Consider the following 230686-nt stretch of genomic DNA (forward strand, 5'->3'; position numbering starts at 1 on the left):
CCGCAAAGCGAACTCCGCGAGAACTGAAACCGGGCCGCGCGCGAGGCAATGAGCGCTGTGAGCTGCCACGATTGCCACTTTGACGGAACTGAGCCGAGCGAGAGGCAATGAGCCAGCAGCCGCAGTCAGTCCGCCATGCCCTCCACCACAAACTGCACGCTCTCGCGCCCCTGCCAGCTGTTGATGTCCAGACGATAGGCCAGATGCGCCCGTGCCGGCAGCGGCTCGCTGCGGCCGAACCAGATGCCGTCCACTGTTTCGCCCTGATGGCGCAGCTGCAGCTTGAGGTGGCGCTCGCCCACCAGGCGCTGCTGCACCACGTCCAGCTCCTCGCTGAACACCGGTGCGGCAAACCCCTGGCCCCAGACCGCCTGCTGCAGGCTGGCGGCCACGTCGGTGCGGCGGAACTGGGCGGGCAGGGCCCCATCGGTTTCCAGCGTGCGCTGCAGGGTGGCGGCGTCCAGCCATTCTTCGGCCACCGTGGCCAACGCCTGCTTGAACACGTCGAGATGCTCACGGGCAATGGTGCAGCCGGCAGCCATGGCATGCCCGCCGAACTTCTGCAGCACCTCGGGATGGCGCTTGGCGACCAGATCCAGCGCATCACGCAGGTGAAAGCCGGCGATGGAGCGGCCCGAACCCTTGAGCAGGTGCTCCATGCCCGGAGCGGCACTGGCCGCAAACACGAAAGTGGGGCGATGCAGCCGGTCCTTCAGGCGCGAGGCGACAATGCCGACCACGCCTTCATGGAAGCTGTCGTCGAACACGCTGAGCGCGGCAGGCGGTTCGTGCAGGGCATCGTGCAGGCTTTCGGCCAAGGTGAAGGCCTGGGCGCGCATGCCATCCTCGATGTCGCGGCGCTCGCGGTTGATGGCTTCCAGCCGCTGCGCCAGTTCCATCGCGCGCAGGGCATCGTCGGTGAGCAGGCATTCGATGCCCAGCGTCATGTCGGACAGGCGTCCGGCAGCGTTGATGCGCGGGCCGAGGGCAAAGCCGAAATCGAAGGTGGAGGCGGTCTGCCAGGGGCGGCCGGCCACTTGGAACAGGGCACGCATGCCCGCGGGCATGGAGCCTGCGCGGATGCGGCGCAGGCCTTGCGCCACCATGCGGCGGTTGTTGGCGTCCAGGCGCACCACGTCGGCCACGGTGCCGAGGGCCACCAGAGGCAGCAGAGGGTCGAGACGCGGCTGCTCGCCATTGGCAAAGGCGTCACGCGTGCGCAACTCGGCGCGCAGGGCCAGCAGCACGTAGAACATCACGCCCACGCCAGCCAGCGCCTTGCTGGGGAAAGTGCACTCCGGATGGCTGGGATTGACGATGACGTCGGCACCGGGCAGTTCGGCACCGGGCAGGTGGTGGTCGGTGATCAGCACCTGCAGGCCCAGCGCCTGCGCCTGGCGCACGCCATCGACGCTGGCAATGCCGTTGTCCACCGTCACCAGCACATCGGCGCCGGTGGCGCGCACGCGTTCGGCGATAGAGGCCGTCAGCCCATAGCCATCGACCACGCGATCCGGCACCAGATAGCTGACCTGGCGCGCCCCGAGCAGGCGCAGGCCGCGCACGGCCACGGCGCAGGCGGTGGCGCCGTCGCAGTCGTAGTCGGCCACGATGCAGATGGACTTGTCGGCCGCCATGGCGTCAGCCAGCAGGCGAGCGGCTTCTCCCGTGCCGCGCAGTGCAGCAGGTGGCAACAGGTGGGTGAGGGCATCGTCCAGTTCGGACGGTTGGATGACACCGCGGGCAGCGTAGAGCTGGGCCAGCAGCGGATGCAGGCCACCTTGCTCCAGCGCCCAGCGGGCGCGCGGCGGCACGTCGCGCTCGATCAGGCGCATGGCTTACAGGGCCTTGAGGATCGTGGCGGCACGGCTCGGACGCAGCGCGCGGCCAGCCTTCTGGAACAGGGAGACGGGGGCGGCATTCCAGGTGAGGGCGCGACGTTCGCTGCACAGCGTGATGCGCAGGCGCTGCAGCTTGCCTTCCTTGTGGCGCTGCAGCAGCGGGGCAAAAACGGCATCGTCCAGCCAGTTCCAGGCGGTGAGCCAGGCTTGCCAGTCTTCGCGCTGGGCCGCGGTGGCCAGCTGGCGCAGCAGGTGCGGCTGCAGGGCGTCCTCGGCTTCGGGCAGCACCGGCACTTCGGTCGGCAGGATGCCGGCGCCGCTGACCCAGAAGGAGTTGACCGGCAACTCGTTGTGCGCCATGCGGCGCTCGTTCACCGGGTGGGTGTAGAGCAGCATCTGCATTTCGCTCTGCAGGCGCTGCAGCGGAGCCGCGCGGGCCGCCGTGGGGCTGGTGGTGGCACGCGTGGAGGTGGGCATCCAGCTCTCGACGTTGCGGCCGCAGACGCGATCCAGCGAGGCGGTGCGCAGATTCTCCAGCATGCGGCCATGAGCCAGCCACTGGACGATGCCGGACTTGTCGACCGGTAGTTCCACCAGATGCAGGCCTTCTTCGGCAAACCAGGGCTGCATGGATTCGCACAGGCTGTGCGCTTCTTCGGGCTTGAGGGCCAGCTCGGCCGGGTGCGCCATGGTGACGTGGTCGGCGTGGATCTGCCAGTGGCACAGCGTGACCAAGCCCCAGGCTATGGGCAGCTTGGTGGCTACGCCCAGCAGGCGTGCCGTGTGGGCCGCCCAGGGCATCTGTCCGTCAAGGCGCAGATCCTGGGGCCAGGCCAGCGCTTCGGCCAGCTTGTGTTCGTGGGGGGTACTGTAGCTATATTCGTCGCATTCCCAGACCGGCTCGGCCTGCAGGCGGTCGAGCAGCGCCGGCAAATGGATCAGGTTGAGCTGCTGCACAGCCTGCTGGCAGCCGGCGGAACTGGCTGAGGCAAAGGGAACGATCAGATGGTGGGCAAGGGCAGCGGACATGGAGGCAGGGAACAGACAGCAGAACACAGGCCTGCCGTGCCGGCCGAGTGGCCACGCGACGACAATTGATCCTATTGTAGAAGGCCTTCGACTTTATGTGTCACTTCGCGGGATTGCAGGCCGCGGTGTTACGTGTCTGTTGCAGTCGTCAGGCCGGCTTGAGCACGTCTTCCAGGCTTTCCAGCGCACCGTGGGCGAGATGGGTGACTTCGCTGTGGTTCAGGATGTAGGGCGGCATCAGGTAGAGCGTGTGGCCGATGGGGCGCAGCAGCAGGCCGTGGCGGCGCGCGGCCAGGTGGTAACGCTGGGCAAAACTGCCGCCGGCCATGCCGTTGACGGCGTCATCGGCGGAGATGGCGGGAATGGCCTGCGGCTCCACGTCGAAGGCCCAGATCAGGCCCTGGCGCCGCGCGTTGCGCACGGCGGCATGGCTGGCCAGGGGCTGCAGCGCGTTTTCCAGCCGCTCGGCCAGCAGTTCGTTCATGCACAGCACATCGTCGCTCTCGAAGGTGTCCAGGCAGGCCAGTGCGGCGCGGCAGGCCAGCGGGTTGCCGGTGTAGGAGTGCGAATGCAGAAAGCCCATGCGCACGTCGTCATCGTAGAAGGCCTGGTAGATGGCATCGCGCGTGAGCACCAGCGACAGCGGCAGGTAGCCGCCGGTGATGCCCTTGGACAGGCAGAGGAAATCCGGCCAGATGCCGGCCTGCTCGCAGGCGAAGAAACTGCCGGTGCGGCCACAACCCACGGCGATCTCGTCGGCGATCAGGTGCACCTGGTGGCGGTCGCACAGGATGCGCAACTGCTGCAGGTAGGAAGGATCGTGCATGGCCATGCCGGTGGCGCACTGCACCAGCGGCTCGACGATGACGGCTGCGATCTCGCCGGCATGTTCTTCCAGCAGGGCATTCATGGCGTGGATGGCGTTGCAGGCCGCCTTGCCGGGCGTGGCTGCCTTGCGCGCGTCGGGGCTGGGCGCCATGAAGGCGTGCTGCAGCAACGGGTGGTAGGCATGGCGGAACACGTCCACATCGGTCACGCTGAGGGCGCCCAGTGTTTCGCCGTGGTAGCTCTGCTCCAGATAGACGAAGCGGTGCTTGTCCGGCAAGCCCTTGTTGCGCCAGTAGTGGGCGCTCATCTTGAGGGCAATCTCGACCGCCGAGGCGCCATCGGAGCCGTAGAAGGCGTGGCCGAGGTTGTGCTCGGTGAGCGTGGCCAGACGCTCCGACAGTTCCACTACCGGCGCATGCGTGCAGCCGGAAATCATGGCGTGTTCGAGCTTGCCGAGCTGGTCGATCAGTGCACCGTTGATGCGCGGGTTGGCATGGCCGAACAGGTTGACCCACCAGCTGCTGATGCCGTCCAGATAACGATCGCCGTTCTCGTCCTGCAGCCAGGCGCCTTCGCCACGCACGATGGCCAGCGGGGGCAGCTTCTCGTGCTGTTTCATCTGCGTGCAGGGGTGCCAGACGCTGCGCAGGCTGCGCTGGCTCAGGGAGTTGGGCGAAAGAATCATGACGGGGAGAGGGAGTCGCGATGGGGCAAGTGTAGCCTGACGATATGTTGCAACCTTGCAGATCTGCTCACAGGGGAGGGGAATCGGCCATGCCACAATATCCTCGCTCCGGCAGGCTGCGGCGTGCACGGGCATTACTCAGGCGAGGCATACAACAAACAACACATGCAGACTCCGTACGAACTATTGCTGGGCTGGCGCTATACGCGCGCCGGCCGCTCCACCCGCCGCAACGGGTTCATCTCTTTCATTTCGGCCGCGTCCATCGTCGGCATTGCGCTGGGCGTTGCGGCGCTGATCATCGTGCTGTCGGTCATGAACGGCTTCCAGAAGGAAGTGCGCGACCGCATGCTGGGCGTGGTGTCGCACATCGAGGTGATGAGCGTGGACGGCAGCGGCCTGCAGGATGTGCCGGCGCTGCTGCAGCGCGTGAAGGCGCAGCCCGAGGTGGTGGGGGCCGCCCCCTTTGTCAACGGCCAGTCGCTGATCGCCCATGGCGAAGACATGCGCGGCGTGCTGGTGCGCGGCATCCAGCCGGAACTGGAGCCCGAGGTGGCCAATGTGGCTGCCACCAACCAGGAAGTGCTCAAGCAGCTGCAACCGGGCAGCTTTGGCGCCGTGCTGGGTGTGCAACTGGCACGCAGTCTGGGCGTGCATGTGGGCGACAAGGTGACCCTGGTGGCGCCGAGTGGGCAGGTGACGCCGGCCGGCGTGATGCCGCGCCTGAAACAGGTGACGGTGGTCGGCACGTTTGACTCGGGCCACTACGAATTCGACGCCGGCATGGTGATGCTGCATGTGGAAGACGCTGCACGCATCTTCCAGCTGGAAGGCCCGAGCGGCGTGCGCCTGAAAATCCGCGACCTGAACCAGGCGCCCATCGTGGCCAACCAGATCGGCAATGCGCTGGACGGCCAGTACCGCATCAGCGACTGGACGCAGCAGAACCGCAGCTGGTTTGCCGCCGTGCAGGTGGAAAAACGCATGATGTTCATCATTCTGACGCTGATCGTGGCAGTGGCCGCGTTCAACCTGGTGAGCACGCTGGTGATGAGCGTGCAGGACAAGCGCGCCGACATCGCCATCCTGCGCACGCTGGGCGCCTCGCCGCGCAGCATCATGCGCATCTTCATGGTGCAGGGCGCCACGGCAGGCATCATCGGCACGCTCTCCGGCCTGGCGCTGGGGCTGCTGATTGCCTACAACATCGACGTGATCGTGCCCTTCATCGAGAACCTGCTGCAGACCTCCTTCCTGCCGCAGGACATCTACCTGATCAGCAAGATGCCGAGCGATCCGGAGGCGAGCGATATTGTGCCCATCGTGGTGGTGTCGCTGATTCTGGCCTTCCTGGCCACCTTGTATCCGAGCTGGCGTGCCAGCCGTGTCAATCCGGCGGAGGCGCTGCGCTATGAGTAATGTTGCACATAACGGCCCGGTGCTGCAGGCGAGCGGCCTGACCAAGCGCTTTCATGAGGGCAGGAATATCGACCTGACCGTGCTGCGCGGCGTGGATCTGGCGGTGCAGGCGGGCGAGACTGTCGCCATTGTTGGCGCTTCCGGCTCCGGCAAGAGCACACTGCTGCACATGCTGGGCGGGCTGGATGCGCCGACCAGCGGCACGGTGCACATCATGGGCAAGGAGCTGTCGCGCCTGTCGCTGGCGCAGCAGGGGGACTTGCGCAATGCGCACCTGGGCTTTGTCTACCAGTTCCACCATCTGCTGCCCGAATTTACTGCGGCCGAGAACGTGGCGATGCCGCTGTGGGTGCGCCGCATGGGCCGGCCCGAAGCGCGCAAGCTGGCGCTGGACATGCTGGCGCAGGTGGGGCTGGGCGAGCGTGCCGAGCACCGTCCGGCCGAGCTGTCGGGCGGCGAGCGCCAGCGCGTGGCGATTGCGCGTGCGCTGGTGACGCGCCCGGCCTGCGTGCTGGCCGACGAGCCCACCGGCAACCTGGACCGCAATACGGCAGAGCAGGTGTTCGGCCTGATGCTGCAGCTGGCGCGCGACCACAACACCGCGTTTGTGCTGGTCTCGCACGATGAGCAGCTGGCCGCGCGCTGCGACCGCCAGTTCCGCATGGACCGTGGGCAGTTGATGCCGATGCAGGAGCAGGCGACCCAGGCCGCCTGAGACTTTCTGCGGATCGAGCCGCCCCAGGGGGAAGGAGGATTGGATGCAAGGAAGTACTTCCCAGCTTGATGACCCTGTCGCCGCAGCGCAGAACTTGCGTGCGCGTCACCGGGGCACCGCCGGCGTGCTGCCTGTCCGATCCCTGCGCGCCCGGCTGAGGCGATTGGCACTGCTGGGAGCCGCGTTCGGCCTGGTGTCCGGCGCGGGCGCCATGCTGGCGGCCTGCGCCTATCCCGGCGGCCCGGGTTTCGCCGAGCTGCCGCCCTGGCTGCAGGCACATCTGGCCCGCGTCAATGCGGATGCGCGCCATCCCTCGGTGATCGCGGTATGGGAGTGGCCGTATCAGGGGCGCACGGTGTATGAAATCCAGGCCGGCTGTTGCGACCGTTTCAACGAGCTGTACGACGCGCAAGGCACCTACCTCTGTGCGCCTACCGGCGGCTATACCGGCCGCGGTGACGGCAAGTGTCCGGATGCGGTCGCCGCACGCGCGGCGGCTGGCGAGCAAGTGCGCAAGCTGTGGTACCACGAGGCGCCTGCCCATCCCGCTGATCGCGCCAGTGCCCCCGACCTGCCATGACGCCCTGGATCGACACCCATTGCCATCTGGACGGGTTCGAGTTCGCCCCCGACCGTGATGCAGTGCGTGCGGGAGCGAGGGAGGCGGGTGTCGGCTTGTGCGTGATTCCCGCCGTGGCCGTGGACAACTTTGCTGCCGTGCAGGCCCTGGCACGGCGCTGGGGCGATGGCTACGGCCTGGGCATCCATCCCATGTGCGTGCCCGATGCCCATGAGCGCGATCTGCAGCTGCTGGAGCAGGCGCTGGAAGCTGAGCAGGACGATCCGCATCTGGTGGCGGTGGGCGAAATCGGGCTGGATTTTTTCGTGCCGGGGCTGGACACGCCGGCCATGCGCGAGAAGCAGGAGTTTTTTCTGCGTGAACAGCTCAAGCTGGCGCGGCGCTTTGACTTGCCGGTGCTGCTGCATTCGCGCCGTTCGGTGGATGCGGTGCTGAAGCTGCTGCGGCAGGTGACGCCGCCTGGCGGCATTGCGCATGCCTTTGTCGGCAGCCGGCAGCAGGCGGATGCCTTCATCGGGCTGGGTTGCAAGCTGGGCTTTGGCGGTGCCATGACCTTCGAGCGCGCCACGCGGCTGCGGGCGCTGGCTACGGAGTTGCCGCTGGACAGCATCGTGATGGAAACCGACTCGCCGGACATCGCGCCGCACTGGCTGTACGTGACGGCGGAGGAGCGTGCGGCAGGCAGGCCGCAGGCGCGCAATACGCCGGCCGAGATTCCACGCATCGGCCAGGTGCTGGCCGATCTGCGCGCAGAAGCAGTGGATCTGGTGAGGGAGCAGACCAGCCGCAACGCGCTGCAGGTCCTGCCCCGTTTGCAGGCGCTGCTGGCGCCGGCGCTGGGCGGTGCGTAAGTAGCCTAGTCAGCGACGCAGGCGCCGCACCAGCCAGGCCAGGGCGCAGCAGAGCAGCGTGGTTTCGATCCACAGCAGCGGGAACATCAGGAATTCGTGCGGCAGCCCGGTGAGCCTGGCCAACAGGTTGGCAAGGGCTGCGGGCAGGGCCAGCAGGGGATCCAGCCAGCCCAGCACTTCAGAAGCCGCCCCCCATTCAGGCGTCAGCAGGAACAGCAGCGCTGCCAGAACCAGTCCGACAGCGAGGCACATGCGCCGGATCATGCGGCTCGCCGGGGCATCAGGCCTGTACCGGGCCGGGTGCCGGCAGCGGCAGGCCGCGGTAGCTCATCGGCGTTTCGGGCACCGGGTAGCCGGCAGCACCGAAGGTGTCCACGATGGCCTTGTGCGTGTCGAAATAGACCTGCCAGTAGTGCTCGTTGTTGGTGTAGGGGCGCACGCAGAGCTTGGGGCCTTCGGGCGTGAATTCCAGGATCTCAATGTCCGGCGCAGGCGTTTGCGTCACATTGGGAATGGCGGCAATCACCGGGCGCAGGCGGGCGATGGCGTCCTGCACATCCACGCCGTTGGCAACCTTGGCCACGCAGTCCACGCGGCGCACCGGCAGCGTGCTGTAGTTCTGGATGTTGTCCGAGAAGATCTTGTTGTTGCCCACGATGGTGGTCACGTTGTCCGGGGTGACGATGGTGGTGGTGAACAGGCCCAGCTCGGTCACGGTGCCGGTCACGCCGCCGGCCTGCACGAAATCGCCCACCTTGTAGGGGCGCAGCACCTGCATGAACACGCCGGCCGCAAAGTGCGCCAGCAGTCCGCCCCAGGCCGTGCCGATGGCCAGGCCGGCGCCGGCCAGCAGGGCGGCGAAGGAAGTCGTCTCCACCCCAAACAGGCCCAGAATGGCCAGGATCAGCACCACCGTCAGCAGCACCGACACGATGGATTTCAGGTATTTCACCAGGGTGGGATCGAGCTTGCCGGCGCGGTCCAGCCCCTTGCCCATCAGGCCCACGGCCAGGTTGATCAGCCAGCGGCCGATGATCCATGCCACAATCGCGCCGATGATTTTCAGGCCGATATCCACGCCCTGTGTGGCGATGAAGGTGGAAACGTTGTCCAGATTGATGTTCATGTGCACTCTCCCGGAGTTGGTGGAGGCAGGTGTGCCCCCGCAGATGGCCGCATGGTAAGGAATGCGCAGACGGGTGGCCCCGATGCGCTGCTCAAAGGACTGGCTCCCGTGATCGATGTCACGACACGGGTGCTGGTGCTGGGCAGCTTTCCGGGGGTGCGCTCATTGCAACTTCAGCAATATTATGGCCACCCGCAGAATCATTTCTGGCGCATCCTGGGCACGCTCTGGAACGAGCCGCTGCTGCAGCTGGACTATGCTGACCGTTGCCAGTCGGCACTGGCCCATGGACTTGGCATCTGGGATGTGTACGCGCATTGTGAGCGCGAGGGCAGTCTGGACAGCGCCATCCGCAATGCCGTGGTGAACGACTTTGCTGCCTTGCAGCGGCATTGTCCGCAGCTGGAAGCGATCGTGCACAACGGGGGCGAGAGCTGGCGCCATCACAGGCACACGCAGGCGCTTGGCCTGCCGGTGTACAAGCTGCCATCGACCAGTCCGGCCAATGCCAGCTGGTCGTTCGAGCGCAAGCTGCAGGCCTGGCGCGAGGTGCTGCAGGCGCATGGGGTGGCCTGAGCGGGCCGTAAGACGCAAGCGTGTGTGCGGCGGCGGATGCAGCTGCACAGCTACTAGTGCGCGGTAGCCAGGCACCAGCGGCACCGGATGAGGACCACTGCCTACCTCCACCCGCCTCTTACAATCCCCGCATGGCCAAGAAGCGTTCCCGATCCTCCACTCCGGTTTCCACCGAGCTGCCGCCCGTCAACTTCACCGAGGACGGCGAGTGCCGTTACCTGCATCTGGGCACGGAATGGATCCAGGGCGCCATGCGGCTGGACGATCCGCTGGTGCTGGAACTGGAATACATCCAGCGCATGATGGCCTGGCTGCTGTTCATGGACCCGGACAGCGTGCCCGAGCGCCACGCCATGCAGCTCGGCCTGGGCGCAGCCAGCCTCACGCGCTTCACGCACCTGCGCATGCAGCTGCTCACCTCCTGCATCGAACTGAACCCCATCGTCTATTCGGCTTGCCGCCAGTGGTTCCGCCTGCCGGACAACAACGAAACCCTGAATGTGGTGCTGGCCGATGCCAGCCGCGAGATCCGCCAGCCCGAATGGCAGGGCGCCATCGACGCGCTGCAGGTGGACCTGTACGACCACGAAGCCGCCGCCCCCGTGCTGGACGATGCCGACTTCTACCAGGACTGCCGCAACCTGCTCACGCCCGACGGCATCATGACGGTGAACCTGTTCGGCCGCAGCAGCAGTTTCGACCAGAGCGTGGAGCGCATTGCTGCCGCCTTTGGCGACGAGGCCCTGTGGGCCTTCAAGCCCACGCGCGAGGGCAATACCGTGGTGCTGGCACAGCGCACGGCCAGCCGGCCCAGCCGCGCGCTGTGGGAGCAGCGCGCCGACATCATCCGCGAACGCTGGGGCCTGCCGGCCAACAAATGGCTCAATGCCTTGCGGCCGCTGGTGCGCCGCTGAGCCATTCTGCTTAGGGGAATGCCTTTAGCGGGCACCCTGAAATCGATCGTTACACTCGATGCATTTGCCGCACGCCCGTGCGGCAAACCCGTCGGAAAGGATGACGATGCAGATCAAGAGCCAGAAGGACTTTGTTGCGGGCCTGTTGTTTTCCGCGATAGGCGTGGCCTTCGCCGCTGGCGCTGTCACCTACGAGGTCGGCACCGGCGATCGCATGGGGCCGGGTTACTTCCCGCTGATGCTCGGCCTGATCCTGGCGCTGCTCGGGCTGGCGGTAACGCTGACGGCTTTCGACTGGAAAGGCCAGTACCGCGGTGATGGCGATCCGATCGGGCGCATCGCGTGGAAACCGCTGATCTGCATCATCGCGGCCAACCTGGTGTTCGGCGTGCTGCTGGTGGGGCTGCCCTCTATCGGTGTGCCGTCCATGGGGTTGCTGGTGGCCATCGTCGCGCTGGTGTTCATCGCCCGTCTCGGCGGCGACCAGATGCACTGGCTCGAAACGGCCGTGCTGGCAGCGGTGCTGGCGGCGGGCTGCTACCTGGTGTTCATCAAGGCGCTGAATCTGCAGATGCCGGTGTGGCCCTGGTTCATGGTCGAGTGAGGAGAACGCGATGCTGACGGATATCCTCACCAACCTCGAGATGGGTTTCGGGGTGGCGTTCACCACCACCAACCTGATGTACGCGCTGCTGGGCTGCCTGCTGGGCACGCTGATCGGCGTGCTGCCGGGCCTGGGGCCGGTGCCCACCATCGCCATGCTGCTGCCCATCACCTACGGGCTGGAGCCGACCTCGGCGCTGATCATGCTGGCGGGCATCTACTACGGGGCGCAGTATGGCGGCTCCACCACGGCGATTCTGGTGAACCTGCCAGGGGAGTCATCGTCAGTCGTGACCACGCTCGATGGCTACCAGATGGCGCGCAAGGGCAGGGCGGGGCCGGCGCTGGCGGCTGCGGGGCTGGGTTCCTTCTTTGCCGGCTGTGTGGGCACGGTGGTGTTGGCCGGCTTTGCACCCATCCTGAGCGAAGTGGCATTCGAATTCGGCCCGGCCGAATATTTCGCGCTGATGGTGACCGGCCTGATCGGCGCTGTGGTGCTGGCTTCCGGCTCGCTGCTCAAGGCGCTGGCCATGATCGTGCTCGGGCTGCTTCTGGGGCTGGTCGGCACGGACGTGAACTCTGGCGCGGTGCGCTTCGGCTTTGACATTCCGGAACTGAGCGACGGCATTGGCTTCGTGGCGATTGCCATGGGCGTGTTCGGCTACGGCGAGATCATCGCCAACCTGGCGCGGCACGAGGACGAGCGCCAGATCTTTGCCAAGAAGGTGCATGGCCTGATGCCGACGCGCGAGGACTTCAGGCGCATGGTGCCGGCGGTGCTGCGTGGCACCGGTCTGGGCTCCGTGCTGGGCATCCTGCCGGGAGGTGGTGCGCTGCTGTCCTCGTTTGCAGCCTACACCATCGAGAAGAAGACGCGCCTCAAGCCGGGAGAGGAGCCCTTCGGCCAAGGCAATATTCGCGGCGTGGCCGCGCCCGAATCGGCCAACAATGCCGGCTCGCAGACTTCCTTCATCCCGCTGCTGACACTGGGCATCCCGCCCAACGCGGTGATGGCGCTCATGGTGGGCGCCATGACCATCCACAACATCCAGCCCGGCCCGCAGGTGATGACCAGCAACCCCGAGCTGTTCTGGGGCCTGATCGCCTCCATGTGGATTGGCAACGCCATGCTGGTGGTGCTCAACCTGCCGCTGATCGGCATCTGGATCAAGCTGCTGAGCGTGCCCTATCGCCTGCTGTACCCGGCCATCGTGCTGTTCTGCGCGATCGGTGTTTACACCACCAACAACAACGTGTTCGACATCTGGATGGTGGCGATCTTCGGTGTGGTGGGCTATGCCTTCCACAAGCTGGGCACGGAGCCGGCGCCGCTGCTGCTGGGCTTCATCCTGGGGCCGATGATGGAAGAGTACCTGCGCCGTGCGCTGCTGCTGTCGCGTGGCGACTGGAGCGTGCTGGTGACACGGCCGATCTCGGCTTCCCTGCTTGCCGTCGCCGCCGTGCTGCTGGTGCTGGTGCTGCTGCCGGCGGTGCGGCGCGGGCGCAAGGAGGCCTTTGTCGAGGATTGATGCGGGCAATGGCATTCCGGGGCGGGACGCTACCTGCCGTTGAGAAGCCAGGGGGCGGTCAGGCCGAGCATGTGCCATCGCCACCTGGCAGGCCAGGATTCTCGAGACGCTGCGGCAAGCGGCAGGAGGCGCAGGCACAATGGCAAGGCAGCTTTCTTGGCTGTCTTGCCTGTTTCTGCAGTTCCCCGTGTCGTCATCCTCCTCTTCCGCTCCCGTCCAGTCCATTCCACCTCAGCCCGCGCAACAACCCGTTGCCAGGGACCTGCTCGAAGCCAGCGCAGCCGATCAGGCGCGCCACCGCCGTCTGCTGTACTCCGGCATCGGCCTGGCCATGCTGGGGGCGATCGGCTTCAGCGGCAAGGCCATCATCGTCAAGCTGGCCTACCGCTGGCAGGTGGATGCCATCACGCTGCTGATGTACCGCATGCTGCTGGCGTTGCCGGTGTTTCTGCTGATGGCCTGGTGGGCCGGGCGCCGGCCGGGTGCGTCACCACTCACGCGGCGCGACTGGGGCGGGGTGCTGCTGCTGGGTTTCAGCGGCTACTACCTGGCCAGCTATCTGGATTTTGTCGGCCTGCAGTACATCAGCGCCTCGCTGGAGCGGCTGATTCTCTACCTCAACCCCACGCTGGTGCTGCTGCTCGGCTGGCTGCTCACGCGCAAGCCGGTAGGCAAGGGGCAATGGGCGGCCATGGCGCTGAGCTATGCCGGCGTGCTGCTGGTGTTTGCGCACGAGGTGCGCTGGGATGGCGCACGCACGCTGCTGGGCGCGGCGCTGGTGTTTGCCAGCGCGCTTAGCTATGCCATCTATCTGGTGGGCAGCGGGCGCATGGTGCAGCGGCTGGGCTCGCTGCGACTGGTGGGGCTGGCATCGAGTGTGGCGGCGGGCTTCTGCCTGCTGCAATTCCTGGCGATGCGGCCGCTGTCGGCAGCGCTGGTGCCGGAGCCGGTGCTGTGGCTGTCGCTGCTCAATGCCCTGGCCTGTACGGTGCTGCCGGTGTGGATGGTGATGCGGGCGGTGGAGCGCATCGGCTCGGGGCTGGCATCGCAGGTCGGCATGGTCGGCCCCATGGCCACCATAGCCATGGGCGCGCTGTTGCTGGATGAACCGTTTACCGGCTGGGTGCTCGCGGGTACAGTGCTGGTACTGGCCGGCGTGTTTGCAGTCACCTGGCTGAAACGCTGAACAACACGAACGAAGGAGACAAGCATGGATCTGGGCATTGCAGGCAAGTGGGCGCTGGTGTGCGGCGCCAGCCGGGGGCTGGGTTTTGGCTGCGCGGCAGCGCTGGTGCAGGAGGGCGTGAACGTGCTGGTGGTGGCGCGTCGCCCCGACGTGCTGGCCGAAGCCGCGAAGGAGCTGCGTGAGCTGGCGCAGGACTACCGCGGCACCACGCCGCAGGTGCTGGCGCTGGCGGCAGACGTCACCAGCGAATATGGTCGCCAGCAGGTGTTCGCCCAGCACGACAGTTTCGACATTCTGGTGACCAATGCCGGCGGCCCGCCGGTGGGCGACTTCCGCGACTGGGATCGCGACATGTGGATGCAGGCGGTGGACGCCAACATGCTGACCCCGATCGCGCTGATCCGCGCCACCATTGACGGCATGGCCGAACGGGGCTTCGGCCGCATCATCAACATCACCAGCAGCGCAGTGAAGGCGCCGATTGATATCCTGGGCTTGTCCAACGGCGCGCGCAGCGGCCTGACCGGCTTTGTGGCCGGCGTGGCGCGCAACCCCGAACTGGCTTCGCGCAACGTCACGCTCAACAACCTGCTGCCGGGCAAATTCGATACGGATCGTCTGGCCAACACGCTGGCCGGCATGGCGAGCAAGAGCGGCAACAGCGAGGACGATGTGCGCGCTGCCCAGCAGGCGGTGATTCCGGCGCAGCGCTTCGGTTCGCCGGCCGAGTTTGGTGCGGTGTGTGCCTTCCTGTGCAGCCAGCAGGCGGGTTACCTGACCGGGCAGAACATCCTGCTCGACGGCGGCGCCTATCCGGGCACGTTCTGAGGCTGTAGGCAGGCTCCCACAGGCATCCCCTGCCGCTTCCGACAGGGGAGTGCCCCTGTTTACACGAAGATGAAACCCAGCTGCAACACGGCACTTGCCCCAGGCAAGCCGGTTGCAGTACCGGCAGCAAACGCCGGTATGTTCATCCCGAAAAGACTGGAGCCTCTCATGCAAGCAACCGCCAAACTCCTGACCATTGCCGCCTTCACCGGCGTGATGACCCTGACAGCCGCAGGCTGCTCGGTGGCACGCGACCAGCAGACGGTGGGCGCCTATATCGATGACGCCGCCATTTCCACTGCCATCCGTGCGCGCTTTATCGAAGACCGCCTGGTGTCTGCCACGGCCATCAAGGTGGAAACGCTGAACGGTGAAGTGCAGCTGACCGGCTTTGCCAAGACCCAAGCCGAGAAGGACCGTGCCGAAGAACTGGCGCGCATGACGAGCGGCGTGAAATCTGTGCGCAACAGCATCGTGGTGCGTCCGTAAGCAGCACAGCAGCTGCATTGCAAGCACAAGGGCCGGTTTTTGCCGGCCCTTGTCGTGTTTGTGTGATGTGTTGCATGCCAAGCGGCCAAGCGGCCAAGCGGCCATGTAGCCGAGTGGCGAAGCGGAGCAGGGAATGCCTGCCACTCCACCAAGAGAGGCCGCCGCAGAAGCCGACTCAGTCCCGCTGCCGCGAAGACACCACAATCCCCGCCACGATCAGCCCAAACGCCACCGCGTGGTACCACGACGGCATGTCGCCCAGGAACATGGCCGACAGCAGGGCGGCAAACAGCGGAGTCAGGTTGACGAAGAAGCCGGCGACCGTCGGCCCCACCAGCTGCACGCCGCGGCTCCAGAAGGCATAGGCCAGCACGGCAGGACCGATCGCCACATAAGCCAGCGAGCCGATCAGCAGGGCATTCCATTCGACATGCAGTTCGGGCTGCACCGCCCACTCGACGCCGGTGAACAGTCCCGACCAGGCCAGACCGAACACCACCTGCGCCAGCACGAAGGCCTGCCAGTTGGCACGCACGCTGGCTGGCTCACGGGTGTGCAGCAGCATCCAGCTGTACGCCGACCAGGCAATGGTGGCCGCCACCATGTACAGGTCACCAATCACCAGCCGCAATTGCAGCAGGTTGGCCCACTCGCCACGCGAGAGCACGAACAGCACACCCGCCAGTGACAGCACGGCACCGCCCAGCTTGTGGCGGGTGACAGGGGCATCGTAGAACAGGCGGCCGATCAGCATCATCCACAGCGGCATGCTGCTGGCCACCAGCGTCACGTTCACCGGCGTGGAGGTTTTCAGCGCCATGTACTGGAACATGTTGTAGCAGCCGATGCCGAGCAGGCCGATGATGGCGTAGCGCTTCCAGTGCGCCCACAGCGGGCTGGAGGGGCGCAGCACCTGCCAGGCCATGGGCAGCAGGATCAGCGCGGCCAGCGTCCAGCGCACCAGGTTGAAGGTGACGGGCGGAATCAGGCCGGCGACGGCGCGGCCAACGACTGCATTGCCCGCCCACAGCAGGGGGGGCAGGACAAGCATCAGCACGGCACGTGGAGTCAGGCCACTGCTGGCCGATGGGGTTACTGCAGACATAGGGATATCACTGTAGCAAGAAATGCGGGATGGCACTGTTTCAAGGGCAAGCAGATTGCCCTTACGATGCAAGGCCGAGACACCTACACAGCACAAGGAGCCAGAACATGCCCGCACTCACCAGCCGCGCCATCCAGATCGATGCCCCCGGCGGCCCCGAAGCCATGCAATTGCGCCAGATCGAGGTGCCGGAGCCCGGTCCTGGCGAGGTGCGTGTGGCGCACCGGGCCGTGGGCCTGAACTTCATCGACGTGTACCACCGCACCGGCCTCTATCCGCTGGGCATGCCCTCCACGCTGGGCATGGAAGCTGCGGGCGTGGTCGATGCCGTCGGCAGTGGCGTGACGCACCTGCAGCCGGGCGACCGAGTGGCCTATGTGGCGGCCACGCCGGGCAGCTATGCCGATGCCCGCACCCTGCCGGCTGACACCGTATGCCGCCTGCCCGATGCCATCAGCTTCGACACCGGCGCCGCCATGATGCTCAAGGGCCTGACCGCGCAATACCTGCTGCGCCGCGTGCGCGGCCAGCACGAGGTGAAGGCGGGGGACTTCATCCTGTTCCATGCTGCAGCTGGCGGGGTGGGCCTGATTGCCTGCCAGTGGGCGCGTGCCATGGGCCTGCAACTGATCGCCACCGCGGGCAGCGAGGAAAAGTGTGCGCTGGCGCTGGTCAATGGGGCCTCTCACGCCATCAACTACCGCACGGAGAATTTTGCCGAGCGCGTGCGTGAAATCACCGGTGGGGCCGGCGTCAAGGTGGTGTACGACTCGGTCGGCAAGGACACTTTCGAAGGCTCGCTCGACTGCCTGATGCCCTTCGGCCTGATGGTGAGTTTCGGCAACGCCTCCGGCCCCGTGCCTCCCGTTGCGCCCGCCGTGCTGGCGCAGAAGGGCTGCCTCTACCTCACACGCCAGACCCTGTTCGTGCACATGCGCGGCCGCGAGGCGACCCAGGCCATGGCTGACGATCTTTTCGCCGCGGTGGAAAGCGGTGATGTGAAGATCCACATCGACCAGCGCTTTGCGCTGACCGACGTGCAGGAAGCGCATCGCTCGCTGGAGGCTCGCAAGACGACGGGGTGCAGTGTGTTGATGCTCTGATGCACTGCCCAGGGCAGCAGTGCTGGCGAGTCAGTGCTGCGCTTTGGAGGCAGCGCTGGCCGCCGCCTTCTTCGCAAACTCTGCCCGCAGCGCCTTCAGCTTCTCGCGCGGGTCTTCCTTGACCGTGGCCTTGTCCAGTGCCATTTCCTTGATGAAGCGGCTGGGCGAGGTGGCGACGATGTCGCGGCCCTTCTTGCGCTTCTTGGGCCAGCTCACGGCGAGTGAACGCTGCGCGCGCGTGATGCCCACATACATCAGGCGGCGTTCTTCCTGGATGCGTTGCAGCAGACCTTCGCTATCGCCTTCCGCATCTTCCACGCGGAAGGGCAGCATGCCTTCGGTCACCCCTACCAGCATCACGTGCGGCCACTCCAGCCCCTTGGAGGCGTGCAGGGTGGATAGCGTGACCACGTTCTGGTCCTGCTCGCGTTCGCTGATGGTGGAGAGCAGCGCCACGTTCTGTGCGATTTCCAGCACGCTGCGGATTTCGCTCTGCGTGGTCACGCCCGCGGTGTCGTCGATGGTGCCGCCGCAGCGCTGTGCCATCCAGTCGCAGAATTCCAGCACGTTGGTCCAGCGGGCCGCGGCGATCTTCTCGCTCTCCTCGCTGTCGTACAGGTATTTCTCGAAATGGATGTCCTTGAGCCAGTTGGCCAGGAATTCCTTGGCCGCCTCGGCGCCGGTGGTGGACTTGGCGCGGAACTCCAGATCGTTCAGGTAGCGCCCGAATTCGTGCAACCCGTCCACTGCGCGCTTGGGCAGGGCAGCGGGCAGCGAGGCACTGAACAGCGCCTCGAACATGCTGATCTTGTACTTGCCGGCAAACTCGCCCAGCTGCTGCAGCGTGGTGTGGCCGATGCCGCGCTTGGGCGAGGTGATGGCGCGCAGAAAGGCCGGATCATCGTCCTGATTGGCCAGCAGGCGGAACCAGGCACACAGGTCCTTGATCTCGGCGCGGTCGAAAAAGCTGGTGCCGCCCGAGACCTTGTACGGAATCTGCGCCCGGCGCAGTGCGGTTTCCAGCAGCCGGCTCTGGTGGTTGGCGCGATACAGCACGGCGAAGTCCTTGAACTCCTTGTGCGCCGAGTTGGCGCGCAGGCTCTGGATGCGCGCCACCACACGCTCGGCTTCGTGCTCCTCGTTGTCGGCATCGACCACGCGCACCGGCTCGCCATCGCCCAGCGCGCTCCACAGCTTCTTGGGGAACAGCTTGGGGTTGGGGCCGATCACGTTGTTGGCCGCTTCGAGGATGGTGCCGGTGGAGCGGTAGTTCTGCTCCAGCTTGATGACCTTGAGGCTCGGAAAATCCACCGGCAGCTTGCGCAGGTTGTCCAGCGTGGCACCGCGCCAGCCGTAGATGGACTGGTCGTCGTCGCCCACGGCGGTGAAGCGCGCATCGGGCCTGTCGGGCCAGCCCACCAGCAACTTGAGCAGCTCGTACTGGGTGGCGTTGGTGTCCTGGTATTCGTCCACCAGCACATGGCCGAGCGCCTTCTGCCATTTCTCGCGCACCTCGGGGTGGTTCTGCAGCAGCTTGAGCGGCAGGCCGATCAGGTCGTCGAAGTCCACGCTCTGGTAGGCCGTGAGGCGCTCCTGGTAAAGCTTCATCACCATGGCGGCGCTGCGGTGTTCGTCGTTGCCCACGGTGCACTGGGCCAGTGCGGTATCGGCGTTCAGGCCCTGGTTCTTCCACAGGCTGATGGTCCATTGCCACTGGCGCGCCACGGCGGCGTCGGTGGTGCCGCCGCAGTCCTTGAGCAGGGCCAGCACGTCGTCGCTGTCCAGTATGCTGAACTGCGCCTTCAGGCCCAGCGCGGCGCCATCCTCGCGCAGCATGCGCACGCCCAGCGCGTGAAAGGTGCAGATGATCACGTCCTTGGCGGCCTTGCCGATCAATCCCTTGGCACGCTCGCGCATCTCTGCGGCGGCCTTGTTGGTGAAGGTGATGGCGGCAATGCGCTTGGGCTCGCAGCCGGCCTGGATCAGGCGCGCGATCTTGTGCGTGATGACCCGCGTCTTGCCCGAGCCGGCGCCCGCCAGCACCAGGCAGGGGCCGTGCAGGTAGTTGACTGCTTCTTGCTGGGAGACGTTCAGGCCGGCGGACATGGGCTCAGGAGGGAAACTGCAATGCGGGACAAGCAAAAAACCCGCCGCAGCGGGTTTGGGAGTGGCGCTGGAACTGGCGCCAGCTTCAGTCTAGTGTAGCCGATCCTTCCAGGCAGGCGGACCTGATTCAAATGGTGGCCCGGCTCCTCCAAGGATCACCGAATACCGCACAACCATTTGGCCGGCAAGCCGCAAGCCGCAAGCCGCAAGCCGCAAGCCGCAAGCCGGGTGCGGGCAGGGGATGCGCTCCGGCGCAGACGGCCGCAGGAAAAATCACATCCCGCGCACCCGCAAGGCACCCGCGCCGCGCCCGCCAGACGCTAGGATGTGCAATCAACCGACAAGAACAACAGGCAGGAGACAGCGTGCTGGCCATTCTGGGAGTGACTTTTCCGTTTTTCGCACTGGTGCTGTGCGGCTATCTGGCCGCGCGGCGCGAGATGCTGCCGCTGGCGGCGATTCCGGGGCTGAACAGCTTCGTGCTCTACTTTGCGCTGCCGGCCATGCTCTATCGCTACAGCGCGCAGACGCCGATTGCGGAGCTGCTCGACACGGCGCTGCTCAGCGTCTATCTGCTGGTGGCGGCCATCATGATCACGCTGACCATCCTCGTGACCAAGCGTGGCCGCATCGGCTGGAATGACGCCGCTTTGGGTGCCTTGGTGGCTACCTTTCCCAACGTGGGCTTTATGGGTGTGCCCATGCTGGTAGCCATTCTGGGCGAAGTGGCGGCCGGCCCCATCATCGTGATCCTGGCCGCCGACATGGTGGTGACGTCTTCCGTCTGCATTGCGCTGTCGCGGCTGGATGGCGATGCGGAAACGGCCGCACTGCCTGCGTCGGCACGTTTGCGGCAGGCCTTGCGCAAGGCGCTGCGCAGTGTGCTGGGCAACCCGATGGCGTGGTCCATGGTGCTGGGTGGCGTTGCGTCTGCCACCGGTTTCCATCTGCCGCAGGCGCTGGACAAGACAGTGGCCCTGCTGGGCAATGCCGCCTCGCCCGTGGCGCTGTTCACCATTGGCGCCGTGCTGGCGCGGGCCAACATGGTGTCGGGGCAGGGGCGCCATGCGCACGCGGGCTGGGGTAGCGTCTGGCCGGTGGCCGTGTTCAAGCTGGTGCTGCATCCGCTGCTCGCCTTCGGTCTGGGCAAGGTGGCGCAGGCGGCCGGGCTGCCCTTGAGCGATGCCGTCATCACCGTCATGACCCTGGCCGCTGCGCTGCCCAGTGCCAGCAATGTCTCCCTGCTGGCCGAACGTTTCGGCGCCGATACGGCGCGCATTGCCCGCATCATCCTGTTCACCACCGTGGCCGCATTCGGCAGCTTTGCCCTGGTGGCCGGATGGATGACCGGCTGACACATTGAAAATGCCTATGGTTGGTATAAATCCTATTGCATTGATGCTTCAATAGATAAAAACTACAGTAACTCCATCGCCGATTCGCAGTGGCAATGGGGCCGCTGCAGGATTGGCGACACAGACAGGAGACCGTCATGCTCGCCTTTTCCATTCCGTTCCGCCATCATGATGCTGCGTCCATGTCCGCAGTTGCGCCGCAGGCGACCTGGCAGCAGGACTGGATGCAGCGTCTGGCCGCCATGGGCGAGGCCTATGGCGCCCATCTCTGATCTCCCGCAGTCTGACCCCGAACCCCAACGTCCAGGAGGAATCCACCATGCAAGGCAAGTGTCCCGTCACCCATCTCACCACCGACTTTGGTGCACCCGTTCCCACCAACCGCGACAGCCTGACGGCCGGTCCGCGTGGCCCGCTGCTGGCGCAGGACGTGTGGCTGCAGGAAAAGCTGGCCAACTTCGTGCGGGAGGTGGTTCCCGAGCGCCGCATGCACGCCAAGGGCTCGGGTGCCTTCGGTACCTTCACGGTCACCAACGACATCACCCAGTACACGCGTGCGAAGATCTTCAGCGAAGTCGGCAAGAAGACCGAGATGTTTGCCCGCTTCACCACCGTGGCCGGCGAACGCGGTGCGGCCGATGCCGAGCGTGATATCCGTGGTTTTGCCCTGAAGTTCTACACCGAAGAGGGCAACTGGGACATGGTCGGCAACAACACGCCGGTGTTCTTCATCCGTGATCCGCGCCAGTTCCCCGATCTGAACAAGGCCGTCAAGCGCGACCCGCGCACCAACATGCGCAGCGCCCAGAACAACTGGGACTGGTGGACGCTGGTGCCCGAGGCGCTGCACCAGGTCACCGTGGTGATGAGCGATCGCGGCATCCCGGCCAGCTACCGCCACATGCACGGCTTCAGCTCGCACACCTACAGCTTCTGGAATGCGGCCGGCGAGCGCTTTTGGGTCAAGATGCACTTCCGCACCCAGCAGGGCATCAAGAACCTGACCGATGCCGAGGCTGCCGAGCTGGTGGGCAAGGATCGTGAAAGCCACCAGAAGGACCTGTACGAGGCCATCGAGCGCGGCGATTTCCCCAAGTGGAAGATGTACGTGCAGATCATGCCCGAGGCCGATGCCGAGAAGTACCGCCTGCACCCCTTCGACCTGACCAAGGTCTGGTACAAGGGCGATTACCCGCTGATCGAGGTGGGCGAGTTCGAACTGAATCGCAACCCGGAAAACTTCTTTGCCGACGTCGAGCAGAGCGCCTTCGCACCCAGCAACCTGGTGCCCGGCATTGGTGCCAGCCCGGACCGCATGCTGCAGTCGCGCCTGTTCAACTACGCCGATGCACAGCGCTACCGTCTGGGCACCAACTACCACCAGATCCCGGTCAACCAGGCGCGCTGCCCGGTGCACAGCAACCACCGCGACGGTATCGGCCGTGTGGATGGCAACTACGGTGGCCTGCCGCATTACGAGCCCAACAGCTTTGGCCAGTGGCAGGGCCAGCCCGAGTTCAAGGAGCCGCCGCTGAAGCTGACCGGTCAGGCCGACCACTGGAGCTACCACGAGGACGACAGCAACTACTTCGAGCAGCCGCGCAAGCTGTTCCAGCTGATGACGCCCGAGCAGCAGGAGGCCCTGTTCGGCAACACGGCACGCGCCATGGGCGATGCGCCGGAATTCATCAAGTTCCGCCACATTCGCAACTGCTACGCCTGCGATCCGGCCTACGGTACCGGCGTGGCCAAGGCACTGGGTCTGGACCTGCAGAAGGCACTGGACTCGAAGAAGGATGATCCGATGTTCGGCAACCCGCTGGTGGCGCTGCCGGCCTGACCGGGAAACGACAGGCCATGTCCGGCCTTCCGGTTGGACATGGCTGCTGAATCGGCGTGCAGGCGCCATGCAAAAAGCCCGTGAACTCAACCGCAGAGCGGTTGGCCTCACGGGCTTTGCTGTGGTTGCGCGAAGGGGTTACTTGCGCATGCCCTTCTTGTAGGCCCTGGAAGATTTCTTCACCTTCTTGGGGCCGGCCTTCACGGCGACGGGCTTCTCGGCGGCTGCGATCGCGGCCGGAGAGGCCTGCGGCGGCAGCGTATTGCCCATGCTGCTCAGCGGAGCCGTAGTTTCGCTGCTGCGCAGGATGCCGCCACCCTGCACGCTGCCCACGCGGTCACCGGCGCCGCGCACGCGCTCTTCACAGGCTTCCTTGAAGCCGGCAGGCAGCGGGGCGCAACGGGCCAGAGCGTTGGCGGCATATTCGCTCACGGGTTCGGTCGTCAGCTGACCGGGAGCGCCGCGGGCGGCAGCCGCTTCGTGGGCACCGGCGGACTGGTAGCCCTTGCGTGCGCCGCTCTCGCTGGGCGGGGCAGTCTGGGCAGAAATGCCAAGAGAGGCGGCGAGGGCAGCAGCCATCAAGGCAGTGCGGAAGGCAATACGTGTCATGTCTGATATCTCCTCTGGTTGGTATCGGGTCAGGATGGGCCTGCAGGTGCAGTCTAAGGTGGGCGCACTGAGGCGCCGTGTAGTCCTGCACAGACAGAGTGTAGTCGCACCTGTCCGGCATATCTGCCGCCCGGGACGGGGAGTTTCCTGTACGGAGCTGGAAGCTGCAGGGATTGCCCGCAGCATGCCCGGCCGCCTCATCCGGCCTCAGGCAAAGCGGTCGGTGGCTGCCAGCAGCTGTTCCTGGATGCCCGGTTCCGTCACCGCATGGCCGGCATCGCCCACCCAGTGCAGTTCCACGCGCGGGTTGACGCGCGACCAGGCCTGGTACAGATCCCAGGCCGTGGTGGCGGGGGTGCATACGTCGTAACGCCCCTGCACGATCACTGCAGGAATGTCCTTGAGCCGTTCCACACGGCCAATCAGCTGGCCTTCGTCCAGGAAGCCGCCGTGGGTGAAGTAGTGGTTCTCGATGCGCGCAAAGGCGAGGGCGAAGTGTGGATCGCCAAAGGCGGTGGCTGCGCTGGTGGGCAGCAGGGATATGGTGCGGCCTTCCCAGGTGGCCCAGGCCTGCGCCGCCTGCAGGCGCGCGGCTTCATCGTCTCCGGTCAGGCGGCGGTGGTAGGCGGCCACCATGTCCTCGCGCTCTTCCTCGGGAATCGGCGCCTGGTACTCCTCCCACAGATCAGGGAAAAGGTAGGAGGCGCCTGCCTGGTAGAACCAGTCGATCTCGTGCTGGCGCAGGGTGAAGATGCCGCGCAGCACCAGTGCGCTCACATGCTCGGGAAATTCCTCGGCATAGGCCAGCGCCAGTGTGCTGCCCCAGGAGCCGCCAAACACCAGCCATTGCTCGGCGCCCAGCATGCTGCGCAGGCGCTCGATGTCGCTGACCAGATGCCAGGTGGTGTTGTTTTCCAGACTGGCATGCGGCGTGGAGCGGCCGCAGCCACGCTGGTCGAACAGCAGCACGCAGTACTTCTCGGGATCGAACAGGCGGCGGTGGTTGGGGTTGCAACCCGCTCCCGGTCCGCCGTGCAGGAACACCGCCGGCGTGCCTGCAGGGTTGCCCACCAGTTCCCAGTACACCTGATGCCCGTCGCCCGTGTCCAGCATGCCGCTCTGGAACGGCTCGATTGGCGGATACAGCTCGCGCTTGGGAGACTGGATATCTTGCAGGGTGGTGTGGTGCTGGTGGATCGTCATGGCGGGGGGAAGAAAGGTGCAACGGGCTATGTGGCAGCCATGTTACAGCACACGCTCAAATGCCCAGCGGATCCACGTCAATGGCCCAGCGCAGGATGGTGCGGTTGCGCTGCGCGTGCAGCTGCTGCGCCAGTTGCGGCAGAAAACGCTGCAGGGCGGCGCGGTTGCCGCTTTCGAGCAGCATCTGCGCGCGCTCGCGGTTGGCCACGCGCTGCGGCGTCATGGGAATGGCGGGGTAGCAGAACACTTCCGCGGCTTCCGGCACATCGGCAGCCGCGCTGCTGGCAGCATTGAGAAAATCCTGCGCCGCCTGCTGCTCGCGGCTTTCCGCACGCACCAGTGCCTGGTAGCTGAAGGGCGGCATGCCGGCAGCAGCGCGCTCTTCCAGCTGCTGGGCGGCAAACGCCGGATAGTCGTGGCGCTGCAGGGCGGCAAACAGCGCATGCGTGGGAAAGCGCGTCTGCACCCACAGCTCGCTGGTGCTGCCGATGGCGGCATCGCGCCCGGCCCGGCCGCCGGCCTGCAGCAACAGGCTGAACAGCCGCTCCGGCGCACGGAAATCACTGCTGAACAGGGCAGTATCCGGGTTGAGCGCCGCCACCAGCGTGATGCGGCGGAAATCATGGCCCTTGGCAATCATCTGTGTGCCCACCAGCACATCCACATCGCCGCTGTGCACGCGCGCCAGCTGCTGCTCCAGGCTGCCGGCGTGGCGTGTGGTATCGGCATCGACGCGCGCAATCACCAGCGGCTGGCCATCCGGGCGCGTGAGGGCGCGCAATTCATGAGCCAGGGCTTCTTCCAGTTGCTCGGTGCCCTGGCCCAGCGTCTGCACATCCAGATTGCCGCAGGACGGGCACGCGCGTGGCACGCGTTCGGTAAAGCCGCAGTGGTGGCAGCGCAGGGTACGGTCGATCTTGTGGAACACGCGGTAGGCGCTGCAGTGCGGGCATTCGCTTTTCCAGCCGCAATCGGCGCAATGCAGCACGGGAGCGTAGCCGCGCCGGTTCAGCAGCACCATGCTCTGTTCGCCGCGCGCGGCCCGCTCGGCCATGGCCTCCAGCAACTGGGGGCTGAACACGCAACGGCGGTGCTGGTGGTTCATGTCGACCAGTCGTACGCGCGGCAGTGGCGCAGCGCCGATGCGGGCCGGCATGGCCAGACGCAGATAGCGGCCGCCGGCATCGCCATCCCCGGCTGGCCGGCTCTGGTGCCAGCTCTCCAGCGAAGGGGTGGCCGAGCCCAGCAGGATGCGGGCTTGCGCATGGTGCGCGCGGTAGATGGCCAGATCCCTTGCAGAATAGCGGGCGCCTTCCTGCTGCTTGTAGCTGGGGTCGTGCTCTTCGTCCACCACGATCAGGCGCAGGCCCGGCAGCGACGCCAGCACGGCCATGCGTGTGCCCAGCACGATGCGCGCCTGTCCGGTATGCGCCGCCAGCCAGCCCTGCAGGCGCTGCGCCGGAGTCAGGCCACTGTGCATGGAGGCGATGCGCTGGTCGGGGAAGCGGTCGGCAAAGCGCTGCTCCAGCTGGGGCGTCAGGTTGATCTCCGGCACCATCACCAGCACCTGCGCGCCAGGCTCCTGCTCCAGCGTGCGCGCCACGGCCTGCAGATAGACTTCGGTCTTGCCACTGCCCGTGCTGCCGAACAGCAGGCAGGGGCGGGGCGCCGTGCCTCCATCCGCCGGTGCCAGCAGCGTGTCCAGCGCCTGCTGCTGCTGGGGTGTCAAGGGCAGCGGGGCGGATGCGGTGCGCGCCTCCAGACCCTTGTCTGCCGCCAGCTTGCGCAGCCGGCGTGCCAGCTGGGTGCCGTCCAGATCCCGCAGCTGTGGCGGCAGGGCCGACAAGGCCACTTCGCCCATGCTGCGCTGATAGTAGTGCGCGGTGAAGGTCACCAGCCGGCGCCAGCTTGCATCCAGCGGGGGCAGGGCGGTGAAGGCTTCCAGCAGGGGGCGCAGTTGCAGCCCCTCCTGCTGCGGCAGGGGTACATCGTCCCACACCACGCCCAGAACGGCACGCGCACCCAGCGGCACGCGCACCAGCGTGCCAGGCGGCAGGCGCCCGGTGTGCGTGTAGTGCAGGGGGGTGGCAGACAGCGGGCTGTGCGCCGGCAGCGCCACAAGCACCGACAGCACCTGCGATTCCTGGCCTGGAGCGCCGGATTCGCTGTCTGCAGAGGGGGTGGAATCCATAGCCAGCACTGTAACCGCTCGGCCTGCAGGTCAGCTGCCCGACGCTGCACGGAACTACCCACATATCTTGTGGACAACTTTGTGGGTGGTCACAGGGATAAGGGCTGGAAGCCGCGCCAGCACTGGCCTGCAAGACACTGCGCGAAAAAGGGGCACGGCCGAAATCCGGCACTTGTTTGCCTGAAAAAAATCGAAATATACTGTATATAAAAACAGTATTTCGACCCTCCAACGTGGATTCCTCGCCAGAAAGCCACTGCAGTCTCCCCATAACATCATGCAGACCCTCGCCGCTCCCCTGTTCCCTGCCCGCCCGGCGCAGTCGACGCAAGGCAGTCTGTTCGATCCGCAGCCCCTGAGGCTGATCTCCGATGCCGAAGGCGGTGTGCGCTATTGGCCACCGCGCATGCCGGAGGCGGAGCAGCAGCGCTGCTTCGCGCAGTTGCTGCAGGCGCTTCCCTGGCAGCAGGAGCGGCGCCAGATGTACGAACGCATGCTCGACGTGCCGAGGCTGCAGGCAAGCCTGCCGCTGGCAGAGGCCTGTGCCATTCCTGCCGTGCGTGTGGCCTACCAACTGGTGCAGGAGGTGGCGCCGTCTGCGTTCAGCCATGTGGGCTTCAACCTCTATCGCGACGGGCAGGACAGTGTGGCCATGCACAACGACCGCCTGCACCGGCTGGCGCCCGGCCAGCCCATCGCGCTGGTGTCCTTCGGCCATGCGCGCGAAATGGTGCTGCGGGCCAAGAATGGGGGCCATCGGCCTGTGCGGGTGCTGTTGGAGCCCGGCAGCGTGCTGTCCATGAGCCATGCCTCCCAGTTCACCCATAAACACGGCATCCCCAAGACGCGCGACAGCGTCGGAGCCCGCATCAGCTGTGCGTTTCGCGTGCGGCCTTCAGGGCTGTAGCCACTGTGTCGCACTCTGCCCACAGCGTCTGTGGACAACTTTGTGGGTGACTTTGGGACGGACAGGCTAAGTCCGCGTCAGTCAAGGCTTTGTACAGTCTGCCGCAAAAACGGGCATGCGCCATCTTTTCATGTAAATCAACAACTTACGATATGTGTGGAAGGAAACCATGCGCACGGCGCCGGAGACAGGCTTGCAGCGGCCTGACTGGGGACAACTCGATGTCAAATTCATGTCGCACTGCACACAAGAGGCAGCAAACCCTGTGGATTTGAACAGCATCGGCGCAAAGCCTTGTGGGACAAGGCTTACAGCGGGGTCTCGGCTGCAGGCCAGAGTCCATGCGGCATTCCGGGCAGGGGGTGTCGGAAGCCGCATGAAACAAGGCTTTCGGGAGGGGTTGCCGCTGCCCACACGAACTGTGGATAACTTTGTGGATGGCTTCTGGACGGATGCGCCAAAGCCTTGATGGACAAGGCTTCCAGTAGCTTGCCCATAAATAGGGCATTTTTATGAACGTAAATAAAATCAACGGGTTAGACGTTGATTTCCGGACTCCAAAGGCGTGCCTGACAATTGCGCATGGAACATGAGGTTCTGCCCGCGAAGTGTGCACAAGTCATGCCGGGTGTGCACGCTTCCCCCAGCTTTTGGGGGTTTTCCGGCCAAGACAAACGCGGGCTTGTCAAGGTCAAGATCCGGACGATAGCTGAAGCTTCCCGCCACCATCCGGCGCTAAGCGCTTGTCCCTGCAGGGATTGGCAGGGTTGTGCAGCAATGTGTGGATAACTTTGTGCATAGGCCGTGGGCAAGCGGACTTATCGTTGATAAATCAAGCGCTTGCGTCACTTTCAGAAAAATCCGCAACCTGGAAATTATTAAATAAAATCAACAAGATGCGATGTGATTTCAAGACCATGCAGGGTGCTCGGGAATAGGCGGGAAATGGCCGGCCCCGCCCGCAAAAAAATGTGCACAAGTCAGCGGAGGAGGGGGTAAAAACCGGTATAAGGCGCGTCAGATCGAACAGGGGGCACCTGCAAGACAGGACAGCCCCGCCCGGCGAGTCCGGACGGGGCTGTCATGCAGCAAGGGGAGGCGGAATCAGGCGCCTGTATTGCGCATGGCGCGCGAGTGGCTGTGCACAGCCTCGACCAGCGCGGCCACATGCTCGGGCGGGGTGAACTGGCTGATGCCGTGGCCCAGGTTGAAGATGTGCGTCGGGCCACGGCCTTCGCCCTGGTGCGGCGTGCCGAAGCTGTCCAGCACCTTGCGGGCTTCCACCTGCACCGTTTCGGGCGGGGCAAACAGCACGTTGGGGTCCAGGTTGCCCTGCAGGCCCTTGCCGTTGCCGTCTTTCCACAGCGCTGCGCGTGCGGCACCCAGGTTCACCGTCCAGTCCACGCCGAGCACATCGCAGTCCAGCGCCTGCATCTGCTGCAGCCACAGGCCGCCGCCCTTGGTGAACACGATGCGCGGCACGTCCTGACCATCCGGGCCGGTGCGCTTGAGCTGGCCCAGCACACGCTGCGTATAAGCCAGGCTGAAGGCCTGGAAGGCGCCATCCGCCAGCACGCCGCCCCAGCTGTCAAACACCATTACCGCCTGCGCGCCGGCATCGATCTGCGCATTCAGGTAGGTCGCCACGCTGTCGGCGTTGATGGCCAGGATGCGGTGCATCAGGTCGGGGCGGCTGTACATCAGCGTCTTCACGGCGCGGTAGTCGTCACTGCCGCCGCCTTCCACCATGTAGCAGGCCAGCGTCCAGGGGCTGCCACTGAAACCGATCAGCGGCACGCGGCCGTTCAGCGCCTTGCGGATGCTGGTGACGGCATCGAAGACATAGCGCAGCTTGTCCATGTCCGGCACGGCGAGTGCATCCACGGCGGCTTCGTCACGCACATTGCGCTCGAACTTGGGGCCTTCGCCGATCTGGAAGCTCAGGCCCAGTCCCATGGCATCGGGCACGGTCAGGATGTCGCTGAACAGGATGGCGGCATCCAGCGGAAAGCGCTCCAGCGGCTGCAGCGTCACTTCGGTGGCGTAGTCCACATTGGTGGCCAGCCCCATGAAGCTGCCTGCCTTGGCGCGCGTATCGCGGTACTCGGGCAGATACCGTCCGGCCTGGCGCATCAGCCACAGCGGCGTGTAGTCGGTCGCAAGGCCGCGGCAGGCGCGCAGAAAGGTGTCGTTGGTCAGCGGGGCAAAGGCGGAAGTATTCATGGCCGCTATTGTCGCAGGGATTGCAGCAAGGGCTCCGCGCGGCGCGCCATGGGCTTGCATGCGGTTGCGCGTGATCAATCTGCCGCAAGGAGGGGCGCAGTTGTAACCATTGATAAGGGGCGGCCTGCCTGCCTTGTAATTGCCATCAAGCGGCGCAAATAATGGGACAGCACGGATCCATCCGATCCAGGCTTCCCTCTATTCAACAAGGAGCACTCCATGGGCCTTCTCGATACCCTGACCCAGATTGTCAACGCCGCCAGCCAGAACAGCCAGCCGCAACAACAGCAAGTGGAAGAGCTGCAGCAGGCTCCGGCCGATGTGCTGTCCCAAGGCCTGCGCGAGGCATTCGACTCCAAGGACACTCCCTCCATCGGCAATCTGGTGGGCCAGATGTTCGGCCAGTCCAGCAACCAGCAGCAGGCTGGCCTGATCAACCAGATCATCCAGGCTCTGGGTCCGGCAGCTGCCACGGCGCTGGCCGGCGGTGTGCTGCAGAAGGTGCTCAAGCCGGGTTCCGACCAGGTGGAAGCAGCCGATGTGGCCCAGCTGTCTGCAGACGAGGTGACTTCGGTGGTGAACGAGGCCCAGGCCCAGCGCCCCGAACTGAGCCAGCAGCTGAGCGAGTTCTATTCCCAGCACTCCGGCCTGATCAAGGCCCTCGGTGGCGTGGCGCTGCTGGCGGCCGCCATCAAGATGAAGCAGTACGCGGAACGGAACTGAGTTCCGGTGAGGCGACGCCAGCCAGTGCGTCGCCCGCACTCAGACTGCCCGGATGCCGCAAGGCTCCGGGCATTTTTGTTGGCGACCTGCGAACCGCGGGCACGCGTCGGTGATTACCACCAAGGTGCAAGGCAGGTCGGGCGAGATCAAGGGTTTTCCCGTATTCAGGTAAGGGCATCTGCAGTGCCTCTTTCACGGCTGTCATCTTGTTGTTATAAATGTAAGTTAGCCGTAATCAATCGGACTGGAGGAAGGCTGGCTGGGGCTGCGCAAGCCGTCGCAAGTGCGCACTGTGACACGTTTTTTTGCATTTCTCCGACAGAAATGTTGCGCTGCAGCAAAACACTGGATTGCTTCAGGGAAAACCCGTATACTCCGCCCGATGTTTCATGTCGCGCCCCTGGGCGCAGGCACCTTGTTGGTATCTGCCAACAGGCGGTGCCACCACCATGAAGAGAGGCATTGATCATGCTGATGACCGAAGAACTCACCACCGAAAAATCCGGAGAGAAGCCGGCCCACAAGGCACGGCTGCATCTTGACGCCCCCATCCGCGAAGTGCCCGAGCGCCATCGCGAACGCATTCTGCGCCACCTGCTGGCGCTCGACGAACGTGACCGTTACCTGCGCTTTGGCTACATGGCCAACGACAAGCAGATCACCCGCTATGTCGACAGCCTCGACTTCAACCGCGACGAGCTGTATGGCGTGTACGACAACAACCTCGAACTGGTGGCGCTGGCGCACCTGGCCTATTCCGAAGACCCGCAGCACCGCGAGTGCGCCGAATTTGGCGGCTCGGTGAACAAGAGTGAGCGCGGCCGTGGCCTGGGTCAGCAACTGTTCGACCGTGCCATCCTGCACTGCCGCAACCGTGGCGCCCATCTGCTGTTCATTCATGCCCTGTCCGAAAACAAGGCCATGCTGAAGATCGCCCGCAACGCCGGTGCCACCGTCGAGCGCAGCGGCTCCGAGTCCGAGGCCCACCTGGTGTTGCCCGAAGCCACCGTGGCGACCCGCATCGAGGAGCTGCTGGACGACAGCGTGGCCCGTACCGATTACCGCATCAAGCAGCAGGTGCGCCAGTTCTGGGCCTTCCTGGACTTCCTGCACGATCTGCGCCACGGCGTGGACGCCAGCCGCCAGCAAAGCGGCCGCTGACGGCTTCCGGCGCCTGCAGGCGGCGTACCCGCACGGCCGATAGTCGCCCACAGAGGCACTCCGAACGTCAGCCGGCATTCGCAGCAACACACAGGCCATCCCGACATCAGGGATGGCCTTTTTTTGTGTATGCTTGAACGTATTGCAACTTTCGCACCACAGGTGCACAGCTCAGTGAGTGATCCATCGCCTGCGCCCGGCATAGGGCATGAAGACAAACGCGGCCTGCTGCAGAAAATCGCCGAATTCCTGCACCCGGGCCCGGATTCGCACGAGGAGCTGTACAACACGCTGTCCCAGGCCGAGCACAACCAGGTGATCAGCGCCGAGAGCCGCATCATGCTCGAGGGCGTGATCCGCATTGCCAATCTCACGGCGGGCGACGTGATGGTTCCCGCCAAGCGCATGGACCTGCTCGACATCAACTGGAGCTACCAGGAGTTGCTGCGCACCGTCATCACCACGGCGCACTCCCGTTTTCCCGTCTACGAAGGCGAGCGCGACAACATCATCGGCGTGCTGATGTCCAAGGACCTGCTCAAGCTGCAGCGCGCGCCCGAGCTCAACCTGCGCGTGCTGCTGCGCACCCCGCTGTTTATTCCCGAAAGCAAGGGACTGAACGACCTGCTGCGCGAATTCCGCGCCAAGCGCAGCCACCTCGCCATGGTGATCGACGAATTCGGCCGCCTGGCCGGCCTGCTCACCATCGAGGACATCCTGGAAGAGATCGTCGGCGAGATCGATGACGAATTCGACGAGCCGGAAGAAGAGGGCAGCATCTTCAAACTGGCCGACGGCAGCTACCGCGTCAGCGGCGATACGCCGATCGAGCGCATCAACGAACACTTCGAGGTCGAGGTGAAAACCTCCGACCCCGAGGACGCCGACCATTTCGACACCATCGGCGGCGTCATTGCGCACGAGATGGGCCATGTGCCCAAGCGCGGTGAATACATCACCCTGGCCGGGCTCAACTTCATCGTGATGCATACGCAGCACGGTGCGGTGCGCTGGTTCAAGGTCACCCCGGCCGTGGCAACCGATGCAGCCTGAAATCCGGGGGGGCGCAGAGCGCGCCGCCAGGGGAACTTCCATTGCGACACCCGCCGTCCTGCCGCGGTGGCTTCTTGCCGCTGCCTTGGTGCTTGCCGGTGCATTGCATGCCGGCAGCGTGGCTTGGCCCTGGGGCGGACAGGCTTTGTGGTGGCTGCAGTTGCTGGCACTCGCGGCCGGCGTCTGGCTGATCGGCCAGCCCGTGGCCGGAGGCGATTCGCGCAAGCGCGCGTTCCGCGCCGGCTTTCTGCGCGGCTGGCTGTTTGCGCTGGCTTGGCTCTGCACCACGTTCTGGTGGCTGTACGTTTCCATGCACACCTATGGCGGCATGCTGCCTTGGCTGGCCGGAGGCGCCGTGGTGCTGCTGGCGGCGGGGCTGTCGCTGTATTACGCACTGGCGGCGGGCCTCTGGCTGGCATGGCGCAAGGCGCATCCCTTCCGTCCCTGGGGCGGACTGCTGTTTGCCGCCCTGTGGCTGCTCGCCGAGCTGTGCCGGGGCGTGCTTTTTACCGGGTTTCCCTGGGGGGCTGCGGGGTACGCTCATGTGGACGGGTCGCTGTCCGGCTTTGCGCCCTGGCTGGGCGTGTACGGCATCGGATTTGTGGCGGCCTGGTTTGCGGCCGGCCTGGGCCAGATGCTTTGGAAACTGCCGCTGGGGCATGGTGCCCACCTGCCCAGCCCGGCCACGCCGCGCGGCACCATGGTGCTGGCCTTGGGCACCCTCGGCCTGGGGCTGGTGCTGCAGCAGGCCGTCAATCCGGGGCTGACCCGCAGCGCTGGCGATCGCCCCCTGCGCGTGGAGCTGCTGCAGGGCAATATCCCGCAGAACGAGAAGTTCCAGCCCAACGGCGGGGTGCTGGTGGCACTGGAGTGGTACGGCGCGCAGCTTGGCGCCTCCAGCTCCGATCTGGTCGTGATTCCCGAAACCGCCATCCCGATGCTGCCGCAGCAGCTGCCCCCGGATTACTGGCAGGCCCTGCAGCACCGTTTCGCCATGGGCGATCAGGCGGCCTTGCTGGGCATGCCGGCCGGCAATGCCGATACCGGCTACGCCAATGCAGTGGTCGGCATGGCACCCGGAGGCGTGCGCACCATTGGCGGCACGCGCCAGGCCGAACTGGCCTTGCCGCCGGCCGCATTGCCTGAATACAGCTACGCCAAGCACCATCTGGTGCCTTTCGGCGAGTTCATTCCCTTCGGTTTCCAGTGGTTCGTCGACATGATGCAGATGCCGCTGGGCAACTTCCAGCGCGGGGCGCTCAGCCAGCCGCGTCTGCTCTGGCAGAACCAGCGCATCCAGCCGAATATCTGCTACGAGGACTTGTTTGGCGAGGAACTGGCGGCCAGCTTTGGCGAGCCCGGCGTGGCCCCGACCGTGCTGGTCAACGTTAGCAACATCGCCTGGTTCGGCGACACCGTCGCCATCGACCAGCACCGCCACATCAGCCGCATGCGCGCCATCGAACTGGGCCGCCCCATGCTGCGCGCGACCAATACCGGCGCCACCGCCATCATCGACCATGCCGGCCGCGTGCAGCAGGAGTTGCCGCGCCTGCAGCGCGCCGTGCTGTTTGGCGAGGTGGAAGGCCGCGATGGTGTCACACCGTTTGCCTGGTGGGCGGCGCGCATGGGGCTGGCGCCCCTGTGGCTGCTGGGGCTGATCGTGGCCGCAGTGCTGCTGCTCGGGCTGCGCCGGCGCTGACTGAGCGCCCACGCAGCGCAATCCCGACCGCACCCTGCATTCGCCCCTTAAAATCAAGAGATCAGCCCGTTCCCGGGCCCAAGAGAACTCCATGCTGACATTCCAACAAATCATCCTCAAGCTGCAGCAATACTGGGACGCCCAGGGCTGCGCGCTGCTGCAACCCTATGACATGGAAGTGGGCGCCGGCACCAGCCACACCGCCACTTTCCTGCGCGCCATCGGCCCCGAGCCCTGGAAAGCCGCCTACGTGCAGCCCAGCCGCCGCCCCAAGGACGGCCGCTACGGCAACAACCCCAACCGCCTGCAGCACTACTACCAGTACCAGGTGGTGCTCAAGCCGGCCCCGTCCAACATCCTCGAGCTCTATCTGGGTAGTCTCGAAGCACTCGGCTTCGACCTGAAGAAGAACGACATCCGCTTCGTCGAGGACGACTGGGAAAACCCGACACTGGGCGCCTGGGGCCTGGGCTGGGAAGTCTGGCTGAACGGCATGGAAGTGACCCAGTTCACCTACTTCCAGCAGGTTGGCGGCATCGACTGCAAGCCGGCAACGGGCGAGATCACCTACGGTCTGGAGCGCCTGGCCATGTACCTGCAGGGCGTGGACAACGTCTACAACCTCAAGTGGACCGACACGCTCAGCTATGGCGACGTCTACCACCAGAACGAGGTGGAACAGTCCACCTACAACTTCGAGCACAGCGATGCCGACTTCCTGTTCACCGCCTTTGCCGCGCACGAGAAGCAGGCCAAGTACCTGATGGAGCAGCAACTGGCACTGCCAGCCTACGAGCAGGTGCTCAAGGCCGCCCACACCTTCAACCTGCTGGATGCCCGCGGTGCCATCAGCGTTACCGAGCGCGCTGCCTACATCGGCCGCATCCGCAACCTGGCCCGCGCCGTGGCACAGGCCTATTACGAGAGCCGTGAACGCCTCGGCTTCCCGATGGCTCCGCGCGAATGGGTGGCGCAAATCGAAAAGACCCTGGACAAGAAGGCCGCCTGAGAAAGAACCCCATGACTACCCCCAACCTTCTCGTCGAACTGTTTGTTGAAGAGCTGCCGCCCAAGGCTCTGAAAAAGCTGGGTCAGGCCTTTGCCGATACTCTGGTCGCTTCGCTGCGCGCCCAGGGCCTGGCCAATGGCGACAGCATCGTCACGCCCTACGCCAGCCCGCGCCGTCTGGCTGCCCATATCACCCGCGTCGCTGCCAAGGCAGCCGACAAGCCGGTGCAGCTCAAGCTGATGCCGGTCAGTGTCGGCCTGGATGCGGAAGGCAAGGCCACTCCGGCACTGCTGAAGAAGCTGCAGGCCATCGGTGCCGATGCCAGCGTGGTGCCCCAGCTCAAGCGCCAGCAGGACGGCAAGGCCGAAGCCCTGTTCTACGACAGCATCGTCGATGGTGCCGTCCTCGATACCGGCCTGCAGAAGGCGCTGGAAGAAGCCATCACCAAGTTGCCGATTCCCAAGGTCATGACCTACCAGCTGGAAACCGACTGCGAACTTCCTGGCTGGAGCAGTGTGCAGTTCGTGCGTCCGGCGCATGGCTTGGTGGCCTTGCACGGCAGCACGGTGGTGCCGGTCAAGGCGCTGGGCCTGCGTGCGGGCAACAGCACGCGCGGCCACCGTTTCGAAGCCCGGGTGGATCCGGTGGTGATCCCTGATGCCGACAGCTACGCCGCCACGCTGCGCGAGCAGGGCGCCGTCATCGCCAGCTTCGACGAGCGCAAGGCCGAGATCGTGAGCCAGCTGGGCGCCGCAGCAGCCAGCATCGGCGGTGGCTGCGCCCCCATCAGCGACGAAGCCCTGCTGGACGAAGTCACCGCTCTGGTCGAGCGCCCGCACGTGCTCACCTGCGCCTTCGAGCAGGAATTCCTCGACGTGCCTCAGGAATGCCTGATCCTGACCATGAAGGCCAACCAGAAGTACTTCCCGCTGCTGGATGCAGAAGGCAAGCTCACGCACCAGTTCCTGGTCGTCAGCAACATCCATCCGGATGATGCCAGCGCCGTGATCGGCGGCAACGAGCGCGTGGTGCGCCCGCGTCTGGCTGATGCCAAGTTCTTCTTCGACCAGGACCGCAAGAAGAAGCTGGAAGACCGCATCCCCGGTCTGGCCAAGGTGGTGTATCACAACAAGCTGGGCACCCAGGGCGAGCGCAGCGAGCGCGTGCGCGGCATTGCCCACGCCATCGTCAACCAGCTGCGCCTGGCCACGCACCCCTACACGGTCGAAGCCAAGGACGAATACGACGTGCTCGACAGCAAGGTGCAGCAGGCTGCCCAGCTGGCCAAGACCGACCTGCTGACCGATATGGTGGGCGAGTTCCCCGAACTGCAGGGCACCATGGGCAACTACTACGCCCGCCACGAAGGCCTGCGCGACGGCGTTGCCATCGCCATCGAGGACCACTACAAGCCGCGCTTTGCCGGCGACGCGCTGCCGCGCAACCATACCGGCACCGTGCTGGCGCTGGCCGACAAGCTGGAAACCCTGGTCGGCATGTTCGGCATCGGCAACCTGCCCACCGGCGACAAGGATCCTTTCGCGCTGCGCCGCCATGCGCTCGGCGTGATCCGCATCCTGATCGAAAAGCAGCTGCCGCTCAATCTGGACGAGCTGCTGGCCGCTGCCGCCGGTACTTTCGGCACGCTGCTGCCCGAGGCGGCCACCAGCAATCAGCAACTGCAGGCCTTCATCTACGAGCGCATCACCGGCTACCTGCGCGACCTGGGCTTCAGCGCCCAGGAAGCCGATGCCGTGGTTGCCGTGCGTCCGCCCTGGGGCGAGATCCCGCGTCGCCTCGAAGCCGTTCGCGCCTTCGCTGCTCTGCCCGAAGCACAGGCGCTGGCCGCTGCCAACAAGCGCATCGGCAACATCCTGAAGAAGGCAGGTGATGCCGGCCAGGTGGTCGATGCGCACGTGAGCGAGATGCTGCTGCAGGAGCAGGCCGAGAAGGACCTGTTCGCTGCCGTCAACAGGATCGTGCCCGAGGCCGATGCCCACTTCGACGCCGGCCGCTACACCGAGTCGCTGCAGACACTGGCCGCGCTGCGCGCACCGGTGGATGCCTTCTTCGACGACGTGATGGTCAATGCCGAAGATGCAGCATTGCGCATGAACCGCCAGGGCCTGCTCAAGCTGCTGCACAACGCCATGAACCGCGTTGCGGATCTGGCGCGTCTGGCCGTCTGACGCCGTTCCCCTCGCTACCGGAGGCACGCCATGGTTCGCCGAAACAAGAACAACCTCAAGCTGGTCATCATCGACCGTGACGGCACCTTGAATGTCTACCGCGAGGGCTACATCAAGGAGCCGGAGGAGTGGGTGCCGGTACCGGGTGCGCTGGAGGCCATTTCGCTGCTCAACCGCAGCGGCTGGCATGTGGTGGTGGCCAGCAACCAGCCGGCCATCGGGCGCGGGGTGATGGATGCTGCCACGCTGCACGCCATCCACGCCGTCATGCACAAGCAGCTGGCGGCCGTGGGGGGGCGCATCGATGCCGTGTTCTTCTGTCCGCACACCCCGGACGAGGCCTGCCACTGCCGCAAGCCGGCTCCGGGGCTGTTCGAGGAAATCGGCGAGCGCTACGGCGTGGAGCTGTCCGAGATCCACGGCGTTGGAGATGCCTTGCGCGACGTGCAGGCTGCGGCCGCGGCTGGCTGCATTCCGCATCTGGTCTGCACTGGCGAAAGCGAGCAGTGGCTGGACCGTCCGCTCGATGATTCCTTCCCGCCACACACCATCAAGCATCCGGACCTGCTGGCCTTTGCGCACTACCTGATCGCGCAGAAGCCCCAGCCCGACGAGCCCGGTCTGCAGGTACCGCCCGGGCAGGGCGCCCTGGCGGCCTGAGCCTTTCAGCCCGGGACAGGCAGCATGCCCCTGTTTTCCTCAGCCCTGTTGCACGCTTCGCCCGAGGCGACGCCGCGGCAACCGCTGCTGCAGCATCCCGAGCCCAACGGCCACCTGCTGCTGCAGGGCGAAATGGTGCACTACCTGTTGCAGCGCGCCCGTCGCCGCAGTGTCGGCATGCGCATCACCGATCAGGGGCTGGTGGTGACAGCCCCCGGCTGGCTGGCTCTGCCCCAGGTGGAGGCCATCCTGCAGCGCAAGGGGGCCTGGATCGTCGGCAAGCTGCGCGCCCACCATCCCTCGCATCCGGACCGCCAGCAGACCGTGCTGCAGTGGCAGGATGGCATGCTGTTGCCGTATCTGGGGGGCCACATTCCGCTGCATCTGACCGCGCCCGATTCCGCGCGCCCGCGCCGCAGTCCCGCTGCCCGCCTGCTGCCCGGCGAGCCGCCTGTGCTGGCCGTGCCTCTGCCTGTCGGCACTGATCCGGAATTGGTCAGCCGCAGTGTGCAGCGCTGGTTCCGGGAACAGGCGCTGGAGCACTTCACGCAGCGCATCGCCTGCTTCGCACCCATTCTTGGCGTGCGTTGCCAGTCCTTGCAGCTGAGCAGCGCCCGCACGCGCTGGGGCAGTGCCTCGGCGCGCGGCGTCATCCGCCTGCACTGGGGCCTGCTGCATTTCGCGCCGGAACTGGTGGACTACGTGGTCGTGCACGAACTCTGCCACCTCAGGGAGATGAACCACAGCGTGCGCTTCTGGCAGCTGGTCGAATCCATCCTGCCTGACTATCGCCGCTTGCGTCAGCAGCTCAAGGCGGTGCGCCTGCCCGTGTGGCAATAGGCGCGGAGGCGCCGCAACGCCAGCAGCAATGCGGTCGATCCCTGACGCTGCCGGCCGGCCCCACTTCTGCAACGCCCACGAAAAAGCCCTGCATCGGCAGGGCTTCATCAGGGGAGGGCGCAGGCGCTGATCAGCTTTCCTTGCCCTGGGCAATCTTCTGCAGCTTGCCGCCCTTGCCGGCCTTGTACAGCATCACGCGGTACACGCCGTGGTTCTTCACGCCCAGCTGGGTGGCTGCTGCGCGGCTCAGGTCGATGATGCGGCCATGCGCGTAGGGGCCGCGGTCATTGATGCGCACCATCACCGACTTGCCGGTATCCGGGCTCTTGACCAGCACCATGGTGCCGAAGGGCAGCGTCTTGTGCGCAGCCGTCATGGCATTCATGTTGTAGCGTTCGCCGTTGGCGGTAAGGCGGTTGTGGAAGCGGTCGCCATACCAGGAGGCCTTGCCCTGCTGGAAGGAGGCGCCTTCGGCATCGGCCAGCAGTTCGGTCGGCTTGCCGATGCCCGCGGCGATGTCGGCCACTTCAGGAGCAGCGTAGCTGGAGCGCTTGCTGTTGCGGCGGTTCTTGCGCTTGCTGTCCTGGGCGACGCGGGCTTCCTTGGCAAAGCTCGGGGCGGCCGGCAGGGTCATGGCGGGCTGCTCGGCGGCATCCGCAAACACATGCGGTTCGGCCTGTACGGTGGCAGGAGCAGTCACGGGTGCGAAGGATTCGCCAGCCGGTTGAACGGCCTGTACGGAAGCAGAAATCTGGGGAGAGGAGGGGGCATCGATGGACTGTGCCCATGCCGTGCCAAGCAGCATGCTGCAGAAACCCAGACCTGCCGTCAGGCAGAGGGCACGCAGCGCATCACTCCTGTGTTTGATAAGGAATGTGTTCTTCATGACGGCCGAGAATAACTGCATCTGGACACCATGGCAACAATTTTGTGGTGGATTTGTTGAATCCAGGCGTGATAAGCTGATGAATTCATTGGATTTTTCAGCTAACTGAAAGCTTCGGGCCGCATTCGGCATACGGGTTTCCCCCGCTGGCAGCCCGCCAGAAAGCAGCCGTCGCTCTACAATATTTGATGCAAAAACAACAACGGGCCGCTGCCGGCGCAGCCGGCCGTCCGGACCAATCGGGAGACTATGTCGTGGCTACAGGGGTTACCTATTCCATCAGTGATTTGGCCAAGGAGTTCGACCTGACCACGCGTGCCATTCGCTTCTATGAGGACATGGGGCTGCTGCAGCCCCAGCGTACCGGCGAGGGCCGCCGCGTGCGCGTCTACTCGCCGCGCGATCGCACCCGCCTCAAGCTCACCCTGCGTGCCAAGCGCCTCGGTTTCAGCCTGAGCGAGGCCAAGCAGATCATCGAGCTCTACGACAGCCCGCGCGACACGCTGCCGCAGATGCGCCTCTACCTGGATACGCTCGCCACCCACCGCCGCCAGCTCGAGGTGCAGCTCGGTGAGCTCCAGGCCAACCTCGACGAGGTCAAGGCGCATGAAAAGGAAGCGCGCACGCTGCTCAACCGCATGATGAGCGCCGGCAACGAACGTGCCACCAAAAAGTGATATACCGTAGGTGCGGAGTACTGTGCGGCTGTCAGCAAGTTGTCATTGACGTTTACGTCAACGTCATATAATCTGCCGGTTAATTTCCATCACCACAGAGAAACCATCAGGAGACTACCCATGAGCAATATGCCCGGACTCAACTTCCAGCTTGGCGAAGACATCGATGCACTGCGCGATGCCGTCTACACCTTCGCCCAGGCTGAAATCGCCCCCCGTGCTGCCGAAGCCGACCGTACCGACCAGTTCCCGATGGACCTGTGGCAGAAGTTCGGCGAGCTGGGCGTGCTGGGCATGACCGTTCCCGAAGAGTACGGCGGCACCAACATGGGCTACCTGGCGCACATGATCGCGCTGGAAGAAATCAGCCGCGCCAGCGCCTCCATCGGCCTGAGCTACGGCGCGCACTCCAACCTGTGCGTGAACCAGATCAAGCGCAACGGCAACGAAGCGCAGAAGCAGAAATACCTGCCCAAGCTGTGCAGCGGCGAGAACATCGGTGCGCTGGCCATGTCCGAGCCGGGCGCTGGTTCAGACGTGGTGAGCATGAAGCTCAAGGCCGAGGACAAGGGCGGCTACTACCTGCTCAACGGCAGCAAGATGTGGATCACCAACGGCCCTGACGCCGACACCATGGTGGTCTACGCCAAGACCGAGCCCGAGCTGGGCGCGCGCGGCATCACTGCCTTCATCGTCGAGAAGGGCATGAAGGGCTTCTCCACCGCACAGAAGCTGGACAAGCTGGGCATGCGCGGCAGCCACACCGGCGAAATGGTGTTCCAGGACGTGGAAGTCCCGGCCGAGAACATCCTGGGCGAACTCAACGGCGGCGTGAAGGTGCTGATGAGCGGTCTGGACTATGAGCGTGCCGTGCTGGCCGCCGGCCCCGTCGGCATCATGCAGGCAGTGATGGACAACGTGGTTCCCTACATCCACGACCGCAAGCAGTTCGGCCAGTCCATCGGCGAATTCCAGCTGATCCAGGGCAAGGTGGCTGACATGTACACCGTGCTGCAGGCCGGCCGTTCCTTCCTGTACACCATCGGCAAGAACCTGGACGCCCTGGGTGGCGGCCACGCCCGCCAGGTGCGCAAGGACTGCGCGTCCGTCATCCTGTGGACGGCCGAGATGGCTACCAAGATGGCCGGCGACGGCATCCAGATCTTCGGTGGCAACGGCTACATCAACGAGTACCCGCTGGGCCGCCTCTGGCGCGATGCCAAGCTGTACGAGATCGGTGCCGGTACCAGCGAAATCCGCCGCATGCTGATCGGTCGCGAGCTGTTCGCCGAGACGATGTAATCTCCCCCTGGACGGCCGCGGCAGCCGCATGGCGCCCGCGGCCGTTTTTCCATCTGTTTTTTCCCTCTGTTTTCAGGACCGCGATGAACGATACCCCCACCACACCCGAGCGCGACAGACTGACGAACCTGTTCGAGAAGAACCGCGAATGGGCGGCCGAGATGGAAAAGAAGCGTCCCGGCTTCTTCACCAGCCTGATGGAACAGCAGAATCCCGAATACATGTGGATTGGCTGCTCCGACAGCCGCGTGCCGGCCAACCAGATCACCGGTCTGGCTCCGGGTGAGGTGTTCGTGCATCGCAACGTGGCCAACGTGGTGGTACCGACCGACCTGAACTGCCTGTCCACCATCCAGTACGCGGTGGACCAGCTCAAGGTCAAGCACCTGATGGTGGTGGGACACTACGGCTGCGGTGGCGTCAAGGCGGCCCTGCTCGACCTGCGCGTGGGTCTGGCCGACAACTGGCTGCGCCATGTGCGCGATGTGGCCGACCGGCATTACAAGCGCATGCAGCGTGTGCCCGAAGCGCGCAAGCTCGATGCCCTGTGCGAACTCAATGCCATCGAACAGGTGGTGAACGTGGCCCAGAGCACGGTGATGCAGGATGCCTGGAGCCGTGGCCAGGACGTGACCCTGCATGGCTGGGTGTACGGCATCAGCGATGGCCTGGTGAACGACATGCGCATGACCTGTGGCAGCAACGCCGAGTTGCTGCCCGTCTACAAGCAGGCACTGGAGAACTGGGACAGCCGATACTGCGCATAATGGAGGGTTAATACAACCACCATAATGCACGGAGACACGATGTTCCCCCAACGACTCGACGCCCCTGAAGCGTATGAAATTGCGCGGGCGATGCTGGACGGCTTCGACCGTCACTATCGCCTGTTCCGCTCCGAATCGGGCCGCGCCAAGCACCGTTTCGAAACGCAGGACTGGCACGCGCAGCAGCGTGCCCAGCGCGACCGTATCGAGTTCTACGATCTGCGGGTGGACGAGTGCATCATGCGGCTGGAGCGTGAGTTCCGTGCGCATGAGCTGCCCATGACCGTGTGGCAGCAGGTCAAGCTGTTCTACATCGGCCTGCTCGTCAACCACCATCAGCCCGAACTGGCCGAGACCTTCTTCAACTCGGTCACCACCACCATCCTGCACCACAGCCACTTCAGGAACGACTTCCTGTTCATCCTGCCGGCCATGAGTACCGAGTACATCGAGTGCCAGGATGACGTGCTGCATCCCTCCTTCCGCGCCTACTACCCCAAGTTCGAGCAGCTGCACGAGGCGGTGCGCACCATCGTGACGGATTACAACCTGCACGTGCCCTATGAAGACCTCGAAGGCGACATTGCGCGCGTGGTCGAGGTCCTCAAGCACCAGATCGGCGACGTCAAGCTGCGCGCCAACTTCCAGATCCAGGTGCTGAGCAGCCTGTTCTACCGGAACAAGGGCGCCTATGTGGTGGGCAAGATCGTCAACAGCTACCGCGAAGTGCCGTTCTCGCTGCCCATCCTGTTCAATGATGACGGCAAGCTCTACATCGATGCGGTGCTGCACGGCGAGAACGACATGCGCGCGCTGTTCAGCTTCTCGCGGGCCTACTTCATGGTCGACATGGAGGTGCCCAGCGCCTACGTGCAGTTCCTGCGCAGCCTGATGCCGGGCATGCCGCGCGCCGAGATCTACAATGCGCTGGGCCTGGCCAAGCAGGGCAAGACGCTGTTCTACCGCGACCTGGTCAGCCACCTGCAGCACAGCACCGACAACTTCCGCATCGCTCCCGGTATCAAGGGCATGGTGATGCTGGTGTTCGACATGCCGTCCTTCCCGTACGTGTTCAAGATCATCAAGGACTACTACCCGCCGCAGAAGGACACCACGCGCGAGCTGATCGAATCCAAGTACAAGCTGGTGAAGCACCACGACCGCGTCGGCCGCATGGCCGACACGCTCGAGTTCCGCAACGTGGCCTTCCCGCGCGACCGTTTCGACGAGGACCTGATCGAGGAAATCCGCAAGTTCGCCCCGAGCCAGATGGAGATCGCCGATCTGGACGACGACGGCGAAGAGGAAGTGATCTTCAAGCACATCTACATCGAGCGCCGCATGATTCCGCTCAACATGTATCTGCAGGAAGCCTTTGACGCCGGTCTGGAAAACAGCCGCTCGCATCACCAGATGGAGCATGCTGTGGTTGAATATGGCAATGCCATCAAGGATCTGGTGGCGGCCAACATCTTCCCCGGCGACATGCTGTGGAAGAACTTCGGTGTCACCCGTCATGGCAAGGTCGTTTTCTACGATTACGATGAGATCGAATACATCACCGACTGCAACTTCCGCAAGGTGCCGGCTCCGCGCAACGAGGAAGATGAAATGTCCGGAGAGATCTGGTACAGCGTCGGCCCCAAGGACGTGTTTCCGGAAACCTTCGGTCCCTTCCTGCTCGGCAACGATGCCGTGCGCGAGGTTTTCATGAAGCACCATGGCGACCTGCTGGATTCGCAGTTCTGGCAGGCCCACAAGGAGCGCATCCAGCGCGGCGAAGTGCTGGATGTGTTCCCGTATGAGCAAGAAAAGCGCTTCGAGCGCAAGACCCGTTAACCTAACCTCAGGAGAATCTTGAAATGGCTGAATCCATTGTCATCGTTGGCGCCAAGCGCACCCCCATGGGCTCGTTCCAGAGCGACTTTGCCAACCTGGCGGCAAGCGATCTGGGCGCCGTGGCCATCAAGGCCGCTGTCGAGCAGGCCGGCATCAAGCCCGAGCAGGTCGACGAAGTGTATTTCGGCAACGTGCTGATGGCTGGCCAGGGCCAGGCGCCCGCACGCCAGGCCGTGATCAAGGCCGGCCTGCCCAAGTCCACCGGCGCGGTTACCGTGCACAAGGTGTGCGGCTCCGCCATGAAAACCGTCATGATGGCGGCTGACACCATCGCTGCCGGCAACGCCGACATCATGGTCGCTGGCGGCATGGAAAGCATGACCAACGCTCCCTACCTGCTGAAGAAGGCCCGTGGCGGCTACCGCATCGGTCACGACAAGGTGTATGACCACATGATGCTGGACGGCCTGGAAGACGCCTACGAAGCCGGCCGCAGCATGGGTACCTTCGGCGAAGAGTGCGCGGAGAAGTACAACTTCACCCGTGAAGACCAGGACAAGTTCGCCATGGCCAGCGTGCAGCGCGCGCAGGACGCCATCGCCGCTGGTGCGTTCAAGGACGAGATCGCTGCCGTGACCGTGGCCGACCGCAAGGGCGAGCGCGTGGTCGACACCGACGAAGGCCCGGGCAAGATCAAGATCGACAAGATCCCCACGCTGCGTCCTGCCTTCAAGAAGGACGGCACCATCACCGCTGCCGCCAGCTCCAGCATCAACGACGGTGCTGCCGCCATCGTGCTGATGACCGAAAGCAAGGCCAAGGAAATGGGCCTGCAGCCGCTGGCACGCATCGTCAGCTCTGCCACCTTCGCGCAGGAACCGAACTGGTTCACCACCGCCCCCGTGTACTCCAGCCAGAAAGCCCTGGAAAAGGCTGGCTGGAAGGTCGAGGACGTGGACCTGTGGGAAGTGAACGAAGCCTTTGCCGTGGTGCCCATGGCCCTGATGAAGGAACTGAACGTGCCGCACGACAAGGTCAACGTGAACGGCGGCGCCTGCGCCCTGGGTCACCCCATCGGCGCGTCCGGCGCCCGCATCATGGTCACGCTGATCCATGCCCTGAAGGCCCGTGGCCTGAAGAAGGGTCTGGCCACGCTGTGCATCGGCGGCGGCGAAGGCACTTCCGTCTGCCTGGAACTGGTGTAATTCCGGTCTGAACCAGGTGAAGGCGGGCATGCTGCGGCATGCCCGCCTTGCTTGAGCCCTCGCATGTCCACCATCGTCCTCATCGGCGCCTCGCGCGGCATTGGTCTGGAACTGGCACGGCAGTACGCCGCCGCCGGCGATCGCGTGATCGCCACGGCACGCGATGACGCGGGTGCCGAACGCCTGCAGCAGGCGGGTGTGCACCAGATCCTGCGCGTGGATGTCGCCAAGCCGGCCAGCGTCAGCGGTCTGGCCTGGCAGCTCGACGGCGAAGCGGTGGATGTGGCGGTTTACGTGGCCGGCGTCGGTCACCGGGCCGATGCCACAAGCCCGCCCACGCAGAACGATTTCGACCACGTCATGCACACCAATGTGTTGGGTGCCATGCAGGTGATTCCGCAGGTGGCGCCGCTGGTTGAGGCCGGGCGCAACGGACAGGGCGGCGTGTTCGGCTTTGTCTCCAGCGGGCTGGGCAACATCACGCAGGCTGCCGACAGCGACTGGTGGCTGTATCGCGTGAGCAAGGCGGCGCTCAACATGGCGGTGGCCTCGGCACGCCACAGCTATCCGCGTGCGGCCATGGTCTGCCTGGATCCGGGCTGGGTGCGCACCGACATGGGCGGCCCCTCGGCACCGTTGTCGGCAGAGGACAGCGCAGCGGCATTGCGCCGGAACTTGACGCAAATCACATTGTCATCCTCGGGACAGTTTGTCCATCGCGATGGCGTCGCTTACGATACATGGTGATGCAGGTTGCACTCGGCATCACGACCGTTTGTTTTAAGAGAAAAGAGAAGGAACCCCATGCTACTGACCCAAGACCAGGAGATGATCCGCGAAGCGGTGCGCGCCTTTGCCCAGGAACAGCTGTGGCCCAACGCTGCCAAGTGGGACAAGGAACACAGCTTCCCCAAGGAAGCGCACAAGGGCCTGGCCGAGCTGGGTGCCTACGGCATCTGCGTGCCTGAAGAGTACGGCGGAGCCGGTCTGGACTACGTGACCCTGGCTCTGGTGCTGGAAGAAATCGCAGCCGGCGACGGCGGCACCAGCACGGCCATCTCCGTGACCAACTGCCCCTACAACGCCATCCTGATGAAGTACGGCAATGAGGCGCAGAAGCAGCAATGGCTGGTGCCCGCTGCCCGCGGTGACATTCTTGGCGCCTTCTGCCTGACCGAGCCGCACGTCGGCTCTGACGCTTCCGCCATCCGCACCACCGCGGTGAAGGAAGGCGACGAGTACGTCATCAACGGCACCAAGCAGTTCATCACCAGCGGCAAGAACGGCCAGGCGGCCGTGGTGATCGCCGTGACCGACAAGAATGCCGGCAAGAAGGGCCTGAGCGCCTTCATGGTGTCCACCGACAACCCCGGTTGGAAAGTGGCCAGCCTGGAAAACAAGCTGGGCCAGCACAGCAGCGACACGGCACAGATCCTGTTCGACAACTGCCGCATCCCCGCCGAGAACCTGATCGGCCAGGAAGGCGAGGGCTACAAGATTGCCCTGTCCGCACTGGAAGGCGGCCGCATCGGCATCGCATCCCAGAGCGTGGGCATGGCCCGCAGCGCGCTGGATTTTGCCGTGCAGTACGCCAAGGAGCGTGAAGCCTTCGGCGTGCCGATCATCGAGCACCAGGCTGTGGCTTTCCGTCTGGCCGATTGCGCCACGCAGCTCGAGGCTGCCCGCCAGCTGATCTGGCACGCAGCCAGCCTGCGTGACGCCGGCAAGCCCTGCCTGCGCGAAGCGGCCATGGCCAAGCTGTTTGCCAGCGAAACCGCCGAAAAGGTCTGCTCCGTGGCGATCCAGACCCTGGGTGGCTATGGCGTGACGGCCGACTTCCCGGTCGAGCGCATCTACCGCGACGTGCGCGTGTGCCAGATCTACGAAGGCACCAGCGACGTGCAGAAGATCATCATTACGCGTTCGCTGTAAATCAGCTGCCAAGAGGGTGTCGCAGGCCGTGTGGTTGACATTTGGTCTGCGGCCGCTCTTGGTTGGTATGCGCACTGAACAAAATTTTCCCGATGACGGCGTCGGCGCTGCTTCGATGCCCTGCTAAGTGCATTTCAGGTGGCGTACCGTACGCAATTGGATGAGGCGCAACGCTTCAAGTATGTGGTGCGGTTTCCGACGCCGTCCGTACGCAGATGCGTGTCGGTACGCATGTTGCCAGCTTACTTTGGTTTGAGGTCAAATTGCCTGCAGTCATGCGCGGATTGGCGCCGATGTACGCTATCAGCGTCAAGCGTTGGCAGCGAAGCGCCAGATGTACATGTGTAGCCGCTCAAGCCCTGAATCCTTCCTTTTCCAAACGATCCTTGAGGTCGGAAAGACGCTTCCAGACAATTTTTGAATTGATTTTCAGGAAACTTCGCTCTGTGGAAGCGTTGCGTATCAAGGTGATCTCGTCAGGTGTGGCGTATTGTTCAAGCTTGTGCCACTGGGACAGCTGTTTCCAGTATCCGGCCACAACGAATTCATAAAGGCTGGTCTGAAGCGAAATGCCATCATCTTCTACACCCTGCTTCCTTGCCTCTTTCTTTGCATCACGGAATTGATCCTTGCTCAGTGAAAGACTGTCGAGAAGGTGCGTGACGGAAATCCTGATTTCTTTTACACGCTCCCAGCATGTCTCCTTTTTCGTCCATTCGCCCACGTTGCTCGTTCCGGGCGGGGGAGCAAGGAGTGCGTTTTGCACTGCAATTGCGATCGTTTCCAGCAGATTGGCTGTCTCGGTATCAACTTCCTGCCTTTTCCAGATGGCGGCAAGATTGAATTCACTTTGGGCTTGGCGGAACAGGTGGAAGAGCAGTGCAATCGAGTAGGCGACGATCTGGACACGATAGTCGCCTTCGTACCATGAGTTGCGGGCTGCGGAAACCATTTTTTCGGTGTACTTCCAGAGCAAGGCAATGGATGCCATGTCTTGATAGTAGCTATCTCCGAAGTTGGGGCTGATACGGTCCCAGTATTCTCCTTCAGACTCTTCCGATTTCGGGTTGCTGAACTTGCCCGCAAATTTGGTGAAGTTCTTCTGTGCCCCAAGGCTGGCCCAGTAAGGCTTTGCCTCTCGCACGCTATCGTACTTGGCAAGATCAGTCTTGTTGATTACCTGGCTTGCAGGATATTCCAGGTCGAAAATCGACTTCTTCGCATCTGTCAAGTAGAGTCTTTCGTTTTGGTACTGACCACGTGCCCGCTCATAGAACCACTTGCTTTGGATACGGATACCTGGACGCGCGGGAATAGTCAGGCGTCGGGATATCTCTTCCATCTTCCGATGGAAGGGGTGATTTGCAAAGAAGTCAGCTATGGCTACCTTGTTCTGAGTGTTGGCATACTCTGCGATTTTCGGGATGAGTGCATGTGCCTCGCTAGATTCCACTTCAGTCAGTTTCATCTGTACGGTAACGGAATCGAGAGGAAGCCGCTCCCTTTTCCGGGCATTGAGTATGCTGGCTGTTGTCTGTCCTCCATTCACAATCTGCAAGTCAGTCAGGCCCTTGATATGGAGTCCATCTGGCGTGCGTTCCACCACTACGTTGGAAGCGGTAGCTGCGATGCCATTGTTGTAGGCAAAGAACAGGGATGGCTGGTGCTGGATGGTGGACCGGATACCCTTGTTGACCCCGCCCTTAAGCCCCAGGAATGATCGGACGTTACCCTCCAGCAAACGGCTGCCATATTTCTCGAACAGGTCTGCCAGAAGATTGCCTTCGATGACGCACAGATAAGAGCGCAGGTGGTCTGCCGAAGCAGCTTCAACGCAGGGAATGCCCTCAGAGTGGAAATCCGCCAGGTCAATCTGTACCGCCTCACGCTCTTGGGAGGATTTGTAAAGCGCCTCGAGACGGAGAAAGTCCCAGATGTGCCGCTCTATAGGCAGATCATCAATGGGTTCGAGCATTTCCTCCTTGAACTTCGAGCTAAGTTTCTGATTGGAGAAGATGTGCAGGCGTATGCGGTTGATCTGATGTCGCCTGTCGCGGAGAAGGCAGGCAAATTCATAGGCGGGATTGGATTCGGTAATGCGGTCTGCCAGGTCATTTTCGATGGCTTCGGAAACGAAGGATGTCAACCCAGTGGAGAGCTGATCCACAGTATTCGACGGAAGAGTTTCCAGCTCGGCGCTGTCCGACCATGCTGCCACGATCAAGCCCAAGGTACCGTCCGTGTCATCAAGTTCAGTAAATCCATGCAGGCGAAGATTACGCTTGTAGCGGCCAGTTCCCAAGTATTCGGTCTGGACGAAGTTGCCGAAGACGGGATCATCCGACAGGCGTTCTGCAACCTCGTTGACAAAGGCCATGGTGTCCACAAGAGAGCTTGTCGCTGCTCGACGCATGACCATCTGGCTCAGTTCAGTGTAGAAGTTTTGGCTATTCATCGGATTGCGATACTGAAATCAGGAAATCTTCGATCGAGGCAAGGCGGATGTTGTAGCAAGCTTTGCTGATGGCCTCGGTGACCATGGACGAAGTCAATCTGGGAAAGTTGTCGGAGATGACGTAGGTTCTTCTTTCAACGATTAGAAAGTTGAATGCATCGTATTCCGCAAGCTCAAGGTAGCCGCCTTCAAGGGCGCGCTCCCTGAATATTTTCAACGCATTCTTGTCGGGTGAAAGTTTTCCTTCAAGACGGGAGACAAGCTTGTTGAGATTGATGGCACTAGGTGTTTCCTTGGGAGCAGTTTGCAAGAAAAGAATCTTGAGAAACAGTGGCGGCTCCGACTCCAGTTGTCTGAGAGAGGAAATGCTGACTTCCTGTGCGGTCGGCGTAACCGCCTTGATTTCGAGGTTGCGGCCGGGGAGGCAGAAGTCCTGATCATGACCTATTGGGCCCATCCATCCGCCAGCAATAGACACAAGGCTATCTTTTCCTTCTGCTATCAGGTCTTCCATGCTACTCAACTCGGCGATCATGCCCTTGATTTTCTCGATAGAGAGTAGGCCATTGTCAGTTCGTTCGAAAAGCTTTTGCCAAGATTGAAGCCTCTTGGAGAAAAGCATCTCCAATGCCTTTTCCGATTGCACGAGCAAGGCTTCATCCAGCAGATCCTGGCAGAGCCGGCCAAACACGCTTTCCAAGCCTCTAAGCCCAAGACGGAGTACTTGTAGCCAGGTCTTGTCCGCTCGCTGACGCCTGAAGCATTGCAGAGCAGAGGACTTCAGGGTTACGCTTGCAGGGCGCTGATGCAGGCCGATCGCAATCAGTGCAAAGCCTGAACCGTCGATACCTGCATAGATGTCAAGACTTGCATCTTCACTTGTCCTGCGAAGACGGAAGGCACCTTCCTTGATGGGGCTATTCTGGGCTTCCTGCTTGAGCTCAAGCCATATAGTCTCAATCGTTGTCATATTCCGTTGTGTCATCATCGTCTTCTTCAATGAGCCCCATATTCCTGATCGCCACTTTGTTCATGCGATACTTGACCTTTTGCTTTTCCAAGGTGCTGTCATAGTTGGGGAAAGAGAGTCCGACCCCAACAAGGATAGCTGAGTTGATATCGCAGACCTTCATCATCTTTCTGGGCGTTTTCTTGTGTCCGGTTTTTTCCGGAGTGCCTTCTTCGGGAGGAGGTGCGTCTTTAGGCTGGATGAGGCTGATGGTCAGCAACGGGCGAGGACGGTAGCTGCGATAGAAAGAGCCGGGTATAGCCCGCTTTTTTTCATGCCCTTGTTCCTTTGCTTGCCAGTCTTCTCTTGCTTGTGCAAGCAGACTCTCTCCAATACCTTTCATTTCATCCGTTGTGTCGCCAACTCGGAGCTTGTTGAGCTTGAGATAGGGTGATGTCTTGCTGATGTCTTCAAACTGTCGCTGTCTGGGATGGATGCGCACGGATGTACCATCTGGCATATCAAGCAGAAAGTCCTGAACGGGTTCACTTCCTTCGCCCTGCGGCAATGCAATATCCCACTCCCCTAGAATCGGGAATTCATTTTGCCCAATGAAATCTATCAAAGGTTTCTCGACGCCTCCTTCGTTGGAGATGAACGGAAGATTCATGTTTGATATTTCAAGACTGCGCAGATATTTCTCGATGAGGCTCGCAGGCACCCTGCTCCAGAAAAAGCTCTCCTTGATGCTGCCGCTTTTGCGTTCCTCGCGAACCATGTAGGAAGAGATTTTGGCAAGGAAGTTGCTTGTTGTTTCTATGTTTCTTGTGTTGATCTCTTTGTCGTTTGGCAGGTAGGGGGTCTCGATTCCGCAATTGCTGAATGATATGGAGACGGGCACATCCATGGCATTGCGCATCTTGTTGAGAGCAGTGACGATAAGTGAGCCAGGGTGCGATTGGACACGGATTCCGAAGTGTTTTGGCGGCTGCTCATTTGCATGCATACGGTGTATATCCTGTCGGAGCTCCCCGATGACGTTTGCCACATGGCCAAACCAGTCTTGGACTTCGGGGTCCATCCATATCCTGCAGAGATCTTCGTAGCCTTTTCTGTATCCAAACCAGCGTCCCATCTGCAGGAGAGTGTCATAAGCCTTCGAATTTCTCAGGAAGTAGCTAACAGAAAGTCCTTCCAGTGTCAGCCCTCGAGAAAGGGTCAGGCCGCCAATGGCAATGACCCTTCGGCCTTTTTCCGTATCCTTGTACGAGGAATAGTTCAGGCGATCTGTTTCCGCTGTCTTCTGGTTGACGGTGACAACCTTGATGGAGGCCACAGAACTATTCAAGCTCTTTCGGATCTGATCCCACGAAAACTCGCAATCCTGATACTGATCCTGCCATGTCTGGTGCAGTCTTTGCAGGCGCGGCTGGTTGCTCCATACTTCATCACCGGCAAGGTATTGCCTGATGTCGTCTTGCAAGGCACTCAACTCGGCCTTGACCACATGGGAAAGTCTGTCCTGTACATCCGTGAATCTGGTTACGTTCACGAGCATGGATCTGTGACGTAATGATTCTTTCCTGAGGTCCCGGATTGCGCATGAAAGCAGAAAGGTTTCTATCGCAGCCATCAAGGAGGGAGGAATTTTGTTTACTTGATGGTGTTTTTTATGGCTCCAGGGAAAGAACTTCTCTCCATCGGCTATGTCCTGTACTTGGTAGGCGTGAGAGCCTGCTTCGGAAAATACCGATGCGGCACTTATGTAGTTGGTAGGTGCGTTCAGGGCATAGACGAAGTTTTCGGGGAAGAGGTCATCGGTGTCGGGATTGATGAAGACGTTAGCAAATGGAGTGGCTGTATAGGCGACATAGCTGTATCGGGAAAACATTGAAAGCACCTGGCGAATCAACTTGTTGATTGCTGCAGGATCTTCATCTTTCTTTGCGTTCACGGAAGCATTGTCCGCCTCGTCATCAATGAGGAGAAGCGGGAGATTCAGTTGTGTGGCACCACGCTCCAGTTGGGATTCAAGAAAAGAGACCAGATTGCGAAGTGGTGACACATTCTTCTTCATGACAAGCAGTACTGGCGCAGAAATATTTTCGAGTGGTATTCCTCGGAGTGCCTGTTTGTTCTTTGTCAGAAAATCGGAGTCGACGGATGTGAGCACGTTCGGATGTGGGGCATCTCTCTTGAATTCACCAACACCAACGCCCTTTTTCGAATGATTCTCGGATCCCAGCATCCACCTGCTGTCCTGACCGACAAAACCGATATCCAGTCGTTCCTGCGACTGTGCGCGCAGATCCTCAATCATTCCTGTAAGCAGGACAATCATCTTATAGCCTGTATCGGCCGCCTTGTTGATTAGGCCACTGTAGTTGGCTGTCTTTCCCGACTGGACATCCCCCATGACCAGCCCTTGTATCCCCCAAGAACCCTCTTGTTCGGGGTTGCCGCACAGGTCCAGGATGCTGTGCGTATCTTCGTCAAGGACTCCTAGTGCAACCGGATTGAAACCTGTCCGTTTCAGATATTCCCTATATGCGGACCAGTAGTGCCATGGCAGGTCGCCTTTGATGTCGTCGAGCCATGGCTTGTGGTCTCCGCCATGCAAATCTTCGCCATGTGACACGGTGACCCCAAGCTCCGCCTCCAGTTTGTGCCTGATCCATGTCATTTCTATATCTGTGACTGCAGAGAATCTTTTCTTGCGCAAACCCTCTAGGATGTCCATGATGCTATTCAACCCTTCATCAGTCAGGTCCTCCGGGGTGAGCATCGTATACGCTATGTTCAATAGTTGATTTTTCATTTCAACAAGTCTATTTGCAATTGTTCGTGAAGATCCTCATGACGTATGAACGGATCTAGGAGAAGTAACTTTTCTACATCCATGTTCGGACAGATCTCCCGGATGTCTTTTGCTAGTGCCAGAAGATCAGCATATGCTTCTTTTGATGTTGGCCTCTGATCTCCGCACATGTCTGCATAAATTGCTTCAAGTGGTAGCGATTCAGCCAGCAACGACAGGGTGGACTGAAGCAGCCTTTTGCCTTGCTCGTCCAGCAAGTCGGCCAGTCGCACCATCAGTGCATGGTCAGGATTGATCTCGTAGCGGAAGGCACCTCGTTCCGGTTCAATCCGGTTCCAGGCTGGGGTATAGGTTTGCCCATTGGTCTTTCGGCCACGGTAGGTGATGGTTGTCTTGCTTGTGCCCGCAAAATGGTCAATCAGTGACCTCAATCGATTCCGGATGACATCAGGCGGGTAGGCGGCTGACTTCTTGATGTCAAGCGCCCAAAGTTCGTCGAAAGTATTCGGTATGTCGACCTGAATCCGGGTCAGTTTGTAAAACTCCTGCTTGGGGACAAGCCTGAACCAGGTTCCCCAGATGACAAGTCTGCGATTCCGGTATACATAAAACCCCTGTGTACCCTTCAGTCCTTCCCTGCCACCGGCAAGCTCGATTTCTTCTGGCTTGAGCTTGCTGACAGGGGGGAGAATGAACGGCTGAATGGAGACAACCCCCTTTTCATGCCGGATGGTTTGACCTTCTAGTGGCTGGCGAAAGCAATTGCTGGCAAGGAAGGGGTCGCGCTCAGGTACAGGCAGGCCATTGAGGATGATCCTGATCGCCTTGTGACTTCCTTCAACACGCGTAAAGCGGTGGAAGACAAGCGCGAGGTGTTCCATCAGGGGGCTGAGCCGCGTTGTCATCTCCGTCTGGGGATTTGCTGATCCAGCCATGAGGCGATCCATATCCTGCCAGATCACAAGTGTCCCGCTATCCTGTGATTGAAGTCTCCCATACAGGGGCATCGATGCAAGTTCGGATGCAGCAGGGACCACAACGACCCATTGGCCCACATCCTCGACGACATCCAGATCCCAGCGTCGTGCTGAGACGACTCCATCCCGCTTGCTGATCACGGTCAGCTTCCGGCATTGAGAGAGGGATGCAGTCTTCAACCCCAGCCCGAAGCGACCCAGGTCATTCGCGGAGCGCTCCACTGTCGGGTTGGTGCTGCCGTGTCGCATGGCTTCGGTGAGCTGGTCAGGTGCCATGCCATGCCCATCGTCGAGGATGGCAATGTATGGAGATGAGGAATTTGCGTCGTACTGGATTTGAATCAACCGTGCATCTGCAGAAATGCTGTTGTCAACCAGATCCGCTATGGCTGACTCTACGGTATAACCGACGGCGCGCATGGATTCGATAAGCGACGTGGGGTCGGGAATGACATCCAGAAGTTCAAGGTGGGAGTTTTTCGTGTGGGAACCAGGGGAAATACTCATGCGGCTTTCATTTTTCGAATGCTTGAAGCTTAGGGGGCTGCGCTCACCACATTCTGCCCCTTCGCTGTTAGGTAAGGATGACTGCGCGTTTGGTAACTAGCGACGGTGTCAACTTGTAACGGAGCAAGGATAGCATGCATTTCTTGGCTTCCATGTTGTGAATATTGATTACGCCATTCGTGAAGATACTGGTTATGGTCTAACGGGAAATTCCGCCGTATCTTGAGCCGGGGACTTCCCGGGGGGCACATCGTGCGCAGATGGACAGTCCAGCGCGGTCCCTGACGGATGCAGTTGAGAAGAGGATCCTGCCACTCGCAGTCATGTATCTGCCCACCTGAGGGCATTGCAGATCATCCTTTGGATTTCGTGAGGGGGCACTGATAGCCTCGGATGTCCTGCTCAAGAGCCTCCAGTATCTCGACATGCTTCGTTTCGCATTCCCATATCACGAAAACTCTCCATCCTGCTTTTTCAAGTTCGGCGCGTACTCTCTCGTCCCGTAAGACATTCTGCTGAAATTTCTGGCTCCAGAACTCGTGGCGGGTCGCAGGAGTTGTAGCAAGGTGGCAACCAGGGTGCCGATGCCAGAAGCACCCATGCACGAAGATGACACACTTGAATTTTGGCAGTACCATGTCGGGCCTTCCGGGGAGGCCCGGGACATGCAGCCGGTAGCGCAGTCCTGCGGCATGAAGAAATCTGCGCACACGCATTTCTGGCTGCGTGTTCCTTGGTCCTATGGCGCGCATCATGCGTGAGCGTACTTCTGGTGGCACAATGTCGATCATAGGATTTAAAGAAAAAATGAAAATTAGGGTAATAGATTTATTTGCGGGGCCTGGGGGCTTGGGAGAAGGCTTTGCTTCCTATGGTGGAGGGGATGTCTTCAGCATAGCAGCATCAGCTGAAATGGAAGCGAGCGCACATTCGACGTTGACTTTGCGTGCGTTCTATCGCCTCGCCAAGAGAGATGAGCGGGCTTTGAAGGCCTACTATGACTATTGCAACTACGATGGCGCGCCGCATCCATCACAGGTTTGCAAGTCGGTTTGGCAGGTGGCGCAGGATGAGGCATTGCAGCTTGAGCTGGGCAAGGAGGCAGATAACGCATTCCTGGATGCGGCACTCGAACGCCAGCAGCTTAATGAAGATCGTACGATTCTCATTGGAGGGCCGCCCTGCCAAGCGTATTCGCTTGTCGGTCGTGCGCGCAATCGGGGCCTGAAGGACTATGTGCCGGAGCATGATCATCGCCACTATCTCTACCAGCAGTACCTGCGTATCGTGCACCGATACCGGCCGGCTATTTTTGTCATGGAGAACGTGAAGGGCATCCTCACCTCCAGCGTTGGTGGAAAGCGAGTTTTTCATGAAATCCTGAAAGATCTTGCCGATCCAGGGCGTGCCGTGGGACAAGGTTCTGGCGTGAAATATCGCATTCACTCCTTGGTCGATCCCGTCTATTTCGATTCGGGGCATGATCCTGCCGAGTTCAACTCGCAGAAATTCGTCATCAGGTCGGAGCAGCATGGCATTCCTCAGGCACGACATCGAGTGATTCTTTTTGGCGTACGAGAAGACATTCCACTTGAGAGGACGGGAATGCTCCAGTTTGGCATGCCATTGGTTATCGAGGATGCGATCAGGGATTTGCCCAAGCTGCGCAGCAGACTCAGCAAGGCTGACAATGCAGCCGACTGGCGCAACTCCGTGCTTTTTCAGGCATCCGGTCTAATTGGGTCTGCCAATGTTTCCGAGGACCAGACTGTTCGGCGTGCAAGGGAGGTCATGATAGGTGCGCGCTCTGGACTGATAGATACCGAGTCCTTTGGTGCACTGAGGCTCCCCCGAATGGAAGCACAGGAAATCGTGACCAAGTCAGGCTACCGCTCCTGGATTGAAGACTCAAGGCTGGAGGTTGTCCTCAATCATGAGTCGCGGGGGCACATGGAAAGTGATCTGGGTAGGTACTTCTATGCAGCAGCCTATGCACAGGGCAATGAACATTCGCCAAAAGGGCACGAGGAATTCTCACTACCAGGGCTTGCTCCCATGCATGCTAATTGGGAAACAGGGAAATTCAAGGACAGATTCAGGGTGCAGATTCGAGGCAAGCCAAGTACTACCATAACCAGCCACATAGCTAAGGATGGCCACTACTTCATTCACTATGATCCGACACAGTGCCGTAGCCTAACGGTGCGTGAAGCAGCCCGATTGCAGTCGTTCCCTGACAACTATTTTTTCCAGGGTACAAGGACGCAGCAGTATCACCAAGTAGGAAATGCTGTTCCATCTTACCTAGCCAACCAGATTGCACATGTGGTTAGCCAGACACTTTCGTGAGTGTATTGTGCAAGAGAGCCTCTTCAATCTAGGTGTACTTCCTGCTTTCGCGGCCGACATGAAAAGGTCTTTTCTGTATGCAGTATGGGATCGAGGATGAAGTTTGGAGAATCATCTTGATGCCCATTTATGGGTTGACCGCATGCGACCCAAGGCACGTTCTGTGCCGCTAAACGGCAATGCCCGCACGTGCGGGCATTGCTCTATTTTCAGGAGGGCAGAGTGTCAATCTGACGAGCTTTCCGCCGCTTCTCCGTCGCTCACAGGCGCAGGCGCTGGCGCATCTTCTATTATGCCAGTGGCATCCACCACCGCCTGCAGCAAGGAGCCGCCACTGCCAAACACCGTCCACAACGGAAAGCCCGCAGCCACGCCCGTAGTCGCCAGCAGCAAGGCAGCGGGCCCGGCCATCAGCGCCACAATCATGCCGGCAGCGACGGCTACACGCCCGCCGGTGCCTTGCTGATCCCAGGCGCGGCGCTTGGCTTCGCTGGCCAGCAGCTTGATGGCGGGCAGGGCGGCCTTGTTGCTGACCGTGGCATTCAGGGTCTGGGTGGCCTTGTTCAGCATGGTGTCGCCGGAGTGGCGCACTTGCAGCAGGCGGGTGGCCCAGTTGTGCAGTGCGGTGCGATCTGCCCCGGACATGCGGGTGACCAGATCATGCACGAAGGCGTGCTGTTCCTGCTGCGCCTGCGGCGAGGGCGGGCTTTCGGGCTGGGTGTGTGCCTGGGCCTTGCGACTGGCCAGTTCATCCTCGAGCTGGCGCACGCGATCGCGCAGGGCCTGGATGTCGTCCTGTTCCGGCTGCGGGGCCTGGGAGGGGGATTGTGCTTGGTCCATCGTGTGATCCTTGTCGTGTCAATGCAGGATAGTTGCCGGTATTCCGGGCAGTTTCAAGCGCGAAGGTGTAAGCAGAGGCATGGAATTGCAACCTCGCGGCATCGGCTGCAGCGCCTCTGAAATTGTGCCGTGACACAATGACAGTTTGTGGCAGGGCGTAGTACCTGCCTGAACCTCCGCAGACGAGACGCCGTGAGCAAACGCAAGAACACCGACTGGCTGCAGGCGCCATGCCCGTGCGGCCGCCAATCGCCACAACACAAACCCCTGTCTGGCGCCGATTGTTGTGGCCGCTATCTGGAGCATTTCATGGATGTGCCTGCCCCGGACGCTGAAAGCCTGATGCGCTCGCGCTATACGGCTTTCGTGCTCGGGCGCACTGCCTATCTGCTGGCCACCTGGTTGCCCGACAACCGTCCGGGGCAGCTGGAAGCGGAGCAGGGCACCCAATGGCTCGGGCTGGCGGTGCGCGATCACAGCCAGCCGGATGCAGACCATGCAGAGGTGGAATTCGTGGCGCGGTACCGCATCAACGGACGGGCCGAACGCCTGCATGAGCGCAGCCGTTTCGTACGTCTGGAAGACGGCGCCATGTCGCGCTGGCTTTATGTGGACGGAGACATGCTGTGAGCGGAACCCTGCGTTTCGACGCCGTCCTGTTCGACTGCGACGGTGTGCTGGTGGACAGTGAGCCGCTCACCATGGGCGTGTTGCGCGACATGCTGGAGGAGCGTGGCTGGCGCATGAGCCTGGAGGATTGCATGCAGATCTTCGTCGGCAAGGCCACGAAGGACGAAGCCGCACGCATCGAACGTGAAACCGGCCAGCCTTTCACCACCGAATGGCTGCACAGTTTCTGGGCGCGGCGCGATATAGCGCTGCACGCGCATCTGCAGGCCATTCCCGGCGCCGAGGCGCTGGTACGTGATGCGTATGCACTGACCGGAGGGCAGATCGCCTGCGTCTCTGGAGCCGACCGCGACAAGATCGGCCTGCAGCTCGGCAAGACCGGGCTGCTGCACTGGTTCGAGGGCCGCATCTTCAGCGGACACGACATGCCGCGCAGCAAACCCCATCCCGATGTCTATCTTGCCGCCATGGCGCAGCTGCAGGTGGAGCCGCAGCAATGTCTGGTGATCGAGGACACCGTGACCGGCGTGCGTGCCGGCGTGGCGGCAGGGGCCGCTGTGTGCGGCCTGTGCCTGCCAGGCAATCCGGTTGTGTCACCGGAACAACTGCTGGCCGCCGGTGCGCAGCAGGTGGTTGCAAAACTCGATGACATTCGTGCCTTCTGGCGCTAATTTGCTGGCACAATCGCGGGATTGACGTTTACGTCAACGTAATTTATCCGTCAAGAAGACAGGGTATCCTTAACCTGCAGACGGCTACGTGGGCGAAGCCATGCCCGCGCCGGTAAAGCACCACAAGCAAGATGGTGCACCGGAGCCCGACAAGTTTCTATTGGAGCGCAGCGTGTGACGGGGCAAGAATCCGTCGACCCTGTGCTGAACAACTGGTCAAACCTCAGGAGACAACGATGGACGCCAAAGACATCCCGCAGCACCATGTGGTGCAATCCCCCAATGCACCGCTGCCCAACAGCTACGACAAGGGCGACACCGACAAGCCCCTGCTCGAAGTCACCATCGGTGACCACTTCGACAGCGTGGTTGCCAAGTTCCCCGATCACGAAGTGCTGGTGAGCCGTCACCAGGGCATCCGCTACACCTACCACCAGCTCCAGCTCAAGGCTACCCAGCTGGCCAGCGCCATGCTCAAGAGCGGCCTGCAGAAGGGCGACCGCGTGGGCATCTGGTCGCACAACAACGCCGAATGGCTGCTGGTGCAGGTGGCTACCGCCAAGATCGGTGTCGTGCTGGTCAACATCAACCCGGCCTACCGCGTGGCCGAGGTCGAGTACGCCGTGAACAAGGTGGGTTGCAAGGCCATCATCGTCATGCCCAGCTTCAAGAGCAGCAACTACGTTGGCATGCTGCAGGAACTGGCTCCCGAGCTGCCCAAGTGTCACCCCGGCATGCTGGCCATCTCCCGCATGCCCTCGCTGCGCCGCATCGTCTGGATCGACGTGGCCGGCCAGGGTGACGACATCCCCGGCATGCAGCGCTTCTCCGACTGGATCGCCACCGGCGACCAGCTCGACCCGCAGGTGTCGGCCGTGCAGCAGACGCTGAAGAACACCGATCCGATCAACATCCAGTTCACCAGCGGTACCACCGGCTTCCCCAAGGGCGCCACGCTCACGCATCGCAACATCCTGAACAACGGCTGGTTCGTCGGCGAGTGCATCGAACTGACCGACAAGGACCGCCTGTGCTGCCCGGTGCCGCTGTACCACTGCTTCGGCATGGTGATGAGCAACCTGGCCTGCATGACGCACGGCGCCTGCGTGATCTATCCCAACGACGCCTTCGATCCGCTGCTGGTGCTGCAGACCGTGCAGGAAGAGAAGTGCACGGCCCTGCATGGCGTGCCCACCATGTTCATCGCCGAGCTGGATCATCCGCAGTTCAAGGACTTCGACCTGTCCACGCTGCGCACCGGCATCATGGCTGGCTCTCCCTGCCCGATCGAGGTGATGAAGCGCGTCGTGAGCGAAATGCACATGAGCCAGGTCACCATCGCCTACGGCATGACTGAAACCAGCCCGGTGAGCTGCCAGTCCAGCGTCGATACCCCGCTGGACCGCCGCGTCTCCACCGTCGGCCTGGTGCAGCCCAACCTGGAAGTGAAGATCGTCAATCCCGAAAGCGGCGAGACCATGCCCTGCGGCGAATCCGGCGAGCTGTGCACGCGCGGCTACTCCGTCATGCACGGCTACTGGGGCGATGAGGCCAAGACCAAGGAAGCCGTGGACGAAGAAGGCTGGATGCACACCGGCGACCTGGCCACCATGGACGAGCAGGGCTACGTCAACATCGTGGGCCGCATCAAGGATATGGTGATCCGCGGCGGCGAAAACGTCTACCCGCGCGAGATCGAGGAATTCCTGTACCGCCATCCCAAGGTGCAGGACGTGCAGGTGGTCGGCGTGCCGGACGAGCGCTACGGCGAGGAGCTGTGCGCCTGGATCATCGCCAAGCCCGGCCAGAAGCTGGATGAAGACCAGATCCGCGAGTTCTGCAAGGGCCAGATCGCCCACTACAAGGTGCCCAAATACCTCCGTTTCGTGGAAGAGTTCCCGATGACGGTCACCGGCAAGATCCAGAAATTCAAGATTCGCGATGCGATGAAGGAAGAGCTGGGTCTGAGCGAAGCCAAGACGGCCTGATGGGCCAGGCCGGCAGCTGCCGGCCGCACAGAACAAGAGAAGTCAGCGGGGCGCCAGCGCGCGCCCTGCGCACAAGGAGATTGCACCATGCCCGTTATCCAATCCAAACTCAATGCGCGCTCGGCCGAATTCCAGGCCAATGCCGCTGCCATGCAGGCCGTCGTGGACGACCTGCGCAAGCATGTCGAGCGCGTGGCGCTGGGCGGCCCCGAGGCTGCGCGCGCCAAGCACGTGGCCCGCGGCAAGCTGCTGCCGCGCCAGCGCGTCGAGATGCTGCTCGACCCCGGCACGCCTTTCCTCGAGCTGTCTCCCCTGGCAGCCATGAACATGTACCCCGACCGTGACGGCAGCGACTCCGCTCCCGGTGCGGGCGTGATCACCGGTATTGGCCGCGTCTCCGGCGTGGACTGCCTGATCGTCTGTAACGACGCCACGGTGAAGGGCGGTACCTACTATCCGATGACGGTGAAGAAGCACCTGCGCGCCCAGGAGATTGCCCAGCAGAACCATCTGCCGTGTATCTACCTGGTGGACAGCGGCGGTGCCAACCTGCCCAACCAGGACGACGTGTTCCCGGATCGTGACCACTTCGGCCGCATCTTCTACAACCAGGCCAACCTGAGCGCCCAGGGCATTGCCCAGATCGCCGTGGTGATGGGTTCCTGTACCGCTGGCGGCGCCTACGTGCCGGCCATGAGCGACGAGACCATCATCGTCAAGAACCAGGGCACGATTTTCCTGGGCGGCCCCCCGCTGGTGAAAGCCGCCACGGGTGAAGTGGTGACGGCCGAAGACCTGGGCGGTGGCGATGTGCACACCCGCCTGTCCGGCGTGGCGGATCACCTGGCGCAGAACGACATGCACGCGCTGTCGCTGGCCCGCAGCATCGTCGACAACCTGAACCACCAGAAGGAAGGCCTGCCGCAGTACGCCGAGCCCAAGCCGCCGCGCTACGACGCCAAGGAACTGTACGGCATCATCCCGACCGACACGCGCAAGCCCTTCGATGTACGCGAAGTGATTGCCCGCATCGTGGATGACTCCGAACTGGACGAGTTCAAGGCCCGTTTCGGCACCACGCTGGTGTGCGGCTTTGCCCGCATCGAGGGCATGAAGGTCGGCATCATTGCCAACAACGGCATTCTGTTCGGCGAGAGCGCACAGAAGGGCGCCCATTTCATCGAGCTGTGCTGCCACCGCAAGATTCCGCTGGTGTTCCTGCAGAACATCACCGGCTTCATGGTGGGCCGCAAGTATGAGAACGAGGGTATCGCCCGCCACGGCGCCAAGATGGTGACGGCCGTGGCCACCGCCAACGTGCCCAAATTCACCGTGGTGATCGGCGGCTCTTTCGGCGCCGGCAACTACGGCATGTGCGGTCGCGCCTACAGCCCGCGCTTCCTGTGGATGTGGCCCAATGCCCGCATCTCCGTGATGGGCGGCGAGCAGGCAGCTGGCGTGCTGGCCACGGTGCGCCGCGACGGTATCGAAGCCAAGGGCGGTACCTGGTCTGCCGAGGAAGAGGAAGCCTTCAAGGCCCCGATCCGCCAGCAGTACGAAGAGCAGGGCCATCCCTACTACGCTACCGCGCGTCTGTGGGACGACGGCATCATCGATCCGGCCGATACCCGCCGCATGCTGGCCCTGGGCCTGAGCGCGGCCTACAACGCCCCGATCGAAGAGCCGAAGTTCGGTATCTTCCGCATGTAAGGCACAGGGCTGGCCGTGCTGCGCAAGCTGTTCCTTCTTGCAACGCTGGCCGCCGTGGCGGCCAGTGCGCAGGCGCGCCTGCAGGAAGAGCGGCTGGATGTGCCGGTCACCGTGAAGGACCGCGCCGGCCAGGTCGAAACCCGGCTGGTGCGCACCTCGCTGTTCCGCGACGATGCCAACAAGAGCAACGCCCCGGTGGCCATCATCCTGCATGGCCGTCCGGCCGACAGTGCTGCCAAGGCCGACATGGGCCGGGCCCGCTTCTCCGCTGCCGTCGATTTCTTCGTGAAACGTGGCTACGTGGTGGCGGTGCCGACCCGCATCGGCTACGGTGTGACTGGCGGGCGCGATGTGGAGGCTTCCGGCAACTGCGAGCGGCGCGAGTTCGGCCCCGGTTTTCAGGCAGCAGCCGATCAGGCGCTGGCCGTGCTCGAGGTGGTGCGCAAGCGCCCCGGCGTGACGGATGACCGCACCGTGCTGGTGGGCCATTCCTATGGCGGCATCGCGGCCCTGGCGGCTGCGGCGCGCAAGCCGGCTGGCGTGCGTGCGGTGATCAATGTTTCCGGCGGTGCCGGTGGCGATCCCAAGCTGCGTCCGCAACAGCCCTGTTCGACCTTTCCGCTGGCACAGCAGTTGCGCAGCTTCGGTACTTCAGTACGCGTGCCGACGCTCTGGCTCTATGCCACCAACGACCGCTATTTCGGTGACACCGTACCGAAGCAGTGGTTCGACGCCTACAGCCGCATCGGCGGCGCGGGCGAGTTCGTGGATGTGGGGCGCGTGGGCGCCGACGGCCACGCACTGTTCACCCATTTCCCGGGAATCTGGCAACCCCGGGTCGCCAGCTTTCTCGACCGCCACGGCCTGCGTGCAGCACGCACCGGCCGCGGCAGCAAGTCATAACGACAAGACGGAGTTTGATTCATGACCGCACTTGTGACCACCATCGAAGGCCATGTCGCCACCCTCACGCTCAGCCGTCCAGATGTGCGCAATGCCTTCAACGATGAAGTCATCGCCGAACTGACACAGGCTTTTACCGACATCGGCAACAACGCTGACGTGCGCTGTGTGGTGCTGGCCGCCGAAGGCCCGGCCTTCTGCGCCGGTGCCGACCTGAACTGGATGCGCCGCATGGCCGACTACACGCGCGACGAGAACCTCGCCGACGCCGGCAAGCTGGCCGAGATGCTGCGCGTGATCTACACCTGCCCCAAGCCGACCATCGCGCGCGTGCAGGGCGATGTCTATGCCGGCGGCATGGGCCTGGTTGCTGCCTGCGACATGGTGGTGAGCGTGGATACCGCCAACTACTGCCTGAGCGAAGTCAAGCTGGGCCTGATTCCGGCCACCATCAGCCCCTACGTGATCCGCGCCATGGGCCCGCGTGCCTCGCACCGCTACTTCCTGACGGCCGAGCGCTTCGATGCCAAGGAAGCCCATCGCATCGGTTTTGTGCATGAGCTGGTGACGGCAGAAGAACTCGACGCCAAGGTGGCCGAGATTGCCAAGGCCCTGTGCATGGCCAGCCCGGCAGCCGTCAAGGCCTGCAAGCTGCTGGTGCAGGACGTGGCCGAGCAGGAGATCACCCCCGAGCTCATCGCCGACACGGTAGCCGGCATTGCCGACATCCGCGCCAGCGAAGAGGGCCGCGAGGGTGTGCAGAGCTTCCTGCAGAAGCGCAAGCCGTCCTGGCTCGAGAAATAAGCCGGGCTCACCGAAAACGCATTCGATCATGAACAAGTACCGCCTTTCCATCGCACAGCCTTCCCGCCAGGGCCGGCCTGCGTACCATGGTGCGGCACCTGTTTCTCCATGGAGACGCTCATGATCGACACCGTATTGCAATGGTTCCAGCAATGGCTGCCCTTCCTGCAGCAGACCGGCGATGTGCTCAGCAGCGCCGGGCACTCTGCAGGCGATGTGGCAGGCCAGGCGCTGGGCAAGATGGACATGGCCGGCCTGCTGGCCCTGGCCGGTGCGCTGGGCTGGGCCAGTGGCTTTCGCCTGTACGCCGTGGTGTTTCTCACCGGCCTGATGGGGCTGCTGGGCTGGGTACCGCTGCCGCACAGCATGCAGTTGCTGGAACATCCGGCCGTGCTGGGTGCCAGCGGCTTCATGCTGTTCATGGAGTTCTTCGCCGACAAGATTCCGGGGCTGGACAGCCTCTGGGATCTGGCGAACAGCGTGATCCGCATCCCCGCCGGCGCTGCGCTGGCCGGCAGCGTGTTCGGTGCCGATGGCGGCACCATGACGCTGGTGGCCACCATTCTGGGTGGTACCCTGGCTGCCACCAGCCAGGCCGCCAAGACGACCACGCGCGCTGCCATCAACACCTCACCCGAACCCTTCAGCAACGTGGCGGCCAGCCTGTTCGAGGACGGGCTGGTGGTCGGCATCCTCTGGCTTGCAGTCAACCAGCCCATCGTCTTTGGCGTGGTGCTGCTGGTGGCCGTGGTGCTGATGGTGCTGGTAACGATTCTTCTGGTGCGCTTCCTGCGCGCCGCCATTCGCCGTTTGAAAACATGGTTCGGGGCGGAGCCGGCGCCATCACCCTGATGGCCGGCCGACCCCGACGACAGATACCAAGGAGACTGTGATGTTCAAGAAAATCCTGATTGCCAACCGCGGCGAAATTGCCTGCCGCGTGGCTTCCACGGCGCGCCGCATGGGCGTACAGACGGTGGCGGTGTATTCCGATGCCGACGCCCGTTCCAAGCATGTGCAGCTGTGCAACGAAGCCGTGCATGTGGGCGGCAGCGCCCCCAAGGACAGCTACCTGCAATGGCAGCGCATCATCGATGCCGCCAAGTCCAAGGGCGCGCAGGCGATCCACCCCGGCTACGGTTTCCTGAGCGAGAACGAGGAATTTGCCCAGGCCTGTGCCGACGCCGGTCTGGTGTTCATCGGCCCGCCGGCATCCGCCATCCTGGCCATGGGCCTGAAGGCCGAATCCAAGCGCCTGATGGAGCAGGCCGGCGTGCCGCTGGTGCCGGGCTACCACGGTGCCGACCAGGACCCCGACCTGCTGAAGAAAGAGGCAGACCGCATCGGCTACCCGGTGCTGATCAAGGCCAGCGCCGGCGGCGGTGGCAAGGGCATGCGCCTGGTCGAGAAGGCCGAGGACTTTGCCGCTGCACTCGAGTCCTGCAAGCGCGAAGCCATCAACAGCTTTGGCGATGACGCCGTGCTGGTCGAGAAATACGTGCTGCGTCCGCGCCACATCGAGATTCAGGTATTTGGCGACACGCATGGCAACTACGTCTACCTGTTCGAGCGTGACTGCTCGGTGCAGCGCCGCCACCAGAAGGTGCTGGAAGAAGCACCCGCTCCGGGCATGACGCCCGAGCTGCGCAAGCAGATGGGCGAGGCTGCCGTGGCTGCTGCCCGTGCCGTGAACTACGTCGGCGCCGGCACGGTCGAATTCATCGTCGAGCAGCCGGGTGGCTACGACAAGCCGGAAGAAATGAAGTTCTACTTCATGGAAATGAACACCCGCCTGCAGGTGGAGCACCCGGTCACCGAAGCCATCACCGGTACCGACCTGGTCGAATGGCAGCTGCGCGTGGCGGCCGGCGAAAAGCTGCCGAAGACGCAGGACGAACTGCAGATCAACGGCCACGCCATCGAGGCGCGTATCAACGCCGAGAACCCCGAGAACAACTTCCTGCCGGTGACCGGCACGCTCAAGACCTACCGCACGCCCGAGTGGAGCGTGACTTTCGAGCGTGGCGATGCCCGCGTGGACTCCGGCGTACGTGAAGGCGATGCCATCAGCCCGTTCTACGACTCCATGATCGCCAAGCTGATCGTGTGGGGCGCCGACCGCGAGCAGGCGCTGGCCCGTCTGGACGGCGCGCTGGCACACATGCGCATCGTCGGCCTGACCACCAACGTGCAGTTCCTGCGCCAGATCCTGGCGACCGAGTCCTTCAGCCAGGCCAAGCTGGACACGGCGCTGATCCCGCGCGAGGCCGATGTGCTGTTCGGCCAGGACAGCCTGGGTATGCCGATGAGCGTGGCAGCGGCCATTGGTCACCGCACCTTCAACGAAATCAAGGATCTGCAGGGCAAGGACCCGTTCAGCCGCCGTGACGGCTGGCGTGCTTACGGCGGTTTCAGCCGCCAGTTCCAGCTGATGTACCGTGGCGAGCCGCTGCAGGCCGACCTGCGCTACGAACACGACGGTACCTACTACATCGTCATCAGCAAGCCGGACGGCACGCTGCACCCCGAGGTGCTGACCGAAGGTCCGCTGATCGTGGAAGAGCGTGATGATGGCCGCATGGACGTGCGCTATGGCGATGATCGCCAGGTGCTGCAGGCCTGGCTGGATGGCGAAGAGCTGAACGTGTTCAGCCAGCGCGGCTCCAGCCAGATCACCGTGGTCGACTCCCTGTTCCACTCCGGCGAGGGTGGCGAGGGTGGCCGTCTGACGGCCCCGATGCCGGGCAAGGTGGTGTCCTTTGCCGTGAAGGCAGGCGACAAGGTAGCCAAGGGTCAGCCGCTGGCGGTGATGGAGGCCATGAAGATGGAGCACACCATTTCCGCACCGGCGGACGGTGAAGTAGTCGAATTGCTGTTTGCACCGGGCGACCAGGTGCAGGATGGCGACGAACTGCTGACGCTGAAATCCGCCTGAGCGGGTTGCACCCTGTAACCCGGCTGCGCCCACGGCCTGTACCATCGCTGCCTTTTCCGACAGAGAGGTTTCACATGGTTAAAACGCATGCCTTCCGCCGCGTCGCCGCTACCGGTGGCGCTGTCCTGCTGCTCACCCTGGCAGGCTGCGCCACGGTCGATCCCGTGCAGCAATGCAGCGTGACCGACTGGCACAAGACGGGCCTGAACGAGGCGTTGAAAGGACGTGGGTCGCAGTATGCGCAGGACCGCTTTACGCGCTGCGAAGCCGCGGGTGTGCGCGGCACGCAGCAGGCATGGCAAAGCGGCTGGCAGCAGGGCCATCAGGAGTTCTGCTCCAGCCCCGCTCGCGCAGTCGAATTTGCCCGCCAGGGCGGACGCTACACACTGGGACATTGCCCGGCTGCTGCCGAGGCCGAGTTCCTGCGCCACTACCAACCCGCTGCCGAACAGCGCGCCCATGAACAGACCATGCGCCAGCTGCAGCAGCGGCTCGATTCCCGCCAGAACGCACGCAACAACGTGGTGCGCGAACTGGCCCGCAGCGACCGGCAGACGGCTGACCATCAGCGCCGCCTGCTGGCCGAGAAGCGGATCATCGACAACGACATCCGGAACATCGAACGGCAGATGCAGATGCAGATGCAATTGCTGAACCGGGTGATCCGCTGATGTCCTGACATCTTCCCGAAAGGCTTCCCATGCTTCCCTCCAAAGCCCAAATCATCGAACTCGGCCCGCGTGACGGCCTGCAGAACGAAAAGCAGACCGTGCCCACCGAGATCAAGGTCGACCTGATCCACCGCCTGGTGGATGCCGGCGTGACAAAGCTGGAAACCACCAGCTTTGTCAGCCCCAAGTGGGTGCCGCAGATGGGCGACAACACTGAGGTGATGAACGCGATCCAGCGCAAGCCGGGCGTGGTCTATTCGGTGCTGGTGCCCAACATGAAGGGCTACGAGGCAGCGGTGCTGACGAAGCCCGACGAAGTGACGGTGTTTGGCGCGGCCAGCGAAGCCTTCAGCCAGAAGAACATCAACTGCTCTATCGCAGAAAGCATCGAGCGCTTTGCGCCGGTGGTCGAGGCGGCGCTGGCTGCAGGCATGAAAGTGCGCGCCGCCATGAGCTGCACAGTGGGTTGCCCCTACGAGGGTGAGATCGCTCCCGAGCGCGTGGACTACCTTGCGGGCCTGCTGAAGAACATCGGCGTGCAGCAGGTGGCCGTGGCCGACACCATTGGCGTCGGCACGCCGCTCAAGGTGCAGCGCGCGATCGAGGCGACGCTGAAGCACTTCAGCGTGGACCAGATCAGCGGCCACTTCCACGACACCTATGGCCAGGCACTGGCCAACACGCTGGCTGCGGTGCAGATGGGCGTGTGGCAGCACGAGACCTCCGTCGCCGGCCTGGGCGGCTGCCCCTACGCCAAGGGTGCAACCGGCAACGTGGCGACCGAAGATGTGGTCTACATGCTGCACGGCATGGGCATCGACACCGGCATCGATCTGGACAAGCTGATCGACGCCGGCCAGATGATCAGCGACTTCCTGAACCGTCCGTCCGGCTCGCGCGTGGCGCGCGCGCTGCTGACCAAGCGCGCGTCGGCTGCCTGCGCCTGATGCGCCAGAAACCCGGGCGGTGACGCAGGTCGCCGCCCTGATGCCGTGGTGGCACGCATGTTGAATACGGAAGCAAGGCCGCCACCAGCGCCGGGGCGCCGATAATGGCGGCAATGACTGCATCCACCCGTTCCACCGAGAAAGAGGCGCAAGCCCTGGCCGCGCGCGTTGCCTGCGCGCTGGCCATGCCACAATGCCCCTCGCCCTGCATCAACGTCTGCCAGATCGATCCGGCCAGCGGCTTGTGCCGTGGCTGCTGGCGCACGCTGGACGAGATCGCGCACTGGTCGGTGCTGGACGAGGAGGAGAAGCAGGCCATCTGGCGTGCGCTGCCGGCGCGCAGCCAGACCTTCGTGCCACGCTGAGGAGTACTGCAGTGCCCACCATCCACTTCTATTTCGACTTTGTCTCTCCCTACGCCTACGTGGCCTTTCACGCCTTGCCGCGTACGCTGGCGGGCCTGCCATACCAGGTGGTGCACCGTCCGCTGGTGCTGGGAGCCTTGCTGAAGGCGCATGGCACGCCGGTGCCGGTCAGCCTGCCACCCAAGCGCGACTGGCTGTTCCGCCACGCCAGCTGGCTGGCGCGTGAGCAGGGGCTGGATTTTGCCCTGCCGGCCGTCCATCCGTTCAATTCCATCCCCTGGCTGCGCATGGCGCTGGCTGCCAGTCCGCAGGGCGAGCCCGGGCGCCATGTGTGCGAAACCCTGTTCAATGCCATCTGGCAGGGCGGGCGTGATGTCGATGATGCCGCGCTGCGCGATGCGGTGTGGCAGGAACTGGTGCGTGAACTGCCGGCGGTGCGTGATCCAGCAGAGGCGGCGGTCAAGGAGGAGCTGTTTGCCATTGGTGAAGCGGCGTTGCAGCATGGCGTGTTTGGCGTTCCCTCCTGCGTGCTGTTGCCCGAAGAAGAGGGCGGCGCTCCAGAGCTGTTCTGGGGCGTGGAAGGCCTGCCCATGCTGCGTGAGGCCCTGCTCGCGCGCACGGCCGCCGTGGAGGCGTCCGAGGCATGAAAGCCCTGCTGCAACGGGTGCGCGAGGCGAGTGTGACGGTGGAAGGCAGCGTGGTCGGGCAGATCGGGCCCGGTCTGCTGGTGTTGCTGTGTGCCGAGCCCCAAGACACCGAGGCCGTTGCCGACAGGATGCTCGCCAAGATCCTGAAGCTGCGCATTTTCAGTGACGATGCCGGCAAGATGAACCGAAGCGTGCAGGATCTGGACGGTGCAGGCACGCCCGGCGGGCTGCTGCTGGTCAGCCAGTTCACGCTGGCTGCGGATTGCAGCGGCGGCAACCGGCCCAGCTTTACCGCTGCGGCACCCGCCGCCCTGGGCAAGGCGCTGTACGACTACAGCGTCGCACAGGCCACCACCCTGCTTCCGCACGTGGCCAGCGGTGTGTTCGGCGCCGACATGCAGGTCGCGCTGGTCAATGACGGGCCGGTGACGATCTGGCTCGAGATGGCCTGAGTTCGAGATGGCCTGATACAGGCAGGAATCCTGTGGCCAGGCCGCGGTGCGGTGTGCTCCACGTCAGTCGATGTTGCCTTGCAGGGCCATCGCCAGCGCTGCCATCTTGTCGAGTGCAAGGCGAAACGACTCCGGCAATACACCTTCTACGAAGGTACCTGGGAGACCTTCAGCTCCGGGAAAGTCATCCAGCAGCGCAGCAAGCACATAAAAGTGGCCTTTTGAACGCAAGGCCAAGCCGCAATTCGGCCGCAGGTAGCGCCGAGGCGGGAAGGCGGTGCGCCTGTGTCATACGGACCGATGACAGGGCTAGCAGAAAACCGGTAAAGCACAATGTCAATGTCGCACTAGGGTAAACCCGTATATGGTTTACGTGAATCATCGGTATAAACCCGTACTTTGTAGTTCAACTAACAATTTGATACCCATGCCCATTCAACGCGAATACGGCGCCGAGCATCCGTTCTGGAAAGCCGGCCCCTTCAAGATCCGACTGCCTTTCATCCACTACCGCTGGGAATTCCCGGAAATGGTGCAGGGCCTGTTCATGTTTGTCGTGAGCCTCGGCATGATCCCGCTGCTCATGAAATATCTGGCCATGCCCTACGAAGCGGCGCTGGCCTTCTGCGTGATCGCCGGCATCGGCTACCTGCTGCCGGCCCTGATGGGTGTGCCGCTGGTGCCGGGATGGATCACGCCCGCGATTCCGGTGGTGCTGCTCTACCTGCAGAACTTCGAGCCCGGCCCGGAAGCCGTGCGCGCCATGTTTGCGCTGCAGGTCGAAGTGTTCATCATCTTTCTGGTGCTGGGGCTGACCGGTCTGGGCAACAAGCTGGTGACGCTGATTCCCAACTCGCTCAAGTCAGGCATCATCATTGGCGCCGGTATTGCCGCCATGATGGGTGAACTGAAAACCGGCGGCCGCATCGACGCCACGCCGATTTCCCTGCTGATCGGTTCCATCGTTTCCGCCTACATCCTGTTCTCGCTGTCGTTCAAGCACATCGTCGAGACCAACCGCTTCGCCAAGATCATCTCCAACTTCGGCATGATCCCCGGCATGCTGATCGCCATGGCCATCGGCTGGGCGGTGAGCGAGTACCCGCTGCCCGATATCGAGTGGGGTATCACCCAGCCCGACTTCGCGCTGATGATGAACTATCTGGTGTACACCACCGGCATGCCCAGCACCGAGATGTTCCTGCTGGCCATTCCCACCGCCATCATCGCCTACGTGATCGCCTTTGGTGACATTCTGGTCGGCTTTGCCCTGTGCAAGCGCGTGGATCACCTGCGCCAGGACGAGGTGATCGAGCTGGACGTGACGCGCGTGCACATCGTGACCGCGCTGCGCAACGGCCTGCATGCCCTGCTGGCACCGTGGCCGGGTCTGGCCGGTCCGCTGTGGACGGCGGCACACGCCACCGTGGCCGAGCGCTATGCCCTGGGTCGCAAGGCGATGGACTCCATCTATTCCGGTGGCGGTACCTTCTGGATCACCGGCCTGATCGCCGTGTTCATGCTGCCGCTGGTGTCGGTGTTCAAGCCGGTGCTGCCGATTGCCCTGTCGCTGACGCTGGTGCTGACTGCCTACATCTGCATCATGGTGGGCATGGAAGAGTTGAAGAACTCCGCCGAGCGTGGCGTGGCAGGCATTGTGGCGGTGACGCTGGCCATGCCCGACGCCAAGGCCACCGTGTACGCGGTGGTGATCGGTCTGACGCTGTACTGGCTGATCGAGCGTCCCAACGCGGCACAGCGCAGCAAGCGCGACCTGAGCATCATTGCCGACGACACTGCTTCCATCGAAGCCGGTGACGAGCACGGCCAGGCGCTGAAGAAGCCCAACAGCTGATTCTGACTGCCTCCGGTACTTTGCATGGCCCACTTCGGTGGGCCTTGTCGTGTCTGGAGTGGCATGAACGCGCGAATCCGGTGCGGTCGCGCCCTGCGTATCAGATACGACGCATGGGATCGAACTGGCCAATCTGGATGCGTGCGACCTGCCTTGCGTATCAGGTGCGTGTGGCAGCCTTGGGTGCGGCCTGCGACACCACCAGCCACAAGGCCAGCCCGATCATGCCGCCACCGGCCAGATGGGCCCAGGATACCTGCTCACCCAGAAACAGGGCGCCCCAGAGCACCCCGAACGCTGGCACCAGGAACGTGACCGTCAGCGAGCGCACCGGGCCGATGTCCTCCATCAGCCGGAAGAACAGGATATAGGCCCAGGCCGTGCAGAGCAGCCCCAGCGCTGCCAGCGCCAGCCACAGCATCGGAGTACCCCAGCTGGCCGGTGGTGCCGCCAGCGTGGACGTGGCAAAGAAGGGCAGCAGCAACAGGGTGGCGCCAAACTGGCTGCCCATGGCGACCAGCTTGGGATCCAGCCCACCACGTTGATGGATCCAGCGCTGGGTCAAAAATCCGGAAAACCCGTAGCAGCTGGTGGCCACCAGACAGGCCAGTGCGCCCAGCATTTCCGGCCAGCCGATGGCAACCGGTCCGACGGCCGTGAGCAGGGTCACACCTGCCAGCCCGGTGATGACGCCGACCAGCTTGCGCGGGGAGATGGCTTCCTGGAAGAACAGGGCGCCGATCAGCACCCCCATGAGGGGCGCCGTGGCATTGAAGATGGCCGAGTACCCCGCCGGCAACAGGCGTGCCGCAAAGGTGTACATCAGGAAGGGAATGCCCGAGTTGATGGCCCCGAGCAACAGGGTCTGCCGGAACTTGCCCTGGAACTGCCAGCGCGTGCGCAGCACCATCAGGATGACGATCAGTCCCAGGGAGGCAAACAGCACCCGGAAAAAGGCGGTGGGGACGGCGCCGAGCACCGGCGCCACCATGCGCATGAACAGGAAGCTGAAGCCCCAGATGGCGCCCAGCAGCAGGAGCCGCGCGTAGCTGGAATAGTGCATGGTCCGGTCTCAGGCAAAGGGATGCAGCCTGATGGCGCAGACGCTGCAGTATTCAATCAGGCACCGCGCGTATCAGCGCTCCACCTGGCTCACGTCACGCACCGCACCGGTATCGGCGCTGGTGGTCATGGCGGCGTAGGCGCGCAGGGCAGCCGACACCACGCGGTCGCGCTTGACCGGCTTCCAGGCCTGCCCCTTGCCCTTGGCTTCCATGGCAGCGCGGCGCTGTGCCAGCACCTCGTCGCTCACGGCAAGATGGATGCTGCGTTTCGGGATGTCGATCTCGATGGTGTCACCTTCTTCCACCAGGCCGATGTTGCCGCCTTCGGCCGCTTCCGGAGAGGCGTGGCCGATGCTCAGGCCCGAAGTGCCACCGGAGAAGCGGCCATCGGTCAGCAGCGCGCAGGCAGCGCCCAGGTGCTTGGACTTGAGGTAGCTGGTGGGGTAGAGCATTTCCTGCATGCCGGGGCCGCCCTTGGGGCCTTCGTAGCGGATCACCACCACGTCGCCGGCCACCACCTGGTCACCCAGGATGGCCTCGACGGCAGCGTCCTGGCTCTCGAACACGCGGGCACGGCCGGTGAACTTCCAGATGCTTTCATCGACGCCGGCCGTCTTGACCACGCAGCCGCGCTCGGCCAGGTTGCCGAAGAGTACGGCCAGGCCGCCTTCCAGCGAGTAGGCATGTTCCTTGTCGCGGATGCAGCCGTCGGCGCGGTCGGTGTCCAGGCGCGGGTAGACGCGGCTCTGGCTGAATGCCTGCGTGGTGCGGATGCCGCCCGGAGCGGCCAGGTAGCGCTGGTGTGCGGCGCTGCCTTCGGCGTTCTGCATCACGTCCCATTGCTGCAGGGCATCCTTCAGCGTGGGAGCGTGCACGGTGGAAACACCGGTCTGCAGCAGACCGGCGCGGTCCAGTTCGGCCAGGATGGCAATCACGCCGCCGGCGCGGTGCACATCTTCCATGTGGTACTTCTGGGTGGCCGGTGCCACCTTGCACAGGCAGGGCACGAGACGGCTCAGACGGTCCACATCGGCCATGCGGAAGTCCACACCGGCTTCAGTGGCAGCCGCCAGCAGGTGCAGGATGGTGTTGGTGGAACCGCCCATGGCGATGTCCAGGCTCATGGCGTTCTCGAACGCGGCCTTGGTGGCGATGTTGAGCGGCAGCACGCTGGCATCGTCCTGCTCGTAGTAGCGGCGGGCCAGATCGACGATCAGGCGGCCGGCTTCCAGGAACAGTTCCTTGCGCTGCGCGTGCGTGGCCACCAGCGAACCGTTGCCGGGCAGGGACAGGCCCAATGCCTCGGTCAGGCAGTTCATGGAGTTGGCGGTGAACATGCCGGAGCAGGAGCCGCAGGTGGGGCAGGCGCTGCGCTCGACCTGGGCCACGGTCTCGTCGGACACGCTGCTGTCGCCGGCCTCGATCATGGCGTCGATCAGGTCCAGTTTGCGCTCGACCTTGTTGCCGTCGGCAATGGCGATCACCTTGCCGGCTTCCATCGGGCCGCCGGAGACGAAGATGGTCGGGATGTTCAGGCGCATGGCGGCCATCAGCATGCCGGGGGTGATCTTGTCGCAGTTGCTGATGCAGACCAGGGCGTCGGCGCAGTGCGCGTTGACCATGTATTCCACGCTGTCGGCGATCAGGTCGCGGCTGGGCAGGCTGTACAGCATGCCGCTGTGGCCCATGGCGATGCCGTCGTCGATGGCGATGGTGTTGAATTCCTTGGCGATGCCGCCGGCCGCCTCGATTTCACGCGCCACCAGCTGGCCCAGATCATGCAGGTGCACGTGGCCGGGGACGAACTGGGTGAAGGAGTTGGCGATGGCAATGATCGGCTTGCCGAAGTCGGCGTCGGTCATGCCGGTGGCACGCCACAGGGCGCGGGCGCCGGCCATGTTGCGGCCGTGCGTGGAAGTCTTGGAACGGTAGGCGGGCACGGGGAATTCCTTGTGTGGTGATGCCGGGCAGTCAGTGTCCACGGCATCCTGCGATTATGCCAAATCGACCGGAGACGACTGCCTGTAGGGTCGTCCCGTGGCCGGGGAATCGGCCCTGCCGTTTTGGGGGTGTTTGAACGGGAGTTTTCATAGAGAACACCCCTATTGACAATGGTAAAATCCTACTAGTTGTAAAAGGAGAGGTTGACCATGGGAATGAACGAGCAAAATCTGTATCAACAAAAGCATGTCTCCGCCGAAGTGGCTGCTGCAGTGGTGAAGTCGGGCGACACGGTGTTTGTCGGCGAGTTCGCGCAGAACGTCGAGGCATTCGACACGGCTCTGGCTGCGCGCCGCAGCGAACTGCAGGAAGTGAACCTGATCACCACCACGCGCCTGAAGCCGCTGGCCTGCGTCGAGGCTGATCCGACGCGCGAATCCTTCATCTGGAACGACTGGCACTTCTCCGGCCTGGGCCGCAAGTGTGCCGAGCGTGGCCTGGCAAGCTACATCCCCTTCTCCTACCATCAGGGCCCGAAGGCCGTGCGCCTGTACGAGAGCCCGGATGTGGCGGTGGCGCAGGTCACGCCCATGGATGCCAACGGCTTCTTCAACTTCTCGACCAGCTGCTCGATGACGCCGGACTACCTGCGCAAGGCCAAGAAGGCGATTCTCGAGGTCAACACCACGGTGCCGCGCTGCCTGGGCGGCCGTGACGAGGGCATCCACATTTCCGAGATCGACATGGTGATCGAGGGCCCCAACACGCCGCTGGTGCAGCTGCCCGAAACCCAGGCCAGCGAGGCCGATATGGGCATTGCCAAGCACGTGATGCAGCTGCTGGAGGATGGTGCCACCATCCAGCTCGGCATTGGCGCGCTACCCAACATCGTGGGCTCCATGATTGCGCACAGCGACCTGAAGGATCTGGGCGTGCACACCGAGATGCTGGCCGACTCCTATGTCGACATGTACGAGGCCGGCCGCATCACCGGCAAGCACAAGAGCATCGACCAGGGCAAGATGGTGTACACCTTTGCCATGGGCTCGCAGAAGCTGTACGACTTCCTCGACAACAACCCGGCAGCCGCCATCTATCCGGTGGACTACACCAACGACCCCTGCGTGATCGGCCGCAACCCCAAGGTGTTCGCCATCAACAACGCCATCGAGGTGGACCTGTTCACGCAGGTGTCCAGCGAATCGTCCGGCACGCGCCAGATTTCCGGCACCGGCGGCCAGCTGGACTTCATCCTGGGTGCCTTCAACTCCGAAGGCGGCAAGGGCCTGATCTGCATCAGCTCCACCTACAAGCAGAAGGATGGCACCATGGCTTCGCGCATCGTGCCCACGCTGTCGCCCGGCTCGATCGTGACCTGCCCGCGTTCGCTGGTGCATTACGTGGTGACCGAGTTCGGCTACGCCCAGATGAAGGGCAAGTCGACCTGGCAGCGTGCCGAGGCGCTGATCAACATCGCGCACCCGGATTTCCGTGACCAGCTGATCAAGGATGCGGAAGCCATGGGCATCTGGCGCCGTTCCAACAAGATCGTCTGACGCCGCTCTTGTCCGTCATGCAGGCGCGCCCCTCGGGGCGCGCTTTTTCTTGTGCAGGCTCAAACGTTCAAGCCCGCTTCGGCTGGCCATTCAATAGGATTGCGTAGTACGATAGAAGGTTAGGAAAATCCCTTACTCACCCCTACGCGAAACACAGGAGCAAGAATGTCATTCCAGACTCAATACAAAGAAAAACTCATGTCTGCCGCTGATGCCGTAGGCATCGTGCACAACGGAAACACCGTGGTCGTGCCGACCGGTGTGGGTGAGCCGCCGGCCCTGATGACCGCGCTGTCCGAGCAGCGCCGCAACTTCCGCGATGTGAAGGTGTCGCAGATCCTGCCGGTGCGCAAGTACGACTATTTCGACAGCGAAACGGCCGAGCACGTGCGTCCGGTGGCCTACTTCCTGAGCGGCCATACGCGCAACTGCGTGGACGGTGGCTGGGGTGACTACATCCCCAACTACTTCTCCGAAATGCCCATGCTGTACGAGAACAACGACATGCCCTCCGATGTGGTGTTTGCGCTGGTCTCTCCCATGGACAACCATGGCTACTTCTCCGTGAGCCTGGGTACCGACTACACCATGGCCGCCATCAAGAAGGCCCGCGCCGTGGTCTTCGAAGTGAACCCGAACGTGCCATTTGCCTACGGCAACTGCCATGTGCACATTTCCGACGTGACCGCCATCGTCGAGGACGAGACGCCGGTCGCCACCGTGGGCCTGCCGGCCATCGGTCCGGTGCAGGAAGCCATCGGCAAGTACGTGGCTGACATGATCCCCGACGGCGCGACCCTGCAGATCGGCTACGGCGCCATTCCGGATGCCGTGGTGATGCAGCTGACGCACAAGAAGGACCTGGGCGTGCACACCGAGATGATCGGTGACGGCATCATGACGCTGGTGGAAGCCGGTGTGGTGACCAACCGCCGCAAGAACTACCTGCCGGGCAAGATGCTGGCGACCTTCGCGCTGGGTTCCGAGAAGCTGTACAAGTTCATGGATCGCAACCCGATGATGGAAATGCACCCGGTGGACTTCACCAACGATCCCTATCTGGCCGGCCAGAACGACAACCTGATCTCCATCAACGCCACCATGCAGGTCGACTTTGCCGGCCAGTGCGGCTCCGAGTCGCAGGGCTGGCGCGCCTACTCCGGTACCGGTGGCCAGGCCGACTTCGTGCGTGCGGCCAACCGCTCCAAGGGCGGCAAGTCCTTCATCGTGACGCCTTCCACGGCCAAGAACGACACCATTTCCCGCATCACGCCCACGCTGGCGGTCGGTACCCATGTGACCACCAGCAAGAACGACGTGAACTACGTGGTGACCGAATATGGCGTGGCCCAGTTGCGCGGCCGTACCGCCAAGGAGCGCGTGAAGGCGCTGATCGCCATTGCGCATCCCAAGTTCCGCGACGAACTGATGGAAGAAGCCAAGAAGATGAAGCTGATGTAATCGGCTGAGCTCCGCTGAGGCGCGTTCCGGTTGAGGAAATGCGTCGCGGGAGTAGAGGGCAGATGACGCACGTTGTGCGCATCTGCCTTTATTTTTGGGGCTACGTGATGGCTTCTTGATGCATTGGTCTGCTTCGTGCAGAAAAGGCGAAAAAGCGATTTTTTGCCGGAAACGGCGGGGAGGTCATCCGTTGTTCCCATAATTTCGTGCATCGACCGGCGGGATGGCGTTGCCGGCATGGGCGAGTGAATCCGACAAGGGAAATGAACATGTCACTGACAACGGGATTGATGTTTCTGGGTACGAGCGTGGTGTGCAGCGTGTCTGTGGGGGCGCTGCTCAAGGCCGGGCGGGCCAGGGGGCTGGATGCGCGGCAGGCGATCTTCATGAACTATGTGGTGGCATCGACGCTGTGCTTTCTGCTGCTCAAGCCGGACCTGGCGAAGCTGCTCAGCCCGGAGCAGCCGGTGGGCATTTTCCTGGCGCTCGGGGTGTTGCTGCCCACCATCTTCCTGGCACTGGCCAAGTCGGTGCAACTGGCCGGCATCGTGCGTACCGATGCGGCGCAGCGGCTGTCGCTCATCATCCCGCTGCTGTCGGCCTTCGTGATCTTTGGCGAGCAGCTGACCGAACGCAAGATGCTCGGTGTGGCGCTGGCCTCCACGGCGCTGCTGTGCCTGCTGTGGAAGCCGTCCAAGGGCGGCAGCGGCAAGGGCGGAGCCTGGCTGTGGCCGCTGGTGGTGCTGCTGGGTTATGGCGTGATCGATGTGCTGTTCAAGCAGATGGCCAAGGCGGGCGCGGCATTCTCCGGCGGTCTTCTGTCGGCCTTTGTGCTGGCGGGCGTGCTGATGCTGCTGTATCTGGCCGCAAGCAAGACGCGCTGGGGGCTGGGGCATCTGCTGACCGGCATCCTGCTCGGAGCCCTCAACTTCGCCAACATCTACACCTACATCCGTGCGCACCAGAGCCTGCCGGGCAACCCGGCGCTGGTGTTCTCGGTTATGAACATGGGGGTGATCGTGCTGGGCACGCTGGTGGGTGCCATGGCCTTCCGTGAGCCGCTGAGCAAGCTCAACCTGCTGGGGGTGCTGCTGGCGCTCGGCGCGATCTTCGTGATGGTGCCGCGCTGAGACGTAGGGCAGTGCGCGAGGCGTAAGATCAAAGCGTCCCAGCCTTGTCCAATTTGGCGTATCTGCACGGGCAGCAGGCCTGAAGGCTTTGGAATGGGCGAGAGCGCAATACAGTCTTCGCAGTTCAAATGTCTGGCCTATGGTCAAAAGAAAAAACCCGCAGGGCTCGCGCGCTGCGGGTTTTCTCTTGCGGGGGAGGGCAAGGCGTAAACCTTGCCCGGGCCAGCGCGGCTGATTACATCATGCCGCCCATGCCCCCCATGCCCCCCATGTCAGGCATGGCCGGTGCGTCTTCCTTCGGCATTTCAGCAACCATGCACTCGGTGGTCAGCATCAGGCTGGCCACGGAAGCGGCGTTCTGCAGAGCAGTACGGGTCACCTTGGTGGGATCCAGGATACCCATCTCGATCATGTCGCCGTAGGTGTGGTTGGCAGCGTTGAAGCCGAAGTTGCCCTGGCCTTCCAGCACCTTGTTCACCACCACGCTCGGCTCGTCGCCGGCGTTGGCCACGATCTCGCGCAGGGGCGCTTCGATGGCCTTGAACACCAGCTTCACGCCGGAGTCCTGGTCGTGGTTGTCGGTCTTGACTTCACCCACGGAAGCGCGGGCGCGCAGCAGGGCCACGCCACCGCCGGCCACGATGCCTTCTTCCACGGCAGCGCGGGTCGCGTGCAGGGCGTCTTCCACGCGGGCCTTCTTCTCTTTCATCTCGACTTCGGTGGCAGCGCCCACCTTGATCACGGCAACACCGCCGGCCAGCTTGGCCACGCGTTCCTGCAGCTTCTCGCGGTCGTAGTCGGAAGTGGCTTCCTCGATCTGGATGCGGATCTGCTTGACGCGTGCCTCGATGTCGGCAGCAGCGCCGGCGCCGTCGATGATGGTGGTGTTTTCCTTGCCCACTTCGATGGTCTTGGCCTGGCCCAGGTCGGCCAGCGTGACTTTCTCCAGGGACAGGCCCACTTCCTCGGCAATCACCTTGCCGCCGGTCAGGATGGCGATGTCTTCCAGCATGGCCTTGCGACGGTCGCCGAAGCCCGGAGCCTTGACGGCCACAACCTTCAGGATGCCGCGGATGGTGTTGACCACCAGCGTAGCCAGCGCTTCGCCATCGACGTCTTCAGCGATGATCAGCAGCGGACGGCCAGCCTTGGCCACGGCTTCCAGCACGGGCAGCAGGTCGCGGATGTTGCTGATCTTCTTGTCGAACAGCAGCACGAAGGGGTTCTCGAGGTTGGCAACCTGCTTCTCGGGGTTGTTGATGAAATAGGGGGACAGGTAACCGCGGTCGAACTGCATGCCTTCCACGACGTCCAGCTCGTTCTGCAGGGACTTGCCGTCTTCCACGGTGATCACGCCTTCCTTGCCGACCTTGTCCATGGCGTCAGCGATGATCTGGCCGATGGATTCGTCGGAGTTGGCGGAAATGGAGCCGACCTGGGCGATTTCCTTGGAGGTGGTGGTGGGCTTGGAGGCGGCCTTCAGCTGCTCGACCAGAGCGGCGACAGCCTTGTCGATGCCGCGCTTCAGGTCCATCGGGTTCATGCCGGCGGCCACGTACTTCATGCCTTCGCGCACGATGGCCTGGGCCAGCACGGTGGCAGTGGTGGTGCCGTCACCGGCGTTGTCGGAGGTCTTGGAAGCGACTTCCTTGACCATCTGGGCGCCCATGTTCATGAGCTTGTCCTTCAGCTCGATTTCCTTGGCCACGGACACGCCGTCCTTGGTCACGGTGGGGGCGCCGAAGGAGCGCTCCAGCACCACGTTGCGGCCTTTCGGGCCCAGGGTGGTCTTGACTGCGTTGGCCAGGATGTTCACGCCTTCGACCATGCGGGCACGGGCGTCAGCACCGAAAACTACGTCTTTAGCTGCCATTTTTCAAATTCTCCAGATATTCAGTATGTGCGTTATGCGGGGATGGGATTACTGCTCGACCACGGCGAACAGGTCGTCTTCCTTCATCACCAGCAGTTCTTCGCCGTCGACCTTGACGGACTGGCCGCTGTACTTGCCAAACAGCACGCGGTCGCCCACTTTCACGTTCAGGGCAATCTGCTCGCCCTTGTCGTTGCGCTTGCCGGGACCGACAGCCAGCACTTCGCCCTGGTCGGGCTTTTCGGTGGCTGCATCGGGGATCACGATGCCGGAGGCAGTCTTGGTTTCGTTTTCCAGACGCTTGACGATCACGCGATCGTGCAGGGGACGCAGGTTCATGGAATCTCCTTGGAAGATAAAACGGTTTAAGCGCGTAAAAAAATCGGAGGCGCCAGACAGGGCTGTCGCCAGCGTGCGGCAGGCATTGTTAGCACTCGACCGCGACGAGTGCTAATGATAAGGGTGTTGGCCGGAGTTTCAAGGGGGGCTGTTACAAATTCACCCTTGGGGGCAGGGGAAATGCATCGTCAGCCCTGTACCGGCTGGCGCCGGAACTGCAGGGGCTGGCTGGATCGAGCCAGACCAGCCGGCTACGGCGGGATTTACAGGAACACGGTGCGACCACCGTCGAAGCGGGGCGCGAAGTAGCTGTTGTCGATGCGGTCGGTGCGTACCACGCCACCGCTGGAGGGGGCGTGCACGAACTGGCGGTTGCCGAGATAGATGCCCATGTGCGAGAAGGAGGTGCCGGAGGTGTTGAAGAACACCAGATCGCCGCGCTGCAGCTGCCCGATATCGCGTGGCAGGCTGGCACGGGCCCATTGCGCCGTGCTGCGCGGCAGGGCGCGGCCGGCAAAGCCGCTGAACACATACTGCACCAGGCCGCTGCAGTCAAAGCCGCCTTCCAGCGTGTTGCCGCCGTAGCTGTAGGGTACGTTCACGGCCAGCAGGGCGCGGGCCACGGCTTCTTCGCGCAGGGTGGCATCGATCTGCACCGGGTTGATCACGGCAACTTCGGGCGTGCTGGTGCGCAGGGGGACGGTGCCTGCAGGCCCGGAGCGGCGACGCTGGCTGGTACGGGTCTTGCGCGGAGCCGATCCGCAGCCGGCCAGCAGGCTGGCGCCTGCCAGCAGGGCCAGGCCGGAGCCAAGCAGCATGCGGCGTGAAGCCATGGCGTCAGGTGAAGATTCCGGATCTGAAGCAGGTTTGCAGGTAAGCATTGCAACTCCTGATTTTATATATGGTTGTGGTTGTAGCACGCTGTTGCATTCTTGCCAATGCCTGGCTGCCCGAGTCAGGCTTTTCAGCAACTCTTCAGACCGCGTCGCTAGACTGGAAAGAGAACCCAATGACAAAGAAAGGCACGTGATATGACACGCATACGCATGGCGTTGTGGGGCAGTCTGGTGGTATTGACCGGCTTGTGGCTGCTGGCCGATACCCTGTGGCCGCAGCCTTTTGGCTATTTCCCGTTCCGCACCGTGTTCATGCAGTACAGCGGTGTGATTGCCTTCGGCGCGATGACCATTTCCATGGTGCTGGCAACCCGCCCGAAGTGGCTGGAGCGCCCGCTGGATGGTCTGGACAAGATGTATCGCCTGCACAAGTGGCTCGGCATCACGGCGCTGGTGACCAGCGTGGTGCACTGGTGGTGGGCCCAGGGCACCAAGTGGATGGTGGGCTGGGGCTGGCTGGTGCGACCGGCACGCGGCCCGCAGGGAGGGCCCGGACGGGACGGCGCGATGACGCTGGAGCACTGGCTGCGCACGCAGCGCGGGCTGGCCGAATCCCTGGGAGAGTGGGCGTTCTATGCTGCGCTGATCCTGATGGTGCTGGCGCTCATCAAGCGTTTCCCGTATCACTGGTTTGCCCGCACCCACAAGTGGCTGGCGGCTGCCTATCTGGTGCTGGCCTGGCATACCTTGGTGTTGTTCAAGTATGACTACTGGTCACAGCCCATCGGCTGGGTGATGGCCCTGATGCTGGTGGCTGGCACGGTTTCTGCCGTGCTGGTGCTGCTGCGCAAGGTGGGTGCCGGTCGCAAGGTAGAGGGTACTGTCGAATCGCTGCGTTATTTCGAGCCACTGCAGGTGCTGCGCACCAGCATCCGCATGCAGCCCGGCTGGAAGGGACACCAGGCAGGGCAGTTTGCGTTCGTGCAGGGTGCCAGGGATCTGGCCCATCCGTTCACCATGGCGTCGTCCTGGGATCCGGTACGCCAGACCATTGTCTTTGTGACCAAGGCGCTGGGCGACCATACCTCGCAGCTGCATGAGGTGCTCCGCGAAGGCGATACCGTGACCGTGGAAGGCCCGTACGGCTGCTTCACTTTCGACGACGACAAGCCGCGGCAGATCTGGATCGGTGCCGGTATCGGCATCACGCCCTTCATTGCACGCATGCAGCAGATGGCACGTGATCCTGAAGCTTGGAAGGTGAAGGTCGACCTGTTTCATCCGACGGCCGACTACGATGAGAATGCGATTGCCATGCTGGAGGCCGATGCGCTGGCGGCTGGTGTCAGGCTGCATGTGCTGGTGGACAAGCGTGATGGCCTGCTGACGGGTGAGCGCATGCGCCAGGCCGTTCCCGACTGGGAAGATGCCAGCCTCTGGTTCTGCGGGCCGACAGCTTTCGGGCGGGCATTGCGCGCGGATTTTGTCGGCAAGGGGATACGTGCCAGCGATTTCCACCAGGAACTGTTTGCCATGCGCTGAAGCGGGCGAGCGGCGGGCCGGCAGCAGGCGCGCGGGGTTTTCTACAATGGGCACATGGTTGCCACGAGAAACTCACCGCCGCAAGCCGGCACTGTCCTGGATTCTGCTGCAGCGGCGCTGACTCCGGCGCCTCCCTCTCCCTTGCAGGCTTGGGTGCTGGCGGCGCGCCCCCATACCCTGGGCGTGACCCTGGCGCCCGTGCTGGCGGCCTGTGTGCTGGCCTGGCAGGAGCAGGGACGCTGGCATGCCGGCATCGCCCTGTTGACGCTGCTGGCAGCCATGCTGATCCAGATCGGGACCAATCTGCTCAACGATGTGGGCGATTTCGAGCGCGGCGCGGATGGATCCGACCGTCTCGGCCCGCAGCGAGCGACGGCCATGGGCTGGCTGAGTGCGCGGCAGGTGCGCCGGGCCGGGCTGGGCGCGCTGGCCACGGCATTCCTGCTCGGTATCGTGCTGGCGTTTGCCGGAGGCTGGCCCATCGTGGTGCTTGGCCTCGGGGCGCTGCTGTGTGGCTGGGCCTACACCGCCGGCCCCTGGCCGATTGCCTACAGCGCGTTCGGCGAGGTGTTTGTCTGGGTGTTCTTCGGACTGGCGGCGGTGCTGGGCACCTATTTTCTGCAGGTAGGCACCCTGAGCAGTGCGGCCTGGTTGATGGGGCACATGATGGGGGCTTTCGCATCGGCCGTCATGCTGGTGAACAACACGCGCGATGCGGCTACTGATGCCCGCGTGGGCAAGCGCACGCTGGCGGTGCGGCTGGGACTGGGTGGCAGCAGGGCACTGTATGCCACCTGCCTGGCCTTGCCATTCCTGCTGCTGCCCTGGGTGGGCGTGCGCTGGCACTGGCTGCCGTTGCTGGCCTTGCCGCTGGCTGCGACGCTGGTGTGGCGTTTTGTCCGGCAGGAGCCGGGGCGCGGGCACAACCTGATTCTGGCGCGCACGGCGCAGCTGCAGTTGCTGTTTGCCGTGCTGTGGAGCCTGGGGCAGGTGCTGGCTAGTTGAGTGTTGTTGCCGTACCGGCTTTGGCCGGGAGGACGGCGTATGCTGCCCGGCTTACACCGCCCGGCTGCGGGCCAGCGGCGGGTTGCGCGCAAAGTAGCCCTGGATCCCGCGCATGAGCGAGTTGGCCATGGAACGCTGGTAGGCCGGATCACGCAGCTTGGCTTCTTCGCCGGGGTTGCTGACAAAGGCCGTTTCCACCAGCACGCTAGGAATGTCCGGCGCCTTCAGCACGGCAAAGCCGGCCTGCTCCACGCGGGGCTTGTGCAGGCGGTTGATCTTGCCGATCTCGCCCAGCATGGCGCCACCGAGACTGAGGCTGTCGCGGATCTGGGCCGTGGTGCTCATGTCGAGCAGGGCACGCTGCACCAGCGTATCGCGGCTGCGCACGTTCAGACCACCCACCAGATCGGCCTCGTTTTCCTTGTTGGCCAACCAGCGCGCTGCGCTGCTGCTGGCGCCGCGCGAGCTCAGCGCATACACGCTGGAGCCGTTGGCCTGGGGCGTGATGAAGGCGTCGGCGTGGATGCTGATGAACAGGTCGGCCTGCACACGGCGCGCCTTCTGCACGCGCACGTGCAGGGGCACGAAATAGTCGCCATCGCGCGTGAGGAAGGCGCGCATGGGGTTGCCATTGACGCTGCTGCCGTTGATGCGGTCGCGCAGCAACTGGGCGATGCGCAGCACCACGTCTTTCTCGCGTGTGCCGTTGGGGCCGATGGCGCCGGGGTCCTCGCCCCCATGGCCAGGGTCGAGCGCCACGATGATCAGACGGTCGGTCTTGCGGCCGGTGCGGATGGCCGGAGGCTCTGCCGGTGCGGGTCGCGAGGGAATGACGGGGGGCTCGGTCCGGCGCACAGGCGGTGTGGCCGATGCCACGCGGGGCGGCTCCTGGCGCTGGCCGCGGCCTGCAATGAAGTCGGCAATCACGTCGCGCCCGGATGTGGGTGGCGCCGGCACCGGAGAAGGGGCGGCAGGAGCGGGTGCCGCCAGCGCCACCGCGTCCTCCCGGCTGCGCTCGGCGATCAGCTGCTCCAGCGTATCCACCGGCTTGCGGTTGGGGTACAGGTCGAACACCAGCCGGTTCTTGTAGGCGGCCACGGGCGCCAGACTGAAAACCTGCGGCGAGATCGGCTGCTTCAGGTCGATCACGATGCGCACGACTTCGGGTGTGTATTGCCCGACGCGGATGCGGGCCACGTTGGGATCGTCGGCTGGCACCTTGCTGACCAGATCGCGCAGCGTCTGGTTGAGTTCGAGGCCGGTGATGTCCACGGCCAGGCGCGGCGGATCCTGCACCGGGTTCTGGGTGTATTTGAGCGGCTGGTCGGATTCCAGCGTGATGCGGGTGTATTCGGGCGCGGGCCAGATGCGCACGGCCACCAGGCTGGCGGCGTTGGCCAGGCGCGACACTCCGGCGAGCACCAGGCCGGTAAGCTGGACGATCTGCCTGCGTTGGATCATGAAACTTCCTGCAAGAGTGCGGCGCCAGCGGCGGTTGGCGCCTCGATGACAACTTCGCGCACATCATCATCCAGCGTCTGCAGGTGCAGTACCCAGTCGGCCTGCGGCAGCATGCCTGCGGCCTTGTCCGGCCATTCCACCAGCTTCAGCCCGGGCGTGGCGAAGATGTCGCGCAACCCTGCATCTTCCCATTCCCGCGGGTCGCCGAAGCGGTAAAAATCAAAATGCCACACTTGCACACACGGGGTTACATAGGGCTCGACCACCGCATAGGTGGGGCTCTTGATGCGGCCGGTGACGCCCAGCCCGCGCAAGAGGTGGCGTACCAGCGTGGTCTTGCCGGCGCCCAGGTCGCCATGCAGCAGGACCACCATGTTCGCGCTGGCAGGTTGTTGCAGCCAGTGCTGCGCGAGCCGTGTGGCGAAGGCGGAAGTGGCGGCCTCGTCGGCCCAGCGGAAGGTTTTTACAATCATCCTGTTGGTTTGCGAGTGTGCGCGAAAGCCCTTGCGCGCGCAGCTTGCCGCATTTTGCACGACACTGCCACGCGATGACTCCCGAAGCCCTATTGTCCACCATCCGCAGTCAGGCCGAGGCCCTGGGCTTTGCCCGCATCGGTGTGGCCGATGTGGACTTGGCGAGCGCGGAGGCGGGCCTGCTGGCCTGGCTGGAGGCGGGCTTCCATGGCAGCATGGACTACATGGCCAACCACGGCCTGCGCAGGGCGCGGCCCGCCGAACTGGTGCCGGGGACGGTGCGCGTGATCACGGCGCGCATGGACTATCTGCCGGCGGCCACGCCCGATGACTGGCGCGAGCGCGAATTGCAGCGGCTGACGCAGCCTGGCGAAGCGGTGGTGTCGGTCTATGCCCGGGGGCGCGACTATCACAAGGTGGTGCGTGCGCGGCTGCAGAAGCTGAGCGACCAGATCGCGGCGCTGGTCGGGCCGTTCGGGCATCGCGTGTTCACCGATTCGGCGCCGGTACTGGAGGCCGAACTGGCCAGCCGCAGCGGGCAGGGCTGGCGTGGCAAGCACACGCTGGTGCTGAGCCGCGAGGCAGGGTCGACCTTCTTTCTCGGCGAGATCTACGTGGATTTTCCGTTGCCGTTGACGGAGCCGGAGCCGGCGCACTGCGGCCAGTGCACGGCCTGTATCGATGCCTGCCCGACCGGTGCCATCGTGGCGCCGTACCGGCTGGATGCGCGGCGTTGCATCTCCTACCTCACCATCGAGCATGCCGGCAGCATCCCCGAGGACATGCGCCCGCTGCTGGGCAACCGCATCTACGGTTGCGACGACTGCCAGCTGGTGTGCCCCTGGAACAAGTTTGCCCGGCGCAATGCCTTGCCCGATTTCGAAGAGCGGCACGGGCTGGGGCATGCCCAGCTGCTGGAGCTGTGGGGCTGGACCGAGGCCCAGTTCCTGCAGCGTACCGAAGGCAGCCCGATCCGGCGCATCGGCCACGCGCGCTGGCTGCGCAATATCGCCGTGGCGCTTGGCAATGCGCTGCGACAGGCATCTGCTGCCGAGCGGGAGACGATTCGTGCGGCACTGGTGCAGCATGCGGATCATCCGGACGCCGTGGTGTGCGAAACCGTGCAATGGGCCTTGCAACAGGTATGATTCCCGATCGGGGTGATTTGCCGGCTCGTTGCAAAAATCCGCACTTTCCCTGACGACCGTTCGGCCGGTGTGCCGGCAAGATGCACGAATCCATCAACACTGATCAAGAGGAGTCGTCGATGATCAAGCGTCGTTATCTGGGCCTGGCGGCCGTGGCAGTAGGCTGTGGCCTGGGGGTGTCGGTTGCGCAGGCACAGGCCTATCCGGAAAAGCCGGTGCGCCTGGTGGTGCCGTTTGCCGCAGGAGGCACGACCGACATCGTGGCGCGTGTGGTGTCCGAGCCCATGGGCAAGGCGCTGGGCAAGCCGGTGGTGGTCGAGAACAAGGCGGGAGCCGGTGGCATCGTGGGCACGGCAGAAGTGGCCAAGCAGAAGCCCGACGGCTACAACCTGGTGGTGGCCACCGTCTCGTCCACGGCGGCGAATCCGGCCATCAACCCGGCCACGCCCTACAACCCGCTGACCGACTTCACGCCCATCATCAACATGGCGGCCACGCCCAACGTGATTGCGGTGCATCCGAGCTTCCCGGCCAAGGATTACAAGGCGTTCGTGGCTGAGTTGCAGAAGAACCCGGCCAAGTATTCCTACGCCTCTTCCGGCGCGGGCGGCATCGGCCACTTGCAGACCGAGCTGTTCCTGCAACTGGCCAAGGTGAAGATGACGCACATTCCCTACCGCGGTGCCGGTCCGGCGCTGAACGACGTGGTGGCGGGCCAGGTGCCGGTGATTTTCGACAACCTGCCTTCCGCGCTGCCCTTCATCAAGGCAGGCAAGCTGGTGCCCATCGTGGTGGCCGCACCGAGCCGCATCAAGGGCCTGGAAAAGGTGCCCACCTTCAAGGAAGTGGGGCTGGAGCCGGTCAACCGCATGGCCTATTACGGCGTGATGGGACCGAAGGGCCTGCCCAAGGACGTGGTGAGCAAGGTGCACGCCAGCGTCTCGCAGGCGCTGAAGGATCCGGCCGTGCGCAAGCGCATCGAGGATACCGGCTCGCAAATCATCAACAACTCGCCCGAGCAGTTTGCCGCACAGATCAAGGCCGAGTATGCGGTGTACAAGCGGGTGGTGGATACGGCGAAGCTGAAGCTGAACTGATTGCTCGCCACGCAGGGATCGGGAGAGGGCAGGGCGACTGGAAGGCTCCTGCCCTTTTTCGTGGGCGGATGGGGTGGGCTCGTGAGCGGTGGCGATCTTGCCTCGGCAACCGGCACTGCATAATCCGGCCATGGCCAGAACGCAGCCCGCATCCAACCCCTTGCCGTCCCAGGAGACCAACGCTGTTGACGCATTTGTCGATGCCTTGTGGCTGGAGGATGGCCTGTCTGCCAATACGCTGGCGGCTTACCGACGCGACCTGACGCTGTTTGCGCAATGGCTGCAAACGCAGAAGCCGCCGTGCGCGCTGGATGCCGTATCCGAATCGGCCATCAACCTCTACCAGGGGCATTTGTTCACCACCGGCAGCAAGGCGACGACAGCCAACCGCAGGCTGACGGTGCTCAAGCGCTACTACCGCTGGGCCGTGCGCGAGCATCGCATCCAGCAGGATCCCACCCTGCGCCTGCAGGCTGCCAGGCAGCCGCTGCGCGTGCCCAAGAGCCTGAGCGAGGCGCAGGTGGAGGCCTTGCTGGCCGCACCGGATGTGTCCACCGCCCTGGGGCTGCGTGATCGCACCATGCTGGAGTTGCTTTACGCCAGCGGCCTGCGCGTGAGCGAACTGGTGGGGCTCAAGCTCTTCCATATCAGCCTGAATGATCGCGTGCTGCGCATCACCGGCAAGGGCAGCAAGGAGCGGCTGGTGCCCTTCGGCGACGTGGCGCACGACTGGCTGCAGCGCTATCTGGCCCATGCGCGCCCGGAGTTGCTGGCAGGGCATCAGACCGATGCGGTCTTCGTGACCGTGCGCGGCGCCCATCCCGGTGAAGCGATGACGCGCGCCATGTTCTGGCATCTGGTGCGCAAGTACGCGCTGCAGGCCGATATCCGTGCGCCGCTGTCGCCGCACACCCTGCGCCACGCCTTTGCCACGCACCTGCTCAACCATGGTGCCGATCTGCGCGCGGTGCAGATGCTGCTGGGCCATGCCGATATCAGCACTACCACCATCTACACGCACGTGGCGCGCGAGCGACTCAAGCAACTCGTGGCCAAACACCACCCGCGCGGTTGAGCGCAGAAAGAATTACGAGCCGGTATAGGTTCCGGGACGCTTTTCCAGCAGTGCAGCCACGGCCTCCGCATGGTCCTGCGTATGGTGGGCCAGCGCCTGCATCGAGGCCGACAGTTCCAGCAGGCTGTCCAGCCGCATGTGCTGGCCTTCGCGTAGCAGACGCTTGCTCATGCGCACGGCCTGCGGCGGGTTGACAGCGATGCGTTGTGCCAGTTGGCGGGCGCTGTCCAGCAGCTGTTCAGGCTCCACGACGCGCGACACCAAGCCCCAGGCCAGTGCCGTCTGCGCGTCGATCGGTTCGCCGGTAAAGGCCATCTCGCTGGCGCGCGACATGCCGACCACGCGCGGCAGCAGCCAGGCACCGCCGTCGCCGGGAATGATGCCGATCTTGGCAAAGCTCTCGGCAAACTGCGCCTTGGTGGAAGCGATGCGGATATCGCACATGCAGGTCAGGTCGCAGCCGGCGCCGATGGCGGGGCCGTTCACGGCAGCAATGGCCGGCACTTCCAGCTCCCACATGGCACGCGGAATGCGCTGGATGCCGTGGCGGTAGCCGTTGCGGATCTGCGTCGGCGAGCCACCGAACATGCCGGTGCGGTCGCGCATGTGCTTGACGTTGCCGCCGGACGAAAACGCGCTGCCGGCGCCCGTCAGGATCACCACGCGCACGCTGGCATCGCCATTGATGCGGTGCACGGCCGCCTCGAAGGCGTCGATCATGTCCGGTTCGGAAATCGGGTTGCGCAGGTCGGGGCGGTTCATCGTCAGCGTGACGATGGAGCCGTCCTGTTCGTAGAGCAGGGCGTCGGTCATGGGGTCTCCTTGGGGATGATTGCTGGTTCTATTGTGCCTGCTGGAAGAGGGCTTTCTGCAGTGCAAGGGGGCGAACGCGCCGGCCATGCATCGCGCATCCGTGCCCGCCGATGGGATGTGAGCAAACGGGCGCGGACGATGCCTTACACGCCCATGCCCAGCAGATAGTCCAGTTCCGCCTGGGTGAACCCCGCCTGCTTGCGCGCAGCCTCGTTGAAGGGCGGTTTCAGCCGCGGCGCTGCATAGCGTTCCACCAGGAGGCCGTAATGCGGCACCGCATCCAGCCCGTCGCGTTCGCACAGCCAGCGGTACCAGTGGTTGCCGATTGCCACATGGCCGATCTCGTCGCGCAGGATGGTGTCGAGCAGGGTGGCCGTGGTCTGCGCATCTTCCGCAGCCATGGCGCGCAGGCGCTTCTGGATCAGCGGCGTGGCATCCAGCCCGCGCGCCTCCAGCGTGCGCGGCACCAGGGCCATGCGTGCCACGATGTCGTCGGCCGTCTTCTCGCACATGGCCCACAGACCATCGTGCGCCACAAAGTCGCCGTACTTCCAGCCCATGTGCAGCAGGTGTTCGTGCAGCATGGTGAAGTGCTCCGCCTCTTCCTGTGCCACACGCAGCCAGTCGCGGTAGAACTGCTCCGGCATGCTGGCGAAGCGCCACACGGCATCCAGCGCCAGGTTGATGGCGTTGAACTCGATATGCACCACGGCATGCAGCAGGGCGGCGCGGCCTTCGACGGTGTGCGCGCTGCGCTGCGCCACCTCACGCGGATGTACCAGCTGCGGCAGGGCCGGGCGCCCCGGAATGGCGCCGGGTGCGGCCTGCGCGATCTGCTCCGGACTGGCAGCAGGGTCGATGGACAGCGTGCCCTCCCTGAGCTGCGCGGACAGCGCAAACACCGCCTGTACCTTGGCGGCGGGATCGGTCAGACTCAGGGCGGCGCGGGCGGCTTGGCGTACACTCATGCCCAGAATTCTAGGCGCGCCGCGCCCCGCATGATTTGACCGGAGACAGACACCATGGCCATTTACCAGCTCGATGACAAGACCCCCCAGATTGCCGACTCCGCGTGGGTGGCGGACAACGCCGAAGTGATGGGCGATGTGCGTCTGGGCGAGAACGTCAGCATCTGGTTCAACACCACGCTGCGTGGCGACAACGACCCGATCACCATCGGCGACGGCAGCAACATCCAGGACGGCAGCGTGCTGCACACCGATGAAGGCGTGCCACTCACCATCGGCCGCAATGTGACGGTGGGCCACATGGTCATGCTGCACGGCTGCAGCATCGGCGACGAAAGCCTGATCGGCATTGGCGCCATCGTGCTCAACGGTGCGAAAATCGGCCGCAACTGCCTGGTCGGCGCCGGCGCGCTGGTGACCGAAGGCAAGGAGTTCCCCGACGGCAGCATGATCCTCGGCAGCCCGGCCAAGGTGGTGCGCCAGCTCACGCCGGAGCAGATCGAAGGTTTGCGCTACAGCGCGCAGCACTATATCGACAATGCCAAGCGCTACAAGCAAGGCTTGAAGAAGGTCGGCTGAGCCTCATTTACGGGTTTTGGGCAGCCTGTTGGCGGGTTGCCGGTGCCTGCGAGGCACAGAGTTTGATTGGCGGTCCCCATGTCCCAGATCCAGAAGTTCCTTTTTGACGGCCTGCCGGTGCGCGGCGTTGCCGTGCGCCTGACCGATGCCTGGCAGGAAGTCGTGCAGCGCCGCGCTGCCAATACCGAAAGCGGTCCCTATCCCGCGCCCGTGGTGCAGCTGCTGGGCGAAATGACGGCAGCCGCCGTGCTGATGCAGTCCAACATCAAGTTCAACGGTGCGCTCATCCTGCAGATGCAGGGTGACGGCCCGGTGAAAGTGACCGTGGCGGAAGTGCAGCCCAGCCTGGCCGTGCGCGCCACGGCTTCCATCGTGGGCGAAGTGACGCCCGGTGCCGGTCTGGTGCAGCTGGTGAACCAGCATGGCGCCGGCAAGTGCGCCATCACGCTGGACCCCAAGGACCGCCTGCCCGGCCAGCAGGCCTACCAGGGCGTGGTGCCGCTGGCGGACGAGCACGGCGCACCCCTGGTGCACGTGGCGGACGTGCTGCAGCACTACATGCGTCAGAGCGAGCAGCTGGACACCACGCTGGTGCTGGCGGCCAATGACCAGGTGGCCGCCGGCATCCTGATCCAGCGCCTGCCGCTGGAAGGCGAGGCCAACCTGGCGGGCAGCACTGCTGCACCCACGGACGAGGCACGTGAAGAGGCCGCCGAGAGCTACAACCGCATCGTCACCCTGGCGCAAAGCCTGCAGCAGCAGGAGCTGCTGGAGCTCGACATCGACACCATCCTGCATCGCCTGTTCTGGGACGAGAAGCTGCTGCGTTTCATGCCGTCCTCCAGCGACCCCGTGCCGCACTTTGCCTGCACCTGCAGCCACGAACGCGTGGCCGCCATGCTGCGTAATCTGGGCAAGGAAGAGGCCGATGCCATTGTGGCCGAGCAGGGCCTGATCGAGGTGGGCTGCGAGTTCTGCGGACGCCAGTACCAGTTCGACAAGGTGGAAGTGGCGCAGCTGTTCAAACCGGCGGCGGCGCAGCCTCCGGGTAGTGACGCGGTGCACTGAACGCCTGTTGGCACTGGTCTGAACGGGCAAGCACAGCCCTGCTTTAGTCTGATGCCGGATGCCGGATGCCGGATGCCGGATGCCGGATGCCGGATGCGAGGGATGGTGCTTCGCTGCTCAAGAAGCGTCGTTGCGCTGCCCCATCAAGCCACTGAACAGACGGTGTTCGCAGTCGGGATCGCTGCACTTTTCGCACACGCCCAGCCAGCGCCTTGCGGATGCAGGTGCGGATTGCTGCCATAGCGGCCACATCCAGCCCTTGCGGCGAGCCAGATGCTTGGCCAGTCCCAGGCACTGACGCGCCTGTGAAGCAGGCTTCCCCTGCAGCACGCTGTGGGGCAGGGCGGCATTGCGCAAGAGTTGTGCAATCGTAGTCGTGCGGTGGTGGTGTGGGACGCCAAGCTTGTTGCCAGAGCCAGAGCCAGAGCCAGAGCCAGAGCCAGAGCCAGAGCCAGAGCCAGAGCCAGAGCCAGAGCCAGAGCCAGAGCCAGAGCCAGAGCCAGAGCCAGAGCCGATTCCGGCGCACAGCACGATGGCGTCGTATCGGTCAAGGTGCTGCGGAGGCGTCACTGCAGTGGTGTCTTCCGACGTGAGCACTAACGCACAAACGGCGACCGGCTCCCCTTCACCGGCCAGCGGAACATCCTGCGCCAACCAGTGCGCAAGCACCCGCCCACGCAGCGGCTCCCGATCCAGCAACCCGCGCAGCGCCAGCACCAGCGCATCCCTGCCATCCCCCAGCAAGGCCAGCGAAATGGAAGCAGAGACGACGGGCAGCGGTGCAGAAGCAGGCAGCATGAGTCACGAACAAGAAAAAAGCCTGTGCCGTTCACCGACACAGGCTTGCGATGCATTCGCGCAGATCAATGGGCGATCTGCACGAACACCTCGTTGGGCTTGACCATGCCCATCTCGTAGCGCGCCTTTTCCTCGACGGTGGCGACGCCTTCCTTGAGATCCTGGATTTCGGACTGCACGCGGGCGATGTCCTGTTCCAGTTGGGCATTGGTCTCGCGCTGGCGCTCCAGCTCGGTCTTCATGAGGGCCACGCGGTGCACGCTGCCGCGCCCGGTCCAGATCTGGTACTGCAGCATCACGAGCAGCAGCAGCAGAACCACGGTAACGACGCGGGAAACAGGCATGGCGCGCATGGAATGGCCCTCCGGTCAGCAGATTAGCGCAGATTGTAGAACGCCTTGCGGCCGGGGTACACAGCCACGTCGCCCAGGTCTTCCTCGATGCGCAGCAGCTGGTTGTACTTGGCCATGCGGTCGGAACGGCTCAGGGAGCCGGTCTTGATCTGGCCGGCGTTGGTGCCGACGGCGATGTCGGAGATCGTGCTGTCCTCGGTCTCGCCGGAACGGTGGCTGATCACGGCGGTGTAGCCGGCACGCTTGGCCATCTCGATGGCTTCGAAGGTTTCCGTCAGCGTGCCGATCTGGTTGATCTTGATCAGGATGGAGTTGGCGATGTTCTTCTCGATGCCTTCCTGCAGGATCTTGGTGTTGGTCACGAACAGGTCGTCACCCACCAGCTGCACCTTGGTGCCCAGCTTCTCGGTCAGCAGTTTCCAGCCGTCCCAGTCGCCTTCGGCCATGCCGTCCTCGATGCTGATGATGGGGTACTTGTCGCACCAGGTGGCCAGCATGTTGGCCCACTCTTCGGCCGACAGCTGCACGCCGCCTTCGCCTTCCAGCACGTACTTGCCATCCTTGTAGAACTCGGAGCTGGCGCAATCCAGGCCCAGCACGATGTCCTGGCCAGCGGTGTAGCCGGCGTCGGAAATGGCCTGCAGGATCAGCTGGATGGCAGCCTCGTGGTTGTCGACGTTGGGGGCAAAGCCGCCTTCGTCGCCCACGGCAATGCTCATGCCCTTGTCGTGGATGATTTTCTTCAGCGCGTGGAACACCTCGGCGCCATAGCGCAGGGCTTCGCGGAAGGAGGGAGCGCCCACCGGAATGATCATGAATTCCTGCAGGTCCAGGTTGTTGTTGGCGTGCGCGCCGCCGTTGATGACGTTCATCATCGGCACCGGCAGGTCCTTGCCGCCCATGCCGCCGAAGTAGCGGTACAGGGGGATGCCGGCCTCTTCGGCGGCGGCGCGGGCCACGGCCATGGACACGGCCAGCATGGCGTTGGCGCCCAGGCGGCTCTTGTTGTCGGTGCCGTCCAGCTCGATCAGGGTGCGGTCCAGGAAGGCCTGCTCGCTGGCGTCAAGACCCAGGATGGCTTCGCTGATTTCGGTGTTGATGTGCTCCACGGCCTTGAGCACGCCCTTGCCCAGGTAGCGACTCTTGTCGCCATCACGCAGTTCGATCGCCTCGCGGCTGCCGGTGGAGGCGCCGGACGGCACGGCCGCACGGCCCATCACGCCGCTTTCCAGCAGCACGTCGCATTCGACGGTGGGGTTGCCACGGCTGTCCAGAACTTCGCGGCCGACGATATCAACGATTGCACTCATGGGTTGGTCCTTTTAATGCAGGGTTTTCTAATGGTTAAACGGGGCTTCAGCCGAACTGCTGGATGCGCTCTTCCAGCAGACCGCGGCTGGCGGCAGTCTTCTTGGTGACGCGGTCGAGTTCGAGCAGGGTTTCGAGCAGCTCGGGCATGTGCTGCAGCGGCACGGCATTGGGTCCGTCGCTCAGGGCACAGGCGGGGTCAGGATGCGTTTCCATGAACAGGCCGGCCACGCCCACGGCCACGGCGGCGCGTGCCAGCACCGGCACCATCTCGCGCATGCCGCCGCTGCTGGTGCCCTGGCCGCCCGGCAGCTGCACGCTGTGGGTGGCGTCATACACCACCGGGGCGCCGGTTTCGCGCATGATGGCCAGCGAGCGCATGTCGCTCACCAGGTTGTTGTAGCCGAAGCTGGCGCCGCGTTCGCAGGCCATGAAGTTGTCGGTCGGCAGGCCCACTTCGGCAGCAGCCGCACGCGCTTTGTCGATCACGTTCTTCATGTCGTGCGGCGCGAGGAACTGGCCCTTCTTGATGTTGACCGGCTTGCCGGATTGCGCCACGGCGCGGATGAAATCGGTCTGGCGGCACAGAAAGGCCGGCGTCTGCAGCACATCCACCACCTCGGAGACCGCCAGGATCTCGGTTTCGGTGTGCACATCGGTCAGCACCGGCACGCCCAGTTCCTTTTTCACCTTGGCCAGGATTTCCAGGCCGGCGATCATGCCGGGGCCACGGAAGCTGTCGCCGCTGGAGCGGTTGGCCTTGTCGTAGCTGCTCTTGAAGATGAAGGGAATGCCCAGCTTGCCGGTCATTTCCTTGAGCTGGCCGGCCACGTCCATCTGCAGCTGTTCGCTCTCGACCACACAGGGTCCGGCGATGAGGAACAGGGGCTGGTCGAGGCCGATATCGAAGTTGCAGAGTTTCATGTCAGGAGCAGCTCAAAACGTGCGGAAGAACGGGCGAAACAGGGTCAGGCCGGAGCAGTTGCCTCGGCCTGCTGGTGCTCCAGCGCGGCCTTGATGTAGGCGTTGAACAGCGGGTGGCCGTCCCACGGCGTGGACTTGAATTCCGGGTGGAACTGCACGCCCATGTACCAGGGGTGCACGTCCTGCGGCAGCTCGACGATCTCGGTCAGGTGCTCGCGCTGCGTCAGCGCGGAAATCACCAGGCCGGCCTTGCGCAGCTGGTCCAGGTACTGGGTGTTGGCCTCGTAGCGGTGACGGTGGCGCTCGGTCACCACATCGCCGTAGATGCTGTGTGCCAGCGTACCGCCAGCTACGTCGGAGCTCTGGGCGCCCAGACGCATGGTGCCACCCAGATCGCTGCCTTCGTGGCGCGTCTGGATATTGCCTTCGGCATCCTGCCACTCGTCGATCAGGGCGATCACAGGGTGTTTGCAGTGCGGCTCGAATTCGGTGCTGTTGGCATCCGTCAGGCCGGCCATGTGGCGGGCGTATTCGATGGTGGCCACCTGCATGCCGAGGCAGATGCCGAGGTAAGGCACCTTGTTCTCGCGCGCATAGCGGGCGGCGGCAATCTTGCCTTCCACACCGCGCTTGCCGAAGCCGCCCGGCACCAGGATGGCGTCGAAGGGCTTGAGCTGCTCGGCCACGTTGGCGGGTGTCAGCGTCTCGGAATCGAGGTAGGTGATCTGCACCCTGGTGTGGTTCTTCATGCCGGCGTGGCGCAGTGCCTCGTTCAGCGACTTGTAGCTGTCCGACAGATCGACATACTTGCCGACCATGGCCACCTGCACGGTGTGCTGCGGGTGCTGCAGTTCGTACACCAGATCGTCCCAGCGCTTGAGGCTGGCCGGCTGGGTGTGGATGCGCAGCTTGTCGCAGATCAGGCCGTCCAGACCCTGCTCATGCAGCATGCGCGGCACCTTGTAGATGGTGTCCACATCCCACATGCTGATCACGCCCCACTCGGGCACGTTGGTGAACAGGCTGATCTTCTCGCGTTCCTCGTCCGGCACCTTGCGGTCGGCGCGGCACAGCAGGGCGTCGGGCTGGATGCCGATCTCGCGCAGCTTTTGCACCGTGTGCTGGGTCGGCTTGGTCTTGAGCTCGCCGGCCGCGGCAATATAGGGCAGGTAGGTGAGGTGGACAAAGGCCGCCATGTTGGGGCCCAGGCGCAGGCTGAGCTGACGCACGGCTTCGAGGAAGGGCAGGGACTCGATATCGCCCACGGTGCCGCCGATCTCGACGATGGCCACATCCACGGCATCCGCCGTGCCGATGCCGGCGCCGCGCTTGATGTATTCCTGGATCTCGTTGGTGACGTGCGGAATCACCTGCACCGTCTTGCCGAGGTAGTCGCCGCGGCGCTCCTTCTCGAGCACGCTCTGGTAGATGCGGCCGGTGGTGAAGTTGTTGCTCTGCTTCATGCGCGTTTCGATGAAACGCTCATAGTGGCCCAGGTCGAGGTCGGTCTCGGCGCCGTCGTCGGTGACGAACACCTCGCCGTGCTGGAACGGGCTCATGGTGCCCGGGTCGACGTTGATATAGGGGTCGAGCTTGATGAGGGTGACTTTGAGGCCGCGCGATTCGAGGATGGCAGCCAGGGACGCCGAGGCGATGCCTTTGCCGAGCGAAGACACGACACCGCCGGTGACGAAGACGAATTTGGTGGTCATGGCCAGAAGCGGGCGTGTGAACCCGCGTGGTGGGAAATTCCAATTATAAAGGGCAAGCCACGAATTCAGGGGAAGGCTTGCGGCTTGCCATCATGGACGGATGCCCGTGCCGTGAAAGCCCGGTGCAGGATGGTGCCTTGCTGCCCGGGCGGGCTGCCTGTCGATGGCGAAAGTTACGGAAGTCGCTCCCAGAAACAACAAAGCCGGCTCCAAGAGCCGGCTCTGCTGCGCAAGGGCAATTACATGCTGCCGTAGTTCGGGCCGCCGCCGCCTTCAGGCGTCACCCAGACGATGTTCTGGGTCGGGTCCTTGATGTCGCAGGTCTTGCAGTGCACGCAGTTGGCCGCGTTGATCTGCAGGCGCTGGCCACCGCCTTCGGCCTCGACGAACTCGTACACGCCAGCCGGGCAGTAGCGGGCCTCGGGGCCGGCGTACTTGGCCAGGTTGACGTTGACCGGCACGCTCGGGTCCTTCAGCGTCAGGTGCGCGGGCTGGTTTTCCTCGTGGCTGACGTTGGCGATGAACACGCTGCTCAGGCGGTCGAACGTGAGCTTGCCGTCCGGCTTCGGATAGTCGATCTTCGCGCACTCGGCTGCGGGCTTGAGGCCGGCATGGTCGGGCTGGGTGCGGTGCACGGTCCAGGGCATGTTGCCACCGAACAGCTTCTGCTCGATGCCGGTCATGATGGTGCCCATGTCGCGGCCCTTGTGGAACCAGTACTTGAAGTTGCGCGACTTGTTCAGCTCGTCGTACAGCCAGCTGTTCTCGAAGGCAGCAGTGTAGGCGCTCAGTTCGTCGTGCTGGCGGCCGGCCACGATGGCTTCGTAGGCGGCTTCGGCGGCCATGGAGCCGGTCTTGATGGCGGCGTGGCTGCCCTTGATGCGGCTGGCGTTGAGGAAGCCGGCATCGTCACCCACCAGGGCGGCGCCCGGGAACACGAACTTGGGCAGCGACAGCAGGCCGCCGGCCGTGATGGCGCGCGCACCGTACTCGAGACGCTTGGCGTTGACGTTGCCGTCCTTGTCGGTGAAGTACCACTTGATGTTCGGGTGCGTCTTGAAGCGCTGGAATTCCTCGAACGGGCTCAGCCAGGGGTTCTGGTAGTCCAGGCCCACCACGAAACCGACGATGACCTTGTTGTCGGCCATGTGGTACATGAAGGAGCCGCCGTAGGTGTCGGCATCCAGCGGCCAGCCGGCAGTGTGCAGGACCAGGCCCGGTTCGTGCTTGGAGGGATCAACTTCCCACAGTTCCTTGATGCCGATGCCGTAGGCCTGCGGATCCTTGCCGGCGTCGAGCTTGAAGCGCTCGATCATCTGCTTGCCCAGGTGGCCGCGGCAGCCTTCTGCGAAGATGGTGTACTTGGCATGCAGTTCCATGCCGAGCTGGAAGTTCTCGGTGGGCTCGCCTTCCTTGTTGATGCCCATGTTGCCGGTGGCCACGCCCTTGACGGAGCCATCTTCGTTGAACAGCACTTCGGCAGCGGCGAAGCCGGGGAAGATTTCCACTTCCAGCGCTTCGGCCTGCTGCGCCAGCCAGCGCGTCAGGTCGGCCAGGCTGATGATGTAGTTGCCGTGGTTGTCGAAGCACTTGGGCAGCATGAAGTTGGGCATGCGGCTGGCGCCTTTTTCCGTCAGCTGCAGGAAGGTGTCGGCCACCACGGGCTGGTTCAGGGGGGCGCCCTTTTCCTTCCAGTCGGGGATCAGCTCGTTCAGGGCGCGCGGATCGAAGGTGGCGCCGGACAGGATGTGCGCGCCGGGCTCGGAACCTTTCTCGAGCACGACGACGGACACGTCAGTGCCTTTTTCTGCAGCCAGCTGCTTCAGGCGGATGGCGGTGGACAGGCCGGCAGGGCCGCCGCCCACGATCACCACGTCGTATTCCATGGATTCGCGCGGGCCGTACTGTTCGAGGATTTGTTGAGGGGTCATGGATAGTCTCCAGATCACTAGGAAAGGGTACTGCTGCGGATGCAGGCCGGGGCAGTGCGAATGCCTGCGCGACTCGGCTCTCCTGGGGCACAATGGCGCTATCGGAAATAAACCGGGCGTGCGCAAACAACCCGACGGGCAGTATGGCTGTATCTGATTGTAGAGAGAAATGCCTGCAAGACCGATGTTGCGCTGCAAAATTGGACAAATCCAGTCGCTGGTCTGCAACCTTTTTGCAGTTTACGTTAACGTAAACTAATGCCGCGCTTTTCCGATTTCCATTTGCCCATCAAGAAGTTCCCATGAAACTGCTGCTGCCTGAAGACAAGAAACCGGTCCACGTCACCACCATGCCGATCCGCTGGGGCGACATGGACGCCCTCGGCCACATCAACAACACCGTGTATTTCCGCTACTTCGAGGAGGCGCGCGTGCGCTGGCTGACCGAAGGTGGCCGCAGCATGGTCGAAGGCGGCGAAGGCCCGGTGGTGGTCAACGTGTTCTGCAACTTCTTCAGCCAGGTCGAATACCCCGGCGACCTGCTGATCCGCCAGTACATCAGCAACGTGGGCCGCAGCTCGTGCGACGTGTGGATGACCATGGAGCGCACCGACGAGCCCGGCAAGGTCGTGGCCGATGGCGGCTGCACCATGGTGTGGGTGAACTATGCGGCGCAGAAATCGGTGCGCCTGCCCGAGTGGGTGCTGGAGATTCTGAACAAGACGGTGCCCGAGGGGCAGCCGGCCTGATCAGCCTTCGGTTTTCGGCTTGCGCGGCGTGCGGCCGAGCAGGTAGAACTCGGGATTCGGCATCATGCTGGAGAAGCTGGCCACGCGGTTGCTCAGGCCGAAGAAGGCGGTGATGCTGGCGATATCCCAGATGTCCTCGTCATCGAGGCCGTGTGCGTGCAGTGCCTCGAAATCGGCATCTTCCACCGTGTGCGAGGCATTGCACACCTTCATGGCGAAGTCGAGGATGGCGCGCTGGCGCGGCGTGATGTCGGCCTTGCGGTAGTTGACGGCCACCTGGTCGGCCACCAGCGGCTTCTTCTCGAAAATGCGCAGCAGGGCGCCGTGCGCCACCACGCAGTACACGCACTGGTTGGCGGCGCTGGTGACGGTGACGATCATCTCGCGGTCGCCCTTGCTCAGGTTGCTGCTGCGGCCGACGCTGGCCGGGTCCATCAGCGCATCGTGGTAGGCGAAGAAGGCGCGCCATTCGGCCGGGCGGCGTGCCAGTGCCAGAAACACGTTGGGGACGAAACCGGATTTTTCCTGCACCGCGAGGATGGCGTTGCGGATGTCTTCGGGCAGGTTCTCGAGCGGGGGATGGGGATAGCGGTCGGTGGTCATGCGTGGTGGTCTTTCGGAAGCATCCGATCATAGGGCGCAGGACTGGAAGCGCTTACGGGGGGCTTCCCTGACTTGCCGTATACGTCAACTTGGGGCAGGCGAGGTCAGGGGGCAGGATGTCAGAGGGTGCACGGTGCCCCGCGTTGGCAGGTGTCCCTGCGATTGCTGCGGTTCCGGCCGGGCAACCCGAGTGCGGGTTTTCACGGCATGCCCGCCAGCAGCTTCTGCACCAGCGCAGCGGTGGTCGAGGTGCCGTACTTGCGCATCAGGCTGGCGCGGTGGATCTCCACGGTGCGGTGGCTCAGGCCGAGGATGCGGCCGATCTCCTTGGAGGTGAGGCCGTGCAGCAGCTGGCTGGCCACCTCCCGTTCGCGCGGCGTGAGGGTGCTGCCGTCGGCGGAAGGGGGCGGGCGGCTGTCGATGTCCTCGAAGCTCCAGATGCCGGCGGCGTGCGGGTGCAGCCGGTCGAGCGCACGGCCGGAAACGCGGCACCAGAACATCTGCCCGGCAAAGCGGCCGCCGACGCGGCGCATGATGCGTTCGTCGCGGTAGCTGCCGTGCTTCATCAGCGGCTGGGCGATGCGCTCGCCGGTGCGGTGGTATTCGTCCACGCTCGGGTAGAGGATGGCGAAGGTCTGGCCGATCAGGGTGTCGCGGTCGGTTTCAAACAGGGTACACACTTGCTGGTTGCAATCGACAATGACACGGTCGCGTGACAGAATCAGCCCGATGGGTGCCAGCTCGAAAGCCCAGCGGTAGTCGGCACTGGCGGGAAAGGTGTCAGGGGTGTCCATTACGCAATACTACGTAGTTGAATACGTAGTATCGTACGGTTTTCCAATCCTCAACTCAAATCAGGAGACAAGCGTGAACAAGATTTATCCGAGCGCTGCCGAGGCGCTCAAGGGCGTGGTGAAAGATGGCCAGCTGCTGGCCGTGGGCGGCTTTGGCCTGTGCGGCATTCCCGAAGCCCTGATCGACGCCCTGTGCGACAGCGGCGTGAAGGATCTGACGGTCATCTCCAACAACGCCGGCGTGGACGGCTTCGGTCTGGGCAAGCTGCTGGAAACGCGCCAGATCAAGAAGATGATTTCCTCCTACGTGGGCGAGAACAAGGAATTCGAGCGCCAGTACCTGGCGGGCGAACTGGAACTGGAATTCACGCCCCAGGGCACGCTGGCCGAGAAGCTGCGTGCGGGCGGCGCCGGCATCCCGGCCTTCTTCACCAAGACCGGCGTGGGCACGCTGGTGGCCGAAGGCAAGGAACTGCGCGAGTTCAACGGCGAAACCTACGTGATGGAGCGTGGCCTGTTCCCCGAAGTGTCGCTGATCAAGGCCGATGTGGCTGACCGCAGCGGCAACCTGCGCTTCAACCTGACGGCGCGCAACTTCAACCCCGCAGCGGCCACCGCCGGAAAGATCTGCATCGTGGAAGTCGAGCGCATCGTGGCCAACGGCGAGATCGCTCCCGATGACGTGCACCTGCCCGGCATCTACGTGCACCGCATCGTGCACAACCCCACGCCCGAGAAGCGCATCGAGAAGCGCACCATCCGCGACCACAAGTAATCAGAATCAGGAGACATCACCATGGCTTGGACCCAAGACCAAATGGCTGCGCGCGCGGCCCAGGAGCTGCAGGACGGCTTCTACGTGAACCTCGGCATCGGCATTCCCACGCTGGTGGCCAACCATGTGCCGCATGACAAGGAAGTCTGGCTGCAGAGCGAGAACGGCATGCTGGGCATCGGCCCCTTCCCGTCCGAAGACGAAGTGGACGCCGACCTGATCAACGCCGGCAAGCAGACCGTGACCACCATCAAGGGCTCTTCCATCTTCGGCAGCGACCAGAGCTTTGCCATGATCCGTGGCGGCAAGATCAACCTGTCCATCCTGGGCGCCATGCAGGTGACCGCCAAGGGTGACCTGGCCAACTGGATGATTCCGGGCAAGATGGTCAAGGGCATGGGCGGCGCCATGGACCTGGTGGCCGGCGTGAAGCGCGTGATCGTGCTGATGGAACACGTAGCGCGCAAGAAGGATGGCACCACCGACCTGAAGATCCTGCCGGAGTGCACGCTGCCGCTGACCGGCGTGGGTGTGGTCAACATGATCATCACCGACCTGGGCGTGTTCGACGTGACGCCGGAAGGCCTGAAGGTGCTGGAACTGGCTCCTGATGTGACCTTTGATGAAGTGCAGTCCAAGACGGGCGTGCCGCTGATTCAGTAATCGGCGATCGATCGAAGCAAAAAACCCGCGCTCGCAAGAGTCGCGGGTTTTTTGTTGGACAGGAGACGCCAGCTGGCGTCCCTGTCAGAAGGCCGGGACTGATCAGCCCTGCCTCTTCGCGTACTCGCGCGGCTGCGTCAGCATTTCGTGGCGCAGCGCTTCGTTCAGCTCTTCTTCGGACATCAGCTGCTTCTGCAGCACGATGTCGCGCACATTGCGGTTGTCGCTGAAGGCTTCGGTGGCGATGGCGGTGGCCTGCTTGTAGCCGATGATGGGGTTGAGTGCGGTCACCAGGGCGATGGAGCGCTCGATGTTCTCGCGCAGGCGCTCTTCGTTGGCGGTGATGCCGGCGACGCAGCGGTCGGCCAGCGTCATGCAGCCGGTGGTGAGCAGCGTCAGGCTGCGCGACAGGGCGTTCATGATGACCGGCTCGAAGGCGTTGAGCTGCAGCTGGCCGCCCTCGGCGGCGAAGGTGACGGTGACGTCGTTGCCGAACACTTCGAAGGCCACCTGGTTGACCACTTCCGGAATCACCGGGTTGACCTTGCCGGGCATGATGGAGGAACCGGCCTGCATGGCGGGCAGGTTGATTTCGCCGAAGCCGGCGCGCGGGCCGCTGGAGAGCAGACGCAGGTCATTGCAGATCTTGGAGATCTTGACGGCGATGCGCTTGAGCACGCCGGAGAGCTGCACGAAGTCGCCGCAGTCCTGCGTGGCTTCGATCAGGTTGGGCGCGGTGGACAGGTCCAGGCCGGTGATCTCGCGCAGGTGGTGCAGGGCCTTGGCGGCGTACTCGGGGTGGGCCGTGATGCCGGTGCCGATGGCGGTGGCGCCCAGGTTGATTTCACGGACCAGCACTTCGACGCGGATCAGGCGCGCCATGTCTTCTTCCAGCATGACGGCGTAGGTGGAGAATTCCTGGCCCAGCGTCATAGGCACGGCGTCCTGCAGCTGGGTGCGGCCGATCTTGAGCAGGCCGGAGAATTCCTCGGCCTTGGCGGCGAAGGTGTCGCGCAGGTGCGCCATGGCGGCCAGCAGGCTCTTGATGGCGAAGCAGGTGGCGATGCGGATGGCGGTGGGGTAGACGTCGTTGGTGCTCTGCGCCATGTTGACCTGCTCGTTCGGATGCAGGTACTGGTATTCGCCGCGCTGGTGGCCCATGAGTTCGAGCGCGCGGTTGCAGACCACTTCGTTGGCGTTCATGTTGGTGGAGGTGCCCGCACCGCCCTGGATCACGTCGACCACGAACTGGTCATGCAGGGCGCCGCTGCGGATTTCCGCGCAGGCGGCCACGATGGCGTCGCACTGTGCCTGGGGCAGCAGGCCGAGTTCGGCGTTGGCCTTGGCGGCAGCGGCCTTGACGGAAGCCAGTGCCACGATCAGCTCGGGCATGGTGGCAATGGTGATGCCGGAAATCTGGAAGTTTTCCTGCGCGCGCAGGGTGTGGACGCCGTAGTAGGCAGAAGCGGGGACCTCGCGGTCACCCAGCAGGTCGTGTTCCAGACGGGTATCGGTCATGGGGGTTCTCTCGTTGGTAAACCCTAATTTTGCTAAAGAGGGTAATTCGCACGAAAGAGCATGGTTTTTTGTTTGCGGCGAAAAAACGGCATGCTTACCGGAGGGGTAAGGTTGGCGAAGGGGCAGGCTGCGGTGGCGGTGCCCAGCCGGACCAAAGGTGAGGGGCGCCGGACCAGAAACGCGCGGAGGCACGCCATGCCCATTGCCAGCCGCTCATGCTGGCGGCCATCAGCGCATGGGCCAGTTCCGCGTTCGAGACATGGGTGCCCAAGGCGCTGGCATCGAGCGGCTGCGCCAGCGAGCGGCGCGGCCATTCGGCCAGCAGTTGTGACAGGCCGCGCTGGATCAGCGGCAGGTCGGGCGATACCTCGCCGCCAAGGTCGGCGAGCACACCGGCCAGCGACAGCCAGGTCTTGCGGAACAGGGACAGGGCTGGATCGACATGGATGTGGCCGTCCAGGGCCAGCTGGTCCAGCAGACCGAGCAGCCAGTCGAAACCGGCCAGGCGCGGCACCGCCATGCTGCCGGGAGGAGGAATCAGGGCATCCAGTGCCTGCTCGACGCTGGCGACAAGACGGGGGTCGTCGGGGCTGATGTTTCCGAGCCGCGACACCGCCTTGCGAAGCTGGCGAGCATCGAGGGTGATGCCGCCGATCATGGCGGCCACCACGGCTTCGCGCGCCGGCTTGGGCATGGGGGCAATCAGCGCCCAGTCGAGTACGGCCAGCCGCCCGTCGTGGGTGAGCATCAGGTTGCCGCCGTGCAGGTCGCCGTGGAACAGGGCGGGGTCGTCGGGCGACCAGAAGGGTTGCGCCAGCAGCGCGTCGATGGCGATGCTGGCGAGGCGCTGACGCTCGTGATGCGGCAGCTCGGCTTCGGCAAGGGGCTGACCGTGGATGCGTTCCATGGCGGTCACCCAGGGGGCGCTCCAGGGGAGCAGGGCGGGAATGTGGATGGCCGGAGTGCAAGCGTAGAGCGCGTGCGCGGCCTGCAGGTGTGCCTGCTCGCGTTCCAGCAGGATTTCCTCGCGCAGCAGGCGGGCCACGCCATCCAGCGTGCCGGAGTAGTCCAGGGCGGGGAGTTGCAGTGCTTGCCCACGCTGTTCCAGAAAGGCGGCGATCTGCGGCAGCACGGACAGTTCCTCGTCGAGTTGCTGTGCCACGCCAGGGCGCAGCACCTTGAAGACGCCCTCGTGCGTGCCTTGCTTATCCTGCCAGTGGAAGGGCAGGACCAGTGCCACGCTGCCTTCGGCCAGCGGCTCTTCTGCAATCACCAGTTGGGCTGCGGGCGTGGCAGATGCGCTGACATGGGACTGCAGCTGCTGCCTCAGCGCTGCCACAGTGCCGGAGTCCGTGCGGGCCGGCGTGGATTCGAGTTGGCGCAGCTGCTCGCGCAGGGCCTGCGGCAGGTGCTGCTGGCGTGCCAGCACCTGACCGAGCTTGTGCAGCGTGGGACATTGCAGCAGCAGGGTGGTAATCCGTTCGGGCAGCGGTGCGTCCAGCGCGAGGGAGGCCTGTGTCTGGGCGATGGCTTCGATGCGGGCGGGTGGCAGCGTGTTGAGAAACTGCGCCAGCCCTTCCAGCACCAGCGGCTCCCACTGGCTGAGCGAGCGCGGCAGCAGGGCGCCCACGCCCAGCGCAGACAGCCATGCGGGATCGAAGGTGAAGGTGTCGGCGGCGGCGTCGGGAGTGGTCATGGATGGAGCGGTGAAGGCAAGCGGGCGCGGATTCCCCGGGAAGCAGCAAATGGGAGGCCGGATCCGGCGCAGGACGGGCCATTTGCGGTGCGGGGGACAGACTGCCAGTCTAGGCCGGACGCATGACAGCCGGCTTGCACAAGCAACGAAAGGCAGGGGTCTGCCTGTTTTTTGCACAGAGATGGCAGGAAGCAGCTTGATGCAGTAAAATGGAAGGTTTCACACCAACACTATTCAGGACAGGACACCATCATGGGCAACAAGATCGTTACCGAAGCCGACCGCAAAGCAACCAAGCCGCTGCCGGGCGCTCCCCGCCTCAAGGCCGGCGCTGGCCAGCGCAGCAGCCTGGAGCGCGGCTCCCACACCCGCAGCAAGAAGAACCCCGGCAAGCGTCCGCACCAGGGTTGATGGCTGGCTGCCACGGGCGGCTTGACCACGCAAAAGGCGACTGCCTGAGCTGCTCCCTTTGGGGAAGGCTCAGGCAGTCGCCTTTTTTGTGGTTGAAGCGCCGAGGCTTGCTCAGGCGTCGATTTCGAGGTTGTCGATCAGGCGCGCACGGCCCAGTTGGGACGCGGCCAGCACGACCAGGGCGCGGTCATCCACGGTGGCGGCCTGCAGGTCCATGCGGTTGGTGATGCGGATGTAGTCGGTCTTCCAGCCGCGTGCATCCAGTTCTGCACAGGCGCGTTCGCACAGGCTGGCGTAGTCGCGCTCGCCTTGCTGCACGGCGCTGCGGATGCCTTCCAGGGTGCGGCGCAGCTGCGGGGCTTCGGCGCGCTCGGCGTCCGTCAGGTAGCCATTGCGCGAGGACAGGGCCAGGCCGTCGTCGGCGCGCTCGGTATCGATGCCCACGATCTCCACCGGCATGTTCAGGTCGCGCACCATGCCCTCGATCACCTTGAGCTGCTGGTAGTCCTTCTTGCCGAAAATGGCCACGTCGGGCTGCACCAGATTGAACAGCTTGGTCACCACGGTGGCGACGCCCCGGAAATGGCCGGGACGGAACTCGCCGCACAGGCGGTTCTGCAGTTCGGGCGGCTCGACGAAGTACTGTTGCGGCCCGTAGGGGTAGAGTTCTTCCACGCCGGGGTGGAACACTGCGTCGACGCCGGCGGTCTGCAGCTTTTCGCAGTCGGCATCGAAGGTGCGGGGGTACTTGCTCAGGTCTTCGTTGGGGCCGAACTGGATCGGGTTGACGAAGATCGAGGCGATGACCTTGCCTGCCTTCTGTGTGGCGCGGTTGCGCGCCTCGTGGCACAGCGCGATATGGCCGGAGTGCAGGTTGCCCATGGTGGGCACAAAGGCCACATGACCGGCCTGGGCGCGCCAGGCGCGCAGTTCGGCAACCGTCGTCAGGATCTGCATGGAAGACCTCCGTGGCAAATATGGATCAATAGCAGTGTTCGGGCGCAGGGAAGGTGGCGGCCTTGACCTGCTGCACGTAATTGCTCACGGCCTGCTGGATGGTGCCTGCATCGGCCATGAAGTTCTTGACGAAGCGGGCCTTCTTGCCCGGATAGACGTCGAGCATGTCGTGCATGACCAGTACCTGGCCGTCGGTTTCGGGGCCGGCACCGATGCCGATGGTGGGCACGGCGATGCTGCGCGACACTTCGCCGGCCAGCGCGGCGGGCACCATTTCCATCAGCAGCATGTGGGCGCCGGCTTCGGTCAGGGTGCGGGCATCCTGCAGCAGCTGGGCTGCCTGCATGTCGCCCTTGCCCTGCACCTTGTAGCCGCCCAGCGTGTTGACGGACTGCGGCGTGAGGCCGATATGGGCACAGACCGGAATCCCGCGCGCTACCAGGAAGGCGATGGTTTCTGCCATGAAGGCGCCGCCTTCGAGCTTGACCATTTCGGCACCGGCCTGCATCAGGGCGACGGAGCTGGCAAAGGCCTGTTCCTTGTCCTGCTGATAGCTGCCGAAGGGCAGGTCGGCCAGCACCAGCGCATCGCCGGCACCGCGTGCCACGCAGCGCGTGTGGTAAACCATGTCCTGCAGGGTGACGGGCAGCGTGCTGCCGGCGCCCTGCACCACCATGCCGAGCGAATCGCCCACCAGCAGCATGTCCACGCCGCACTGGTTCATCAGGCTGGCAAAGCTGGCGTCGTAGCAGGTCAGCATGGCAATCTTGCTGCCTTCCGACTTCATCTTCTGCAGGGTGGTGACCGTATGTTTCATGAACCTCTCTCCTTGCCGGTGTGGCGGGATGACTGCAACAGAGCGCGGATTGTAGTACCGCAGGCTGGTGTTTGTGCAGACGGGGCTGAGGATATCAGAGCGGGCGGCGCAAGTGGGGGCTTTGCGACAACATGTCGGCGCAGGCCCGCACCATGGGCTCGGCGCAGTGGCGCATGTCCAGCCGCTGCGGCTCGGACAGCCACAGCGAGGTCAGGCCGAACAGGCTGGACATGAACGCGGCCTGGGCCAGATCGATGTCCAGATCAAGCGGCAGCAGGCCGTGGCGCTGACCCGACAGGAGCGCCGTACGCATGTGCTGGCGCCAGATGTCGCGGTGGCTGGCCAGCACGCGCAGAATCCCTTCGTTGCCCGGGGTGGCTTCGCACTTGAGATGCAGCACGGCGGCAAACTTGCACAGCACCGGGTCATCCACCAGGCGGCGGTAATAGGCGATGCAGGACTCGATCAGGATGTTCCAGGCCTGCGGGTTGACGGCCCCGTCTTCGCAGGAGAGCTTGGCGCGGATGTCCTTGAAGTGCGCCTGGCACAGGGCATCGAACAGGTCTTCCTTGTTGCGGAAATGCCAGTAGAGGGCGCCGCGCGTGACGCCGGCCGTGCGCGCGATTTCATCCAGGGACGCACGCGCCACGCCGCGCGCATGGAATACTTCCAGGGCGGCTTCGAGCAGGTGCTGGCGGGTCTGGAGGGCTTCCTCGCGGGTGCGTTTCACTGTAATAGCCTGGGTTGTGAGCGGGGGCATTCTAGCATTCTGTCACCATCAACATACATGCCTGTATGTATAATTTCGACACGTCATGTGCATGTGTGAACGGGGCCGGTTGTGGGCCCCGCTTGCGTTGCGCCCGCTGTGCCTGTCACGATTTGCTCGCACAATGGCACATTGCGCTGATCTCCCGCATTCGCCCAGGCTGCAGGCACGCGGAACCGTCCGCAGGCCGCTCAGGCTTTCGCAGAACCATTCGATACGGAACAAGCATGAAGAAGAAACGACCGACATTCCTCCACGGCGCGCGACTGGGCGTGCCCGCACTGGTGCTCGGCACAGCGCTTGCACTTGCGGCATGTGGCAAGAAAGACCCCGCAGCGCCAGGGGCACAGGGAGCCGGAGCGCCGCCTCCGCCGTCGGTTGGCGTGGTGGTGGTGCAGCCGGGCAATCTGCCGGTGCTGACCGAGCTGCCCGGTCGTCTGGAGGCGTCGCGCATTGCGCAGGTGCGTGCGCGTGCCACCGGCGTGGTGCAGCGTCGCCTGTTTACCGAAGGGGGATGGGTCAATGCCGGCCAGCCGCTGTTCCAGATTGACAGCGCGCCGTACCAGGCTGCGCTGCAGAGCGCGCGCGCCAGCCTGGCCCGTGCCCAGGCATTGCTGGGACAGACCAGCGCGCAGGCCCGCCGTTTTGCACCGCTGGCTGCCGCCAATGCGATCAGCAAGCAGGAATATGACAACGCACTGGCGGCCGAGAAGGCCTCCCGTGCCGAAGTGCTGGCGGCCCAGGCAGCCGTGCGTACGGCCAACATCAACCTCGGTTACGCCCGCGTGACGGCGCCGATTTCCGGCCGCATCGGCAAGGCGCTGGTGACCGAGGGTGCCATGGTCAGTGCCAACGAGGGCACGCAGCTGGCCGTGATCCAGCAAACCAATCCGATGGTGGTGAACTTCACCCAGTCTGCCAGCGAGCTGCTCAAGCTGCGCACGGCGGCGGGCGCCACCGGTGTGGGCTCCAACCCCGAAGTGAACGTGCTGCTGGAAGACGGCAGCGTGTACGCGCACCGCGCGCGCCTGTTGTTCACCGATGTGACGGTGGACCAGGCGACCGGCCAGGTCAACCTGCGTGCGGAAGTGCCCAACCCCGACGGCATGCTGCTGCCCGGACTGTATGTGCGCGTGCAGATCGAGCAGGCGCGCATGGACAACGTGATCCTGCTGCCGCAACAGGCCGTGACGCGCGGCAATGCCGGCGATACCGTGCTGGTGGTCAAGCAGGATGGCAGCTTTGGTCCGCGTCCGGTCAAGCTCGGCCCGGCTCAGGGTAGCCAGTGGATCGTGCTGTCCGGCCTGCAGCCGGGTGAGCAGGTGATCGTGGATGGCGTGATGAAGCTGCGTCCGGGCATGCAGAAGGTCAAGGCCGTGCCGTGGCAGGGGGCTGCGACACCTGCGGCGGGCACATCGGCGCCGGCTTCCGCACCGGCTGCGGCCGCGGCGAGTGCGCCTGATGCTGCTGCAGCAGCTTCTGCACCCGCCAGTGCGGCCTCCGGTTCCAGCGCCCCGCGCGGCTGATAGCGGGGACCAGACACCATGGCCAAGTTCTTTATCGATCGCCCCATCTTTGCGTGGGTGATCGCGCTGTTCATCATCGTGCTGGGCGCACTGTCCATCACGCAGCTGCCGATTGCGCAGTATCCGGCGGTAGCGCCGCCCACCATCGTCATCAACGCCGCCTACCCGGGTGCTTCGGCCCAGACCATGGATGACAGCGTGCTGTCCGTGATCGAGCGCGAGATGAACGGTACCCCCGGCCTGGCCTACATGGAATCGGTCTCGCAGGCCGATGGCACGGGCTCGGTGACGCTGAGTTTCGAGCCGGGCACCGACGCCGACATGGCGCAGGTGGACGTGCAGAACCGCCTGAGCCGTGCCCAGCCGCGCCTGCCTTCGGTGGTGGTACAGAACGGCGTGCGCGTGGACAAGGCGCGTTCCAACTTCCTGATGTTCGTGATGCTGTCGTCGGATGATCCGAATGCCCGCATCGACGCCATGACCGACTATGCGGCGCGCAACGTGCTGCCGGAAATCCAGCGTCTGCCCGGCATTGGCCAGGCGCAGCTGTTCGGCGCCGAGCGCGCCATGCGCGTCTGGATCGACCCGGCCAAGCTGCAGGGCTATAACCTGAGCGCGGCCGATGTGGCTGCGGCCATCCGCGAGCAGAACGCACAGGTGTCTGCCGGTACGCTGGGCGACCTGCCCAATGTGCAGGGCGTGACCATGAGCGCCACGGTGGTGGTGCCGGGCCAGCTGGCCAATGCCGAGCAGTTCGGCAACATCATCCTGCGTGCCAGTGCCGATGGCGCTGCCGTGCGCCTGAAGGACGTGGCGCGCATCGAACTGGGTTCGCAGCAGTATGCGACGTCGGCGCGCCTGAACGGCAAGGCTGCCGTGGGTATTGGCGTGCAGCTGGCACCGTCCGGCAACGCGCTGGCTTCGGCCACGGCGGTGAAGGAACGCATGGCGGAGCTGCAGCGCTTCTTCCCGAAGGGCATGAACTGGACCGTGCCGTATGACAGCTCGGAGTTCATCCAGATCTCCATCACCAAGGTGGTGTACACGCTGCTGGAAGCCGTGGCGCTGGTGTTCCTGGTGATGCTGCTGTTCCTGCAGAACATCCGCTACACCATCATCCCGACCATTGTGGTGCCGGTGGCGCTGCTGGGTACCTTCGGTGCGCTGCTGGCGCTGGGATTCTCGATCAACGTGCTGACCATGTTCGGCATGGTGCTGGTGATCGGTATCGTGGTGGACGATGCCATCGTGGTGGTGGAGAACGTGGAGCGGATCATGAGCGATGAGGGGCTGCCACCACTGGAAGCCACGCGCAAGGCCATGTCGCAGATCTCGGGCGCCATCATCGGCGTGACCGTGGTGCTGATTGCCGTGTTCGTGCCGTTGGCTTTCTTTGCCGGCTCCATTGGCAACATCTACCGCCAGTTCTCGGCGGTGATGGCGGTGTCGATCGCATTCTCGGCCTTCCTGGCACTGTCGCTGACGCCGGCGCTGTGCGCCACCATCCTCAAGCCGGTGGCTGCCGGCCACCATGAGGAGAAGAAGGGCTTCTTCGGCTGGTTCAACAAGCGCTTTGCGCGCACCGCCAAGGGCTACGAGGGCTGGGTGGCCAAGCTGCTGCGCCGTGGCGGCCGCATGATGGTGATCTATGCGGCGCTGATCGCGGTGGTGGGCCTGCTGTTCCTGCGCCTGCCGACCGGCTTCCTGCCGCAGGAAGACCAGGGCAACCTGATCGTGAACGTGCAGCTGCCGCCGGGCGCCACGCAGGAGCGTACGCGCAACGTGATGCAGGAGGTGGAAGGCTTCATGCTCAAGCAGCCTGAAGTGCGCACCATGGTGAGCGTGCTGGGCTTCAGCTTTGCCGGCCGTGGCCAGAACGCGGCGCTGGCCTTCGTGACGCTGAAGGACTGGTCCGAGCGTGAAGCGGGTGCCGATGCGATCGTGGGTCGTGCCATGGGGGCATTCAGCCAGATCCGCGATGCCTTCGTGTTTGCTGTGACGCCGCCGGCGATTCCCGAACTGGGTTCGGCCTCCGGCTTTACCTTCCGTCTGCAGGACCGTGGCGACAATGGCCACGACGCCCTGGTGCAGGCGCGCAACCAGCTGCTTGGCATGGCGATGCAGAGCAAGGTGCTGGCCGGCGTGCGTCCGGACGGTCTGGAGGATGCGCAGCAGTTGCAGGTGGACATCGACCGCGAGCGGGCGCTGGCACAGGGCGTGAGCGTGGCCTCCATCAACGCGGCCATCGGTACCGCGCTGGGTTCGCAGTACGTGAATGATTTTCCCAACGCCGGGCGCATGCAGCGTGTGGTGGTGCAGGCGGAGGCCGCATCCCGCATGCAGGATGCGGACATCCTCAAGCTGACGGTGACCAACAACCGCGGCCAGGCCGTGCCGCTGTCGGCAGTGGCGACCACACGCTGGATCACCGGCCCGATGCAGTCCATCCGCTACAACGGCTATCCGGCCATGCGGATTGCGGGCAGTGCCGCCCCGGGCTACAGCACGGGCGAGGCCATGGCCGAGATGGAAATGCTGGCCGGCAAGCTGCCGCCGGGCTTCGGCTTCGAGTGGACTGGCCAGTCGCGTGAAGAAAAACTGGCGGGTGCCCAGGCCATCCTGCTGTATGGCTTTGCCATTCTGGCGGTGTTCCTGTGCCTGGCAGCCCTGTACGAGAGCTGGTCGATCCCGTTCTCGGTGATTCTGGTGGTGCCGCTGGGCGTGCTGGGGGTGCTGCTGGGGGTGACCGCACGGGGCATGGTCAATGACGTGTACTTCCAGGTGGGCCTGGTGACCATCATCGGCCTGTCGGCGAAGAACGCCATCCTGATCGTGGAGTTTGCCAAGGACTTGCAGGCGCAGGGCAAGAGTCCGCTGGAAGCGGCGCTGGCTGCGGCGCACCTGCGCTTCCGCCCGATCGTGATGACCTCGCTGGCCTTCATTCTGGGCGTGCTGCCGCTGGTGCTGGCCACCGGTGCCAGCTCGGCCAGCCAGCGTGAGATCGGCACGGCAGTGATGTCCGGCATGATCGTGGGCACGCTTTTGGCCGTATTCTTTGTGCCGACATTCTTCGTGGTGGTACGCTCCATCTTCAAGGGCAGCAAGCGACAGCAGGAACGTTTTGCCGCCCATGCGGCCGAGGCAGGTTTTACGGCTGAGTCGGTCGACAGCATTCTGGCGGAAGCCGAGGAAGGCATGTCGGCAGAGGAACGTGCGGCGCTGCATCGTGGCGCCCACGAGATTGGTCACACTCCCAAGGAGGGCGCATGATGCCCGCAACACTGCTTCATTCCCGCAGCCTGGCCGCTGCATTGGTGGTCACCTTCCTGTCGGGCTGCAGCCTGATGCCCACCTACGAGCGTCCTGATGCGCCAGTGCCTGCGGGCTGGCAGCAATCCGACACGGGCGATGCGCGCCTGCCGGCCGCTGCCGACATCGGCTGGCAGCAGTACTTTGCCGATGCACGCCTGCGCGAGCTGATCGGCCTGGCGCTGCAGAACAACCGTGACCTGCGCGTGGCGGCGCTCAACATCGAGGCGGCGCGTGCGCAGTATGGCGTGGCGCGAGCCGACCAGCTGCCTACGGTGGGCGCTGGCGCCAGCATGACGCGTTCGCGCACGGCGGCGGATGCCAGCCCGAGCGGCCGTGAAACGCTGGGCAACATCTACAGTGCCAACCTGGCATCGACCGGGTTCGAGCTGGACTTTTTCGGGCGTGTGCGCAGCATGAGCACGGCGGCGCTGAACCAGTATCTGGCCACGCAGGAAGCGCGTGATGCCGCGCAGATCAGCCTGATTGCCGAAGTGGCCAAGGCCTATGTGGCGCAGCGCACGGCAGATGAGGCCATGCGCATCTCGAAGATGGCGCTCGATTCGCGCGAGAAGACCTACCGCCTGGCCAAGCTGCGCTTCAATGCCGGCGTGATCTCGGCGATCGACCTGCGCCAGAACGAGACGCTGATCGAATCGGCACACGCCGACTATGCGGCGCAGACGCGCCTGCGTGAGCAGGCCGGCAATGCGCTGGCGCTGCTGATCGGCCAGCCGGTTCCGGCCAATCTGCCGCCGGCATTGCCGCTGGGCAAGCAGGTGGCGGTGAATGCGCTGCCGGTGGGCATGAGTTCGGACGTGCTGCTGCGCCGCCCGGACATCCGCCAGAGCGAATACCAGCTGCAGGCGGCCAATGCCAACATCGGCGCGGCGCGTGCCGCATTCTTCCCGCGCATCTCGCTGACGGGCAGCTTTGGCAGCGTGAGCCGCGAGCTGGACGGCCTGTTCACCGGCCCCAACATGGCCTGGAGCTTCATGCCGCAGATCAGCCTGCCGATCTTTGATTTTGGCCGCAACCAGTCCAACCTGGATCTTGCCAATGCGCGCAAGAACATTGCGGTGGCGCAGTACGAGAAGAGCATCCAGGGTGCCTTCCGCGAAGTGGCGGACCAGCTGGCGGCACGCCGTACGCTGGCAGACCAGCTGGCCGCGCAGGAGCGTGGCTACCAGGCCGAGCGCGAGCGCCTGCGCCTGGTGCAGATGCGCTATGACAACGGCATTTCCAGCTCGCTGGACCTGCTGGATGCGCAGCGCCAGAGCTACGCGCTGGAGCAGGCGCTGCTGCTGACGCGACAGGCGGCGATGAACAACCGCATCGACCTGTACAAGGTGCTGGGCGGGGGGCTGGTGGATGTGACGGCGGTGACGCCGGTGTCTGCCAGGTAATGGACCCCATCAACGAGAAAGGCTGCGATGAGCAGCCTTTTTTCATGGGGGTGTTGTTCTGGAGCGGGCGATGAGAATCGAACTCACGTCATGAGCTTGGGAAGCTCAGGTCCTGCCATTGAACGACGCCCGCAGAAGGGGAAATTGTAGCGGGCTTTGCAGCCCGCGCGCGTGCCTTACTTGAGCACATCCCCCAGGTTCACGTACTTCATCTCCAGATACTCATCCATGCCGTGGTGCGAGCCTTCACGGCCCAGGCCGGATTGCTTGACACCGCCGAACGGCACCTGCTCGCTGCCCAGCAGGCCGATGTTGACGCCGACCATGCCGTATTCCAGCGCTTCGCTCACGCGGATGATGCGGCCGATGTCGCGGCTGTAGAAGTAGCTGGCCAGGCCGAATTCGGTGGCATTGGCGGCGTCGATGGCTTCCTGTTCGGTCTTGAAGCGGAACACCGGCGCCAGCGGGCCGAAGGTTTCCTCGCGCGCCACGCGCATGTCCTGGCTGGCGTTGGCGATGACGGTGGGCTCGAAGAACTGGCCTTCCAGCGGCTTGCCGCCTGTGACGATGCTGCCGCCCTTGGAGAGCGCGTCGGCAATGTGTTCCTTGACCTTTTCCAGCGCAGCAGGCTCGATCAGCGGGCCCTGCGTCACGCCGGGCTCGAAGCCGTTGCCCACTTTCAGGCCCTTGACGCGCTCGGCCAGCTTGGCGACGAAGGCGTCGTAAATGCCGTCCTGCACATACAGGCGGTTGGCGCAGACGCAGGTCTGGCCGGCGTTGCGGTACTTGCTGGCCATGGCGCCTTCCACGGCGCTGTCCACGTCGGCATCGTCGAACACGATGAAGGGCGCGTTGCCGCCCAGTTCCAGCGCCAGTTTCTTGATGGTGGGGGCGCACTGCGCCATCAGGATGCGGCCGACTTCGGTAGAGCCGGTGAAGCTCAGGTGGCGCACCACCGGGCTGTCGCACAGCACCTTGCCGACGGCGGCGGCATGTTCGGTGGGCACCACGTTGATGACGCCATTGGGAATGCCGGCGCGGTGCGCCAGTTCGGCCAGCGCCAGCGCGCACAGCGGGGTGAATTCAGCCGGCTTGACGACGACGGTGCAGCCGGCTGCGATGGCCGGAGCGACCTTGCGCGTGATCATCGCGACCGGGAAGTTCCAGGGCGTGATGGCGGCGCAGACGCCGATGGGCTGGCGCAGCACGATGGCGCGGCGGTCCGGCGCGAAGCTGGGCACGGTCTCGCCGTAGGTGCGCTTGGCTTCTTCGGCATACCACTCGACGAAGCTGGCGCCGTAGACGACTTCGCCCGTGGCTTCGGCCAGTGGCTTGCCCTGTTCGGCGGTCATCAGGCGGGCCAGATCGTCCTGGTGCGCCAGAATCAGCTCGAACCACTTGCGCAGCAGCTGGCTGCGCTGCTTGTGCGTCATGCCGCGCCAGGCGGGCAGGGCGGCTTCGGCAGCATCGATGGCCTGCTGCGTCTGGGTGGCGGTGAGGTTGGCAACCTGTGCCAGTTCCAGGCCGGTGGCGGGGTCGGTCACGGCGAAGGTGCCGTCGCCTTCCACCCAGGCGCCGTTGATGTAGCCGGCGTTCTTGAGCAGGGTCGGATCCTTGAGCTGGAGCAGGGGGGAGTTGTTGGTGGTCATGGTTGTCTCGTTGTGGTTCTGGAAAACGGGTTGAGCTACGGGGCAGTATAGAAAATCGGAAAGTCAGCGCTTGGCACGAGGGTTAGTCAATGGGCAGGCTGGACGCGATGTGCTGGCGGCGTTTGTCATGCGATCGCCTTCTCCGGATGATCGGTCTGCAGCCAGTCGCGCAGCACCTCCTCGGTATGCTGACCCAGCAGCGGCGGCGCCATGCGGTATTGCACCGGCGTGGCGCTCAGGCGCACCGGGCTGGCTACGGTGGCAACCGTGCCGAGCGGGTGCGGCAGATCGACCTGGATGCCGCGCGCCTGCACCTGCGGATCGGCAAATACCTGATCCAGCCGGTTGACCGGGCCGCAGGGCACATCGGCCTGTTCCAGCGCGCTGACCCATTCCGCCGTGCTGCGCATGACGGTGGTCTGGCGCAGCAACGGGATCAGTTCGGCGCGGTGCCTGACGCGCTGCGGGTTGGTGGCAAAGCGCTCGTCTTGCGCCCATTCCGGGCGGCCGGCCACGGTGCAGAAGCGGGCGAACTGGCCGTCGTTGCCCACGGCCAGGATCATGTCGCTGTCGGCAGTGGGAAAGGTCTGGTAGGGCACGATGCTGGGGTGCGCGTTGCCCATGCGGCGTGGCACCATGCCGCCCACCAGGTAGTTGGAGGCCTGGTTGGCGAGAGTGGCTACCTGGACGTCGAGCAGGGCGGTGTCGATATGCTGGCCCAGGCCGGAGCGGTTGCGTTCCTGCAGCGCGGCCAGGATGCCGATGGTGGCGTACAGGCCGGTGAGGATGTCGGTCAGCGCCACGCCCACCTTTTGCGGGCCGGCGCCGGCTTCGTCATCGGGCACGCCGGTGATGCTCATCAGCCCGCCCATGGCCTGGATCAGGAAGTCGTAGCCGGGGCGCGAGGCGTAGGGGCCGCTCTGGCCGAAGCCAGTGATGGAGCAGTAGATCAGGCGCGGGTTGATGGCGTTGAGGCTGGCGTAGTCCAGGCCGTATTGCTGCAGGCCGCCGGTCTTGAAGTTTTCCAGCACGATGTCGGCTTTGGCCGCGAGTTGCTGCAATTGCTGCTGGCCTTCGGGGCTGGCCATGTCGACGGTGATGGAGCGCTTGTTGCGGTTGGTGCAGAGAAAGTAGGCCGATTCGCGCGTGGGCTGGCCGTCCGCATCCTTCAGGTAGGGCGGGCCCCAGGCACGGGTGTCGTCGCCGTTGCCGGGGCGCTCGACCTTGACCACATCGGCGCCCAGATCGCCCAGAATCTGGCTGGCCCAGGGGCCGGCCAGCACGCGGGAGAGATCGAGCACGCGGATGCCGGCCAGGGGCTGCGGGCGCGGGGGTGAACTTGTCATGGGCAGGGGTTCCGGGAGAAAAGCCCTGCCACCGCCGGCACGCAGACCGGCAGCAGCAGGGAGGAGGAGACAACAGGGGCTTAGAAGGCAGCGATGCCGGTCTGGGCACGGCCCAGGATCAGTGCGTGGATGTCATGCGTGCCCTCGTAGGTGTTCACCACTTCCAGGTTGACCAGATGACGTGCCACGCCGAACTCGTCGCTGATGCCATTGCCGCCCAGCATGTCACGCGCCGTACGGGCAATCTCCAGCGCCTTGCCGCAATTGTTGCGCTTGAAAATGCTGGTGATCTCCACCGCCGCCGTGCCTTCGTCCTTCATGCGGCCCAGGCGCAGCACGCCCTGCAGGCCCAGCGTGATCTCGGTCTGCATGTCCGCCAGCTTCTTCTGGATCAGCTGGTTGGCTGCCAGCGGCTTGCCGAACTGCTTGCGATCCATGGTGTACTGGCGTGCCGTGTGCCAGCAGGCTTCGGCCGCTCCCAGCGCACCCCAGGCGATGCCGTAGCGGGCGCTGTTCAGGCAGGTGAAGGGGCCTTTCAGGCCACGCACCTCGGGGAAGGCGTTCTCTTCCGGCACGAACACCTCGTCCATCACGATCTCGCCGGTGATGCTGGCGCGCAGGCCGACCTTGCCATGGATGGCAGGCGCGGACAGGCCCTTCCAGCCCTTTTCCAGCACAAAGCCGCGGATCGCGCCTTCATCGTCCTTGGCCCAGACCACGAACACATCGGCCACCGGGGAGTTGGTGATCCACATCTTGTTGCCGGTCAGGCTGTAGCCGCCATCGACCTTCTTGGCACGGGTGACCATGCTGCCGGGGTCGGAGCCGTGGTTGGGCTCGGTCAGGCCGAAGCAGCCGATCCATTCACCGCTGGCCAGCTTGGGCAGGTACTTCTGCCGCGTGGCCTCATTGCCAAATTCGTAGATCGGGACCATCACCAGCGAGGACTGCACGCTGGCCATGGAGCGGTAGCCGGAATCGACACGCTCGATCTCGCGGGCGATCAGGCCGTAGCAGACGTAGTTGAGGCCGGGGCCGCCGTACTGCTCGGGGATGGTGGGGCCGAGCAGGCCGAGTTCGCCCATCTCGCGGAAGATTTCCAGATCGGTCTGTTCGTTGCGGAAGGCGTTGAGCACGCGCGGGGCGAGCTTGTCCTGGCAGTAGGCGGCGGCTGCGTCGCGCACCATGCGTTCTTCGTCGGTGAGTTGCTGGTCGAGCAGCAGCGGGTCATCCCATTGAAAGGCGGTGCGGGTGGTTTTCTGGAGCATTGCGTTGACTTCCTTCTTGATTTGATAAAACGGTGCGTGTCAGGTGGCGCTGGCCTCAGGCTGCAGGCCGACCATGGGGGCGATGTTCTGTTGCGATTGTCCGCCGATATTGAATTTCTGCGCGATCAGGCCCATGACGACGATCACGGCGGCCAGCATGGAGGTGTAGACCACTTCGGTGCGGTAGGTGCCTTCGAACACCATCACGATCAGCGAGGCGGCAATCGCGAAGATGACGGCATAGGTCAGCCAGGGGAACAGCCACATCCTGAAGCCGATGGGCTTGCCGGAGGCTTCCAGCTTCTGGCGCATCTTCAGCTGGGAGATGGCGATGCACAGGTACACGTACATGGCCACGGTGCCGGTGGCAGACATCAGCACGTCGTAGATGTCCATTTTCTCGGTGGCGGTCAGGTAGATGGCGACGAAGGAGAAGATGCTGGAGATCAGCACGCCGACCCAGGGGCTGCCGCTGTTCTTGCCGGTGATCTGCATGATGCGGTGCGCATCACCACGGCGCGACAGCGAATACAGCATGCGCGAGCAGGTGTAGAGGGCGGAGTTGAAGCAGCTGCAGACGGAGGTCAGCACCACGAAGTTGACGATGTGGCGCGCTTCGGGAATGCCCAGGCGCGTGAGCGTGACGGTGTAGGTGCCGTGCGTGGCGTCTTTCAGCAGCGGGTCGTTGTAGGGCACCAGGCAGACGGCGATGAAGATGGAGCCGACGTAGAACAGGATGATGCGCCACACCACGGATTTGGTGGTCTTGACGATTTCCTTGCTGGGGTTTTCGGATTCGGCAGCGGCCACCGTGACGATCTCGGCGCCGATAAAGGCGAACATCACCCCGAGCATGGCGGTGACTACGGCCCCGAATCCGTTCGGCATGAAGCCTTCTTTCGTCAGATGCGTGAAGCCGACGGCATCCGGCTGGCCCCAGGGCCACAGGTGGGTCAGCGCCAGCAGGCCGATGATCAGGAACACGATGATGGCCGTGACCTTGACCAGCGCAAACCAGAATTCGAATTCGCCGTAGTTCTTCACCTTCATCAGGTTGACCAGGATGAGCGAGACGGTGACGATGAGCATGTAGCCCCAGATAGGAATCATGGGGAACCAGCTGTGCAGGATCTTGCCGGCCACGTAGGCTTCCCAGCCCATGAGCAGGGCCCAGAAGTACCAGTACAGCCAGCCGATGGTAAAGCCGGCCCAGCGCCCGATGGCGCGGTCGGCATAGGTGGAGAACGAGCCCGTGTCGGGCTGGGCCACGGCCATTTCCCCGAGCATGCGCATGACCAGCACCACGACGATGCCGCCCGCGATATAGGCCAGGATGGCGGCCGGGCCGGCGTTGGCTATCACGTTGCCGGAACCGATGAACAGCGCAGCGCCGATCACGCCCGCAATCGAAATCATGGTGAGGTGCCGCGAGCGCAACCCGTTTTTCAGCGTGGTGCCTTCCGCACCGCAGGCTTGTGTTTTCATGTTGTCTCCTCTTTTATTCTCTCGCACGGGGGGAGCGGAGGGGCTCCGGATAAACATCGGGGTGCCGGCCTCCACGCGGGGCGGAATGCGTTCCGTTATCCCGCGCCGAGGGTGTGTCCGGCGCCCCCGACAAAAATGGTCAGGCCTGCTTGGCTGCTTCGACGCTGGCGGCCAGGATCTCCAGGCCTTCGTCCAGCAGGGCATCGCTGGCCGTCAGCGGCACCAGGATGCGCAGCACGTTGCCGTAGGTGCCGCAGGTCAGCAGAATCAGGCCGCGGCGGGCCGCCTCGGCGGAGATCGCCTTGGCCAGTTCGGGCGCGGGTTGCTGCATGTCGCCGTCCTTGCACAGCTCGACCGCCACCATGGCGCCCAGGCCGCGGATGTCGGTCAGTTCGGGGTGCTTCTCGGCAATGGCTTCGAGCTTGCTCACCATGTGGCGGCCCACATCACGCGAGCGCTGCAGCAGGTTGTCCTGCTCGAAGGTGTCCATCACCGCCAGCGCAGCCACGCAACCGATCGGGTTGCCGGCGTAGGTGCCGCCCAGGCCGCCGGGAGCGGGCGCGTCCATGATTTCGGCACGGCCGGTGACGGCAGAAATCGGGAAGCCGCCGGCCATGGACTTGGCCAGGGTGATCATGTCCGGCACCACGCCGCTCTGCTCGATGGCGTACCAGGTGCCGGTGCGGCCGGCGCCGGTCTGCACCTCGTCCACGATCATCACGATGCCGTGCTGGTCGCAGACGGCGCGGATGTGTTCGAGCAGGGCGCGCGGCGCGGGGTTGAAACCGCCTTCGCCCTGCACCGGCTCGATGATGATGGCTGCCACGCGGCTCGGCTCGATGTCATTCTTGAAGATCTGCTCGATGGACTCGATGGAATCCTCGACGGTGACACCGCGCTTGGGGTTGGGGAAGCGGGCGTGGAAGATCTCGCCGGGGAAGGGGCCGAAACCGGCCTTGTAGGGCACGACCTTGCCGGTCAGCGCCATGGTCAGCGAGGTGCGGCCGTGGTACGCGCCGCTGAAGGCAATCACGCCGCCGCGGCCGGTGTGGCAGCGCGCGATCTTGACGGCGTTTTCCACCGCCTCGGCGCCGGTGGACAGGAATACGGTTTTCTTGGCGAAGTCGCCGGGGGCCTTGTCGTTCAGGCGCTCGGCCAGTTCCACATAGCTTTCGTAGGCCAGCACCTGGAAGCAAGTGTGGGTGAAGCGGCTCATTTGCTGCTGCACCGCCTCCATGATCTGCGGATGGCGGTGGCCGGTGTTGAGCACGGCGATGCCACCGGCAAAATCGATGTAGCGCTTGCCTTCCACGTCCCAGATTTCGGCGTTGTCGCCGCGGTCGATGAAGATCTGGTGGGTGTGGCCCACGCCGCGCGGAATGGCCGCTTCGCGGCGCGCGTACAGGCTGGCGTTGGTGGTCTTGGTGGTGTCGAGCATGGCTTCCTTCTCCGGTGAATAACATTGGCGAACAATGGGATGCCACTCTATAGACCGGTCCGAAGGGCTAACATATACAGCTTGTGCCCGTGCTGACTGGTACTGTGCAGGTCGTTTGCGCTGTACAAATAAACCCGATCAGTACTAACCCCTATCTTTGAGGTGCTCAGCGGTCCGCCGGGACTGCCTTCTGCCATGTTCGTGCTCGATTCCTCCTCTTCCGTGTCCCTGGTCCAGCAGATCGTGGACGGTTTCAGTCGCCTGGTCGAAGAGGGTGCGCTGCGTCCGGGTTCCAAGCTGCCGTCGATCCGGCAGTTTGCCCATGCGCACGGGGTGAGCGTGTACACGGTGGTTGATGCTTACGACCGACTGGTGGCGCAGGGCTATTTCGTCTCGCGCCCGCACCTGGGCTTTTTCGTGCGTCGGCGCCGGCAGGACGATGGGCAGGTGCCTGCGGCCGGCGGCAGCTACGATTTCGACTCGATGTATTACATGAGGCGCATCTTCGAGCACCGCGGGCTGAGCCGCAAACCGGGTTGCGGCTGGCTGCCGGAAGACTGGCTGTTTGGCGACGGCGTGCGCCGTGCGCTGCGCACGCTGGCCTCCGGCGAGATCAGTATCAGCGGCTATGGCGAGCCCAAGGGCTTTGCGCCGCTGCGGCAGCTGGTGCGCGATCTGCTGGTGGAGCACGAGGTGGCGCTGACTACCGAGCAGATCCTGCTGACGCAGGGCTCCAGCCATGCGCTGGACCTGATTGCCCGACGGCTGGTGCATGCGGGCGATCCGGTGCTGATCGACGACCCGAGCTATGCCAACCTGTGCTTTGGCCTGCGGCTGCTGGGCGGCGAATTGCTGGGCGTGACGCGCACGGAGGAAGGCTACGACCTGGCCTTGCTGGAGCGCCTGCTGGAAGAGCGCCGGCCCAAGGTGTTCTTCACGCAGCCGCGGCTGCATTGCCCGACGGGCGCATCGGCCACGCTGGCGCATATGTACCGCGTGCTGCAACTGGCGGAAAAATACGATGTGACGCTGGTGGAGAACGATATCTACAGCGATCTGGATCCGCGCCCGCATCCCTCCTTTGCCAGTCTGGACCAGCTCAATCGCGTGGTCTACATCAGCAGCTTTTCCAAGACCATCTCGCCCAACCTGCGCGTGGGCTATATGGCGGGTAATCCGGAACTGATCGAGGATCTGGCGCAGCTGAAGATGATTTCGGGGCTGACTTCAGCCGAGCTGTCGGAACGCATCGTCTATGGCGCGTTGATCGACGGGCGCTGGCGCAAGCATGCCAAGACGCTGCGCGACCGGCTGACGGCTGCGCATGAGAAGGTGGCCGCGCGTTTTCTGGAGCTGGGCTTCGAGCTGTTCACCGAGCCCAAGGCAGGCATGTTTCTCTGGGTGCGTCATCCGCTTATTGCCGACGCCAACGTGCTGGCGCTGCGTGCGACCGAGCACGACATCCTGCTCGGCCCCGGCCACCTGTTCTCGCCGGGGCTGGAGCCCAGCCCGTGGCTGCGCTTCAATGTGGCGTTCTGCGAGGATGAGGCGGTGTTTGATTTCCTGAGGCAGGAGATTGCACGGGTGCAGGAACAGGGTGGTGCGGCTTAGGGCGCTCTGGATGCGCCGAACAGCGATGCTGTTACTGCAGGATTGGATGCAAACCACGCGTGGAAGTAGCTCGCCATGATGCAGCCATGGCGGTAGAGCGCATCGACGTTTTCGCCGGTGGACGGGCGTTGCGTATGGGCGATGGGCTCCAGCGGCGTTGTGCAGCGCGAGTGGTGGAAGGTGTGGCCGCGCAGGGTGCCGATGCCCCAGTCCAGCTGCTGGCTGCCCAGGGCGGCGAGGCGCGGCTGCATGGTGACTTCGCCAGGCAGCAAGCCCCATAGCGCCTGCGTGCTGCCATCCTTCTGCGTGAGTCTCTCGAACAGCAGCATCATGCCGCCGCACTCGGCCCACACCGGCTTACCGGCAGCGACGTGAGCCGCCATACTGTCCCGGCTGGTGGTGGCGCGGCCCAGCGCTTCAGCGTGCAGCTCGGGGTAGCCACCGGGAAGCCACACAGCATCGCAGGGGGGCAGGGCCTCATTGGCCAGCGGCGAGAAAAACACGACCTCTGCGCCCATGCCATGCAAGGCTTCCAGATTGGCTGCGTAGATGAAGCACAGGGCGGCATCGCGGGCGACTGCGATGGTCCTGTCTCGCAGCAGCTGGGGCAGCGCCTGCTTTGGTGGAGCAGGAAACGCGATGCGCCAGTCTTGCCAGGATGAGGCTTGTCGCTCGTTTCCGGTTTCTGCTGCCGCGGCACTGGCACTGGCACTGGCACCGCATCCCGGCTCCCACGGTAGAGCACCCAATGCCGTCTTCGCCAGCGCATCCGCCACCGCATCCAGCCGCGCAGTGGCATCTTCCACCTCCTGCGCCACCACCAGCCCCAGATGCCGCTCCGGCAGGCTGAAACCGGCATCGCGCGGCAGATGGCCCCAGAAGTGGTCCTCCACCACGCTCTCGCTCAGCATGCCGGCGTGGCGTTCGCTGCCCACATGGTTGGCCAGCACGCCGGCCCAGGGCAGCGGTTGGCCGGAGGGGTGGGGGTAATGGCGCAGGCCGTAGGCCACAGCCCCGAACGTATCCGCCATCGCCGCTGCGCTCAGGATGCACAGCACCGGAATGCCCAGCAGCCGCGCAATATCAGCCGCACTGGGCTTGCCATCATGCAACCCCATCACGCCTTCGATCAGGATCAGGTCCGACTCCTGCGCAGCGCGATGCAGGCGTTCGCGGATATCCTGCTCCCCGTTGATCCACAAATCGAGCTGGTACACAGGCCGCCCGCTGGCCAGCTCGTGCCAGTACGGATCCAGAAAATCCGGCCCGCACTTGAACACCTGCACACGGCGTCCGGCGCGCGCATGCAGGCGCGCCAGCCCGGCGGTGAGCGTGGTCTTGCCCTGGCGCGAGGCGGGCGCGGCGATCAGCAGGGCGACGCAGGATGTCATGGCGCGTCGTCGTCGCAGATGCCGTCCGGCCCCTGGTGGAACACCAGTTCCTGCACCACGCGGCCATGCACCAAATGCTCGTCGATGATGCGGTCCATATTGGCCGAGGTGACGTTGTAGTACCAGACGCCATCCGGCTGCACGCAGACGATGGGCCCGCCCTTGCAGGCGGCAAAGCAGCTCACGCGGCTGCGCTTGACGCGCAGATCGCCTTCCTGCAGTCCTGCCGCCTTGAAGCGCGCGCCCAGGCTGTCATACAGCTCCTGCGACTGGCCGTCTTGTGTGCAGCGCGGACCCACGCACAGCAGCAGGTGGCGGCGGTAGTGGCTGATCTTGGGTTTGATGACTGCGGGTGCGTCTGCGGTCGCGGACGCGGACGCGGCGGAGTCATCGCATGTGCAGTCTGCCGGTTTCGCTCCTTCAGTGGCAAGCTTTACCTGGATCGCAGCGTTCCTGCTCTGCAAGGCCATCTCCACTGCGGCATCACATCCGCGTTCGCAGGTCAGGCATTCTTCGCGCAACGCGGCAACCTGGGCTTCATTCATGCTTCCACTCCTTCTTCGGCATTGATGGTGGTGTCGAGCACCGGCTCGTCGATGGTCATGCGGATGTAGTCCGCCGGCAGACGGTATTCTGCCGCGAGCGCCTCGATGGTACTGCCTGCTGCATGCGCTGCACGCACGGTTTCCTGCCAGCCGTTCAGTCCGGTGCTGAGCGAGCGGCCGGCTTTTTCGCCTTCACGCGTGTTCTTGCTGCCTTCCACTTCGTACTTGTTGGCATAGCCGCGCGGCGTCACCATCAGACCGTGACGCACAAAGGTGTTGCTGTTGCCGATCAACACGGTGCTGAGCATGCCGATGTCGCAATCGGTCATGTCGGCCAGCGTGGTGTGCACGATGTCCTGGCGGCGGCGGTAACCGGACTTGACGATGGCCACCGGCGTGGCCGGATCACGATGGCGCAGGAACAGGCGCTGCGCCTGCACGATCTGCTGGGTGCGGCGGCCGCTCTTGGGGTTGTACAGTGCGACCACAAAGTCCGCGGCGGCAGCAGCATCCAGACGGCGCGCGATGGTGGGCCAGGGCGTCAGCAGGTCGGACAGCGAGATGGCGCAGAAGTCATGCGTCAGGGGCGCACCGACCAGCGCCGCGCAGGCGTTGATGGCGGAGGCACCTGGGATGATCTCGACTTCGATGCCATCCGCCACTATGCGGCGGATGCTGCCATCTTCCGCTTCTTCCTCGGTCACTTCGGGCGGCGTCCAGCCGGCCTGGAACAGCACCTCGAACGTCGGGCCGGCCATGCCGTACACGCCCGCATCGCCGGACGACACCAGCGCCACCTTCTTGCCCTCGCGTGCACGCTCCAGTGCCTCGATGGCGCGGTCCAGTTCCTCGGTCATGCTCTTGCGGATGACCTCCTTGCCGCCGATCAGGTCGGCGACCAGCTTGATGTAGGTGACGTAGCCGATGATGGTGTCGGCTTCCTGGATCGCTTCGCGTGCGCGTGCCGTCATGGTGCCGGCGTCGCCGGGTCCGATGCCGACCAGCATGATCTTGCCGTTGCGGGAGGGGGTGGGAGTGGTGGTTGCAGTCATGGGGTTCCGTAGGAAATGCGGTTGCGGAATCAGGGGGTGGCGGGGACTGCCGCCGGCAGGACGGCAATCGATACCGTGGCATTGCGGCCATCGGGGCCGCGCAGCTTGTGTTTTTCCACCAGCAGGTGGGTGGCGGGTAGGGCCTGGGCATGGCTCTGGCTCTGGCTCTGGCCCAGATGCAGGCCGCCGGCGAGCAGGCCGCCAGCGAGCAGCGCGGCGGCTTCGCTTACGGACGGCGTGCCGGTGTACTTGCGCACGGTTTCGCTGGGGTTGGGTACGTCGACACTGGCCAGCTGCGGCGCGGGGAAGAAGCGGATGTGCCAGTGCTGCTGGCGGGCGATCTCCTGCATGCAGACTTCGTCGGCCTTCAGGTCGATGCTGGCGACGACGGCCACCTGCTGCCAGTGCAGACCGGCCTTGTCGAGCGCCTGCGCGATGGCCTGGTGCAGGGTGGCGGTGGGGGTGCCGCGGTCGCAGCCGAGGCCCAAGGCGCACAGTCTCGTTTCCGGGGGGCCTGGTTCTGCATCCTTTGTTTCAGGACAGCTTCCAGCTACATAGCCGGGTGTTTGCGTGGGGGCTTGCTTGTGCAAGCTGCTGGCGGTCGCCGTGCCGGCTTCCAAGCATGGCGTGGCATCGTCGGCGGAAGGGCGCAAGATCTCAGCCACGGTCCTCTTCCCCTTGCCCCTCTGGCGGCCGATAGACCACCAGCCGTTCATGCCACTGCTGCCAGAACGGCGCGTCCAGTTCGGCACGGGTCACCCACAGCACCGAGCGATGTCGCGCCGGATCGACCTGGTTGAAGCTCTGGAGCAGTTCCACATTGGCGGGCAGGGGTGTGGGACGCGTCCACCAGTGGCTGCTGCCGGCTTCCTGCACAAAGGCGATCGGTTCGCCATTGACCACATCGGCCGACACACGCGTGATGTTGATCTTGGGCGCCTCCACGCGCCAGCCGAGGTGGCGGCCCAGGATGTCCACCGGAATCGTCTTGCCCACGTCCGAAGCCGTGGTCAGCACGGGCGTGGCGCCCAGCAGTGCGCCCACGCGCTCGCTCCAGGCGTTGGCGCCGCCCACGTGGCCTGACAGCACCGGGATTACATAGTCGCCCGCATCATCCACCACGATCACGCCGGGGTCCTCGTCCTTGCTCCTGAGATGCGGTGCGATCAGGCGCACCACGGCGCCCAGCGACACGAAGAACACCAGCTGGTCATGCTCGGTGAACAGGCGGGGGATCTCGTCCTTCAGGGCGCCGGTGTAGACATGCAGCGGGCTGGACAGGCCGGCAAAGACTTCGCCGAACTTGGCCGAGGTGCAGATATGCGGAGCCGGCAGATGTTCGGGCCAGCGGCTAGCCAGTTCCAGCGCCTGGGCAGCACCGTGTTTCGTAATGGCGATCAGCGCCACGCGTACCTGATCTTCGGGTACTGCAGGGGCGGATGTCACGACTTTCTGGTCACTGCTCATGCGGTAGCCTCGCTGTTGCTGTTGCTGTTGCTGTTGCTGTTGCTGTTGCTGTTGCTGGCGTTGGCGTTGGCGTTGGCGTTGGCGTTGGCGTCCACGTCCGTGCCGGCTGCCGCCGCTGTGTCAGCCGGCACAGCACGATCCTTCTTCAGGCAGCCCTTGATGCGTTCCCCCCGCACCCGGTGCGGATGCTTGATGATCATCAGCGAGAGATAGCTGATCTTCGTATCACGCAGCGTCAGCAGCTCGCGCCCGCTCAGATGACGTTCGTCCTCGGCGCCGGAGCGTTCGATGAACCAGGCTTCTTCCAGCAGGTCGCGTTGTTCCAGCCAGTCCAGCAACTCGTTCAGCAGCGGTTTGATCTTCATCAGCACCAGGGTGTCGAAGTCCTTCAGGTGCCGGTCGATGGCGCTCACGCCGTAGGCCGCCGGGATGATGGCGATGGTGTCATCCTGTTCGGCCAGTGCGATGCCGGCATCGGCACAGGCCGAGGTGAAGGAGTTGACCCCTGCAATCGTGCGCACCGGAATGTCTGCATCCAGCTGCTGCACCGTGCGCGCCAGATGGCCGAACGTGGCATAGGTGCTGGCGTCGCCCTCCACCAGAAACAGCACGTCCTTGCCCGCTTCCAGCCAAGGCAGGATCGCATGCGCAGCCTTGAGCCAGGCAGCGGCCAGCTTTTCACCATTGTGCGTCATCGGGAACAGCAGTTGGGCGTGCTCTTCAGGCGGCTGCAGGCGGGCGCGCGAGACGATGTCGAAGGCGTAGCTGGGCGTCTTGCCGCTGCGCGCGGGATAGACCCAGGCCGCATCGCGGCGTTGCAACTGCGCCCACGCATCGCGCGTGATCAGGCCCGGTGCGCCGGGGCCGAGGGATACGCCGATCAGGGTACCGATCGTCGTTTTGCCAGTGCGCCGTGTTGCGCCATGCGGAACGCAGTCCGCTACATCATGGCTGCCATTGCCGGGCTTCAACTGCGCGCTGGCAGCATCCACGCCCGCGGCTATGGCGTTCAACAAAGATTCACGATGCATCATTTCTCTTTCTTCGCGGTCACGATCCAGACCGGGTTTTCCGCAGCCATGCGGTGCATGTGCAGAATGGGTTTGCTGCGGGCGGCCTGCAGTTGCAGCACATCCCACGCGATGCCGCTGTCTTCCAGTGCCTGTAGCGTCGCCGTGGCCGTGGCCAGGTTTTCCAGCGTCACGAAGTTCATCACCAGATGGCCACCCGGCTTCAGCCGCTGCGTGATCAGGCGGATCAGCTCCGCCAGTTCGCCTCCGGAGCCGCCGACGAACACCGCGTCCGGATCAGGCCAACCGTCCAGCAGTTCGGGCGCCTTGGCGTTGAACAGGCTGTAGTTGCTCAGGCCAAACGCCGCATGGTTGGACTGCGCGATGGCAAAGTCGCCCGCGTTCTTCTCGATGGCAAACACATGGCCCTGCTGGCACAGGCGCGCCGCTTCCAGTCCCACCGAGCCGCTGCCGGCGCCAATGTCCCACACCACACTCGAGGCGCGCAATTGCAGCCGCGCCAGCGAAACGGCACGCACTTCCTGCTTGGTGATCAGCCCCTTGTCGGGCTGGCGCTGCGCAAACGCGCTGTCGGCCTGGCTAGTCAGTACCGGGTCGGGCAGGGGTGTCTGGCGCCACAGCAGCACCACATTGGGATGGGCGAACTCGCCGCTGGCCACCTCATCCACACTCAGGTCGCCCAGCACGCGTTCCTGCGGGCTGGCCAGGCATTCGGCCACCGCCATGCGGAAATCGCCGGCCAACCCCTCGATCTGCAGCAGGCGCGCAATGCGGCCGGGCGTGTTTTCGGGGCTGGTCAGCACCGCCAGATGCATATGGCGTCGCAGCTGCTGCGCCAACGCATACATGCCGTGGGAGGGCGGGGCGCCGCGTTCCCACTCGCCGGTATCGCGCGTATGGATGGACGCCAGCTTCATGTCCGCCCACGACAGCCCCAGCCGCGCACACGCCAGCTGGATGGTCGAGACATTCGGCATCACATCCACCGCGTTCACGCACAGGCGTGACGCCAGATAGCTGCCCACGCCGAAACAGAGCGGATCGCCGGTGGCGAGCACCACGCAGCGCAGATCCAATGCGCGCGCCGAACGCACCCATTCGGGTACTTCGGACAGCTTGCCGGTGGCGTCATGCACCTGAGCATCGGGCTTGAAAAGGGGCGCGAACAGCGCGAGGCTGTCGGCCCAGCTGATGATCACGTCCGCATTGCGGATGTGCGCCAGCGCGGTCGGCGTCAGGCTTTCGGCGCCATCGTCGAGCACGCCGATCACGCGGCAGGGGTTGGGGTCCTTGGCAAGGGTCTGCATGCCGGGCTTATTCCGTATCAAAGTCAGAAGAATGGGTGTGGCCGATGCCGGTGCGTCCGGCACTGCTCGGCCTGGGGCGCTCGGGCACCGGCGGCGACAGCACATCGGCCACCTTGTTGCCGGCAAAGTCGCACACCAGCACGCGGAGCTGGAAGGCGTCGCCGTAGCGGTCGGGCGCGGTCAGCGTGTCGATGGCGGCCTGCGCCAGCGCGTGGTGGAAGGCATCGCCCAGGCCACGTTCCACCATCAGTTCGGCGCCGAAGCGCGCCGTTTCTGCGTTGGCAATGGCAGCGCAATCCTCCTCGCTGGCGCCGATCTGCCGGGCAATGCGCGCCACCAGATCGGTGTCCACCACGTTACGGTTGGCGTGCGTGATGGTCTCGCCCTGGGCGATCTTGGTCAGCTTGCCCACCATCACGCCCAGCACCACCAGCCGGATGCCCTGCGCCACCACCTCGTCCAGCGCGTAGCGCAGAAAGTCGCCCATCTGGATGAAGCAGGCCGACGGCAACTCGGGGTGGTCCTTGCGCAGTTCGGCAATGGCAAAACTCTCGGTGCGCCCGCCGGTGGTCAGAGCCACCACCTCATGCCCCAGCGTGGAGACCACCTGGATGGCCTGCACCACGCTGGCGCGCCAGGCGCTGGTGGAATACGGCTTGACGATGCCGGTGGTGCCCAGAATGCTGATGCCGCCCAGAATGCCGAGGCGCGCATTGGTGGTCTTCTTCGCCATGTCCTGCCCGCCGGGCACGCTGATGGTCACTTCCAGCCCGTGGTGATTCAGCAGGTCGCTGCCGTGCTCGTCCAGCGCTTCGCGCAGGTTGTCGGCAATGTTCTGGCGCGGCACCGGATTGATGGCCGGCCCGCCCACTTCCAGTCCCAGGCCCGGCATGGTTACCGTGCCCACGCCTTCGCCGCTGCGATAGACGATCTTGCCCACCTGCCCGGGCAGCACGCGCAAATCGACGGTCAGATGCGCCTTGTCGGTGCAGTCCGGATCGTCGCCAGCGAACTTCTCGACCCAGGCATGCGCACGCCGCTGCGCGCCCTCGCCCTCGACCACGCCATCGCCCACGGCAAAGCTCACGCGATCGCCATTGGGCAACAGGCTGGTGATGTGCGGCGGAATCAGCCCGTGCACCAGTCCCACCGCGCAGGCGCGTGCTGCCGCGGCGGAACAGGCGCCGGTGGTGAAGCCGGTGCGGGTGCCTTTCTGGGGTTTGCCTTCCATGCCTGAATGCTCCGTGTTCGGGTTGTCAGGCTGCGACCGCCTGCTTCTGGCGCGCCTCGGCCAACGCCAGCAGCGCATGCAGGGCAGCCACCACCAGCGTCGAGCCGCCCTTGCGGCCACGGATCACGATCCATGGCACTTCCGGCACCGTGGCCATCAGGTCCTTGCTTTCGGCGGCCGAGACAAAGCCCACCGGCATGCCGACCACCAGCGCCGGCCGCACGCCTTCCTCGCGGATCAGGCGTACCAGTTCGATCAGCGCGGTCGGCGCATTCCCGATCCCGACAATCGCGCCATCCAGCAGCGCCAGACGATGTGCCTTGCGCATGGCCTGCACGGCACGGGTCGTGTCTTCGGCCTTGGCTTGCTCGATCACGTCCTCATCGCTGATGAACTGGTGTGTGCTCACGCCAAAGTGCGCCAGGCGCGGCCTGGACAGGCCAACGCAGATCATCTCCACATCCGCCATCATGGCGATGCCGCCGCGTTCCTTGGCGTGCAGCAGGGCGTTCAGGCCCGCCTCCACGGCATCGGGATGAAAGTCCGTCAGCCCGTTGAATTCGAAGTCGGCGTTGGCGTGGATCATGCGGCGCACAATGGGCCATTGCGCCTCGGTATAGGCATGCGGACCGGTTTCCTGGTCGATGATGGAGAAGCTGTCGTGTTCGATGACCTGGCCCGCGCGCGTCAGCTGTTCGGTGACTGTGTTGATGGTGCTCATGGCAGATCCCGAAATCAGAAGGTGGAAACGTGGGTGCAGTGGCGGATGGCGTCGTTGCCGTCGTCGTCACTGTCGCGCTGGCCGACAGCGCTGGTGGCATGGCTGTGCGCGTGTTGCGGGTACGCGTCGTGTGCATGTCCGCCTTCATGGGCATGCGTATGCTTCCCGTGGTCGTGGTCGTGGTCGTGGTCGTGGTCGTGGTCGTGCGCGTCGCCGTGCGAGTGCCCATGCCCATGCTCATGCCCATGCTCATGATCCCCATGCGCATGGTCATGGTCGTCATGGCTATGCGGCACATGCCCCGTCACGTCATAGCGCACCGTCGCATGCGGCGCGCCGCGCAGCCACTTGCCCACGCGCTCGTCCAGCAGCGCAAACACCTCCGGCTCGAAGCCGAAATACTGGCTGTGCGCAAAGCGCAGCTGCGGATACTGCTTGCGCAGATGCTCCACCTGACGGTCGATGCGGTGCATCAGCGTGCCGGTGAACAGGTAGTAGGGCAGGATCACGATCTGCGTCATGCCAAGCAGCATGTGGCGCTGCACCACGCGTTCCAGGCGCGGGTAGGTGATGCCGGTAAACGCCACATCCACCAGTTCGTGATCGGTCTCTTCCCACAGCCAGCGCGCCATCTTGGAGACTTCGCCGTTGGCCTTGCGGTCGCTCGAACCGCGCCCGAGCAGGATCACGCCGGTGCCATGCGGATCGGGCATGTCCAGCCGGTGCATGGCGTGGCGCAGCTTGCGGCGCAGCACGGTCAGCACCGGCTCGCACGCGCCCAGATGCGGCGCATAGTCGAACTGCACCTGCGGATGGCGCGCGCGCGCCTGTTCCAGCGCGTAGGGAATGTCGCCCTTCACATGACCGGCGGCATTCAGGATCAGCGGCAGCACCAGCACCTTGCCGGCATGCTGCTGCGCATGGGCGGCAGCGCGGTCCATGCCTTCATCCAGCAGCACATCGGCAAACTCGATGAAGCAGACCTCGATGTGCCACTCGGGCCGGTCCTGGCGCCAGCGGCGCGCGAATTGTTCGATTTCTGCATTGCCACCGGGCTCGCGCGAGCCGTGGCCAACCAGCAGCAGGGTGGGTGTCGTCATGTCGGGGTTCCGGAGGAAGAGGAGGCAAGGTCCGCCGGCGCACTGGCGCGGCGGAAGCGGTGGGTAAAGCCGGCGTCATACAGGCGCGACTTGGTCAGTTCGGGCCACTGGCGGGCGCCCAGCGTGGGGCTGGCGATGATCATGCTCTGGCTCACCACGCCCGCTTCGCGGCAGATCGCCTTGATGGTGGACAGCGTGCCGCGCAGGATGCGTTCTTCGCCCGGCCAACTGGCCTTGTGCACTACCAGCATGGGCGCGTCCTCCGGCCAGCCGGCGGCGCGCAGCTCGCTCTCCACCTTGTGCAGCAGCGTGATGGACAGGTAGATGCACAGCGTGCAGCGGTGCTGCGCCAGTTCGCGCAGGCTTTCGCCCTCGGGCATGGGGGTGCGGCCCTCCACGCGCGTCAGGATCACGGTCTGCGTCACTTCAGGCAGCGTCAGGCTCTCCACCGCCGCCGCGGCAGATGCCATGGCCGAGGTCACGCCCGGCACCACCGCGATCGGAATGCCGGCCGCATCCAGTGGCTGCGCCATCTCGATCAGCGTGCCGTAGAGTGAGGGGTCGCCCGTCTGCAGGCGCACCACCACGGCATGCTGCTGCGCCTGTTCGATCAGCCAGGCACAGATCTGCTCCAGCGTCATGTCCTTGCTGTCGGCGATCACGCAGCCGGCAGGCGCCCAGCGCGTGGCGGCTTCGCTCACCAGCGAGCCGGCAAACAGGATGGCACCGGCCTGCGCGATCAGGTCACGGCCCTTGACGGTCAGTAGTTCCGGATCGCCGGGGCCGGCGCCAACAAACCAGACCTTGCCTGGCAGGGAGGGGGATTGCATGGGAAAAAACCAGAAAGAGAAACGCCAACAGCCCGGTCTGCCAGCGACAGACCGGGCCACGCAGGTCGGGAGATCAGGCGGCCGCCGTCACGCGCTCATCCAGGCACAGCTGTGCCCAGGAGGCGTCCTTGAAGCCACGCGCAGCGCGGACGATGGCCAGCGTCACCAGCGGCTCCACCAGCACCAGTGCCAGATAGCTGGCCGCAAAGGCCGCCCAGTTGGCCAGCGGCGTGGGTTCGGTCCCCATGGACAGCCAGAAGCCCACCATCAGTGTCACGCCAGCATAGAAGGCAAAGTCCAGCTTGACGATGTTGGCCACCGTGAACTGACCAGCGATGCGCTTGCCCAGGCCGTAATGCACGGCAGCCAGCGGCACCATCAGCGACAGGCTGTTCACCGCCAGATGCGCCAGATCCTGCGGATCGAACAGCAGGCCCTGCAGCAGCAGGCCAAGGGCAAAGCCGAACAGCGTCGGCACAAAGCCCAGCAGCAGGTAGATCGGCATGGCGCCGACGAAGTGCAGTTCCGACGCGCCGACCGGCATGTGGAACACCTGCATGAAGACGGAGAAGAACACCGCCGCCAGGGCCGTGCGCAGCAGCAGGGTGGGGCGCTTGACCAGGCCGGGCGCGTAGGCGGCCAGCATGCCAATGGCGGCAACGTTGGCGAAGGCGATCTTGGCGGAGGAGAGAATGCCGGGTTCGATATGCATGATGGGCTTCCTTGTGTGTAACACCTGAGAACCAGCCTGGCTGGCGAAGGATTGCCACGTTGGCAACAGGTGTTGAAGGAAGCGCGATGCCGGAACGAAGAAAACGGAGACCCGGACGTGCACTGCCCGCATCGCCCACCGCAACGCTGACAAACGTGTCACAGCAGGCCGGTCTCCGGGCTCGCCAGTCCTGCAGAACAGGGGGCTTGCAGCGCCTTCCCGGCCGGAAGCGACCAGTGGCATCGAGCTGCAAGCTTGACTGACATACCGTTGCGGGGGCAGCGCTGGATTTGGCAAGGCCGTACCAGCTTCCCGTTTCATCCGGACGGGCATGACACCGTCCGGACACCTGCATGTGGGCCGTATTATAGGCCGCACTGTGGCCAAAATGGCGGCGCACCTATAATCTTGGGCAGCACATTTCGTCCCTAATCCAGCATTCGCGGTCGCCCGACCGTCCCCAGCATGAGCACCCCTTCTCCCATGACCGTTGCGGACATCCGCAAGACCTTTCTCGACTTCTACGCCAGCAAGGGCCACACCATCGTCGAATCCAGCCCGCTGGTGCCGGGCAACGACCCGACGCTGATGTTCACCAACTCGGGCATGGTGCAGTTCAAGGATGTGTTCCTGGGCACCGACAAGCGCCCCTACACCCGCGCCACCAGCGTGCAGGCCTGCCTGCGTGCCGGCGGCAAGCACAACGATCTGGAAAACGTCGGCTACACCGCGCGCCACCACACCTTCTTCGAGATGCTGGGCAACTGGTCCTTCGGCGACTACTTCAAGCGCGAAAGCATCGAGTGGGGCTGGGAACTGCTCACCAAAATCTACGGCCTGCCGCCCGAGCGCCTCACCGCCACCGTCTATGCCGAGGATGACGAAGCCTACGACATCTGGAAGGACGTGATCGGCCTGCCGCCCGAGCGCATCATCCGCATCGGCGACAACAAGGGCGCGCGCTACAAGAGCGACAACTTCTGGATGATGGCCGACACCGGCCCCTGTGGCCCGTGCTCCGAGATCTTCTACGATCACGGCCCCGAAATCCCCGGCGGCCCTCCCGGCAGCCCGGAAGAGGACGGCGACCGCTTCATCGAGATCTGGAACCACGTGTTCATGCAATTCGAGATGCATGAGGACGGCAGCGTCACGCGCCTGCCTGCGCCCTGCGTGGATACCGGCATGGGCCTGGAGCGCCTGGCCGCCGTGCTGCAGCACGTGCACAGCAACTACGAGATCGACCTGTTCGACACCCTGATCAAGGCCGCCGCGCGCGAAACCGGCTGCACCGATCTGGACAACCCCTCGCTCAAGGTGATTGCCGACCACATCCGCGCCACCGCCTTCCTGGTGAGCGATGGCGTGCTGCCGGGCAGCGAAGGCCGCAGCTACGTGCAGCGCCGCATCATCCGCCGCGCCATACGCCATGGCTACAAGCTGGGCCAGCAGAAGCCCTTCTTCCACAAGCTGGTGCCCGATCTGGTCGCGCTGATGGGCGATGCCTACCCGCGCCTGAAGGCGCAGGCAGCGCAGGTGATGGCCGCGCTCAAGGGAGAGGAAGAACGCTTCTTCGAGACCCTGGCCAAGGGCATGGAAATCCTGGACGATGCGCTGATCGCCGGCCGTCGCGAACTGCCCGGTCACGTCGCCTTCAAGCTGCACGACACCTATGGCTTCCCGCTCGATCTGACGCAGGACGTCTGCCGCGAGCGCGGTGTGACAGTGGACGAGGCGGGCTTCGAGGAAGCCATGCAGGAGCAGAAGGCCACGGCGCGCGCCGCCGGCAAGTTCAAGATGGACAAGCTGCTCGATTACAGCGGCGAAGGCAATGCCTTCACCGGCTACGAGCAGCTGGGCGGCGAGGCCAGGGTGGTCGCGCTCTATGCCAATGGCGAAACCGTGCAGCAGCTCGATGCCGGCCAGCAGGGCGTGGTGGTGCTGGACAGCACCCCGTTCTACGCCGAAAGCGGCGGCCAGGTCGGCGACCAGGGCGTGCTGGTGGCCAATGGCGTGCAGTTCGACGTGGCCGACACGCTCAAGATCAAGGCCGACGTGTACGGCCACCACGGCACGCTGTCGCGCGGCACGCTCAAGGTGGGTGACGCCGTCACTGCCGAAGTCGACTGCGAACTGCGCGCTGCCACCGTGCGCAACCACAGCGCCACGCACCTGATGCACAAGGCGCTGCGCGAAGTGCTGGGCGAGCATGTGCAGCAGAAGGGCTCGCTGGTCAACGCCGAGCGCACCCGTTTCGACTTTGCGCACACCGCGCCGCTGACGGCCGAGCAGATTGCTGCGGTCGAGGCCAAGGTCAACGCCGAGATCCTTTCCAACAGCGACACACAGGCCCGCCTGATGGGCATGGAAGAAGCCAAGCAGACCGGCGCCATGATGTTGTTCGGCGAGAAATACGGCGACGTGGTGCGCGTGCTCAACATCGGCTCCTCCACCGAACTGTGCGGCGGCACCCACGTGGGTCGCACCGGCGACATCGGCCTGTTCAAGATCGTGGCCGAAGGCGGCGTCGCCTCGGGCGTGCGTCGTGTCGAGGCTGTCACCGGTGCCAACGCACTGAGCTATCTGCAGGGCCTGGAAAACACCGTCGACCAAGTGGCCGGCGCGCTGCGTTCCGCCCCGGGCGAGGTGCTGGAGCGCATCGGCCAGATGCAGGACCAGGTCAAGGCGCTGGAAAAGGAAATCGCCGCGCTCAAGGGCAAGCTGGCTTCCAGCCAGGGGGATGAACTGGTCGGTCAGGCGGTCGACGTGAACGGCATCAAGGTGCTGGCGGCGCGTCTGGAAGGCGCCGACGCCAAGACGCTGCGTGAAACCATGGACAAGCTCAAGGACAAGCTCAAGACCGCCGCCATCGTGCTGGCTGCTGTCGACGGTGAGAAGGTGCAGCTGGCCGCCGGCGTCACCAAGGACAGCATCGGCAAGATCAAGGCGGGCGAGCTGGTGAACTTCGTGGCGCAGCAAGTTGGCGGCAAGGGCGGCGGCAAGCCGGACATGGCCATGGCCGGTGGCACCAACCCGGCCGGGCTGGAAGCCGCGCTGGCGGGTGTGCAGGGCTGGGTGGCCGAGCGCGCCTGACTGGCTTCACGCTGAATGAAGAGGTGTACTTCCGCAAGGGGTACACCTTTTTTCATGTCTGCTTTTGGAGCGCTCGAAGCCGGAGCGGTTCGATCATGCGTAGCCACGGCCAGCCATGGGGATGGGCGGGGTGACTTGAAAAGATCAGATGCGGTACGCCATCTTGTGACTGTGGCCTCTGGCCTCTGGCCGTTGACGCTTTTTCCGTCCGTGGTCCCCGACAATCAGTAGGGCGATTGCTGGCCGGAATGTCGAAGTGTCGTGCGGGCAAGGCCGCAGATTACAGCCGCTGCCGCGACACCGTCGGACTGTCTCCGATCTCGGTCTCGCTGCGCCAGAGGGCATCCTTGCGTTCCAGCTCGTCCAGGATGTCTGCCAGCCAGGCTTCCCGGCTGATGCTGCCTGCGACCCAGTTGTGCAGCTCGGCAAATACCGGCGCCCCTGCCAGCCACTGGCGGAAGCCTTCGTGCGTCATGTGCTCCACATCCAGCAACTGGTACTTGATCAGCGCCTTGGCAGCATAGCGTGCGTGCTGGTCCGGCTGCTCGCGGAACAGGGCGAGCCGCTTGCGCGCGCTGGCAAGGGCTGCCGTGACGCTCCCATCCACCTCGCCAAATACCGCACCGTGTCCCGGCACCACCACCTGCGGCTTCAGGCGCTCGATCCGGTCCAGCGTAGCCTCGAAGCCGGCAAAACCATCGCGCTGGAAGCGCGGCAGCGTATCGAACACGATGCTGACCTGGTTCTGCCACAGCGCATCTCCTGCCAGCAGCAGGCGCTGTTTCGGCTCGAACAGCATCACGGCATCGCTGTCGTGTCCGGCGGTGGCGTGGATCTCCCAGACGTGGTTGCCGAGCTGTACCGTGCTGCCCGGCTGCAGCACGCCATTCGCGGCAAAGCGCCGGCAGTGCTGGCCAGTCAATTCGTAGGTGAGGCGCTGCTCGTCCCATTGCTGCACGGTGTCCCAGGACGAGGCCGCGACGAGTGTGCGCGCCTCCGGATACGCCGCCTGCAGCTCCGCCGTGCCGCCGCAGTGGTCGCCATGCAGATGCGTGTGCGCAATCGTGTGTAGCGGTGGTTGTCCCAACAGGGCAGTCTGCACCAGATGCAGCGTCAGCTCGGCATGCTTGTCGTGGCCGGTGTCGACCAGCGCCGGCCGTTCGCCCAGGCACAGCAGGTTGTTGGACGAGAGCCAGCCGCGCTGGAACAGTTGCAGATCGGCAGGAAGCAGGGAGGCAGGCATGGGCGGGCAGGGAGGCTGGAGGGCAAGAGGAGCGGTGTGCGTGGAAGCTGGCGGCCACAGCAGCGACAACGGAAGGTCGCGCGCAATATCGGCGCCCGGAGTCGTTGACGTACGCGTCAGCTTGCCTCAAGCATAGCGGCCCCGACCCTGATTTTCATGGGCATGCATTTAGGGGTAAGCCCTGCCTTCAAACCCTTGGAGAACGCCGACACTGTGAGATAGGATGCTACATCGAACGATCGTGCTATTCAAGACGACAAATCGTCCAAAACAATATCAGGAGACACAGGCATGGTGGACAGGATCTGGCTGCAGCATTACCCCGAAGGCGTCCCGCATGACGTGAACCCCGAGCAATACGGCTCGCTCACCGACATGCTGGAAGAGTCCCTGCAGAAATACAAGGACAAGCAGTTTTCCATCTGCATGGACGTGGCGATGAGCTATGGCGAGCTGGACCAGCATTCGGCCGCACTGGGTGCCTGGCTGCAGGCGCAGGGGCTGGAGCCGGGGGCGCGCGTGGCCATCATGCTGCCCAACATTCCGCAGTTCGGCGTGGCCATGGCGGCGGTGCTGCGTGCCGGCTACACCTGCGTCAACGTCAACCCGCTCTACACCCCGCGCGAACTGGAGCACCAGTTGCGCGACTCGGGTGCCAACGTCATCATCATCCTGGAGAACTTCGCCCACACGCTGGAGCAGGTGATCGACCGCACCGGCCTCAAGCACGTGGTGATGACGGCCATGGGTGACCTGCTGGGCGGGCTCAAGGGCAAGCTGGTCACCTTTGCCGTGCGCCATATCAAGAAGATGGTGCCGGCCTTCAACATCAGCTCCACGGCCGGGCTGACGGTCACGCCGTTCAGCCAGGCGCTGCGCCAGGGCTCCGGCATGCAGCTCAAGCGCGTGCCGCAAACGCTGGATTCCATCGCCTTCCTGCAATACACCGGCGGTACCACCGGTCTGGCCAAGGGCGCCATCCTGTCGCACCGCAACATCGTGGCCGCCATGCTGCAGGCCGATGCCTGGTTCAGACCGGCGCTGACCGACATGGGCAGCGATACCACGCGCATCCACGCCATTGCCGCGCTACCCCTGTATCACATCTTCGCGCTCACGGTCTGCCTACTCGGCATCCGCCAGGGCTGGCACATGACGCTGATTCCCAACCCGCGCGACTTCCCGACCTTTATTGCAACGCTCAAGAAGGCGCCGTTCCATGTGCTGCCGGCCGTGAACACGCTGTTCAACGCGCTGCTGGTGCAGCCGGACTTCAAGACGGTGGATTTTTCAGCGCTGCGCATTTCGCAGGCGGGGGGCATGGCCGCTTCGGAGGGCACGGCCAAGCGCTGGAAGGAGGCGACCGGCTGCCCGATGATCGAGGGCTGGGGCATGAGCGAGACCTGCGCCATCGGTACCAACAATCCGGTCACCAACACCGAATTCACAGGCACCATCGGCATGCCGCTGCCGGGCATCGACGTAGCCATCATGGACGATGATGGACGCGAACTGCCGCTGGGCGAGGCGGGTGAGCTGTGCATCCGCGGTCCCAACGTGATGGTGGGCTATTACAACCAGCCCGAGGAAACACGCCGCTCTACCACCGAAGACGGTTTCCTGCGCACCGGCGACATCGCACGCATGGAACCCAACGGCCATATCCGCATCGTGGACCGCAAGAAGGACATGATCAACGTGAATGGCTTCAACGTGTTCCCGAACGAGATCGAGAACGTGGTCTCCACCTGCCCCGGCGTGGTGGAATGTGCGGCCATCGGCGTGCCGGACGAGGAGCAGGGCGAAGCCGTCAAGCTCTATGTGGTGCGCAGCGATCCGAACCTGACCGAAGCCGACGTGATGCGTTGCTGCAAGGAGCGACTGACCGGCTACAAGCGCCCGCGCCACATCGAGTTCCGCGACGAACTGCCCAAGACCAACGTGGGCAAGGTGCTGCGTCGCCGCCTGCGCGAAACCGAGGGCTGAGCAGGAAGGAGGGCTGCGGACGCGAGGCCCCAATCGCCCGACGCGGCTTGCCGTTCAGCGCGACGGAGTTCCTGATCGTGCCGACGCCTACTATTGCGTCTTTCGTTTCCGTCCTGCTAGCTTGCGGTGGCAAACAGCATCCGCACGCGCTCCAGATCCGCCGGCGTATCCACGCCCGGGCCGGGCGCATCCGGCGTCACGTGCACGGCAATGCGGTGACCGTGCCAGAGTGCGCGCAGCTGTTCCAGCGATTCGCAGGTCTCGATCGGCGCCTGCGGCAGCTGCGGGAACTGCTTGAGAAAGGCCACGCGGTAGGCGTAGATGCCAATGTGGCGCAAGGGGGCTGGCTCGGCCGGCAGGGCAGTGGCCTCTGCGGCGGAGCTGCCATAGCCGTCCCGCCACCACGGAATCGGCGCGCGGCTGAAATACAGTGCCAACTGGCGCGCATCGCACACCACCTTCACCACGTTCGGGTTGCGCAGGTCGGCCACATCGTGCAGCGGATGCGCTGCGGTGGACATGCTCGCTTCGGGGCTGCGTGCCAGCAGGTCGGCTACGGCCGCCGGCAATGCCGGATCCATCAGCGGCTCGTCGCCCTGCACGTTCACCACGATGGCTTCATCCGTCAGGTCGAGCAGATGGCAGGCCTGGGCCAGACGGTCGCTGCCGGAGGCATGGTTCTCATCGGTGAGCACCGCGGCAATGCCGTGCGCTTCGCAGGCCTCGACGATGCGGGGATGATCGGCAGCCACCACCACGCGGCCTCGGCCTTGCTGTACGCGCTGGGCCACGCGCACGATCATGGGCGCGCCGCCGATATCGGCCAGCGGCTTTTCCGGCAGGCGCGTGCTGGCCAGCCGGGCCGGAATCAGGATGGTGTAGCTGGCGCTCATGCGCTGGGGGCAGCGGCGCTGGGCTGGCGACCAGCTTCCACCTCGTCATCGCTCAGGGTGCGGGCCTCGTTCTCCAGCAGCACCGGAATGCCATCACGGATGGGGTAGGCCAGGCGCGCGCTCAGCGAAACCAGTTCCTGACTCTCGGCGCGGTAGGTGAGGGGGCCTTTGGTCACGGGGCAGACCAGCAGTTCCAGCAGTTTGGGATCCATGGCGGCAAACATCCGGTTGAAAACAATGCTGGCATTGTACGGCGGCGGGCGGCGTGCCTTCGAGGCAGCATTGGCAATCGGCAATCGGCAATCGGCAATCGGCAATCGGCAATCGGCAATCGGCAATCGGCAATCGGCAATCGGCAATCGCAGTCAGCAGCGCGCCCACTGCCTCCGAAGGAATGACCTCAGGCTTCCGACACCGACCTGTGCGGCACAGCCTCTGTCGGCATCTGCCGCAGCGCATGCCCCTGGATATCGCGCGAATGGCGCAGCCACCAGGCTGACAGGGCGGCAAAGAAGGGCAGTTCGGGTGTGAGAACCAGCGGCACTGCCCAGGCCTGCGGCAGGCTGTCCCACAGCTTGACGGCATCCTTCTCGGTGCACAGCACCGGCAGCCGGCGCGGCCCCCATTCGCGGGCCAGCGCAGCCAGGGCGTCGTGGCTCACGTGGTCGGGCAGGGCATGGCGTTCGGCCAGCGTCAGGCCGGCGGCCTCCAGCATGGCAAAGAAGCGGTCCGGGTGCGCAATGCCGGCCACCGCAATCACGGGCTGCTTCTGCCTGGCCCACTCCGCCAGCGCAAAGCTGCGCCCGTCTGCGCGCACGGCCTGGTCATGCAGGGCGCGGCGCGCCTGGTACACGGCCTGGCCGGAAGGCATGGGCACCGGCGTGGCCGGCTGCCCGGTCATCAGCACGATATCCACCTTGCGCGGCCAGGGCTCGCGCAGCGGTCCGGCCGGCAGCAGCCAGCCATTGCCGATGCCGCGCTCGTCCATCACGCAAATCTCCCCGTCGCGCAGCAGGGCGTGGTGCTGCAGGCCGTCGTCGCAGACGATGACGCGTACATCCGGATAGAGCTTGACCATCTCGCGCGCCGCATGATTGCGGTCCGGGCAGACGATGACCGGCGCATTGGTGCGCAGATGGATCAGCACCGGCTCGTCGCCGCCGATGCTGGCATCGGTATCGGGCGTGATCACCACGCAGTGCGGCGCCTGCGGGCTGCGGCCATAGCCGCGCGAGATCACGCCGATGCGCACGCCGATTGACTGGAAGTGCTGCACGATGGCGATGGTGGCGGGCGTCTTGCCGGCACCACCTGCCACCACATTGCCCACCACCAGCACCGGCACCGGCAGACGCTCGCGCTGCTGGTCGAGCGCGCGGCGGCGCTGCCAGCGCCAGGCAGCCCCATACAGCTGTGACAGCGGCCACAGGGCGTGCGCAACCAGGCCGCGTTCCTGCCAGAGGCGCGGCAAGGTACGGTGCAGAAAGGCATTGGCCGTCATGCGCAGCCTCCAGGGGCGGCGATCCGGGCGGCAATCGGGGGGATCACGGACAAGAGTCTCCTGTGTATGCAAGAGCCGGAAGCTCCATGCAGTATTTTGACCGCTTTTGAGACAGCTTTCGAAGCGGCTGCGAACAGATGGTTGCAGGCTGTATCAGCGGCTTGATCCACGCACCGAAGAAGGACTGCCAGCGGGCGCTATCATGCCTTCCAGAACCCTCGCGAAGCCGCTATCCGGGTGTGTCCGGATCGGTCTGAAAGTTGTCCACGCAAAATGTGGATAACCTTGTGGAAAAGCCATGCATGCATGCGCCAAACACGCAAATCCCCGTCTGGGCGACAGATTGATTACAAATTGAGCAACTATTTTTTCATTAAAAATCAAAGGGTTATGACGAATTCTCTGCATGTTGGCGGGATCGGGGTGGTGTTTGTGACAAAACCCGTTAAAGCTGTCACAAACGGCTTGCACGGCGCGTCTGCCGCCAGTCACGGAGCCGTTCATGGCATTTGAAACCGCCCCGCAGGGCCGCAACCGCATCTGGCAGGTGGGCGCGCTCTGTCGTGCCGTGGCCGACATGCTGGATGCACGCTTCGGCCCGGTCAGCGTGCAGGGCGAACTGTCGGGCTTCAGCCGGGCATCCAGCGGGCATTGCTACTTCAGCCTGAAGGACAGTAGCGGCCAGCTGCGCTGTGCCATGTTCCGCCGCGCGGCCAGCCTGGTGGACTGGTCTCCGCGGGAGGGCGATCAGGTCGAGGTGTACGGCCGGCTGGCCGTGTACGAAGCGCGCGGCGATCTGCAACTCATCGTCGAAGGCATGCGCCGTGCCGGGCAGGGCGCGCTTTACGAGGATTTCCTGCGCCGCAAGGCCGAGCTGGAAGCACAGGGCTTGTTTGACCCGGAGCGCAAGCGCGTGCCCACGCAGCACCCGCGTGGCATTGGCTTGGTCACCTCGCTGGGTGCTGCCGCCCTGCGTGACGCGGTGACCGCCCTGCGCCGGCGCGCTCCGCACGTGCCGGTGCTGCTGGTGCCGGCTCTGGTGCAGGGCGCTGCAGCACCCGCCGAACTGGTGGCCGCGCTGGAGCGCCTGTATGCCCTGGCGCAACGCCAGCAGCAGGGCGAGTCCACGCCCGGCCTGCCGCAGATCGACACCATCCTGCTGGTGCGCGGCGGCGGTTCGCTGGAAGACCTCTGGGCCTTCAACGACACGGCGCTGGCCCACGCCATCGTCGCCAGCCCGGTGCCCGTCATCGTGGGGGTGGGGCACGAAACCGACTTCACCATCGCCGACTTCTGTGCCGACCTGCGCGCGCCCACGCCCACGGCGGCTGCCGAGCTGGCCGCACAGCCCCGGCGCGACGCCTGGCTGCAAGTGGCGCACCGCATGCAGCGCCTGCAGCAGCTTGCAGGGCGTCAGCTCGATGGCCATGCCCAGCGTCTCGACCGCCTCGGTTGGGGGCTGGCGCGCACCGGTTCGCTGGCACGCCAGCAGCGCCTGCATCTGCATGATCTGGACTTGCGCCTGCAGCAGCAACGCCGTCAGGCGCTGGTGGCGAGTCAATCCAGGCTGGACGGCCTGCGCAGCCGGCTGGAGCGCGCCGTGCATCGCCAGACGGTGCAGGGCGGCTACCGTGCGCGGCTGCAGGGCCTGCAAATGGAGCTGGCCACGGCCGTGCGCGAACAGCTGCGGGCCGAGCACCTGCTGCTGGCCGATGCGCGTCAGCACCTGCAACAGGCCATGCGCCAGCGCAGCGTGCTGGAAGGTCACCGGCTGCAGGTGGCCGAACACGCCCTGCGCCTGCTCGATCCCACTCAGGCGCTGGCGCGCGGCTATGCGCTGCTGCAGGATGCGGACGGCCATGTCATCAGCCAGCGCGCCCAGTTCCGTGCCGGCCAGCAGGTCCGTGCCACCGTGAGCGATGGCAGCGTCACGCTGGTTCCGCTGGCACACCAGCAGAGCCTGGACGGGAGCGATCCGGCGTAGTCCTGCACCTGCATGACCCTGATGTCCCTGCCGACAAGCCGGAGACACCAGCCTGTGCGACAATGCGGCGGTCTGCCCGTCTGTTACAAAAGCGGGCAGCAGCCGGCCGCCACGCCGCACCGCCCGCACAGGGGCGGCCCCGCAAGGCCAGCGCCCGGCACCCCGATCAACCGATTCACAAGGACATAGCCATGGAACACCAACTGCCCCCCCTGCCGTTTGCGATCGACGCCCTCGAGCCTGACTATTCCAAGGAAACCCTGGAATACCACCACGGCAAGCACCACAAGGCCTACGTGGACAACCTGAACAACCTGCAGAAGGGCACCGAGTTCGAATCCATGGAGCTGGAAGAGATCGTCAAGAAGTCCAGCGGCGGCATCTACAACAACGCGGCCCAGATCTGGAACCACACCTTCTTCTGGAACTGCCTGAAGCCCAACGGCGGCGGCCAGCCCTCCGGCGCCCTGGCTGATGCCATCAACGCCAAGTGGGGCAGCTTCGACGCCTTCAAGGAAGCCTTCACCAAGTCTGCCGTGGGCAACTTCGGTTCCGGCTGGACCTGGCTGGTGAAGAAGGCCGACGGCAGCGTCGACATCGTCAACACCGGCCCGGCCGGCACGCCGCTGACCACCGACGACAAGGCCCTGCTGACCGTGGACGTGTGGGAGCATGCCTACTACATCGACTACCGCAACGCCCGTCCCAAGTTCGTGGAAGCCTTCCTGAACAAGCTGGCCAACTGGGAATTTGCCGAGAAGAACTTCGCCTGATCGGCTCAGGGGCTCGCCGGCCAGACCGGCAGGCGGCGCCCACATGACAAAAGGACTGCACCGTGAGGTGGCAGTCCTTTTTTGTGCCTGATGAACAGGGGAGCCAGCTTATGTGCAGCGTGATGTGGGGCCCGGGGTTGTTCAGTTCAGGTCGCCATTCCCCTTTACTGGCGCGTGCCGGTTGTAGCAGCCGGCTGTGTCTGCAACCACTTCAGCTGCATCCCCGGTGTGACCTTGTGGCGCTTGAACCAGCCCTGGTTCATTTCCAGCACATAGCGCACCGGTTTGGCCGAGCAGTGCGGGGTCTCGGTCTGCGGCTGCATGTTGGCGAGGTTGACGATGGTGTCGTCGTCATCCACGAAGGCGGCCGTCAGCGGCAACAACGTGTTCTTCATCCAGAAGCACTGCACGCCGGGCTGGTCGAACACGAACAGCATGCCTTCCTGCTGGGGCATGGAGCGGCGGTGCATCAGGCCGGTCTGGCGCTGCTGCGGCGTGCGCGCCAGCTGCACGCTGATCTTCTGCCGGCCGGCCTGCAGCGTGGCGCGTTCCAGGTCGAGCTGCGGTTGGGGAGCCGGGGTCGGACCTTGGGCGTGCACGGCCGTGGCCGCAAGGGTGAGAAGCGTGGCGCAGAGAACAGGGCGTAGGGACGTTGTCATGGGAGTCAGGGGAAGTTGCTAGCGCCAAGTGTGCCCTGAACCGCGAGGGTTTTGGGTATCAGCATGAAAAAGCCCGCAGCGCATGCGCACCGCGGGCTCTGGGGAGCGCGCAAATCCGGGGATTTACTTCTTGGCAGCAGAGGCTGCAGCCTTCACGGCAGGCGCGGCCTTGACGGCAGGCTTGCTGTTTTTCTTCACGGCAGCGGCAGCCTTGGGGGCGGTCTTGCCGGCAGTCACGGCGGACACGCTGGCAGCAGGAGTCTTGGATACGGCAGCCACGGCCGGAGCAGCAGCCTTCGGAGCGGAGGCGGGAGCTTTCACGGCGGGGGTGGCAGCAAAGGCGCCGGCAGCAACGGTGGCGGCGATCAGGGCAATGATTTTCTTCATGATGCAGTCTTGGGAAAGTTGTACCTTCGACATCGGAGGCGAGACGAAGTTTACGGCTGGCATCCGTCCGTGGACAGGGTTTGGCGCACTGCAGCAAATGACAACTGAAACAGAGGCGACTGGTACGGGAATCGGCGGGCGCTTGTCAGTTGTTAGCAAGTTGAGCCCCTAGGGTCTTTCCATGGGGAGTCATTTGTGACATTTGCCGGTAGAATGTTCTGCCGACACAGGAATCAGGCCGCGCCACCAGCGCGGCCTTGTCTCCATGCCTGTCTGACTTGCCAATAACCACATCGGAGCGACTATGTACCAGCATATCAAGGTGCCCGCCGAGGGCCAGAAAATCACCGTCAACGCCGACATGTCGTTGAACGTGCCCGACCAGCCCATCATCCCCTACATCGAGGGAGACGGCACCGGCTTCGATATCACCCCCGTGATGCTGAAAGTGGTTGACGCAGCCGTGGCCAAGGCCTACGGCGGCAAGCGCAAGATCCACTGGATGGAAGTCTACGCCGGTGAAAAGTCCACCAAGGTGTACGGCCCCGACGTGTGGCTGCCGCAAGAAACCCTGGACGCCGTGCGTGACTACGTCGTCTCCATCAAGGGCCCGCTGACCACCCCCGTCGGTGGCGGTATCCGTTCCCTGAACGTGGCCCTGCGCCAGGAACTGGACCTGTACGTCTGCCTGCGCCCGATCCAGTACTTCGCCGGCGTGCCCTCCCCGGTGAAAGAGCCCCACAAGACCAACATGGTGATCTTCCGCGAGAACAGCGAAGACATCTATGCCGGTATCGAATTCGAAGCACAGTCCGAAAAGGCCAAGAAGCTGATCAAGCTGCTGCAGGACGAGTTCGGCGTGACCAAGATCCGCTTCCCGGAAACTTCCGGCATCGGCGTCAAGCCCGTGTCCAAGGAAGGCACGCAGCGTCTGGTGCGCAAGGCCATCCAGTACGCCATCGACAACAACAAGCCGAGCGTGACCCTGGTGCACAAGGGCAACATCATGAAGTTCACCGAAGGTGGCTTCCGTGACTGGGGCTACGAGCTGGCCCAGACCGAATTCGGCGGCGAGCTGATCGACGGCGGTCCGTGGATGAAGATCAAGAACCCGAAGACGGGTGGCGAGATCATCATCAAGGACAGCATTGCTGACGCCTTCCTGCAGCAGATCCTGCTGCGCCCGGCCGAGTACAGCGTGATCGCCACGCTGAACCTGAACGGCGACTACGTGTCCGACGCCCTGGCTGCCCAGGTTGGCGGTATCGGTATCGCCCCGGGTGCCAACCTGTCCGACAACGTGGCCATGTTCGAAGCCACCCACGGCACTGCTCCCAAGTACGCTGGCAAGGACTACGTGAACCCCGGTTCCGAAATCCTGTCCGCCGAAATGATGCTGCGCCACATGGGCTGGACCGAAGCCGCTGACCTGATCATCAGCAGCATGGAAAAATCCATCGCCAGCAAGAAGGTCACCTATGACTTCGCCCGCCTGATGGACGGCGCCACGCAAGTGAGCTGCTCCGGTTTCGGCCAGGTCATGATCGACAACATGTAATCATGGCTGGTGCAGCTCAGGCTGCATGCACGAACCCAACCCCGGTTCCGCAAGGTGCCGGGGTTTTTTCATGGCCGTTGGTATCAGGTTTCAGTCAGAGCCTCGGGACAGCGCTAGACTGCAGAAACTGCCCCCATTTCCGCATGACAATCCGCGACATTCTCCAGAATGAATGGCGTCATCTGGTCGCCATCCAGCCCAGCGAGCGTCCCTGGCAGCTGCCCTTTGTGGCGGCGCTGACCAGCGGACTGCCGTTGGCCGTGGGTGCCTGGTTCGGGCACATGGATTACGGGCTGATCTCCTCGCTGGGCGGGCTGGTGTTTCTCTACACGCCCAACACCGCGCTGCCCCAGCGTATGGCGGTGCTGATGATGTGCGGCTTCGGCATGAGTGCAGGGTTTGCGCTGGCGCAGATCGGCAGCTTCCATCGTTTCTCCACCATTGCCGTGCTGACGGCGCTGGCGCTGCTGGTCAGCCTGGTCACGCGCTTCTACCGGCTGCAGCCGCCGGGTGCGCTGTTCTTCATCATGGCGGCAGCCATCGGCGCCTACATGCCGCACAACGTGGAGGCCATTCCGCTGCGGGTGGGGTTGCTGTTCATGGGCAGCCTGCTGGCGGTGATGCTGGCCTTCTTCTACAGCCTGTACATGGTGCGGCGTATCCGGCCCCTGCCGGCGCAGCCCCTGGCGCCGTTCGACTTCCAGTACGTCGTGTATGACTCGGTGTGGACCGCCGCATTCACCGGGCTCTCGCTGGTGGTGGCGCATGCGCTGGAGATGCCCTCACCCTACTGGGTGCCGGTCAGCTGTGTGGTCATCATGCAGAACATGAGCATGCGTGCGCTCTGGAACAAGCAGGTGCACCGCATCCTGGGCACCTTCGCCGGCATGGTGCTGGCCTGGGGGCTGTTGCGGCTGGAGCCGGGTCCGTGGGAGGTGTGCCTGCTGATCATGCTGCTCACCTTCGCCACCGAATTCCTGGTGGTGCGGCACTACGGCATGGCCGTCATCTTCATCACGCCCATGACCATCCTGCTGGCCGAGGCAGGCTCCGGCATGAACCTGCCCGTGGCAGACATCATCCAGGCACGCGTGCAGGACATTGTGCTGGGCAGCGTGATCGGCCTGATCGGGGGAGTGTTCCTGCATGAGGCACGGCTGCGCGCCTGGCTCAGCCTGCGGCTGTTCGGCGTTCCGTTCGATCCGCCCGCCCGCGGGAAGTGAGGCGCGCAGATACAGCCCGGCAGGGGCGGGAAGCAGGGCGCACGCACATGTTGGCCTGCATGGCCGGCTGTGCGCCTGAAAGACTCAGAATTGCAGGGCGTCCCGAGGCGCCTGCGCCGGTTCCTGCAGCAGTGGCGCGGATTCCGGCAAGGTGGCAATGCCAGGCAGGGCCTGCTTGCCGGTGTCGACCGGAACGATTTGCAGCGCGTGAACGCCTTTCGGGCCGTCATGCAGTTCATACTGCACGCGCACGCCCGGCTTGAGGGTCTTGAAACCCTCCATCTCGATTGCGGAAAAGTGCGCGAAAACATCGTTGCCGGCGTCATCCGGCTGGATGAATCCGTAGCCTTTCGCATCACTGAACCATTTCACTATCCCCGTAGCCATCCTCAACCTCTCGAACTGTGGTGGACTTGATTGCACCCGGCGATGCTAGCAGTGGGGGCCTTTCTTGCCCATTGGGGGAGTACCGCCGGAGCTTGCTTCAGGTCAAGAAAACACCAATTGCGTAGGGGAATGGCGGTCTTTCGTATCACTTTGCGGCCGAAATGGCCTTGCCGAGGGGGCGATGCGCGATTGGGCGCACTGCCGTAAAATCAACCGTTCGGGCAGCCCGCACCGTGTTGCCGCGCATTGCCTGCGCCGCACTTTCCGGGCACCTTCTTTCCAACAGTTATGGCCACCACTCCTCCTGATCAGCCGCCGGTGCAGCCGCCGGACCATACCCCTTCCCGCGACAGTGACATCGGACTGGCCACGCGGCCGCGCCGCCTTGCCACCAAGCCGCCCACCATGTATCAGGTGGTGCTGCTCAACGACGACTTCACGCCGATGGAATTCGTCGTGCTGGTGCTGCAGGAGTTCTTCAACAAGGACCGCGAGGCTGCCACCAGCATCATGCTCAAGGTGCACATGGAGGGGCGCGGCATCTGCGGCGTGTATCCCAAGGACATCGCCCAGACCAAGGTCGAACACGTGATGGAAGCGGCACGCGCGGCCGGCCATCCGCTGCAGTGCATTTGCGAGCCGGTTGAATAACTGCCGGGATATCCCCATATGCGACCGCAGGGCAGAGCGGGCGCATGTTGGGTAATATGAAGACGTTCGCAATGCCGTGTGGCGAAAGGAAGAAGTGATGATCGCACAAGAGCTGGAAGTAACCTTGCACATGGCGTTCGTGGAAGCTCGGCAGCAAAGGCACGAGTTTCTGACCGTGGAGCACCTGCTGCTGGCGCTGCTGGACAACCCCAGTGCGTCGGAGGTGCTGCACGCCTGTGCAGCCAATGGGGATGATTTGCGCACTTCGCTGGGCAATTTCATCAAGGACCACAGCCCGCAGATGCCGGGCAACGACGAGGTGGACACGCAACCCACGCTGGGATTCCAGCGCGTGATCCAGCGTGCCATCATGCACGTGCAGTCCACCGGCAACGGCAAGAAGGAAGTGACGGGCGCCAACGTGCTCGTGGCCATCTTCGGCGAGAAGGACTCGCACGCCGTCTACTACCTGCACCAGCAGGGCGTGACCCGTCTCGACGTGGTCAACTACATCGCGCATGGCATCCGCAAGACCGGCGAGTCCGAGGAGCCGTCCAAGCCTGATGACAGCAGCCAGAACGACGGCGGTGACGAGCAGGGCGGCGAGCGCAACGAAAAGGCCTCTCCGCTGGAGCAGTTCACCAACAACCTGAACCAGGCTGCCAAGGAAGGCAAGATCGATCCGCTGATCGGCCGTGACTACGAGGTCGAGCGCGTGATCCAGATCCTGTGCCGCCGCCGCAAGAACAACCCGCTGCTGGTGGGTGAGGCCGGCGTGGGCAAGACGGCGATTGCCGAGGGCCTGGCCTGGCGCATCACGCAGGGCACGGTGCCCGAGGTGCTGGCCGATGCCGAGGTGTATGCCCTCGACATGGGCGCGCTGCTGGCCGGCACCAAGTACCGCGGCGACTTCGAGCAGCGCCTCAAGGCCGTGCTCAAGGCGCTGAAGGACAAGCCGGATTCCGTGCTGTTCATCGACGAGATCCACACGCTGATCGGGGCCGGTGCGGCTTCGGGCGGCACCATGGATGCCTCCAACCTGCTCAAGCCGGCGCTGTCCAGCGGGCAGATCAAGTGCGTGGGCGCCACCACCTTCACCGAGTACCGTGGCATCTTCGAGAAGGATGCCGCGCTGTCCCGCCGTTTCCAGAAAGTGGATGTGGTGGAGCCGACGGTGGAGCAGACGGTGGAAATCCTCAAGGGCCTCAAGTCCCGTTTCGAGGAGCACCACAGCGTGAAGTACGCGCAGGCGGCGCTGCAGGCTGCGGCCGAGTTGAGCGCCAAGTACATCAACGACCGCCAGTTGCCCGACAAGGCCATCGACGTGATTGACGAGGCCGGTGCTGCGCAGCGCATCGTGGTGGCGAGCAAGCGCAAGAAGACCATCGGCAAGGCCGAGATCGAGGATATCGTGGCCAAGATCGCGCGCATTCCGCCCGCGAGCGTGAGCAGCGATGACCGCGGCAAGCTGGCCACGCTGGAACGCGACCTCAAGAGCGTGGTGTTCGGTCAGGACAAGGCACTCGAAGTGCTGGCGTCCAGCGTCAAGATGGCGCGTTCGGGCCTGGGCAAGCAGGACAAGCCGATCGGCGCCTTCCTGTTCAGCGGCCCCACCGGCGTCGGCAAGACCGAAGCCGCCAAGCAGCTTGCCTTCATCATGGGCGTGGAGCTGGTGCGTTTCGACATGTCGGAATACATGGAGCGCCATGCGGTGAGCCGCCTGATCGGTGCGCCTCCGGGCTACGTCGGCTTCGACCAGGGTGGCCTGCTGACCGAGCAGATCACCAAGAAGCCGCACAGCGTGTTGCTGCTGGACGAGATCGAGAAGGCGCATCCGGACATCTTCAACGTGCTGCTGCAGGTGATGGACCACGGCACGCTGACGGACAACAACGGACGCAAGGCCGACTTCCGCAACGTGGTGATCATCATGACCACCAATGCGGGTGCCGAGACCATCAACAAGTCGACCATCGGCTTCACCAACGCGCGCCAGGCCGGCGACGAGATGGCGGACATCAAGCGCCTGTTCACGCCGGAGTTCCGCAACCGCCTCGATGCCATCGTGAGCTTCAAGCCGCTGGACGAGCAGGTCATCCTGCGCGTGGTGGACAAGTTCCTGCTGCAGCTGGAGCACCAGCTGATCGAGAAGAAGGTGGAAGTGACCTTCACCGACGTGCTGCGCAAGCACCTGGCGAAGAAGGGCTTCGATCCGCTGATGGGCGCCCGCCCGATGCAGCGCCTGATCCAGGACACCATCCGCAAGGCGCTGGCCGACGAACTGCTGTTCGGACGCCTGACCGACGGAGGCCGCCTGACGGTGGACTACGACGAGAAGCAGGAGGAGAACAACGGCATCGTGCTGGACATCCAGCCGCTGTCCAAGAAGGAGCCCAAGCCGGGCACCGCCGAGCCGGAGGCCAAGGCGCCGGTGGGCTGATTTCCGGCCTGCTTTTCTTGCATCCTGCTGAAAGCCAGTCGTTCGCGACTGGCTTTTTTATGGAACATGGTCAATGGCACGGGGGAACCCTGTGATTGATCTACAAAAAACTTAAGTATGATGGGGCCTCGTCTTTTCTGCCAACCCCGATGCGAGAGCCTGATTCATGAAAACTTCTGCCCTGATCATCGCCGCGGCCTGTGTGCCTTTCCTGTCCGCCTGCAACACCAGCCAGCCTACGCCCAAGCAGGCTACTGCCACGCCGGCTGTCGAGCCCTGGGTGGCTGACGCGCGTGCTGCTGCGTCCTCGGTGCCGCCCAAGCTGCTGGCCGTGCTGCAGCCCGCCATCAAGGAGCGTGGCCCCGCTGGCGCCATCGACGTCTGCAGCAAGGAAGCACCCAAGCTGGCCAAGGCAGCTTCCGAGCAGACCGGCTGGCAGATCCGCCGTGTCAGCCTGAAGAACCGCAACCCCAAGGCGGTGCCGGATGCGTGGGAGCGTGCAACGCTGGAATCCTTCGACAAGGCGCAGGCCGCCGGTGTCGACCCGGCCATGCTGGAGCGTGCCGAAGTGGTGGTGGAGAACGGCCAGTCCGTGCGCCGCTACATGCGCGCGCTGCCGGTCCAGCAGGCCTGCCTGCAGTGCCACGGCACGGCTGACAAGCTCGGCGCGGGCGTGGCCCAGAAGCTGACACAGCTGTATCCGAATGACAAGGGTACCGGCTACACGCTGGGCCAGATCCGCGGTGCGATGACGCTGCGCCAGCCCGTGGCGAATTGAGGGCGTCACAGCGCTGCATTTGCCGGTGAAACGTTGGCAGATGGTGGCGTCCAGGCCCTGTATTGACAGGGCCACATGCAACAAAGGCCAGTCGCTGACTGGCCTTTGTCATTCAGAGCGTTCCGAAGATGCGGTCTCCGGCATCGCCGAGACCGGGCACGATATAGCCCTTCTCGTTCAGCCCGCGGTCAATGGCAGCGGTGTAGATCGGCACGTCCGGGTGCGCTGCATGCAGTGTGGCAATGCCTTCCGGGCAGGTCAGCAGGCAGACGAACTTGATCGAGCGCGGCTTCAGCTGCTTGATGCGGTCCAGCGCCATCACGGCCGAGTTGCCGGTGGCCAGCATCGGGTCGACCACGATGGCGTCGCGCTCTTCCATCTGCGTGGGCATCTTGAAATAGTATTCGATCGCCTGCAGCGTCTTGGGATCGCGGTACAGGCCGATGTGGCCGATGCGGGCGCCCGGCACCACGCTCAGCATGCCGTCCAGAAACCCGTTGCCGGCGCGCAGGATGCTGATCAGCGCCAGCTTCTTGCCGTCGATGGCCTGGCCGGTGGTGGTTTCCAGCGGGGTTTCGACCTGCACGGGATGCAGCGGCATGTCGCGCGTGATCTCGTAGGCCATCAGCGTGCTCAGCTCGCCCAGCAGGCGGCGGAAGCTGGAGGTGCTGGCGTTCTTGTCCCGCATCAGCGTGAGCTTGTGCTGGATCAGCGGGTGGACGATGTGGTGGACTTCAGGTGTAGTCATGATGAGGCTTTCTCTTTCAGCGACGGCGACCCAGGATGCCACCCAGCACGCCACGGATGATTTCGCGGCCGGCGCTGCGCACGGCCGATTTGGCCATGGATTGCACCAGACCGTCATACTGGCCGCCGCGCGGGCCGGTGCGGCCGAACAGGGCTTCCTTGACCATGCCGCCCACGCTGCCGAGCAGGCCTTCGTCTTGCTGGGCAGGAGCGCCGGGCTTGCCTGCGCCACCATTCTTGCCGGCATCCGCGGCGGCAGCGGCGCCCCGCTGTTGCAGCATTTCGTAGGCCGATTCGCGATCCACCACTTTTTCGTAGTTGCCCGCTACCAGCGAGTTGGCCAGCAGGGCCTGACGCTGCTGTGGCGTGATCGGGCCGATCTGGCTGCCTGGCGGCACCACGTACACGCGCTGCGTCACGCCCGGGCGGCCTTTCTCGTCCAGGAAGCTGACCAGCGCCTCGCCTGTCGCCAGCTCCGTGATCGCCTGGGCAATATTGATGTCGGGGTTGGGGCGCATGGTTTCGGCTGTGGCCTTGACGGCCTTCTGGTCGCGCGGGGTGTAGGCGCGCAGGGCATGCTGCACGCGGTTGCCGAGCTGGGCCAGCACGGTGTCGGGAATGTCGATCGGGTTCTGCGTGACGAAATAGACGCCCACGCCCTTGGAGCGCACCAGACGCACCACCAGCTCGATGCGCTCCAGCAGCACCTTGGGCGCATCGTCGAACAACAGGTGGGCCTCGTCGAAGAAGAACACCAGCTTGGGCTTCTCGGGATCGCCGATCTCGGGCAACTGCTCGAACAGTTCGGACAGCATCCAGAGCAGGAAGCTGGCATACAGGCGCGGCGCCTGCAGCAGCTTGTCGGCCGCCAGGATGTTGATCATGCCCTGGCCGGAAACGGTCTGCATCAGGTCCTCGATGTTGAGCATGGGCTCGCCGAAGAACTTGTCGCCGCCCTGGCTCTCGATCTGCAGCAGTCCGCGCTGGATGGCACCCACGCTGGCGCTGCTGATGTTGCCGTACTGGGTGGTGAACTGGCTCGCGTTCTCGCCCACGTACTGCAGCATGGCGCGCAAGTCCTTCAGGTCGAGCAGCAGCATGCCGTTGTCGTCGGCGATGCGGAACACGATGTTGAGCACGCCGGTTTGTGTGTCGTTCAGGTCCAGCATGCGCGACAGCAGCAGCGGGCCCATGTCGCTCACGGTGGCGCGCACCGGATGGCCCTGCTCGCCGAACACATCCCACAGCGTAGTGGGGCAGGCAATGGGGGCAGGCAGCTCGATGCCGCGCTCCTGCAGCACACCGGCCATCTTGCCGCCGATGCTGCCGGCCTGGCTGATGCCGGTCAGGTCGCCCTTGATGTCGGCCATGAATACCGGTACACCGATCTGTGAGAAGGATTCAGCCAGTTTCTGCAGCGTGACGGTCTTGCCGGTGCCGGTGGCGCCGGTGATCAGGCCATGGCGGTTGGCCAGTCCTGGCAGCAGGGCGCATTCGGTCTGTGCATTTTTCGCAATCAACATCGGGTCGGCCATGGGGTTGTCCTTAGGGAGCGGCGGGTAAAAAAGTAGAATGGGAGGTTGTCCCTGCAGACAGAGACAGGGACGGGAAAGATTGAAAAGGATTATCCATCATGGCAGGGCATAGCAAATGGGCCAACATCCAGCACCGCAAGGGCCGTCAGGACGAAAAGCGGGGCAAGATCTGGACGCGGCTGATTCGTGAAATCATCGTCGCGGCGCGCAACGGTGGTGGCGATCCTGCTGCCAACCCGCGTCTGCGTCTGGCCATCGACAAGGCCAAGGCCGCCAACATGCCGGCCGACAACATCAAGCGCAACATCGACAAGGCCACGGGCAACCTCGAGGGCGTAACCTACGAGGAAATCCGCTACGAGGGCTACGGCATCGGCGGCGCTGCCGTGATCGTCGACACCATGACCGACAACCGCGTGCGCACCGTGGCGGAAGTGCGTCACATCCTGAGCAAGAACGGCGGCAACCTGGGCACCGAAGGCTCGGTAGCCTTCCAGTTCAAGCACGTGGGCCAGTTCTTCTACGCTCCGGGCACCGATGAGGACAAGGTGATGGAAGTGGCGCTGGAAGCCGGCGCTGAGGATGTCATCACCGACGACGACGGCGCCATCGAGGTGCTGACGACACCGGGCGATTTCGAGGCGGTGAAGGAGGCACTGGAAGCTGCCGGCCTGCAGGCCGAGGTGGCAGAGGTTACGATGCGAGCCGAGAACAGCATCGAACTGGCCGGTGACGATGCGCAGAAAATGCAGAAACTGCTCGACATGCTGGAAGACCAGGATGACGTGCAGAACGTCTATCACAACGCAGAACTGGATCTGGGGGAGTAAGCATGCAAGTACTGGTGATCGGCAGCGGCGGCCGTGAACATGCCCTGGCCTGGAAACTGGCGCAATCCGAGCGCGTGACCAAGGTCTTCGTGGCGCCCGGCAACGGCGGCACCGCGCGTGAGCCCAAGATCGAGAACCTGCCCATCAAGGATCTGCAGGAACTGTGTGCCTGGGCCAAGGCTCAGCCGATCGAGCTGACCGTGGTCGGCCCCGAGGCGCCGCTGGCGGCCGGCGTGGTGGACCTGTTCCGTGCCAACGGCCTGCGCATTTTCGGCCCCACGCAGGCGGCTGCGCAGCTGGAAAGCTCCAAGGCCTTCAGCAAGGCCTTCATGGAGCGCCACGGCATCCCTACGGCAGCCTTCGATACCTTCAGCGATCCGGCGGCAGCGCATGCCTACATCGACAAGATCGGCGCGCCCATCGTGGTCAAGGCCGATGGTCTGGCTGCCGGCAAGGGCGTGGTGGTGGCCATGACGCTGCAGGAAGCCCATGACGCGGTCGATTTCATGCTCGTGGACAACACGCTGGGCGTGCAGCACAACGAGGGCGGCGCCCGCGTGGTGATCGAGGAATTCCTGCAGGGCGAGGAAGCCAGCTTCATGGTGGTGTGTGATGGCACCGAAGTGGTGGCGCTGGCCACCAGCCAGGATCACAAGCGTCTGCAGGACAACGACCAGGGCCCCAACACCGGCGGCATGGGTGCCTATTCGCCCGCACCGGTGGTGACGGCCGATGTGCACGCCCGCGCCATGCGCGAGGTGATCCTGCCGACCATCCGCGGCATGGCCAAGGACGGCATCACCTACACCGGCTTCCTGTATGCCGGCCTGATGATCGATGCCGACGGCAAGGTCAAGACGCTGGAGTTCAACTGCCGCATGGGCGACCCGGAAACCCAGCCCATCCTGATGCGCCTGAAATCCGACCTGCTCGAACTGCTGATGGCAGCCACCGAGCCGGTGGGCGGCCATGGCAAGCGCCTGGCCGATGTGGAGCCGCAGTGGGACCGTCGCGTCACGCTGGGCGTGGTGGTGGCAGCGCCGGGTTATCCGATGCAGCCGCGCACCGGCGAGGCCATCAGCCAGCTGCCGCTGGATACGGACGAGGTGAAGGTGTTCCACGCCGGCACGCGTCTGGATGACGAGGGCAGGCTGCTCAGCAGCGGCGGCCGCGTGCTGTGCGTGACGGCGCTGGCCGACAGCGTGAAGCTGGCGCAGGCCAAGGCCTATGCCGCCATGCAGCAGGTGCAGCTGCCCGAGATGCAGTTCCGCACCGACATCGGCCACCGCGCCGCCGGACATTCCGGCAGCCAGGCCTGATCCGGGCCTGCGGGAGCGGGTATGCAGGCGCAGGACGTACAAGCCACTTCGCAACAGCGGGCCCTGGTCGATCCGGGCCCGGTGCCGGGACTGGAGGTGGTGCTCATGCCGCCTTCCGGCCCGCTGGTGCCCAAGGGTGGCAGCCGGCTGGCGGCTTGGTGCCTGAAGGCGCTGGGCTGGCGCAATGATTTTCCCGGCCTGCCGGACCCGCGCGGCCTGTTCGTGGTGTATCCGCATACCTCGAACTGGGACTTTCCCATGGGGCTGCTGTACAAGTGGTCGCACGGCCTGCCGTTTCGTTTCTGGATCAAGGACAGTGCCACCCGCCTGCCCGTGATCGGCCCCTGGATCCGCTGGGTCGGCGGCGTCGCCATCAACCGCAAGGCGGCGCATGGCGTGGTCGAGCAGACCATCGAGGAAATGCGCAGGGCGGATTTCTTCTGGCTGGTGGTGGCGCCGGAAGGCACGCGCAGCTATACCAATGGCTGGCGTACCGGCTTCTACCACCTGTGGCGCGCGGCGGATTGTCCGCTCGGGCTGGCCTATATCGACTACGCGCACAAGCAGATCGGCGTGCAGCACTACGTGCGATGCAGCGGCGACATGGAAGCGGACTTTGCGGCACTGGCACGCTACTACGAAGGCCGTACCGGCCACCACCCCGAAAAGGCAGCCCCAGTGCGACCTTATGAACGAACCCGTTCGCGCGACGCAGAACAGCCATGATCACTTCCACCTCACTCGACTCTTCCGAAACCTCCAGTGTCCTGACCTTTCTGCAGGGCCTGCAACAGCGCATCACCGATGCCGTGCAGGCCATGGAGCCGCAGGCGCGCTTTGTGGTGGATGACTGGCGCAAGGAGCCCGGCGAACGCCTGCAGGGCCATGGCCGCACCATGATCCTGGAAGGGGGCAGCGTGTTCGAGCGCGCCGGGGTCGGTCTGTCGAACGTGCGTGGTCCACAGCTGCCGCCATCGGCCACGCAGCACCGTCCCGAACTGGCCGGTGCGCCGTTCGAGGCCATGGGCGTGTCGCTGGTGTTCCACCCGCGCAACCCCTATGTGCCCACCGTGCACATGAACGTGCGCATGATTGCCGCGCTGCCTGCGGATGCCGCTCCGGTCTGCTGGTTTGGCGGCGGCATGGATCTGACGCCGTACTACGGCTTTGACGAGGACTGCGTGCACTTCCACCGCGTTTGCCAGGAAGCGCTGCAGCCTTTTGGTGATGACAAGTACCCGCGCTTCAAGCAGTGGTGCGACGAGTATTTCTTCCTCAAGCATCGCAGCGAGCAACGCGGCATCGGCGGGGTGTTCTTCGACGACTTTGCCGAGTTCGACTTTGCGCGCAACTTCGCCATGCTGCAGTCGGTGGCGGACGGCTTCCTGCCGGCCTATCTGCCCATCGTGCAGCGCCGCAAGGACATGGCATGGGGCGAGCGTGAGCGCGACTTCCAGCTCTACCGCCGGGGCCGCTATGTGGAATTCAACCTGGTGTGGGACCGTGGCACGCACTTCGGCCTGCAAAGTGGCGGCCGCACCGAATCCATCCTGCTTTCCATGCCGCCGCTGGCGAACTGGAGCTACCAGCGTACCGAGCCGGAAGGCTCGCACGAGGCGCAGCTGACGGCGCATTTCCTGCAGCGCCGCGACTGGCTGGCTGCATGAAGGCAGGGGTGCGCATCGGCATCTACGGCGGTGCCTTCGATCCGCCGCACAATGCCCATCTGGGGCTGGCGCGCGCGGCGGTGGAGCAGCTCGAGCTCGACATCCTCTACGTCATCCCCACGGGTCAGCCGTGGATGAAGCAGCGCCGGCTCACGGCCGCAGAACACCGTCTGGCCATGGCCCGGCTGGCGTTCGAGAGCGTGCCCGAGGTGCGGGTGGACGACTGCGAGGTGCAGCGCGAAGGCACGACCTACACCATCGACACCCTGCACGAACTGCAGCAGCGCCATGCGGTACAGGGCGATACGGAGATCACCTGGTATCTGGTGATGGGGCAGGATCTGTTGCACAGCCTGCCGCAATGGCAGCGCGCGGAGGAGCTGCTGCGCAGCGTGACGGTGGCGGTGCTGCAACGTCCGGACGCGGAACAGACTGCCGTGGAGCAGGAACTGGCCCAGGTGCGCGCGCAACTGCCCGAACTGCGCACGGTGCAGCTACACTTGCCGGCCAGCGACGCCAGTTCCACCCGGATCCGTGCCGGCATGCAACAGCGCATGTCGGACAACAGCGCGAACCGTCTTGCCTGGCTGCAAAGCCTTGTGCCGCCTAGCGTGGCACAGTATATTGAACGACATCAACTCTATGGGACTTCCACACCTGATGGCCACTGAAAAACCTTCTGCCAAAACCTCCACCAAGAAACCCCCCGCCGCTGCCAGGGCGCAGGCCGGCACGCTGCCCGTCGAGATGTCCATCACGGACGATTCTCCGGCTGCGGGCAAGATGATCCAGAAGCTGCAGCGTGCCATCGTGGACGGTCTGGAAGACGTGAAGGCGCAGAATATCCAGGTGTTCAACACGGCGCACATGTCGCCGCTGTTCGAGCGTGTCGTGATTGCCTCCGGCACCTCCAACCGCCAGACCAAGGCGCTGGCGGCCAGCGTGCGCGATGCCGTGCGTGATGCAGGCTTCAACAAGCCGCGCATGGAAGGCGAGGAAAACGGCGAATGGATCATCGTGGACTGCGGCAGCGCCGTGGTGCACATCATGCAGCCGGCCATCCGCCAGTACTACACGCTGGAAGACATCTGGGGCGAGAAGCCGGTGCGCCTGCGCATGGGCGCGCCTGCCGCCAAGGCGGCTGCCGAGAAGAAAGTGTCGCGCACGGCCGCCCGTACCGCTGCCAAGAAGGAAGCTGCTGCGGCGGCTGCCGAAGAGGCCGGTGTGGCAGAAGAGGGCGTGACGTCCGCCGCTGAAGCTGCCGCCAAGCCGGTGCGCAAGACGGCTGCCAAGGCACCGGCTGCGGCCAAGGCCCCTGTTGGCGAGGCCAAGGCCACCAGCCGTGCCAAGCCTGCTGCAACCAGGACGGCAGCCAGCAAGACGACTGCTGCCAAGCCAGCCGCAGCGCGCAAGCCTGCAGCCGCCAGCGAAGCGGCTCCGGCACGTAAGCCGGCCGTGCGCAAGACGGCAGCCAAGCCTGCGACCGACGCTGCTGCTACCGACAAGCCCGCCAAGCCGCGCGCCCGCAAGACCCCGGTCGTGACCGTGGTGGTCGGCAAGACTGTCAGCAAGAAGGCCGTCAAGGCCCGGAGCTAAGCCGGCATGAAGCTGGTGATTGTCGCGGTCGGGCAGAAGATGCCCGACTGGGCGCAGACGGCTTTCGATGATTACGCCAAGCGCTTTCCGCCCGAGTTGCGGCTGGATTGTCGTACCGTCAAGACCGAGCCGCGCAGCGGCGGCAAGACTGCAGAGCAATTGATGCAGGCCGAGGCCCAGCGCATTGAGGCCGCCATCGACAGCGCCTGCAACAAGGGCAGGCGCATCGTCGTGCTGGACGAGCGCGGCACCACCGTCACCACCAAGGCGCTGGCCGACAAGTTGCGTGGCTGGCAGCAGCAGGGCGACGATGTGGCGTTGCTGATCGGCGGGCCGGATGGCCTGCTGCCCGCGCTGCGCCAGCAGGCGCACGAGCGCATCCGCCTGTCCGACCTGACGCTGCCGCATGCCATGGCGCGAGTGCTGCTGGTGGAGCAGCTGTATCGCGCTTGGTCGGTGAATGCGGGCCATCCGTATCACCGGGAATAAGCGGTTCGACACGCGAGACGCGTTAGAGGTTGTGTTCCTCGCTCCTCCACGGGGAACGTAGTCCTTTGGGGCGATTTTCCGAGCGCGCACCTGACTCAAGGCGAAGAGGGCTCCGCCATGGTTTGGCGGCATACTGGATGCCTGAGTGGTCTGTAGTAACAGTCCATGCAGTTCCATTATCTACCTGGCCTTCCTGCATCATGCCCGATTCCTTTGTCTATCTCGCCTCCCAGAGTCCACGCCGTGCCCAGTTACTGGATCAGATCGGCGTGGCGCACCAGTTGCTGCTGCCCGATGCGGACGAGGACGCGGAAAGCCTGGAGGCCGTGCTGCCGGGAGAGGCGCCGCGCGACTATGTGCAGCGGGTGACGCTGCTCAAGCTGCAGGCCGCCCTGCAACGCTGGCAGCGTAGGGGGCTGCCGCCAGCGCCAGTGCTGTGTGCCGACACCACGGTCGCGCTGGGCAGCACGATTCTGGGCAAGCCGGCAGATGCGCAAGAGGCCATCGAGATGCTGACGCAGCTGTCCGGGCAGCAGCACGAAGTGCTGACGGCTGTGGCGGTCGGTGTGCCGGGGGCAGGCGGCGATCCCGTCGGAACGGCTGTGCTGCATGAGGAACTGAGTGTGTCGCAGGTTACCTTCGACCGGCTGGAGGCCGAACGCATCGCCGCCTATGTGGCCACTGGTGAGCCGTTCGGCAAGGCGGGTGCCTACGGCGTGCAGGGCCATGCCGCCACGCTGATCGCCCATATCGACGGCAGCTTTTCCGGCATCATGGGACTGCCTTTGTTCGAGACGGCCCGCCTGCTGCGCGGCTTCGGGTGGAGAATATAGGCTTGCCTGCCCAGGCGCCGCCTGCCGACCCGGCAGAACGCAGGGAATTCCGTGCCTACCGGCCTGGAGGTGCAGGCCTGATGGACGCTTTCATGCAACAAGACATTCTGATCAACTGGTCTCCGCAGGAGACGCGCGCCGCCGTGGTTGAGCACGGCGTGGTGCAGGAACTGCATATCGAACGCACGCTGCAGCGCGGGCGCGTGGGTAACATCTATCTGGGCAAGGTGGTGCGCGTGCTGCCGGGCATGCAGTCTGCCTTTGTCGATATCGGCCTGGAGCGCGCCGCCTTTCTGCATGTGGCCGACGTGTGGCAGCGGGGGGGCGAGCCCGACGGCGTGGAGGGCGTGCGCGCCACAGCCAGCCTGGCAGCGACCGGCCCCAAGCCGATCGAAAAGCTGGTGTTTGAAGGCCAGACCCTGATGGTGCAGGTGATCAAGGATCCGTTGGGCAGCAAGGGTGCGCGCCTGTCCACCCAGATCAGCATTGCCGGTCGCATGATGGTGTACCTGCCGCAGGATGACAGCATTGGCGTGTCGCAGAAGATTCCGCTGCCGCAGCGCGATGTGCTGCGCGAGCGCGTGCAGCAGCTGCAGGCACAGCTGCCGCCGGAGCCGGGGCTGAACCGGCCGGGCGGCTACATCGTGCGCACCAACGCCGAGGATGCCAGCGATGCCGAGCTGGAGCAGGACATGCGCTATCTGCGCAAGGCCTGTGCGCGCATCCGCGAACTGTCGCTGCGCCAGCCGGCGCCGTCGCTGCTGCATCAGGATCTGAGTCTGCTGCAGCGCGTGCTGCGCGACATGGTGGACGAAACCACGCAGAGCATCCGCATCGATTCGCAGGAGCAGTACCAGCTGCTGCGCGACTTCGGCGAAGAGTTCATGCCCGCAGCGGCCGAGAAGCTGCAGCATTACAAGGGCGAGCGGCCGATTTTCGACCTGTTCTCCATCGATGAGGAAATCGTGCGTGCGCTCGGACGGCGCGTGGATCTGAAGTCCGGTGGCTATGTCGTGATCGACCAGACCGAGGCGCTGACTACCATCGACGTGAACACCGGCGGTTTTGTCGGGGCGCGCAATTTCGACGAGACCATCTTCAAGACGAATCTCGAGGCGGCGCAGGCCATTGCGCGGCAGGCGCGCCTGCGCAATCTGGGCGGCATCATCATCGTGGACTTCATCGACATGGTGCGGCCGGAGCACCAGCAGGGTGTGCTGGCCGAGCTGCGCCGCCAACTGCAGCGCGACCGCATCAAGACCATGGTGGGCGACTTTTCGCAGCTGGGCCTGGTGGAGCTGACGCGCAAGCGCACGCGCGAATCACTGGCGCGCATGCTGAGCGAACCCTGCCCCACGTGCAAGGGCACGGGCATGGTGAAGACGCCGCGAAGTGTGGCCTACGACATCCTGCGCGAGGTACTGCGCGAGGCACGCCAGTTCCATCCGCAGGAGTTCCGCGTGATTGCGTCACCGCAGGTGATCGAGTTGTTTCTGGACGAGGAAAGCCAGCATCTGGCCGGCTTGAGCGAGTTCATCGGCAAGCCGATTTCGCTGCAGGCCGAGGCGGGGCTGGCGCAGGATCAGTACGACATCGTGCTGATGTAAGGCGTCAGCGATCGGCCAGCGCGCCGCGGTGCTGCAGCCGCGCATAGACGCCGCCGCTCTGCAGCAGTTCGACGTGGCTGCCTTGTTCCACGATGCGGCCGGCTTCCATCACCACCACGCGGTCGGCGTGTTCGATGGTGCTCAGGCGGTGCGCCACGATCAGGGTGGTGCGACCCTGCATCAGGGTCTGCAGGGCTTCCTGCACCAGGCGTTCGGATTCGTTGTCGAGCGCTGACGTGGCTTCGTCCAGGATCAGGATGGGCGCGTCCTTGTAGATGGCGCGCGCAATGGCCAGACGCTGGCGCTGCCCGCCGGACAACTGCGTGGCGTTGTGGCCGACGACGGTATCCATGCCTTGCGGCAGGCGCGCGATGTGGGCGGCCAGATTGGCGGCTTCCAGCGCGGATTGCACACGGTCGCGGTCGATGTCCTGGCCCAGCGCCACGTTGGCGGCAACGCTCTGGTTCAGCATCACCACGTCCTGCGTCACCATGGCGATTTGCGAGCGCAGCGCCATCAGCGGCCACTGGTCCAGCGGGATGCCGTCCAGCAGCACGCTGCCGCTGGTGGGCAGCACGAAGCGCGGCAGAAGGTTGACCAGCGTGGTCTTGCCCGAGCCGGATGGGCCGACGAAGGCGACGACTTCGCCGGGGGCGATGGAAAGGCTCACGCCTTGCAGGGCCGGGGTGTCTTCTTCATGGGGTAGGGTACCGGCTTCGGGGCTGGTACTGGTGTCTTGCAGAGGCGTTTCGCTGCCAGCCTCATCTGGGCCGGAAGGGGCAGAAACGCCAGGTTCAGGGTCGCCTTGTGTGGGTTTGGCGGTGCTTTCCCCGGCATCTGCCGAGGCTGCACCGTTTGCAACTGGACTTTCGCCCGGCCGCGCCGACGCCTGTGGCACATAACGCACCTGCACCGCGTCAAAGCGAATCTCGCCACGCGCCTGCGCCGGTACGGCGGTGCTGGTTTGTCCCTGCGGTTCGGGCGGCACCGTCTCGACCATGGCCAGGCCGCGCTCCAGTGCCGCCACGCCGCGCGTGATCGGGTTGGCGACGTCGGCCAGGCGTCGGATCGGGGCCACCAGCATCATCATGGCGGCCACAAAGGCGACGAAACCGCCCACGGTGACGGCGCGCTCGGCATCGCTGGCGGCCTGGGCCTGCCAGAGTGCAATTGTGAGCACGGCGGAGAGCGCCACGGCGGCGACCGATTGCGTCAGCGGCGTCATGGCAGAAGCGGCCACGGTGGATTTGAGCGCCAGCTGGCGCAGGCGGCGGCTCAGGAAGCCGAAGCGCTCGTTCTGCTGCTCCTGCGCGCCATGCAGGCGCACCATGCGATGCGCCAGCACGTTTTCCTCGACCACATAGGCCAGTTCATCAGTGGCCTGCTGGCCTTGCTTGGTCAGACCGTAGAGCCGGCGCGAGAGCTTGCGCATGACCCAGGACATGCCCGGCACCAGCACCACGATCACCATGGTCAGCTGCCAGTTCAGATAGAGCAGGTAGCCGACAAGCGCGATCAGCGTGAAGGTGTCGCGCGAGAGGCCTAGCAGGGCCTGCACCAGCATGGTGGCTCCGCTCTGCACTTCGAACACCACGGTGTTGGACAGGCTGCTGGCCGATTGGCGCGAGAACAGCCCGAGCTCGGCATTGAGCAGGCGGGCAAACATGTCCTGGCGCAGCTTGACCATGCCGTCGTTGGCGATGCGCGAGAGGGCGTACTGGGCCGCAAAACCCGCCACGCCGCGCACCACGAACAGCGTCAGCACGGCGGCGGGAACGGCCCACAGCTGCAGCGAACCTTGCGTGAAACCGCGATCCAGCAGCGGCTTGAGCAGGGCAGGAATACCCGCTTCGGTCAGCGAGCCGGTCAACGTGGCGAGGACGGCAAATACCCACCATTTGCGGTCGGTGCCGAAATAGCCGGCAATCCGGCGCAGGCGTGCGGCCAGGGACTGGCTGGGCACGTCGGCCGTTGCGGGAGGAGGTGCAGCATCAGAAGGCTGCGCGTCGGCGGCAGGGCCGGCGGGGGAACGATTCATGGAACACGGCTCTTCAAAGTCTGTAAGCATTGTAGACGGGGGAGTACCTCCGGGGTACCGTGGTTTGGCACAGGAAGCGGTGCGACGAAAAAGCCGGGACCCGCAGCAGGTGCTGCGGCAGCAAGGAGCGGGGCAGCCGGGATCGAGAAAGTCCGAAACGGTCGTGACTGGCGCTCCATGAGAAAAATATCACCACTTTTTCTTACGGTTTGTAACGGCGCGGGGTGGTGCTCTCCCGCGTTCCCTGTGTAGCATGTCCTGTGCCCGGCGATGTCCGGGATGTGCAGGGGCCCCCTGAGTGCCAATACGGCGCCGGTTTTTGGATGCCGTGCACACGGTGGATCCCGCACCTGAATACGCTGCTTGCCCGACGCAGGGTGGCACTGGTGGCGCCCGCATGGCGCTTCTTCCCACGATTCGTTTCCATGCTGATTGACCTGATACGCCAATCCCTTTCTCCCTTGTTTGTGCGGCACGCCGGCCGGGCTGGCACCAGCCCGAAAGCGCGAAGCGTCGCGCTGACAGGTGTCCTGCTGGCAGGTCTTGCCAGCGCACCGGCCTGGGCCGAGTTCCGCGTCGAGATCACGGGGGCCGGGGTGACCCAGTATCCGATCACCTCATCGCCATTTCGTGGCGAAGCGGAGGCGCCGCAGAAGCCGGCTTCCATCATCCAGGCCGACCTGGTGCGTACCGGCCTGTTCCGTGCCGTGCCGGTCGAGGCCGGGCAGCTCGACGAAAGCAGCAAGCCGGTGGTGACGACCTTCCGCGCCGCCGGCTCCGACTATGTGGTGGCTGGCAGCGTGCAGCGCCAGGGTGATGGCCGCTATGCGGTGCGCTTCCGCCTGTGGGATGTGGTGAAGAACAGCGACATGGGCGGCCAGAGCTACACGGTGCCGCAGGCCGATCTTCGCCTGGCCTCGCACCGCGCTGCCGACTGGATCTACGAGCGCATCACGGGCGAGAAGGGCGTGTTCTCAAGCCGCGTGTCCTACGTGACCAAGGCCGGTGGCCGCTACACGCTGTGGGTGGCCGATGCCGATGGCGAGAATGCGCAGGCCGCGCTGAGCAGCCGCCAGTCCATCATCTCTCCGTCCTGGTCGCCGGACGGCAGCAAGCTGGCCTATGTGTCGTTCGAGAGCGGCAAGCCGGTGGTGTACGTGCATGACGTGCGCAGCGGCCAGCGCCGCGCCGTGGCCAACTTCCGCGGCTCCAACAGCGCGCCGGCCTGGTCGCCGGATGGCCGCACACTGGCCGTGACGCTGACCAAGGATGGCGGCTCTCAGCTCTACCTGATTCCCGCCGCCGGCGGCGAGCCGCGCCTGCTGTCGCGCAGCGTGGGCATCGATACCGAAGCCACCTTCAGCCCGGATGGCGGCAGCGTCTATTTCGTGAGCGACCGTGGCGGTTCGCCGCAGATCTACCGCATTGCCACCAGCGGCGGCGAGGCCAGGCGCATCACCTTCCAGGGCGGCTACAACATCTCCCCCAGCATCAGCGCCGATGGCCGCAGCATGGCCTACATCACGCGCAGCGGCGGCTACAAGGTGGCTGTCATGGATCTGCAAAGCGGCACTGTCAATCTGGTGACCGATACCGCACACGACGAGAAGCCCAGCTTTGCCCCGAACAGCAAGATGATCGTCTATGCCACGCGCACCGCAGGTGGTGAGGCACTGATGACCACCAGCATCGACGGCAAGATCAAGACCCGCCTGGCCGGCCGCAGCGGAGACATCCGCGAGCCGGCCTGGGCACCCATGGGCCGCTGACGCGGACCGCTTTTTACGTTAACCACGCACAAAAGGAGTCATCGACATGCAGCGTACCCTTCTGACCCTCGCCATTGCCGCTTCCCTGGCCGCCTGTTCCTCTGCCGTGAAGGTGGATGAATCGGCCAATGCCGGCTCCGGCACCGATGCGCAATCCACCGTTGCCCCGGTGGGCACCGAATCCGGCCTGGCTGGCAGCGGCGGCCCGCAGGATGCGGCCAAGGTGGTCTACTTCGACTTCGACCAGTACACGGTGCGCGCCGATGCCCGTCCCACCGTCGAGGGCAATGCCCGCTGGCTGAACGCCAACAAGAACGCCAAAGTGATGCTGGAAGGCCATACCGACGAAGTGGGTGGCCGTGAATACAATCTGGCACTGGGCCAGAAGCGTGCCGAAGCCGTGCGCCGTTCGCTGTCCGTGCTGGGCGTTGCCGATTCCCAGATGGAAGCGGTGAGCTTTGGCGAGGAGCGCCCGGCAGTGAGCGGAGGCGGCGAGAACGAGCGTAACCGCCGCGTGGAATTCAAGTACCGCTGATGGGCGGCTTTGCAGGCAGACAGGGATGACCATGAAATCGGATGCTGGAGTGGGGCTGGATGTGAAACGCGGCGGCGCGCCCATGGGCGCGGTGCTGCTGGCGCTGGCGGCTGCGGTGCTGACACCGCTGCCGGCGCAGGCCCAGCTGTTCGGTGACAACGAGGCGCGCCGTGCGATCCTGGACTTGCGCCAGCGTTACCAGACGCTGACGGAGGAGCAGGCGCGCACGCGCAGCAGCATGCTCGAACTGCAGAACCAGATCGATTCCCTGCGCAGCGAACTGGCCAAGTCGCGCGGGCGCGAGGAACAGCTCTCGCGCGACATGGCCGAGATGCAGCAGCGCCAGAAGGATCTGGCGCGTGCGGTGGAGGAGCGCGGCTCTTCCGCGGCGCGTCCGTCCTCGTCTGCCGCCAATGGCGAAGAGGCCGAAGCGGCGGCCGGTGGCAAGGAGAAGGCCGAATTCGATGCCGCCCTGAACCACTTCCGCAAGGGCGACTATGCCAGGGCGCAAACGGCCTTCCGCGCCTTTGTGCGCAACCGTCCGCAAAGCAGCATGAAGACCTCGGCCCTGTTCTGGCTGGGCAACTCGGATTACGCCCAGCGCAACTACCGCAGTGCCATGGCCAACTTCCGTGCCGTGGTGGCGCAGGCGCCGGATCATGAGCGCGCACCGGAAGCGCTGCTGTCGATCGCCAATTGCCAGACCGAGCTGAAGGAAACGGCGGCGGCACGCGCGACGCTGGAGCAGCTGGTGGCCAAATATCCGCGAACCGAGGCGGCGCAGGCTGCGCGGGACCGGCTGGCGCGGCTGAAGTGATCGCTGTTGTCGCGGCTCGCGTACGGCCGCTTGTGATGACGGCGCACGCAGGGCAGGCACCGCTGAAACAATCGCTACTGTAGCGATTGTCTGATGCCCGCCCTGTGCGGGCATTTTGGTATTCTTCACCCATGTCCGAGATGTTTGTGCCCCCGGTTTCCTCTTCTCCCTTGCCTGTCATCGTCGACCGCGCGCGCCGCTTCGGCGGGGTGGGGCGGCTCTATGGCAAGGCCGGAGCAGAGCGCATTGCGCAGGCGCATGTGGTGGTGGTCGGCATTGGCGGCGTCGGTTCCTGGGCGGTGGAGACGCTGGCACGCACCGGCATCGGCCGCCTGACGCTGATCGACATGGACCATGTGGCCGAATCCAACATCAACCGCCAGATTCATGCGGGGGATGCCACTCTGGGACAGGCCAAGATCGTGGCCATGCAGCAGCGCATTGCGGGCTACCATCCCGACTGCCGGGTGGATCTGGTTGATGACTTTGTGACGGCGGACAACTGGGAGCAGCTGGTGCCCGCCGATGCCACGGCCGTGATCGACGCCTGTGACCAGATGGGCGCCAAGACGGCGATGGCGGCCTGGGCCCGGCGCAACAAGGCACTGTTTGTGAGCGTGGGTGCGGCGGGCGGCAAGCAACAGGCGCATCTGGTGGAGCTGGATGACCTGAGCCGGGCCACGCACGATCCGCTGCTGGCGCAGTTGCGCTACCGCCTGCGCAAGCAGCACGGTGCACCGCGCGACGGCAAGAGCATCGGTGTGCAGTGCGTGTTTAGCCGCGAGGCGGTGCAGCTGCCCGTGAGCGACAGCTGCGAGGTGGATGGCATGGTCGATGGCAGCCTGAATTGCGCCGGCTATGGCTCGGCTGTTGCGGTCACCGCCACATTCGGCATGTGCGCAGCCGGCTGGATTCTGAAAAAAATTGCCGAAGCCTTGCCGAAGCCGCGATAAGGGTGCTAGAATTCAAGTCTTCGTTGGGCAGAGATGCTTGATGAAGCAGGAGTGGGTCGTTAGCTCAGTTGGTAGAGCAGCGGACTTTTAATCCGTTGGTCACAAGTTCGAATCTTGTACGACCTACCACTCATATCAGCCACCAGGTGCACAAGCCTTGTGGTTTTTTCTTTCCGGATGCGGCATTTGCCGCGTTCGGGAGTGTGGGTCGTTAGCTCAGTTGGTAGAGCAGCGGACTTTTAATCCGTTGGTCACAAGTTCGAATCTTGTACGACCTACCACCATCCAAGGCGCCAGGAATGCAGATTCCCGGCGCTTTTTTGTTGGTTGCCCAACTCTGGCAAACTGCCAGTAATGTTGTATCCAACCCACTCCGTCGAACAGATGCAGGTGTCTGTGACTGCGCTGTGCGATTTCGCCGCGCGCTCCGGCGATCTGGACCTGCGCTTCACCCCCGGCCCGTCCGCCGTGGAGGGCATGGAAGGCCATCGCATTATTGCAGCCCGGCGCGCACCGGGTTTTGCCAGCGAGGTGGCTGTGCAGGGCGAAGCCGGTTCGCTCAACGTGCGTGGTCGCGCCGATGGTTTTTCGCTGGCCTTGCAGCTGGTGGAGGAGGTCAAGACGCACAAGGGCCCGGTCGACCGCATTCCGCTCAACCAGCAAGCGCTGCACTGGGCGCAGGCCATGGTGTACGGGCATCTGCTGTGCCGGGAGCACGGGCTGGCGCACATGGACGTTCGGCTGCTGTACTACGATCTGCTCGGGCACAAGGAGCATGCCGATACGCGCCGGCTGCAGGCCGCGGAGCTCGAACAGTTCTTTGATGGCCTGTGCGCGCGTTTTCGGCAATGGGGCGAGCAGGAGCAGGTGCACCGGAAAACTTTGCTGGATGCTCTGCAGCAACTGGAGTTCCCGTTAGGGAAGATGCGACCGGGACAGAGGCTGCTGGCTCAACAGGTGTTCATCGGCGCGCGCCGCGGCAGGGTCTTGCTGGCGCAGGCGCCAACCGGCATTGGCAAGTCCCTGGGCACGCTGTTTCCCATGCTGAAGGCGATGGGCGAAGACCGGATCGACAAGTTGCTGTTCCTGAGCGCCAAGACCACCGGCAGAGCCGCCGCGCTGGAGGCGCTGCAGCGCTTGCGCCAGGGCAACGCCCGGCCGCCTTTGCGCGTGGTCGAAATCACCGCCCGCGACAAGGTGTGCGTGCACCCCGGCGCCGCCTGCCATGGCGAGTCCTGCCCCTTGGCCAGGGGCTTCTATGACAGGCTGCCGCAGGCGCGGCTGGATGCCATGCGTCTCGCGGAGACGCAACTGCTGGATCAGGCGCAGATCGCCGCCGTCGCCGCCGAGCACACGATCTGCCCCTATTACCTGAGCCAGGAGCTGGTGCGCTGGGCTGATGTGGTGGTGGGCGACTACAACTACTGGTTCGACACCAGCGCCTTTGTCTACGCCATGGCGGTGGCGGAGGGCTGGCGCGCAGGCCTGCTGGTGGACGAGGCGCACAATCTGGTGGAGCGCGGCCGGGGCATGTACAGCGCATCCCTCAACGGATTCGCCTTGCAGGGCCTCTCGCGGATCGCCCCCAGGCCGCTCAAGCGCCCGCTGACGCGCCTGCGCGCGCAGTGGAACCGCATGATGGAGCAGCTGCAGCCGGGCTATCAGGACGTGGAGCTGGACGAAGAATGGCTGGCCGTGCTGCAGGAGTTCATCGGCCGCACCAGCGACTTCCTGGCCGAGCATCCTGCAGAGTTGCCGGCCGAGCTGCAGCGGTTCTATTTCGATGCGATCCAGTTCACGCGGCTGGCGGAGGAGTTTGGCGACCATTCCTTGTGCGATGTGCTGCGCCCCACCCAACTGCCCGACGTACTGCCGCGCGGCCGGCTGCACGATGGCGTGCTGACCTTGCGCAATGTGGTGCCTGCACCCTTTTTGCGGCCACGGCTGCAGGCGGCAGCGAGTGCGGTGCTGTTCTCGGCCACGCTGCAGCCGCCGCGCTTCTATGCCGACATGCTGGGCCTGCCGGAGGACCATGCCTGGCTGGATGTGCTGGCGCCGTTCAGCGCCGGGCAACTGCAGGTGCACGTTGTGCCGATTTCGACCCGATGGAACGACCGGGAGCGTTCTGTCGAACCGATTGCCGAACTGATTGTGCGCCAGTACCGGGCCCATCCTGGCAACTATCTGGCCTTCTTCAGCAGCTTTGCCTATCTGGAGAAGGTGATTGACAGAGTCAAGGCTATGGATAGTGAAATTCCCCTATGGGAACAAACCAGATCAATGAGAGAAGATGAAAGATCGAAATTTCTTGCCGGTTTCCAGGAGGGAGGGAGTGGAATCGGCTTTGCCGTGCAGGGCGGTGCGTTTGGCGAAGGGGTGGATTTGCCCGGCAGCCGGCTGATCGGCGCGTTTGTTGCCACGCTCGGGTTGCCGCCTGTCGATCCGGTGCACGAGGCCATGCGCAAACGCATCGAGGCGTTGATGGGGCAGGGGTTTGATTATGTGTACCTGTTTCCCGGTCTGCGGAAGGTGGTGCAGGCGGCGGGCCGGGTGGTGCGCACGGAGAGCGACCGGGGCGTGGTGTATCTGATCGATGACCGGTTTGAACGCCTGTTCCAGCGGGGCTTGCTGCCGCGCTGGTGGCGCAGGGGGTAGCGTGTGCGCAATAGGGGTTTGTCTGTTTGCGGTGGTGGGGAGAGATGGCTGACGCAGCGGCCGTGTCCGCAATCTCAGAATGCCAGTTGCTCGTCCCCGTCATCCGGCCGCGCTAGAGGGCTGGCTTTGGCGAGCGCCATCCACACGTCAAAGCGCATCTTCTCGAATGGGCGCTGCGGCGCCGGGCGCAACACGTCCAGGCCGGATGCAGAGGCAATCATCACTCCGCATTCCAGGGGAATGTCGTCCACGCCGCCAATGGGCGCTCCTTTGGCGTTGCAGCCCAGCACGTAATACACCTGCGGCGCCATGGCCAGATAGGCGGCGCGTTTGGCCGGATTGCGCACGTCGCCCAGCAGGTCGGCGCGGCTGACCTTGATCTCGTGCACCACCGGTTCCAGATAGCCCTCCACCGTGGTGTTGCGCACGCTGAAAACATCGGGCATGGCCATGACCCAGGCGGGTTGCGGCTCCTCCTCGGTGCCCTGGTTGATGGAGGCGCGCAGGGCCAGCCCGCGCCAGACGATGCGGCCCTGGCGCTGCATGTGCAGGGCAACCTGTTCCACCAGGGCCTCGTGCGGAGTGCGCAGCTGGCGGTTGCTTTCGCCATATTGCGCCAGCGTGGCGATGCCTTCCGGCGTCAGGCGCAGCGTGTCGCGGCCCTGAGGGTCCGTCTGCTGCTGCAGCAGGCCGGCGGCCAGCAGGTCGATTTCCAGCTGGTCCTGGCAGGGCCAGCCGGCCGAGCGGTACATCTGGCGCAGGCGGGTGAGGTGGCGGCGGGAGAGCATGGCGGGAAGGGCGGGGCTTTGGGTCGCGGGGGGTGACGTGCCCCGGGCCGGTGGGTTGGCTCGCGGGGCGGGCTGCTTACTGCTCCGGGGCTGTCGGCGGCGCGAAGGCGGCAGGAAAAGCCTGTGTTTCCTCCAGCTCCATGTGCTCCTCGTGCATGCGGGTGAACAGGCGCACGGCGGCAATCAGTTCGGCCGGCTGGAACCACTGGTAATTGTCCCTGGCCGCCAGCAGCGAGGGAGCGATCTGCTTCCAGTTCACGTCCAGCCAGCCGTGGTCGGCGGTCAGGCGTTTGGCCAGATGAATCTGTTCCGCATCGCCGCAAGCCAGCAGGCGGGAAAACACGTGCGCTTCCTCGTCTGCATGGTGCTGCGCCGGCGCTTGGGCGAACCAGGCGTGCAGTGCGCCGGCCTCCTTGCGCACTTGCGGCGTGAGCCCCGTATCTGCAATGTCGGCGGCCAACTGGTTGAGGCGCTCCAGCATGGTACGCAGGGCGTGGTGCGTTTCCAGCAAGCCGGCGTGCGGGAGCGAGGGAGTTGCGAAAGGGGCGTTGGAATCAGAAGCGGCAGACATGGGAGTTCCGGATGGGCAGGCTCCCATTATCTGCCCTTCGCTCACACACGTTCGATCACAAGGGCAATGCCCTGGCCGACGCCGATGCACAGGCTGACCACAGCGTAGCGTCCGTTGCGGCGCTGCAGTTCGCGGGCGGCAGTCAGGGCAATGCGCGCGCCTGAGGCGCCGAGCGGATGGCCGATGGCAATGGCGCCGCCGTTGGGGTTGACGCGTGCATCGTCAAACGCCAGGCCCAGCAGCTGCAGGCAGCCGAGGACCTGGGGCGCAAAGGCTTCGTTGATTTCGATGACATCCATGTCGGCCAGGGTCAGGCCGGCGCGTTCCAGCGCTTTCGGAATGGCGTAGGCCGGGCCCAGGCCCATCACGCGAGGCTCCACGCCGGCGACCGCACCGGACAGGATGCGGGCCATCGGGGCAGTGCCCGCCTGTTCGCCCACGGTGCGGTTGCCGATGAACAGGGCGGCAGCGCCATCGTTGATGCCGGAGGCGTTGCCTGCGGTGACCACGCCGCCTTCCTGTAGCGGCGTCAGGCCCTGCAGCACGTCGAAGCCGGATTGCGGGCGGGGATGCTCGTCGTCGCTCACGATGCGCGGCGGAGTCTTGCGACCGGTCGGCACTTCGATGGGTGTGATCTCTCCGTTAAAGAAGCCGTCGGCCAGGGCCCGGGCGTAACGGGACTGCGAGGCGGCAGCGAAGCGGTCGCTGTCGGCGCGGCTCAGCCCCAGCTGTGCGGCCACGTTGTCGGCGGTTTGCGGCATGGTGTCATCGCCGTGGGCCTGGCTCAGGCGCGGGTTGGGAAAGCGGGCGCCGATGGAACTGTCGAACACCCTGAACTCGCGTCCATAGGCGGTTTCGCTCTTGCCCACGACAAAGGGAGCGCGGGTCATGCTCTCGACACCACCGGCGATGTAGAGGGCACCTTCGCCAACGGTGATGGCGCGGGAGGCGTCCAGCACGGCAGCCAGTCCGCTGCCGCACAGCCGATTGACGGTCTGGCCGGGGACGCTGACCGGCAGTCCGGCAAGCAGCGCGGCATGGCGGGCTACGTTGCGGCTGTCTTCACCGGCCTGGCTGGCGCAGCCGAGCAGCACGTCTTCCACCTGTTCCGGCTGGAACGGACTGTCGGCTACCAGCTGGCGGATGACGGCGGCGGCCAGGTCATCCGGGCGCACCGGGGCGAGGCTGCCGCCCTGGCGGCCAAAAGGGGAGCGCAGGCCGGCATAGAGATAGGCATCGAGCATGGTGGGTGTCTCCTGTTTTTCGAGGGTGGGGATCAGTGGTCGGGGGTGAGCAGCGACAGGCCGAGCTGGGCACGGCGGCGCAGCCAGGGACTGGGGCGATAGCGCGGGTCTTCCGTCAGGGCGAACAGGCGGTGCAGGATGCGCAGCACGGTTGGAGCGCCCAGGGCGTCGCCCCAGGCCAGCGGGCCGTGCGGATAGCCCAGGCCCAGCGTCACCGCCTTGTCGATGTCGGCGGGGGTGGCAATGCCTTGCTGCGCCATGTCGCAGCCGATGTTGACGATGCTGGCCAGCACCCGCTGCACGACGCAGCCGGTGCTGTCGCGCACCACGGAGGCCGGGATGCCATCGGCGCTGAACAGTACACGTGCGGCATCGCGTAGGGCCTGGCTGGTGACGGGGGTGGCCATGATCGTGCGGCGGCCGGTGAGGAACAGCGGATCGAGCGCCACGGTGCGGGTGGGGTCGAGGCCGGCCTCGGCGCACAGCGTGCTGGCGTCGTGGCCCAGGGGCAGCACCACGCACAGCGCCTGCGGCGACGGGGTGGATCTGGCTTCCGGCGTGATGCCGAGCGTCTGGAGCAGGGTGGCCACCGGGGGAAATGCCTTCAGGTCGTCCGCATGGATCCATACTGGAGGAAGGCTTTTTAATGAAGGAAGATCCTCTTCGGGGATTTCCAGTTTTTTTCCGCCATCATAGAAATAGAAACCGCGCTGCGTCTTGCGTCCCAGCAGCCCCGCTTGCTGGCGCTGGCGTCCGATCACCGAGGGCCGATAGCGTGGTTCCTGGTAGTACTGCTGGTAAATCGATTCCATCACCGGCTGCGACACATCCAGTCCGGTCAGGTCCAGCAGTTCGAACGGCCCCATGCGGAAGCCGGCGGCGTCGCGCAGGATGCGGTCGAGCACGGCCGGTTCGGCCACGCTTTCGCCGAGCAGACGCAGGGCTTCGGTCAGGTAGCCGCGCCCGGCATGGTTGACGATGAAGCCGGGCGTGTCGCTGGCACGCACCGCGGTGTGCCCCATCTGCTGGCCCAGCGCCACTAGCGTATCGGCCACCTCGGGCCGGGTGAGCGGCCCGGCAATCACCTCGACCACTTTCATCAGGGGCACCGGGCTGAAGAAGTGGAAGCCCGCCACGCGCTCCGGATGCTGCAATCCGGCCGCGAGCGCGGTGACGTACAGGGAGGACGTGTTGCTGGCCAGAATGCAGCCGGGGGAGACACAGGCTTCCAGTTCGGTCAGCAGGGCGCGCTTGGCTTGCAGGTTCTCGACGATGGCCTCGACCACCACCGTGCAGCTGGACAGGTCGGCCAGGCTGGAGGCGGCGTGCAGGCGTGCCACGGCAGCATGGCAGGCATCCTGGGGGATCTTGCCCTTGCCTGCCAGCGTGCCGAGGGTGTCGGCAATCGCCTGGCAGGCCTCGCGCGCACCGCCGGGGCGGGCATCGTGCATCACCACGGGGATACCGCCTTGCGCGGCGATCTGGGCAATGCCGCGGCCCATCAGGCCGGCGCCGACGATGCCCAGCAGGGCGGGGCGGGAAGTTGCAGTGTGCATGGTGTTTCCTGTGTTTGGCAAGCGTGATGAGCGAGGCGAGGCACACCCGGCTGCATGGCAAGCCGGTGCGGACCGTATGCGACGGGGCGGAATGGATCAGTTGCCGGTGTAGTTCGGCGGGCGTTTTTCGAGGAAGGCGCGCGCGCCTTCCTTCTGGTCCTGGCTGGCAAACAGCAGGTTGAATGCCTTGCGCTCCAGCAGCAGGGCGGCGTCAAGCGCGATGTCCTGCCCGGCCAGCACCACTTCCTTGATTTGCGTGGCGGCCAGCGGCGGCATGCCGGCGATCAGCTGCGCCAGTTCAAGCGCGCGGGCCTGCACCTGTTCGTCGTCCACCACCTCGCTGGCCAGGCCCATGGCGAAGGCTTCCTCGCCCTTGAACGGCAGGCCGGTCAGCAGGTATTTCATGGCCTGGAATTTGCCGATGGCGCGCGTGAGGCGCTGCGTGCCGCCGGCACCGGGCATCACGCCCACGCGGATCTCGGGCTGGCCGAAGGTGGCATTGCGCCCGGCCACGATGATGTCGGCATGCATGGCCAGCTCGCAGCCACCGCCCAGCGCGTAGCCGTTGACGGCGGCAATCACCGGCTTGGGGCATTCGGCAATCGACTGCCACAGCAGATGCACGGTGCGCTGCTGCATCTGCACCGCGTTCTTGTGGGCGAACTCGGTCAGGTCGGCGCCGGCGGCAAACACCTTGTCGCCGCCGGTGAGGATGATGGCGCGCACTTCGGAAGACTTCCCGAGGGTGCTGAACTGTTCGGCCAGTTGTTCGCGCACGGCCTGGTTCAGGGCATTGCGCACCTCGGGGCGGTGTATGGCAAGGCGTGCGACGCCGGCGGCAGGGTGGTCGAGCTTCACGAATTCCATCGGGGTTCTTTCAGATCAAGGTGCTTCGCCGTCGGCAGGGGCACCATTGCCGAGCTGTGCAGCATCGGTGCGTTCCATCCCGTCCAGCATCTTCAGCAAGTAATGCAGGGTGTGCGTCATGTCGCTGACCGAAAACTCGCCCAGCAGCGATTCGTAGTAGGCCCGGATCTTGGGCTGGGCATGGTGCTCCCAGACCTGGCGGCCGGACGCGCTGATGGTGACCAGGCGCGAGCGGCGGTCGCGGTCGTCGGGCATCACGGCCAGGTGGCCGTCGCGCTCCATGCGGCTGATCAGGCCCGACAGGTTCTGCCGGCTGACCATCAGGTAGCGCGCCAGGTCGCCCAGGCTCATGCCCCCTTGCACGCTTGGCCGCGAAAGCGCTCCCAGCACCGCCCATTGCTGTGTGCTGAGACCTTCCTGTTCCAGTGCTCTGCTTCCGGTTTTATGCAACATGTTTGCACATTGGTACAAGCGAAAGAATATCCGGTTTGCAAGATCAAAGCGTGTTTCTTCTGTTTTCATAAGGGTAAACCATGAAAAAATTTAAAAACATCGTGCTTGTCAATGTTGTGTTTGATGCTTATTATGACAACATGTTTGCATAAAAGCAAACAACAATGCAAAGATGTTCCATCCATGTTAGCCCCAAGGAGACCTTCCATGAAACGTTATGAAAACCAGACAGCCATCGTGACCGGCGGCGGCGGCGGCATCGGCGGTGCCACGTGCCGGCGTCTGGCGGCAGAAGGTGCCAAGGTTGCCGTCTTCGACATGAACCTGGAGGCTGCCGAAAAAGTGGCCCAGGGCATTCGCGATGCCGGCGGCCGTGCACAGGCCTTCCGCTGCGACATCACCGACCGCGCCAGCGTGGATGCAGCCGTGGCCGACACCATCGCCCAGCTGGGCCCGATCGACACGCTGGTCAACAACGCCGGCTGGGACGTGTTCAAGCCCTTCCTGAAGACCGAATCCGGCGAGTGGGACAAGCTGATTGCCATCAACCTGGTGGGCGCCCTGAACATGCACCACGCCGTGTTGCCCGGCATGGTCGAGCGCAAGAGCGGCCGCATCGTCAACGTGGCCTCCGACGCGGCCCGCGTGGGTTCCTCCGGCGAGGCCGTGTATGCCGCGTGCAAGGGCGGACTGGTGGCCTTCACCAAGACGCTGGCGCGAGAGCATTCCCGCCACAACATCACCCTGAACGTGGTGTGTCCCGGCCCGACCGATACCGCCCTGCTGGCGGGCGTGGCCGAAGGCGCTGCCAACCCCGAAAAGCTGATCGAGGCCTTCACCAAGGCCATTCCGCTCGGCCGCCTGGGCCAGGGCGACGATCTCGCTTCCGCCATCGCCTTCTTCGGCAGCACCGACGCCTCCTTCATCACTGGCCAGGTGCTGTCCGTGTCCGGCGGCCTGACCATGAACGGCTGATTCCGTTTCCACCCGATTCCACACCGACGAGAGATTCCCATGAGCAAAGACATCCAGTTCGAAGACATCCTGTACGAAGTGCGCAATGGCGTGGCATGGATCACCATCAACCGCCCCGACAAGATGAACGCCTTCCGCGGCACCACCTGCGACGAGATCATCAAGGCCCTGAACAAGGCCGGCTATGACCGCGACGTGGGCTGCATCGTGCTGGCTGGCGCCGGCGAGAAGGCCTTCTGCACCGGCGGCGACCAGTCGGCCCACGATGGCAACTACGACGGTCGCGGCACCATCGGCCTGCCGATGGAGGAACTGCACACGGCCATCCGCGATGTGCCCAAGCCGGTGATCGCCCGCGTGCAGGGCTACGCCATCGGCGGCGGCAATGTGCTGTGCACCATCTGCGACCTGACCATCTGCTCCGAGAAGGCCATCTTCGGCCAGGTCGGTCCCAAGATGGGGTCGGTCGACCCGGGCTACGGCACCGCCTTCCTGGCCCGCGTGGTGGGCGAGAAGAAGGCACGCGAAATCTGGTACCTGAACAAGCGCTACAGCGGCCACGAAGCCGTGGACATGGGCCTGGCCAACATCTGCGTGCCGCCCGAGAAGCTGGACGAAACCGTGCAGGAATGGGCCGAGACCATCTGTGAGCGCAGCCCCACCGCCATCGCCATTGCCAAGCGCAGCTTCAACATGGACACGGCGCACCAGAGCGGCATTGCCGGCATGGGCATGTACGCGCTCAAGCTGTACTACGACACCGACGAGTCGCGCGAGGGCGTGAATGCGCTGAAGGAAAAGCGCAAGCCCGAATTCCGCAAGTACGCCAAGTAACACCACCGTCTCCCTCGTTCCCGGCAGTGTGGCTGCCGCCTTGCACGGGTTTTTGCGCCCGTGCGGGGTCGCTGCACCCTGGTGAACCTCCAACGATCAGGACCCAAGAGCATGAATCCCTACATCGATGAAGACCTGCAGGCGATTGCGGAACACGCCCGCCGCTTTGCCACCCACCGCGTCGCCCCCGGCTTTCTGGAGCGCGACGATACCCGTGTGCTGGAGCGCACGCTGATGCGCGAGATGGGCGAGCTGGGCTTCATCGCTCCCGAGTTGCCCGAGGCCTATGGCGGCCAGGGCATGGGGTGCCTGGCCGCTGGCGTGATCCACGAGGAGATCGCCCGCGCCGACCTGAGCATCAGTTACATCAACCTGCTGGCTTCCCTCAATGGCCAGATCCTGTCGCAGCATGGCCGGCCCGAAGTGGTCAAGCCCTGGCTGGAACGCCTCACCAAAGGCGATGCGCTGTTCGCCATTGCCCTGACCGAGCCGCGTGGCGGCTCCGACGCGGCCAACCTGCGCCTGCGCGTGGAGCGGGTGGGTGACGAGTATGTGATCAACGGCGAAAAGACGTCGATTTCCGCAGCCGACCAGGCGGATGCCGCCGTGGTGTTCGGCCGTACCGGCAGCGTCGATTCGGCCGCCCATGGCGTGACAGCACTGCTGGTGCCCATGGACCTGCCGGGCGTGACCACCAACCGTTTCGATTGCCATGGCCAGCGTGCCATCGGCCGCGGCTCGATCTTCTTCGAGAACGTGCGCGTGCCGGTGGACCACCGCCTGGGCGACGAGAACAAGGGCTTCGTGCAGGTGATGCAGGGTTTCGACTTCTCGCGCGCGCTGATCGGGCTGCAGGTACTGGCAGTGGCCAAGGTGGCGCTGGAGGAAACCTGGGAATACGTGGCCGAACGCGAAGCCTTCGGCAAGCCGCTGTCGGCCTTCCAGGGCGTGTCGCACCCGCTGGCCGACTACGAAACGCAGGTGGCGGCAGCGCGCCTGCTCTGTCTGCAGACGCTCTGGAGCAAGGACCACAACCTGCCGCATACCGCCGAGGCGGCCATGTGCAAGTGGTGGGCGCCCAAGCTGTCCTATGACGTGATCCACCAGTGTCTGCTGATGTTCGGACACGGCGGCTACGACCGCGGCGTGATGGAGCAGCGTCTGCGCGACGTGCTGGGCTTCCAGATCGGAGACGGCACCGCCCAGATCATGAAGACCATCATCGCCCGCACCAAGGCCGGCCGCGCTGCCGTACCGGTCTGAAGTACGCCCATCCGCCCGAGACAAACAATTACAGGAGACACCCATGGAATTCGACGCCGTATTGCTGCCGGGGCGCCGTGCCGAGAGCATCGCCAATGGCTACTGGCACGACCGCACCATCAATGACTATCTGCAGGATTGCGTGGAGCAGCATCCCGACAAGCTGGCCCTGACGGCCATCAGCCTGGATGCGAACGGAACGCGCCGCTTTACCTACCGCGAACTGACGCAGATGACCGACCGCATTGCCGTAGGCCTGTCGCGCCTGGGCGTGGGCAAGGGCGACGTGGTGGCCATGCAGCTGCCCAACTGGTGGCAGTTCTCGCTGCTGTACCTGGCCTGCTCGCGCATTGGCGCCGTGCTCAATCCGCTGATGCATATCTTCCGCGAGCGCGAACTCAAGTTCATGGTCAACCATGCCGAGGCCAAGGTGCTGGTGGTGCCCAAGACTTTCCGGGGATTCGACTACGAGGGCATGGCGATGAACCTCAGGCCCGAGCTGCCGAGCGTGCAGCACGTGGTGGTGGTCGGCTCCAAGGCGCGCCACGGTTTTGACGCGCTGCTGTCCGGCCCCGAATGGGAAAACGAGCCTGATGCGGCGGCCATCCTGACGCAGCACCGTCCCGGTGCGGACGATGTGACGCAGATCCTCTACACCTCCGGCACCACGGGCGAACCCAAGGGCGTGCAGCACAGCGCCAACACGCTCGTCTCCAATATCGTGGCCTACGCCGAGCGCATGCACCTCGGTGCCGACGACGTGGTGCTGATGGCATCGCCCATGGCGCACCAGACCGGCTTTCTGTACGGTCTGGTCATGCCCATCGTGCTGCAGGCGCATGTGGTGCTGCAGGACATCTGGGAAGCGAAGCGCGCGATCGAGATCATCAATGCCGAGAAGGTCAGCTTCACGATGGCGTCAACGCCGTTCCTGACAGACCTGACGCGCACCGTGATCGAAACCGGCCAGAGCGTGCCCAGCCTCAAAACCTTTGTCTGCGCCGGCGCTCCGATTCCGGGCCCGCTGGTGGAGCAGGCGCGCAATGGGCTGGGCACCAAGATCATCTCGGCCTGGGGCATGACGGAAAACGGTGCCGTCACCACCACCTGCCCGGAGGACGACGATGTCCTCTCGGTGACCACGGATGGCCGTGCGCTGCCGGGCGTGCAGGTGAAGGTGGTGGATTTCGACGGCAAGGACATGCCGGTGGGCGAAGTCGGCCAGCTACTGGTGCGCTGCTGCTCCAACTTCGGGGGCTACCTGAAGCGCCCGCATCTGAATGCGACCGATGCCGACGGCTGGTTCGAGACCGGCGACATGGCCAGTGTGAACAAGGATGGCTACATCCGCATCAGCGGCCGCAGCAAGGACGTGATCATCCGCGGAGGCGAAAACATTCCGGTGTTCGAGATCGAGTCGCTGCTGTACAAGCATCCGGCCGTGGCCCAGGTGGCGATCGTGTCGTATGCAGACGAACGCCTGGGTGAACGTGCCTGCGCCGTGGCGGTGCTGAACGAGGGCACGCGGTTCGACATGGACACCATGGTGCAGTTCCTGCGCGAGCAGCGTGTGGCCCCGCAGTACATGCCCGAGCGGCTGGTGATCGTGGCATCGATGCCGGCCACGCCCTCCGGCAAGGTGCAGAAGTTCCGCCTGCGCGACATGCTGCGCGACGGCCTGATTTGAGGCCGGCAAGAGACAAGAGGAGTATCCCATGGCAATTGACAACGAATCCTTCGACTTGCTGCTGGCTTCGGTGCAGCGCTTCGTGCGCGAGCGCCTGATTCCGGCCGAGAACGCGGTGGAAGAGCAGGACGAAGTCCCCGCCGACATCGTGCAGGACATGAAGGACATGGGCCTGTTCGGCCTGTCCATTCCGGAAGCCTATGGCGGCATCGGCCTGTCCATGGAGCAGGAATGCCGCGTGGCCTACGAGATCGGCCACACGGCGCTGGCCTTCCGTTCGGTGTTCGGCACCAACGTGGGCATCGGCTCGCAGGGCATCCTGATGGATGGCACCGAGGAGCAGAAGCAGACCATCCTGCCCAAGGTGGCGACGGGCGAGCTGATCATGTCGTTCGCGCTGACCGAGCCGGATGCCGGCTCCGACTCTGCGGCGCTCAAGACCCGCGCCGAGCTCGATGGCGATCACTATGTGCTCAACGGCACCAAGCGCTTCATCACCAACGCCCCGCGCGCCGGCGCCTTCACGCTGATGGCGCGCAGCGATGGCCCCGGTGCCAGCGGCATCAGTGCCTTCATCGTGCCGGCCGATCTGCCGGGCCTGACGCTGGGCAAGCCGGACAAGAAGATGGGCCAGCGCGGCACCAAGACCTGCGACGTGAACATGGACAATGTGCGCGTGCCTGCCGCCAACATCATCGGCGGCGTGCCGGGCCAGGGTTTCAAGACCGCGATGAAGGTGCTGGACCGTGGCCGCCTGCATATCTCGGCCGTGGCCTGCGGCATGGCGCAGCGCATCCTGGACGAGGCGGTGGCCTATGCCCAGCAGCGCAAGCAGTTCGGCAAGCGCATCGGTGACTTCCAGCTGGTGCAGGCCATGCTGGCCGACAGCCAGGCCGAGCTGTACGCCGGATGGAGCATGGTGCAGGATTGTGCCAAACGCTACGACGCCAAGCCCTCGCCCAGCGTCAGCGATCCGGACGTGAGCATGCGCGCCTCGTGCTGCAAGCTGTTCTGCACCGAGATGGTGGGCCGCGTGGCCGACCGCGGCGTGCAGGTGCATGGCGGCTCGGGCTACATCAACGAGTTCCCGGTGGAGCGCTTCTACCGCGATGTGCGCCTGCTGCGCCTGTACGAAGGCACCACCCAGATCCAGCAGATCATCATCGGCCGCGAGCTGATGGGACGGGGATGAACACCGCGGCCAGACGCCCTCCGGGTGCTGGCCGTTCACGCTTATTCGCAGAACAAACACACCGAAGGAATTGACCATGGCACAGAACAAAGCCACTTTTCAATGGGATGACCCGCTGCTGCTCGACCAGCAGCTGAGCGACGACGAGCGCATGGTGCGCGACGCCGCTGCCGCCTACTGCCAGGACAAGCTCGCCCCGCGCGTGCTCAACGCCTTCCGCAACGAGCAGACCGACCTGACCATCTTCCGCGAGATGGGCGAACTCGGCCTGCTCGGCCCCACCATCCCCGAGCAATACGGCGGCCCCGGCCTGAACTACGTCTGCTACGGCCTGATCGCCCGGGAAATCGAGCGCGTCGACTCCGGCTACCGCTCCATGGCCAGCGTGCAATCCTCGCTGGTGATGGTGCCCATCTACGAGTTCGGCAACGAGGCCACCAGGCAGAAATACCTGCCCAAGCTCGCCAGCGGCGAATGGATCGGCTGCTTCGGCCTGACCGAACCCAACCACGGCTCCGACCCCGGCAGCATGGTCACCCGTGCCAAGAAAGTCGATGGCGGCTACAGCCTCACCGGCTCCAAGATGTGGATCACCAACTCGCCGGTGGCTGATGTGTTCGTGGTCTGGGCCAAGGACGATGAAGGCGCGATCCGCGGCTTTGTGCTGGAGAAAGGCTGGAAGGGCCTGAGCGCTCCGGCCATCCACGGCAAGGTCGGTCTGCGCGCCAGCATCACCGGCGAGATCGTGATGGACGAAGTGTTCGTGCCCGAAGAGAACGCCTTCCCCGAAGTGCGTGGCCTGAAAGGCCCGTTCACCTGTCTGAACAGCGCGCGCTACGGCATCGCCTGGGGCGCCCTGGGCGCGGCCGAAGCCTGCTGGCACACGGCGCGCCAGTACACCATGGACCGCAAGCAGTTCGGCAAGCCGCTGGCGGCCAACCAGCTGATCCAGAAGAAGCTGGCCGACATGCAGACCGAGATCACGCTGGGCCTGCAGGGCGTGCTGCGCCTGGGCCGGATGAAGGACGAAGGCACGGCCGCGGTGGAAATCACCAGCATCTTCAAGCGCAACAACTGCGGCAAGGCGCTGGAGATTGCGCGCATGGCACGCGACATGCTGGGCGGCAACGGCATCAGCGACGAATTCGGCATTGCGCGCCATCTGGTGAACCTGGAAGTGGTGAACACCTACGAGGGCACGCACGACATCCATGCGCTGATCCTCGGCCGCGCCCAGACGGGCATTGCCGCGTTCTGAGGCGCATGGCGCCGGCATGGCATCATGAGAGCATGCATGGCAGGGCTCCCGGGGAGCCCTGTTGCATGCAAGGAGACAGGGAATGAAGGCAGTTTTTCTTAAGGGCCACGGCGGCAACGAGGTGGTGCAGGTGGGCGAGCGCCCGATGCCGCAGCGCAAGCCCGGCGAGGTGCTGGTGCGTCTGCGCGCGGCCACGCTCAACCGGGTGGACCTGTACATGCGCGACAGCGGTGCCGGTATTCGCCACCAGCTGCCGCTGATCATGGGGGTGGACGGCGCCGGCGTGATCGAGGAAGTGGATGCGCAGGAACGGCTGCTGCAGCCGGGCCAGCGCGTGGTGCTGTATTCCGGCATCACCTGTGGCCGCTGCGAGTTCTGCCAGCATGGCGAACCGGTGCTGTGCACCAGCATGCAGACGCTGGGCGAGCATTGCGATGGCACGCTGGCCGAGTACATCTCCGTGCCGACGGGCAACGTGTTTCCGATCCCGGACGGACTGGGCTTCGACGAGGCTGCGGCGCTGGGGGTGAACTACCTGACGGCCTGGCGCATGCTGTTTACCAAGGCGCAGCTTAAGCCCTGGGAGACGGTGCTGGTGTTCGGCATTGGCGGCGGGGTGTCGCTGGCGGGCATGCAGCTGGCCAAGGCCGCCGGTGCGCGCGTGATCGTCACCTCGCGCGAGCAGCACAAGGTGGATCGTGCCATGGAACTGGGGGCCGACGCCGGCATCTGCAGCAGCAGCGAGGACGTGCAGAAGCGCGTGATGGAGTTGACCGGCGGACGTGGCGTGGACGTGGTGTTCGAGAACGTGGGCGAGGCCGTCTGGAGCACGGCGCTTAAGTCACTGGTGCGCGGCGGGCGCATCGTCACTTGCGGCGCCACGACCGGGGACCAGCCTGGTGCCGACCTGCGCCGCCTGTTCATCCGTCAGCTGCAGGTGATCGGTTCCACCCTGGGCAATCCGGGCGAGCTGCAGGACTTGCTGGCCTGGTGTGCACAAGGCAAGGTGCGGCCCCTTATCGACCGCGTGCTGCCACTGGAGGCGATCCACGAAGGGCTGGACGTGCTGGAGCGCAACGAACAGTTCGGCAAGCTGGCGATTGCCATTGGCGACTGACGTATAGTGCTGTCAAACGAACCGAGTACATCCCCATGGCACGCCTGAAATTCGACGCTCTTGACCACTACCCGTTCTGCACCGAACTGCAGATCTACACCAGCCACATCAACCACGGCAACCACCTCGACAACGCCCAGCTGCTCACGCTGGTGTCCGAAGCGCGGCTGCGCTTCATCCGCTGGCTGGGCTATGACGAGAGCGATGTGCTCGGCCTGGGCACGGTAGTGGGCGACGTGGGTGCGCAATACTTGTCCGAAGGCTTCCACGGCGATGTGCTGCAGATCGAGATGGCGCCGGCCGACTTGAGCCGCTACGGCTTTGATGTGGTGTTCCGTATCCGCGAAAAGACCACGCAACGCGAGGTGGCGCGCGGCAAGGTCGGCGTGGTGCTGGTGGACAAGCAGGCGCGCAAGGCGGCACCCATGCCGGATGCGGTGCGGGAGAAGCTGCTATCGGTGTGAAAGTCTCACCCGCCAGCCGTTGCCTTTGACAGGCGCACCTCTCTCTGATAGGCCCGCCAGAAGGCCATATCCTGCCCTGCCGCGAAATTGAGCCGCATGCGCGTGCTGCTGCAGCGCTCCGGATAGAACAGGTGTCCGGGCGCAATCAGCCAGCCGTGGTCCAGCAGGCGCTGCGCCAGTTGCTCGGTATCGACGCCGGTTTCCACCCAGCCGAACAGCCCAGCAGGAGGCGCGGCGAAGCTGGCGCCATGGCGCAGGGCGAGCTGCACGGTGCGGCTGCGCGCGGCGTCCAGCCGGCTGGTCACGGCTTCGGTGTGGCGGCGCAGCCAGCCATGCTGCAGGCACAGGCTGAGTGCCCGTTCGGTCGGTGTGACGGTGTTGAGGCCGGCGATCAGCTTGGTGTCCAGCAGTTCGGGGATCCAGTCCGCCGGGGCGGCAATGCATCCCACACGCCAGCCGGGGGCGATGATCTTGGCAAAGCCGGTCACGTAGAAGGTGCGCTTGAGGCCATCGAGCGCGGCATAGCGCGGGCTGTGGGCGGGGGCGAACGCGGCGTAGGTGTCGTCTTCGACGATGAAGAAATCGTACTGCTGCGCCAGTTGCAGCACATGGTGCGCCTGCGTCAGGTTCAGCGAATGGCCGGTGGGGTTGTGCAGCACTGAAACCGTCGTATATGCCTTGGGCCGATGGGTGGCAGCGAGCTGTTCCAGCGCGGCGACATCCACTCCTTGCGGGCCGCGCGGAACGGGCAGCAGGCGCACGCCCATGCGCGTGAGCCGTGCGAATTCGACCGACCAGCCGGGGCTGTCCACCAGCACCGCGTCGCCGGGGCTGAGCAGGGTGCGCGCCACCACATCCAGCGCATGGGTGGCGCCGCTGGTGGTGATGATCTGCGCGGAGGGGGTTGTTATGCCGAGCGATTCCAGATGCAGGGCCAGCATGTCGCGCAGCAGGGGGTCGCCCTGGGCCGTGCCATACAGCGCTCCGCTGGAGCTGTTGTCCTGCGCCACGGCGCGGCGCAGCGCCTTGATCAGCAGCCCTTCATCCAGCCAGCTTGCCGGCAGCACACCGGAGGCGGGCGAAGGGCGGCTGGCGTCCATGGAGTCCTTCACCTGGTTGCGCACCCCGGCGGGAAACATGGTGCGGATCAGGCTGCCGATGTCGTTGGGAAAGGCGAGCGGAGTGCGGTCTGCCGTAGCGGCGCTGGCGGCGGGAGTCAGTGCGTTGCGCTCCCGTACAAAGAAGCCCCGGTTGCGCTCCGAACGGATCAGGCCCTGCGCCAGCAACTGGTCGTAGGCCGCGACCACGGTATGGGGGCTGACGGCATAGCGGCTGGCGCAGTGGCGGATGGACGGCAGGCGCGTGCCCGCCGCCATCAGGCCGGCGTCGATGCGGCTGGCGAAAAGCCGGGCCAGTTGCTCCGACAGCGGGGCAGGGTCCGTGCGCGAAAGGGGAGCAGGCTCGGGTGTCATGTTGTCGCTCGCCAAGGTGTGTCGCTATTGCTTCCAGTACAGAAGGCAGCAGTGTTTCAAGAACTGTATCGTATCTGTACTGGATTTGGGCGATGTAATGCAGAGACGTTTCCTGGATGGCGGATGCCCCGCCACCGGTTTCTGCAAAGGTCTTGCCATGTCTCTCGACGTCCTCACGCTCACGCTGTCCATCGTTCCCTACATCGTGGTGATGTCCATCACGCCGGGGCCCAACAACCTGATGCTGCTCAGTTCCGGCGTGCGGTTTGGCGCGCAGCGCAGCCTGCCGCATATGCTCGGCATCTCGGTTGGCGGTGCGGTGATGATCGTGCTGACCGGCCTCGGTCTGCTGGAGCTGTTTCAGCGCCATCCGCTGTTGCAGCAGGGTGTGCAGTGGGGCGGCATGGCGTATCTGCTCTGGCTGGCCTGGCAGATGACGCGCGCGCCTGCACCGCAGGAGGCCCTGGAGCAGGAAGCGCTTGTGCCGGGCGGGGCTGCACAGCAACCACCCGGCCATGCGCAGGGCGCATCTTCGGCAGAAGCGCTGGCCCGCCCGCTCGGGTTCTTGGGCGCGGCAGCCTTCCAGTGGGTCAATCCCAAGATGTGGATGATGGCGCTCGGCCTGCTCTCGGCCTATCTGCCTCCGGGGCAGGGCGTTGCGGCCGTTGCCCTGGTCGCGCTGGTGTTTGGCGTGACCAATCTGCCGTGCATCTCGGTATGGGCGATTGCCGGCCAGCATTTGCGCCATTGGCTGCAGCAGCCTGCCCGGTTGCAGGCGTTCAACTGGAGCATGGCAGCCGCATTGCTGCTGTCGATGGCCCCGGTGCTGCTGCGCCAGTGAGTGGGCAAGGGGTCAGGCCGCGTGCTTCTTCACCCAGGCGGCATAGGCATCCATCCAGCCCTGCAGGAACTTGCGCGAGCCCTCATTGGCCACGCTGCCGTCTTCCGCAAAGAACTTGTCATCCACCTTGAGGAACACTTCGGGCTGCCCCAGCGTGGGCGCATCCAGATAGGCCAGGATGTTGCGCAGGTGCTGCTGCGCCAGCGCCGTGCCGATGGCGCCGATGGAGGCCCCCAGCACACCCGCCGGCTTGCCGGCCCAGACGTTCTTGCCGTAGGGGCGCGATGCGTGATCCAGCGCGTTCTTCAGCACGCCGGGGACCGAACGGTTGTATTCGGGCGTGACGAACAGCAGCGCTTGTGAGTCGCTGATGGCCTGCTTGAATTGCAGCACCACTTCGGCCTGCTGCTTGTCGTCATCCTGGTTGTAGAGCGGCAGCTGGCTGATGTCGAGGTACTGGAACTGGAAGTCGTGCGGTGCGAGTTTTTCCAGCGCCTGGGCCAGGCGGCGGTTGTAGGAATCGCGGCGCAGGCTGCCGACGATGACGGCGATTTGGGTCATGGCAATCTCCTTTTCCAGCAGAGGATGCGGCAAGCGCGGGCCCCTTGCTGTAGGACCACGGCGCGATCGCGAGCATGCCGGTGCAGTGTGCGCCATTCCTGCGCCACCGTGAGCGCGGCGTGCCCAATAGCCCGCCCGCAAATGCCGTTATTGCCAGTGCGCGATCGGCTGGCAACTTCTACAATCTTCCGGCCCCTATCTGCAAGGTACCGCATGTCTGACCGTTCCTCCACTACCGATCCGCAATCCTCCACCGACGCCGCCAGTGGCCAGGGCGAGGGCGCCTATCTGGCCAGCCTGATCCGCATCCGCGGCGCGCGCCAGAACAACCTGCGCAATCTGGATCTGGATATCCGCACCGGCGAGCTGACGGTGGTGACCGGGCCGAGCGGTTCGGGCAAGTCCAGCCTGGTGTTCGACACGCTGTATGCCGAGGGCCAGCGGCGCTATGTGGAAACCTTCAGCGCCTACGCACGCCAGTTTCTGGACCGCATGGACAAGCCCGCCGTGGACAAGGTGGAAGGCGTGCCGCCGGCGATTGCGATCGACCAGACCAACCCGGTGCGCACCTCGCGCTCGACCGTTGGCACCATGACGGAGCTGAACGATCACCTGAAGCTGTTCTTCGCACGCTTTGCGCACCTGCACGACCGGGTGACGGGGCTGCCGGTGCGGCAGGACAATCCGGATTCGATTTATGCGGATTTGCTGCGGCGGAGTGGGGCGGAAAGTCCGCGTCTGGTCGTCACATTCCCTGTCGAACTCCCCGCCAGCACGACGGCGGAAGAAGTCGAGCAATGGCTGTCCGCCTCCGGCTTCACGCGCGTTCAAGCCGAGCGCACGGAAGGCGGGCGCAAGGTGCTCGACGTGGTGGCCGACCGCTTCCGCATCGACAAGGTGGAGCGTGCCCGCGTGATCGAGGCGCTGGAAGTGGTGCTCAAGCATGGCGCGGGGCATCTTTCGGTGTATGCGCTGGCACCTTCCGGCGAGGAAGCCGCCCCCGACATCTGGAGCTACTCCAGTAGCCTGCATTGCCCCGAAAGCGGCATCAGCTACAGCGCGCCGATTCCGTCCATGTTCTCCTTCAACTCGGCCGTGGGCGCGTGCGAGGTCTGCCGCGGCTTCGGTCGCGTGATCGGGGTGGACTGGGGTCTGGTGATTCCCGACGAAAAACTCACGCTGCGCCAGGGCGCCATCAAGCCGATCCAGACGCCGGCCTGGAGCGAAGCGCAGGATGACCTGATGCGCCACGCCGAAACGGCCGGCATTCCGCGCGACACGCCCTGGAACAAGCTGACCGAGGCGCAGCAGCGTTGGGTGATCGACGGCGCGCCGGGCTGGAAGGGACAGTGGAACAAGCAGTGGTACGGCATCCAGCGCTTCTTCGATTACCTGGAGAGCAAGGCCTACAAGATGCATATCCGGGTGCTGCTGTCCAAGTACCGCAGCTACACCGAATGCCCGTCCTGCGGCGGCGCGCGCCTCAAGACCGAGAGCCTGCTCTGGCGCGTGGGCAGCAAGGCGGATGCCGATGCGGTACTTTCTCCTTCTGATCGATTCATGCCTAAGGGAGTTGATTGGGATCGGGAAACTCTTGCCTCCTTGCCGGGTCTGTCTCTGCATGACCTGATGTTGCTGCCGCTCGACCGCCTGCGCGATTTCTTCGCCCGCCTGGGGCAGGACGACCGCCAGCCGGCCACCCAGACCGACGCCGCCGACACCCAGGCCCGCAAGCTGCTGTTCGAGGAAATCAACAACCGCCTGCGCTATCTGTGCGATGTGGGCATCGGCTATCTCACACTGGACCGCCAGAGCCGCACCTTGAGCGGCGGCGAGGTGCAGCGCATCAACCTGACCACGGCGCTGGGCACCTCGCTGGTGAACACGCTGTTCGTGCTGGACGAGCCCAGCATCGGCCTGCACCCGCGCGACATGCACCGCATCACCGAGGCCATGCTGCGCCTGCGCGATGCCGGCAACACGCTGGTGGTGGTGGAGCACGACCCGGCCGTGATGTGGGCGGCCGACCGCATGATCGACATGGGCCCCGGCCCCGGCGAGCGCGGCGGTGCCATCGTGTTCGACGGCCCGACCGAAGCGCTCAAGCGCGCCGACACGGTCACCGGCGAGTACCTAGGCGGCCGCCGTCAGGTGATCGACCCGCAGCGCTGGCAGCCGCGCGCGGTGGAAGCCAACACGCCGCGCCTGCTGCTGGAAGGCGTGCGCGCCAACAATCTGAAGAACGTCTCGCTGGAAATCCCGCTGCAGCGCCTGGTGTGCGTGACCGGGGTGAGCGGCTCCGGCAAGTCCACGCTGATTCAGGATGTGCTGGCGCCGGCACTGCTGCGCCAATTCGGCAAGGCCACCGAATCGCCTGGCGCACACGACCGTCTGCTGGGTGCCGACCATCTGGCCGATGTGGTGTTCGTGGACCAGTCGCCCATCGGCAAGACGGCGCGCTCCAACCCGGTGAGCTACGTGGGCGCTTGGGACGCGATCCGTCAGCAGTTTGCCACCGCGCCTCTGTCGCAGGAGCGCGGCTACACGGCCAGCAAGTTCAGCTTCAACAGCGGCGACGGGCGCTGCCCGACCTGCGGCGGCAGCGGCTTCGAGCATGTGGAAATGCAGTTCCTGAGTGACGTCTATTTGCGCTGCCAGGACTGCGACGGCAAGCGCTATCGCCCCGAGGTGCTGGAGGTGAACATCGAGCGCGGCGGCCGCACGCTCAACGTGGCCGATGTGCTGGAGCTGACGGTGAATGAGGCGGTGCTGCTGTTTGCCGCCGACCGCGAGGTACTGCGCGCACTCAAGCCCATCGTTGATGTGGGCCTGGATTACGTGAAGCTGGGCCAGCCCGTGCCCACGCTGAGCGGGGGCGAGGCGCAGCGCCTGAAGCTGGCGGGCTTCCTCGCCGACGCGGCCAAGTCTGCCGCCAAGAGCCGGCAGAGTCTGGCGCGCAAAGGCACGCTATTCCTGTTCGACGAGCCGACCACCGGCCTGCATTTTGACGACATCGCCAAGCTGATGCGCGCCTTCCGTCAGTTGCTGGATGCCGGGCATTCGCTGGTGGTGATCGAGCACAACCTCGACGTGATCCGCGCCAGCGACTGGCTGATCGACCTCGGGCCGGAAGGCGGCGACGGCGGCGGCCGCATCGTGGCCGAGGGTACGCCGGAGCAGGTGCGGCAGAATCCGGCCAGCCATACCGGCGCGGCGTTGCGGGAATACGATGTGGCGATGGGCTGGGGTGAAGCCGCTGGGTCGCTCCAACAAGTGCCAGGTGCCGGTGAAGAGGGCGCTGACGCGGCAAAAGGATCCAGTGCTGCATTGCGTGTGCAGGAACCGCTGGCAGCGTATGGATCTGCAGCAAATGCTGTCGGATCCATGGCCCCAGGCCGCCCGGCCCCCACGCTAGCCACCCCCCAGCGCCGCAGCAACGCCATCGAAGTCGTCCACGCCCACGAACACAACCTCAAGAACCTCTCCGTGCAGATCCCGCGCGGCAAGTTCAACGTCATCACCGGCGTGAGCGGCTCGGGCAAATCCACACTGGCGTTCGACATCATCTTCAACGAAGGCCAGCGGCGCTATCTGGAAAGCCTGAATGCCTACGCCCGCAGCATGGTGCAGCCGGCCGGCCGCCCCGAGGTGGACGCGGTGTATGGCATTCCGCCCACGGTCGCGATCGAGCAGCGCCTGAGCCGTGGCGGGCGCAAGAGCACGGTGGGAACCACCACCGAGGTGTGGCACTTCCTGCGCCTGCTGTACGTGAAGCTGGGCGTGCAGCACTGCGTGCACGACGATGCGCCGGTGCAGCCGCAGACTGCCGATCGCATCGTGGCGCAAATCCTGCGCGAACATCGTGGCGAGCACATCGGCCTGCTGGCGCCACTGGTGAGCGGGCGCAAGGGCGTCTACACCGAGCTTGCCGACTGGGCGCGCCCGCGCGGCCATACGCATCTGCGCGTGGATGGCGAATTTCTGCCGACCACGGGCTTTCCGCGGCTGGACCGCTTCAAGGAACACGACATCGCGCTGCCGGTGCTGAGCCTGGACGTGACGCCCGAAAACGAGCTGCTGCTGCGCGAAGGCGTGCGCGATGCGCTGCGCCATGGCAAGGGCGTGGTGCACGTGATGAGCGAACTCGCCGGCCTGGCCGAAGCCATGGCCGATGGCGGCACCGGCGCCGGCATTGGCCGCGTGCAGGTGTATTCCACGCTGCGCGCCTGCCCGGTATGCAGCACCAGCTACGAGGAACTCGATCCGCGCCTGTTCAGCTACAACAGCAAACATGGCTGGTGTCCGGATTGCGTCGGCACCGGCGTGAAGCTGAGCAAGGAACAGCGCAAGGCGCTGGACGATTCCGTGGCCGACAAGGACAACAAGGGCCGCGAGCAGACCTTTGCCGAGCCGGAAGTGGAAGGCGTGGGCGACCAGCCGTGCCCCACCTGCCACGGCACGCGCCTGAACCCGATCGCGCGCCATGTGCGCCTGCACGGCATCGGCATTGCTGACGTGGCGGCGCTGAGCGTGGCCGATGTGGCGGCCTGGGTGGATGGGCTGGCCTTCAGCGGCCGCGAGGCCGACATCGCGCGCGACATCGTGCCCGAAATCCGCAGCCGCCTGGCCTTTCTGCAGCAGGTGGGCCTGGGCTACCTCACGCTGGACCGCGGCGCGCCCACGCTGAGCGGCGGCGAGGCGCAGCGCATCCGGCTGGCGGCGCAACTGGGCAGCAATCTGCAGGGCGTGTGCTACGTGCTGGACGAACCGACCATCGGCCTGCACCCGCGCGACAACCACATCCTGATCAACGCGCTGCAGGACCTGAGCGACAAGGGCAACACGCTGCTGGTGGTGGAGCACGACGAAGACACCATCCGCCGCGCCGACCATGTGATTGACATTGGGCCGGGCGCGGGCGTGCGCGGCGGCACCGTGGTGGCCGAGGGCACGGTGGCTGACATTGAGGCGGATGCCGATTCGGTGACTGGGCGCTATCTGCGCGAGGCCATGCGCCACCCGATGCGCGGCACGCGCCGGCCGGTGCGGGGCGAAAGCGCGGACGCGGAGCAGCAGCCGGCGCTGGAGTGGCTGAGCGTAACCGGTGCCACCCTGCACAACCTGCAGAATCTGGACGTGCAGGTGCCGCTGCACCGGCTGGTGGCCGTGACGGGCGTGAGCGGCTCGGGCAAATCCACGCTGGCGCGCGATGTGCTGCTGAGCAATGTCGAAGCCATTGTGTTGCAGCGCTCCACCAAGGCGGGGCGCGAGGCCGATGCGCGGGGCGAACGTCCGGCCTGGTCCGGCTGCAGCGGCGTGCTGGGCTATGAAGCGATTGCGCGCGTGCTGGAAGTGGACCAGACCCCGATCGGGAAAACGCCACGCTCCTGCCCGGCTACTTATATCGGCTTTTGGGACACGGTGCGCAAGCTATATGCCGACACGCTGGAGGCGCGTGCGCGCGGCTTTGGCCCGGGGCGCTTCAGCTTCAACACCGGCGAGGGGCGCTGCCCGGCCTGCGAAGGGCAGGGCATGCGCACCATCGAGATGAATTTTCTGCCGGACGTGAAAGTGCCGTGCGAAGTCTGCCACGGCGCGCGCTTCAACCCGCAAACCCTGGCCGTGACCTGGCGCGGCAAGAGCATCGGCGACGTGCTGCAGATGGAGGTGGACGAGGCGGTGCAATTCTTCGCCAGCATGCCGTCCATCGCGCATCCGCTCAAGCTGCTGCAGGATGTGGGGCTGGGCTATCTGACGCTGGGCCAGCCCTCACCCACGCTGAGCGGCGGCGAGGCGCAGCGCATCAAGCTGGTGACCGAACTGACCAAGGTGCGCGACGACGTGACGCGGCGCGGACAGAAAACGCCGCATACGCTGTATGTGCTGGACGAGCCCACGGTGGGGCTGCACATGAGCGATGTGGAAAAGCTGATCCGCGTGCTGCACCGGCTGGTGGATGGCGGGCACAGCGTGGTCGTGATCGAGCACGATCTGGATGTGATTGCGGAGGCGGACTGGATTCTGGACCTGGGGCCGGAAGGGGGGACTGGCGGGGGGAGGCTGGTGGTGGCTGGGACGCCGGAGGAGGTGGTGGCTTGTGGGAGCCATACGGGAGAGGCTCTGAGGCCGGTGCTGGCTCGGGATGCAGGCTAAGCCAGCAGCGCTTTGCAACTATTTGCGAGCATTAGCCGCCGCTTGCCGAGAGCATGCTTCTAGCGCCTGATGGGCAACTAAAGTGCTATACACTGTCAATAGGGTCATATCTGATGCTAGGTTGTTGATCGGCGTTGGGTTTATAGGGAGATATGACTGCTATACACCAAAATTTTTGAAGTATGCACCGTGGAGATGCATACTGAACGTTAGGTTGCACAAATCCACCATGCTTCCTGTGAATTTCTTCTCTGAGCTCTGGGTCTATGCGCACACGAAAGAGTACCGCGAAGGACTCTTCGTTGAGGCGTCTGGTCTGGTTTTGGACGTGCTTTTGCTCATTGTTGGTGTAAAGCTAATCTCCTACTATCTCGTCCGGCAGTCAAGGAGAACGACAAGCTTTGCATCCTCTTTCTTTATAGTACAGTTTTTGCGCGAAGTACTGGTGCTTCAATTGAAGTCTGGTGGAGTTGCAGAGATCAACGCTAGCTTAAGAGTGGCCTTTGAGAGACGCGAACTCGAATCGCTTTTCTCTCACTTCCTATATGGAAACACCGAGAACTTAATGGATCTACTCAGACTGCGAATGAGGTCTGGGGAGCATATTGCTGGACATATAAGCCTTACCCCCGATCAACGAAATGACCTATCCAAAGAAGTGCAGGCATTGTTGGGGCGCTTGGACAATTTACTGGTTATCTTGGCGTCCCTGCGACAGGAAGATCAATGCCTTCGTGCATATGAATTCAGAATGGTTCTGACCGTAGTTTCAGACTACCTTACAGATATTTCAAATTCTGACCAAGCCCCTCCACCACGAACCTACGCACCGATTAGTACCGCTCTTGCCTCTACTGTGGAATCTTGGTTTCAGTCTTGCAAAAAGGTTCTCGACCACCGATACAAGGAGGAAATCCGCTGGTCATATGTGCATCTCGTTCTTTCATTACCCTGGGTGGCCTCATATAGATTCGTGGTCAGGAGGTGGCGGCGACTTCGGGACCAACTATATAAAGATCCCTTCAGCTCAAATTTTTCGCAGATTTTCTGCAATTCATTAGCTCAGGAGCTAGGAAACAAGTGGGGCGAAGTTGTAGCCGCTTCTGGCGTTGAGCAGAACGATCTTAAAACATTGACAACTCAACATAGAGCCATCTCACAAGATGAATGCATTGAGTTATTAGAGAAACTCCGACCTCACGTTCCCGCACCTTTATGGAACCTCGTTCTTGCAACCTCTTTGACAACGGATGTCGATAGCATACCTCTCAGCGCTGTAACTGTCGACGCAGAAAAAGCGCATGCGCTCTACTACCTCACAAAGCTATCAGTCAAAGACGATAGCAGTAGTAATATGCTCGCGCAAACGTTACACAGCCTTTGGAACCTCCGTCCAACGTCTAGGTAGTGCAGTGCAACCTAACCCATCGGTCAAGCGGATGCCCAAAAGCAACGCATTTGCTTCGCAAATTGTATGCGTTACCTTTGGGTTCCTTGCGCACCTGTGGTGCTCGGGCACCGCTTACCTCAAACGTTAGGCGCTTGCAGGTGTATCATCGTTCTGTAACTCACCAAAGGGGGATTTATCATGAAAAATGCACTTTCGTTGGCTGCGTTGCTTTCATACGGGTTCTGCACGACCGCTTTTGCTCAGCAGTGCTACGGAACGTCCAGCTACCGCACATGCACCACCGCTGACGGTAGCACCTACACCACTCAGAAGATCGGCAATTCCAGTTACACAAACGGGTATAACTCGCAAACTGGATCATCGTGGAACCAATCCACGCAGCGCATCGGAAACAATTCCTATACAACAGGCAACGACGCAGACGGCAATTCTTGGAGCTCGAACTCGCAACGAATCGGCAATACCACCTACCAATCCGGCTACGATTCAAATGGCAACTCGTATTCTGGACAGGTTCGCAAGATCGGCAACAGCACCAACTACTCAGGCACTGATAGCAACGGCAACTACTACAACAAGACCTGCAATCAGTACGGATGCTACTAAGAGACGCGCCTAACAATTCATACAAGCCGACGCCGCTTCGCGGCGCGGCTTAATTCAGGTGTTATGCCCCACATGAGAATCTGTCGTGGATGACAGCACGTTAGACAAGATTGCTGAGTTCATCTGCGGCAACGGGGAGCAGTACCCGGTCTACCGCTCAAGCTCTTACCTCACCGCATTCTTTGAGCGTGCTGGCGTCCCTCGCTTTGTCCATGACGGTTCAACCCGGCAGCGTTGGGTTCTAGATGCACTGCGTGCCTGCTCTCGTGAGGAGCTCGCGGGAGTCATCAAGCGACTCGCCTCGCCCAAGGAGTATCAGGGAGACAAAGCCAAGACCGGTATTGCGCTCAAGCTGCTCAATGAAGCCCTATACATCGAGGGCTTTGCTGTACGGCTAAAAGGCGTAGAGCCATACTTCGAGCGCATCACGGTTTCCTTTGATCCGGAAGCACCAGAGGCGGAGCTTAAGCCACTCCCTCCGCCTGATTTCTTGGCATTGCGGCTGGAACCAGGCATTGGCCAACTCCTCGCCGATAGATGGTCTGAGGCTCAACGATGCGTTGACGCTAAAGCCTTCCTTGCGGCGAACATTGTCATGGGCAGTCTCCTTGAGGGCTTGCTACTTGGCGTCTGCCAGCGTTTCCCACGAGACGCAAACACTTGCGCTGCTGCTCCTCGTGACAAAGAGGGCAAAGTATTGCCGTTTCATCAGTGGTCGCTGTCGAGCATGATTGACGTCGCCCACCACCTTAACTGGCTCGGCCTTGACGTCAAAAAGTTCTCTCATGCACTGCGTGACTTCCGCAACCTGATTCACCCGTATGAGCAGCTTGTCACCCGCGCCTCTCCGGACGCAGACACTTGCAGCATCTCTTGGCTTGTCGTACAGGCGGCAGTCAATGATTTGGCGCGTACACTGCGTGGGGCATAACAATTCATTCAAGCCGACGCCGCTTCGCGGCGCGGCTTAATTCAGGTGTTAGACGTCATAGACCAAATGACTTGGCTCTCAAGACTCTTCGGCCGCGTGAAAGACGCCGCGCGCATGTCGTGTCATGGGCGTCTCGCGCGATACCTTCTATCGCTACCGTGACGCGCACGAACAAGGCGGCGTGCAAGCGCTGCTGGACAGCAACCGGCGCAAACCCAATCCCAAGAACCGCGTCGAAGAGGCCGTAGAGGCTGCTGTGATTGCCTATGCCCTGGAGCAACCTGCCCACGGCCAACTGCGTGCCAGCAATGAGCTGCGCCAGCGTGGCATCTTCGTCTCTGGCTCAGGGGTGCGATCGATCTGGTTGCGACACAACCTGGCCAGCTTCAAGCAGCGGCTCGCACAACTGGAGGCGCAAGTGGCACAAACAGGGGCCGTGCTGACAGAAGCCCAGGTGGCCGCACTGGAGCGCAAGAAGTGGCAAGGCCGAGACGCATGACTATCAGTTGTACCTGGCGATCAACGACATCGAGCACAGCAAGACCAAGGCCAATCACCCACAGACCAACGGTATCTGCGAGCGCTTCCACAAGACGATCCTGCAGGAGTTTTCTGAACTTCTACAGTTAAAAGCCTGAACTGGCAAGGATTGTTCGCCGCCGCGCAAGCTGTAGCGTTCTTGCTCTTCCTGATAGCTGGGTTCTTCTATGCCGCAGCAACTTAACCCTGCGATTCTCCGCAATTCATGCGGAGAATAAGCGCCTTATTCGCCGCAAATGCAAGGGGCGGGAATCAATCCAACGCCCCCGGATCCGCCCGCAACACCACCCGCGCCAATTCCGCCGCGCTGCCGATCCCCAGCTTCTCCATCACATGCTGCCGATGGATATGCACGGTCTTCTCGCTGATATCCAGTTCCCTGGCCACCAGCTTGTTCGGCAGCCCGCGCGCCACCAGCAGCGCCACTTCCGCCTCACGCGGTGACAGGCGCGCCAGCGCTTCATGCGCCTCGCGCGTGCGGCTGTCGCGCTGCAGCGTGGCCTCATGCTGGCGCAGCGCCGCGCTCACCACGTCGAGCAGCCGCTGGTCCTTGAACGGCTTTTCCAGAAAATCAAACGCTCCCTGTTTCATCGCCTGCACGGCCAGTTCCACGTCGCCGTGCCCGGTGATGAACACCACCGGCGTGGTCCAGCCGCGCTCGCCCAGTGTTCGCTGCAGTTCCAGCCCGCTCATCTGCGGCATGCGGATGTCCAGCAGCAGGCAGCCGATGCGTTCGTCCGGCTCGGGGCAGGCGGCCAGAAACTCCGGCCCCGAGGCATGGCCGGTCACTTCCCAGCCCATGGATTCGAGCAGGAACAGCAGGGAGCGGCGGAAGGCGGCATCGTCGTCGACGACGTGCAGATGCCAGAGATCAGGCTGGGTCATGGGCAGGGGCCTCAGCAGGTGGGGAAGGGGGGAAGGTAGCGCGGCAGCGTCAGCGTGAAGCGCAGGCCGCGGCCGTGGTCGCCCGCGCGCGCATCGAGCCGGCCGCCATGCGCCTCGGCAATGGTGCGGCAGATGGCCAGGCCCAGGCCGAGGCCGTCGGGCTTGGTGGTGTAGAAGGGCTGGAACAGGCTGTGCAGCGCATCCGGCGGCAGCGGTTCGCCGTCGTCCTGCACGGCCAGTTGCACCTGTCGGGCGTCGGCATCCAGCGCGATTTGCAGCGTCTGGTGTTCCGGCTCCAGCTGGCGCGTGGCGTCCAGTCCGTTTTTCAGCAGGTTGAGCAGCACCTGCTGGATCTGCAGGGCGTCGGCATCCACCAGCACATCGTCCGGCACGCGGTTGTGTACCAGCACGGTGGGCGCATGCACCATCATGCCGCGGAACAGGGCCACGGCATCTTCGGCCAGGCGCACCGGCGAGACTGGGCCGCTTTGCGCGCTGCGTTTGCGCGAGAAGCTGCGGATGCGGGTGACGATGTCGGCCGCGCGGTCGGCCTGGGTGGCGACTTCGCCGGCGGCGGTGCGCACGGCATCGTCCGTGAGGCGTTGCTGGTTGGCGCGGCGTAGCAGGCTGCGCGCATAGTTGCCGATGGCGGCCAGTGGCTGGTTCAGCTCGTGCGCCAGCGTGCTCGAGAGTTCCCCCAGCACCGACAGCCGCGCCATGTGGTCGGCCTGTTCCTTGGCCTGGCGTGCCTTGTCTTCAAGCGCATCGCGCGCATCCAGCGCCTGCTGCAGCGCCGCCGTGCGTGCACGCACCTGGTGCTCCACATGCACGGTATAGACGATCCACAGCACGATCAGCAGCGCCAGCCCGGCCACCCAGGGCCAGTAGCGCTGCGCCAGCACCATCAGGGTGGGCTCGCGCAGGTAGGCGTAGGGCCCGATTTCCAGCGTGCGGAAAAGTTCGTGCACCGACTGGTAATCGGCCGGCACCGACCAGCTCATCTGGTCGGCCGCCACCGTCATGCCCAGCAGCGAGGCGGTGAGTTGCTTGGCCAGTTCCGGCGAGGTGCCGCGCAGGCTGGCCACTGGCCAGTTGGGGTAGAGGCGGGTAGAGCTCGCACACGGAAAGCCCGGCAACTGCACCGGCGCCACCACGCGCAGTTGCTGCTGCCACTGCGGATGCGCTTCCAGCAGGCAGGTGCGGATCACGCCGGCATCGGCTTTGCCGTCCAGCACGGCCTGCACCACCTGCTCCATGGGCAGGCCGGTGCGGATCAGGCGTGCAGTGTCCACCGCCGGGTCCATGCCGATGCGTGCCATCTCACCCCACAGAATCTGGTAGCCGGCAAAGGCTTCCTGGCCGACCACCGCCAGGCGCTGGTTGCGCAGGTCCTGCAACTGCTGCAGGTCGGCGCGATCGCGCAGGGCGATCACGGTCGAACCGAAGGCCGCTCCGCTGGCGCTGCCTTCCTGCATGCCGTGGTCCAGCGTGAGCAGGCGTGTTACGCCGTGGCGCGATTCCAGCTCCACGTACTGGCCGGGGTTGGTGATCAGGAAAGCGATGGTGCCGGATTCGACCGCCTGGTTCAGGCCGTTGTGGTCCAGATACTGCAGGCTGAAGCGGTAGCCGGGCAGGGTGTCCTGCAGGTGCTGCAGCAGCGGGCGCCAGTCCATGGTGATGCTGTCATCGCGCATGAAGGCGAGCACGCCGATGCGTACTTCGGGAGCAGAAGCGGCGGGCCTGGCGGCAGCAGTGGCCGCACTGGCGGGGGCGGATGGCGCATCGGGCGCACCCTGTGCCGACGAAGCAGCCACGCCCAGCAGGCAGGCCAGCGCAAACGCTCCCGCCCGACACCGCCGCCACAGTCCAGCAACCATCCTCATGGCCCCATTCTAGGCCGCCACCCTGCCGCGGGGCAGTCGGTACAAGCAGGCAGCGGCATAGGGAAAAGCATCTATTCCGATCAACGATCCCGCCAATGGCGCACGAATAGTAGGGTTATTACAGTCAAAGGCATCGGATGAATCCGCAGGAGCAAGATGCCCATGAAACATTCCCCATCCCCCACCCCCGCAGGCGGCGCAGCCCCCTCGGCCTCGCGCCGCAATTTCCTGCGCGGCATTCCCGTCATCACTGCGGCTGCGGCCACCGTGCCCACCTCCGCCATGGCAGAAACCAGCAAGCACCACTGGGGCATGCTGGTGGATGTGCGCAAGTGCATTGGCTGCCAGGCCTGCACCGTCTCCTGCATCCAGGAGAACGTGGTGCCCGAAGGCAGTTTTCGCACCGTGGTCTCCACCTACAGCGTGAAGGTGAAGGATTCGGTGCAGCCGGCCGGCACCTATGTGCTGCCGCGCCTGTGCAACCACTGCGACGAGCCGCCCTGCGTGCCGGTCTGCCCGGTCAGTGCCACCTACAAGCGCGCCGACGGCATCGTGGTGGTCAACAACGAGCGCTGCGTGGGCTGTGCCTACTGCGTGCAGGCCTGCCCGTATGACGCACGCTTCATCAACCACGAAACCAACAAGGCCGACAAGTGCACCTTCTGCGCCCACCGCGTGGAAGCCGGCCTGCTGCCCGCCTGCGTGGAAACCTGCGTCGGTGGCGCCCGTATTTTCGGTGACCTGAACGATCCCAATGGCGTGCTGCGCCAGCAGCTCGATGCCAACAAGGACAAGCTGAAGGTGCTCAAGCCCGAGCAGGGCACCAAGCCGCAGGTGTACTACATCGGGCTGGACGAGCGCTTCACCGGCAAGGTCGAAGGCCAGGGCACGCTGTGGAAACCGCGCGCCACCCACGGCTGACAAGGAGAACCCCATGAGCACGATTGTCGAAACCATCAACGTCGCACGCGAAGTGGCCTGGCTGCCCTGGGCCGTGCAGTACTTCTTCCTGATCGGCTTGTCCTATGGCGCCTTCCTGCTGTCGCTTCCGGGCGTGGCGCTGCGCAAGCCGGGCTGGGAGGTGATCTCGCGCCTGGCCCTGCTGGCCGCGCTGGTGTGCGGCCTGAGCGCCCCGGTGGCGCTGCTGGCCGACCTGCACCAGCCGGGCCGCTTCTGGCACTTCTATGCCTACTTCTCGCCCAAGTCCTGGATGTCCTGGGGTTCCTTCTTCATTCCGGTCTATCTCACCGGTCTGATCCTGTACGCCTGGCTGGCCTTCCGTCCGCTGCTGCAGCAGCATGCCGACGAAAACGGCCGCTTTGCCACCGTGGCGCGCTGGATCGCCCTGGGCGGGCACGAAAGCCGCGGCCCGCTGCTGATGGCCGCTGCGCTGGCGCTGATCGGCGCCGTGCTGGTGGCCCTGTACACCGGTGTGGAAGTGATGGTGGTGCGTGCCCGTCCGCTCTGGCATACGCCGCTGCTGCCGCTGCAGTTCGTCATCACCTCGCTCGGCGGCGCGGCCGGCCTGACGCTGCTGTTCAACCGCTTCGGCCCCAGCCGTGACGATGCCGCCATCAACCGCCGCCTCGCGCACACCGTGGCCTGGATGCAGTTGGCCTCTCTGCTGCTGGGCGGCGTCTGGCTGGCGCTGGGCCTGAGCGGCATCTCCCCGATCCACGCCGAGGCGCTGGCCGAAGTGGGCGGCTCCAACAACTGGCAGATGGCCGCCGCCTGGGCCGTAGTCGTCACTGCCATCACCTGGTGGCTGGGCTGGAAGCGCCCCAACAGCAGCCTGCTGCTGGCCCTGCTGGCGCTGCACTCCGCCTGGATGATCCGCTGGGCCATCTTCATCGGCGGCCAGGAAGTGCCCAAGACCGGCGCCGGCTACTACAGCTACCAGCTGCCGCTCGGCCCCGAAGGCCTGCTCGGCATCATCGGCACCGCCGGCCTGTGGGTGTTCCTGTTCATCGTGATCACCTATGTGCTGCCGCTTGACCGCATCGGTCGCCCGACCCCTGCCAAGGCCTGATCCCGGCCCCCGCACAAGATTCCCTCAAGGAGTACGAACATGAAAAAACTGGAACGTCGTGACCTGATCGCCGCCGGTGGGCTGGCTGCCTTCGGCGCCGGTTTCTCGCAGACCCTGGGCCGCATGGCAGAGGGCGTGCTGGGCGAGCAGCCCGAGCGCCACTTCGAACACGGCCGCTCGCCCGAGCCCGAGTTCAGCGTCGATCCCGCCACCGGCGCGCTCAAGATGAACCCCAAGCAGCAGGTGAGCTACACCGTCTGCCAGGGCTGCACCACGCTGTGCGGCGTGCGCGTGCGCATCGACAAGGAAAGCGGCCAGGTGATCCGCGTCACCGGCAACCCCTACAACCCGCTCTCCACCGATCCGCACCTGCCGATGAAGGCACCGTTCAAGGAAAGCCTGATCAGCGTCTCCGCCTTCAAGAACAAGGGTCTGGGCGGCCGCTCCACTGCCTGCGGCCGCGGCAACGCGGCCATGGACCAGATGAACTCGCCGTTCCGCGTGCTGACCCCGCTCAAGCGCGTCGGCCCGCGCAATGGCGGCCGCTGGGAGCCGATCAGCTTCGAGCAGCTGGTGAAGGAAGTGACCGAAGGCGGCGACCTGTTCGGCGAAGGCCATGTGGACGGCCTGGCCAAGCTGCGCGACCTGAAAACCCCGATCGACCCCAATGCGCCGGAACTGGGCGCCAAGGTCAACCAGGTCGGCGTGGTGATGAGTGTGAATGACGGCCGCGATTTCTTCTCGCAGCGCTTCTGGAAACAGTCCTTCGGCACGCTCAACTACGTGGGCCACGGATCGTATTGCGGCGGTGCCTACCGCTCCGGCTCCGGCGCGCTGTTTGGCGACATGAAGGCCATGCCGCACGGCAAGGTGGACTTTGCCAACGCCGAGTTCGCCATGTTTGTCGGCACCGCCCCGGCCAACGCCGGCAACCCGTTCAAGCGCAGTGGCGCGCTGGTGGCCAAGGCCCGCGCGCAGGGCGTGCTCGACTATGTGGTGGTCGATCCGGTACTGACCAACGCCGACAACCGCGCCGTGCCCACGCGCAGCCACTGGGTGCCGATCCGCCCGAGTACCGACGGCGCATTGGCCATGGGCATCATGCGCTGGATGTTCGACAACAACAAGGTCAATACTGCCTACCTGGCCTTTCCGAACCAGGAGGCCGCCAAGGCCGGCGGTGAACCATCCTTCACCAACGCCAGCTGGCTGGTGATTGCCGAAAAAGGCCACCCGCGCTTCGGCCGCTTCGTGCGCGGCACCGACCTGGGCCTGGTGGAGCTGACGGACGAGGAGCGCTACAAGGAAAAGGATCCCTACTACGTGCTGGGCGCGGATGGCGCACTGGCCGATGCGGGTACCTACATGGGCGCCGCCCAGCTCGAAGCCACGCAGCCGCTGACCATCGGCGAGAAGCAGGTTGCCATCAAGACCGCCTACCAGCTGCTGCGCGAATCGGCGCAGAAAATGACCGTCAAGCAGGCGTCCGACATCACCGGCATTCCGGTTGACGTCATCAATGGCCTGGCCACCGAACTGACCAGCCACGGCCGCAAGGCCTGCGTGGTGAGCCACGGCGGCATGATGGGCGGCAACGGCTTCTACAACGCCTATGCGCTGATGACGCTCAACGCCCTGATCGGCAGCCTCAACTACAAGGGCGGCTTTGCCTTCAACGCCGGCGGCTTCCGTGACGCCAACCCGGGCCCGCGCTACAACCTGGCCACCTTCGAGGGCGAGATCAAGCCCAAGGGCATCCCGCTGGGCCGCAACGTGCCCTACGAGCGCACCAGTGAGTTCAAGAAGCGCAAGGAAGCCGGCGAGAAACCCTATCCCGCCAGGGACCAGTGGTTCCCCAACGCGCCCGGCCTGGCCACCGAATGGTTCACCGCCGCGCTCAACGGCTATCCCTACAACCTGAAGGCGCTGGTGCTGTGGTCGGCCAACCCGATCTACGGCATCCCCGGCCTGCGCCCGCTGATCGACGAACAGCTCAAGGATCCGAAAAAGCTCCCGCTCATTATCGCCATCGACCCGCTCATCAACGAGAGCAGCGCCTATGCCGACTACATCGTCCCCGACAGCGTGATGTACGAAAGCTGGGGCTGGGTGGCGCCCTGGGCTGGCGTGCCCACCAAGACCATGGCCGCGCGCTGGCCGGTGGTCGAGCCCAAGGCAGAGAAAACGCCCGAGGGCATTGCCATCGGCATGGAAAGCTTCCTGATCGCCGTGGCGAAGAAGCTGAACCTGCCCGGTTTCGGCCCCGCCGGCCTGACCGACAAGGACGGCAACCCGGTGCCGCTGGAGCGCCCGGAAGACTGGTATCTGCGCGGCGGCGCCAACGTGGCCTTCGCCGGCAAGGAGCCGGTGGGCGATGCCACCGACGAAGACATCCAGCTCTCCGGCGTGGAGCGCATCCTGCCGTTGATCAAGTCCACCGTGAAGGAGGACGAATGGCGCAAGGTGGCTTTCCTCTACACCCGCGGCGGCCGCTACCAGCCGCTCAACCAGTCGCAGGACGAAACCAACCCCGACTGGCAGACCTGGAAGTTCGAAAAGGCGCTCTGGCTCTGGAACGACAACCTCGCCGGCGCCAAGAACAGCCTGACCGGCAAGCCCTACAGCGGCTGCGCCACCTGGACGCCGCCCGCCTTCTGCGATGGCACGCCGATGCGAGACGTGTACAAGCCGCAGGACTGGCCGCTGACGCTGATCAGTTTCAAGTCGCCGCTGCAGAACTCGTACAGCATCGCCACCCGCATCACTGGCGTGCACCCGGACAACCCGGCCATCGTGCACCCGCAGGATGCCGAGCGCGCCGGCCTGCGCACCGGTGACGTGGCCAAGCTGCAAACTCCCGGCGGCGAAGCGAAATGCACCGTGATCGTGCACGAAGGCGTGGTGCCCGGCACCGTGGCCATCGAGCACGGCTACGGTCACAAGGAACTGGGTGCCCGTGCCCACACCCTGGGCGGCCAGCGACAGCCCGATCGCCCGGACCTGCGCGCAGGCATCAACATCAACGATATCGGCCTGCAGGACCCCACCCGCGGCGGCAAGCACATCTGGGTGGACTCGGTTTCCGGCACCTCGGTGCGCAATGGCCTGCCGGCCCGCATCCGCCGCGCCTGATCAACGTTTTGTCCCTGCTCTCGGCCCTTCGGGGCCGGAGTGTTTGGCCTCCAGCCCCTAACGGCTGGAGGTTTTTTTGTCTCCGTTCCGCCATGGTGGGCCGTTTCAGCACGGGCCAGGGAATGCGCGTTGCACTTGCTGCCCCGACGAGGCGGCTTGCGTCAAGTCTGCGCCGGGTTTCCCTGCATCGTCGCCGCCAGCTCGTCATCAATGGCGGAGGCCCGCAAATGCGCCTCGCGCCCCAGGATCGGCGCAATATAACGCTCGAACACCGGGCGCTTCTCGATGGTGCCGAACTGCAGCCCCCACATCAGGTGCGAAGCCAGATACAGATCAGCCGCCGTGAAATGCTCGCCGCACAGGTAGGAGCCCTTGTCCAGCGTGCGCTCCAGCTCGATCTCCAGCGTGTCCAGCACATCGGCATACGATCCATAGCCGGCAGTGCGCGACTGCTCCGGCGTGCCGGGATGCAGATTGAGTGCATGCGCCGTCACTGCAGCTTCCAGCGGCCCGGCAGCGAAGAACAGCCAGCGGTAGTAGATGCCGCGCGCCGGACTGGTCACTGCCGGCGCCAGATGCTGCAGCGGAAACTGGTCCGCCAGATAGGCGCAGATGGCGGCGGCTTCCGTCACCACCACGTCGCCATGCCGGATGGCGGGCACCTTGCCCATGGGGTTGATGGTCTTGTATTCGTCCGCCTTCATGCTCGTGCCGTAGTCGAGCAGCACGGTGTCATAGGGGCGGCCGGTTTCCTCCAGCATCCAGCGGGCGATGCGGCCGCGGGAGTAGGGGTGGGTGTAGAGCGTGAGCGGGGTAGTCGGCATCAGGGAACTCCTCGAGTGGACAGCGCACGGCAGCGCCGTTTCTGCGCATGGTAGGCGCGGAACATGACAGGTGCAGTCAGCAGTTGTACTAAGCGGCCGAATTTGCGGCGACAATGCCGCAATGGAGATTTTCAGCATCGTGTTCATGCTGGGTCTGGCAGCCATGGTGCTCAACGCCAACGCCCAGCGCAAGCGGCTGGCCTTTCTGGCCGGACATTTACGCCCCTACCAGATCGAAAAGCAGATGGAGAGCCTGATCGACGGCTACCTGCGCGCCCTCGGCGAAGCCGACCCGGTGCGCCAGCAGCAGGTCTGGGGCACACTGGACGCTACCGAACAGTCACTCAGCCAGCAGGTCACCCGTCTGGCCGAAGACCTGCAGCGCGCTGACCCGGCGCAGACACGCATGAGCGGCGTACCGCTGCAGGCCCTGCTGGCCGACAAGCTGCCCGATTCCGCCGTGCTCGATCTGCGCGCCCTGATTCAGGTGCATGCCCAGGGCATTGCCGCCCTCGCGCGGCATCCCGATGGGGAAACCCCCGCCGCGCGCAAGCAGCGTGCCTACACCATGAGCGCCGAACTGCTGCTCCTGCAGCACAGTTGCCACTGGTATTGCCGCTCGCTGGCGCTGGCCTCGGCACGCCTGCAGGCCAAGCACGACACGCCCTATCGCCAGGTCGTGCAGTCGGTCTCGAACGGCACCCGCCAGGCCTATGCGCGGCTGACCAATTACCCGCTCTGAGTGCCAGACGAAAACGGCCGCTCATGGGCGGCCGTTGGCGTGGAAGGCGGCAGAGCTTAGCGCGGGCAATAGGTTTCCATCACCTGGTTCATCACCTTGTCTTCGCGAGTGACGGGGATGTCGTGGCCCTTGCCCTTGGACTGATCCAGCAGTTTGCCTCGCAGATGCGGCTGCGCGTAGTAGCGCACCTGGTTCATGGTGTACGTTTTTGCCTTGCAGTTCAGCACGAACTCGGAAGACAGGGAGCGGTGGCCGAGCTGCGTGGCGTGGTTCATGTTCCAGATGCCGTCAAAGCGGACCAGGCCCTTGGCCGGGCTGTTTTCCTTCACGCTGTTCGGGTTGATCAACAGTTCCTCGCCGAAGCCGGCAGCGCGGCGGTGCCCAGTGCAGCACCGACCACCAGCGCGCCCAACAGACGGGAAGAAGCAGATATCGAGAAAGTCATGGCAGTTAATCGCCCCGAAAGGGAAAATAGAAAGGTCGTTCGATTATGACCTTTGCCACCTGCCAGTCTGTAACGACGATGCAAGCAGCCGCTTCCGTTTGTATCCGAACGGGATGATGGGGCGGCTGCGCTGCGTCTTCGCTCAGTGTGCGCTGCCCAGCGACAGCCCCGCGTGCTCGCGCAGCGGATGGAAGTGGATCTTCGGAAAGCGCTCCTGCGCCAGCCGCACGTCATACGGGCTGGTGCACAGAAAGGCCAGCGTGTCTGCCGCATCGTGCGCCAGACGCAGCGGGTAGGCATTCTCGAACTCGCGCAGTTCGGCTGGCGTATCGGCTGTGATCCAGCGCGCGCCGGTGTACTGGCAGCCTTCCAGCCGCACCTCGCAGTCGTATTCGGTCTTGAGGCGGTGCTGCACCACCTCGAACTGCAGCTGGCCGACCGCACCCAGCAACATGTTGCCGCCCGCATCGGGCTTGAACACCTGAATCGCGCCTTCCTCGCCGAGCTGCATCAGGCCCTGCTGCAGCTGCTTGGTGCGCAGCGGGTTCTTCAGCACCACGGTCATGAACATCTCGGGCGCAAAGAAGGGCAGGCCGGTGAACTGCAGGTTCGGCCCGTCGGTAATGCTGTCGCCCAGTTGCACGCCGCCGTGCGTGGTAAAGCCGATGATGTCGCCGGCGTAGGCCTCTTCCACCGCCTCGCGGCGCTGCGACATGAAGGTCACCACACTGGTCGGGCGCAACTCCTTGCCGGTGCGCTGCACCTTCATCTTCATGCCCGGCGTGTACTTGCCGCTGGCCACACGCACGAAGGCGATGCGGTCGCGGTGGTTGCTGTCCATATTGGCCTGCACCTTGAACACCACGCCGGCAAAGCTCTCGTCATCTGGTTGCACGATACGCTCTTCGCGGTTGCGGTTGACCTCGGCATAGGCCAGGCGCGCGCCGGGCGGCGGCGACATGTCGACCACCGCATCCAGCACTTCCATCACCCCGAAGTTGTTCACGCCGGAGCCGAAGAACACCGGCGTCAGCTTGCCGGCCAGGAAGGCTTCGTGGTCCCATTCTGCGGAGGCGCCCACGGCCAGTTCCATGCTTTCCAGCGCATGGTCGAAAGCGTCGCCAAAGCGCGCGCGCAGCTTGTCGGCATCGCTCAGCGGAATCACCTCGAAATCCTGCGGACGCTTCTCGCTGCCGGCCTGGAACACCGTCATGCTCTGCGTGCGCAGGTTGATGATGCCGCCGAAGGTCTTGCCCTGGCCCACCGGCCAGGTGATCGGGCAGCAGGGCATGCCCAGCTCGCGTTCCACCTCGTCCAGAATGTCGAGCGGATCGCGCACCTCGCGGTCCATCTTGTTGACGAAGGTGATGATGGGCGTGTCGCGCTGGCGGCAGACTTCGATCAGGCGGCGTGTTTGCGCTTCCACACCGTTGGCAGCGTCGATCACCATCAGCGCGCTGTCCACGGCCGTCAGCACGCGGTAGGTGTCTTCCGAGAAGTCCTTGTGGCCAGGCGTGTCGAGCAGGTTGATCACGTGGTCGCGGTAGCTCATCTGCATCACCGACGAGGCCACCGAGATGCCGCGCTGCTTCTCGATCTCCATCCAGTCGGAAGTAGCGTGGCGGCTGGCCTTGCGGCCCTTGACCGCACCGGCGATCTGGATCGCGCCGGAGAAAAGCAGCAGCTTTTCCGTCAGCGTGGTTTTACCGGCGTCGGGGTGGGAGATGATGGCGAAAGTGCGGCGGCGGCGGGTTTCGGGGGTGTAGGACACGGGGCGCGGCTTTGGGACAATGAGAAAAAGCCGCGCAGGGCGGCTGGAGGCGCATGCAGGCCTGAAGCCCGAGTGCGTGCAAAAGCATGATTTTACTGTGCAGCGTGATTGGCGGCCAGTTGCGGCGTTGCCCGGCGGTGCTGGTGCGGGGCTTGCCGGGGGGGCTAAGGGCAGCGGCGCGGCATCAACGCGCACAACGCCACGCCGGGAATGTCCCGCTGCCGGATACGGTGCTCAGGCGCGGGCCCATAGATTTTCCCTAAAACGTCAATAAGTACGTGTGTGCGATACAGGCGCGTGGGCTGCCTACAATGCAAGACACACCGGACACACCCGTTCCGCATGACACCTTGAACACGGAGACCCTATGGCCAGGAAATCTGCTTCCCTTCCCGTCAACATCGGCATCAGCGACGCCAAGCGCAAGAAAATCGCCGAAGGCCTGTCCAAACTGCTGGCCGACAGCTACACGCTCTACCTGATGACGCACAACTTCCACTGGAACGTCACCGGCCCGCAGTTCAACAGCCTGCACGTGATGTTCATGGACCAGTACACCGAGCAATGGAACGCGCTGGACGTGATCGCCGAGCGTATCCGCGCCCTGGGCTTCCCCGCACCGGGCACCTACAAGGAATTCGTCAAGCTCGCTTCGATCCAGGAAGTGGAGGGCGTGCCGAAAGCCACCGACATGATTCGCCACCTGGTACTGGCGCAGGAAGCCACCGCCCGCACTGCGCGCGCGCTGTTTCCGGTCGTGGACGATGCCAACGACCAGCCCACGGCCGACGTGCTGACCCAGCGCATCGACGTGCACGAAAAGACCGCCTGGATGCTGCGCAGCCTGCTGGAGGAGTGAGCGACTGCGCTCCGTATCGGGGCGGCCACAGTGTTCGCGCTGTGCATCCGGCCGGGCGGCGTGCGTGCCAGTTCCTGCGCAGCGCCGCCGTCAACGGGGCGTCGCATAGCCGCTGTATAAAGGGCGGACATGCAAGAGCTCTCCACCGACGCGCCAAGCAAGTCCGGCGCGCGTCCTCCCACCCGTTTCACCTACCTGCTGTTGCTGGCGCTGTACCTGGCCCAGGGCCTGCCGGTAGGCTTTGTCACGCAGGCGCTGCCCGTCATCCTGCGTGAGCAGCAGGCCTCGCTGGTGCTGATCGGCTGGAGCGGGGTGCTGCTCATGCCCTGGGGGCTCAAGTTCCTCTGGGCCCCGTTGCAGGACCGCTATTACTGGCCGCGCATCGGCCTGGGCCGCAGCTGGATCCTGCCGACGCAAGGCGTGGCGCTGCTGTGTGTGGCGGGGCTGGCGCTGCTGGAGCCGTCCCTGCTGCGCGATCCGCAGATGGCCGTGCTGTTCGCCTCGCTGCTGATGCTGCTCGCCTTCGCCGGCGCCACGCAGGACGTGTCCACCGACGGCCTGGCCGTGCGCCTGCTGGCAGCGGGCGAGCGCAGCATGGGCAACGCGATCCAGGTCACGGGCTCGCGCATGGGACTGATCCTGGGGGGCGGCGGCGCGCTGCTGCTGCTCGACATGGCGCCCTGGCGCACCGTGATGCTGGGTATGGCGGGGCTGATCCTCCTGACCACCGTGCCGGTCTGGCTGCTGCGCGAGCCGGCCTGGCGGCGCGCGCGCAAGAACCAGGACGTAGCCGGTGCGGGCACTGTCCGCCACGATGCGGAGCTGAAGCGCGCGCTGTTGCCTGCGGGCGAGATGGTGGAGCAGACCGCGCTACCCGCAGAGCTGCAGCAAGCCGATGAAGTGGCTTGCGCTGCCCCCGTACAGGGCCTGCTCCCGCGCATCCGCCATTTCCTGCGCACCGAATTCGGCTACTTCCTCTCGTCTCCGGAACTGCGCGCCTGGCTCGGCGTGCTGCTGGTCTACAAGCTGTGCGATGCCTTCACCAGCGGCATGGTCAAGCCCATGCTGGTGGACATGGGCTACAGCAAGAGCCAGATCGGCACCATGGTGGTGATGCTGGGTTCCGGTGCGTCACTGCTGGGGGCCGTGGCCGGCCATGCGGTGCTGCGGCGGGTTTCGCGGATGCGGGCGCTGCTGGGTTTCAATGCCCTGCAGGCCCTCACCACGGGCTGCTACGCACTCATCGCGCTATTGTTTTCGGGCAAGGTGTCTGCGGCGGATGGCCTTACCGCCTTCGACATGCTGGTGTACGGCATCAATGCGCTGGAACATTTCACTGCCGGCATGGCGCTGGTGGGCGTCCTCACCACGGTGATGGACTATTGCCGTCACCGCAACGGCGGCAGCGATTTCACTTTGCAGGTCAGCATCATGTCCACGGTGAGCGGCGTGGCGCACTGGCTGTCGGGCTATGCGGCCGAGGCACTGGGCTATCTGGGATACTTCAGCGCGGGGATGGTGCTGGGGTTGCTGCTGCTGGGGCCGCTGGTGCGCTGGGGGCGGTTGCAGCGGCAGACGCATCCGGCCTAGTGGCCGAGCGGTTGGCACGTTGCGGCCGCATCCGGCCTGGCGGCCGACCGGGTGGCACGTTGCACGCGGATCAATGCCAGCAGGGCGTGCAGCTGGGGAGAGCCGTCGTCGGCGCGGTAGATGCAACTCAGGTCGATCTGGGCATGCGGGGCGTCAGACAAGGGGCGGTACACCGTGTTGCGCAGCGCAATGGCCCGGGTGACGGATTCGGGCACCAGCGTCACCCCGAAACCATGCGCCACCAGTGCCATGCCGGTGACCGTGTCACCGATCTCCTGCGCAACCGCGATGTCCAGGCCCCTGTCGCCAAAGATCCGGATCACGCGATCCACGAAATTGGGCCGGCCGGCATTGGGAAAGAGAACGAAAGGCTGGGTGGCCAGTTGTTCCAGGCTCAGGCTGTCCTCGGCGGCCAGGGGATGGCCGGCAGGCAGCACGGCCCAGAGCGGCTCCAGGGTGACCAGCTCCTGCGCCAGATCCGGCAACACCGGCATCATGCGATTGAATCCGGCCGAGATGCGCCGCTGCCGCAGGGCGTCGATCTGTTCCTCGCGGTGCATGGTGTGCAGCACCACGTTCAGTCCCGGCAGCGAAGCACGCAGCTTTTGCAGCAAGGCCGGAATGGCGTCGTAGATGCCGGAACCGAACACCCCGATGTCGAGGCGCCCGAGCCGTCCCTGCCCGACACGCTGCACGCGGTCGATGCCGGCGGACACCATCATGCTGATGTTGGCTGCCTCGGTCCGGAACACTTCCCCGGCCTGCGTCAGCTCCATGCCGCGCGGCGTGCGCACAAACAGCTGGACCTGCAACTCGTCTTCGATTTGCCGGATCTGCCGCGTGAGCGGAGGCTGGGAGATGCCCAGCCTGCGCGCAGCGCGCCCCATGTGGAGCTCATCGGCAACGGCCAGAAAATACTTGATGTGACGCAGGTCCATCCGGCAAGTTTAGAGCGGGAACACCGCCTTGACCCACACCGAGTTACCCTGCGTGTGGTTCCTGGCCGCGATTTCCTTCTCCCACTTCAGCGTGGCGAACCAGGCATTGCGGTGGTCTGATACCTGTTCGGTATCAAGAGGGGTGTTCAGAGTGACAAAAAGGTCCGTGCCAGCGGGATCGGCACGGCATCCTAGGGTTTGTCTGAGGGGGTGGCTGGCAGGCGGCGTTGCGGTTGACCAACAATCCGGTGCGGTGCGGTGCGGTGCGGTGCGGTGCGCTCAGCGCACGCTGCTGTCCTGCAATGCCGGCCCGTCGAGTGCATCCAGATGCCGGGTGTCGCCCCAGCCGATCAGCGTCAGGCCATCGGGCGTCCACAGCAGACGGTTGATGGCGCAGTTGGGCAGGTACCAGGTGCGTGCCGCCTGCAGGCCCAGGCGCGCTGCGGAGCGGTACAGCACATCCAGCACGCCACCGTGGCTGACGATGGCCACATGCTCGCCGTTGTGCTGGCGGCCGATGTCGTTCACGGTCTGCACGATGCGATCGCGCAGTTGCGCCAGCGATTCTCCTCCGCCGGGCGGCGCCCAGTTCGGGTCTCGCTTGCGCCAGCGCAGGGATTCCTCCGGGAAATGCACCTCGAAGTCGATGAAGGTCTTGCCCTCGATGTGTCCGAAATGGCGCTCGCGCAGTTGCGGTGTGGTGATCACCTTGGCATCGTGGCTGGCCGCGATGATGCGACCGGTCTCCTCGGCGCGCTGCAGATCGCTGCTGTAGACGGCATGGATCGGACTGTCGGTGAGGGCCTCGGCCAGGGCCCTGGCCTGCTGCCGTCCGGTGTCATTCAGGGGAATGTCGGTATGCCCCTGGATGCGGCGTTCGGCATTCCAGGCCGTTTCGCCGTGGCGGATGATCAGCAGACGGGTGGCGGCGGCAATCGACATGCCGCAATTATCGCCGCGCCGGATGCATTTTCAGAATCGGAAAGCAGTTTTGCGCACACGGCAGAGGGCGCGTGCAACACTTGCACGGCGCGTGCGTAGAGGGTGCGCAGGCTCAGTCCTTGCGTGCCAGCGGAATGCTGTCGATGGCAATCGACGCCAGCGGCGGCGCAAACTCTTCCTCGTCAAACGCCTTGTCGCCGTCCGCATCGGGGATGCCGGTGGTCTGCAGATCGCGGAAGTTGTGCAGCTTGCGGTCCAGCAGATGGCTGGGCACCACGTTTTGCAGCGCCTGCAGAATCATCTCGGTGCGGCCGGGGTGGGTCTTTTCCCACTCCTTGAGCATGTTGCTCACCTGCTTGCGCTGCAGGTGCTCCTGGCTGCCGCACAGATTGCACGGTATGATGGGAAACTGCATGTGCTCGGCCCAGCGCGCCGTGTCAGCCTCTTTCACATAGGCCAGCGGGCGGATCACCATGAATTCGCCGTTGTCGCTCACCAGCTTGGGCGGCATGCTTTTCAGCTTGGCGCCGAAGAACATGTTGAGGAAGAAGGTGGCCACGATGTCGTCGCGGTGGTGGCCCAGCGCAATCTTGTTGCAGCCCAGACGGCGCGCCACCGTGTACAGAATGCCGCGGCGCAGGCGCGAGCACAGGCTGCACATGGTCTTGCCTTCGGGGATCTTGCTCTTGACGATGCTGTAGGTGTCCTGCGTCTCGATGTGGAAGGGCACGCCCAGGCCTTCCAGGTAGGCGGGCAGAATCTCGGGCGGAAAGCCCGGCTGCTTCTGGTCCAGGTTCACCGCCACGATGTCGAAGTGGATCGGCGCGCGCTTCTGCAGCTTGAGCAGCACGTCCAGCAGCGTAAAGCTGTCCTTGCCGCCGCTCACGCACACCATCACCTTGTCGCCTTCCTCGATCATGTTGAAGTCGACAATCGCCTGGCCGGTGAGGCGGCACAGGCGCTTGTCGAGCTTGTTCATCTCGCGCTGCAGGCGCGCTTCGGCAGAATCCTTGGCGGGGCGGGCATGGGTGTCGGTGGGCTGCTCTTCGGCCAGCTCGGAGGCAAAAATATCGGACATGGCGGGTGTGGGATAGGGGGCGCAAAGAGGGATGCGGCAAGGCGGCCGCTGCGCCAAGCCCGCGATTTTAAACGCTGGGGCGGTTCATGGATAGCAATGGCCTTGCCATTCCTCGGCCTTGCGGGCGAAGGGATAGGCAGCGATGTGCCTGCCTGGTCACGTTTTTCGGGTCCGTGACGCTGCATCCGTGTGGCTCTGCCGGCACGAGGCACGACCGGGCCGGGATGCAGCACCTCGTCAGTGTATTCCCGATGGGGATAGGGCAGCGCCCGCTTCATGGTGTCATACTATGCGCTACTGACTGCGATACCCCTGCAGTTTCCATTCCAGAACAGGAGCGACCTCCATGAAAGGCAATCCCGAAGTCATCGCCTACCTCAACCAGTTGCTGGCCGGCGAACTGGCCGCACGCGACCAGTATTTCATCCATTCCCGCATGTACCACGAGTGGGGCTACAGCCGCCTGCATGCGCGCATCGCACACGAAATGGAAGACGAAACCGGCCATGCCAGCGCGCTCATCGAACGCATCCTCATGCTGGAAGGCACGCCGGCCATGGTGCCAACGGCGCTGAAAATCGGTGCGGATGTGCCTGCCATGCTGCAATGCGATCTGGAAGTGGAACTGGAAGTGCGCGAGGCACTCAAGCAGGGCATTGCGCTGTGCGAGCAGCATCAGGATTACGTCAGCCGCGAAATGCTGGTCGAGCAGCTCAAGGACACGGAAGAAGACCATGCCCACTGGCTGGAGCAGCAGCTCTGGCTGATCCAGCAGATCGGCCTGCAGAACTATCTGCAGAGCCAGACCGGTGAAGGAGCCAGCACATGAAAGGCCATCCCGACGTCCTGCGCCAGCTCAATGCCGTGCTGGGCGATTCGCTCATCGCCATCAACCAGTATTTCCTGCATGCACGCATGCTGAAGAACTGGGGGCTGGACGAGCTGGGCGAACACATCTACCACCAGTCCATCGAGGAAATGAAGCTGTCCGACAAGCTGGTGCAGCGCATCTTCCTGCTGGAAGGTCTGCCCAATCTGCAGGATCTGGGCAAGCTGCTGATCGGTGAAGACGCGCCGGAAATCCTCGCCTGCGACCTGCGGCTGGAGCGGCAGAAGCACACCACGCTGGTGCAGGCCATCGCGCTGTGCGAGCAGCAGCAGGACTATGTCTCGCGTGACCTGCTGGTCGAACTCAAGGACGAGAACGAAGACCACATCGACTGGCTTGAAACCCAGCACGACCTCATCGGCAGCATGGGGCTGCCGAACTACCTGCAGAGCCAGATGGACGATTGAGCCCCCGGACCGAACCCTGCACAAGGCCGCCAGACAGCGGCCTTGTGCTTGCCTGAAGAGCGGCCTGCAGGTGTTGCGTGCACAAGACCCTGCGCGTCATAGGGATTGATAATAAAAACAATTATCAATTAATATGTCGGCATCGTAGTCCACTTTTCAGCAGGGAAGTCCAGAATGATTGTCTGTGTATGCCAGCGCATTTCCGATCGCGAAATCGCACGCCATGCCCATACCGGCATGAGTTTCGACGAGATCCAGCTCGAACTGGGGGTTGCCACGCAATGCGGCAACTGCGAATGCTATGCGCGCGATGTAGTGGCTCAATGCCAAACCAGCGGCCAGATGGCCGCGTTGCGCAAGGAAGAGGCTGCCGGTTCGGTCGTGGCGGCGCAAGCGCTCAGCGCTTGATCCGGAACACTTCCACACCCACGGCGTCACAGTCCGGATAGACGTCCGGCTTCTCGGTGGACACACGCACGGCCTGCACCTTGGGGTGCTCCAGCAGGGTGTTGGCCACGTCATCGCACAGGGTTTCCTGCAGCTCGATATGCCCGGCGTTCACACGCGCGGCAATGGTGCGGCGAATGAAATCGTAGTCCACCACCTCATGGATACGGTCTGCCTTGGGGGTGGACTGGCTCAGCAGCACATACATGTCCACATTCACGCGCACGCGCTGCGGGCCCAGCTTTTCGAAATCATGCACGCCGATGTTGATGTGCACCTCGTAATTGCGCAGGAACAGGCGGCGGCAGGACAGGGCGAGGGCTTCGTTCCAGTGGGTCGAAGATGTGATGGCGGTCATGTTGTTGTTTTGGGTGGCAGGTGTTGTCGCAATAGCTCGTCCACCACAAACATGATGTCGCGCGGCAGCGGAACCAGATGCTGCCCATTATCCACGCAGACCGTGCTGCCGGTGATGGAAGCGTTACTGGCCAGAAACAGGCAGGTGCGCGCCACATCGCGCGGATCGACCGGGCGACGCAGCAGGTTGGCGTGACTGGCGGCGGCGAAGTTGGCGTCGGTCTGCGGGCCGCTCACCAGCATCAGGCCCGGCGCCACGCCGCACACGCGCACGCGCGGGGCCAGCGCCTGCGCTTGCAGTTCCACCGCGCGCTCCAGCGCCAGCTTGCTGACGGTGTAGCTGAAGTAATCCGGATTGAGGTTGTAGACCTTCTGGTCCAGGATATGAATCGCCACGCAGCTGCCGGGACCGGCATCGCTGGCGTGTTGCTGTGCCATCAGGCGCGTCAGGTCCATGGGCGCCATCAGGTTCACGCCGAGCTGGCGGCCGGCCTGGGCTTCGTCAAACTCCATGGCACAGTCGGGCTCGAACAGCGAGGCATTGTTGATCAGTGCCTGCAGGGGGCCGAACGTGGCGGCCTGCTCCATCAGCGTGCGGCGCTGTGCGGCATCACCCAGATCGGCCTGCAGTAAGTCAATGCGATGGCCGGCCGCCTGCAGGCGCTGCTGCAGGGCCTGGGCGGCATCGAGGCTGCGCTGGTAGTGGCACAGCACATGCCAGCCGGCTCCGGCAAACACCTCGCACAGTTCGGCGCCGAGGCGATGGGCGCCGCCGGTGATCAGGACGGTAGGGGCAGGGGATGTATCAGTCATGGTAGTTCGATGGGCGGCACTTCTGCGGCAACGGGCGACGGGGAAACGGCGGCATTCGGTGGTAGATTGCGCGCATGCAAACCACTCCTGCCTCTCCGTCCACCCCCGCCTCCGACAATGCCGCACTGCAGGCGATCATACGTGCTGAAGTGACCCGGAACGGCGGCTGGCTGCCCTTCGACCGTTTCATGCATCTGGCGCTGTACGCGCCGGGGCTGGGTTACTACGCGCATGGCAGCACCAAGCTCGGGCATCTGCCGGCGGATGGCAGCGATTTTGTCACGGCGCCGGAAATCAGTCCGCTTTACGGGCACACGCTGGCCGTACAGGTGGCCGAGGCGCTGGCGCGCACCGGCACGCAGGAAGTCTGGGAATTTGGTGCCGGCAGCGGCGCGCTGGCCGAGCAGGTGCTCGATGCCTTGCAACAGCAGGGCGTGGCGCTGCGCCGCTACACCATCGTCGATGTCTCCGGCAGCCTGCGCGCGCGGCAGCAGGAGCGTCTGGCGCGCTTTGGCGATGTGGTGCAGTGGGCGGCGCAGTTGCCCGATGCGATCGAAGGGGTGATTCTGGGCAACGAGGTGCTGGACGCCATGCCGGTACAGTTGCTGGTGCGCAAGGGCGGCATCTGGCATGAGCGCGGCGTGGTGTGGGACGAGGCGGAACAGGGCTGGGCCTGGGAAGACCGCCCGACCGACCTGCGCCCCCCGCTCGACATTGTGGGCGAACACGACTACCTCACCGAAATCCACCCGCAGGCCGAAGCCTTCATCGGCACCATCGGCCGCCATTTACGGCGCGGCGCGGCCTTCTTCATCGACTACGGCTTTGGCGAAGGCGAGTACTATCACCCGCAGCGCCACATGGGTACCCTGATGTGCCATCAGCTGCACCAGGCCGACGACAACCCCCTGCTGGCCGTGGGCGACAAGGACATCACCGCCCACGTCAACTTCACCGGCATCGCCGTGGCTGCGCAGGACGCGGGGCTGGAAATCCTGGGCTACACCACCCAGGGCTGGTTCCTGCTCAACTGCGGCCTGGCCGAACGCATGGCGCAGAGCAGCCTGGCCGAGCGTGCGCTGGCGCAGAAGCTGGTGATGGAGCACGAGATGGGGGAGTTCTTCAAGGTGCTGGGGGTGTGCAAGGGCAAGCCGTGGGAGGCCGTCGGGTTTGCGCGGGGAGACCGGCTGCGGATGCTGTGAGTGTGTTGCGCACTTGGGGGATTTCCGCGTGACAGAGCCTGTCGCCCACAGGGGAGAGATGCAAAAGTAGCCCATTTCGCACAGTGTCACCCCTAATTTTGAGGGGTAAATAGTGCACATTCATGGTTGGATGCAGGCCAACGACCACATTCCCTCAGGAAATGTTCAGTAAATTCAATTGCTTGGGAATTTCTTGGCCGTTCAATATCGCGTGAAATCCGTGAATTTTTTCACCGATATGTACGAACTTTCAAGGGTATTTGAAATACCTCGCAAAAAACGCTTGCTACATGCAACAATACTTTTCACATGCCAACGGAGCAAAGTTGGGGCTATGTCTGTTTATTAATAAAAGTATGCGGTGAAACCGCGAGAGCAGTCACGGCGGCGACTTCGTTGGGGTGAAGCAATAAACACCGGACCGGCGCGTGTGCGTTTGATGACGGCTTGATGCCGGTTCGGCTAGCCCACAAGAGGGAGCGATCCCGGGAGGAGTCAAGCATGAGCCGTATCTACACGTCTTTCCAGAGGGGCACGCAAGTTGCCCTGTTTTCAGCATGCGTTGTGATGGCGTCAGGCTGCGCCACCAGCGGCGGAGACGCCCATCCGCGCGAGTTCACCACCGGCAAGGTCAACACCAGCGTGGACGCCAACGCAGCCAGCGCCGTCTTCCTGCGCCAGTAGGGGGCAGTGCCCGGCCAGGCCGTCAACATCTTCATCAACGGCGAATACCTCACCTCGCTCACCCCCGGCGGCTTCCAGCAAGGCCCGGCCTGCGTCGGCTCCAACCGCCTCACGGCCAGCTACACCGACGTGAGCACGCGCTACCTGGAGAAGGAACGCCAGGGCCAGAGCTTCGCCACCCCGGCCGGTGAAGTGAGCTACTTCCAGGTGGTGGGCGATGCAGCCGGCAAGCCCGTGCTGCAGCAACTGGACGCCACGTCCGGCCAGGCCCTGGCCGAGCAGCTCAAGCAGCAGGGCCACACGCTGCCGCGCGTGCAACTGAAGTGCGCCGTGCCGCTCAAGACCTACACGCTGCAGGCCTCGGCCCTGTTCCCGTTCGACAAGTCCGACTACGCCAGCATGCTGCCCCAGGGCAAGGAAGAGATCCGCAAGGTGGCGCAGGACATTGCCGCGAGCAAGGCCAATGTGGACCGCATCGAAGTGGTCGGCCACACCGACCCCGAGGGCAGCGACATGTACAACCAGGCCCTTTCGCAACGCCGGGCCGACACGGTGCGCATGGCCCTGTCGCAGAGCCAGCTGCCAGGCAGCCAGATCGTGGCGCATGGCCGCGGCGAGAAGCAGCTGCTGGTGAGCGACTGCCGCGCACGCTTCCCGCGTGATGCGAAGCAGCGCATGGCCTGCGACCAGCCCAACCGCCGGGTGGAGATCACCCTGTACGGCACGCAACAGGCTGCCCAGCCAGCAGCGAACTGATGGCAGCGGGGCAGTGCGCCCCGCTCCAGCGCAAGACCGAGAGACGGGTCCCATCCGACTGAATCAGAACCTGGCGGTGCCCCACAGCAGCAGGCACCGCCCCCAACTCTCCCGCAGCCCAACGCAATGAGTCGCTGCAGGGGGAACAAGGAAAGATCATGAGCCTGAAGAACATCACCATCAACATCAACAGTGCCAGCGAAACCGTGCAGAGTCTGCGCATTGCAGGGGGCGAAGGCGGAGCGGGAGCGAAGGGCCAGGGCGTGCGCATCAAGGCGCTGGCCAACGTGAAGTACCACTTCACGGACGAGGCCACGGGCTATGGCCCGGAGAACATGGCGACCAAGCGGGTGGGCAAGAACCTGCACATTGCCTTTGAAGGTGGCGACGTGAACCAGCCGGACCTGGTGATCGAGGACTACTACAAGGACAACGGCGAGATTGGCTACGGCGAAGGCAGTGACAACCTGCTGGTGGGCACGCACGAGAACGGCAATGTGTACCCGTATGTGCCGGAGAGTGCGGTGAGCACGGATGCGGTGAGCATGCTGGCCGATGGGGTGCAGGCCGGGCAGGCGCTGGGCACGAGTGTGGCGCCGGTGCCGCTGTGGTGGTTGCCGTTGCTGATCCTTCCGGCACTGGGAGGTGGCGGCAGCACTCCCCCGCCGCCGGTGGATCACACGCCGGTGATCACGGACTTGACACCCAAGGGTGAAGGTGGCGACGTAGCGGTGCTGGAAAGCGCACTGGCCATTGGTACCAACCCGGAAAGCCCGGCAGAGAAGGGCTCGGGCACGTTCACGATCAGTTCGCCCGATGGCGTGAAGTCGCTGACGATTGCGGGCGTGGAAGTGATCAAGGATGGCGCGCTGACAGGCGCAACGGTCACCACTGCACTGGGCAACCAGCTGAAGGTGACGGGCTATGACGCAGCGACCGGTACGGTGACGTATGAGTACACCTTGCTGGACCGCGAACAACACCCCGACGCCAATGGCAACAACAATCTGTTTGAAGACCTGGCGGTTGCGCTGACGGACAACGACGGGGACAAGGCTGATGCTCTACTGTCGGTGAAGATCGTGGACGATGTGCCGAGCGCACAGGATGACACCTACACGCAAACGGCGGAGAACGCGCCGGTCACGGGCGATGTGACGACAAACGACAAGGCAGGCGCGGATGGAGCTGCTGCAACTGGTCCGGTGGCGCTGGTGGCGGATTCGCTGACTGGCAAGGGCACGCTGAATCTGAAAGCGGATGGCACGTTCACGTATACGCCGGCGGCGGGCGAGGAAGGAGACGTCACGTTCAAGTACACCTACACCGACCGGGACGGAGACAGTGCTGAAGCGACGGTGACCATCACGCTGCAAGGGGATGATGTTCCGGTGGCGGTGGATGTGGTGGCGAAGGTGGACGATGATGGTCTGCCCAATGCCAACGCTGCGGTTGGTACGGGAGATGACGATCAGAACGCTGGCGAGACGGGGGCCTACACGACGGATGAGAGCGTGTGGAGTGGCATGCTGGGCGTGGTGGCGGGCACGGGTTCGGACACGCCGCTGAGCTACACGTTGGTGAAGCCGGCCGATGGTCCGGTGGGTCAGGAGCAGGTGACGTATACGCTGAGCGCGGACGGCAAGTTGCTGACGGCGACGGTGGCAGCTGGAGAGGCGCGTGCCGGCACGGTGTTGTTCACGGTGGAGATCACCGATGGCGCGACGGGCGCGTACAAGGTGACGCTGGTCAATGCGATCAAGCACCCGGCTGGTAGCGATGAAAACAACATTGATGTGGTGATCAGCTACACGGTGGCGGACAGTGATGTGCCGGCGGACATGGATACGGGCACGATCACGATCAACTTTGATGATGACACGCCGGTGGGCAAGACGGTGACGGCTGAGCCGGTGCTCGATGATGACATCCAGGCTGGAGGCAATGCCAATGGCACAGGGGACGTGGCCGATGCCAAGAGCATTGCGCGCACGGCTGCAGGCAGCCTGTTTGCGGCGGGCGCAGATGGCCTGACGTCGATCGTGGTGACGGCTCCGGCGATGAAGGCGATCTACGTGGATGCCAATGGGGTTGCCACGCAGGAGGATGTGAGCTGGACGCCGGTGACGAACGCGGACGGCAGCGTGACGCTGACGGGCACGAGTACGCACTACCCGACGGCCACGCCGGTGGCGGTGCTGACGGTGTATGCGGACGGTTCGTACGCGTACACGCAGAATGCGCCGGTGGTGAACCCGACGGCGGGCACGACGGAGGAGACGACGGACTTTGCGTTTGGCGTGACGGTGACCGACGGGGATGACGATACGGCGGCAGCGACGCTGACGGTGCAGATCAACGATGACACGCCGGTGGGCAAGACCGCAGTAGCTCCGAAGCTGCTCCAGGACGAAGCACAAAAGCTGTTCCCGCCGAATCGGGAAACCGGAGTAGAGAACCTCAACACCGTAACGGGCGATGCAGGAGCATTGTTTGCCGCAGGTGCTGATGGTTTGAAATCCGTCGCAATGACGACGCTCCCGGAACTGTCTGTGATTGCCAAAGGTGCCAATGGGCTGCCCAAGCAAGAGGCAGTGAGTTGGCTTGAACCGAGCGTTGCAGCTGATGGTTCTACGACGTGGAAGGCTGTAAGTGCCAGCTATCCTGAAGCGAGCCCTGCTCTCATTTTGGTCGTCCGTGCAGATGGCTCCTACGACTTGACCGTCAATGCTCCCTTGGTACATGCAACACAAGGTGAAGACGACAAGCTGCTGAACTTCGCGTTCACGGTCACTGATGGCGACGGGGATTCTGCGAACGGCTCCTTGGCGGTCACGATCAATGACGACGTATCCATGCTGGGAGCATTCACTGCCGGCTCGCTTGCGAACCAGGCGGGTGCTGTAGCAACAGGAACTTTCCAGTATGGCTCGGGAGCAGATGGTTGGGCGAAGTTTGATATTGCGCAATCCAGTGGTCCATCGCTGTTCTTCAAGACTGAGTACACGGCAACGGGAACGATCCTGCATGCGTACTCTGATGCTGGGTTTACGAAGCCTGTCTATGACTTGAACGTCAATCCGGATGGCACTTACTCCTTCACACTGATCACTCCTGAGCCTCCCATTACTGCTACTGCCAGCTTCTTGGGGGTGGATTCTGGTGGGCCGAAGGCATGGATTGATTTTGCTGGTGGTCTGATTGAAGTGAATGCGTATCTGAATGGTGAAGGCATCAATGCATCCGTGCCAGGCATGGGGGTTGGCAACAACCACTTTAGCGCGGGTGAGAGCATGGTGTTCGAGTTCTTCGAGACGGGGGATATGGCGACCAACAACATCCATGGTGTGAATGGAAGGGAGTTGACCTCGATTACCTTCACGACGGATGGAGGCACGGCGACAATGAATTGGACAGCCTACAACTACGGCGAGGACGGAACCACGATTCTTGCGAGCCAGTCGGGTACCGCAAGTACGTCAGGGTCTACCTTGGCCATTGATCCGACCATTCAGTTTGACACCCTGGTTTTGACTGTCACTTCAGGTACGACAAGGTTGAAGTCGGTTTCGTACACGTACACAGAGATTGCGCCTGATCAGCAATACACCTTTGACATCACGGCGACCGATGGAGACGGGGATGTGACGACTGCTCAAGTGTTGAATATTCAGCAGAATTCGACGCCGCCTGCTGTTGGAGCAGCGACGGATGGCGGAGCGGTGACCACTGCGCTGACGGATATGCAGGACGCCAGTCCCTATGTGCTGATCTGACCGGGTACAGCGTACAGTGCTGGGGAGAGGCCATACTCAACGTGTGGTCCCTCCTTCAGCGAATTCGGTTATAGCGAGCCTATTGTTTTGACTCTTTGCCTGTGCAAGGTTGCCCGAATGTAGCTTCCAATGCTCGGGTGGTCATTACACAGGGCATTGCTACACAATAAATGCTGCCATTGCTGCTGCGCAGCAAGTGCAATGGCGCCTTCGTCCAGCTTTTGCAGTTCGTGCAGGGCGTGTACTAAGTAGGGTGCCTGATGGTAGACAAGGTCTTCCAGTCCCAACCTTCCCCGAAAATCACACTCACAAGCCAGCAAAACCTCCTCAAACCGCTTGGGCTGCCGAAACGCATCACACCGTTCCAGCAACAGCACCGTCTCTTCCGCCGACAGCGACAGCGCGCCATGGATCACCCCATGCTCCCGCGCCACCACTTCCGCCAGCTCGCGGCAGTGCGTGGGCACGCGCAGGCGCGCGCTCATGGGGCGCAACAGGTCCACGCTGCGCTGCTCATGTCCCGGATGGCGCGGCAGGTCTTCAGGCGGCGTGGTGGCCTTGCCCAAGTCGTGGCATAAACAGGCATAGCGCACCGTGAGCGGCGCCTGCAACCGTG

The 230686-nt window shown here is 64.2% G+C and carries 198 protein-coding genes, 3 tRNA genes, 2 pseudogenes and 1 riboswitch (1 of these 204 only partly in view); of the genes and pseudogenes, 115 read left to right on the forward strand and 88 right to left on the reverse strand.

From position 1 onward, the window contains the following. Positions 1–125 precede the first annotated feature (125 nt). The 3 genes from recJ to bioA form a co-directional block, all read right to left on the reverse strand. Complete coding sequence (recJ, locus tag BMW28_RS01885; RefSeq protein ID WP_091813160.1) at positions 126–1835, reverse strand: single-stranded-DNA-specific exonuclease RecJ; 1710 nt, start codon at positions 1833–1835, stop codon at positions 126–128. Between the two features lie 3 nt (positions 1836–1838). Continuing rightward, complete coding sequence (locus BMW28_RS01890; RefSeq protein ID WP_091813162.1) at positions 1839–2870, reverse strand: hypothetical protein; 1032 nt, start codon at positions 2868–2870, stop codon at positions 1839–1841. 148 nt (positions 2871–3018) lie between these two features. After that, on the reverse strand, positions 3019–4383 hold the full coding sequence (bioA, locus tag BMW28_RS01895; protein WP_091813164.1) for an adenosylmethionine--8-amino-7-oxononanoate transaminase: 1365 nt from the start codon (positions 4381–4383) through the stop codon (positions 3019–3021). 165 nt (positions 4384–4548) lie between these two features. Here bioA and BMW28_RS01900 point away from each other — a divergent pair, with 165 nt between their 5' ends. From BMW28_RS01900 to BMW28_RS01915, 4 genes are read left to right on the forward strand one after another with little or no spacing between them, the layout of a single operon-like run. Further along, positions 4549–5802, forward strand: a complete 1254-nt coding sequence (locus BMW28_RS01900; protein WP_091813166.1) for a lipoprotein-releasing ABC transporter permease subunit — start codon at positions 4549–4551, stop codon at positions 5800–5802. Beyond that, positions 5795–6517 carry a lipoprotein-releasing ABC transporter ATP-binding protein LolD gene (gene lolD, locus BMW28_RS01905; RefSeq protein ID WP_091813167.1) on the forward strand — a complete coding sequence of 241 codons (723 nt, stop codon included), beginning with the start codon at positions 5795–5797 and terminating at the stop codon, positions 6515–6517. The genes BMW28_RS01900 and lolD overlap by 8 nt, the downstream gene beginning before the upstream one ends. 43 nt (positions 6518–6560) lie before the next feature. Then, positions 6561–7097, forward strand: a complete 537-nt coding sequence (locus BMW28_RS12995) for a DUF6970 domain-containing protein (protein ID WP_200785698.1) — start codon at positions 6561–6563, stop codon at positions 7095–7097. After that, positions 7094–7948 (forward strand): TatD family hydrolase, encoded by an 855-nt coding sequence (locus tag BMW28_RS01915; RefSeq protein WP_091813169.1) that lies wholly within the window; start codon positions 7094–7096, stop codon positions 7946–7948. Before BMW28_RS12995 ends, BMW28_RS01915 begins: the two co-directional genes overlap by 4 nt. A gap of 9 nt (positions 7949–7957) precedes the next feature. Here the strand turns inward: BMW28_RS01915 and BMW28_RS01920 are convergent, their stop codons facing one another. Both BMW28_RS01920 and BMW28_RS01925 read right to left on the reverse strand, forming a co-directional pair. Further along, complete coding sequence (locus tag BMW28_RS01920; protein WP_143280531.1) at positions 7958–8200, reverse strand: hypothetical protein; 243 nt, start codon at positions 8198–8200, stop codon at positions 7958–7960. A gap of 28 nt (positions 8201–8228) precedes the next feature. Beyond that, on the reverse strand, positions 8229–9074 hold the full coding sequence (locus BMW28_RS01925; RefSeq protein WP_407640923.1) for a mechanosensitive ion channel family protein: 846 nt from the start codon (positions 9072–9074) through the stop codon (positions 8229–8231). A gap of 51 nt (positions 9075–9125) precedes the next feature. On the opposite strand from BMW28_RS01925, the gene BMW28_RS01930 reads away from it, so the two are divergent. From BMW28_RS01930 to BMW28_RS01960, 7 genes are all read left to right on the forward strand, one after another. Next, positions 9126–9650 carry a DNA-deoxyinosine glycosylase gene (locus BMW28_RS01930; protein WP_091813173.1) on the forward strand — a complete coding sequence of 175 codons (525 nt, stop codon included), beginning with the start codon at positions 9126–9128 and terminating at the stop codon, positions 9648–9650. A 131-nt stretch (positions 9651–9781) separates the two neighbouring features. Continuing rightward, positions 9782–10564, forward strand: a complete 783-nt coding sequence (locus tag BMW28_RS01935) for a class I SAM-dependent methyltransferase (RefSeq protein WP_091813175.1) — start codon at positions 9782–9784, stop codon at positions 10562–10564. Positions 10565–10670: 106 nt separating this feature from the next. Further along, positions 10671–11168, forward strand: coding sequence for a tripartite tricarboxylate transporter TctB family protein (locus tag BMW28_RS01940; protein WP_091815356.1), 498 nt, complete (start codon positions 10671–10673; stop codon positions 11166–11168). Between the two features lie 10 nt (positions 11169–11178). Continuing rightward, on the forward strand, positions 11179–12696 hold the full coding sequence (locus BMW28_RS01945) for a tripartite tricarboxylate transporter permease (RefSeq protein WP_091813178.1): 1518 nt from the start codon (positions 11179–11181) through the stop codon (positions 12694–12696). Positions 12697–12958: 262 nt separating this feature from the next. After that, positions 12959–13882, forward strand: a complete 924-nt coding sequence (locus BMW28_RS01950; protein ID WP_268751084.1) for a DMT family transporter — start codon at positions 12959–12961, stop codon at positions 13880–13882. A 24-nt stretch (positions 13883–13906) separates the two neighbouring features. Further along, positions 13907–14710 (forward strand): SDR family oxidoreductase, encoded by an 804-nt coding sequence (locus BMW28_RS01955; protein WP_091813182.1) that lies wholly within the window; start codon positions 13907–13909, stop codon positions 14708–14710. A gap of 168 nt (positions 14711–14878) precedes the next feature. Then, positions 14879–15199 carry a BON domain-containing protein gene (locus BMW28_RS01960; RefSeq protein WP_091813184.1) on the forward strand — a complete coding sequence of 107 codons (321 nt, stop codon included), beginning with the start codon at positions 14879–14881 and terminating at the stop codon, positions 15197–15199. 175 nt (positions 15200–15374) lie between these two features. Here the strand turns inward: BMW28_RS01960 and BMW28_RS01965 are convergent, their stop codons facing one another. Beyond that, positions 15375–16304, reverse strand: coding sequence for a DMT family transporter (locus tag BMW28_RS01965; protein ID WP_091813186.1), 930 nt, complete (start codon positions 16302–16304; stop codon positions 15375–15377). 107 nt (positions 16305–16411) lie between these two features. On the opposite strand from BMW28_RS01965, the gene BMW28_RS01970 reads away from it, so the two are divergent. Then, complete coding sequence (locus BMW28_RS01970) at positions 16412–17407, forward strand: quinone oxidoreductase family protein (RefSeq protein WP_091813188.1); 996 nt, start codon at positions 16412–16414, stop codon at positions 17405–17407. A gap of 30 nt (positions 17408–17437) precedes the next feature. Here BMW28_RS01970 and BMW28_RS01975 read toward each other — a convergent pair whose 3' ends face one another. Next, positions 17438–19513: an ATP-dependent helicase gene (locus BMW28_RS01975; protein ID WP_091813190.1), complete on the reverse strand. Its 2076-nt coding sequence runs from the start codon at positions 19511–19513 to the stop codon at positions 17438–17440. Positions 19514–19878: 365 nt separating this feature from the next. Between BMW28_RS01975 and BMW28_RS01980 the strand changes: the two genes are divergently transcribed. From BMW28_RS01980 to BMW28_RS01985, 3 genes are all read left to right on the forward strand, one after another. Beyond that, complete coding sequence (locus BMW28_RS01980) at positions 19879–20868, forward strand: AEC family transporter (protein WP_091813192.1); 990 nt, start codon at positions 19879–19881, stop codon at positions 20866–20868. Positions 20869–21005: 137 nt separating this feature from the next. Beyond that, positions 21006–21140, forward strand: a complete 135-nt coding sequence (locus tag BMW28_RS13220) for a hypothetical protein (RefSeq protein ID WP_268751058.1) — start codon at positions 21006–21008, stop codon at positions 21138–21140. A 47-nt stretch (positions 21141–21187) separates the two neighbouring features. Then, positions 21188–22708, forward strand: a complete 1521-nt coding sequence (locus BMW28_RS01985) for a catalase (RefSeq protein ID WP_091813194.1) — start codon at positions 21188–21190, stop codon at positions 22706–22708. A 138-nt stretch (positions 22709–22846) separates the two neighbouring features. On the opposite strand, the gene BMW28_RS01990 is transcribed toward BMW28_RS01985, so the two are convergent. The 3 genes from BMW28_RS01990 to priA form a co-directional block, all read right to left on the reverse strand. Then, positions 22847–23317 carry a hypothetical protein gene (locus tag BMW28_RS01990; protein WP_143280532.1) on the reverse strand — a complete coding sequence of 157 codons (471 nt, stop codon included), beginning with the start codon at positions 23315–23317 and terminating at the stop codon, positions 22847–22849. Positions 23318–23524: 207 nt separating this feature from the next. Further along, positions 23525–24463 carry a prolyl aminopeptidase gene (pip, locus tag BMW28_RS01995; RefSeq protein WP_200785736.1) on the reverse strand — a complete coding sequence of 313 codons (939 nt, stop codon included), beginning with the start codon at positions 24461–24463 and terminating at the stop codon, positions 23525–23527. A 112-nt stretch (positions 24464–24575) separates the two neighbouring features. Continuing rightward, entirely contained in the window at positions 24576–26711 is a 2136-nt protein-coding gene (priA, locus tag BMW28_RS02000; protein ID WP_091813200.1) for a replication restart helicase PriA, read from the reverse strand. Between the two features lie 277 nt (positions 26712–26988). Between priA and BMW28_RS02005 the strand changes: the two genes are divergently transcribed. Then, positions 26989–27618: an alpha-ketoglutarate-dependent dioxygenase AlkB gene (locus tag BMW28_RS02005; protein WP_091813202.1), complete on the forward strand. Its 630-nt coding sequence runs from the start codon at positions 26989–26991 to the stop codon at positions 27616–27618. A gap of 1104 nt (positions 27619–28722) precedes the next feature. Here the strand turns inward: BMW28_RS02005 and hemE are convergent. Beyond that, positions 28723–29841: a uroporphyrinogen decarboxylase gene (gene hemE / locus BMW28_RS02010; protein WP_091813204.1), complete on the reverse strand. Its 1119-nt coding sequence runs from the start codon at positions 29839–29841 to the stop codon at positions 28723–28725. Between the two features lie 219 nt (positions 29842–30060). On the opposite strand from hemE, the gene BMW28_RS02015 reads away from it, so the two are divergent. The 8 genes from BMW28_RS02015 (at position 30061) to BMW28_RS02050 (ending at position 39178) form a co-directional block, all read left to right on the forward strand. Then, complete coding sequence (locus tag BMW28_RS02015; RefSeq protein WP_091813205.1) at positions 30061–30564, forward strand: hypothetical protein; 504 nt, start codon at positions 30061–30063, stop codon at positions 30562–30564. Between the two features lie 468 nt (positions 30565–31032). Continuing rightward, the gene (locus tag BMW28_RS02020) at positions 31033–31725 is read left to right on the forward strand and encodes a GNAT family N-acetyltransferase (protein WP_234969937.1); all 693 of its coding nucleotides are present in this window, start codon (positions 31033–31035) and stop codon (positions 31723–31725) included. A gap of 174 nt (positions 31726–31899) precedes the next feature. Next, positions 31900–32778, forward strand: a complete 879-nt coding sequence (locus tag BMW28_RS02025; RefSeq protein WP_091813207.1) for an HlyC/CorC family transporter — start codon at positions 31900–31902, stop codon at positions 32776–32778. Beyond that, the gene (lnt, locus tag BMW28_RS02030; RefSeq protein WP_091813209.1) at positions 32768–34480 is read left to right on the forward strand and encodes an apolipoprotein N-acyltransferase; all 1713 of its coding nucleotides are present in this window, start codon (positions 32768–32770) and stop codon (positions 34478–34480) included. Before BMW28_RS02025 ends, lnt begins: the two co-directional genes overlap by 11 nt. Before the next feature lie 91 nt (positions 34481–34571). Beyond that, positions 34572–35489 (forward strand): glycine--tRNA ligase subunit alpha, encoded by a 918-nt coding sequence (gene glyQ, locus BMW28_RS02035; RefSeq protein ID WP_091813210.1) that lies wholly within the window; start codon positions 34572–34574, stop codon positions 35487–35489. 11 nt (positions 35490–35500) lie between these two features. Then, a complete protein-coding gene (gene glyS / locus BMW28_RS02040; RefSeq protein WP_091813213.1) occupies positions 35501–37678 on the forward strand; it encodes a glycine--tRNA ligase subunit beta in 2178 nt (725 codons plus the stop codon). A 30-nt stretch (positions 37679–37708) separates the two neighbouring features. Continuing rightward, entirely contained in the window at positions 37709–38338 is a 630-nt protein-coding gene (gene gmhB, locus BMW28_RS02045; RefSeq protein ID WP_091813215.1) for a D-glycero-beta-D-manno-heptose 1,7-bisphosphate 7-phosphatase, read from the forward strand. Between the two features lie 24 nt (positions 38339–38362). Next, positions 38363–39178: a M48 family metallopeptidase gene (locus BMW28_RS02050; protein WP_091813218.1), complete on the forward strand. Its 816-nt coding sequence runs from the start codon at positions 38363–38365 to the stop codon at positions 39176–39178. Positions 39179–39308: 130 nt separating this feature from the next. Here BMW28_RS02050 and BMW28_RS13000 read toward each other — a convergent pair whose 3' ends face one another. Beyond that, positions 39309–40064 (reverse strand): septal ring lytic transglycosylase RlpA family protein, encoded by a 756-nt coding sequence (locus BMW28_RS13000; RefSeq protein WP_234969939.1) that lies wholly within the window; start codon positions 40062–40064, stop codon positions 39309–39311. A gap of 188 nt (positions 40065–40252) precedes the next feature. On the opposite strand from BMW28_RS13000, the gene BMW28_RS02060 reads away from it, so the two are divergent. The 7 genes from BMW28_RS02060 to BMW28_RS02090 all read left to right on the forward strand — a co-directional run bounded on the left by BMW28_RS02060 (position 40253) and on the right by BMW28_RS02090 (position 47786). Next, positions 40253–40741, forward strand: coding sequence for a MerR family transcriptional regulator (locus tag BMW28_RS02060; protein WP_091813222.1), 489 nt, complete (start codon positions 40253–40255; stop codon positions 40739–40741). A 120-nt stretch (positions 40742–40861) separates the two neighbouring features. Then, positions 40862–42043 carry an isovaleryl-CoA dehydrogenase gene (locus BMW28_RS02065; RefSeq protein ID WP_091813224.1) on the forward strand — a complete coding sequence of 394 codons (1182 nt, stop codon included), beginning with the start codon at positions 40862–40864 and terminating at the stop codon, positions 42041–42043. Positions 42044–42126: 83 nt separating this feature from the next. Further along, a complete protein-coding gene (can, locus tag BMW28_RS02070) occupies positions 42127–42810 on the forward strand; it encodes a carbonate dehydratase (protein ID WP_091813227.1) in 684 nt (227 codons plus the stop codon). Positions 42811–42849: 39 nt separating this feature from the next. Further along, entirely contained in the window at positions 42850–44649 is a 1800-nt protein-coding gene (gene aceK / locus BMW28_RS02075) for a bifunctional isocitrate dehydrogenase kinase/phosphatase (protein WP_091813230.1), read from the forward strand. Positions 44650–44672: 23 nt separating this feature from the next. Further along, complete coding sequence (locus BMW28_RS02080; protein WP_091813232.1) at positions 44673–45854, forward strand: acetyl-CoA C-acyltransferase; 1182 nt, start codon at positions 44673–44675, stop codon at positions 45852–45854. Between the two features lie 63 nt (positions 45855–45917). Beyond that, entirely contained in the window at positions 45918–46601 is a 684-nt protein-coding gene (locus BMW28_RS02085; RefSeq protein WP_091813235.1) for an SDR family oxidoreductase, read from the forward strand. 57 nt (positions 46602–46658) lie between these two features. Then, entirely contained in the window at positions 46659–47786 is a 1128-nt protein-coding gene (locus BMW28_RS02090) for an acyl-CoA dehydrogenase family protein (RefSeq protein WP_091813238.1), read from the forward strand. 352 nt (positions 47787–48138) lie between these two features. On the opposite strand, the gene BMW28_RS02095 is transcribed toward BMW28_RS02090, so the two are convergent. The 5 genes from BMW28_RS02095 to BMW28_RS02115 all read right to left on the reverse strand — a co-directional run bounded on the left by BMW28_RS02095 (position 48139) and on the right by BMW28_RS02115 (position 56283). Beyond that, complete coding sequence (locus BMW28_RS02095; protein ID WP_091813241.1) at positions 48139–50241, reverse strand: AIPR family protein; 2103 nt, start codon at positions 50239–50241, stop codon at positions 48139–48141. After that, a complete protein-coding gene (locus BMW28_RS02100; protein WP_159430680.1) occupies positions 50234–51211 on the reverse strand; it encodes a PD-(D/E)XK motif protein in 978 nt (325 codons plus the stop codon). The genes BMW28_RS02095 and BMW28_RS02100 overlap by 8 nt, the downstream gene beginning before the upstream one ends. Beyond that, the gene (locus BMW28_RS02105) at positions 51198–54008 is read right to left on the reverse strand and encodes a Z1 domain-containing protein (protein ID WP_091813247.1); all 2811 of its coding nucleotides are present in this window, start codon (positions 54006–54008) and stop codon (positions 51198–51200) included. Before BMW28_RS02105 ends, BMW28_RS02100 begins: the two co-directional genes overlap by 14 nt. After that, entirely contained in the window at positions 54005–55492 is a 1488-nt protein-coding gene (locus BMW28_RS02110; protein WP_091813250.1) for an ATP-binding protein, read from the reverse strand. The genes BMW28_RS02105 and BMW28_RS02110 overlap by 4 nt, the downstream gene beginning before the upstream one ends. 353 nt (positions 55493–55845) lie before the next feature. Then, positions 55846–56283: a very short patch repair endonuclease gene (locus tag BMW28_RS02115; protein ID WP_200785699.1), complete on the reverse strand. Its 438-nt coding sequence runs from the start codon at positions 56281–56283 to the stop codon at positions 55846–55848. Here BMW28_RS02115 and BMW28_RS02120 point away from each other — a divergent pair. Continuing rightward, a complete protein-coding gene (locus BMW28_RS02120) occupies positions 56246–57841 on the forward strand; it encodes a DNA cytosine methyltransferase (RefSeq protein WP_234969941.1) in 1596 nt (531 codons plus the stop codon). The two genes, BMW28_RS02115 and BMW28_RS02120, sit on opposite strands and share 38 nt — an antisense overlap. A 225-nt stretch (positions 57842–58066) precedes the next feature. Here BMW28_RS02120 and BMW28_RS02125 read toward each other — a convergent pair whose 3' ends face one another. Further along, on the reverse strand, positions 58067–58681 hold the full coding sequence (locus tag BMW28_RS02125) for a hypothetical protein (RefSeq protein WP_091813257.1): 615 nt from the start codon (positions 58679–58681) through the stop codon (positions 58067–58069). Positions 58682–58873: 192 nt separating this feature from the next. Here BMW28_RS02125 and BMW28_RS02130 point away from each other — a divergent pair, with 192 nt between their 5' ends. The 13 genes from BMW28_RS02130 to dtd all read left to right on the forward strand — a co-directional run bounded on the left by BMW28_RS02130 (position 58874) and on the right by dtd (position 71404). Next, positions 58874–59311: a YchJ family protein gene (locus tag BMW28_RS02130; protein WP_234969943.1), complete on the forward strand. Its 438-nt coding sequence runs from the start codon at positions 58874–58876 to the stop codon at positions 59309–59311. Beyond that, a complete protein-coding gene (locus BMW28_RS02135; RefSeq protein WP_234969944.1) occupies positions 59308–59982 on the forward strand; it encodes an HAD family hydrolase in 675 nt (224 codons plus the stop codon). Before BMW28_RS02130 ends, BMW28_RS02135 begins: the two co-directional genes overlap by 4 nt. Positions 59983–60218: 236 nt before the next feature. Then, complete coding sequence (locus tag BMW28_RS02140) at positions 60219–61970, forward strand: AMP-binding protein (protein WP_200785700.1); 1752 nt, start codon at positions 60219–60221, stop codon at positions 61968–61970. Between the two features lie 87 nt (positions 61971–62057). Beyond that, on the forward strand, positions 62058–63680 hold the full coding sequence (locus tag BMW28_RS02145) for a carboxyl transferase domain-containing protein (protein ID WP_091813260.1): 1623 nt from the start codon (positions 62058–62060) through the stop codon (positions 63678–63680). Positions 63681–63695: 15 nt separating this feature from the next. Next, positions 63696–64583: an alpha/beta hydrolase family protein gene (locus BMW28_RS02150; RefSeq protein ID WP_234969945.1), complete on the forward strand. Its 888-nt coding sequence runs from the start codon at positions 63696–63698 to the stop codon at positions 64581–64583. A gap of 21 nt (positions 64584–64604) precedes the next feature. After that, the gene (locus BMW28_RS02155; RefSeq protein ID WP_091813266.1) at positions 64605–65387 is read left to right on the forward strand and encodes an enoyl-CoA hydratase/isomerase family protein; all 783 of its coding nucleotides are present in this window, start codon (positions 64605–64607) and stop codon (positions 65385–65387) included. A gap of 120 nt (positions 65388–65507) precedes the next feature. After that, positions 65508–66239 (forward strand): DUF4126 domain-containing protein, encoded by a 732-nt coding sequence (locus BMW28_RS02160; RefSeq protein WP_407640924.1) that lies wholly within the window; start codon positions 65508–65510, stop codon positions 66237–66239. Positions 66240–66279: 40 nt separating this feature from the next. Continuing rightward, a complete protein-coding gene (locus tag BMW28_RS02165) occupies positions 66280–68322 on the forward strand; it encodes an acetyl/propionyl/methylcrotonyl-CoA carboxylase subunit alpha (RefSeq protein WP_091813269.1) in 2043 nt (680 codons plus the stop codon). A gap of 74 nt (positions 68323–68396) precedes the next feature. Next, a complete protein-coding gene (locus tag BMW28_RS02170) occupies positions 68397–68993 on the forward strand; it encodes a DUF2799 domain-containing protein (RefSeq protein ID WP_091813272.1) in 597 nt (198 codons plus the stop codon). A gap of 29 nt (positions 68994–69022) precedes the next feature. Further along, positions 69023–69940 carry a hydroxymethylglutaryl-CoA lyase gene (locus BMW28_RS02175; RefSeq protein ID WP_091813273.1) on the forward strand — a complete coding sequence of 306 codons (918 nt, stop codon included), beginning with the start codon at positions 69023–69025 and terminating at the stop codon, positions 69938–69940. A 113-nt stretch (positions 69941–70053) separates the two neighbouring features. Next, on the forward strand, positions 70054–70305 hold the full coding sequence (locus BMW28_RS02180; protein WP_407640925.1) for a DUF1289 domain-containing protein: 252 nt from the start codon (positions 70054–70056) through the stop codon (positions 70303–70305). An 11-nt stretch (positions 70306–70316) separates the two neighbouring features. After that, positions 70317–70952: a DsbA family protein gene (locus tag BMW28_RS02185; protein ID WP_159430682.1), complete on the forward strand. Its 636-nt coding sequence runs from the start codon at positions 70317–70319 to the stop codon at positions 70950–70952. Beyond that, on the forward strand, positions 70949–71404 hold the full coding sequence (gene dtd / locus BMW28_RS02190; protein ID WP_091813276.1) for a D-aminoacyl-tRNA deacylase: 456 nt from the start codon (positions 70949–70951) through the stop codon (positions 71402–71404). The genes BMW28_RS02185 and dtd overlap by 4 nt, the downstream gene beginning before the upstream one ends. Before the next feature lie 63 nt (positions 71405–71467). Here dtd and BMW28_RS12880 read toward each other — a convergent pair whose 3' ends face one another. Then, positions 71468–71641 (reverse strand): hypothetical protein, encoded by a 174-nt coding sequence (locus tag BMW28_RS12880; RefSeq protein ID WP_159430684.1) that lies wholly within the window; start codon positions 71639–71641, stop codon positions 71468–71470. 190 nt (positions 71642–71831) lie between these two features. Between BMW28_RS12880 and BMW28_RS02195 the strand changes: the two genes are divergently transcribed. Then, complete coding sequence (locus BMW28_RS02195) at positions 71832–73259, forward strand: solute carrier family 23 protein (RefSeq protein ID WP_091813279.1); 1428 nt, start codon at positions 71832–71834, stop codon at positions 73257–73259. 160 nt (positions 73260–73419) lie between these two features. Here the strand turns inward: BMW28_RS02195 and BMW28_RS02200 are convergent, their stop codons facing one another. After that, entirely contained in the window at positions 73420–74322 is a 903-nt protein-coding gene (locus BMW28_RS02200) for a DMT family transporter (RefSeq protein ID WP_091813282.1), read from the reverse strand. A gap of 72 nt (positions 74323–74394) precedes the next feature. Then, positions 74395–76263: a dihydroxy-acid dehydratase gene (gene ilvD, locus BMW28_RS02205; RefSeq protein ID WP_091813284.1), complete on the reverse strand. Its 1869-nt coding sequence runs from the start codon at positions 76261–76263 to the stop codon at positions 74395–74397. Between the two features lie 210 nt (positions 76264–76473). Between ilvD and BMW28_RS02210 the strand changes: the two genes are divergently transcribed. The 3 genes from BMW28_RS02210 to BMW28_RS02220 all read left to right on the forward strand — a co-directional run bounded on the left by BMW28_RS02210 (position 76474) and on the right by BMW28_RS02220 (position 80411). After that, complete coding sequence (locus tag BMW28_RS02210; protein WP_091813287.1) at positions 76474–77820, forward strand: acetyl-CoA hydrolase/transferase family protein; 1347 nt, start codon at positions 76474–76476, stop codon at positions 77818–77820. 165 nt (positions 77821–77985) lie between these two features. Next, entirely contained in the window at positions 77986–79281 is a 1296-nt protein-coding gene (locus BMW28_RS02215; protein WP_091813289.1) for an acetyl-CoA hydrolase/transferase family protein, read from the forward strand. 275 nt (positions 79282–79556) lie between these two features. Then, positions 79557–80411: a DMT family transporter gene (locus BMW28_RS02220; RefSeq protein WP_200785738.1), complete on the forward strand. Its 855-nt coding sequence runs from the start codon at positions 79557–79559 to the stop codon at positions 80409–80411. A gap of 235 nt (positions 80412–80646) precedes the next feature. Here the strand turns inward: BMW28_RS02220 and groL are convergent, their stop codons facing one another. The 3 genes from groL to BMW28_RS02235 all read right to left on the reverse strand — a co-directional run bounded on the left by groL (position 80647) and on the right by BMW28_RS02235 (position 83456). Next, complete coding sequence (groL, locus tag BMW28_RS02225) at positions 80647–82284, reverse strand: chaperonin GroEL (RefSeq protein ID WP_091813291.1); 1638 nt, start codon at positions 82282–82284, stop codon at positions 80647–80649. A gap of 48 nt (positions 82285–82332) precedes the next feature. Beyond that, a complete protein-coding gene (gene groES, locus BMW28_RS02230) occupies positions 82333–82623 on the reverse strand; it encodes a co-chaperone GroES (RefSeq protein WP_091813295.1) in 291 nt (96 codons plus the stop codon). A gap of 263 nt (positions 82624–82886) precedes the next feature. After that, positions 82887–83456 carry a C40 family peptidase gene (locus tag BMW28_RS02235; protein WP_234969946.1) on the reverse strand — a complete coding sequence of 190 codons (570 nt, stop codon included), beginning with the start codon at positions 83454–83456 and terminating at the stop codon, positions 82887–82889. Positions 83457–83654: 198 nt separating this feature from the next. On the opposite strand from BMW28_RS02235, the gene BMW28_RS02240 reads away from it, so the two are divergent. Beyond that, positions 83655–85001 carry a ferredoxin reductase family protein gene (locus BMW28_RS02240; protein ID WP_091813301.1) on the forward strand — a complete coding sequence of 449 codons (1347 nt, stop codon included), beginning with the start codon at positions 83655–83657 and terminating at the stop codon, positions 84999–85001. Positions 85002–85055: 54 nt separating this feature from the next. Further along, complete coding sequence (locus BMW28_RS02245; RefSeq protein ID WP_200785701.1) at positions 85056–86006, forward strand: 1,4-dihydroxy-2-naphthoate polyprenyltransferase; 951 nt, start codon at positions 85056–85058, stop codon at positions 86004–86006. A gap of 51 nt (positions 86007–86057) precedes the next feature. On the opposite strand, the gene BMW28_RS02250 is transcribed toward BMW28_RS02245, so the two are convergent. Beyond that, the gene (locus BMW28_RS02250) at positions 86058–87467 is read right to left on the reverse strand and encodes an N-acetylmuramoyl-L-alanine amidase (protein WP_091813306.1); all 1410 of its coding nucleotides are present in this window, start codon (positions 87465–87467) and stop codon (positions 86058–86060) included. Then, complete coding sequence (tsaE, locus tag BMW28_RS02255) at positions 87464–87940, reverse strand: tRNA (adenosine(37)-N6)-threonylcarbamoyltransferase complex ATPase subunit type 1 TsaE (RefSeq protein WP_091813308.1); 477 nt, start codon at positions 87938–87940, stop codon at positions 87464–87466. The genes BMW28_RS02250 and tsaE overlap by 4 nt, the downstream gene beginning before the upstream one ends. Positions 87941–88014: 74 nt before the next feature. Between tsaE and queG the strand changes: the two genes are divergently transcribed. The 3 genes from queG to xerD all read left to right on the forward strand — a co-directional run bounded on the left by queG (position 88015) and on the right by xerD (position 91260). Beyond that, the gene (queG, locus tag BMW28_RS02260; protein ID WP_091813311.1) at positions 88015–89088 is read left to right on the forward strand and encodes a tRNA epoxyqueuosine(34) reductase QueG; all 1074 of its coding nucleotides are present in this window, start codon (positions 88015–88017) and stop codon (positions 89086–89088) included. Between the two features lie 119 nt (positions 89089–89207). Continuing rightward, entirely contained in the window at positions 89208–90185 is a 978-nt protein-coding gene (locus BMW28_RS02265) for a tripartite tricarboxylate transporter substrate binding protein BugE (RefSeq protein WP_091815378.1), read from the forward strand. 130 nt (positions 90186–90315) lie between these two features. Beyond that, positions 90316–91260 (forward strand): site-specific tyrosine recombinase XerD, encoded by a 945-nt coding sequence (gene xerD, locus BMW28_RS02270; protein WP_091813313.1) that lies wholly within the window; start codon positions 90316–90318, stop codon positions 91258–91260. A 12-nt stretch (positions 91261–91272) separates the two neighbouring features. Here the strand turns inward: xerD and BMW28_RS02275 are convergent, their stop codons facing one another. Together BMW28_RS02275 and BMW28_RS02280 are read right to left on the reverse strand one after the other, a co-directional pair. Beyond that, complete coding sequence (locus BMW28_RS02275; RefSeq protein ID WP_091813316.1) at positions 91273–92073, reverse strand: crotonase/enoyl-CoA hydratase family protein; 801 nt, start codon at positions 92071–92073, stop codon at positions 91273–91275. 143 nt (positions 92074–92216) lie between these two features. Continuing rightward, entirely contained in the window at positions 92217–93041 is an 825-nt protein-coding gene (locus tag BMW28_RS02280; RefSeq protein WP_091813319.1) for a ferritin-like domain-containing protein, read from the reverse strand. Positions 93042–93095: 54 nt separating this feature from the next. Between BMW28_RS02280 and BMW28_RS02285 the strand changes: the two genes are divergently transcribed. After that, positions 93096–93620: a gamma carbonic anhydrase family protein gene (locus BMW28_RS02285; protein ID WP_091813322.1), complete on the forward strand. Its 525-nt coding sequence runs from the start codon at positions 93096–93098 to the stop codon at positions 93618–93620. A 78-nt stretch (positions 93621–93698) separates the two neighbouring features. After that, positions 93699–94688 (forward strand): Hsp33 family molecular chaperone HslO, encoded by a 990-nt coding sequence (gene hslO / locus BMW28_RS02290; RefSeq protein ID WP_091813324.1) that lies wholly within the window; start codon positions 93699–93701, stop codon positions 94686–94688. Between the two features lie 117 nt (positions 94689–94805). On the opposite strand, the gene BMW28_RS12885 is transcribed toward hslO, so the two are convergent. The 6 genes from BMW28_RS12885 to BMW28_RS02325 all read right to left on the reverse strand — a co-directional run bounded on the left by BMW28_RS12885 (position 94806) and on the right by BMW28_RS02325 (position 101714). Further along, on the reverse strand, positions 94806–95486 hold the full coding sequence (locus BMW28_RS12885; protein WP_159430686.1) for a hypothetical protein: 681 nt from the start codon (positions 95484–95486) through the stop codon (positions 94806–94808). 65 nt (positions 95487–95551) lie between these two features. After that, positions 95552–95830 carry a cell division protein FtsB gene (gene ftsB / locus BMW28_RS02305; protein WP_091815380.1) on the reverse strand — a complete coding sequence of 93 codons (279 nt, stop codon included), beginning with the start codon at positions 95828–95830 and terminating at the stop codon, positions 95552–95554. Positions 95831–95862: 32 nt separating this feature from the next. Further along, positions 95863–97149 (reverse strand): phosphopyruvate hydratase, encoded by a 1287-nt coding sequence (gene eno / locus BMW28_RS02310; protein WP_091813330.1) that lies wholly within the window; start codon positions 97147–97149, stop codon positions 95863–95865. A gap of 46 nt (positions 97150–97195) precedes the next feature. Continuing rightward, a complete protein-coding gene (kdsA, locus tag BMW28_RS02315; RefSeq protein WP_091813333.1) occupies positions 97196–98071 on the reverse strand; it encodes a 3-deoxy-8-phosphooctulonate synthase in 876 nt (291 codons plus the stop codon). Between the two features lie 44 nt (positions 98072–98115). Then, positions 98116–99783, reverse strand: a complete 1668-nt coding sequence (locus BMW28_RS02320) for a CTP synthase (RefSeq protein WP_091813336.1) — start codon at positions 99781–99783, stop codon at positions 98116–98118. Between the two features lie 239 nt (positions 99784–100022). Further along, positions 100023–101714, reverse strand: a complete 1692-nt coding sequence (locus BMW28_RS02325) for an electron transfer flavoprotein-ubiquinone oxidoreductase (RefSeq protein WP_091813339.1) — start codon at positions 101712–101714, stop codon at positions 100023–100025. Positions 101715–102016: 302 nt separating this feature from the next. Here BMW28_RS02325 and BMW28_RS02330 point away from each other — a divergent pair, with 302 nt between their 5' ends. Next, complete coding sequence (locus tag BMW28_RS02330) at positions 102017–102463, forward strand: acyl-CoA thioesterase (protein ID WP_091813340.1); 447 nt, start codon at positions 102017–102019, stop codon at positions 102461–102463. Here BMW28_RS02330 and BMW28_RS02335 read toward each other — a convergent pair whose 3' ends face one another. Continuing rightward, positions 102464–103066, reverse strand: a complete 603-nt coding sequence (locus BMW28_RS02335) for a peroxidase-related enzyme (RefSeq protein ID WP_091813343.1) — start codon at positions 103064–103066, stop codon at positions 102464–102466. A gap of 200 nt (positions 103067–103266) precedes the next feature. Continuing rightward, positions 103267–103860 (reverse strand): PAS and helix-turn-helix domain-containing protein, encoded by a 594-nt coding sequence (locus tag BMW28_RS02340; RefSeq protein WP_091813346.1) that lies wholly within the window; start codon positions 103858–103860, stop codon positions 103267–103269. Between the two features lie 73 nt (positions 103861–103933). On the opposite strand from BMW28_RS02340, the gene BMW28_RS02345 reads away from it, so the two are divergent. Together BMW28_RS02345 and BMW28_RS02350 are read left to right on the forward strand one after the other, a co-directional pair. Next, positions 103934–104635, forward strand: coding sequence for a CoA transferase subunit A (locus BMW28_RS02345; RefSeq protein ID WP_091813349.1), 702 nt, complete (start codon positions 103934–103936; stop codon positions 104633–104635). 21 nt (positions 104636–104656) lie between these two features. Then, positions 104657–105298 (forward strand): CoA transferase subunit B, encoded by a 642-nt coding sequence (locus BMW28_RS02350; protein WP_091813351.1) that lies wholly within the window; start codon positions 104657–104659, stop codon positions 105296–105298. A 102-nt stretch (positions 105299–105400) separates the two neighbouring features. On the opposite strand, the gene aspA is transcribed toward BMW28_RS02350, so the two are convergent. Together aspA and BMW28_RS02360 are read right to left on the reverse strand one after the other, a co-directional pair. Next, on the reverse strand, positions 105401–106816 hold the full coding sequence (gene aspA / locus BMW28_RS02355; protein WP_091813354.1) for an aspartate ammonia-lyase: 1416 nt from the start codon (positions 106814–106816) through the stop codon (positions 105401–105403). A gap of 94 nt (positions 106817–106910) precedes the next feature. Then, complete coding sequence (locus tag BMW28_RS02360) at positions 106911–108512, reverse strand: AarF/UbiB family protein (protein ID WP_091813356.1); 1602 nt, start codon at positions 108510–108512, stop codon at positions 106911–106913. Positions 108513–108764: 252 nt separating this feature from the next. Here BMW28_RS02360 and BMW28_RS13005 point away from each other — a divergent pair, with 252 nt between their 5' ends. Then, entirely contained in the window at positions 108765–108923 is a 159-nt protein-coding gene (locus BMW28_RS13005; RefSeq protein WP_200785702.1) for a hypothetical protein, read from the forward strand. Positions 108924–109034: 111 nt separating this feature from the next. Here the strand turns inward: BMW28_RS13005 and panC are convergent, their stop codons facing one another. The 3 genes from panC to BMW28_RS02375 form a co-directional block, all read right to left on the reverse strand. After that, entirely contained in the window at positions 109035–109880 is an 846-nt protein-coding gene (gene panC, locus BMW28_RS02365; protein ID WP_091813359.1) for a pantoate--beta-alanine ligase, read from the reverse strand. Positions 109881–109905: 25 nt separating this feature from the next. Then, positions 109906–110697, reverse strand: coding sequence for a 3-methyl-2-oxobutanoate hydroxymethyltransferase (gene panB, locus BMW28_RS02370; RefSeq protein WP_091813361.1), 792 nt, complete (start codon positions 110695–110697; stop codon positions 109906–109908). Between the two features lie 94 nt (positions 110698–110791). Further along, positions 110792–111427, reverse strand: coding sequence for a TetR family transcriptional regulator (locus tag BMW28_RS02375; protein WP_200785703.1), 636 nt, complete (start codon positions 111425–111427; stop codon positions 110792–110794). A gap of 266 nt (positions 111428–111693) precedes the next feature. On the opposite strand from BMW28_RS02375, the gene BMW28_RS02380 reads away from it, so the two are divergent. Genes BMW28_RS02380 through BMW28_RS02390 form a run of 3 tightly spaced genes read left to right on the forward strand, consistent with a single transcriptional unit; the run spans position 111694 to position 117707 of the window. Continuing rightward, positions 111694–112992 carry an efflux RND transporter periplasmic adaptor subunit gene (locus BMW28_RS02380; protein ID WP_091813366.1) on the forward strand — a complete coding sequence of 433 codons (1299 nt, stop codon included), beginning with the start codon at positions 111694–111696 and terminating at the stop codon, positions 112990–112992. Between the two features lie 18 nt (positions 112993–113010). Then, on the forward strand, positions 113011–116262 hold the full coding sequence (locus tag BMW28_RS02385) for an efflux RND transporter permease subunit (RefSeq protein WP_091813369.1): 3252 nt from the start codon (positions 113011–113013) through the stop codon (positions 116260–116262). Beyond that, complete coding sequence (locus BMW28_RS02390) at positions 116259–117707, forward strand: efflux transporter outer membrane subunit (protein ID WP_327020807.1); 1449 nt, start codon at positions 116259–116261, stop codon at positions 117705–117707. The genes BMW28_RS02385 and BMW28_RS02390 overlap by 4 nt, the downstream gene beginning before the upstream one ends. Before the next feature lie 59 nt (positions 117708–117766). On the opposite strand, the gene BMW28_RS02395 is transcribed toward BMW28_RS02390, so the two are convergent. The 6 genes from BMW28_RS02395 to gabT form a co-directional block, all read right to left on the reverse strand. Further along, a tRNA-Gly gene (locus BMW28_RS02395) sits at positions 117767–117840 on the reverse strand. Between the two features lie 43 nt (positions 117841–117883). Continuing rightward, positions 117884–119356 carry an NAD-dependent succinate-semialdehyde dehydrogenase gene (locus BMW28_RS02400; protein ID WP_091813371.1) on the reverse strand — a complete coding sequence of 491 codons (1473 nt, stop codon included), beginning with the start codon at positions 119354–119356 and terminating at the stop codon, positions 117884–117886. 125 nt (positions 119357–119481) lie between these two features. Further along, a complete protein-coding gene (locus tag BMW28_RS02405) occupies positions 119482–120702 on the reverse strand; it encodes a CaiB/BaiF CoA transferase family protein (RefSeq protein WP_091813374.1) in 1221 nt (406 codons plus the stop codon). Positions 120703–120782: 80 nt separating this feature from the next. Next, positions 120783–121970, reverse strand: a complete 1188-nt coding sequence (locus BMW28_RS02410) for an acyl-CoA dehydrogenase (RefSeq protein WP_091813378.1) — start codon at positions 121968–121970, stop codon at positions 120783–120785. 39 nt (positions 121971–122009) lie between these two features. Beyond that, on the reverse strand, positions 122010–123455 hold the full coding sequence (locus tag BMW28_RS02415) for an amino acid permease (protein WP_091813380.1): 1446 nt from the start codon (positions 123453–123455) through the stop codon (positions 122010–122012). Between the two features lie 139 nt (positions 123456–123594). Continuing rightward, positions 123595–124893 (reverse strand): 4-aminobutyrate--2-oxoglutarate transaminase, encoded by a 1299-nt coding sequence (gene gabT, locus BMW28_RS02420; protein ID WP_091813383.1) that lies wholly within the window; start codon positions 124891–124893, stop codon positions 123595–123597. A 195-nt stretch (positions 124894–125088) separates the two neighbouring features. Here gabT and BMW28_RS02425 point away from each other — a divergent pair, with 195 nt between their 5' ends. Then, a complete protein-coding gene (locus BMW28_RS02425) occupies positions 125089–126504 on the forward strand; it encodes an aminotransferase-like domain-containing protein (protein ID WP_091813386.1) in 1416 nt (471 codons plus the stop codon). On the opposite strand, the gene BMW28_RS02430 is transcribed toward BMW28_RS02425, so the two are convergent. From BMW28_RS02430 to BMW28_RS02485, 12 genes are all read right to left on the reverse strand, one after another. Then, positions 126501–127895, reverse strand: a complete 1395-nt coding sequence (locus tag BMW28_RS02430) for a cobyrinate a,c-diamide synthase (protein WP_091813388.1) — start codon at positions 127893–127895, stop codon at positions 126501–126503. The two genes, BMW28_RS02425 and BMW28_RS02430, sit on opposite strands and share 4 nt — an antisense overlap. Further along, positions 127892–128239 carry a (2Fe-2S) ferredoxin domain-containing protein gene (locus tag BMW28_RS02435; RefSeq protein WP_091815385.1) on the reverse strand — a complete coding sequence of 116 codons (348 nt, stop codon included), beginning with the start codon at positions 128237–128239 and terminating at the stop codon, positions 127892–127894. The genes BMW28_RS02430 and BMW28_RS02435 overlap by 4 nt, the downstream gene beginning before the upstream one ends. 197 nt (positions 128240–128436) lie before the next feature. Further along, positions 128437–129492 (reverse strand): precorrin-3B C(17)-methyltransferase, encoded by a 1056-nt coding sequence (gene cobJ, locus BMW28_RS02440; RefSeq protein WP_091813390.1) that lies wholly within the window; start codon positions 129490–129492, stop codon positions 128437–128439. Positions 129493–129521: 29 nt separating this feature from the next. Continuing rightward, the gene (locus tag BMW28_RS02445; protein WP_327020808.1) at positions 129522–129980 is read right to left on the reverse strand and encodes a cobalamin biosynthesis protein; all 459 of its coding nucleotides are present in this window, start codon (positions 129978–129980) and stop codon (positions 129522–129524) included. Between the two features lie 169 nt (positions 129981–130149). After that, positions 130150–130959, reverse strand: a complete 810-nt coding sequence (locus BMW28_RS02450; RefSeq protein WP_091813394.1) for a cobalamin biosynthesis central domain-containing protein — start codon at positions 130957–130959, stop codon at positions 130150–130152. After that, positions 130956–131852, reverse strand: coding sequence for a precorrin-2 C(20)-methyltransferase (gene cobI, locus BMW28_RS02455; RefSeq protein WP_234970029.1), 897 nt, complete (start codon positions 131850–131852; stop codon positions 130956–130958). Before cobI ends, BMW28_RS02450 begins: the two co-directional genes overlap by 4 nt. Positions 131853–131989: 137 nt before the next feature. After that, entirely contained in the window at positions 131990–133297 is a 1308-nt protein-coding gene (gene cbiE, locus BMW28_RS02460; protein WP_091813397.1) for a precorrin-6y C5,15-methyltransferase (decarboxylating) subunit CbiE, read from the reverse strand. A 7-nt stretch (positions 133298–133304) separates the two neighbouring features. Continuing rightward, positions 133305–134528 (reverse strand): cobalt-precorrin-5B (C(1))-methyltransferase, encoded by a 1224-nt coding sequence (locus BMW28_RS02465; protein ID WP_091813400.1) that lies wholly within the window; start codon positions 134526–134528, stop codon positions 133305–133307. Positions 134529–134553: 25 nt separating this feature from the next. Further along, complete coding sequence (locus BMW28_RS02470) at positions 134554–135249, reverse strand: precorrin-8X methylmutase (RefSeq protein WP_091813403.1); 696 nt, start codon at positions 135247–135249, stop codon at positions 134554–134556. A gap of 14 nt (positions 135250–135263) precedes the next feature. Next, positions 135264–136349 (reverse strand): sirohydrochlorin chelatase, encoded by a 1086-nt coding sequence (locus tag BMW28_RS02475; protein ID WP_091813405.1) that lies wholly within the window; start codon positions 136347–136349, stop codon positions 135264–135266. Then, positions 136346–137179 (reverse strand): precorrin-4 C(11)-methyltransferase, encoded by an 834-nt coding sequence (gene cobM, locus BMW28_RS02480; protein ID WP_091813408.1) that lies wholly within the window; start codon positions 137177–137179, stop codon positions 136346–136348. Before cobM ends, BMW28_RS02475 begins: the two co-directional genes overlap by 4 nt. Before the next feature lie 73 nt (positions 137180–137252). Continuing rightward, positions 137253–137891 carry an energy-coupling factor ABC transporter permease gene (locus BMW28_RS02485; protein WP_091813411.1) on the reverse strand — a complete coding sequence of 213 codons (639 nt, stop codon included), beginning with the start codon at positions 137889–137891 and terminating at the stop codon, positions 137253–137255. Between the two features lie 149 nt (positions 137892–138040). Further along, positions 138041–138259: riboswitch (cobalamin riboswitch) on the reverse strand. Between the two features lie 97 nt (positions 138260–138356). On the opposite strand from BMW28_RS02485, the gene alaS reads away from it, so the two are divergent. Then, positions 138357–140984, forward strand: coding sequence for an alanine--tRNA ligase (gene alaS, locus BMW28_RS02490; RefSeq protein WP_091813414.1), 2628 nt, complete (start codon positions 138357–138359; stop codon positions 140982–140984). A gap of 280 nt (positions 140985–141264) precedes the next feature. On the opposite strand, the gene BMW28_RS02495 is transcribed toward alaS, so the two are convergent. Further along, the gene (locus BMW28_RS02495) at positions 141265–142227 is read right to left on the reverse strand and encodes an MBL fold metallo-hydrolase (RefSeq protein ID WP_091813416.1); all 963 of its coding nucleotides are present in this window, start codon (positions 142225–142227) and stop codon (positions 141265–141267) included. A gap of 291 nt (positions 142228–142518) precedes the next feature. Here BMW28_RS02495 and BMW28_RS02500 point away from each other — a divergent pair, with 291 nt between their 5' ends. Next, the gene (locus tag BMW28_RS02500; protein ID WP_091813419.1) at positions 142519–144213 is read left to right on the forward strand and encodes an AMP-binding protein; all 1695 of its coding nucleotides are present in this window, start codon (positions 142519–142521) and stop codon (positions 144211–144213) included. 116 nt (positions 144214–144329) lie between these two features. Here BMW28_RS02500 and kdsB read toward each other — a convergent pair whose 3' ends face one another. The 3 genes from kdsB to lpxK form a co-directional block, all read right to left on the reverse strand. After that, positions 144330–145106, reverse strand: coding sequence for a 3-deoxy-manno-octulosonate cytidylyltransferase (kdsB, locus tag BMW28_RS02505; protein WP_091813421.1), 777 nt, complete (start codon positions 145104–145106; stop codon positions 144330–144332). Next, the gene (locus BMW28_RS02510) at positions 145103–145318 is read right to left on the reverse strand and encodes a Trm112 family protein (RefSeq protein ID WP_091813424.1); all 216 of its coding nucleotides are present in this window, start codon (positions 145316–145318) and stop codon (positions 145103–145105) included. The genes kdsB and BMW28_RS02510 overlap by 4 nt, the downstream gene beginning before the upstream one ends. Positions 145319–145506: 188 nt before the next feature. Continuing rightward, on the reverse strand, positions 145507–146607 hold the full coding sequence (gene lpxK, locus BMW28_RS02520; protein ID WP_091813426.1) for a tetraacyldisaccharide 4'-kinase: 1101 nt from the start codon (positions 146605–146607) through the stop codon (positions 145507–145509). A 502-nt stretch (positions 146608–147109) separates the two neighbouring features. On the opposite strand from lpxK, the gene xseA reads away from it, so the two are divergent. Together xseA and BMW28_RS02530 are read left to right on the forward strand one after the other, a co-directional pair. After that, positions 147110–148591 (forward strand): exodeoxyribonuclease VII large subunit, encoded by a 1482-nt coding sequence (gene xseA, locus BMW28_RS02525; protein WP_091813429.1) that lies wholly within the window; start codon positions 147110–147112, stop codon positions 148589–148591. 191 nt (positions 148592–148782) lie between these two features. Beyond that, a complete protein-coding gene (locus BMW28_RS02530; protein ID WP_091813430.1) occupies positions 148783–149364 on the forward strand; it encodes a superoxide dismutase in 582 nt (193 codons plus the stop codon). A 164-nt stretch (positions 149365–149528) separates the two neighbouring features. Here BMW28_RS02530 and BMW28_RS02535 read toward each other — a convergent pair whose 3' ends face one another. Together BMW28_RS02535 and BMW28_RS02540 are read right to left on the reverse strand one after the other, a co-directional pair. Next, positions 149529–150023 carry a DUF192 domain-containing protein gene (locus BMW28_RS02535; protein WP_091813433.1) on the reverse strand — a complete coding sequence of 165 codons (495 nt, stop codon included), beginning with the start codon at positions 150021–150023 and terminating at the stop codon, positions 149529–149531. A 123-nt stretch (positions 150024–150146) separates the two neighbouring features. Further along, the gene (locus tag BMW28_RS02540; RefSeq protein ID WP_091813436.1) at positions 150147–150410 is read right to left on the reverse strand and encodes a hypothetical protein; all 264 of its coding nucleotides are present in this window, start codon (positions 150408–150410) and stop codon (positions 150147–150149) included. Between the two features lie 304 nt (positions 150411–150714). Here BMW28_RS02540 and icd point away from each other — a divergent pair, with 304 nt between their 5' ends. Together icd and BMW28_RS02550 are read left to right on the forward strand one after the other, a co-directional pair. After that, complete coding sequence (gene icd / locus BMW28_RS02545; protein ID WP_091813440.1) at positions 150715–151968, forward strand: NADP-dependent isocitrate dehydrogenase; 1254 nt, start codon at positions 150715–150717, stop codon at positions 151966–151968. A 143-nt stretch (positions 151969–152111) separates the two neighbouring features. Further along, positions 152112–153191 (forward strand): FUSC family protein, encoded by a 1080-nt coding sequence (locus BMW28_RS02550; protein ID WP_091813443.1) that lies wholly within the window; start codon positions 152112–152114, stop codon positions 153189–153191. A gap of 195 nt (positions 153192–153386) precedes the next feature. Here BMW28_RS02550 and BMW28_RS13260 read toward each other — a convergent pair. After that, positions 153387–153578: pseudogene (locus BMW28_RS13260) on the reverse strand (cold-shock protein); the annotation flags it as partial. 288 nt (positions 153579–153866) lie between these two features. Here BMW28_RS13260 and clpS point away from each other — a divergent pair. From clpS to BMW28_RS02570, 3 genes are all read left to right on the forward strand, one after another. Then, positions 153867–154229 (forward strand): ATP-dependent Clp protease adapter ClpS, encoded by a 363-nt coding sequence (gene clpS, locus BMW28_RS02560; protein ID WP_091813447.1) that lies wholly within the window; start codon positions 153867–153869, stop codon positions 154227–154229. 97 nt (positions 154230–154326) lie between these two features. Then, complete coding sequence (clpA, locus tag BMW28_RS02565) at positions 154327–156669, forward strand: ATP-dependent Clp protease ATP-binding subunit ClpA (RefSeq protein ID WP_091813449.1); 2343 nt, start codon at positions 154327–154329, stop codon at positions 156667–156669. A gap of 166 nt (positions 156670–156835) precedes the next feature. Next, the gene (locus BMW28_RS02570; RefSeq protein WP_091813451.1) at positions 156836–157447 is read left to right on the forward strand and encodes a Tll0287-like domain-containing protein; all 612 of its coding nucleotides are present in this window, start codon (positions 156836–156838) and stop codon (positions 157445–157447) included. 112 nt (positions 157448–157559) lie between these two features. Here BMW28_RS02570 and upp read toward each other — a convergent pair whose 3' ends face one another. After that, positions 157560–158195 (reverse strand): uracil phosphoribosyltransferase, encoded by a 636-nt coding sequence (upp, locus tag BMW28_RS02575; RefSeq protein ID WP_091813453.1) that lies wholly within the window; start codon positions 158193–158195, stop codon positions 157560–157562. A 16-nt stretch (positions 158196–158211) separates the two neighbouring features. Continuing rightward, complete coding sequence (locus tag BMW28_RS02580) at positions 158212–159729, reverse strand: helicase HerA-like C-terminal domain-containing protein (protein ID WP_091813455.1); 1518 nt, start codon at positions 159727–159729, stop codon at positions 158212–158214. Between the two features lie 98 nt (positions 159730–159827). Between BMW28_RS02580 and BMW28_RS02585 the strand changes: the two genes are divergently transcribed. The 9 genes from BMW28_RS02585 (at position 159828) to rng (ending at position 168070) form a co-directional block, all read left to right on the forward strand. Further along, positions 159828–160559: a YebC/PmpR family DNA-binding transcriptional regulator gene (locus BMW28_RS02585; RefSeq protein ID WP_091813457.1), complete on the forward strand. Its 732-nt coding sequence runs from the start codon at positions 159828–159830 to the stop codon at positions 160557–160559. 2 nt (positions 160560–160561) lie between these two features. Next, a complete protein-coding gene (purD, locus tag BMW28_RS02590) occupies positions 160562–161878 on the forward strand; it encodes a phosphoribosylamine--glycine ligase (RefSeq protein ID WP_091813458.1) in 1317 nt (438 codons plus the stop codon). A 21-nt stretch (positions 161879–161899) separates the two neighbouring features. Then, complete coding sequence (locus BMW28_RS02595) at positions 161900–162604, forward strand: 1-acyl-sn-glycerol-3-phosphate acyltransferase (RefSeq protein WP_091813460.1); 705 nt, start codon at positions 161900–161902, stop codon at positions 162602–162604. Next, the gene (gene hemF / locus BMW28_RS02600) at positions 162601–163545 is read left to right on the forward strand and encodes an oxygen-dependent coproporphyrinogen oxidase (protein ID WP_091813462.1); all 945 of its coding nucleotides are present in this window, start codon (positions 162601–162603) and stop codon (positions 163543–163545) included. The genes BMW28_RS02595 and hemF overlap by 4 nt, the downstream gene beginning before the upstream one ends. Beyond that, a complete protein-coding gene (nadD, locus tag BMW28_RS02605; RefSeq protein ID WP_091813465.1) occupies positions 163542–164216 on the forward strand; it encodes a nicotinate (nicotinamide) nucleotide adenylyltransferase in 675 nt (224 codons plus the stop codon). Before hemF ends, nadD begins: the two co-directional genes overlap by 4 nt. Before the next feature lie 76 nt (positions 164217–164292). Further along, positions 164293–165141: a ribosome silencing factor gene (gene rsfS, locus BMW28_RS02610; protein ID WP_091815390.1), complete on the forward strand. Its 849-nt coding sequence runs from the start codon at positions 164293–164295 to the stop codon at positions 165139–165141. Between the two features lie 6 nt (positions 165142–165147). Then, positions 165148–165630, forward strand: a complete 483-nt coding sequence (rlmH, locus tag BMW28_RS02615; protein WP_091813468.1) for a 23S rRNA (pseudouridine(1915)-N(3))-methyltransferase RlmH — start codon at positions 165148–165150, stop codon at positions 165628–165630. Between the two features lie 200 nt (positions 165631–165830). Next, entirely contained in the window at positions 165831–166463 is a 633-nt protein-coding gene (locus BMW28_RS02620) for a Maf family protein (protein ID WP_091813470.1), read from the forward strand. A 92-nt stretch (positions 166464–166555) separates the two neighbouring features. Next, positions 166556–168070, forward strand: a complete 1515-nt coding sequence (rng, locus tag BMW28_RS02625; RefSeq protein ID WP_091815392.1) for a ribonuclease G — start codon at positions 166556–166558, stop codon at positions 168068–168070. A 4-nt stretch (positions 168071–168074) separates the two neighbouring features. Here the strand turns inward: rng and BMW28_RS02630 are convergent, their stop codons facing one another. Continuing rightward, positions 168075–170108, reverse strand: a complete 2034-nt coding sequence (locus tag BMW28_RS02630; RefSeq protein WP_091813473.1) for an ATP-binding cassette domain-containing protein — start codon at positions 170106–170108, stop codon at positions 168075–168077. A 425-nt stretch (positions 170109–170533) separates the two neighbouring features. Here BMW28_RS02630 and tolB point away from each other — a divergent pair, with 425 nt between their 5' ends. The 7 genes from tolB (at position 170534) to BMW28_RS02665 (ending at position 176837) form a co-directional block, all read left to right on the forward strand. Continuing rightward, entirely contained in the window at positions 170534–171877 is a 1344-nt protein-coding gene (gene tolB, locus BMW28_RS02635) for a Tol-Pal system beta propeller repeat protein TolB (protein ID WP_091813475.1), read from the forward strand. Between the two features lie 46 nt (positions 171878–171923). Then, positions 171924–172412, forward strand: coding sequence for an OmpA family protein (locus tag BMW28_RS02640; RefSeq protein WP_091813478.1), 489 nt, complete (start codon positions 171924–171926; stop codon positions 172410–172412). A 31-nt stretch (positions 172413–172443) separates the two neighbouring features. After that, positions 172444–173229: a tol-pal system protein YbgF gene (ybgF, locus tag BMW28_RS02645; RefSeq protein WP_327020809.1), complete on the forward strand. Its 786-nt coding sequence runs from the start codon at positions 172444–172446 to the stop codon at positions 173227–173229. A 131-nt stretch (positions 173230–173360) separates the two neighbouring features. Beyond that, on the forward strand, positions 173361–174182 hold the full coding sequence (locus BMW28_RS02650; RefSeq protein WP_091813481.1) for a tRNA threonylcarbamoyladenosine dehydratase: 822 nt from the start codon (positions 173361–173363) through the stop codon (positions 174180–174182). A 53-nt stretch (positions 174183–174235) separates the two neighbouring features. Next, a tRNA-Lys gene (locus BMW28_RS02655) sits at positions 174236–174311 on the forward strand. 76 nt (positions 174312–174387) lie between these two features. After that, positions 174388–174463: transfer RNA gene (locus tag BMW28_RS02660), tRNA-Lys, on the forward strand. A gap of 73 nt (positions 174464–174536) precedes the next feature. Then, positions 174537–176837 carry an ATP-dependent DNA helicase gene (locus tag BMW28_RS02665; RefSeq protein ID WP_234969948.1) on the forward strand — a complete coding sequence of 767 codons (2301 nt, stop codon included), beginning with the start codon at positions 174537–174539 and terminating at the stop codon, positions 176835–176837. Between the two features lie 74 nt (positions 176838–176911). Here the strand turns inward: BMW28_RS02665 and BMW28_RS02670 are convergent, their stop codons facing one another. The 6 genes from BMW28_RS02670 to BMW28_RS02695 all read right to left on the reverse strand — a co-directional run bounded on the left by BMW28_RS02670 (position 176912) and on the right by BMW28_RS02695 (position 182385). Next, positions 176912–177625: a hypothetical protein gene (locus tag BMW28_RS02670; protein WP_091813483.1), complete on the reverse strand. Its 714-nt coding sequence runs from the start codon at positions 177623–177625 to the stop codon at positions 176912–176914. Between the two features lie 76 nt (positions 177626–177701). Next, entirely contained in the window at positions 177702–178196 is a 495-nt protein-coding gene (locus BMW28_RS02675) for a hemerythrin domain-containing protein (protein WP_159430688.1), read from the reverse strand. A 41-nt stretch (positions 178197–178237) separates the two neighbouring features. Beyond that, positions 178238–179440 (reverse strand): 3-oxoadipyl-CoA thiolase, encoded by a 1203-nt coding sequence (locus tag BMW28_RS02680; RefSeq protein ID WP_091813489.1) that lies wholly within the window; start codon positions 179438–179440, stop codon positions 178238–178240. Positions 179441–179472: 32 nt separating this feature from the next. Next, positions 179473–180996 (reverse strand): 3-hydroxyacyl-CoA dehydrogenase, encoded by a 1524-nt coding sequence (locus BMW28_RS02685; RefSeq protein ID WP_091813492.1) that lies wholly within the window; start codon positions 180994–180996, stop codon positions 179473–179475. 96 nt (positions 180997–181092) lie between these two features. Further along, positions 181093–181863, reverse strand: coding sequence for an enoyl-CoA hydratase (locus tag BMW28_RS02690; protein ID WP_091813494.1), 771 nt, complete (start codon positions 181861–181863; stop codon positions 181093–181095). 15 nt (positions 181864–181878) lie between these two features. Continuing rightward, complete coding sequence (locus BMW28_RS02695; RefSeq protein ID WP_091813497.1) at positions 181879–182385, reverse strand: MarR family winged helix-turn-helix transcriptional regulator; 507 nt, start codon at positions 182383–182385, stop codon at positions 181879–181881. 138 nt (positions 182386–182523) lie between these two features. Between BMW28_RS02695 and badH the strand changes: the two genes are divergently transcribed. The 8 genes from badH (at position 182524) to BMW28_RS02735 (ending at position 191106) form a co-directional block, all read left to right on the forward strand. Beyond that, positions 182524–183291 carry a 2-hydroxycyclohexanecarboxyl-CoA dehydrogenase gene (gene badH / locus BMW28_RS02700; RefSeq protein WP_091813500.1) on the forward strand — a complete coding sequence of 256 codons (768 nt, stop codon included), beginning with the start codon at positions 182524–182526 and terminating at the stop codon, positions 183289–183291. Positions 183292–183342: 51 nt separating this feature from the next. Further along, positions 183343–184125 carry a 2-ketocyclohexanecarboxyl-CoA hydrolase gene (gene badI, locus BMW28_RS02705; RefSeq protein ID WP_091815401.1) on the forward strand — a complete coding sequence of 261 codons (783 nt, stop codon included), beginning with the start codon at positions 183343–183345 and terminating at the stop codon, positions 184123–184125. 111 nt (positions 184126–184236) lie between these two features. After that, a complete protein-coding gene (gene aliB, locus BMW28_RS02710) occupies positions 184237–185388 on the forward strand; it encodes a cyclohexanecarboxyl-CoA dehydrogenase (protein WP_091813502.1) in 1152 nt (383 codons plus the stop codon). A gap of 43 nt (positions 185389–185431) precedes the next feature. After that, positions 185432–187075 (forward strand): cyclohexanecarboxylate-CoA ligase, encoded by a 1644-nt coding sequence (gene aliA, locus BMW28_RS02715; protein ID WP_091813505.1) that lies wholly within the window; start codon positions 185432–185434, stop codon positions 187073–187075. A 28-nt stretch (positions 187076–187103) separates the two neighbouring features. Further along, entirely contained in the window at positions 187104–188267 is a 1164-nt protein-coding gene (locus BMW28_RS02720; RefSeq protein WP_091813507.1) for an acyl-CoA dehydrogenase family protein, read from the forward strand. Positions 188268–188343: 76 nt separating this feature from the next. Next, complete coding sequence (locus BMW28_RS02725) at positions 188344–189525, forward strand: acyl-CoA dehydrogenase (protein ID WP_091813511.1); 1182 nt, start codon at positions 188344–188346, stop codon at positions 189523–189525. 82 nt (positions 189526–189607) lie between these two features. Next, positions 189608–190642 (forward strand): zinc-binding dehydrogenase, encoded by a 1035-nt coding sequence (locus BMW28_RS02730; protein WP_091813514.1) that lies wholly within the window; start codon positions 189608–189610, stop codon positions 190640–190642. Between the two features lie 35 nt (positions 190643–190677). After that, a complete protein-coding gene (locus tag BMW28_RS02735; RefSeq protein ID WP_091813517.1) occupies positions 190678–191106 on the forward strand; it encodes an acyl-CoA thioesterase in 429 nt (142 codons plus the stop codon). Positions 191107–191111: 5 nt separating this feature from the next. Here BMW28_RS02735 and BMW28_RS02740 read toward each other — a convergent pair whose 3' ends face one another. Continuing rightward, positions 191112–192578 carry an aminotransferase-like domain-containing protein gene (locus BMW28_RS02740; RefSeq protein WP_091815402.1) on the reverse strand — a complete coding sequence of 489 codons (1467 nt, stop codon included), beginning with the start codon at positions 192576–192578 and terminating at the stop codon, positions 191112–191114. Positions 192579–192735: 157 nt separating this feature from the next. Here BMW28_RS02740 and BMW28_RS02745 point away from each other — a divergent pair, with 157 nt between their 5' ends. Next, on the forward strand, positions 192736–193419 hold the full coding sequence (locus tag BMW28_RS02745; RefSeq protein ID WP_091813520.1) for a LysE family translocator: 684 nt from the start codon (positions 192736–192738) through the stop codon (positions 193417–193419). A gap of 12 nt (positions 193420–193431) precedes the next feature. Here BMW28_RS02745 and BMW28_RS02750 read toward each other — a convergent pair whose 3' ends face one another. Continuing rightward, positions 193432–193986, reverse strand: a complete 555-nt coding sequence (locus BMW28_RS02750; RefSeq protein ID WP_091815405.1) for an NADPH-dependent FMN reductase — start codon at positions 193984–193986, stop codon at positions 193432–193434. A 207-nt stretch (positions 193987–194193) separates the two neighbouring features. Between BMW28_RS02750 and uvrA the strand changes: the two genes are divergently transcribed. From uvrA to BMW28_RS02770, 4 genes and pseudogenes are all read left to right on the forward strand, one after another. After that, positions 194194–200133, forward strand: a complete 5940-nt coding sequence (gene uvrA, locus BMW28_RS02755) for an excinuclease ABC subunit UvrA (protein ID WP_091813523.1) — start codon at positions 194194–194196, stop codon at positions 200131–200133. A 1588-nt stretch (positions 200134–201721) separates the two neighbouring features. After that, positions 201722–202150 carry a hypothetical protein gene (locus tag BMW28_RS02760; RefSeq protein WP_200785704.1) on the forward strand — a complete coding sequence of 143 codons (429 nt, stop codon included), beginning with the start codon at positions 201722–201724 and terminating at the stop codon, positions 202148–202150. 85 nt (positions 202151–202235) lie between these two features. Continuing rightward, the gene (locus BMW28_RS02765) at positions 202236–203081 is read left to right on the forward strand and encodes a hypothetical protein (protein WP_091813526.1); all 846 of its coding nucleotides are present in this window, start codon (positions 202236–202238) and stop codon (positions 203079–203081) included. A gap of 109 nt (positions 203082–203190) precedes the next feature. Beyond that, a pseudogene (locus tag BMW28_RS02770) lies at positions 203191–203701 on the forward strand (helix-turn-helix domain-containing protein); the annotation flags it as partial. A gap of 172 nt (positions 203702–203873) precedes the next feature. Here BMW28_RS02770 and BMW28_RS02775 read toward each other — a convergent pair. Both BMW28_RS02775 and BMW28_RS02780 read right to left on the reverse strand, forming a co-directional pair. After that, positions 203874–204506: a response regulator transcription factor gene (locus tag BMW28_RS02775; protein WP_091813529.1), complete on the reverse strand. Its 633-nt coding sequence runs from the start codon at positions 204504–204506 to the stop codon at positions 203874–203876. Positions 204507–204517: 11 nt separating this feature from the next. Further along, entirely contained in the window at positions 204518–206389 is a 1872-nt protein-coding gene (locus BMW28_RS02780; RefSeq protein WP_200785705.1) for a sensor histidine kinase, read from the reverse strand. Between the two features lie 162 nt (positions 206390–206551). Here BMW28_RS02780 and dsrO point away from each other — a divergent pair, with 162 nt between their 5' ends. Genes dsrO through BMW28_RS02795 form a run of 3 tightly spaced genes read left to right on the forward strand, consistent with a single transcriptional unit; the run spans position 206552 to position 211550 of the window. After that, positions 206552–207310 (forward strand): sulfate reduction electron transfer complex DsrMKJOP subunit DsrO, encoded by a 759-nt coding sequence (dsrO, locus tag BMW28_RS02785; RefSeq protein WP_091813532.1) that lies wholly within the window; start codon positions 206552–206554, stop codon positions 207308–207310. A 13-nt stretch (positions 207311–207323) separates the two neighbouring features. Beyond that, positions 207324–208418, forward strand: coding sequence for an NrfD/PsrC family molybdoenzyme membrane anchor subunit (gene nrfD / locus BMW28_RS02790; protein WP_091813535.1), 1095 nt, complete (start codon positions 207324–207326; stop codon positions 208416–208418). A gap of 39 nt (positions 208419–208457) precedes the next feature. Further along, complete coding sequence (locus BMW28_RS02795) at positions 208458–211550, forward strand: molybdopterin dinucleotide binding domain-containing protein (protein WP_091813538.1); 3093 nt, start codon at positions 208458–208460, stop codon at positions 211548–211550. A gap of 161 nt (positions 211551–211711) precedes the next feature. On the opposite strand, the gene BMW28_RS02800 is transcribed toward BMW28_RS02795, so the two are convergent. After that, on the reverse strand, positions 211712–212374 hold the full coding sequence (locus BMW28_RS02800) for a glutathione S-transferase family protein (protein ID WP_091813540.1): 663 nt from the start codon (positions 212372–212374) through the stop codon (positions 211712–211714). A gap of 121 nt (positions 212375–212495) precedes the next feature. Here BMW28_RS02800 and BMW28_RS02805 point away from each other — a divergent pair, with 121 nt between their 5' ends. Then, the gene (locus tag BMW28_RS02805) at positions 212496–213116 is read left to right on the forward strand and encodes a hypothetical protein (protein ID WP_091813543.1); all 621 of its coding nucleotides are present in this window, start codon (positions 212496–212498) and stop codon (positions 213114–213116) included. A gap of 56 nt (positions 213117–213172) precedes the next feature. On the opposite strand, the gene BMW28_RS02810 is transcribed toward BMW28_RS02805, so the two are convergent. Both BMW28_RS02810 and BMW28_RS02815 read right to left on the reverse strand, forming a co-directional pair. After that, on the reverse strand, positions 213173–213463 hold the full coding sequence (locus BMW28_RS02810; RefSeq protein ID WP_091813546.1) for a surface-adhesin E family protein: 291 nt from the start codon (positions 213461–213463) through the stop codon (positions 213173–213175). A 240-nt stretch (positions 213464–213703) separates the two neighbouring features. Further along, positions 213704–215332, reverse strand: a complete 1629-nt coding sequence (locus BMW28_RS02815; protein WP_091813548.1) for a peptide chain release factor 3 — start codon at positions 215330–215332, stop codon at positions 213704–213706. A 367-nt stretch (positions 215333–215699) separates the two neighbouring features. Here BMW28_RS02815 and BMW28_RS02820 point away from each other — a divergent pair, with 367 nt between their 5' ends. Together BMW28_RS02820 and BMW28_RS02825 are read left to right on the forward strand one after the other, a co-directional pair. Beyond that, the gene (locus BMW28_RS02820) at positions 215700–216191 is read left to right on the forward strand and encodes a Dps family protein (protein ID WP_091813551.1); all 492 of its coding nucleotides are present in this window, start codon (positions 215700–215702) and stop codon (positions 216189–216191) included. 129 nt (positions 216192–216320) lie between these two features. Continuing rightward, a complete protein-coding gene (locus tag BMW28_RS02825; RefSeq protein WP_091813554.1) occupies positions 216321–217781 on the forward strand; it encodes an MFS transporter in 1461 nt (486 codons plus the stop codon). On the opposite strand, the gene BMW28_RS02830 is transcribed toward BMW28_RS02825, so the two are convergent. The 3 genes from BMW28_RS02830 to ttcA form a co-directional block, all read right to left on the reverse strand. Beyond that, a complete protein-coding gene (locus tag BMW28_RS02830; RefSeq protein WP_091813556.1) occupies positions 217778–218719 on the reverse strand; it encodes a LysR family transcriptional regulator in 942 nt (313 codons plus the stop codon). The two genes, BMW28_RS02825 and BMW28_RS02830, sit on opposite strands and share 4 nt — an antisense overlap. Positions 218720–218998: 279 nt before the next feature. After that, positions 218999–219661, reverse strand: a complete 663-nt coding sequence (locus tag BMW28_RS02835; protein ID WP_091813559.1) for a histidine phosphatase family protein — start codon at positions 219659–219661, stop codon at positions 218999–219001. Between the two features lie 112 nt (positions 219662–219773). Further along, entirely contained in the window at positions 219774–220739 is a 966-nt protein-coding gene (ttcA, locus tag BMW28_RS02840; protein ID WP_091813562.1) for a tRNA 2-thiocytidine(32) synthetase TtcA, read from the reverse strand. Between the two features lie 346 nt (positions 220740–221085). Here ttcA and bfr (BMW28_RS02845) point away from each other — a divergent pair, with 346 nt between their 5' ends. The 3 genes from bfr (BMW28_RS02845) to BMW28_RS02855 all read left to right on the forward strand — a co-directional run bounded on the left by bfr (BMW28_RS02845) (position 221086) and on the right by BMW28_RS02855 (position 222443). After that, on the forward strand, positions 221086–221568 hold the full coding sequence (bfr, locus tag BMW28_RS02845) for a bacterioferritin (RefSeq protein ID WP_091813565.1): 483 nt from the start codon (positions 221086–221088) through the stop codon (positions 221566–221568). After that, positions 221565–222035, forward strand: coding sequence for a bacterioferritin (gene bfr / locus BMW28_RS02850; protein ID WP_091813568.1), 471 nt, complete (start codon positions 221565–221567; stop codon positions 222033–222035). The genes bfr (BMW28_RS02845) and bfr (BMW28_RS02850) overlap by 4 nt, the downstream gene beginning before the upstream one ends. Before the next feature lie 174 nt (positions 222036–222209). Next, a complete protein-coding gene (locus tag BMW28_RS02855) occupies positions 222210–222443 on the forward strand; it encodes a (2Fe-2S)-binding protein (protein ID WP_091813571.1) in 234 nt (77 codons plus the stop codon). Here the strand turns inward: BMW28_RS02855 and BMW28_RS02860 are convergent. Beyond that, positions 222433–222840 (reverse strand): dihydroneopterin aldolase, encoded by a 408-nt coding sequence (locus BMW28_RS02860; protein ID WP_091813573.1) that lies wholly within the window; start codon positions 222838–222840, stop codon positions 222433–222435. The genes BMW28_RS02855 and BMW28_RS02860 overlap by 11 nt on opposite strands. Further along, positions 222837–223652, reverse strand: coding sequence for an SDR family oxidoreductase (locus BMW28_RS02865; RefSeq protein ID WP_091813576.1), 816 nt, complete (start codon positions 223650–223652; stop codon positions 222837–222839). The genes BMW28_RS02860 and BMW28_RS02865 overlap by 4 nt, the downstream gene beginning before the upstream one ends. 74 nt (positions 223653–223726) lie before the next feature. Here BMW28_RS02865 and BMW28_RS02870 point away from each other — a divergent pair, with 74 nt between their 5' ends. From BMW28_RS02870 to BMW28_RS02880, 4 genes are all read left to right on the forward strand, one after another. Continuing rightward, the gene (locus BMW28_RS02870; protein WP_091813579.1) at positions 223727–224854 is read left to right on the forward strand and encodes a class I SAM-dependent methyltransferase; all 1128 of its coding nucleotides are present in this window, start codon (positions 223727–223729) and stop codon (positions 224852–224854) included. 501 nt (positions 224855–225355) lie between these two features. Beyond that, the gene (locus BMW28_RS13115; RefSeq protein WP_234969950.1) at positions 225356–225538 is read left to right on the forward strand and encodes a hypothetical protein; all 183 of its coding nucleotides are present in this window, start codon (positions 225356–225358) and stop codon (positions 225536–225538) included. A 6-nt stretch (positions 225539–225544) separates the two neighbouring features. Beyond that, on the forward strand, positions 225545–226294 hold the full coding sequence (locus tag BMW28_RS02875; protein WP_091813581.1) for an OmpA family protein: 750 nt from the start codon (positions 225545–225547) through the stop codon (positions 226292–226294). Between the two features lie 158 nt (positions 226295–226452). Further along, positions 226453–230070 (forward strand): Ig-like domain-containing protein, encoded by a 3618-nt coding sequence (locus tag BMW28_RS02880; protein WP_091813584.1) that lies wholly within the window; start codon positions 226453–226455, stop codon positions 230068–230070. Positions 230071–230138: 68 nt separating this feature from the next. On the opposite strand, the gene BMW28_RS02885 is transcribed toward BMW28_RS02880, so the two are convergent. Then, on the reverse strand, positions 230139–230686 hold the final stretch of the coding sequence (locus BMW28_RS02885; protein WP_234969952.1) for a multifunctional CCA addition/repair protein. The gene runs 745 nt beyond the window's last position; the window shows 548 of its 1293 coding nt (coding positions 746–1293); its start codon lies off the right edge, out of view — the gene reads right to left on this strand; its stop codon occupies positions 230139–230141.

The organism is Allobrachymonas denitrificans DSM 15123 (assembly GCF_900110225.1).
Taxonomy (GTDB): domain Bacteria; phylum Pseudomonadota; class Gammaproteobacteria; order Burkholderiales; family Burkholderiaceae_C; genus Brachymonas; species Brachymonas denitrificans.

Coding starts and splice junctions, on each gene's coding strand:
- recJ (WP_091813160.1), bottom strand. CDS start 1,835: ATGCGCCTGATCGAGCGCGACGTGCCGCCGCGCGCCCGCTGGGCGCTG.
- BMW28_RS01890 (WP_091813162.1), bottom strand. CDS start 2,870: ATGTCCGCTGCCCTTGCCCACCATCTGATCGTTCCCTTTGCCTCAGCC.
- bioA (WP_091813164.1), bottom strand. CDS start 4,383: ATGATTCTTTCGCCCAACTCCCTGAGCCAGCGCAGCCTGCGCAGCGTC.
- BMW28_RS01900 (WP_091813166.1), top strand. CDS start 4,549: ATGCAGACTCCGTACGAACTATTGCTGGGCTGGCGCTATACGCGCGCC.
- lolD (WP_091813167.1), top strand. CDS start 5,795: ATGAGTAATGTTGCACATAACGGCCCGGTGCTGCAGGCGAGCGGCCTG.
- BMW28_RS12995 (WP_200785698.1), top strand. CDS start 6,561: ATGCAAGGAAGTACTTCCCAGCTTGATGACCCTGTCGCCGCAGCGCAG.
- BMW28_RS01915 (WP_091813169.1), top strand. CDS start 7,094: ATGACGCCCTGGATCGACACCCATTGCCATCTGGACGGGTTCGAGTTC.
- BMW28_RS01920 (WP_143280531.1), bottom strand. CDS start 8,200: ATGTGCCTCGCTGTCGGACTGGTTCTGGCAGCGCTGCTGTTCCTGCTG.
- BMW28_RS01925 (WP_407640923.1), bottom strand. CDS start 9,074: ATGAACATCAATCTGGACAACGTTTCCACCTTCATCGCCACACAGGGC.
- BMW28_RS01930 (WP_091813173.1), top strand. CDS start 9,126: ATGGTAAGGAATGCGCAGACGGGTGGCCCCGATGCGCTGCTCAAAGGA.
- BMW28_RS01935 (WP_091813175.1), top strand. CDS start 9,782: ATGGCCAAGAAGCGTTCCCGATCCTCCACTCCGGTTTCCACCGAGCTG.
- BMW28_RS01940 (WP_091815356.1), top strand. CDS start 10,671: ATGCAGATCAAGAGCCAGAAGGACTTTGTTGCGGGCCTGTTGTTTTCC.
- BMW28_RS01945 (WP_091813178.1), top strand. CDS start 11,179: ATGCTGACGGATATCCTCACCAACCTCGAGATGGGTTTCGGGGTGGCG.
- BMW28_RS01955 (WP_091813182.1), top strand. CDS start 13,907: ATGGATCTGGGCATTGCAGGCAAGTGGGCGCTGGTGTGCGGCGCCAGC.
- BMW28_RS01960 (WP_091813184.1), top strand. CDS start 14,879: ATGCAAGCAACCGCCAAACTCCTGACCATTGCCGCCTTCACCGGCGTG.
- BMW28_RS01965 (WP_091813186.1), bottom strand. CDS start 16,304: ATGTCTGCAGTAACCCCATCGGCCAGCAGTGGCCTGACTCCACGTGCC.
- BMW28_RS01970 (WP_091813188.1), top strand. CDS start 16,412: ATGCCCGCACTCACCAGCCGCGCCATCCAGATCGATGCCCCCGGCGGC.
- BMW28_RS01975 (WP_091813190.1), bottom strand. CDS start 19,513: ATGTCCGCCGGCCTGAACGTCTCCCAGCAAGAAGCAGTCAACTACCTG.
- BMW28_RS13220 (WP_268751058.1), top strand. CDS start 21,006: ATGCTCGCCTTTTCCATTCCGTTCCGCCATCATGATGCTGCGTCCATG.
- BMW28_RS01985 (WP_091813194.1), top strand. CDS start 21,188: ATGCAAGGCAAGTGTCCCGTCACCCATCTCACCACCGACTTTGGTGCA.
- BMW28_RS01990 (WP_143280532.1), bottom strand. CDS start 23,317: ATGACACGTATTGCCTTCCGCACTGCCTTGATGGCTGCTGCCCTCGCC.
- priA (WP_091813200.1), bottom strand. CDS start 26,711: ATGGATTCCACCCCCTCTGCAGACAGCGAATCCGGCGCTCCAGGCCAG.
- BMW28_RS02005 (WP_091813202.1), top strand. CDS start 26,989: ATGCAGACCCTCGCCGCTCCCCTGTTCCCTGCCCGCCCGGCGCAGTCG.
- hemE (WP_091813204.1), bottom strand. CDS start 29,841: ATGAATACTTCCGCCTTTGCCCCGCTGACCAACGACACCTTTCTGCGC.
- BMW28_RS02015 (WP_091813205.1), top strand. CDS start 30,061: ATGGGCCTTCTCGATACCCTGACCCAGATTGTCAACGCCGCCAGCCAG.
- BMW28_RS02020 (WP_234969937.1), top strand. CDS start 31,033: ATGCTGATGACCGAAGAACTCACCACCGAAAAATCCGGAGAGAAGCCG.
- lnt (WP_091813209.1), top strand. CDS start 32,768: ATGCAGCCTGAAATCCGGGGGGGCGCAGAGCGCGCCGCCAGGGGAACT.
- glyQ (WP_091813210.1), top strand. CDS start 34,572: ATGCTGACATTCCAACAAATCATCCTCAAGCTGCAGCAATACTGGGAC.
- glyS (WP_091813213.1), top strand. CDS start 35,501: ATGACTACCCCCAACCTTCTCGTCGAACTGTTTGTTGAAGAGCTGCCG.
- gmhB (WP_091813215.1), top strand. CDS start 37,709: ATGGTTCGCCGAAACAAGAACAACCTCAAGCTGGTCATCATCGACCGT.
- BMW28_RS02050 (WP_091813218.1), top strand. CDS start 38,363: ATGCCCCTGTTTTCCTCAGCCCTGTTGCACGCTTCGCCCGAGGCGACG.
- BMW28_RS13000 (WP_234969939.1), bottom strand. CDS start 40,064: ATGAAGAACACATTCCTTATCAAACACAGGAGTGATGCGCTGCGTGCC.
- BMW28_RS02060 (WP_091813222.1), top strand. CDS start 40,253: ATGCAAAAACAACAACGGGCCGCTGCCGGCGCAGCCGGCCGTCCGGAC.
- BMW28_RS02065 (WP_091813224.1), top strand. CDS start 40,862: ATGAGCAATATGCCCGGACTCAACTTCCAGCTTGGCGAAGACATCGAT.
- can (WP_091813227.1), top strand. CDS start 42,127: ATGAACGATACCCCCACCACACCCGAGCGCGACAGACTGACGAACCTG.
- aceK (WP_091813230.1), top strand. CDS start 42,850: ATGTTCCCCCAACGACTCGACGCCCCTGAAGCGTATGAAATTGCGCGG.
- BMW28_RS02080 (WP_091813232.1), top strand. CDS start 44,673: ATGGCTGAATCCATTGTCATCGTTGGCGCCAAGCGCACCCCCATGGGC.
- BMW28_RS02085 (WP_091813235.1), top strand. CDS start 45,918: ATGTCCACCATCGTCCTCATCGGCGCCTCGCGCGGCATTGGTCTGGAA.
- BMW28_RS02090 (WP_091813238.1), top strand. CDS start 46,659: ATGCTACTGACCCAAGACCAGGAGATGATCCGCGAAGCGGTGCGCGCC.
- BMW28_RS02095 (WP_091813241.1), bottom strand. CDS start 50,241: ATGAATAGCCAAAACTTCTACACTGAACTGAGCCAGATGGTCATGCGT.
- BMW28_RS02100 (WP_159430680.1), bottom strand. CDS start 51,211: ATGACAACGATTGAGACTATATGGCTTGAGCTCAAGCAGGAAGCCCAG.
- BMW28_RS02105 (WP_091813247.1), bottom strand. CDS start 54,008: ATGAAAAATCAACTATTGAACATAGCGTATACGATGCTCACCCCGGAG.
- BMW28_RS02110 (WP_091813250.1), bottom strand. CDS start 55,492: ATGAGTATTTCCCCTGGTTCCCACACGAAAAACTCCCACCTTGAACTT.
- BMW28_RS02120 (WP_234969941.1), top strand. CDS start 56,246: ATGCGTGAGCGTACTTCTGGTGGCACAATGTCGATCATAGGATTTAAA.
- BMW28_RS02115 (WP_200785699.1), bottom strand. CDS start 56,283: ATGATCGACATTGTGCCACCAGAAGTACGCTCACGCATGATGCGCGCC.
- BMW28_RS02125 (WP_091813257.1), bottom strand. CDS start 58,681: ATGGACCAAGCACAATCCCCCTCCCAGGCCCCGCAGCCGGAACAGGAC.
- BMW28_RS02140 (WP_200785700.1), top strand. CDS start 60,219: ATGGACGCCAAAGACATCCCGCAGCACCATGTGGTGCAATCCCCCAAT.
- BMW28_RS02145 (WP_091813260.1), top strand. CDS start 62,058: ATGCCCGTTATCCAATCCAAACTCAATGCGCGCTCGGCCGAATTCCAG.
- BMW28_RS02155 (WP_091813266.1), top strand. CDS start 64,605: ATGACCGCACTTGTGACCACCATCGAAGGCCATGTCGCCACCCTCACG.
- BMW28_RS02160 (WP_407640924.1), top strand. CDS start 65,508: ATGATCGACACCGTATTGCAATGGTTCCAGCAATGGCTGCCCTTCCTG.
- BMW28_RS02165 (WP_091813269.1), top strand. CDS start 66,280: ATGTTCAAGAAAATCCTGATTGCCAACCGCGGCGAAATTGCCTGCCGC.
- BMW28_RS02170 (WP_091813272.1), top strand. CDS start 68,397: ATGGTTAAAACGCATGCCTTCCGCCGCGTCGCCGCTACCGGTGGCGCT.
- BMW28_RS02175 (WP_091813273.1), top strand. CDS start 69,023: ATGCTTCCCTCCAAAGCCCAAATCATCGAACTCGGCCCGCGTGACGGC.
- BMW28_RS02180 (WP_407640925.1), top strand. CDS start 70,054: ATGACTGCATCCACCCGTTCCACCGAGAAAGAGGCGCAAGCCCTGGCC.
- dtd (WP_091813276.1), top strand. CDS start 70,949: ATGAAAGCCCTGCTGCAACGGGTGCGCGAGGCGAGTGTGACGGTGGAA.
- BMW28_RS02195 (WP_091813279.1), top strand. CDS start 71,832: ATGCCCATTCAACGCGAATACGGCGCCGAGCATCCGTTCTGGAAAGCC.
- BMW28_RS02200 (WP_091813282.1), bottom strand. CDS start 74,322: ATGCACTATTCCAGCTACGCGCGGCTCCTGCTGCTGGGCGCCATCTGG.
- BMW28_RS02210 (WP_091813287.1), top strand. CDS start 76,474: ATGGGAATGAACGAGCAAAATCTGTATCAACAAAAGCATGTCTCCGCC.
- BMW28_RS02215 (WP_091813289.1), top strand. CDS start 77,986: ATGTCATTCCAGACTCAATACAAAGAAAAACTCATGTCTGCCGCTGAT.
- groL (WP_091813291.1), bottom strand. CDS start 82,284: ATGGCAGCTAAAGACGTAGTTTTCGGTGCTGACGCCCGTGCCCGCATG.
- groES (WP_091813295.1), bottom strand. CDS start 82,623: ATGAACCTGCGTCCCCTGCACGATCGCGTGATCGTCAAGCGTCTGGAA.
- BMW28_RS02235 (WP_234969946.1), bottom strand. CDS start 83,456: ATGGCTTCACGCCGCATGCTGCTTGGCTCCGGCCTGGCCCTGCTGGCA.
- BMW28_RS02240 (WP_091813301.1), top strand. CDS start 83,655: ATGACACGCATACGCATGGCGTTGTGGGGCAGTCTGGTGGTATTGACC.
- BMW28_RS02245 (WP_200785701.1), top strand. CDS start 85,056: ATGGTTGCCACGAGAAACTCACCGCCGCAAGCCGGCACTGTCCTGGAT.
- BMW28_RS02250 (WP_091813306.1), bottom strand. CDS start 87,467: ATGATCCAACGCAGGCAGATCGTCCAGCTTACCGGCCTGGTGCTCGCC.
- tsaE (WP_091813308.1), bottom strand. CDS start 87,940: ATGATTGTAAAAACCTTCCGCTGGGCCGACGAGGCCGCCACTTCCGCC.
- queG (WP_091813311.1), top strand. CDS start 88,015: ATGACTCCCGAAGCCCTATTGTCCACCATCCGCAGTCAGGCCGAGGCC.
- BMW28_RS02265 (WP_091815378.1), top strand. CDS start 89,208: ATGATCAAGCGTCGTTATCTGGGCCTGGCGGCCGTGGCAGTAGGCTGT.
- xerD (WP_091813313.1), top strand. CDS start 90,316: ATGGCCAGAACGCAGCCCGCATCCAACCCCTTGCCGTCCCAGGAGACC.
- BMW28_RS02275 (WP_091813316.1), bottom strand. CDS start 92,073: ATGACCGACGCCCTGCTCTACGAACAGGACGGCTCCATCGTCACGCTG.
- BMW28_RS02280 (WP_091813319.1), bottom strand. CDS start 93,041: ATGAGTGTACGCCAAGCCGCCCGCGCCGCCCTGAGTCTGACCGATCCC.
- BMW28_RS02285 (WP_091813322.1), top strand. CDS start 93,096: ATGGCCATTTACCAGCTCGATGACAAGACCCCCCAGATTGCCGACTCC.
- hslO (WP_091813324.1), top strand. CDS start 93,699: ATGTCCCAGATCCAGAAGTTCCTTTTTGACGGCCTGCCGGTGCGCGGC.
- BMW28_RS12885 (WP_159430686.1), bottom strand. CDS start 95,486: ATGCTGCCTGCTTCTGCACCGCTGCCCGTCGTCTCTGCTTCCATTTCG.
- ftsB (WP_091815380.1), bottom strand. CDS start 95,830: ATGCCTGTTTCCCGCGTCGTTACCGTGGTTCTGCTGCTGCTGCTCGTG.
- eno (WP_091813330.1), bottom strand. CDS start 97,149: ATGAGTGCAATCGTTGATATCGTCGGCCGCGAAGTTCTGGACAGCCGT.
- kdsA (WP_091813333.1), bottom strand. CDS start 98,071: ATGAAACTCTGCAACTTCGATATCGGCCTCGACCAGCCCCTGTTCCTC.
- BMW28_RS02320 (WP_091813336.1), bottom strand. CDS start 99,783: ATGACCACCAAATTCGTCTTCGTCACCGGCGGTGTCGTGTCTTCGCTC.
- BMW28_RS02325 (WP_091813339.1), bottom strand. CDS start 101,714: ATGACCCCTCAACAAATCCTCGAACAGTACGGCCCGCGCGAATCCATG.
- BMW28_RS02330 (WP_091813340.1), top strand. CDS start 102,017: ATGAAACTGCTGCTGCCTGAAGACAAGAAACCGGTCCACGTCACCACC.
- BMW28_RS02335 (WP_091813343.1), bottom strand. CDS start 103,066: ATGACCACCGACCGCTATCCCCATCCCCCGCTCGAGAACCTGCCCGAA.
- BMW28_RS02340 (WP_091813346.1), bottom strand. CDS start 103,860: ATGGACACCCCTGACACCTTTCCCGCCAGTGCCGACTACCGCTGGGCT.
- BMW28_RS02350 (WP_091813351.1), top strand. CDS start 104,657: ATGGCTTGGACCCAAGACCAAATGGCTGCGCGCGCGGCCCAGGAGCTG.
- aspA (WP_091813354.1), bottom strand. CDS start 106,816: ATGACCGATACCCGTCTGGAACACGACCTGCTGGGTGACCGCGAGGTC.
- BMW28_RS02360 (WP_091813356.1), bottom strand. CDS start 108,512: ATGACCACTCCCGACGCCGCCGCCGACACCTTCACCTTCGATCCCGCA.
- BMW28_RS13005 (WP_200785702.1), top strand. CDS start 108,765: ATGGGCAACAAGATCGTTACCGAAGCCGACCGCAAAGCAACCAAGCCG.
- panC (WP_091813359.1), bottom strand. CDS start 109,880: ATGCAGATCCTGACGACGGTTGCCGAACTGCGCGCCTGGCGCGCCCAG.
- panB (WP_091813361.1), bottom strand. CDS start 110,697: ATGAAACATACGGTCACCACCCTGCAGAAGATGAAGTCGGAAGGCAGC.
- BMW28_RS02380 (WP_091813366.1), top strand. CDS start 111,694: ATGAAGAAGAAACGACCGACATTCCTCCACGGCGCGCGACTGGGCGTG.
- BMW28_RS02385 (WP_091813369.1), top strand. CDS start 113,011: ATGGCCAAGTTCTTTATCGATCGCCCCATCTTTGCGTGGGTGATCGCG.
- BMW28_RS02390 (WP_327020807.1), top strand. CDS start 116,259: ATGATGCCCGCAACACTGCTTCATTCCCGCAGCCTGGCCGCTGCATTG.
- BMW28_RS02400 (WP_091813371.1), bottom strand. CDS start 119,356: ATGACCACCAACAACTCCCCCCTGCTCCAGCTCAAGGATCCGACCCTG.
- BMW28_RS02405 (WP_091813374.1), bottom strand. CDS start 120,702: ATGACAAGTTCACCCCCGCGCCCGCAGCCCCTGGCCGGCATCCGCGTG.
- BMW28_RS02410 (WP_091813378.1), bottom strand. CDS start 121,970: ATGCTCCAGAAAACCACCCGCACCGCCTTTCAATGGGATGACCCGCTG.
- BMW28_RS02415 (WP_091813380.1), bottom strand. CDS start 123,455: ATGAAAACACAAGCCTGCGGTGCGGAAGGCACCACGCTGAAAAACGGG.
- gabT (WP_091813383.1), bottom strand. CDS start 124,893: ATGCTCGACACCACCAAGACCACCAACGCCAGCCTGTACGCGCGCCGC.
- BMW28_RS02425 (WP_091813386.1), top strand. CDS start 125,089: ATGTTCGTGCTCGATTCCTCCTCTTCCGTGTCCCTGGTCCAGCAGATC.
- BMW28_RS02430 (WP_091813388.1), bottom strand. CDS start 127,895: ATGACATCCTGCGTCGCCCTGCTGATCGCCGCGCCCGCCTCGCGCCAG.
- cobJ (WP_091813390.1), bottom strand. CDS start 129,492: ATGACTGCAACCACCACTCCCACCCCCTCCCGCAACGGCAAGATCATG.
- BMW28_RS02450 (WP_091813394.1), bottom strand. CDS start 130,959: ATGAGCAGTGACCAGAAAGTCGTGACATCCGCCCCTGCAGTACCCGAA.
- cbiE (WP_091813397.1), bottom strand. CDS start 133,297: ATGCAGACCCTTGCCAAGGACCCCAACCCCTGCCGCGTGATCGGCGTG.
- BMW28_RS02465 (WP_091813400.1), bottom strand. CDS start 134,528: ATGGAAGGCAAACCCCAGAAAGGCACCCGCACCGGCTTCACCACCGGC.
- BMW28_RS02470 (WP_091813403.1), bottom strand. CDS start 135,249: ATGAGCACCATCAACACAGTCACCGAACAGCTGACGCGCGCGGGCCAG.
- BMW28_RS02475 (WP_091813405.1), bottom strand. CDS start 136,349: ATGACGACACCCACCCTGCTGCTGGTTGGCCACGGCTCGCGCGAGCCC.
- cobM (WP_091813408.1), bottom strand. CDS start 137,179: ATGCAATCCCCCTCCCTGCCAGGCAAGGTCTGGTTTGTTGGCGCCGGC.
- BMW28_RS02485 (WP_091813411.1), bottom strand. CDS start 137,891: ATGCATATCGAACCCGGCATTCTCTCCTCCGCCAAGATCGCCTTCGCC.
- alaS (WP_091813414.1), top strand. CDS start 138,357: ATGAGCACCCCTTCTCCCATGACCGTTGCGGACATCCGCAAGACCTTT.
- BMW28_RS02495 (WP_091813416.1), bottom strand. CDS start 142,227: ATGCCTGCCTCCCTGCTTCCTGCCGATCTGCAACTGTTCCAGCGCGGC.
- BMW28_RS02500 (WP_091813419.1), top strand. CDS start 142,519: ATGGTGGACAGGATCTGGCTGCAGCATTACCCCGAAGGCGTCCCGCAT.
- kdsB (WP_091813421.1), bottom strand. CDS start 145,106: ATGAGCGCCAGCTACACCATCCTGATTCCGGCCCGGCTGGCCAGCACG.
- BMW28_RS02510 (WP_091813424.1), bottom strand. CDS start 145,318: ATGGATCCCAAACTGCTGGAACTGCTGGTCTGCCCCGTGACCAAAGGC.
- lpxK (WP_091813426.1), bottom strand. CDS start 146,607: ATGACGGCCAATGCCTTTCTGCACCGTACCTTGCCGCGCCTCTGGCAG.
- xseA (WP_091813429.1), top strand. CDS start 147,110: ATGGCATTTGAAACCGCCCCGCAGGGCCGCAACCGCATCTGGCAGGTG.
- BMW28_RS02530 (WP_091813430.1), top strand. CDS start 148,783: ATGGAACACCAACTGCCCCCCCTGCCGTTTGCGATCGACGCCCTCGAG.
- BMW28_RS02535 (WP_091813433.1), bottom strand. CDS start 150,023: ATGACAACGTCCCTACGCCCTGTTCTCTGCGCCACGCTTCTCACCCTT.
- BMW28_RS02540 (WP_091813436.1), bottom strand. CDS start 150,410: ATGAAGAAAATCATTGCCCTGATCGCCGCCACCGTTGCTGCCGGCGCC.
- icd (WP_091813440.1), top strand. CDS start 150,715: ATGTACCAGCATATCAAGGTGCCCGCCGAGGGCCAGAAAATCACCGTC.
- BMW28_RS02550 (WP_091813443.1), top strand. CDS start 152,112: ATGACAATCCGCGACATTCTCCAGAATGAATGGCGTCATCTGGTCGCC.
- clpS (WP_091813447.1), top strand. CDS start 153,867: ATGGCCACCACTCCTCCTGATCAGCCGCCGGTGCAGCCGCCGGACCAT.
- clpA (WP_091813449.1), top strand. CDS start 154,327: ATGATCGCACAAGAGCTGGAAGTAACCTTGCACATGGCGTTCGTGGAA.
- BMW28_RS02570 (WP_091813451.1), top strand. CDS start 156,836: ATGAAAACTTCTGCCCTGATCATCGCCGCGGCCTGTGTGCCTTTCCTG.
- upp (WP_091813453.1), bottom strand. CDS start 158,195: ATGACTACACCTGAAGTCCACCACATCGTCCACCCGCTGATCCAGCAC.
- BMW28_RS02580 (WP_091813455.1), bottom strand. CDS start 159,729: ATGGCCGACCCGATGTTGATTGCGAAAAATGCACAGACCGAATGCGCC.
- BMW28_RS02585 (WP_091813457.1), top strand. CDS start 159,828: ATGGCAGGGCATAGCAAATGGGCCAACATCCAGCACCGCAAGGGCCGT.
- purD (WP_091813458.1), top strand. CDS start 160,562: ATGCAAGTACTGGTGATCGGCAGCGGCGGCCGTGAACATGCCCTGGCC.
- BMW28_RS02595 (WP_091813460.1), top strand. CDS start 161,900: ATGCAGGCGCAGGACGTACAAGCCACTTCGCAACAGCGGGCCCTGGTC.
- hemF (WP_091813462.1), top strand. CDS start 162,601: ATGATCACTTCCACCTCACTCGACTCTTCCGAAACCTCCAGTGTCCTG.
- nadD (WP_091813465.1), top strand. CDS start 163,542: ATGAAGGCAGGGGTGCGCATCGGCATCTACGGCGGTGCCTTCGATCCG.
- rsfS (WP_091815390.1), top strand. CDS start 164,293: ATGTCCATCACGGACGATTCTCCGGCTGCGGGCAAGATGATCCAGAAG.
- rlmH (WP_091813468.1), top strand. CDS start 165,148: ATGAAGCTGGTGATTGTCGCGGTCGGGCAGAAGATGCCCGACTGGGCG.
- BMW28_RS02620 (WP_091813470.1), top strand. CDS start 165,831: ATGCCCGATTCCTTTGTCTATCTCGCCTCCCAGAGTCCACGCCGTGCC.
- rng (WP_091815392.1), top strand. CDS start 166,556: ATGCAACAAGACATTCTGATCAACTGGTCTCCGCAGGAGACGCGCGCC.
- BMW28_RS02630 (WP_091813473.1), bottom strand. CDS start 170,108: ATGAATCGTTCCCCCGCCGGCCCTGCCGCCGACGCGCAGCCTTCTGAT.
- tolB (WP_091813475.1), top strand. CDS start 170,534: ATGCTGATTGACCTGATACGCCAATCCCTTTCTCCCTTGTTTGTGCGG.
- BMW28_RS02640 (WP_091813478.1), top strand. CDS start 171,924: ATGCAGCGTACCCTTCTGACCCTCGCCATTGCCGCTTCCCTGGCCGCC.
- ybgF (WP_327020809.1), top strand. CDS start 172,444: ATGAAATCGGATGCTGGAGTGGGGCTGGATGTGAAACGCGGCGGCGCG.
- BMW28_RS02650 (WP_091813481.1), top strand. CDS start 173,361: ATGTCCGAGATGTTTGTGCCCCCGGTTTCCTCTTCTCCCTTGCCTGTC.
- BMW28_RS02665 (WP_234969948.1), top strand. CDS start 174,537: ATGTTGTATCCAACCCACTCCGTCGAACAGATGCAGGTGTCTGTGACT.
- BMW28_RS02670 (WP_091813483.1), bottom strand. CDS start 177,625: ATGCTCTCCCGCCGCCACCTCACCCGCCTGCGCCAGATGTACCGCTCG.
- BMW28_RS02675 (WP_159430688.1), bottom strand. CDS start 178,196: ATGTCTGCCGCTTCTGATTCCAACGCCCCTTTCGCAACTCCCTCGCTC.
- BMW28_RS02680 (WP_091813489.1), bottom strand. CDS start 179,440: ATGCTCGATGCCTATCTCTATGCCGGCCTGCGCTCCCCTTTTGGCCGC.
- BMW28_RS02685 (WP_091813492.1), bottom strand. CDS start 180,996: ATGCACACTGCAACTTCCCGCCCCGCCCTGCTGGGCATCGTCGGCGCC.
- BMW28_RS02690 (WP_091813494.1), bottom strand. CDS start 181,863: ATGGAATTCGTGAAGCTCGACCACCCTGCCGCCGGCGTCGCACGCCTT.
- BMW28_RS02695 (WP_091813497.1), bottom strand. CDS start 182,385: ATGAAAACAGAAGAAACACGCTTTGATCTTGCAAACCGGATATTCTTT.
- badH (WP_091813500.1), top strand. CDS start 182,524: ATGAAACGTTATGAAAACCAGACAGCCATCGTGACCGGCGGCGGCGGC.
- aliB (WP_091813502.1), top strand. CDS start 184,237: ATGAATCCCTACATCGATGAAGACCTGCAGGCGATTGCGGAACACGCC.
- aliA (WP_091813505.1), top strand. CDS start 185,432: ATGGAATTCGACGCCGTATTGCTGCCGGGGCGCCGTGCCGAGAGCATC.
- BMW28_RS02720 (WP_091813507.1), top strand. CDS start 187,104: ATGGCAATTGACAACGAATCCTTCGACTTGCTGCTGGCTTCGGTGCAG.
- BMW28_RS02725 (WP_091813511.1), top strand. CDS start 188,344: ATGGCACAGAACAAAGCCACTTTTCAATGGGATGACCCGCTGCTGCTC.
- BMW28_RS02730 (WP_091813514.1), top strand. CDS start 189,608: ATGAAGGCAGTTTTTCTTAAGGGCCACGGCGGCAACGAGGTGGTGCAG.
- BMW28_RS02735 (WP_091813517.1), top strand. CDS start 190,678: ATGGCACGCCTGAAATTCGACGCTCTTGACCACTACCCGTTCTGCACC.
- BMW28_RS02740 (WP_091815402.1), bottom strand. CDS start 192,578: ATGACACCCGAGCCTGCTCCCCTTTCGCGCACGGACCCTGCCCCGCTG.
- BMW28_RS02745 (WP_091813520.1), top strand. CDS start 192,736: ATGTCTCTCGACGTCCTCACGCTCACGCTGTCCATCGTTCCCTACATC.
- uvrA (WP_091813523.1), top strand. CDS start 194,194: ATGTCTGACCGTTCCTCCACTACCGATCCGCAATCCTCCACCGACGCC.
- BMW28_RS02760 (WP_200785704.1), top strand. CDS start 201,722: ATGAAAAATGCACTTTCGTTGGCTGCGTTGCTTTCATACGGGTTCTGC.
- BMW28_RS02775 (WP_091813529.1), bottom strand. CDS start 204,506: ATGACCCAGCCTGATCTCTGGCATCTGCACGTCGTCGACGACGATGCC.
- BMW28_RS02780 (WP_200785705.1), bottom strand. CDS start 206,389: ATGAGGATGGTTGCTGGACTGTGGCGGCGGTGTCGGGCGGGAGCGTTT.
- dsrO (WP_091813532.1), top strand. CDS start 206,552: ATGAAACATTCCCCATCCCCCACCCCCGCAGGCGGCGCAGCCCCCTCG.
- nrfD (WP_091813535.1), top strand. CDS start 207,324: ATGAGCACGATTGTCGAAACCATCAACGTCGCACGCGAAGTGGCCTGG.
- BMW28_RS02795 (WP_091813538.1), top strand. CDS start 208,458: ATGAAAAAACTGGAACGTCGTGACCTGATCGCCGCCGGTGGGCTGGCT.
- BMW28_RS02800 (WP_091813540.1), bottom strand. CDS start 212,374: ATGCCGACTACCCCGCTCACGCTCTACACCCACCCCTACTCCCGCGGC.
- BMW28_RS02805 (WP_091813543.1), top strand. CDS start 212,496: ATGGAGATTTTCAGCATCGTGTTCATGCTGGGTCTGGCAGCCATGGTG.
- BMW28_RS02820 (WP_091813551.1), top strand. CDS start 215,700: ATGGCCAGGAAATCTGCTTCCCTTCCCGTCAACATCGGCATCAGCGAC.
- BMW28_RS02825 (WP_091813554.1), top strand. CDS start 216,321: ATGCAAGAGCTCTCCACCGACGCGCCAAGCAAGTCCGGCGCGCGTCCT.
- BMW28_RS02830 (WP_091813556.1), bottom strand. CDS start 218,719: ATGGACCTGCGTCACATCAAGTATTTTCTGGCCGTTGCCGATGAGCTC.
- BMW28_RS02835 (WP_091813559.1), bottom strand. CDS start 219,661: ATGTCGATTGCCGCCGCCACCCGTCTGCTGATCATCCGCCACGGCGAA.
- ttcA (WP_091813562.1), bottom strand. CDS start 220,739: ATGTCCGATATTTTTGCCTCCGAGCTGGCCGAAGAGCAGCCCACCGAC.
- bfr (WP_091813565.1), top strand. CDS start 221,086: ATGAAAGGCAATCCCGAAGTCATCGCCTACCTCAACCAGTTGCTGGCC.
- bfr (WP_091813568.1), top strand. CDS start 221,565: ATGAAAGGCCATCCCGACGTCCTGCGCCAGCTCAATGCCGTGCTGGGC.
- BMW28_RS02855 (WP_091813571.1), top strand. CDS start 222,210: ATGATTGTCTGTGTATGCCAGCGCATTTCCGATCGCGAAATCGCACGC.
- BMW28_RS02860 (WP_091813573.1), bottom strand. CDS start 222,840: ATGACCGCCATCACATCTTCGACCCACTGGAACGAAGCCCTCGCCCTG.
- BMW28_RS02865 (WP_091813576.1), bottom strand. CDS start 223,652: ATGACTGATACATCCCCTGCCCCTACCGTCCTGATCACCGGCGGCGCC.
- BMW28_RS02870 (WP_091813579.1), top strand. CDS start 223,727: ATGCAAACCACTCCTGCCTCTCCGTCCACCCCCGCCTCCGACAATGCC.
- BMW28_RS13115 (WP_234969950.1), top strand. CDS start 225,356: ATGAGCCGTATCTACACGTCTTTCCAGAGGGGCACGCAAGTTGCCCTG.
- BMW28_RS02880 (WP_091813584.1), top strand. CDS start 226,453: ATGAGCCTGAAGAACATCACCATCAACATCAACAGTGCCAGCGAAACC.